This is a genomic window from Pseudomonas sp. GW821-FHT03E01, assembly GCF_059420765.1.
This window is the reverse complement of sequence record NZ_JBWKUI010000002.1, coordinates 1-230,686: the sequence shown is the minus strand read 5'-3', so window position 1 is coordinate 230,686 and position 230,686 is coordinate 1. Positions and strand designations below refer to the sequence as shown.

Sequence of the window (230,686 nt, the reverse complement as noted above, 5' to 3'; positions counted from 1 at the left end):
CGGTCCGCTGCTGCCGGGAATGCCGAATTTACACTCCCACGCCTTCCAGCGGGCCATGGCCGGCCTGGCGGAAGTGGCGGGTAATCCGAATGACAGTTTCTGGACCTGGCGCGATCTGATGTATCGGCTCGTCGGAAAAATCAGCCCGGACCAACTCGGCATTATCGCCCGACAGCTGTACATCGAAATGCTCAAGGCCGGCTACACATCGGTCGCTGAATTTCATTACGTCCATCACGACAATAATGGCCAGCCGTATGCGGACCCGGCCGAACTGGCACTGCGCATCAGCCAGGCCGCCAGCTCTGCCGGTATCGGTTTGACCTTGCTGCCGGTGCTCTACAGCCATTCCGGTTTTGGCGGACAGACCCCGAACGAAGGCCAGCGCCGCTTTATCAACAGCACCGAAAACTACCTGAAGCTTCAGTCGCGTTTGCAGCCGATTCTGGCGCAGCAACCGGCGCAGTCGCTCGGCCTGTGTTTCCACTCGTTACGCGCGGTCACACCGCAGCAGATCAGCGAAGTGCTGACAGCCAGCGACAAGCAGTGCCCGGTGCACATTCACATCGCCGAGCAGCAGAAGGAAGTCGACGACTGCCTTGGCTGGAGCGGTCGCCGTCCGCTGCAATGGCTGTACGAAAACACCGAAGTCGATCAACGCTGGTGCCTGGTCCACGCCACCCACGCCAACCCGGAAGAAGTCACGCTCATGGCCAAGAGCCGCGCCATCGCCGGCCTGTGCCTGACCACTGAAGCCAACCTCGGCGACGGGATTTTCCCGGCGGTGGACTTCCTGGCGCAGGGCGGGCGCATGGGTATCGGTTCCGACAGCCATGTATCGTTGAGCGTGGTGGAAGAATTGCGCTGGCTGGAATACGGCCAGCGTCTGCGCGATCAGCGGCGTAATCGGTTGTATGGCGCAAATCAGCCTATGGTCGGCCGCACGCTGTACGACGCCGCGCTGGATGGCGGCGCCCAGGCGTTGGGGCAGCCAATCGGCGCCCTGGAAGTCGGCAAGCGCGCGGATTGGTTGGTGCTGGACGGCAACGATCCGTACCTGGCGACGGCCAGTGGCGACGGGATTCTCAATCGTTGGCTATTTGCCGGTGGCGATCGCCAGGTGCGGGATGTGCTGGTCAATGGCCAGTGGGTCGTGCGCGATGGGCGGCATGCCGACGAGGAAGAGAGTAACCGGGCATTCACCCAAGTCCTGCGCGATCTCTTGGGCTGACGCAAAAAAAAACTGTGGGAGCGAGCCTGCTCGCTCCCACAGTTTTTGCTCTTCGGTGACCGTTAGTTCGAGGTCTTGGCCATCTTGGCATCCGACGTACGCCAGATCAGTCGCGTCGTGTCATAGCCCTGCTGACGCGCCCTGCTCAGCAGTTCTTCACGCACTACGCCATTGACCGTCGGGGTCCGTGACAGCAGCCAGAGATGATGGCGGCTCGGGTCGCCGACAATTGCGGTCTTGTAGTCATCGCTGACGTACAACACCCAGTATTCTCCCTTCGACACACCGGGTATCAATCGCGAGAACCAGGTGTCGAATTCAACCCACAGCTTGTCGGCCTTGCCGACTTCCTGTGGATAAGCCCTGCCCTTGGCCTCTTCCCATTGCCATTGCGAAGTCAGGCAGCGGTTCAGCACCGCCATCTCACCGTCAGGCTTGAGGCTGTAATGGGCTTCGGATTGCGCACAGTTACGCTGGAAATACACCGGCAGACGCGCCAATTCGTACCAGGTTCCCTGGTAGCGCTTGAGGTTGACACTATTGACGGTCTTGGGCGCCAACGGATCTACGCCAGAAGAGGCGCAGCCGGCCAATACCAGGCCGGCAAAAAGAACGATCAGGAACCGCTTCATTATTTTTTTCTCCCGTGGGCGAAAAGCCCCGGTTTACTTCAGGCCTTGGCCCGAAAACATCAGCACTTTGTCACCGGCATACTGCACGCTGATAAAGCTGTTTTTGTCGCCCCAGGTGCAGCTGGACATGCCGAGTGCGCCCGAGCAATCGGTGGGTTTGCCCAGCAAGGTTTCAACCTGAGCCTTGGGCATGCCGGTCGACAGCTTCGAATAATTTTCCTGATTGATCTTGCTGCACGCGGCCAACAGCACGCAGAACGAGAGCAAGGCGATAGAACGCAGCGACATGGTGTAACTCCTGGAGCGGAAGAGAGGTGGCATGTTGCCAACCAGAAGCTTAGAAGAGAAAACCCTAATCTGGTTCCCCGACCGTCCGCCTATTTATTAGGCCACTCGTCAGCCTTTTACCGATAAATCAGCCCCTTTCTCAGGTCATTGGGTATTTCGTCGGTTTTCGTCAATACCCGCCTAATCTTTGGCGCTGGCCAGTCGACATAAAAGCAGCGCCAAGCCCTCGACTGTGGCAAATTGACGCCCCTTTGCTGACCAGCCACTGCGCGGTAGATCATTTAATGACCAGAAACATGAAATTCAGCCACAAGATCTTGTTGGCAGCCGCTCTCGTGGTGGCCGTTGCATTCGCCTGTTTCATCCTGTTCAACGATTACCGCCAGCGTCAAACCCTGCGCAGCAGTACCGAGTCCTCGATGCAGGAACTCGGCAGCCTGACCACCAGCAACATCCAGACCTGGCTGGAAAGCCGCATCCAATTGCTGCAATCGCTGTCCCAGCAGATCGCCGTGGACGGCAGCGCCCCGGCCAATCTCAAACGCGCCATCGACCTGCCGGCCTATACCAGCAACTTCCAGCTGAGCTACTTCGGCGGCACCGATGGCGTGATGTTCTCGATCCCGGCCGGCAACCGCGCCGCGGACTACGACCCTCGCGCCCGTGGCTGGTACAAGGCAGCCAACAACGCGCAACAGACCATCGTCACCGAACCCTACATCGCGGCGTCGTCGGGCAAACTGGTGATCACCGTGGCCACGCCGGTGAAGTACCAGAGCCAGATGATTGGCGTCGCCGGCGCGGATATCGACCTGTCCAGCGTCAGCGCGATCATCAACTCGCTGAACTTCGGCGGTCATGGCCATGCGTTCATTGTCAGCGCCGACGGCAAGATTCTGATCCACCCGGACAGCAAACTGGTGCTCAAGAACCTGGCCGACGCCTACCCCAACGGCGCGCCGAAAGTCAGCCCGGGCCTGAAAGAAGTCGAACTGGACGGTAAAACCCAGTTCATCTCCTTCACCCACGTTAACGGTGTGCCGTCGGCGGACTGGTACGTGGCGCTGGTTCTGGATCAGGAAACCGCGTTCTCGATGCTCAGCGAATTCCGCACCTCGGCGATCATCGCCATGGTCATCGCCGTGGTGATCATCATTGCGCTGCTGAGCATGTTGATCCGCGTGCTGATGCAGCCTCTGCTGATCATGGGCCGCGCCATGCATGACATCGCCGAGGGCGAAGGCGACCTGACCAAACGCCTGACCATTCATGGCCAGGACGAATTCGGTGCTCTGGGCACCTCGTTCAACCGTTTCGTCGAGCGTATCCATACCTCGATCCGCGAAGTATCTTCGGCCACCGGCCAGGTCAACGAAGTTGCCCTGCGCGTAGTGGCGGCCTCGAACTCGTCAATGTTCAACTCCGATCAACAGGCCTCGCGCACCAGCAGCGTCGCGGCAGCGATCAACCAGCTCGGTGCCGCCGCCCAGGAAATCGCCCAGAACGCCGCCCTCGCCTCGCAACATTCGAGCGACGCACGCAGCCTGGCCGAAGAGGGTCAGCAGGTAGTGGATAAAACCATCGCCGCGATGCACCAGCTTTCGGCAAAAATCAGCGATTCGTGCGGCAACATCGAAACCCTGAACAGCAACACGGTGAACATCGGACAGATTCTGGAAGTGATCACCAGCATCTCGCAACAGACCAACCTGCTGGCCCTCAACGCGGCCATCGAAGCTGCCCGTGCCGGTGAAGCCGGCCGTGGTTTTGCCGTGGTGGCCGACGAAGTACGCAACCTCGCCCACCGCACTCAGGATTCGGCGCAGCAAGTGCAGAAGATGATCGAGGAGCTGCAAGTTGGCGCCCGGGAAGCGGTCAGCACCATGACCGACAGCCAGCGCCAGAGCGAAAGCAGCGTCGGCATCGCCAACCAGGCTGGCGAACGCCTGGGCAGCGTGACGCAGCGCATCGGTGAAATCGACGGGATGAACCAGTCGGTGGCTACCGCGACTGAAGAACAGACCGCCGTGGTGGAATCGATCAACGTCGACATCACCGAGATCAACACGCTGAACCAGGAAGGCGTGGAGAACTTGCAGTCGACTTTGCGTGCGTGTGCCGATCTTGAGCAGCAAGCGGCGCGGTTGAAGCAGTTGGTGGGTAGTTTCCGGATCTAAGGCGCTCTCACCGGCCTCATCGCGGGCTTGCCCGCGATGCCGGCATCAGCAACAACGAAAAGCTAGAAGCGCGATCCTGGCCCCGAAAGAAACTCCAGCTCCTCAGCCGTAGACTCACGCCCCAACACCGCATTGCGATGGGGAAACCGCCCAAATCGCGCAATGATCTTCTGATGCCGTTCGGCGTAATCCAGGTTGCTGGCAAACACCGCCCGATCCGCCTCGGGTTGCTGTTCAACCAGATCGAGAAACCGCGAAACCGCTTCGTTCTGCACCGCCAGGTTTTCGCAGTGTTCGAACACCAGATAGATAAAAACCCGCTGGATCGGTCGCAGTTGCCGATCGAAATCCGCGGCAATGCCTTGCGCCACCAGTGCCTGGGCCCTGACGTCGCCGGAAAAGGATTTGGGTGTGTCGCGAAAGATCATTCGCGGCAATTGATCGAGCAACAGCACCAGGGCCAGCCAACCTTCGGGGCGTTGCGCCCATTCGGTCAATCCGCCGGCCAGTGCCTGCTCGACCAGATCCCCGAAACGCATCCGCGCTTCGAGGTCCTGACTGTCACGCTTGCCGAACCATAACTTGCCCTTGTCAGCCGCTATTTCGTTGGGTGATTCGAAAGATCCAAACCACCATTCGAGTAACGGCTGCCAGGGCGCGGTCATGTTTTATTCCTTGTGGTAAGCCGTGACGCGGGCAACTTCTTCTTTCGAACCGAGGAACACCGCAACACGCTGGTGCAGGCCTTCCGGCTGGATGTCGAGGATGCGCTGGTGGCCGTCAGTGGATGCGCCACCCGCTTGCTCCACCAGGAACGACATCGGGTTGGCTTCGTACATCAGGCGCAGTTTGCCCGGCTTCGACGGCTCGCGGCTGTCGCGTGGGTACATGAACAGACCGCCGCGGGTCAGGATGCGGTGCACGTCGGCCACCATCGCGGCGACCCAACGCATGTTGTAGTTTTTCTTCAGCGGGCCTTCATCGCCAGCCAGCAATTCGTCGACGTAACGCTGTACCGGCGCTTCCCAGTGACGCTTGTTGGACGCGTTGATCGCGAATTCCTGCGTGGACTCCGGAATCGTGATGTCTTCATGGGTCAGTACGAAGCTGCCCATTTCACGATCCAGGGTGAAGCCTTTGACGCCATTGCCCAGGGTCAGCACCAGCATGGTCTGTGGACCGTAAATCGCGTAACCGGCGGCAACCTGCTGAGTGCCTGGCTGCAGGAAGGCCTTTTCGTTCAAAGGCTCGTTCTGGGTCAGGTATTCGTTCGGGCAACGCAGCACCGAGAAGATCGTACCGACCGGCGCGTTGATGTCGATGTTCGACGAACCGTCCAGCGGGTCGAACACCAGCAGGTACGCGCCTTTCGGGTATTTGCCCGGGATCTGGTAGGCATTGTCCATTTCTTCGGATGCCATGCCGGCCAGGTGACCGCCCCATTCGTTGGCTTCGAGCAGGATGTCGTTGGACATCACATCAAGCTTCTTCTGCACTTCACCTTGGACGTTTTCAGTGCCCATGCTGCCCAGGACACCACCCAGGGCGCCTTTGGAAACGGCGTGGCTGATTTCCTTACAGGCACGCGCCACCACTTCGATCAGGAAACGCAGATCGGCAGGAGTGTTGTTGCTGCGGGTCTGCTCAATCAAATAGCGACTCAGGGTAACGCGGGACATGGACGGCTCCGGAGGAATGGGGGGCTAAAAACCCGCGCAGTTTAACGCGAGTCGGGGCGCATTTCCTCCTATCAGACGTGATACACCCAATAGAGTTCATGCGCGGGGTTGAGCGTAGTTCGAAATGGGCCGCGATTGGGCGCCAGTTTCGATATTTTTGCTGGCAGGAAGGACGTCTTCGCGGGCAAGCCTCGCCCCTGCAGGAGCGGCTTGCCCGCGATCTGGCGCGCAGCGCCAGCCATCCTCAGGATTTAGCAGCAGGCTTGCGCAGCAAACTGAACGCCATCCCTCCCAGAAACAGCACACTGAGCAGCAACACCGCCCACAACCCGATCTTTTTCCAGTTCGTGCCCAGCACAGTTGGCGCTGTCGCCACCGGGGTCACCACGGCCCCGCCGTCCACCGTCGCCTTGCCCAGCGTCGCCAGCTTCGCCGCGCTGTAATCGGGAATCAGCGTCGACAATGGCAAGCTTGCAGCCTTCACCGTCGCACTTCCCAGCGCCAGCGTATAAGGCCCGGCACCGCGCGCCAGGAACACCAATTGCGTGGAGCGCACGGCATACCGCACGGTGGGTGCTTCGGCACCCAGGCCACCGCCGCGTTCATCCACCGTCAGTTTCAATTGCTGCACGGTCTGGCCCGACAACTGCAATTCGTTCTGCACCACATCCTGGCCATTCTGGGTCAGGCGATAGAGCAAACCGTTGGTCAGCGGTTGCCACGGCAGGCTGGTCTCCCGGCGCCCCGACAACGTTACCGGTGCCAGGCTGTTGGGCTGATTCAGCTCGACCTGCAAGCGCTGGACGTTCAACCCCATCGGCAATTGCCAGATGTACTCACCGGCCTTCACGCTGCTGCCGGCCAAGGGTTGCGACCAGACCAACGGCAGCGGCAAGGTGCGAGGGTTGGTGCTTTCCAGCTGCGCCGAGGTCAGCACTGGCGCCGACTGAGGCGAATTCCAAAGCAAACGCAGATAGCGCGCCGATTGCCCCGGCAGGCCGACTTCATGTTGCTCGACCCGTTCGTCGGCAAACGTCAGACGCGCCACCTGCCCTTCACCCCACGACTGCCAATGCTGCAAATCGTTGCTGGCCTCGATGCTGAAACGCTGGAAGCCGTCGCGTTCACTGGTCCAGTCGAGGATTAATTGCTGCAACGGCGCCTTGATGCCGCTGGCATCGAGTAACCAGCCGCGCAGCTCTTCTTCGCCCGCCTCCAACTGGCTGGACGGCTGCACTTCGATCAACGTGCCGTTGGTGTTCGATTGCACCCGTACGCTCGGCGTGCGTTCGCTGGCATCCGCCGAGTTGTACAACGGGAACCACTTTACGTCGGTCAGCGTGCGGTTTTCGTGGGTCTGCGCAGGCTCTCGGGCCAGAGCGTACGCCTGAGGCTCACCGGCGGCGTTGAACACACGCACATCGCTGAGATCGGTTTGCCGCGCGTTCAGTTGCACGCCCAAGGGCAATTCCAGGCGATACCACGGGCCCTCGCCGCTCACAGACAATGGCACCTGCGTGGCGAAGTCCGCAGGTTTTTCCTGCGCGCCAGCCGACAGTGTCACCCCCAGCACAACAGCAGCCCACCAGCCCAGGTTCAGCTTCTGACTCAAGATGACACTCCTTCGGTTTCAGGGGCCGGTTTTTCAGCACCCGGCACGGCTTCGGCACGCTTGGGTGGCAGCGGGGCGAAATAGCCCACCACCAACAGCAACACGCCAACGCCGATAAACGACACGATCCGCGCCAGCCCGCCGCGGTTACTCAATTCAACGAAGAACAGCTTGGCAACCACCAGCGCGATCAGCCCTGCGCCGATCAGCCAGACTTCACGGCGGTGACGCAGATGCCCACCGATCATCAGACTCAGGGCCATCAGGGTCCAAACGATGGACAGGCCGGCCTGCACCAGCATCGATTCAAGCAGCAGATCCAGCGCGAACGGCACGCCACCCCAGTGGTGGGCCGCGCGCATCACCAGCGCGGTAAAGAAGGCGAACAGTGAAACACCGGCAATCACCTGCGTGGCGTTATCGGTGTAATCCTTGCGGATCGCCAGTTGCGTGACTGCGTTGCGGGACCAGACATAAACGCCGAACAGGGCGAACAACAGGCCCAGCTCCAGCGGGTTGATCAGTGGCACATAGGGCAACGGCTCGGCGGTGCCGTCGCTGGCCATGTTCGCCAGCCAGAACCAGCCGAGCATCAACAACGCCAACGGCGCGGCGGCATAGACCCGGTACTCGCGGGGATAAGCCGACACTGGCCATGGCCACGCGCGCGGTGCGGCCATCAGCACCAGATACAGGCTCGGCAGAATCGCCCAGCCCAACCAGCGCCAGGCGTTGTACTGCTCCGACAACAGCAGCAAGCCATAACGCAGCTCCAGGGCCAACACGCCGATCAATAGCCAGCAACCGAGTACATGGGCGGTGCTCTGGGCTTTTTCGGGCAGCATCGACGCCAGACGCTGCAACGAGATGAAATGCACGACGAACACCGCGGCCCAAACCAGCCAGCCGAAGTTGGCGGCCGGGTGATAACGCGAATGCCAGGCCGCGAGCAACACCAGACCGGCGGCGGGAATCAGCAAGGTGCAGAGCAAACCCAGCGACGACCACTTCAGGCGCAGCGCCAGCACCGCCCACAGCGCCACACTCACCGCCGCGACCGCCAGCAGCAACGTCGCTTGCAGGTTCACAGGCGCAAAACGCAGCACTTCGCTGATCCACGCCAGTGCCCACCAACCCGTGCCCCACACCAGCAACACTTCGGACAAGCGCTGCAGGCTCAACACATCGAAAGCCGAAGCATGGTTGCCTAGCTGCAAACGCCAGGCCCCGACAAATGCCGCCAGTCCCAGCACCAGCGGTGTCCAGAACCCGCTATGCGCCAACGGTCGCAACCCTTCGCTGAGCAGCGGCCCGAGCAGGTCTGGCCCGGCGAACAGGAACGCTACGCCGCCGATCACCTGCAACAGCAAACCAAAGACAAAACTCACACGCTGCTTCAGGTACAGACTCAGCCAGATGATGAACAAACCACTGGCCGCCCACACCGCACTCGCGGTTTGCCACGGCAACACGAACAGCACCGCCAGGTTGATCAGCACCAGACCGGCCAATAGCACCACCGACAAGCCACGCAGCAAACGTACGTCACTGCGCACCATTTCGTCCCGGGCCGCCAACAACATGCCGGTGATCAGTGCCAGCCCGATCAAGGATGCGCTGAGCAAACCGCTCCAGCCGGCGCTGAATACCGCAGCCGAGTCTCCGCTCGCCCCTCGCAGCCGCACCAGGAACAACGCACCGCCGAGCAGTTGCACGGCGAACGCACTGAACAGGAACGCCCGCGATTGCAGGCGCAGGCCGACGAACAGCGTCGCCAACCCGGCCAGCGCCCAACTGATCGCCGTGCCGTGAGTGAAGAAAAACAGCGGCGCCAGCAGATAGAGGAACGTCAGGCCCAGGCAGGCCAGCACCGGCAACCCCTGGCGTTCCCACGGCAACGCCTGTTCAGGCAACGCTTTGCGTAATTGGTAGAAGCTGAACAGCAGCGCCACGCCGAGCATCAGCGCCCCCAGCGGCGCACCGTCGAGCAGGCTGCTCTCGCCGCTGCGCAATTCGCTGATAAAAGCCAACGCCGAGCCCAATTGCAGCAGCAAGGCAAAGGCCCGCGCCAGCGGCCGTCGTTGACGCAGGCCGAGCCAGAAAATCCCCGCGCCTTCCACCGCCCAGGCTGCGGCAGTCCAACGCGCATCAAGCCCCAGAGGGATCGCCAGACTGGCGAAGATCACCCCCAGCGCCAGACAGGTTTCGGCCAGCAACAGTGCCCGGCCCCCCATCAGCAACCGGGCCAGCCCCATGTAAATCATGCCCAGGGCCAAGGCGCTGAAGGCCGCGGCAAATTCAAAGTGCTCCACCAGCGCGAACTGCAGACCGAAGCCCACCAACGGTGGCGCGAACAGCATCATGCCGTCGACGTAATCGCCCTTGTGCGCCGACCAGCGCAGCAGCGCTTCACGGCTGTCGTCCTCGGGCGCGTCGCTCATTTCCAGCAACTTGCGCCGGGTGAACAACAAACCGATGGCCAGGTACATCAGGAAGAACAGAATCAGGAACGGCTCGGTACTCCACAGCAGCTCCGGTCTATAGGAGCGCAGGCCCCAGGCAAAGCCGATGCCGAAGGTGCCGACAAACCCGATCAGGTTGAGCAGCCGCCAGGCCTTGAACCACGCGATGGCGAGGATGCCAGCGTTGAGCAGGGCGAAATAGCTGAACAGCGCGACGTGATTGCCGGCGCCGGTGGAGGTCAGGATCGGCGCGGCGAAACCGCCCAACGCGGCAGCGGCGGCCAGGCCCAAAGCATTTTGGGTAATGGCGAGAATCGCCGAGAACACCGTCACCACCACCAACAGGCCCAATGCTGCCTTGGGATCAAGCAACGGATGCAGACGCATCGCGGCAAATACCGTCAGGTACAACACCGCGATCCCGGTGCCTTGCAGCATCAGCGCGTAGTTGCTGTTGCGCAGTCTCAGCCACCAGCCCAGGGCGAGCAGGCCCAAGGCCGCCGCCGCGACACCGGCGTAGCGCAACTCGATCGGCACCACCATGCCTTCGGTGGCATAACGCAACAGGAAAGCCAGGCCGAGGAACAACAGCATCACGCCGACCCGCAATACGGTATTGCCGCCGAACAGCCAATTGCGTGCGCCGCTGATGGCGCGCTCGATGAAGTTCGGGCCGCGCGGCTCGGCCGGTTGCTGCGGTTCGCGGGCGACCGGCTCGGGCTGCCAGACATCGGCGGGCAACGGACGACTGGTTTCGGCAGCGGCCGCGGTGATGGGTTCGAATTCGGGGGGTAGCTCCCAGACCAGCTCCGTGGGTGCGACAGGGGCTTGCTCAAGAATGACTTCAGGCGACTCAGCGGGTTCGCTGACAACCGGTTCGCCTGGTTCAGGTGCCTTGGCACCCGACACTTCCAGCAACGCCAGTCGCTGCTCGACCGCATTCAGCGCAACCTGAGCCTGATCGAGTAAACGTCGCTGCTCGGCCGTTTGAGTGCTCAAGCGGCCGATACGCATGGCCTGGCCGAGACCCAGCCCGAGCAAAGCGCCCAACAGCGCCTCGCTGAACGACTCGTCAAGAATCCAGCCCAGCAGCAGCCCAATCAGCATTAACATCCATTGCATGGTCGATATCCCTAAGCGGCCCCGTGGCGGGGCTGATCCGTGCGATACAGCCTCTGGCTCAGTCTAGTGAGCAGACACCCGGAGTCCAGTGTGGGAGCGGCGGTGCGCCGCCCCCACACTGGGGTCAAGTTGGCGCTTAGTATATCGATGAGGCCCAACGGACGTTGGGCCTTGCGCACATTTGTTGCTAAAAATTACTCCAAAGCTTTCCAGATATCCGTTGCGTACTCGCGAATGGTCCGGTCGGACGAGAACCAGCCCATCCGCGCGGTGTTCAATACCGCCGAGCGCCACCACTCTTTCGAGTCGTGCCAGTGAGCTTCGACCCGCATCTGTGCGTTCCAGTAAGAGTCGAAATCGGCGCAGACCAGGAAGCGGTCGTAGTCCACCAGCGAATCGATCAGCGCGGTATAACGGGACGGATCGTCTGGTGAGAACACCCCGCTGCGAATCGCTTGCAGCACGTCGTTGAGCCGATGGGAGGCGGCGATGTCCGGCGCGGCGTTGAATTCATGGTTACGCTTGCGCGCTTCCACTTGCTGGGCGCTGAGACCAAAAATAAACATGTGCTCGGCACCGATGCGCTCGCACATTTCCACGTTGGCCCCGTCCAGGGTACCGATGGTCAGCGCGCCGTTGAGGCCGAATTTCATGTTACTGGTGCCCGAGGCTTCGAAGCCGGCAGTGGAAATCTGCTCCGACAAGTCCGCCGCCGGAATGATGCTCTCGGCCAGGCTGACGTTGTAGTTGGGCAGGAACACCACTTTGAGCAAGCCGCGCACCGTCGGGTCGTTGTTGACCACCCGCGCAATGTCGTTGGTCAGCTTGATGATCAGCTTGGCTTGGTGATAACTGGCCGCCGCCTTGCCGGCGAAGATTTTCACCCGCGGCACCCAGTCGGTTTCCGGCTCGGCACGAATCGCCTGATACAGCGCGACGGTGTGCATCAGGTTAAGCAACTGACGCTTGTATTCGTGGATCCGCTTGACCTGCACATCGAACATCGCCGCCGGATTGACCGCGATCCCCAGCCGCTCATGAATCAGGTACGCCAGGGCTTTCTTGTTGTGCAGCCGCTGTTCGGCGAACTGCTTGCGAAATGCAGTCTTCTCGGCAAACGGCTCCAGCGCGAGCAAGCGCTCCTCGGGGTTGTCCAGCAGATTCGGGCCGAGGGCGTCGACCAGCATGGAGGTGAGTTCGGGGTTGGCCTGATAGAGCCAGCGGCGGAAGGTAATGCCATTGGTCTTGTTGTTGATCCGGTCCGGGTAAAGCTTGTGCAGCTCGGAGAACACCGTGCTGCGCATCAGCTGCGTGTGCAGGCCGGACACGCCATTGACGCTGTGGGAACCCAGGAATGCCAGGTTACCCATGCGCACGCGGCGACCGTTGTCTTCCTCGATCAGCGAAATCGCACGCAGCACGTCGAAATCGTGAACACCTTTGGCTCGCAACGAGTCGATGTGCTGGGCGTTGATCAAGTAAATGATCTGCATGTGCCGGGGCAGCATCCGTTCCATCAGACTGACCGGCCAGGTTTCCAGCGCTTCCGGCAACAGCGTGTGGTTGGTGTACGACAGCGTGTCGACCGTGATCTGCCACGCCGCATCCCACGCCACGTCATAGACGTCGACCAACTGACGCATCAGTTCGGCCACGGCGATCGAGGGGTGAGTGTCGTTGAGTTGAATGGCGGCGTGATCGCCCAGGGTCAGCACCGAGGTGTGCATGTTGCGATGGCGACGCAACAAGTCCTGCAAGGACGCGGAGACGAAGAAATATTCCTGGCGCAGGCGCAACTCCTGGCCGGCCTCGTTGCTGTCCGCCGGGTAAAGCACGCGGGAGATACTTTCTGCCCAGGCCACTTCCGCGACCGCGCCCAAGTGGTCGCCCGCGTTGAAGCGCTCCAGATGCAATTCTTCCATGGCCCGGGCGCGCCACAGCCGCAGGGTGTTGACGCTTGCACCACGCCAACCGACCACCGGGGTGTCGTAGGCGATGGCCCGCACGGTTTCCGACGGAGACCAGACTTGCCTGGACTTGCCGGCTTCATCGGTCACGGTTTCGACACTGCCGCCGAAACCGATCGGGTAGGCCACCTCTGGTCGTTCGAACTCCCACGGGTTGCCGAAGTCCAGCCAGTGTTCGGTCTGCTCCTGCTGCCAGCCGTCGACGATGGCCTGGCGGAACAAACCGTGTTCGTAACGAATGCCATAACCATGGCCGGCGATGCCGAGGGTCGACATGCTTTCCATAAAGCATGCCGCCAGACGTCCGAGGCCACCGTTGCCCAGTGCCGCATCGGGCTCCAGCAGACGGATGCGTTCGATGTCGACCCCCAGTTCGGTCATGGCCTCGCGGGCTACATCGAGCAAGCCGAGGTTGCTCAGGCTGTCGTAGAGCAAGCGACCGATAAGAAATTCAAGGGAAAGGTAATAAACGCGTTTCTGGCCTTTGCGGTAGATCTGCCGGGTGTGGTCCATCCAGTGCTCGACCATGTGATCACGCGCCGCCAGGGCAATGGCTTCGAACCAGTCATGGTCGAAGGCGTGATCCGGGTCTTTGCCCACCGCGTAAGTGAGCTTGGTCAAGACGGCGTCGCGGAATGCGGCCACCTCTGCTTCGCGAACAAGTGGTTCTTGAGTCATCGATAAGACCTCGAGCGAGCGTGAAGTTGTCTGAGCCTAGTCGGTCTGACAGACCGTAGAGACTCTGGTTCGGCAGTTTTTCCTGTTAGTACGAGATAGATCGACATTACGTTGTCGTGGGCCAGAAACAATGCAGGGGCCGTGCCGGACACAGGACTATTTTGCGACAAGCAAAAAAAATCTGGCGAAAGGTTGTTCAAAAATCCACCAGTCCCGGTATGATCGCGCGCCCTGATGCACACGCTGGTAACAACCGATGATGAAGCCCAACCTGATCGCCGCCGCGGAAATCGATCGCCTCGATACCTGGGCCAAGTACTCTGCCCCAATGTGCGGCTCGTGCATGTCCAGCTGCTGCACGCTGCCGGTCGAGGTCAAGATCAAGGATCTGATCCGTATCGGCATCGTCGACGAATTCGAACTGGGCGATCCACCCAAGAACATCGCCAAGCGCTTGCAGAAGGAAGGGATTGTCGAGCGCTACAACCAGAAGTCCGAGATCTTCACCCTCCAGCGCATGAGCAACAACGATTGCCTGTACCTGGATCGTAAAAGCCGTTTGTGCACTATTTATGATAAGCGCCCGGACACCTGCCGCAACCACCCGAAGATCGGACCGCGGCCAGGGTATTGCGCGTACAAGCCTAAAGAAGTGGTGCGCGAGACCAGCAGCTCCAGCCGCACCCTCGAAAAGTTTTAAAACCGCCTCGATCCCCGTAGCAGCTGTCGAACGCAGCCTCGCAGGCTCGGCAGCTGCTACAGCCAGACAAACAAAAACGCCCCCGGCCTTTCGACCGGGGGCGTTTTCATTCAGCCTGAGTTAACTCAGTTCTTGGCTTTCTTGGCAGCGCGGGTACGCTCGCCTTCGTCCAGGATCTTCTTACGCAGGCGGATCGACTTAGGTGTCACTTCGCACAGCTCGTCATCCTGGATGAATTCCAGGGCCTGTTCCAGAGTGAAGCGAACAGGTGGAACCAGGGCGATGGTTTCGTCTTTACCCGAAGCACGCATGTTGTCGAGCTTCTTGCCTTTGGTTGGGTTGACGCCCATGTCGTTGTCACGGCTGTTCAGACCAACGATCTGACCGTTGTAGATCTCTTGACCGTGCTCAACGAACAGCTTGCCACGCGCCTGCAGGGTTTCCAGGGAGTAGGTCAGCGCCTTGCCGGTTTCTACCGATACCAGAACACCGTTCTGACGACCGGACATGTCGCCGGACTTCATGGTGTCGTAGCGATCGAAGATCGAGGTCAGGATGCCAGCACCGTTGGTCAGGGTCAGGAACTGGTTACGGAAACCGATCAGACCGCGAGCAGGGATGTTGTACTCCAGACGAACACGGCCTTTGCCATCCGGCACCATGTTGGTCAGGTCGCCTTTACGCAGGCCCATCTCTTCCATGACCTTGCCCTGGGATTCTTCAGGGGTGTCGATGGTTACGTTTTCGAACGGTTCCTGCTTCACGCCGTCAACTTGACGGATGATCACTTCCGGACGACCAACGCCCATTTCGAAGCCTTCGCGACGCATGGTTTCGATCAGTACCGAGAGGTGCAGCTCACCACGGCCGGAAACCTTGAACTTGTCAGCCGAGTCGCCTTCTTCAACGCGCAGTGCAACGTTGTACAGCAGCTCTTTGTCCAGACGCTCCTTGATGTTACGGGAAGTCACGAACTTGCCTTCTTTACCGCAGAAAGGCGAGTCGTTTACCTGGAAGGTCATGGAAACGGTTGGCTCGTCAACGGTCAGAGGCTTCATCGCCTCGACGTTGTCCGGCTGGCACAGGGTGTCGGAGATGAACAGCGAGTCCATACCGCTCACGCACACGATGTCACCGGCAAACGCTTCTTCAACGTCGATACGGTGCAGGCCGTGGTGACCCATCAGCTTCAGGATACGACCGTTACGCTTCTTGCCGTCGGCGCCAATGGCCACGACTGGAGTGTTCGGCTTGACGCTACCACGAGCGATACGGCCAACACCGATAACACCCAGGAAGCTGTTGTAGTCCAGTGCCGAGATTTGCATCTGGAACGGGCCTTCACGGTCAACTTTAGGAGCCGGTACGTTGTCGACGATCGACTGGTACAACGGGGTCATGTCTTCAGCCATGTCGGTGTGGTCCAGACCGGCGATGCCGTTCAGGGCCGAGGCGTAGACGACTTTGAAGTCCAGCTGTTCTTCGGTAGCACCCAGGTTGTCGAACAGGTCGAAGATCTGGTCCAGAACCCAGTCCGGACGCGCGCCTGGACGGTCAACCTTGTTGATGCACACGATTGGACGCAGGCCGGCTTCGAACGCCTTCTTGGTCACGAAACGGGTTTGCGGCATAGGGCCGTCTTGAGCGTCAACCAGCAGCAGAACGGAGTCGACCATCGACATTACGCGTTCAACTTCGCCGCCGAAGTCGGCGTGGCCCGGGGTGTCCACGATGTTGATGTGGTAGCCGTTCCAGTTGATGGCGGTGTTTTTCGCCAGAATGGTAATACCGCGCTCTTTCTCCTGGTCGTTGGAGTCCATCACGCGCTCGTCGTTGAGCTCGTTGCGTTCCAGGGTGCCGGATTGACGCAAGAGTTTGTCTACCAGGGTGGTTTTACCATGGTCAACGTGGGCAATGATGGCGATGTTGCGTAGATTTTCGATCACTTGTGTATCTCGATCAGAGGATTCGGTGTGCTGACAAGTCTTGGCAGCGATTAACAGTAGCGTCCGTACAAGCCGTTACAACTTGACGGTGGCATCGGGGGGCCGGTGACGCAGGCCACAGGCAAACAGCCCCGGGCACTTAGCTCGGTCGATAAACGCGCACATTGGCATGCCCCTCACTGAGCAAATGGTGGGCATGCAGGCGACTCATCACGCCTTTGTCGCAATACAGCAGGTACTGGCGAGTAGGGTCCAGTTCCTTGAAACGAGCGTTCAGTGCATAAAACGGCATCGTCTGTACCTCGATACCAGGAAGCTCCAGCGGGTCGTCTTCGGCGGCATCCGGGTGACGGATATCGATGATGATCTGGCCCGCCAGCGCTTCGCTGACTTCTTCAATCTGCAAGTCCTGGCCCAATTCGTCGATCACCCGATCGATCGGCACCAGTTTGGCGTTCTCGAGCGCGCGCTCAAGGACTGCCATGTCGAATTCTTTCTCTTCGTGCTCCACGCGGTAGCGCTTGGCCGCCGTCTTCGGATTGACCGAGATGACCCCGCAGTACTCCGGCATGTGCCGGGCGAAATCGGCGGTGCCGATCTCGTTGGCCGTGTCGATGATGTCCTGCTTGTGACTGGCGATCAGTGGACGCAAGACCAGCTTGTCGGTTACGCAGTCGATCACGGACAGGTTCGGCAACGTCTGGCTCGACACCTGGGAGATCGCCTCACCCGTGACCAGCGCTTCGATGTGCAGTCGATCGGCAATTCGGGAAGCAGCGCGCAACATCATACGCTTCAAAACTACACCCATATGACTGTTATCGACTTTCCCGAGAATTTCTCCCAGAACTTCCTCGAACGGCACACTGACAAATAACACGCGTTGGGAGCTGCCGTACTTCTTCCAGATGAAGTGCGCGACTTCCATGACGCCCAATTCGTGGGCGCGTCCGCCCAGGTTGAAGAAGCAGAAGTGGCTCATCAGCCCGCGGCGCATGATCTGGTAGGCCGCAACGGTGGAATCGAAGCCGCCGGACATCAGTACAAGCGTCTGTTCCAGGGCCCCGAGCGGATAACCGCCGATGCCGTTGTGCTGGCTGTGGATCACGAACAACCGTTGGTCGCGAACTTCGATACGGACTTCGATTTCGGGCTTTTTCAGGTCGATCCCGGCGGCACCACACTGACGGCGCAACTGGCTGCCGACATATTTCTCGATGTCTATCGAACTGAATGGGTGCTTGCCGGCGCGCTTGCAGCGCACCGAGAAAATCTTCCCGGCCAGCGCATCGCCGTAGTGCTGCTTGCACTTCTCGACGATGTCGTCGAAGTCGCCCAGCGGGTACTCGTCGATCTGCAAAAAGTGCGCGATGCCCGGCGTGCAAGTCAGGCGCTCGCCCATCTCTTTCAGGACCTTGGGGTCGCTGACGCGGGTTTCCAGCTCGAGATTGTCCCACACACCGTTCACCACCACGGCCGGGTCCAGGTCGCGGAGCACGGTACGGATGTTTTTGGCCAACTGGCGGATGAAACGCATCCGTACCGGGCGGCTCTTGATGGTGATCTCGGGGAAGACTTTTACGATTAGTTTCATGAAAACAGCGCGCGCAGGGCCAGCCGAAAAAGGGGGGCGCGGATTATAGCGGAAATTGCTCAAGGTTTAACCAGTTAATGTGCAGAAGGTTTTGCATGCACCAAAACAGGTCATTTATGGAAATCGACGCTACATTACAGGGCGATATTTTGCGCTTTATGGTGCGCCGCCCCCTTGCAAGCGTGATATTGGGGCAAAAAACCCATGATGAGGCACTGGCATGCAATTTGCTCCCTTGTGAGGCAGGTTGCCATGGCAGAGTATTCGCGCCGGCATCACCCACATTTAAGGGCATCCATTACTAGCCCTAAGCCACCCGGAGGACACTATGTCGAAGTCGGTTCAACTCATCAAAGATCATGACGTCAAGTGGATTGATCTGCGCTTCACGGACACCAAAGGCACTCAGCACCACGTGACCATGCCGGCTCGCGATGCGCTGGATGAAGCTTTCTTCGAAGAAGGCAAAATGTTCGACGGTTCCTCCATCGCTGGCTGGAAAGGCATCGAAGCTTCCGACATGATCCTGATGCCGGACGACACCACTGCCGTTCTCGACCCGTTCACCGAAGAGCCGACCCTGATCCTGGTTTGCGACGTGATCGAGCCTTCGACCATGCAAGGCTACGACCGTGACCCACGGGCGATCGCCAAGCGTGCCGAGGAATACCTGAAGTCGACCGGTATCGGCGACACCGTATTTGTGGGTCCAGAGCCTGAGTTCTTCATCTTCGACGAAGTGAAGTTCAAGTCCGACATCTCTGGCTCGATGTTCAAAATCTACTCCGAACAAGGTTCGTGGATGTCCGACCAGGACGTGGAAGGCGGCAACAAAGGCCACCGTCCAGGCGTCAAAGGCGGCTACTTCCCGGTTCCGCCGTTCGACCACGACCACGAAATCCGTACCTCCATGTGCAACGCCATGGAAGAAATGGGCCTGACCATCGAAGTTCACCACCACGAAGTGGCGACTGCCGGTCAGAACGAAATCGGCGTGAAGTTCAACACCCTGGTTGCCAAGGCTGACGAAGTTCAGACCCTGAAATACTGCGTACACAACGTAGCTGACGCATACGGCCGCACCGCGACCTTCATGCCTAAGCCGCTGTACGGCGACAACGGTTCGGGTATGCACGTTCACCTGTCCATCGCCAAAGATGGCAAGAACACCTTCGCTGGCGAAGGCTATGCCGGCCTGTCCGACACCGCTCTGTACTTCATCGGCGGTATCATCAAGCACGGTAAGGCTCTGAACGGCTTCACCAACCCGTCGACCAACTCCTACAAGCGTCTGGTCCCAGGTTTCGAAGCTCCAGTGATGCTGGCCTACTCGGCTCGCAACCGTTCCGCTTCGATCCGTATTCCTTACGTGTCCAGCCCTCGCGCTCGCCGTATCGAAGCCCGTTTCCCGGATCCAGCAGCTAACCCGTACCTGGGCTTCGCTGCACTGTTGATGGCTGGCCTGGACGGCATCCAGAACAAGATCCACCCTGGCGATGCAGCTGACAAAAACCTGTACGACCTGCCGCCTGAAGAGGCGAAAGAGATCCCACAAGTTTGCGGCAGCCTGAAAGAAGCCCTGGAAGAGCTGGACAAAGGTCGTGCGTTCCTGACCAAAGGCGGCGTTTTCAGCGACGACTTCATCGACGCTTACATCGCTCTGAAAAGCGAAGAAGAAATCAAGGTTCGTACCTTCGTACACCCACTGGAATATGAGCTGTACTACAGCTGCTGATCCGGTAGCGCTGCACTACGCAGCGTGACAAAAGAGAGGCCTCCTTCGGGAGGCCTTTTTTGTGGGCGAACGTCTGTCATCGAATGCCCGGTTGCGTGCATCATGGCCTTCACCCGATAAAGTCGAGATCCTCCATGCGCCTACGCTCATCCCTTGCCTTGCTCACTACCCTGCTGGCCAACAGCGCTTTCGCCAGCCCGGCACCTGCCGCCCTCGCCCCACTGCTTGGCACCATAGAGGAGCGCCTGGCGATTGCCGATCAAGTCGCGTTGAGCAAATGGGACAGCGGTAAACCCGTCGAGGACCGTCAGCGCGAGCGTGAGGTGATTGCCGGCGCCGTTGCCCTGGCACCTGCTTATAAATTGAGCAACGAAGCCGTCGAACAGTTCTTCTCGGCGCAGATCGAGGCCAACAAACTGGTGCAATACGCGCATTTGTCTGACTGGCATGCGCAAGGCAAGGCACCCGACGATCCTCGCCCCGACCTCGTCGGGCAGATCCGCCCGCAACTTGATCAGTTACAAAAACGCCTGCTGCAACAACTGGCCGATTTCAGCCCTTATCGCAACGACCCGCAGTGCCCGTCCTGGCTGGCCAAGGCCAATAAAACCGGCACCCAAGTATCTCTGCGCGAGCTCGCCAAGGTACGCGCCAGCGCTGAGTTGTGCAGCGCCAGCCGCTGAGCCGGCCTGCCGACATGCGCTGATGTGCTCTATGCTCAGCGCTTAGTCGCCACGAACGGAACAGGGCCGGACACTTGCCCAACGGCCAATGGAAGCCTGCAATGCGCTCATTGTTGTTATGCCTGCTCGTACTGATCGCCCTGCCCGCCGCTGCGCAGATCTATAAGTACACCGACGCCAATGGCAACACCGCCTACAGCAATCAGCCGCCCGACGGCGTCAAAGCCCGGCCGGTCGAATTGCCACCGCTCAACAGCGTCGAGCGTCAGTCGCCCAGCGAACCCGTAGCACCGCCGCAAGCCAGTAGCCGTGACCAACCGCACAGCGCCTATCAGGTGCTGGAGCTGAGCGGCCTGCCCACCGAAGAAGCCTTGCGCGCCAACAACGGCACGTTCACCGTCAGCGTATTGATCAATCCACGCCTGCAAGGCACTCATCGATTGAGGCTGTTACTGGACGGTCAACCCTACGGCCAGCCGAGCAACGTGCCGACTCTGCAACTGGTGAACATCGACCGTGGCGAACATAACCTTGCGGTTCAGGTGATCGACGGGCAAAACGTCGTGCAACAGAGCCCCACCGTGACGCTCACCGTGCAACGGGTGCATAAACCTTGAGGGCCTGGCTGTTGATCGCGTGCCTGGTCAGCCTGCCGGCGATGGCCGAGGTCTTCACATATATCGACGCTCAGGGTAATCGGGTCTTCACCGATCAGCCGGGCGCCCGCAACGCCAAACGTGTGCCGTTGGCGACAAGCAATCGAATGTCAGCCAACCCGAGTGGCGCAGCGCCCATGACCGCTGCGAAAACAAACCCGGCCAAACCACTGTTTCATTACGACATGCTTCGGGTGCTGGTGCCGGAACCGGATGCCACGATCCGTAGCAGTGCCGGTGAGTTGATCGTCAGCGTTACCAGCGAACCCGGCCTGCAACAGGGTCATCGTTACCGTTTGCTGCTGGACGGCCAGCCCACCGCCGAGCCCGGCCCCAGCCCGGTGTTCGCCCTGAGCAATATCGACCGCGGCAGTCACAACCTGTCGGTGGAAATCCTCGACGAACAGGGCCGCACCGTCGAACGCACGGCCAATCAACCGTTCCATATGCTGCGCATTTCCCTGGCGCAGAAACGCCAGGTCAAACCCTGCACCCTCACCGACTACGGCCAACGGCCGGAATGCCCCCTTAAAGACAAGCCTGAAGAAGAAAAAAGCGCCTTCTTGCCCTTCTTCTAACCTCGTTCAGGTTTGCGCACTATATTGGTGCAAACATCTGCACCATACCCACATCTCAGCCCATTTTGGTTCGAAAGTACTCGAAAAAACTGGCAGAACGCCATGCAAACGAGCGTAAAACGCCCGTTTCAGGCTCTAAACGCTTCTTTTCGGAGCCTTGGTTTGGTTTTTGCATTTTCCTCATACCGGCGCGTTATTCATGCGCATGCCCTGCTCCAAAAGAGGGAGTAGGGCGTGCTCACCGTAAATGGCGATCGCGCAAAGCCCCACGAGACGCAAGACTAGGCATGAGGAGAGAAGTTTGGTTGCTCCAAATGAACGACGAATAACGACGGATTGCGTCTCGTGGGGCTTTGCCCTTCGGGTTGGCGCTGTGATCGCGCCATGCTGCGTTGTAGGACTTGAAAAGGGAACGCCATTCTCTGCGTCCTACGCCTTGCCTGGCGCGATCACAGCGCCAACGCGATTCGCCATTTACGGTGAGCACGCCCTACTATGACCATTAGCGACGCACTACACCGCTTGCTACTCGACAATCTGACCACCGCCACCATCCTGCTCGACGCCGAACTGCGCCTCGAGTACATGAACCCGGCGGCGGAAATGCTCCTGGCCATCAGCGGCCAGCGTAGCCATGGGCAGTTCATCAGTGAGTTGTTCACCGAGTCCACCGAAGCGCTGAACTCCCTGCGCCAGGCAGTTGAGCAGGCACACCCGTTCACCAAGCGCGAAGCGATGCTCACCGCCCTCACCGGCCAGACCTTGACCGTCGACTACGCCGTGACGCCAATCCTGAGCAATGGCGACACGATGCTGCTGCTGGAGGTTCATCCTCGCGACCGCCTCCTGCGGATCACCAAGGAAGAGGCGCAACTGTCGAAGCAGGAAACCAGCAAAATGCTGGTGCGTGGCCTCGCCCACGAGATCAAGAACCCTCTCGGCGGCATTCGTGGCGCGGCTCAGTTGCTCGCCCGTGAGTTGCCGGAAGAAAGCCTGCGCGATTACACCAACGTCATCATTGAAGAGGCCGATCGCCTGCGCAATCTGGTGGATCGCATGCTCGGCTCCAACAAGCTACCGTCGCTGGCCATGTGCAACGTCCACGAAGTGCTGGAGCGTGTGTGTCAGTTGGTGGAGGCCGAAAGTCAGGGCTGCATCACTTTGGTGCGCGACTACGACCCAAGCATTCCGGATGTCTTGATTGATCGCGAACAGATGATTCAAGCCGTGCTGAACATCGTGCGCAACGCGATGCAGGCCATCAGCAGCCAGAACGAGCTGCGCCTTGGCCGCATCAGCTTGCGTACCCGCGCCATGCGCCAGTTCACCATCGGCCACGTGCGCCATCGCCTGGTGACCAAGATCGAGATCATCGACAACGGCCCGGGGATCCCCGCCGAGCTGCAGGAAACCATCTTCTTCCCCATGGTCAGCGGCCGCCCGGACGGTACCGGGCTGGGCCTGGCCATTACCCAGAACATCATCAGCCAGCACCAGGGCTTGATCGAATGTGACAGCCATCCAGGCCACACCACGTTCTCGATCTTTCTGCCACTGGAACAAGGAGCCACATCGACATGAGCCGTAGTGAAACCGTGTGGATCGTCGATGACGACCGTTCTATCCGTTGGGTCCTGGAAAAAGCCTTGCAACAGGAAGGCATGACCACCCAAAGCTTCGACAGCGCCGATGGCGTGATGAGCCGCCTGGCGCGCCAGCAGCCGGACGTGATCATCTCCGACATTCGCATGCCGGGTGCCAGCGGCCTGGACCTTCTGGCGCGGATTCGCGAACAACACCCACGGCTGCCAGTCATCATCATGACTGCCCACTCCGACCTGGACAGCGCTGTCGCGTCCTATCAGGGCGGCGCGTTCGAATACTTGCCCAAGCCGTTCGATGTCGACGAAGCCGTGTCGCTGGTCAAGCGCGCCAATCAACACGCACAGGAACAGCAAGGCCTGGAAGTCGTCCCGACGCTGACCCGCACCCCGGAAATCATCGGCGAAGCGCCGGCGATGCAGGAAGTGTTTCGCGCCATCGGGCGCTTGAGTCACTCCAACATCACCGTGCTGATCAACGGCGAATCCGGCACCGGTAAAGAGCTGGTGGCCCACGCCCTGCACCGTCACAGCCCACGGGCGGCCTCGCCGTTCATTGCGCTGAACATGGCGGCGATCCCCAAGGATCTGATGGAGTCCGAACTGTTCGGCCACGAAAAAGGCGCGTTCACCGGCGCAGCCAACCTGCGTCGCGGGCGCTTCGAACAGGCCGACGGCGGCACGCTGTTCCTCGATGAAATCGGCGACATGCCGGCGGACACCCAGACTCGTTTGCTGCGGGTACTGGCGGACGGCGAGTTTTACCGCGTCGGCGGTCATGTGCCGGTGAAGGTCGATGTACGCATCATCGCCGCGACTCACCAGAATCTGGAAACCCTGGTGCATGCCGGAAAATTCCGTGAGGACTTGTTCCACCGCCTCAACGTAATCCGCATCCACATTCCACGGCTGTCGGACCGTCGCGAAGACATCCCGACCCTGGCCAAGCACTTCCTCAGCCGCGCCGCGCAAGAACTGGCGGTGGAACCGAAACTGCTGAAAAGCGAAACCGAGGAATACCTGAAAAACCTGCCATGGCCAGGCAACGTGCGTCAGCTGGAGAACACCTGCCGCTGGATCACCGTAATGGCTTCAGGTCGCGAAGTGCACATCAGCGACCTGCCGCCGGAGCTGCTGAGCCTGCCGCAGGATTCAGCACCGGTAACCAATTGGGAGCAGGCGCTGAGCCAGTGGGCCGACCAGGCTTTGGCACGTGGCCAATCGAGCCTGCTCGACAGCGCCGTACCGGCCTTCGAGCGGATCATGATCGAAGCCGCCCTCAAACACACCGCCGGCCGCCGCCGCGACGCCGCCGTGCTGCTGGGCTGGGGGCGTAATACCTTGACGCGCAAGATCAAGGAATTGGGGATGAAGGTAGACGGTGGGGATGATGATGAGGGGGATGAGGGTTAACTAGCCGCCAGCTCCTCACTGAGCTCCGGATCCAATCGCGGGCAATCCCGCTCCCACAGGAATTTCGATGGTTTCACTGTCGCGTGAACACCATTGAACCTTGTGGGAGCGGGATTGCCCGCGATGCTTTTGGGGCCACCGTGCACCGCGGCAATGCACCGTGAACCGCAATTGCGCACAGCAACCCGTCCCAAATCCCGCGTTCATCTGCAGGAAAAACCATACCGCAAAAACACAAAAGCCCCGGAATACGGGGCTTTCAGCGCTACTCAGCGATTTTTCATTCCAGCATATTAAAAACTGGCACGTCCCCTGCAATAGTCCAATCAGTGGTTCGATTCACTACCCAGTTTCGGGGACCTTGGTACAGGCAGGCCGGGGATTCCCCTCTTTATACCGGGCTCATACCGCAACAGCGACGAGCCCACCCGTTTTGGGGACCTTGGTACAGGCAGGCCGGGGATTCCCTCTTTACACCGGGCTCACGATACAAAGCGCGAGCCCTCCCGTTTCGGGAACCTTGGTACAGGCAGGCCGGGGATTCCCTCTTTACACCGGGCTCACGATGCAATGCGCGAGCCCTCCCGTTTTGGGAACCTTGGTACAGGCAGGCCGGGGATTCCCTCTTTTATTGCTCTCGGAGATGGATCTCCAGCCGCCAGCGGTCATCGACCTTGCTACCGGCCCAGTCGCCCTGCAGGGGCCGGGCCGCCACCACCGTCAGCAACAATCCCCCATCACTCAATCGCGTTCGCCAGTTCACGTCCTTGCCGTTGAGCTTGAGCTGACCTTTCTGTGCACGGCCTTCAGCCTCGAACAACAGCGCGACACTGCCGTCGACCAACTCGCCGTGGGTTTTGGGCTCGTTGTTGAACCACACCACCAGTCCATCATTGGTCACCTCGACCTGCTGCAAAACGCTGGGGTCGGGCGCAGTCAGACGACCGATCATCAGGCCCACCATCACCCCGACAATCGCCAGTGAACCCATCACCCGCAGGAATAGTTTCGAACGGGGATCGGCTTGCGGCGTAGAATGCTGCTCATCTTTACCTTCGGAGCCGTGCATGTTTCACGTCATCCTTTTCCAACCAGAAATTCCGCCGAATACCGGCAACGTTATCAGGCTGTGCGCCAACAGTGGCTGCCACCTGCATTTGATCGAACCGCTGGGCTTCGAGATGGACGACAAGCGCCTGCGCCGGGCGGGCCTCGATTACCATGAGTATGCCACCCTGCAACGCCACGCAGACCTCGCCAGCTGTCTGGAAAGCCTCGGCCACCCTCGGCTGTTCGCCTTTACCACCAAGGGTTCGCGACCGTTCCATGATGCCAGCTTCGCCGAGGGCGATGCCTTCCTGTTCGGCCCGGAAAGCCGCGGCTTGCCAGCCGAAGTGCTCGACGCCCTGCCCGGCGAACAACGCCTGCGCCTGCCCATGCGCGAAGGCTGCCGCAGCCTTAACCTGTCCAACACCGTGGCCATCGCGGTGTACGAGGCCTGGCGTCAGCTCGGGTTCAAGTAACCTCACGATCCGACTACGGGTTTCGTTTGCTCCATGAAAAAAGCGCCTTTGAAGGCGCTTTTTTCATGGAGCAAACAAAGCTTCTTTTTACTGGACGGTCGGAGTCTCGCCAGCCGCCTGCATGCGTTGCAGCTCTTGTGCGTACAGCGCGTCGAAGTTCACCGGGGCCAGCATCAGGGCCGGGAACGAACCGCGGGTCACCAGGCTGTCCAGGGTTTCGCGAGCGTACGGGAACAGGATGTTCGGGCAGAACGCGCCCAGGGTGTGGCTCATCGAAGCCGCGTCCAGGTTCTTGATCAGGAAGATCCCGGCTTGTTGCACTTCAGCGATGAACGCCACTTCTTCACCGTTTTTCACGGTGACCGACAGGGTCAGCACGACTTCGTGGAAGTCGCCTTCCAGTGCCTTCTGACGGGTGTTCAGATCCAGACCGACGCTCGGTTCCCACTGCTGGCGGAAGATTGCCGGGCTTTTCGGGGCTTCGAAGGACAAGTCACGTACGTAGATGCGCTGCAAGGAGAATTGCGGTGCGTTTTCTTCTTCGCTAGCTGCAGTGTTCTGTTGGTCAGTCATCTCAGATCCTTTCTGATCTCGGGTCTTATAGGGTTAGCTATTTCTAAGTAACGCAGTCAGGCCTTGAGCATGGCGTCGAGCTTGCCGGCGCGCTCCAGGGCAAACAAATCATCACAGCCGCCAACGTGGGTGTTGCCGATCCAGATCTGCGGCACGGACGTTCGCCCGGCCTTCTGAGCCATCGCGGCACGCACCTGCGGCTTGCCATCGACCTTGATCTCTTCGAAGGCCACGCCTTTGTTCTCGAGCAGGTACTTGGCTCGCGAGCAATAAGGGCAGTAATCGCTGGAATAGACGACGACGTTGTTCATATCACTTCACCAGCGGCAGATTATCGGCTTTCCAGCTGGAAATACCGCCAGACAGCTTGGCAGCGGTGAAACCGGCTTTCACCAGTTCACGGGCATGAGTACCGGCGGTCTGGCCCATGGCGTCGACCAGGATAATGGTCTTGGCCTTGTGCTTTTCCAGTTCGCCGACGCGAGTGGCCAGTTTGTCCTGAGGAATATTCAACGCGCCAACGATGTGACCGGCGGCGAAATCCTTGGTCGGACGAATGTCGACCACCACGCCTGCGTCCTTGTTGACCAGCCCGGTCAGTTCACCGGTGCTCAGGCTGCGGCCACCGCCTTGCATCTGATAGGCCAATAGCAGGGCCGCCAGTACAACGAAGATACCCACGAGAATGTAGTGGTTGGTGGCGAATTGAATCAGGTGATCAACCATCGAAGGAGGTTCCAGGGCGTTAAAATGTCGGCCAGTATACACAGCCACTATGGTGGGCCAAACCCCGTCCGGCGGTGACGTGGCCGGAACTTCGCTTTAAACTGCCACTCCCTTTTCCATCGCCCTCTTTTAATTCAGCCACGAGTGGAATCCATGACTACCACGCCTAAACCTTTGGTCCTGATTATTCTCGACGGCTTCGGTCACAGTGAGAGCCCTGAATCCAACGCCATCTATGCGGCGAAGAAGCCCGTACTGGACCGTCTGTGGGCCACCGTGCCGAACGGCCTGATCTCGGGCAGCGGCATGGACGTCGGCTTGCCGGACGGCCAGATGGGCAACTCCGAAGTCGGCCACATGAACCTCGGCGCCGGCCGGGTGGTGTATCAGGACTTCACTCGCGTGACCAAAGCGATCCGCGACGGCGAGTTCTTCGAGAACCCGACCATCTGCGCCGCGGTGGATAAAGCCGTCGCTGCCAGCAAAGCCGTGCACTTCATGGGTCTGCTGTCCGATGGCGGCGTTCACAGCCACCAGGACCACCTGATCGCCATGGCTGAGCTGGCCTTCAAGCGCGGCGCCGAAAAAATCTACCTGCACGCCTTCCTCGACGGCCGCGACACGCCGCCGAAAAGCGCCCAGTCGTCGATCGAATTGCTGGATGCAACCTTCGAAGCCCTCGGCAAAGGCCGGATCGCCAGCATCATTGGCCGTTATTACGCCATGGACCGTGACAACCGTTGGGATCGCGTGTCCCAGGCCTACAACCTGATCGTCGATGGCGCCAGCGAATTCAATGCCGCCACCGCCCAGGAAGGCCTGCAGGCCGCGTACGAACGTGGCGAGAGCGACGAATTCGTCAAAGCCACCAGCATCGGTGAGCCGGTGAAGGTCGAAGATGGCGACGCCGTGGTCTTCATGAACTTCCGCGCCGACCGTGCCCGCGAACTGACCCGCGTGTTCGTCGAAGACGATTTCAAGGAATTCGAACGTGCTCGCCAGCCAAAACTGGCCGGTTTCGTCATGCTGACCCAATACGCCGCCAGCATCCCCGCGCCGTCGGCTTTCGCTGCGGGTAGCCTGGAAAACGTACTGGGCGATTACCTGGCGAAAAACGGCAAGACACAGCTGCGCATCGCCGAAACCGAGAAGTATGCCCACGTGACCTTCTTCTTCTCCGGCGGCCGCGAAGAACCGTTCCCGGGCGAAGAACGCATCCTGATCCCGTCGCCGAAAGTCGCCACCTATGACTTGCAGCCCGAGATGAGTGCCCCGGAAGTCACCGACCGCATCGTCGATGCCATTGAAAACCAGCGTTTCGACGTGATCGTGGTCAACTACGCCAACGGCGACATGGTCGGCCACAGCGGTGTATTCGAGGCGGCGGTGAAAGCTGTGGAATGCCTGGACACCTGCGTCGGCCGTATCGTCACGGCGCTGGAAAAAGTCGGCGGCGAAGCCCTGATTACCGCCGACCATGGCAATGTCGAGCAAATGTCCGACGCCTCCACCGGCCAGGCCCACACCGCCCACACCACCGAGCCGGTGCCGTTCATCTATGTCGGCAAGCGTGACTTGAAGGTTCGCGAAGGCGGCGTGCTGGCCGACGTGGCGCCGACCATGCTGAAGTTGCTGGGGCTTGAGAAGCCTGTGGAAATGACCGGGACTTCGATTCTGGTGTAATCCGCTTCTTCAAAAATACCGCCAAACCCTGTGGGAGCGGGCTTGCCCGCGATAGCGATCTGACAGCCAACCGCTATGTTGAATGTCAGGACGTCATCGCGGGCAAGCCCGCTCCCACATTGGTTTTCAGTGTTTTTCACTCCAGTTATCACACAGTCCCAATTGGGCGTTTTTTTTGCAGCGTGGGGCGGGCATACTAGGCCGTCCCTTTCCCTGGTGTCGCCCGCCTCTATGCTTCGCGTCCTGATAGCCCTCGCTCTGACATGCCTGCTCCAACCGGCCTTTGCCGACGAGCGCACGCAAACCCAACAACAGTTGGACGCCACGCGTCAGGACATTGCCGAACTGAAAAAGCTGCTGGGCAAGCTGCAGGAAGAAAAATCCGGGGTGCAGAAAGACCTCAAAGGCACCGAAACCGAGATGGGCAAGCTCGAGAAGCAGGTCGATGCGCTGCAAAAAGAGCTGAAGAAAAGCGAATCCGAGCTCCAGCGACTCGATGCCGAGAAAAAAAAACTCCAGAGCGCGCGCATTGACCAGCAACGACTGATCGCCATCCAGGCCCGCGCGGCCTATCAGAATGGCCGCCAGGAGTACCTGAAACTGCTGCTCAACCAGCAGAACCCGGAAAAATTCGCCCGCACCCTCACCTATTACGACTACCTGAGCCAGGCCCGCCTGGAGCAGCTGAAGAATTTCAACGAAACCCTGCGCCAACTGGCCAATGTCGAAAAAGACATCTCGATGCAGCAAGCGCAATTGCTGGTGCAGAAAAGCAGCCTCGACAGCCAGCGCGACGAACTCGACAAGGTCCGCAAGGAGCGCCAGCAAGTCCTGGCCAAGCTCAACGACGACGTGAAAGCTCGAGACCAGAAACTGGCCGCCCGCGAGCAGGATCAGGCAGACCTGTCTAAAGTCCTTAAAACCATTGAAGAAACCCTGGCCCGCCAGGCCCGTGAGGCAGAAGAAGCGCGGCAAAAAGCGCTGATCGCCCAGCAGGAAGCCGAAAAAAAGCGGTTACGTGAGGCTCAGGCAGCAGCAGACGCCACCGATGCCCCACGCAAACCCGTCAAATCGACGCCCGGCGCCCTGGTTTCAAGTTCAGGCGAGACCTTTGGCGGCCCCTTTGCTTCCACCCGCGGCAAACTTCCATGGCCGGTTGATGGTCGACTGCTGGCGCGCTTCGGTGAAACCCGTGGCGACGATGCCCGAACCAAATGGGACGGCGTGATGATCAGCGCCTCCGCCGGCAGCCAGGTGCATGCCGTGCACGGCGGTCGCGTGGTGTTTGCCGACTGGCTGCGTGGGGCCGGGCTGCTGGTGATTCTCGACCACGGCAATGGTTTTTTGAGTCTTTACGGTCACAACCAGACGCTGCTCAAGTCTGCGGGTGACGTGGTAAAAGCCGGTGAATCCATCTCCACTGTCGGTAACAGTGGCGGGCAGGACACACCAGCACTGTATTTCGCTATTCGTCAGCAGGGTCACCCGAGTGACCCGGCGCAATGGTGCCGCGCGCAAGGATAGGCGTTGAGTCACCTACATTAGGAGTTCGTTCGACATGCTGCATTTGTCCCGCCTTACCTCGCTGGCCCTGACGATCGCCCTGGTGATCGGCGCGCCTCTGGCGTTTGCCGCTCAACCGGCCCCGGCGGTCGCGCCTGCCGGCACTGCTGCGACCACCAAGGCGCCATTGCCGCTGGACGAGTTGCGCACCTTTGCCGAAGTCATGGACCGGATCAAGGCAGCCTATGTAGAACCGGTAGACGACAAGACCCTGCTGGAAAACGCCATCAAAGGCATGCTCAGCAACCTCGACCCGCACTCCGCCTACCTGGGCCCGGAAGACTTCGCTGAATTGCAGGAAAGCACCAGCGGCGAATTCGGCGGCCTGGGCATCGAAGTCGGCGCGGAAGACGGTTTCATCAAAGTGGTTTCGCCTATCGATGACACCCCGGCCTCCAAGGCTGGCATCCAGGCCGGCGACTTCATCGTCAAGATCAACGGCCAGCCGACTCGCGGCCAAAGCATGACCGAAGCCGTGGACAAGATGCGCGGCAAGATCGGCCAGAAGATCACCCTGACCCTGGTCCGCGACGGCGGCACTCCGTTCGACGTGACCCTCGTCCGCGCCACCATCCAGGTGAAAAGCGTCAAGAGCCAGCTGCTGGAATCCGGCTACGGCTACATCCGCATCACCCAGTTCCAGGTCAAGACCGGCGAAGAGGTCTCCAAGGCCTTGGCCAAGCTGCGCAAGGACAACGGCAAGAAGCTCAGCGGCATCGTCCTCGACCTGCGTAACAACCCGGGCGGCGTGCTGCAATCGGCGGTGGAAGTGGTCGACCACTTCATCACCAAGGGCCTGATCGTCTACACCAAGGGCCGCATCGCCAACTCTGAACTGCGCTTCTCCGCCACCGGCAAGGACGAAAGCGAAGCCGTGCCAATGGTCGTGCTGATCAACGGCGGCAGCGCCTCGGCCTCGGAAATTGTCGCCGGCGCCCTGCAGGATCAGAAACGTGCGGTGGTCATGGGCACCACCAGTTTCGGCAAAGGCTCGGTCCAGACCGTGTTGCCGCTGAACAACGATCGCGCACTGAAAATCACCACGGCGCTGTATTACACGCCGAACGGCCGCTCGATTCAGGCTCAGGGCATCGTCCCGGACATCGAAGTGCGCAAGGCCAAGATCACCAACGAGCAGGACGGCGATTACTTCAAGGAAGCCGATCTGCAAGGTCACTTGGGCAATGGCAACGGCGGCGCCGACAAACCGAGCGGTTCGGGCGGCAAAGCCAAGGCCATGCCGCAGGATGACGATTACCAGTTGGCCCAGGCCCTGAGCCTGCTCAAAGGGCTGAGCATCACCCGCGGCCACTGAGATGCGCCTGCGGTTACTACTCGGTCTGCTGTGCAGTCTGGCGGGAGTTGCTCACGCAGCACCTGCCACGACAGCGACCACACCTCACAAGGCTTATCTGAGCCTGATCATCGATGACCTGGGGCAGAACCTGCCCCGGGATCGCCGCGTGCTGGCCCTGCCCGGCCCGGTCACCACGGCAATCATGCCCGATACACCCCACGCCACCGAATTCGCCCGCGAAGCCCATCGCGCCGGCAAGACTGTCATTCTGCATATGCCCATGGACCCGGCCACCGGACCATTCGCCTGGCATCCCGAGTTGCCCATCGAAGAACTTGAAAAGCGCCTGAACGCCGCATTCAACATGGTGCCCTATACCGCCGGCATCAATAACCACATGGGTAGCCGCATGACCGCTCAGCAACCGGCCATGGCCTGGCTGATGGCGGACTTGCAGCGTCGGCACAAATTCTTCGTCGACAGCCGCACCAGTGCGCAAACCGTGGCCGCCGCCGAGGCGCAGAAGATTGGCTTGGCAAGTGTTTCGCGGGACGTGTTTCTGGATGACGAGCCCACCGAAACGGCGATCTTCACGCAGCTACAGACGGCGATCAGCCTGGCGCGCAAGCAGGGTTCGGCGGTGATGATCGGGCATCCGTATCCGCAGACTCTGGCGGTGCTGGAGCGTGAGTTGCCCAAGCTCAAGGCACAGGGAATTGACTGGATCGACATCAAATTGATGATCAGCGTGCGCGGCAATCGTGCGACGGCTGCTCATGGCAAGGATGGCGTCTACCGCTGACTTGCCGCACCTCCCACAGTATTTTGCGTAAGCTACGAGGTTCGGTGTTGGGATTTAGAGATACCGCGCCATGATGTCGTCCACCACGCCTTCCTTGCGCAACTGATCCAGCGCGGCTTGCAGCTTGGCGACAGTCTCATCCGGCACGTCCTTGTTCAGCGCCAGGTACAGCTCGGCGCTGTTGAAGCGCAGTACGGTCTTGAGCCCGGTTACCCCGTCCAGCCGCGCCAGGTAACGTCCCGCCGGATCACCCGTAGCCCACAGATCGATCTGACCGTTAGCCAGCTTCTTCGCATTGTCCTGGTCGCGCAGCACCACAATCGGCTTCAGCCCTTGCTTGGCCAAAGTCTCGGCAATCGCATCGCCTTTGTAGGCACCAATTGTGTACTTACGCGCCTCATCCAGCGATTCCAGGGTGATCTTGCTATCAGCCTTGGCCAGCATGATCCAGTCGTCCGGGCCTATAGGGCCGACCCACTTGAAGAGATTCTCGCGGTCCGGCAGCCGCGCCATTACGAACACGCCATAACCGGGCTTTTCCAGAGCGAGTTTGTAGATTCGCTCCCAAGGGAAACGCAGCGTCAGGCTGTAGGGGATGTCAGCGCGCTTGAACATCTCGCGGACGATGTCCACGGCGATGCCATTGATGTTCTCGTCCTGGGCGAAGTTCTTGCCGTTCTTCGCCATGTTGTACGGGGGGAAGTTTTCCGTCAGCAATACCAGGCCGGTGTCGGGACCTTCTTCGGCGCGAGCCCCGTTGATGAGCAACAGAGAAGCGCTGGCGAGGACAAGAAGAAGACGTTTAAGCATGTCGGGCTACCGAAATCCATGGCGTGCCCAAGAGTGCCTTGAGCCCGCCATGCTGTCTACTGGCCTTTTGATAACGGCCTTATATGCATCATTAAAATAATGGGTATCACAGTCACTGTGGTAGATAGTTACCACCCTCCATCCAGCCTCACCTGATTAATTGCAAATACCCGGCCACAGGCCGTTTCTTCAATTAATCAGAGGCACCCTTCAATGAATTCGATCCCCATACTTCTTGCCAGTGCATTGTGCTCACTGTGTACACCCAGTTTTGCGAACAACAGCGATTATGGCGAAGGCCTGCAGAACCTGACCCCTTCCAAAACCCTTGAAAATACCGACGGCTCCCGCGACCACTGGCAAGGTATCGGGCGCCTGGAGATCAATCACGGGAGCTGTACCGCGGCCCTTCTGGATACACGCGATGAAATAGAGTTGCCGGAAACGCCCGCTTACGTACTTACTGCGGGACACTGCATTGAATTGACCAATGGCAACATCGTGACCGACAGCCCGGTCATCGGCACCATCACATTCAATTATTTCACCGAAACCTCCAAGTTCAAGGCCTATCCGCTGAAGACGACGATATGGCGGAGCATGCAAGGCGTTGATATGGCCATAGTTGAATTGGATGTCAGCCTTCAAAAGCTCATTGCGGATGGCATACAACCGTTGAAACTGGCGAGTGAGACACCAACGAATGGCACCGATGTCTTGATCGTGGGGGCGCCAACAGGTTTCGACCAAATCACATTGCGCATGGCGGCTTGTACTTTGCAGCCCACCCAGGACCTTGTTGAAGGTCCATGGGTGTGGCGGAACACCTTTATGACTCGCTGCAAGGACATTCGAGGCGGCAGCTCCGGAAGCCCCGTGCTGGATCGCTATTCAAACGAGATCGTAGGGGTAGTGGGAACAGGAAATTTCGAGGTTGATGTTGTCCCATGCCGCGATCATGCGCCCTGCACGCGCGTTGGAAATGACTATGTGGCGGTACACGAAAATGTGTATGGCAACCCCACGGCGCTTCTCAATGGGTGTTTCTCACAAGGCCGTATCGCTCCAAATCCGCCATCGTCCTGCCAACTCTACCCGGCTTTTACCGTTGACGATGGCGCAGCCGAGCTGGACAGATACAAGAGAGTTAAACAGCTCAATAATGGTTCCATAATCATCCCGACCTGGAACTATCGATTTTCGATCAGTACTCCCTTCTACCGTCATAAAACCGTTTCCTCCGCAATGAAATGCGAGGAAACCGAAAATTACAGCGATCCAATAAGCTCAACAGATGCACAAATCAATTCTGAGATAGGTACGAAACCTGGATTCTATTTTCTATGCATTTTAGGTCTGGAATCAGCTGAACAGCACGCCTCAAGAGGCCTCTTGAAAAACGCGTTGTCTTTACCCGTAGAGATATTGGATAACACACCAACCGCGCAGGCCAACTTGTCCTTTGAAAGCAACGTGTTTGTAACACTGGCGAAAGCAGAAGAGCCGTATCGGACCTACTCCATCAAGTTTGGTCCTGTAGAAACAACGGACTGTCATCAACCCGAAAAATACATTGAAGACATGACAATGGACTTCTTTATTCCGAGCGAGAAACTTCCGGGAAAGCTTTGCGTCATTGCCTACGACAAATCGGGACAGGCGTCCGAACCGAGGATCGACTTACTGAGCCCGGTAACTGGAACTCATAAGGCTGCGTCATCCAACGCTCAAGTTGCCCCATAACATCGGCCCGGAGCGTTTTCTCCGGGCCGCGAGCCTTCATCGCATCACGATTCCGCGATGGGCCATGTAGGCCTTGGCTTCCTGAACGGTGTATTCGCCGAAGTGGAAAATACTCGCCGCCAATACCGCACTGGCGTGGCCTTCAAGAATACCGTCGGCCAAATGCTGCAAGTTGCCGACACCACCGGAGGCGATCACCGGAATCCCCAGCGCATCACTGATAGCGCGGGTGACACCCAGATCGAAGCCGTTTTTCATGCCGTCCTGGTCCATGCTGGTCAGCAGGATTTCGCCGGCACCGAGACCTTCCATTTTCTTCGCCCACTCAACGGCGTCGAGGCCGGTTGGCTTGCGACCACCGTGGGTGAAGATTTCCCAGCGCGGGGGTTCGCCCGGACCGGAAACTTTCTTGGCGTCGATCGCGACGACAATGCACTGCGAGCCGAAATGCTGCGCCGCTTCGCCGACGAATTCCGGGTTGAACACTGCAGCGGTGTTGATCGAGACCTTGTCCGCACCGGCGTTCAGCAGATTGCGAATGTCCTGCACGGTACGCACGCCGCCGCCCACGGTCAGCGGGATGAACACCTGGCTGGCCATGCGCTCGACGGTGTGCAGCGTGGTGTCGCGGCCGTCGACGCTGGCAGTGATGTCGAGAAAGGTAATCTCGTCGGCACCCTGCTCGTCGTAGCGACGGGCGATTTCCACCGGGTCGCCGGCGTCGCGAATGTTCTCGAACTTGACGCCCTTGACCACCCGGCCGTTATCCACGTCCAGGCAAGGGATGATGCGTTTGGCCAGCGCCATGGTGAGTCCTCAGCCTTTGTACGAATCGCAGAAAGCTTGCGCTTCAGCGACATCGAGGGTGCCTTCGTAGATCGCCCGGCCGGTGATGGCGCCGATGATGCCTGGTGCCTTGGCGTCGAGCAGCGACTTGATGTCACCCAGATTGTGGATACCGCCGGATGCAATGACCGGGATCTTCGTCGCCGCAGCCAGAGCAGCGGTGTAAGAGACGTTGCAGCCCTGCATCATGCCGTCTTTGGCGATGTCGGTATAAACGATCGCGGACACGCCGTCGGCTTCGAATTGCCTGGCCAGGTCGATGACCTGCACGGTGCTGATTTCAGCCCAGCCGTCGGTGGCGACAAAACCGTCTTTGGCATCGAGGCCGACAATCACCTTGCCCGGGAACGCGCGGCAGGCTTCGGCGACGAAGGCCGGATCTTTCACGGCCTTGGTGCCGATGATCACGTAGCTCACACCCGCTTTCACGTAGTGTTCGATGGTTTCCAGGGAACGGATACCGCCGCCGATCTGAATCGGCAGGTTCGGGTAGCGCTTGGCGATGGCGGTGACCACTTCGCCGTTGACCGGCTGGCCTTCGAACGCACCGTTCAGGTCGACCAGATGCAGACGACGGCAACCGCCCTCCACCCACTTGGCAGCCATGCTCACCGGGTCATCGGAGAACACTGTGGAATCTTCCATGCGGCCCTGGCGCAGACGAACACAGGCACCGTCTTTGAGATCGATAGCGGGAATAATCAGCATCTGGCAAACCTTCAAATTCGAGTGTTCAGCTTCGCTCGGAAATCAGTTTTTCTCGAGCGCCCACAGGTCGCTTTCGATGCTTTCGAACCTCTCTTTGAGGTGCGTCTGCACATCGAAAATCGCCCTGTTGTAATAGTGCGGAGCAATTTCGCGGGTAAACAGCTCAAGGATTTCAGCCGCTTCGAACGAACCCAGGTCCAGTTCGAAGCGGTCCTCCATGAAGCGCTTGATCTTGTGATTGGCCTCGCTCTCCTGCTCGGGAGTAAGGGTCAGGATCGGCGGCTTCTTCTTGGCAGCCATTTACCAGCGGCCATCCCACGCGGCGAAGTTCTGCAGCAATTGCAGGCCATGGGTGTGGCTCTTCTCCGGGTGGAACTGCACGGCGAAACGCGAGCCATCGGCCAGCGCGGCGGCGAAATCGACCCCGTAATGACCGCTACCGACCACCTGCCGCGCATTGCCGGCAGCGATGTAGTAGCTGTGCACGAAGTAGAAGCGCGCCAGGTCCGGAACGTTGTGCCACAGCGGGTGAATCACCGTCTGCTTCACTTCGTTCCAGCCCATGTGCGGCACTTTCAAATGTTCGCCGTCTTCGTGCAGATCCTTGCCGAAGAACTTCACCTGGCCTGGAAACAGACCGATGCAGTCGACGCCATCGTTCTCTTCGCTGCTGTCGAGCAAGGCTTGCATGCCCACGCAAATGCCAAGGAACGGACGGTCCTGGCTGACTTCACGCACCAGCGAATCGAAGCCCAGGCGACGGATCTCCGCCATGCAATCGCGAATCGCGCCGACGCCGGGGAATACCACCCGGTCGGCTTCGCGAATCACGTCGGCATCGCTGGTGATCAAGACCTTGCCGGCGCCGACATGCTCGAGGGCCTTGGCCACCGAGTGCAGGTTGCCCATGCCGTAATCGATAACCGCGACCGTCTGCATTACAGAACGCCTTTGGTCGAAGGCATTTGCCCGGCCATGCGGTCATCCAGCTCCACGGCCATGCGCAGCGCGCGGCCGAAAGCCTTGAACACGGTCTCGATCTGGTGGTGGGTGTTGTGCCCACGCAGATTGTCGATGTGCAGGGTGACGTTGGCGTGGTTGACAAAGCCCTGGAAAAACTCCTGGAACAGGTCAACGTCGAAGCCGCCGACAGTAGCGCGGGTATACGGAACATGCATCTGCAGGCCAGGACGGCCGGAGAAGTCGATCACCACACGCGACAACGCTTCATCGAGTGGCACGTAGGCGTGGCCGTAGCGACGGATGCCTTTCTTGTCGCCGATGGCTTTGGTGAAGGCCTGACCCAGGGTGATACCGACGTCTTCCACTGTGTGGTGGTCGTCGATATGCAGGTCGCCCTTGCTGACAATATCCAGGTCGATCAGCCCATGACGGGCGATCTGGTCCAGCATGTGCTCAAGAAAAGGCACACCGATATCAAATCGGGCCTTTCCGGTGCCATCCAGGTTGATCGAGGCTTTGATCTGGGTTTCCAGAGTGTCGCGCTCGACAGACGCCATACGTTCGGCCATCACCAGCTCCGCAAAAAATCATTGGGGCGAAAAAGGCAGCCATTATAGGGTCGCGGGCGCTAAACAGAAACACGAGAGGTGATATCACTGACGGAGTGAACCCCGTGCTGTCGGGGATAGACATGTCCGTACAAGCATCTCAGGACCACTGATCGCTCACACGCAAAGCGTGTGAGCGATCAGCTACAGGGGTGATGCGTCTACTTAGTGGAAGAGGACAGCCGTTTTCTGCAGCGTCACCCAAACACCCCACGCCAACGGAATCCCTACCACCAGCCACGCAGCCACCGCCAACGGTTTGGTGCCCGCATCCGCTTTCCACTCCAGCACGGTGCTGGCGTCAGCACCCTTGTCGTGGCCCAGCGCCTGTTCGGCGGCCAGTTCGGCGTCGGTCATGAAGTACTTGTCCGCCACCGGACGCACCAGCAGGTTGCAGATGAAACCCAGCACCAGCAGGCCCGCGAGGATGTACAAGGTGATGTCGTACGCCGCGGCACGTTCAACACCGATGCTCAGCTGATATTCACGCAGGTAGTTCACCAACACCGGCCCCAACACACCCGCCGCCGCCCAGGCTGTCAGCAGACGACCGTGGATCGCGCCGACCATTTGCGTACCGAACAAGTCCGCCAGATAGGCAGGAACAGTCGCAAAACCACCGCCGTACATCGACAGGATGATGCAGAACGCCGCCACGAACAGCGCAACGCTGCCCAGGTGACCGAGGTTCGGGATCAGCGCGTACAGGGCGAAACCCAGGGCGAAGAACACAAAATAGGTGTTTTTGCGACCCAGGTAGTCCGAGAACGAAGCCCAGAAAAACCGGCCACCGATGTTGAACAGGCTCAACAGACCGGTGAAACCGGCAGCAATGGCGGCGATCGAGGCCAGTTGCGAAGCGTCCAGTTGACCGAACGTCAGGTCGTTGCCAAGCAATTTACCGGCGAACACTTCCTGCAACAGCGGCGAAGCCATGCCGAGGATGCCGATACCCGCCGACACGTTCAGGCACAGCACCAGCCATACCAGACGGAATTGCGGGGTTTTCCACGCCACATTCACGTGGACGTGCCGGTGAGTGATCATCGCGTTCGAAGCTTTTTTCGCCGGAGCCGTCCAGCCTTCAGGCTTCCAGCCTGTTGGTGGAACGCGGTAGGACAGTGCGCCACCGATCATGAACACGAAGTAGATCGCGGCCATCACCAGGAAGCTCTGCCATACACCGACGCTGGTTGGCGAAGCAAAGTGGCCCATCAGGGCCGCAGCCAGTGGAGCGCCGACCATCGCGCCGCCACCGAACCCCATGATTGCCATGCCGGTCGCCATGCCGCGTTTGTCCGGGAACCACTTGATCAGGGTCGAGACCGGCGAGATGTAGCCCAGCCCCAGGCCGATACCGCCAATAACCCCGGAACCGATCCACATCAGCCAAATCTGGTGGGTATAGACCCCCAGCGCCGAAATCAGCAGACCGCCACACCAGCACAGTGCCGATACAACGCCCGCCTTGCGAGGACCGGCGTGTTCGAGCCAGCCGCCCCAGATCGCTGCCGAGCAACCCAGGAAGATGAAGAACAGGGTGTAGATCCAGCCGAGCATCGAGATCGGCCAGTCGCATTGCGACGAAAAGACCTGAGCGATGAAGCTCATGTCCGGCGCGCAAGCCACGGCTTTGGTGACGCCCAGGGCCTTGGACAGTGGCAGCCAGAACACCGAAAAGCCGTAGGCCATACCGATGCAGAGGTGGATGGCCAGAGCGGCCGGTGGTACAAGCCAACGGTTAAAACCGGGCTTGGCGATGATGCGTTCCTTGGACAGGAACGCGGGCCGGTCGGCAAAGCCGTCCGCCGTAATGCTCGTAGTCATGGTGTTTCCCCCAATTATTAGTAGGGTTCGCCAGCCGCTCCTCACCCCCAGCCTTTATGCACGCAGACATGACTGTTTTTAGGTGAAGCTTCATTTTGGTGCGACATCACGTCGCAGAAGGACGGACGAACGGGCAGAGGTTACCATTTGCACGTGACAGAAAAACCAAACTGATATCACGTTTTGTATGTCATCCGATCTCGTACCACTGGATGAACATTGTTTTCACGGGGAATGGCTCCGTTTAACTTCACAGGAATTTCCATGCCGATCATTGTCGAGCTGCTGAACCAGGTCACTTATCAGGATCAGCAAGATCTGCAGAAGATCTACCGCGATGCCCCGAGCTGGCTGTTTGCGCCGTTTACAGGGGATGCTGAGCTGATCGAAAGCTGCTTGCGGGACGGCTCGCTGGTCGCCGGACGCTTCAACGATCGGTTGCTGGGCGCAGCACGTCTGCAACGGCACCATGACACCTGGCATTTGTCCCATTTATGCGTACGAAAAATCACCCGCCGCCGTGGTGTTGCCGAGCGCCTGGTAAGCGAAGCGCAGAAAATGGCGGTGCAATCGGGCGCGACATTGCACCTGCTGGCGCCCGCCGGGCACCTAGAAGCCCAGGCGCTGGCGGCTAAGCTGAAAGTGCCGCTGGATGTGCTCCCGACATGATCGCTGACCGGGCGGCCACTTCGGGGCGCTATACTCCCCGGCTAAATTTCGAATTCGACTAATACAAGGACTCGCCCATGAAAGCGTTCGGCAAAATCCTGGGTCTGGTACTTCTCGGGCTGTTGCTGATCATTGTGGCGCTGGGCTTTGCCCTGACCCACCTCTTCGATCCCAACGACTATAAAGACGAGATTCGCCAGATTGCCCGCGACAAGGCCCACATCGAGCTGACGCTCAATGGCGATATCGGCTGGAGCCTGTTCCCCTGGCTGGGCCTGGAATTACACGAAGCCAGTGTGGCGACCCTGGCCAAGCCCACCGAGCCGTTTGCCGACCTGCAGATGCTCGGTCTGTCGGTCCGCGTGATTCCGCTGCTGCGCCGCGAAGTGCAGATGAGCGATGTGCGCGTCGAAGGCCTGAACCTGCGCCTGAACCGTGACAAGGACGGCCATGGCAACTGGGAAGACATCGGCAAGGTGCCGGCACCTGCGGCTGCGACGACCTCGACCACAACGCCCGCCACCACCGGCGAACCCGCACCAACGACCACCGCCCAGGCCGAAAAACCGGCTCAGCCGGTCCGCCTGGACATCGACAGCCTGACCGTCAACAACGCCCGCGTTGAGTACAGCGACGAAAAAACCGGCAAGCAGTTCAGCGCCGAAAGCATCCAGCTGAGTACTGGCCCGGTCCATGACTCGACCAACATCCCGGTCAAACTCACGGCGTTCCTGGGCACCAACCAACCAGTTCTGCGGGTGCGGACCGAGCTGGCTGGCGAGCTGCGCTTCGAGCGGGCGCTGCAACGCTACAAGTTCGAAGACATGAAACTCTCCGGCGAAGTCGCTGGCGATCCGCTGCAAGGCAAGACCATGACCTTCGCCGCTCAAGGTCAGTTGCTGCTGGACAAAGCCGCCAACGTCGCCGAATGGACTGGCATCAAGATCTCCGCCAACCAGTTGCGCGCCTTGGGTGAACTGAAAGCCAACGACCTCGACAAGACCCCGCAAATCAGCGGCGGCCTGTCGATTGCCCAATTCGACCTGGCGAAATTCGTCGACAGCATCGGCCAGAAACTCCCGGCGATGGCCGAAGGTAGCCTGAGCAAAGTTGAACTGGTCAGCCAGGTTGCCGGCACGCCGACCAGCCTGTCGCTCGATAACATCAACCTGAAACTTGACGACAGCAACTTCAGCGGCCGCATCGCCATCGAAGACTTCGCCAAGCAATCGCTGCGGGCAACCCTCAAGGCTGACACCTTCAACGTCGACCGTTACCTGCCGCCGAAATCCGCCGAAGCCAACAGCGCAACTCAGGTACGCAAGGCCGAAGTGGCCAGCACCGAGGCCGATGCCCTGGCCGGCCCTGGCAGCACACCGCTGCCGCCATCACCGACCAAAGGCCCGTGGAGCAGCGACCGCTTGTTCCCGGTGGAGCGCCTGAGCAAACTCGACGTGGACGCCGACCTGACCTTCGGCCAACTGACCCTCGACAAACTGCCGATCCAGAACGCGGTGCTCAAGGCCAACGGCCAGGGCGGCCTGCTGACCCTGGAGAACCTGCGCGGCGATCTGTACGACGGTAACTTCGAAGCCAAGGGCACCCTGGATGTTCGCCAGCAAGTGCCAGCGCTGAACATACAGACGCGCATCAACAACGTGCCGGTGGAGAAAATCCTCGAGGGCCAGGGGAAAAATCCACCGGTCAAAGGCCAGGTCACGCTCAACAGCACCCTGACCGGCAGTGGCAATAGCGAGAGCGCGCTGATCGACAGTCTCAACGGCAACGCCAGCTTCGTCATCAACAACGGCATGCTGCTCAATGCCAACCTTGAGCAACAACTGTGCAAAGGCATCGCCACCCTGAATCGCAAAACCCTCAGTGGCGAACCACGGGGCAAGGACACGCCCTTCGAGGAGCTCAAGGGCAACCTGACTTTGCGCAACGGCGTGGCCAATAACCCGGACCTGAAAGTGCGCGTCCCAGGCATGACCGTGAACGGTAACGGCGACATCGACCTGCGGGTGCTGGGCATGGATTACCGCCTGGGCATCATCGTCGAAGGCGACAAGAGCGACATGCCGGACCCGGCCTGTCAGGTCGGCGAGAAATACGTCGGCATCGAATGGCCGCTGCGCTGCCGTGGCCCGCTGGAGCTGGGCGCCAAGGCTTGCCGCCTCGACAGCGAACGCATGAGCCAGGTCGCCAGCAAACTGGCCGGCGAGCGCATCAGCGAAAAAATTGACGAGAAGCTTGGCGATAAAGTCAGCCCGGAACTGAAAAACGCGCTCAAGGGGCTGTTCAAGCGATGAGAGCCGAGCAGTTTTCAACGGCCGTGCTGGATTGGTACGACCGCCATGGCCGCCACGATTTGCCTTGGCAACAGGGCATCACCCCTTATCGGGTGTGGGTCTCGGAAATCATGTTGCAGCAGACCCAGGTCAGCACGGTGCTGAACTACTTCGACCGGTTCATGGCCTCGCTGCCAACCGTCGAAGCCTTGGCCGCAGCACCGGAAGACGAGGTACTGCACCTGTGGACCGGCCTCGGTTACTACACTCGCGCGCGCAACCTGCAAAAGACCGCGACGATTGTGGTCGCCGAATATGGCGGCGAGTTTCCCCGTGATGTGGAAAAACTCACCGAGCTGCCGGGTATCGGCCTGTCCACCGCCGGGGCGATTGCCAGCCTGAGCATGGGTATCCGCGCGCCGATCCTCGACGGCAACGTCAAACGGGTGCTGGCGCGCTTTACTGCGCAAGAGGGTTATCCGGGCGAGCCGAAGGTCGCCAAACAGCTGTGGGCGAACGCTGAGCGCTTCACGCCGCATGATCGGGTCAACGCCTACACCCAGGCGATGATGGATCTGGGCGCCACGCTCTGCACCCGCAGCAAGCCGAGCTGCCTGCTCTGCCCACTGAAAAAGGGCTGCGAAGCACACATGCTCGGCCTGGAAACCCGCTACCCGATCCCCAAGCCACGCAAAGCGGTGCCACAGAAGCGCACGCTGATGCCGATGCTCGCCAACGGCGACGGTGCGATTCTGCTTTACCGACGCCCTTCCACGGGCCTGTGGGGCGGTCTCTGGAGCCTGCCGGAACTCGATGACCTCGACGACCTGCAACATCTGGCTTCGCAGCACTCGCTGGAACTGGGCAGCCAGCAGGCACTGCCGAGCCTGGTGCACACCTTCAGCCACTTTCAATTATCCATCGAACCCTGGCTGGTGCAGGTCCAGGAGGCCGGCCATCACGTGGCCGAGGCCGACTGGCTCTGGTATAACCTCGCCACCCCGCCGCGCCTGGGCCTTGCCGCCCCGGTCAAAACCTTGCTCGAGCGCGCGGCCGCCGTATTGAACGCAGGAGAGTCGTCATGACCCGCACCATCATGTGCCGCAAGTACAAAGAAGAACTGCCCGCCCTGGAGCGCGCTCCATTCCCGGGTGCAAAAGGTCAGGACATTTTTGACCACGTCTCGGCCAAGGCCTGGGCCGACTGGCAGAAACACCAGACCCTGCTGATCAACGAAAAACGCCTGAACATGATGAACGCCGAAGACCGCAAATACCTTCAGGGTGAGATGGACAAATACTTTTCCGGCGAGGAATACGCCAAGGCTGAAGGCTACGTTCCACCTGCTCAATAATTGATCAAAATTCGGGGTCGGCACGTAAGCGACGGTAATAATTAAATATTTTTTGAAAACTTGCTTGACGACCCCCTTAAAAACCCGTTTAATGCGCCCCGTTGCCCAGATAGCTCAGTCGGTAGAGCAGGGGATTGAAAATCCCCGTGTCGGCGGTTCGATTCCGTCTCTGGGCACCAAATACCGAAAACCCTGAATCGCAAGATTCAGGGTTTTTTTATGCCTGCGATTTAATCGGACATCACGCAAGCCACCTCTCCTGACTAGTTTTGACCGCCCCAGTGGAAAACCAGATTGCGAGCGGCACCACTGCCCACATCCGCCGTATCACGCCGCACCTCACCTTTATGCGTGGCGATAACGGTGTACTTGCCGGCAGGCAGCTGAACGTAAACCAACGGCCCAGCCTCACTCAGTGTCAGCACGGTCTGCCCTGCGGCTTTCTGAATAACCAGATCCACATCGGGAACGTATTCGTCCTGAGGCCCGGTGGAGAATGTCATGTGCAGGTTGTAGCCCTTGGTTTGCTGAATGGCTTTAGCCTCGTCCTCTCCAATCCCCCCGGACAGGTAGGTAATCCCGTTTTGTTGTTGCTGCTGGACTTGCACGGCCGAGCTGTCAATTGGCTCAAGGCTGGCGGCGTTAAGCGCGACTGGCAACAGCAGTACGCCGACAGCGGCGATGGGCAGCATGAATGAATGGACGTACTTCATGATGGCGACTCCCGGGTTACGTAGAACCCACTCGTTACTCCTTTTAGATTTATCGCCGAATACTCAAGTTTTAGATCGATTCGGAATTGAGCTCACTGCGAATCGGACTACACGATTTACTCCTCAAGTACGAGCTGTAGTCGGTGGTGTCCTGCAAGACGAATCCGGTATTTCCTTCCGATTTACCAGCAGCGCCCGGCATCGTCGACTATCGCTCTCCTGCCATCCTCTTGCGCCTGTTCCCTCCAGCTGCGGAAGATGTCATGAGCCACCTCAAACCCGATAACACTCAAGATCCACAAATGGTTTCACTGCTCGGCAGTCTGGGCGAGCTGATCCGTGAAGCGCGCCAAAAGGTGCTGCGAGCGGTCGATACCGTTCAGGTGCAAACCTGTTGGCAGATCGGCCGGCATATCGTGGAGTTCGAGCAGGAAGGGGCTCGGCGGGCGGCTTATGGCAAGCAGCTGCTGTCGACACTGGCGCATACACTGACAGCGGAGTTTGGGAAAGGCTTCGACGCCTCTAATCTCCGTTACATGCGCCAGTTCTATCAAGCATTCCCGATTCGTGACGCGCTGCGTCACGAATTGAGCTGGACCCACTACCGCAGGCTGCTGCGAGTCGACAACGACAACGCTCGCCACTGGTACATGAACGAATCAGCGCTCCAGAACTGGTCAAGTCGCGCCCTCGAGCGTCAGATCAACACCCTCTACTACGAGCGCCTGCTGGCGAGTCGCGACCAGTCTCCCGTCAAACAGGAAGCCGCCATCAACATCCAGCAAATGAACGCCAGCCCTCGGGATTTCATCCGGGATCCGGTGCTGCTCGAGTTTCTCGGCCTGCCCAATGCAGGCCGGGTTCAGGAAAGCGATCTTGAGCAAGCACCCCCGATAAGCGCGGGCAGATTGTTCATAAACGGCATGACGACTATGGTGAGTAACTGGTCGCAAAGGTTCAAAGCCAATGAACTTACAGGACATACCCTCACTGGCCCCGACGCAACTCGAGTTGCCGTTGCCCACCCGCACACCTGGCGAATCCTTCAGGGAGCCCGCCGCCGATGGCTTCCTCCTTGGCGGCTTCACCTGGCGACACCCCCATCAAGACCCAACTCGCCCGGTGGTTATCGTCAACGCTGCCACCTCTGTCCGTTGCCGACACTATTCGCGCTTCGCCGATTACCTGTTCGCCAACGGCTTTGACGTGATCACTTATGACTACCGTGGCATCGGCGAGTCGCGTCCCGCATCACTGAAAGGGCTCGAGGCCTCATGGTCCGACTGGGGCGCGCTGGATTTCGAGGCGATGCTGCAAAGAGCGCAACGCGAATTTGCGGGACAACCCATCAATGTCGTCGGCCACAGCTTCGGCGGCTGTGCTGCGGGGCTGGGGGCCTCCGGGCATTTGATCCGACGCCTGGTGACAGTGGGCGCGCAGTTCGCTTACTGGCGCGACTACGCCCCCGCTCATCGCTGGCGGATGTTCGCCAAGTGGCACGTGGTGATGCCGTTGATGACGATGCTTTGCGGCTACTTCCCCGGCAAACGCCTGGGTTGGCTCGAAGACACCCCCGCCGGCGTGGTTCGCGACTGGAGCACGCCCAGCAACCGATATGAGAAACGCCCCAGCGGTCGCCTCATCCACGCCAGAACCGGTCGACTGCCCTTCGCCAACGTCAGCGCACAAACCCTGGCCATCAGCCTCAGCGACGACCCCTACGGCACGATTCCAGCCATAGAACGCCTGCTTGGCTACCTCACCGGCAGTACAAATACCCACCTGAGAATCACACCTGAGGACATCGGCGAAGAAGAAGTCGGACATTTCGCCTTTTTTCGCAGCGCATACCAAGCCACACTATGGCCCATTGCATTGTCCTGGCTGCAGACCGGCGAGCTGGCCCCCGATACACCCGGGCGGCGAGTGCCACGCAACTGATTGATGCACCCTCTCAACGAAATACGGAACGACGCCCATGGCCTCCGCCAACAAGCAGAACAAACGCGCCTCCCGCGCCAAAGCCAAGGCCAAGCAGAACCGCACCCAGCGGGCCGCCGCGCCGGTCGAGCTGGACCCGAACGACGATCGCATCGACTTCGAATCGGTGGACCTGACCGAACTGTTCAAAAAAATGATCGACGCCGAAAAGTCCAGTCAGCAGGCCATGTGCACAGCCTTCCTTGAAGACCCGTTGCTGGAGTTGGTGTACGAACAGGAAGGCGAAGAAGGCGCGATGGACTTCATCCTCGCGGCGCTGATCGAATACCGCCAATGGTCCACCGAGACCGACGAAGCAGGCGCCCTGGCGTGGATCGAATCCCCGGCCTTCCAGGCTGATTACGTGGCGGCATCCGACGCCATCGCGGCCCAAACCCAACAGAAAACCCACTGAGTTCCCATGGCATCCCTGAATAAGCAACAGAAACGCGCCAAACGCGCAAAGGCCAAAGCCAAACAGATCCGCATGGTCGGCAGAAAGCCTGCCGATCTGAACGATGACCTGGGTGAGATCGGCGAGCCGATCCCGGAATACACCCTGGCGATGTTCAGCAAAATGCGTGACGCCGAAGCCACCAGCCGCAACGACATGCTGCTGACCCTGCTGTCGAACCTCGCCGGCATCATCAGCGACCATCCAGAACTGCTGGACATGGAAAACGCCGACAACGAAGCCATGGCCGCCACGCACCTGGCCGCCGACATGCTGATCGACTACCGCATGTGGGCCGATGGCATGGACCGCGATACCGCCCAGGCCTGGCTGACCGATCCGCAATTCATCACTGACTTTGGCGATGCGCTGGACAGTTATCGTCAGTCGCTGGATGCGCAGGAAGAAAAGGGCGAGTAAACACTCCTCCTCTTCAGAACTGAAAACGGCCGCGTGTCATCACTGACAGCGGCCGTTTTGCGTTACGCGGTACGGATCAGCTCAGCACCACAGCGCCCAGTTTCTGCAGCTTGCGACGACGCGCCACAAACAAACCGGCAGCCACCACCAACACGCTCAGCAGACCCGTCGCGAGGATCTCCACGCGATGCGCTTCCTGGAACAGCATGATGGTCAGGGCGGCGATGATGAATACGATCACCGCGTAGGTCAGACCCGGGAACAGCCACATGCTGAAGGCGATTTTTTCACCACGAGCCGTGCGCTGTTTGCGCATACGCAGTTGCGAAAATGCAATCACCAGGTACACCAGCAACGCGATGGCGCCAGAGCTGGCCAGCAGGAATTCGAACACGGCAGCCGGGGCCACGTAGTTGGCGAAGACTGCAAGGAATGCCGCAGCGGTCGACAGCATCACGGCCCAGTAAGGTGTGCCGCTGCTATTGGTGCGCTGGGAAACGGCTGGCGCGTCGCCGCGTTTGCCCAGCGAGAACATCATCCGCGAAGCGGTGTAGAGCGCGGAGTTCAGGCAGCTGGTGACCGCGACCAGAACCACGATATCAACGATCAGCTTGGCATTCGGGATCCCCATGCGCTCCAGCACGGTCTGGTAGGAACCGACGCTGGCCAGAATCGGGTCGTTCCACGGCACCAAGGCCACAACGATGAAAATGGAGACGAGGTAGAACAAGCCAATCCGCCAGATGACCGAGTTGGTGGCCTTGGAGATCTGCTGGCCAGGGTTCTTCGATTCCGCGGCCGCGATGGTCACGATCTCGGTGCCCATGAAGGAAAACATGGTGGTCAGAATGGCGCCGAGCACCGCGCCCATGCCGTTTGGCAGGAAGCCTTGAGTGTCAAACAAGTGCGACACGCCGCTGACCTGGCTGGTGGGCAGGAGGCCGAAGATCGCCAGAATGCCCAGACCGATAAAGCCGATGATCGCCACGACTTTGACCAGGGCGAACCAGAACTCGAACTCGCCATAGTTCTTCACGCTGAACAGGTTGGTCACCGTCAGCAGTAACGTGATGACCAAGGTGAAGGCCCAGATCGCCACGTTCGGGAACCAGGCATGCAGAATGGTCGCCGCAGCGTTAGCTTCCAGCGGGATGACCAAAACCCAGAACCACCAGTAGAGCCAGCCGATGGTGAAACCGGCCCAGTGACCGATCGCACGATCGGCATACGTCGAGAAGGAGCCTGTGTCTGGCGATGCAACGGCCATCTCGCCGAGCATGCGCATGACCAGAACCACCAGCGCACCGGCGGCAGCGTAGGCCAACAACACGGCCGGGCCTGCAGCGGCGATGGCGTGGCCGGAGCCGACGAACAGGCCGGCACCGATAACCCCGGCGATCGACAGCATGGTCACATGACGCGGTTTGAGCCCCTGTTCGAGGCCATTGGAGCTTTGCGTACTGCTCATTGAAACTACCTTTGCCTGGAAATCGATTCAGTCCACCCTGCCTGAAAATCCCTTCTCGTAAAAAGAATCCAACAGAGTGTTCCTTATTCTGCACGCAATAATTGCGCCAAAATGTTTCACGCCCCCGGTATACGCGGCCTGTGCGCCGATGGAGCGCTTATCGCAAGTCATTGAGATTAATGGCATTTAGCCAGAGCGTTACCTTGCCACCCACTTCAGGAACGAATCCATGCACCGGAAACACACCCAGAAAGGCAGGCGCGCACAATAAAAGTGCAGATCAGGAACGTTTGGCCGGTTAGCGCTTCCAACACCCCGCCAAAGCTGGCAACATCGCGCCTTTTTTTACGGGACAGCCGGTCCACATCGGGTTCAAACGGCTGTTCGGTTGATAGCAGCGCGACAGTCTGCTGTACCGATGCGACAACCTGCCACACGCCATCCGTTTACCGTCCCGAGCGCTGTTGGCTGCCATTCGAACGCTATGCTAGCTTGGCCGCCTCGCCAGGAAGGCGACCAACAGCAGGAGCGCAACACACTATGAGGAACGCACATGGCTGAGGCCACGCCCGCGCTTGAAATCCGCAACTTGCACAAACGCTACGGACAGCTTGAGGTGCTCAAAGGCATCTCGCTGACCGCCCGCGACGGCGACGTGATCTCGATCCTGGGCTCCTCCGGTTCCGGCAAGTCCACGTTCCTGCGTTGCATCAACTTGCTGGAAAACCCGCACCAGGGCCAGATCCTGGTGGCCGGCGAAGAACTCAAGCTCAAATCCGCCAAGAACGGCGAACTGGTCGCTGCCGACGGCAAACAGATCAATCGCCTGCGCAGCGAGATCGGTTTTGTATTTCAAAACTTTAATCTCTGGCCGCACATGACCGTGCTCGACAACATCATCGAGGCCCCGCGCCGCGTACTCGGCCAGAGCAAGGCCGAGGCCATCGAAGTCGCCGAAGCCCTGCTGGCCAAGGTCGGCATCGCTGACAAGCGCCACGCCTACCCCGCACAACTCTCCGGCGGCCAGCAGCAACGTGCAGCCATCGCCCGCACTTTGGCGATGCAACCCAAGGTGATCCTGTTCGACGAACCCACCTCCGCCCTTGACCCGGAAATGGTCCAGGAAGTACTTAATGTCATCCGCGCATTGGCCGAAGAAGGCCGCACCATGCTGCTCGTGACCCATGAAATGGGCTTCGCCCGTCAGGTTTCCAGCGAAGTGGTGTTCCTCCACCAAGGCTTGGTAGAAGAACAAGGATCGCCGCAGCAGGTATTCGAAAACCCGCTTTCGGCGCGCTGCAAACAATTCATGTCCAGCAACCGCTAACGGAGCTACCCGCATGCAGAACTACAAAAAGATCTTCCTGGCTGCGGCCGTCACCCTGGCCTTCAGCGCCGGTGCCGCCGCCGAGACCTTGAAGATGGGCATCGAAGCGGCCTACCCGCCGTTCAACAATAAAGATGCCAGTGGCAATGTCGTCGGCTTCGACAAAGACATCGGCGACGCCTTGTGCGCCAAGATGAAAGTCGAGTGCACCGTGGTCACCTCCGATTGGGACGGCATCATCCCGGCCCTGAACGCCAAGAAATTCGACTTCCTGATCTCCTCGATGTCGATCACCGATGAGCGCAAGCAAGCGGTGGACTTCACCGCACCGTACTACTCCAACAAACTGCAGTTCATTGCCAAAAAAGACGTCGACTTCAAGACCGACAAGGCTTCGCTGCAAGGCAAGGTGATCGGGGCCCAACGCGCGACCCTGGCCGGCACCTGGCTGGAAGACAACATGCCGGGCGTTGAAACCAAACTCTATGACACCCAGGAAAACGCTTACCTTGACCTGACTTCCGGTCGCCTGGACGGCATCCTGGCCGACAAGTACGTCAACTATGAATGGCTGAAAAGCGACGCCGGCCGTCCTTACGAATTCAAGGGTGACCCGGTTGAAGAAAGCGACAAGATCGGTATCGCCGTTCGCAAGAACGACCCGATCCGCGAGAAGCTGAACGCTGCGCTGAAAGAAATCGTTGCTGACGGCACCTACAAGAAGATCAACGACAAGTACTTCCCGTTCAGCATCTATTGATTCTGACCTGCCCGACCGGCGCCGTTCGCTGACGGCGCCAGTCCTTGGCATTGCCTGCCGCGATTTGAAAAGAAATCCATGATTATCGACCTCTACGGATTCGGCCCGGCGCTCGCCGCTGGCGCACTGATGACTGTGAAACTGGCACTCTCGGCCTTGTGCCTGGGGCTGGTGCTCGGTCTGCTCGGCGCCTTGGCCAAGACTTCCCCGTACAAGCCGTTGCAATGGCTTGGCGGCACTTATTCAACGCTGGTTCGCGGCATCCCGGAATTGCTCTGGGTGCTGTTGATCTACTTCGGCACAGTCAACCTGATGCGTGCGCTGGGTGAGTTCTTCGGCAACCCCGAGCTCGAACTCAACGCCTTTGCCGCCGGCGTGATTGCACTGGGGCTGTGTTTCGGCGCCTATGCCACGGAAGTGTTTCGCGGGGCGATTCTGGCGATTCCCAAAGGTCACCGTGAAGCCGGTGTGGCCCTGGGCCTGTCGAAATTCCGCATCTTCACCAAGTTGATCATGCCGCAGATGTGGCGCATCGCCCTGCCGGGCCTGGGCAATCTGTTCATGATTCTGATGAAAGACACTGCGCTGGTATCGGTCATCGGCCTTGAAGAAATCATGCGTCACGCGCAAATCGGCGTGACCGTGTCCAAGCAACCGTTCACCTTCTATATGGTGGCTGCCTTCATGTACCTGGGCCTGACCATTCTGGCCATGACCGGCATGCACTTAATGGAACGACGCGCCGCTCGCGGCTTTGCGAGGAGCACCCAATGAATTGGGAAGTCATCATCAAGTGGCTGCCAAAACTGGCTCAGGGCGCGACGCTGACCCTGGAACTGGTGGCCATCGCCGTGATTGCCGGGTTGCTGCTGGCAATTCCGCTGGGCATCGCTCGCTCATCGCGACTCTGGTATGTGCGGGCATTCCCCTACGGCTACATCTTCTTTTTCCGTGGCACGCCGTTGCTGGTTCAGCTGTTCCTGGTCTACTACGGCCTGGCGCAGTTCGATGCGGTGCGTAACAGCTCGATGTGGCCGTACCTGCGCGATCCGTTCTGGTGCGCCACCGCGACCATGACCTTGCACACCGCGGCCTACATCGCCGAGATCCTGCGTGGCGCGATCCAGGCGATTCCACCGGGCGAGATCGAAGCGGCGCGGGCGCTGGGCATGTCCCGGGCCAAGGCGTTGTTCTACATCATGCTGCCACGTGCTGCGCGTATCGGCCTGCCGGCGTACAGCAACGAAGTGATCCTGATGCTCAAGGCCAGTGCCCTGGCCAGTACCGTGACCCTGCTGGAGCTGACCGGCATGGCCCGCACCATCATTGCTCGCACCTACCTGCCGGTTGAGATCTTCTTCGCCGCGGGCATGTTCTATCTGCTGATGGCTTACGTGCTGGTGCGCGGCTTCAAGCTGCTGGAGCGCTGGTTGCGCGTCGATGCCTGCCAAGGGCGTTGATGCCTGCGTGCTGACGGGCGAGACCCTGCTCGCCCGCTTCGCTGCGCTGGATGCTTTTCTGATCGAGCATCAGGCGCTGTGGAAGCCCCGACCGTTTACCCATCTGCAACTACCCTGGGAAGCGTCCTACCCGGAACTGGCGTTGTGGCTACGCGGGCGGTCGCTGGAAGATGCGGAAAACAGTCATAACCAGCCTGGCTGGCTCGATGCACCGGAGCCGTTTGCTTCATTGGCAGCGATGTCTCTTGAGCTGAGTGCGGTAGGTGAATTGCCGGCTCGTGCACTCGAAGCGGCGGGCCATCGGTTGAATGTGGATGTGCCAGGGCGCAAGTGGCAGCAGATTGAAGCGTTCGCAGGTTGCTTGCAGTTTGCCCGTGCACCGACGCATTGGCTGGACTGGTGTTCAGGCAAGGGCCATTTGGGGCGACGCCTGTTGCAAACCGGTCAACAACTGACCTGCCTGGAATACGACCCGGCACTGGTCGCCAGCGGCCAGGCACTCAGCCAGCGCCATCAAATGCATGCGCTGCATGTCGAACAGGATGTACTCGCGCCTGGCGCAGCCTCTTTATTGAATGCCGATCACACACCCGTAGCACTGCACGCCTGCGGGGATCTGCATGTGCGACTGATCCAGCTCGCCAGCGCCACCGGTTGCAAACAACTGGCCATCGCACCGTGCTGCTACAACCGGATCAGTCTGAACACCTATCGGCCACTTTCCTGTGCGGCTGAGCGCTCCGACCTACACCTTTCCCTCGATGATCTTGCGCTGCCGATGAGCGAAACCGTCACCGCCGGCGCTCGCGTCCGACGCCAGCGCGACACCTCCATGGCTCGGCGCCTGGGGTTCGACCTGCTGCAACGGCAACTTCGCGGTGTCGACGAATACCTGCCCACCCCTTCCCTGCCCAGCGCCTGGCTGGACAAACCCTTCGCCGATTACTGCCGCGATCTGGCCGCACTCAAAGACTTATCCACAGTCGGCACGCCAGATTGGACCGAACTGGAAGCCGCCGGTTGGCAGCGACTGGCCGAAGTGCGCAACCTGGAGCTGCTGCGAGGCCTTTTCCGACGGCCTCTGGAGCTGTGGCTGGTACTCGATCGGGCACTTTTCCTCATTGAGCAGGGTTATGTCGTTCGTCTCGGCACCTTCTGCGAATCCCCGCTCACACCGCGCAATTTCCTGCTTCTGGCAGAGCGCCCTTAAACAGTCACAGCCTGTGGATAACTCTGTTGATGGAATTATCGTGGATCCAATATCCACGCTGTTTTACGCCTAAAACACTACTGGTCATTTTTTGTTCACAAAAATAAAAAACCCGTAAAACAGGCATTTGCGGACAAATGAGAACGAGTCCACAAAAGCGCAATGATCAAGCAGATTCCGCCAGCCCGTTGTGCATAAGCATTAAATCAAAACGACATAACCGCCGAATTCCGGACATCACGGGCGGAAAATTGCGCCTGGCAATGCCCCTTGCTATACACGCATACGAGGGTGCCGACAGTGCGGCCATGAACAAGAAAAATCTTCGACCGTGACGTTCTGCAGAGGCCATCAATTCAGCCACCCCGTCACCAACACCGAAAACCACCTCCCCGCCGCCCTGCAACGCGCTGAACACGCCGAAGCGCAACTGCGGGCGATGCAAAACAGCCGAGCCTGGCGCACCCTGCTGAAACTCAAGAAAGTACTGCATCACGCCTGACCGAAAGCCTGCGCAAAAATAGTCTGAATTCAGGGGTTTACAGAACCAACCCAATCGCTATAATCGTCGCCCTGACACGCCGGTATAGCTCAGATGGTAGAGCAACTGACTTGTAATCAGTAGGTCCCGGGTTCGATTCCTGGTGCCGGCACCATACAAAACAAAGCCCTCGTAGAAATACGAGGGCTTTGTTGTTTCTGGCATCTAGAGAGGCGGCCCTTGTAGATACCGTCTTAACCCTCCCCTGCGCCAAATCTACCTGCACACCGCCCCATCACAATTTCACTTCAGCGCTAAGCACTTAACTGCCTAATCCAGTCAAGGCTCGCCACGGTAGAACCGGAAGGCCGGTATTCACACCCGATCCATCCTGTGTAGCCACGCTGCTCCAGTGCTGCGAACAAGGCTGCAAAGTCGATGCTACCCGTTCCCGGCTCGTGACGCCCCGGGCAGTCGGCAATTTGCACATGAACTGTTCTGTCGTAAAACCGAGCCAGAACATCTGCTGCGTCTCCAGTCAGAAGCTGGGCATGGTAAAGATCGAGGATCAGCCCGACACTCGGGAAGGTTTCCAGCACTTGTTGCGCCTTGCTGAAGTCAGACATGTAATAGCCCGGCATCTCCTGCGCACAAATTACTTCGATAAGCGGCCGCAAACCCTGATCCTCGAAGTACTTGACGGCATACTCCAGGTTGCTCCCGAAGACACGCCCTGCGTCATCCTGCGTCGTAACACCAGACATAATGTGGACATCCGAACATGCCAGCGCCTTTGCATAGCTGGCGGCCCGGAGCAAACCGTTGCGAAACTCTTCCTCCATGCCCTGCAAGGCAGCGATGCCTTTGGTAACGCCAGCCGGTGCAGCGAATTGAATCAATGGCAGACTGTATTGAGCCAGATGGTCGGCCAAGAGACTCGCGTCGAACTCATAGGGTGATGGGAACTCCACCGCCCGAAAACCAGCTGCGGCGGCTGCTTCGATGCGTTGCAGAAAAGGCAATTCATTGAATTGGAAGCCGAGATGAGCATTGAACTTGAGCATTGGGTAAATATCCATCCTGGGAAGAAAATCATCAGCCTGAAGCATCCTTCGTAGCTCCAGCACAGCACTATAGGTTGACGTTGTCAGCAAGCTCAAATCGTGCGGGACTTTTTTGCTCAAACCAGGGATACGACGATTTCCATTTGGGAAAATAACGTTGCCCCTTTTCCACTTCTCAGAGGTCATTGTCCCCAGATACCGCTCCTGGCTGGGGCTCTTTGCCAATAAAAGGGGCGGTTTCCACTTCCAGCATCAGCAACACCATTTCCGTTAACTCGGCGTCGGATTTCTGTCCCGCATAGAGGTCATGGAGTGCTTTGGCAAAGGGGATGCGCAGGTCCTGGTTTTCTTCGCGGGCGGTATCGCTGGATTGCATGAGTTCGCTGATGGCTCGCAGCACAGCCGCTTGCCACCGAGCGGTGGTCCTGGGACCACCGCTGGTGATTGCAATCAACTTATCCTTCGTCAGCTGGCGAAGGGCAGGTTCTCGCAACGGCTTATGCGGCTTTGGGTTGCGAGTGATCTTTGACATACCGGACGATACTCAGCGTTTCCTGCCGGAACTGCTCGTAGTCGATCTGCTGGGCGTTAATAAAGGTGCTGCCCATCATGGTCAGCGAGCCCATAAAGCTGGCTTCGGAAATTTCCTCGTCGCTCGCGCCAAACAGGCGCGCGGCTTCGGTATGGAACAGAGCGCAATACTTGCAACGGGTCGCCCCGGATACCGCCAGACCTATCAACTCCTTGTACTTATTAGGAATCTTGGTATCTGCCAGCCAGAAATCCCGGGCTACGCCCCAGAATCCGATCGCGCCGCCTTCCGGCATCTGCTTGATCCACTCCGGAACCAGACCCAGGGTCTGTTCAATTTCCTGATAGGTATCACGAATGGCCATTTGACACCTCCTTACCTCTGTAGAGACATCTTCTATAGAGATATAACTAGTTTAGTTCCCTGGCGGCCATGCCAGAGCCGGCTGCAGCACGACTTCAGCAAATGAACTCTTAACCATCGTAGAAACAACAGGATGGATTTAGACTTTTCGGGCGCAATGACGTACCGCTCAGTACCTGGAGTTATCAGACTTGGCGGGTTGGCTAAGAGACGATCTTCGGATGATGCACGTGCTGGTAAAGCGTGCACCATACAAAACAAAGCCCTCGCAAAAACGCGAGGGCTTTGTTGTTTCTGATGTTTAGAAAACAGGTCTTAGTGACCCGCACTCTGCCCGCCATCAACATGCAGGATTTCCCCGGTGACAAAGTTGGCGCTGTCCAGATACACAACAGCCTGAGCAATATCGCTGATCTCGCCCATGTGCCCAACCGGATGCAAACTCCCCAGCGCTTCATGGGTTTCCTCTCCGTGCATCGGCGTTTTGATGATGCCGGGGCTAACCGCATTCACTCGAATCCCGCGCTTGGCGTACTCGATGGCCAGGGATTTGGTCGCCGCGTTCAAGCCACCTTTGGTCAACGACGCCAGTACCGATGGCACACCGTCAATGGCGTGGTCCACCAGGCTGGTGGTGATGTTGACGACGTGGCCTTTGCCCTGCTTCTCCATCTCGGTGATCGCGAGTTGGGTGATGTAGAAGAAACCATTCAAGTTCACCGACAGCACCGCGGCATAGTCTTCAGGGGTGTAAGCAGTGAACGGCTTGGCGACGAAGATCCCGGCGTTGTTGACCAAGGTGTCGATGCGGCCAAAACGTGCGATCGCTTCACGAATGACTTGCCGAGCGACCGCCGGGTCGCCGATGTCGCCCGCCACGGTGAGGATGTCCGGGTCGGTGGACGGTTTGATCGAACGCGAGGTGGCGACAACCTTGTAATCGAGATCACGGAAAGCCTTGACCATGCCTGCGCCGAGCCCTTGGGATGCGCCAGTAATTACGATGACTTTTTTCGAATTGCTCATGGTGAACCTCTACTCATAAATAATGGTTTGAAAAAGTGATTAATCAGGCTTCAACAGGCGCCTGTGCCATTTGTCTCAACATCTGTTCGTAGTACTCGACCGATTGCGAACCGGACACCAGGTGACGGCCGTTCAGCACCATGGCCGGTACCGAATTAATGCCGCGCTCGCGGTAAAACACTTCAAGCTCACGCACTTCCTGGGCAAACGCTCCGGACACCAACACCTCACGCGCACTCGCCGCATCCAACCCCACTTGCGCTGCCAGTCGAACCAGCGTCTCGCGATCGTTCGGGTTCTGGCCGTCGGTGAAATAAGCACGCAGCAGGGCTTTCTTGAGTGCGACCTGACGCCCTTCCTGCAACGCCCACAACAGCAATCGGTGAGCATCGAAGGTGTTATGGAAGTGGGTGCGCTTCTCCAGATCGAACTTGAACCCGATGGCCTCACCCCGAGCGATCTGCATCGCTTTGCCAGCGGCGACGTCCTCGGCGCTGCGCCCGTACTTGCGCATCAAGTGCGCAACCGCGTTCTCGCCTTCGGCCGGCATGTCGGGGTTCAGTTCGAAAGGCTTGAAAGTCAGCTCGACCGAGATCTCACCCGCCACGTTCTCGATCGCTTGCTCCAGCGCCGTTGCACCCAAGGCGCACCACGGGCACACCACATCGGAAATGAAATCGATGGTGACGGAGGCGGTCATGACTGCCCCTCCGCCTCAGCCAGTTGCTTGCGGTACTGGGTGGTGGTGATACCGGCATAGCCCCAGTTATCGGTGTCGACTTCCTCGATCACGATGTGGGTCAGGTCCGGGCGTTTGTTGAGGACGCGTTCCAGGGTTTCAGTGATTTCGGCGATCACCTGAGCTTTCTGCTCCGAGGTAACACCATCGCGGGTAATGCGTACGCTGACAAAAGGCATGATGAGTCTCCAGTGACCTGCCCTTCGGGATGAATGGGTAGGTGGGCGGAGCTCAATGTAAGAGGTTGGTTTGGGGGGATAAAGGTGGGGGCGGGAACATCATTAGTGACGTGGTGTAATGAGTCCGCACTCAGGCCAGATCTTAACCTTTATGCTAAATTATGGCTGGCCAATAATTATGGCGTATCCATAAAAAGAGGTGGTCGACCAAGCGAAAACAGATTTGGTGCTGATCATCGACGAAGTGCAGCACGCGATTTCCTCCGACGACGGCAATCAACTGCTCCTGGCACTCAAAGCCGCTCGTGATGCAATAAACCCACGCCCTAATACACCTGGCTACTTTCTGTTCATCGGAACGGGATCGCACAGGGCGCAAGTCAGCGAACTGACTGCAAAGCGGAACCAAGCATTTTCCGGTGCAACGTCGGCGGCTTATCCGGTGTTGGGCATGGGATTTATGCGATTACGGATCAGTTTGTTCAGGAGAGTTGGTTGGAAGAACGAGCGTTGATTGACGCCAGTTAGAATCCAGATGAAGCACGTAGCTCAATGCCGACTGGCCATTGAACGGTGCGGCGGTGTTGGGCTTTTCCGCAGCCTGAAAAGACGCCGACATACGGTCCGACACACACGTTGACACCCCCACTATAGGGGCAGAGAATTAAATCGAGAGCGCGAAACCGACTGCCTCCAAGTGGCAATAGTCGGCGGAGGGACCTCGTTGATGACTTGGAAATCGACGCCTGGTGAGACCTCTTCTCCCCTGCTTGAGGGAGCACAATATCAAGCACCTTTTCATGAAAGCAGCCTGATCAGGCTGCTTTTTTTTGCCTTGGGAAAAGGTTTCGTTGATAAAACAAGCAGCCAAAAAACGCCCACACCTCCCCCATCCGGGCCACTTTCTTGACCCCGATCATCTCCCCTCCAACAAAAATCTCGATCCTGTGCAAGCCTCCAGCCATCGGACGCAGAATCATTTCGCTACTAAACTCGGGACAAGCATGCTCTGGTGCAGGATCATAGCCAGCACGCGACCCACGCCCACCGGGCGGCAAGGTACACAACAATAGCCAGCCCACTTTAGAGGGCATTACCCAAATGGATAGCAGAACCTTACGCAACCTCATGCGCATCGTGCAGACCGGCTCGTTGTCGGCGGCGGCAGAGCATTCCTTTTTGACCGTGCAGGCATTGGCCGCGCAGTTGAACAAGGTCGAAGAGCAGTTCGGTTTTCGGTTGTTTCGTCGCTCCAACAAGGGGCTGACCCTGACCACACAGGGCACGGAGCTCACGCCCTACATGGACAAAGTGTTGGTCGCCACGCGGCAGCTGGAAGAGAAAGTCGCCGCGCTCAAGGTGCCCGGGCAGCGCACGCTCAAGGTTGCGCTTAACACCACGCTCTCGGCCGACTTCAACCGGCGAATGATCGGACGCCTCATCGAGGTGTTTGCTGATTATCAGCTGGAATTCAGCTACGCCGAGTCGATGGAAAACCTCAGCAAGTTGAAGAATGAGGACTTCGACCTGGCCGTGCTGATCGGGCCGCAACAGCCGGGGTTGCCCAGCATTGCCCTGCCCGATGTGCAAGTGCAGGTGGTCGGTGCTCATTGCGGTCAGGAAAACGACCCGCTGGTGCTGCTTGGCAATAAATTTCAGGTTCGGCCGGCCGATGACTGTCCGTATTCCCACAGCTTCTTGCGCTTTCTCGACGCAGGCCTTGGCAACTACGAGTCAGGCAAGCGGATGATCTATTCCTGCAGTGAAACCCTGACCCTATCGTTGATCACGCAAATGGACGGACTGGGCATGGTTTCCCGTGAGGCGGCCCTGCGTAACGGCCTGACCATTTTCCCGGGGTTCGAGGACTCCCTCGAAGTGCGGCTGGCGATCAATAATCCCGAGTTGTCGGGTCAGGCCTTGAATGAAGTGGTCGATCTGCCGTTACATGAACGAGCCGAGCGCAATGTACGCAGCCGTTCCCACCGCAACGGAGAGAAAGAGATTTTTGCTGAAATACGCACATAACAACGTCGGAATGGCTGCATAAAATTCCGGGCGATCGAGCTGCACATGCTGATCCTTGATCAACAGGGGCGTGAGGCTGATGGCAGCCACGATCGCCACCGGCAGGTATTCCAGCGCCCGGGCGACCAGAGGTGGCCAATGATCGGTGCTCACCTGCAGCGGCAACGCGCGTGGCAGGAATGTCACGGCCATCATCAGCGCGACGACCAGGATCAGGAACGTTTGGTCAGGCATACACCCACTCCGCAGCCCACGAATGTGGCGATGAATACGTTGAAGGGTGAGTTGCCAATCAGGCTCAGTGCACCCATGCAAGCGACCGCGGCCAGTGCGGCGATCAGTTTGTTGCGGGTGTTGCAGAGCGATACCAGCACGTAGAGCATCATCGCGGTCAGTGCATAGTCGAGCTGATATTTGATCAGGTGCGCCGCGTACTGCGCGCAGATCGCCCCCAGCAAACCGCCGAGTACCCACGAGGTGTGGCAATACAGATTGAAGCCGATCAGGTAACGCACATTGACCGGCGAGCCCTTGCCCAGTTTGACGCTGTGGAAGGCGAACGATTCATCGGTCAGCCCACCGGCATAACACCAGCGTTCCAGACGACTGAGCCCCAGCGCTTGCAGGGCCTTGGCCATATAGACCGACATCAGCATGTGCCGCGCATTGATCAGAAACGTGGTGAGGATAATGGTGGTCAGCGACGCACCGCTGGAGATCAACGCCAGGGCGGCGAACTGCGAGGCACCGGCGTAGACGAACAGGCACATCGCGACCGGCAGCCACACGGGCATCCCGGCATTGACGGCCATCAGACCGAACACAAACGACACCGTGAAGTAGCCCGCAACCACCGGGCTGGCTTCAGCAAACGTGCGCGAGGGCTGGGGCTCGACCATCAGCGGCTGGCTGCTGGACGTCTCATTCATAGGTCCCTCTCAAAGGTAGTTTCGCCGCGCGGCTCACAAAAGCCCTGGGCACTCCAAAAGCGTTTGCCGGCAAGGTTAGCATCGTCGACGAACAGGAACATCCGCAGCACACCCACCCGTTTCATGTCCGCCGAGGCCGCTTCCACCAGACGTTGACCGACGCCCTGGCTGCGATACAACGTGCTCACCGCCAGGTGATTGATGGTGCCACGGCTGCCAAGCATGCCGCCCAACACCGCGCCGACCACTTCGCCACCGACATCGAGTGCGAGGAACGCGGTGGTGGTTTTCTGCTCCAGCACACCGCGCAGGCATTTGGCGTCCTGCCATTCACAGAACGACACTTCTTCGAATTGCCGAAAGAAGCGCTCCAGGCGTTGGGCATCCTTGGCCGTCGCGCGTCGCAGCATCACCGGTGCAGAGCACTCGGTGATGTTCATCATGGGGTCGAACTGTTCAGCGAACAATGTCGAAAGCGGTCCCGGGCCGCGAGAAGGAAATGGCCAGAATCTGCCGATAGGCCATTTCGTGAGCATGGGTGTTGCGCGCCGGTGTCACGTAGTGACGCATCTCGCGATCGAGGAAGTAGGTGGTGTCGAGGATTTCCATATAAGTCGTCGCCGCCAGCTGTTCCTCTTGGGCCGAATACAAACGGCTCTCCGCCCCGTCCACATTGTTGCGACCCCAGAAATGCACACCGCTGAACGGATAACCGTCGCAGTGAATACCTTCCGGGGTGATTTCCAGTTGCTTGCCCGGCTTGATCTCGATGCGGATCTGATGAATCTGGCATTGCCAAATTGCGTCGTGCAGTTCCGGCGGCAATACGTGTTTGTACACCTCGAAATCCGTATCGATCAGGCTGCGCATCACCGGCGAATTAATGACCTCATTAGAGAAGTCCTGGAAGTGCCGCTCCAGTCCACCGACGTAGCTGTTGTTGGCCTTCGATTGCACGTAGGCGCGATGTTCCAATTGCTTCAAGTCACGGGTGACCGGGTTGTATTCAAAATCGCTGTAGCGACGAAAACGCATGCCCGCATCGGCTTGGCCGTAATAACTGTCCGGCTCCATGTTTTCCCAACTTTTGGTCAGTCTGACGAAGTCGGAAAAATGACCGAAGAGATTGAAGTCGGCTCCCTGGACGTTGACATACTTGTCGCGCCGTAGCGATTCGCCAACTTCTCTGTTCAACACGATCATTACTAGGTCTCCGCTGCATTAAGCGGCCTAATCTAGTAGGTGCCGGATTGACGGCCCATGAGAAAGAATTTCAGGCATATCAAGCGTTGCTTGAAACGCAGGATAAAGTTGCTCCAATTCGACTTTTTACGATCGAAAACAGCCTTTTTCGGTGTTTTCATATGGTTATGAGGCAAAAAAAACCCCGAACCAGTCAGGGTTTTTATCGAGTCTGAACAACTCAGCCGATCATCAGAAGATGTTGATCGGGTAATCCACGAATACGCGCAGTTCGTTGCCGCTGACGTTGTACTCGCTGGATTTCTGCGACACACGCAGGATCGAGCTGCGTACCTTCACGCTCAGGTCTTTGGCCGGGCCACTCTGCACGACGTACTTGAACTGGTTGAAGATCTCGCGCTCGGTGCCGCCTTCGCTGGTGGAAGTGGTGATGTTGTCGCCGCGCACGTAGGCCACGTTGTAGCTCAGGCCCGGAACGCCGAAGGCGCCGAAGTCCAGACCGTAACCCAGCTGCCAGCTGCGTTCGTCTTCGGCGTTGAAGTCGGACCAGTAGGAGTTCGCCAGGTAAATGGTGTTGCCGCCGTCGCCGACGCGGTTCTGGCCGCGCTGATAGCCACCGTAGGCATAACCCAGGTTGCTGTCGCCGGTGCTGCGCTGGTGGGCGAGGGTGAACGAGTGCGGGCCGGTGGCAAAGGTCGCTGCCAGGCTCCAGATTTTGTTGTCGTCGCCGGTGACACCGTTTTCCCGGACGTAGGAGTTGTCCAGCTTGGTGCGATAGCCGTTGAAGTCCAGGGTCAGGGACTGATCCTTGGCAATCGGGAACACGTAATTGGCGTTCACGTATTGCTTCTTCAGTACGTCTTCGACGTCGGAAGCGTACAGCGCTGCCTTGAACTGCTCAGTGAACTGGTAGCTACCGCCCAATACGTTGATCGACTTCAAGCCACCGCTGTCACGGCCTTCAGCGCTTTTGCGCGATTCGGCGGTGAAGCGACCGGCGTTCAGCTCCAGGCCTTTGATCTCTTTGGAGGTGATCAAGGTGCCGGTATAGCTTTCCGGCAGCAGGCGGGAGTTGTCGTAGTTAAGCACCGGCAGGGCCGGCATCTGGTCACCGTAGGTCAGGACAGTGCTGGAGATACGGAATTTGACCGCGCCACCGAACTTGGACAGGTCATCCGCTGCGTTACCGCTGTCGCCCTGCTTGAAGAAATCGATACCACCGGCGCCGCTGCGGCCTTTGCCGCCGTCCAGACGCAGTGCGTACAGACCGAAGGCATCCACACCCACACCGACGGTGCCTTGGGTGAAACCGGATGAGTAAGTACCGATGGCCGCTTGGCCCCATTCGGCTTTGTCCGGGTTGCCGTCTTTATAGTCACGATTGATGTAGGCGTTGCGCAGCAGCACTTTGAGGCTGCTGTCTTCAACAAAACCCTTGGATTCGGCCTGGTCGTTAGCCATGGCCTGTGTGGCGCTCAACATCCCCAGTGCGATCAGGCTGATTCGCTTGTTCAACATGTTATTTTCCTTATTACGGGTTGATACGCTCTGTGCCGAACAGCTGAAACGGCGCTATCGCGCTCTTTTTTCACCGCAAAAACAAAAAGGCCCGCCCACGAAAATTCGCGGCGGGCCTTTTATTGTTTTGTCAGTCGTGGCGGTTAGCCACAGGCGTTGGGGCGCATCCTATCTGCGCCCTTAATGATGTGTCAATTTCGTGAATCTTCTGTAAATAGGCGAAAATCGTCTAAGAAATCACTTGTCAGCGATAGCCAATTGCACGACATGGCTGTCGACGAATTGTTCGAAATGGGTGACTTTTCCGTCGGCCAGAGTCCACAAGTGCGCGACTCGGGCATTCATCGCACGACTGGTGGCTTTATAGACACCGCTGTAATTGCCGTAGGCAAATACCTTGTCGCCCTGAGCGACATAGTTCTCGACCTTGAACCGAAAATCTTCCCACTCAGTGCCCAGGCGCTTGAAGACATTTTCGACGATCGCGTCGAAACCGACGTAGGTCCCGGCATACGGAAAACCTGCGGCTTCGGTCCAGCGGGCGTCATCGGCCAGCGCCGCGGCGGTGTTGCGCGCATTCTCCTGGGAGTTGACGCCTTCGTAGGTGCTTTTGATCAGGCTCAGGTTATCCATGGTGACTCCAGGTGAGTTCAATGGGCGCAGCCGTCGAGGCCACAGGTTTGAAACGCGGATGAAGACTCTGTTGCCGCAAGCGACTGGCTCAACCATTGGGCGAAGGCTTGCGGCTTGCCGAGCCAAGGGCCGATATCGACCAGGGTGAACTGGCCATCCTGTTCCAGCGCGAAGGTCGGGAAGCCCTGACCGCCGACACGGGCCAAGAGTGCGCGGCTGTCCTTGATATGGCGACCGGTATCAGCTGCACTAAATGCCTGCTGGAAAGCCTCGGGCTCAAGACCTGTCTGTGCGGCAAGTTCAAGCAAAACAGCCTCGTCAGCGATGCGTCGACCTTCCACGTAATGAGCCGTCTGCAAACGCCCCAGCAACTCCAGTCCGCGCCCGGCGATCTGCTCGGCTGCCAGCACGGCGGCAATCGGCGGCGTGGAGTCGAACACCGCCGTCTCATCACGCAGCAATCCCTCAAAATATGCTTCGCCAAACGGCTGGCCGGTGTACTCGGCGATGCGCCGGTCGTGGGGCATGACGTAATTGCGTAGTTGTGGCGAAACGGTTTGGCGATTGGCACCGCTCATCATGCCGCCGCCGTGGCCGATCACCGGCAACACGGTTTGGGCAGCTTGCACCAAGGGTTTGGCGCCGTAGCACCAACCGCACAATGGGTCGTAAATGTAGTGAAGGGTCATGGGAAGACTCCGGCAATAAAGTAGGAAAACTCAATGCCGGCAGACTAATACTCAGATCGTTTTGGAAAAACGCCGGAATCGATTTCAGTCTGTTTCAAGAATCGGTCGAATGCCCCTTAACGGGCACCCACCGATCTTGCAGGCACCCACTTTTGCGACGGGCATAAAAAAGCGCCGCCTTCCCGGCAGCGCTTTTATCCATCCGTTGTTTTTCTTCTTATCCTTCCATCACATCCCACAATGCTTCCAGTTCCGCCTCGCTGAATAAACCAGCGGGATAGCGCTCGATCATCATCCGGCGCGGATCAGGTTCTCTGATCTGACGCGTTCCATTGGACTTCAACCACTGTGCCAGGACTTGAAGCGATTCGCTGTTAACTGCCAGGGGATGCAGTGCCCGCTCGCCCACTACGTTCATTTCGGCGTTCATCTCAGCGCTCTCTCCTGGTTTGTGAGCGGCTAACTTATCCAAGGTTTATGACAGAACATCGAAGTTCTCTCCCTCCCCGTGTTGCGCCATCGAAGATACAAGAGCTATGCCAATGTTTTCGAAGTGTCGATAAGTAGATACAAAAAAGCCCGAAGTCCTGATGGGCTGCGGGCTTTCTGCGAGATAAGGAGGCCAAAATCGTTGCTCAATCGATTTTTCAATCAACTCAAGCTGTTACGTCCTCACTCACTCCTTGTGTGGAGCGGGCTGTTGTTGGGTAAGGCAATGGATGTTACCGCCCCCAAGTAACAGTTCGCGACCAGGCACCATGACCACTTCGTGTTGCGGAAACACGCTCTGCAAAATCTCTTTGGCCGGCCCGTCCAGTGGGTCGTCGAAGCTTGGCGCGATGATGCCACCGTTGACGATCAGGAAGTTCACATAAGAGCCGGCCAGGCGCACGGTCGGATTGCGCTCCTGAGTGCCGTCCACCGGGTCCACACCGGCGCACTCTTCTTCGGTCGCATACAGCGGCCCCGGAATCGGCATTTTGTGCACCGTGAACGAGCGCCCCTTGGCATCGGTGCTGTTTTGCAGCACGTTCATGGCCGCCTGGCAGCGCGGGTAGTTCGGGTCCTGCGGGTCGTCGGTCCAGGCCAGCAGCACTTCACCCGGACGCACATAGCAGCAGAAGTTATCCACATGGCCGTCGGTTTCGTCGTTGAACAAGCCGTCCGGCAGCCAGATGATCTTATCCACAGCCAGGTTTGCGCTGAGCACCGCTTCGATTTGCTCGCGGCTCATGTGCGGATTGCGATTGCGGTTGAGCAGGCACTCTTCGGTGGTGATCAGGGTGCCTTCGCCATCGACATGAATCGAGCCGCCTTCGAGCACAAAACCCTCGGTGCGGTAGCGCGGGCTGCGCTCGATTTCGAGGATCTTGCCCGCCACCTGCGAGTCACGGTTCCACGGCGAATACAAACCACCGTCGAAACCACCCCAGGCATTGAAGTCCCAATCCACGCCACGGACTTCGCCGCTGGCATTGATGACGAACGTCGGGCCGGTATCCCGGACCCAGGCGTCATCGCTGGACATCTCCACCACACGAATATTCGGCACGTCGAGACGGGCGCGGGCATTTTCGTACTGGCCAGCGGAGACCGCCACGGTCACCGGTTCGAAACGCGCGATGGCCTTGGCCACTGCAACGTGCGCGGCTTGCGCCGGTTTGCCACCCAGGCGCCAGTTGTCCGGACGCTCGGGCCAGACCATCCAGGTCTGGGTTTGGGGTGCCCACTCGGCAGGCATGTAAAAGCCGTCGGCGCGAGGGGTGCTGTTCAACGTGGTCATGGCTTCAGGACTCCAGGGAACCGTCGAGGGTTTTAATCGCGCCGTACAGGTTCGGACGACGGTCGCGGAACGAACCCCAGGCGCTGCGAATGTGCTCCAGCTCATCGAGGTCGAAGCTGTGAACCAGAATGCCTTCTTCGGTTTTGTTCAGCTCTTGGACCTTCTCGCCAAACTGGTTGGCGATGAACGACGAGCCGTAGAAGGTAATGTCGTAGCCGTCCTGCTCTTCATTGCCGATGCGGTTGCTGGCGATCAGCGGCATCAGGTTGGCACCGGCATGGCCCTGTTGCACGCGCTGCCAGTGGTCGCGGGACGAAATGGTCTTGTCGTGCGGCTCACTGCCAATGGCTGTCGGGTAGAACAGAATTTCCGCGCCTTGCAGCGCCATGCTGCGGGCGCACTCAGGGAACCACTGATCCCAGCAGATGCCCACGCCGATTTTCGCGTAACGGGTGTTCCACACTTTGAAACCGGTATCGCCCGGATTGAAGTAGTACTTTTCGTGGTAGCCAGGGCCATCCGGGATGTGGCTTTTACGATAAATCCCGAGGTTGCTGCCGTCGGCATCGATGATCGCGATGCTGTTGAAACGCGCGCGTCCGGCCAATTCGTAGAAGCTGATCGGCAGCACCACTTGCAGTTCCTTGGCGACTTTCTGGAAGTGCTTGATGGCAACGTTGTCTTCTACCGTCGTGGCCAGTTGCAGGTAGTCCGGGTTCGGCTTCTGGCAGAAGTACGGAGCCTCGAACAGTTCCTGGATCAGGATGATTTGCGCACCTTTGGCCGCTGCCTCACGGACCAGCTTCTCAGCGGTCTCGATGTTGGCTTCAAGGTCCCAGGAACAAGCCATCTGGGTGGCGGCGACGGTAACGATACGACTCATGAATCATCTCCTGGGCAAGTGCTTGAGGGTCAGTGTGGCATCGACCGATGACAGAACGGGAATCACCGGGCGTGGTTCGTCCACACCGTGGGCAGTGGCGACTTTATAGCCGATAAAAATCGGCTTTAAAAGCAATAAATATCCACCAGCTCTAAATAACCTCAAAAATTCCCGATAACAATCGACATTTGCAACCTCTACGAGCTGCCTACAAACCTTCGTCCAGCACCTTCGACAGCATGTCCACAAAGAAGTCCACACTCTGCCGCGACGTGACCATCGGCGGTTTGATCTTGAGGATGTTCAGGTAATCACCCGTCGGCTGCATGAAAATCCCCAACTCACGAAGGCGATCGCACAACGCCGTGGTTTCTTCGGTCGCCGGTTCAAGGGTTTCGCGATTGCGGACCAACTCCACGCCCAGATAAAAGCCGGAACCGTGCACCGCTCCCACCAACGGATGCCGGTCGATCAGGGCTTCAAGACGTTCCTTGAAGTACCCGCCCACGACCTGGGCGTTTTCCCAGAGTTTTTCTTCTTCCATCACATCCAGCACCGCCATGCCGATCCGGCAACTGACCGGGCTGCCGCCAGCGGACGAGAAGAAATAACCCTCGGCCTCCAGCGCTTCGGCAATCTCCCGACGGGTAATGACGGCGCCCAACGGCTGGCCGTTACCCATGCCTTTGGCCATGGTGATGATGTCGGGCACCACGCCCTGCTCTTCGAAACCCCAGAAAAATTTACCCATGCGGCCGTAACCGACCTGCACCTCATCGGCGATGCACACCCCGCCCTGAGCACGGACCAGTGCATAGACCTGCTTCAAATAGCCCGGCGGTAGCGAGATGCCGCCGGCATTGCCATACACCGGCTCGCAGATGAAACCGGCGAGTTGGCGTTTCTGCCCGGCGATTTTCGCCAGGTTGTGTTCGACGCTGCGCACGTAGTCCGGCGCGCTGTCCGGGCCACGGAATTCGCCGCGATAGGTGTTCGGCGCGGTCACCGGGTGCACCCAATCGGGACGGCTGCTCAAGGCCTTGGGGTTGTCGGCAATCGAGGTCGAGACCGCATCCGCCGCCACCGACCAGCCGTGATACGCCTCCAGCACACTGAGCATGTCGCGACCGCCGCTGTAGGCCCAGGCCAGGCGAATCGCCAGGTCATTGGCCTCGGTGCCGCTGTTGACCAGGAACACGCGATCCATGTTGTCCGGTGCCAACTTCAACAAGCGCTCGGAAAACTCGGCAATCGCTGCGTAGTGAAAACGCGAGTTGGTGTTGAGCAACGACCATTGACGGCCGGCGACGGCGGCCATGCGCGGATGACCATGACCCAACACTGCAACGTTATTGAGCATGTCGAGGTAGGAGCGGCCCTGCATGTCGATCAGGTGATTGCGCCAGCCCCGCTCGATGCGCGGCGGGTCGACGTAATAATGCTTCTGGGATCGGGCGAAACTGGCATCGCGGCGGGCCAGCAAGATTTGCGGGTCGAGTTCTTCTTCTGCATCGCAGGCCAGCCCCAGCAACGCCGCCGGTGACGGGCACAACGCTTGCCAGGCGGCGGCGCGCGAAGGTGTGCAAAACAACGGTGCGTCGAGCTGAGCGCTGCGGCACAACTGTACGATCAACGCTCCGCTGACAGAGCCCAGCACCTGGCCTTTGACCAATGCTGCGCCCGCGTGCAACGACGGTGTCACACCCCACAGCCGTAAACTCAGTTGTGGACCATCCAGTTGCAGCACACCCACTGCCGGCTGGTGAACCGTTCCGGCAAACGGCGATTCGACCGCCGTGCCATGGGGCACTCGCAACTCGACATGCAGAGGGCAAGTGGCCGGTTCAGTGGCGCTGTCCGGTTGGGTGCGAGACAGACGATATTGCCCATAACGACTGGCCGCCAGACCATGAGCCGCAGCAGCTTCGGTCAACAGACGCTGGTCGATCCCCTCTTGCTCCCAGTTACCCGCTTCGAAATGCGGGCTGAGCACGCCCAGATCGATCAACGCAAACTCACGCCCCACCAGACTCGGCAACAAGGGCGCAAAGCTTTCGCTGCCGATGCTCGGCAGGCCTTGACCAACCGCAGCAAGAATCGCCGCCTCCATCAACGCCAGCGGCACCGATGTGGCCACGCGGAAAATTTCCCACTCATGGGTCAGGTTGTCGCGACTGTACTCATTGCCCGGATCAATGGTGACCTGCTGTTCGCCACTCAGCACCAACACCGCCGAACGCGCAACGATCAGCGGCCAGAGCGCCAGCAGTTCTTCATGTTGCAGCGGATTGATCGCGTGATAGGCCCGAACCGCCGGCAAGATGTAGAACGGATCGCCATCGGCATGGTGCAGCAGCGCGGCACAGGTCACCGACAGATCGGTGATCCGCCAGGTTCGGACCAGGTCGCCGAAATCGATGACACCCTGCAACTGCCATTGGCGCTGCGCATCTCGCTGCCAGACCACGTTGTCGTCGGTGATGTCCATGTGAATCGCCTGCACCGGCAGCTTATCCACCAAGGGCTGCAAATGGCGCTCGGCCTGCTCGGCCGCTTCAGCAATCAGCTTGCGTTGCTGATCATCCTTGATCACCGGCAGCAAATGCGCGATCAACGCGTTGGCGTGGCGGGCGTCCCATTGAAGGGTGCGCTCAAGGCCAGGATGGTCGAAGCCGGCCAGCGCCAGGTCCATCTCGCCGCAGAGCCGACCGAAACCGGCGACCACGGCCTGGCTCAGATGGTCGAGGTGCGTCAGGGACTGGCCGTCGATGTAATCGAGCAGACGTACATGCACCGCTTGACCGCCGACCTCCAGGGAGAGCAGGTCTTTACCATTTTTGGCCGGGATCACTCGCGGCACCTTCACGCCGGGATGTTCGACCAAGCGCTTGAGCCCTGCGTGCTGGGCTTGCAGCTCCAGCACCGAATAATCACCACGGCAGATTTTCAGGACGAAACGTCCCTGCTCGCTGTCGACGCGGTAGTTGAGATCCTGCTGGCTTCCAAGAGCCTGCAACCGTCCGCTCAGCCCGTAATGTTCTTCCAGCAACTCAAGCGCTTGCGCCGCGGACACTTGCGGGCTGGGCAGACTGGCGCGGTGAATCAACGTGGCGAGCGGCATACAACGACCCCTGAAATTTTATTAGGTGCTTATATCGCCACTGCCGGGTGCGATACGCAACCCCCCTTCCCTGATTGGCCCGAATCAATGCGTGAGCAACTCTCTTCACCGTCCCACTCGCGCCTGCCGGCACTTTGCGTAAGAATGTCGCCCATCAACGCCTATTGCTGGAGAAACACCATGAATGTAGTCACCACCGACCTGCCAGGTGTTCTGATCATCGAGCCCAAGGTATTTGGTGATGAGCGCGGCTTCTTCTATGAAAGCTTCAACGCCAAGGCTTTCGAAGAAGCAACCGGCCTGAACACCCGATTCGTGCAGGACAACCATTCCCGCTCGCAAAAAGGCGTACTGCGCGGCTTGCACTACCAGCTGGAAAACACTCAGGGCAAACTGGTCCGCGTCACCGCCGGTGAAGTGCTGGACGTGGCCGTGGACATTCGCCGCAGCTCGCCGCATTTCGGCAAATGGGTCGCGGTGCGCCTGTCCGCCGACAACCATCGCCAGCTCTGGGTACCAGAAGGTTTTGCCCATGGTTTCGTGGTGCTGAGCGATTTCGCTGAATTCCTCTACAAAACCACCGACTACTACACCCCGTCGGCTGAACGCAGCATTCGCTGGGACGACCCGGACTTGGGCATCGACTGGCAGCTGGACGAGGCACCGCAGCTGTCCGCCAAGGATCAGGCCGCCGCGTTCTTCAAGGACGCTGAAGTCTTCTCCTGAATTGCCGTCTGAATTTTCAGCGCCAGCATGCACTTGATCCAGGGTGCGCAGACTGCGCCCGCAAGCCTAGGGTCTGTTGAGGTTTGGTAGCGAACCGCGTTGCTACCAAACGTCAACAGACCCTAGGCATAATGCGTCTGTCCCCACAGGCGCTTGATGCTCATGACACCGACCCTCCCCCGCAGACCCCGCTGGCGCAGCCTGGCACTGCTTGCGTTGTGCCTGGCACCCTTGCTGTGGCCGCTGGAGCATCTGGCCGAGCGTTATTACCGCAGCGAGCTGGCCGGGCAGAACCGTCAGACCCTCGACCTCTACGTCGCCAACCTGTTGGGTACCCTGCACCGCTATGAAGTGCTGCCGCAGATTCTCGGCGACCTGCCCGCCCTGCGTGCGACGTTGGGCGCCCCCGACGAGGGCGTGATTCAAGGCAATGCCAATCGTCTGTTAAAACACATCAGTGCCCAGACCGGCGCCGAAGTCATGTACCTGATGGACACCACCGGCAAGACACTGGCGGCCTCCAACTGGGACAAACACGACAGCTTCGTCGGCCGCAATTTCTCTTTCCGTCCATATTTCAGTGAAGCCATGGCCGGGCGCCTGGGGCGCTTCTTTGGCCTGGGCACCACCTCGGCCAAGCGCGGTTACTTCTTCGCCGCGGCGGTACACGATCGTGAAAAAATCATCGGCGTGTTGGTGGTCAAGGTTGACCTCGATCACACCGAAAGCCTCTGGGGCAAAACCCCGGAACAACTGCTGGTCACCGACCACAACGGTGTGGTCATCCTCACATCGCGGCCAGAATGGCGTTTCCGCTCGACCCGTCCATTGAGTGATGAGGAGAACAAGGCCGTCGCCGCGATTCAACCCTATCCGACCCGCGATCCAAAGCCGTTGAGTCTCGACCCCAATGCCTGGCTGACCCAAACCCGGCAGATCGAAGAAACCGGCTGGAGTGTCAGTATCCTTGCTCCACGCACCCTGATTGACCGCCCCGTGCGCACAGTCGTGGCCATCGGCGGCGCAACGCTGCTGGTATTGATGCTGCTGCTTGGCCTGATGATGCAACGCCGACGCCATTACCTGGAGCGGATCGCCTTCGAAGCCAAGACCCGCCAGGAACTCGAAGGCCGGGTCGCCGAACGGACCAGCGACCTTGAGGGCCTCAACCGTCGACTGAAACAGGAAGTGCTGGAGCGCGAACACGCCCAGCAAGAACTGGTACGCGCTCAGGATGATCTGGTACAGGCCGGCAAGCTCTCGGCGCTGGGAACAATGTCGGCGAGTATCAGCCATGAACTCAACCAACCGCTTGCGGCCATCCGCAGCTACGCGGAAAACGCCGAAGTGCTGCTCGATCATCAGCGCACCGAGGATGCTCGCGGCAACCTCAAGCTGATCAGCGAACTGACCGGGCGCATGGCGTCGATCATCGCCCACCTGCGCGCCTTCGCCCGACGTGATCGCCATGCCCCGGAAAGCGTGGCCCTGCAACCGGCGCTGGACGACGCACTGGCGTTACTGGCCAAGCGTCGGCGCAGCATGGAAGTCGAGCTGATCCGCGACCTGCCGGCCGCCACCCTGTGGGTCGAGGCTGGAGAAACCCGTCTGCGCCAGGTACTCGGCAATCTGCTGGCCAATGCGCTCGATGCCCTGACGGAAAAAGGCCCGCCGCGTAAACTCTGGTTGAGTGCCCAATCCACCGCCGACGGCGTCACTCTGTACATTCGCGATAACGGCCCCGGGTTCTGCCTGGAAGCGCTGGGTCGTGCCGGCGAGCCCTTCTACACCACCAAGACCCGCACTCAGGGACTTGGGCTGGGGCTGGCGATCTGCGACACCCTGATGCGCGCCTTCGGTGGTGAACTGTCGTTCTCCAACCATAAGGAAGGCGGCGCCCTGATTACCCTGAAGCTGCGCGCAGGCGCGCCGGGTGTGAGCCTGCAACCGTCCGAGGACCGAAGTGCATGACCATCGACAACCGCATCCAGGTCGTGTTGATCGACGACGATCCCCACCTGCGTCAGGCCCTGAGCCAGACCCTGGACCTGGCCGGCCTGAAGATCCTGCCGCTTGCTGAAGCCAAGGGCCTGGCCGGGCAACTGGAACGCGACTGGCCAGGCGTGGTGGTCAGTGACATCCGCATGCCGGGCATGGACGGCCTCGAACTGCTGACCGAACTCCACGCCCAGGATCCGGAGCTGCCCGTGCTGCTGATCACCGGCCACGGCGATGTCCCCCTGGCGGTGCAGGCCATGCGCGCCGGGGCTTATGACTTTCTGGAAAAACCTTTCGCCAGTGACGCCCTGCTCGACAGCGTACGTCGCGCCCTGGCCCTGCGCCGTCTGGTACTGGACAACCGCAGCCTGCGGCTGGCCCTGAGCGATCGCAACGAACTGAGCGCCCGACTGGTCGGGCAATCGGCGCCGATGCTGCGCCTGCGCGAGCAGATCGGGGCACTGGCGGCGACCAAGGCTGACGTGCTGATTCTCGGTGAAACCGGTGCAGGCAAAGAAGTGGTGGCCCGCGCGCTGCACGACTTGTCGAGTCGGCGTAACGGCCCGTTCGTGGCAATCAACGCCGGGGCCCTGGCCGAGTCGGTGGTGGAAAGCGAGTTGTTCGGTCACGAACCCGGCGCGTTTACCGGCGCGCAAAAGCGCCGCATCGGCAAGTTCGAATTCGCCAACGGCGGCACGTTGTTCCTCGATGAAATCGAAAGCATGAGCCTGGACGTGCAGGTGAAATTGCTGCGCTTGCTGCAAGAGCGAGTCGTCGAACGCCTGGGCGGCAATCAGTTGATCCCGCTGGACATCCGCATCATCGCCGCGACCAAGGAAGACCTGCGGCAATCCGCCGATCAGGGGCGCTTCCGTGCCGACTTGTATTACCGCCTGAACGTTGCGCCGTTGCGCATTCCGCCGCTGCGCGAACGGGGCGAAGATGCGCTGGTGCTGTTCCAGCATTTCGCTGACGAAGCCAGCGCCCGCCACGGCTTGCCGCCCCACGAACTGCAACCGGGGCAACGGGCGCTGCTGCTGCGTCACAGCTGGCCAGGTAACGTGCGGGAACTGCAGAACGCCGCCGAGCGCTTTGCCCTGGGCCTGGAGCTGGCACTGGACAGCAGCGCACCGGATGGCGGTGTCGGCACCACGGTTGAAGTGGTCAGCGGCGGCTTGAGCGAGCAAGTCGAGAACTTCGAGAAGAGCCTGATTGCCGCCGAACTGGCGCGCTCGCACAGCTCCGTGCGCAGCCTCGCCGAAGCGCTCGGCATTCCGCGCAAAACCCTGCACGACAAGCTGCGCAAGCATGGCCTGAACTTCGCCGATGGCGGCACCAGCAGCCATACCGACGACCTCGATTGAGCTACCGTAAAATCATCCCTATCAAACAAAAGGCCCGCGAATGAACCGCGACAGTCGTCACCTGGAATCGATCCTCTATCGCGACATCCCCCTCACGCGGGACATGGGCCTCAAAGTGCTCGACTGGCATGACCAACAACTGCGCCTGCATCTGCCGCTGGAGCCCAACGTCAATCACAAGAGCACCATGTTCGGTGGCAGCCTGTATTGCGGCGCGGTGCTGGCCGGCTGGGGCTGGCTGCATTTGCGTTTACGTGAAGAAGGTATCGAAGACGGGCACATCGTGATTCAGGAAGGGCAGATCAACTACCCGCTGCCGGTCACCATGGACGCGACGGCGATCTGTCAGGCACCGAACCCGGCAGTGTGGAGGAAGTTCCTGGCGATGTATCGACGCTATGGGCGGGCGCGGTTGACGCTGCATTCGCGGATCGTGAATGCCGGGAGTGAAGAGGATGCGGTGAGGTTTACCGGGCAATACGTCCTTCACCGGTAAAGCAAACGATCTTAAAAGATCGCAGCCTCGTTGCACTCGACAGCTCCTACAGAGAAGCGCGCCCCCTGTAGGAGCTGTCGAGTGAAACGAGGCTGCGATCTCTTGATCTTTACGCCCGAGCGAGCGCCAATAGTTTCTCCCGCCATGCCGCTTTAGCCGGCAGCGCCAGGAAGAACTCATTCAGCAACGATTCCCGCGCCGGATAACAGAACGGCGCGCCGCTCAAATCCAGCACCTCACCGCCGGCGCCTTCCAGCACACCTTGAGCCGCGGCCGTGTCCCACTGCGAAGTCGGCGCCAATCGCGGATAACAATCTGCAGCCCCTTCCGCCAGCAGGCAAAACTTCAGTGAGCTGCCGATATTCGCCAGTTGCAGCTCGCCCAGACTGTCACTCAACCCTGCCAGTAAGCGCTCCTGCTCAGGGCTTGAATGCCGACGACTGGCGACCACCGTGAAGGCTTCACCCGCAGCCGGCACCTCGCGAACCTGAATTGGCAACGGCTCGGCGTCTTTATCGCCACGCCAGGCACCCAGCCCGGTACCGCCGACATAAAATCGCCCGCTGGTCGGCATCGACACCACGCCGAACACCACACGCCCCTGCTCGATCAGCGCGATATTGACAGTGAACTCTTCGCTGCCGGAGATGAACTCCTTAGTGCCGTCCAGAGGGTCGACCAACCACCAACGCTGCCAGCCGGCACGCACGCTCTGGGGGATGTTGGCATCCTCTTCGGACAGCACCGGAATAGTCGGGTCCAGCGCCGTCAACCCGGCAAGAATCACATGGTGAGCGGCCATGTCGGCAGCTGTGACCGGGGAATCATCGGACTTTGCCGTCACAGCAACGTTGACGCGCCAGAACGGCAGGATCGCCTCGCCAGCCTTCAATGCCAGTTCTACCACCGGTGCCATCAACGGATGGGGAAAATTCAACTTCATGGCAGGAACACCCCACGCTGAGTCAACAGATCACGGGCCAGATACAGCGCCGCCAAGGCACGGCCCTCGGTGAATCGCGGGTTCTGCGCCAACGCCGACAATTCCCGCAGGTTGATCTTGTCCATCCCCATCGGCTCGGGCTCGTCACCCTCCAGGCGTTCTTCGTACAAATCGGTGGCCAGCACCACCTGGATTTTCTGGCTCATGTAGCCAGGTGACAACGACAACTCGGTCAGATGCTCCAGTTGCCGCGCGCCATACCCGGCCTCTTCCTTGAGCTCCCGCTCGGCCGCCGCCAGCACGTCTTCGCCCGGCTCGATCAAGCCTTTGGGCAGGGACAATTCGTAGGCATCGGTGCCACCGCAGTATTCCTCCACCAACACGGCGTGGTCCGCGTCGAGCATCGCCACGATCATCACCGCACCATAACCAGCGCCTTTACCGACCAATCGCTCGTAAGTGCGTTCCACGCCATTGGAAAAGCGCAGTTTCAGCTCTTCGACACAGAATAATCGGCTGGTGGCGACGATCTCGCGGGCGAGTATGGTGGGTTTCTGGCGCATGAGAAGCTCCTTGGCGTGAACGCGTTACTATACCCGGCCTACCCTGATTGTTTACCTCGGATATCTTTTTTACCGCTGGAGAAGTTTTTTATGTCCCTGCTGCCCTGGCGCGACATCGATACCGTTCTGCTGGATATGGACGGCACGCTGCTGGACCTGCACTACGACAACCATTTCTGGCTGGAACACCTGCCAAAGCGTTATGCCGAGTTGCACGGGGTGAGCCTGGCCATGGCGGAGCTGGAATTGCAGCCACTGTTCGAGCGCCATGCCGGTCAGTTGCAGTGGTATTGCCTGGACTTCTGGAGCGCCGAACTGAAGTTGTCGGTGCGCGAACTGAAACTGGAAACCGCGCACCTGATCGCCTTGCGTCCGGATGCGGACACTTTTCTGGCCGCGATCAAACAGGCCGGCAAGCGCGTGGTACTGATCACCAACGCCCACCGCGACTCGTTGTCATTGAAACTGGAAAGAATTGAACTGGCGCCGTATTTCGAGCGCTTGATCAGCTCTCACGATTACGGTTTCGCCAAAGAAGACCCGCAGTTCTGGGATGCCTTGCAGGCCGATATCGGCTTCGACCCGGCACGCTGCCTGTTCATCGACGACACCCTGCCGATCCTGCGCAGCGCACGCAATTTCGGGGTGGCGCACCTGCTGGCCGTGAGCGAGCCGGACAGCCGCAAAGGGCCGAAGGACACGGCAGAGTTTGCGGCGGTGGGGGATTATCGGGAGCTCATCGCAGGGCTTTAGAGTCTGACGCGGTCGTTGTGGCGAGGGAGCTTGCTCCCGCTGGAGTGCGAAGCGCTCCCAATCTGGCTGAGTTCCTTCAGAAAGGTGCATTGGCCAGATTGCGACTGCTGCGCAGCCGAGCGGGAGCAAGCTCCCTCGCCACAGGTTCTGTGTTATTCAGGAATCCGCAACACCTGCCCCGGATAGATCTTGTCCGGGTGCGAAAGCATTGGTTTGTTGGCTTCAAAGATTTTGTTGTACTTGTTCGCGTCGCCGTATGCCGCCTTGGAAATCGCGCTGAGGGTGTCGCCCTTTTTAACGGTGACGAACTGCGCTGCCTTGGCAACCGGCCCCGTTACGGTGATCTGGTCATCGACACTACCGACACCGGCAATATTGCCCACGGCCAACAGAATTTTCTCCTTCTCTTCCTGGCTTGCCACTTCACCGGTGACGGTGACTTTGTCGCCATCGATGGTCGCCTGAACATTCGGGTTACCCAAGCCGACCTTGCTGATGTGTGCCTTCAGCTGCTCGCTGGCGTTGGCATTGCCGGGTGTCAGCAGATCAATAAGTTTTTCACCTGCTTCTTTCACAAAGCTAAAAATACTCATGGTGCACGCTCCTTGGGATTTGGGTTCCAGACGCCCAAGACTAGACCAGTCGTTTGAAGACCGGCTCCCAGCCGACCAATGACCCAACCCCGCGCAGGCGGTAGAATCGCAAACCTTGCCGGCGCCCTGGAGCGAAGATGGACATCAAGCAGCTGAAATTCCTCATCGCTCTCGACGAAACCCGACACTTCGGCCAGGCCGCCGCGCGCTGTCACATCACTCAGCCGACCTTGTCCATGCGCCTGCGCAGCCTTGAGGAAGAACTCGAGCTGCCGCTGGTCAATCGCGGCCAACGCTTCGAAGGTTTCACGGCACCGGGTGAGCGCGTGCTGGCATGGGCGCGTACGGTGCTGGCGGCCTACGACGGTTTGCAGGCCGAAGCGGCGGCCTGTCGCGGCAACCTCGTGGGTACGTTGCGTCTGGGGGTGGTGCCGCTGTCGAGTTTCGACCCGGTGCCGCTGATGCAACGCCTGCATGCCGCACACCCGAACCTGCGGTTCGAACTCTCGGCCCTGAGTTCCGAACAGATCCTTGAACAACTGGCGAATAACCGTCTCGACCTCGGCGTATCGTACCTGGAGCATCTGGACGGCGAGCGCTTCGACTCCCTGGCGTTCAGCGAAACCCGCATGGGCCTGCTCTACGATCAACGCTTCTTCAGTTTCGGCGAGGCGCCGCTGAGCTGGGAGTCGCTGATCGAACTGCCCATGGGCATGCTCACCAGCGGCATGCACTTTCGCCAGTCCATCGACCATAACTTCCACAGCCGTGGCCTGACCCCACAACCGTTGCTGCAAACCGATGCAGTCCACCAATTGTTACAAGCGGTACACGGTGGCCTGTGCTGCGCAGTGATGCCGCTGAACAGCGGCCTCGAAAACCTCACCGATCACTTGCGCCTGCAACCCATCGAAAGCGCCCAGACCCTCGCCCGGCTGGGACTGATCATGCGTCGCAGCGCTCCGCGTTCGGCCTTGGCAGAAGCCTGTTTTGCGATCTATCAGAAATCACTGACAGACACTTGATCGACGCCATCTATCGGTAGATCAGTAATAGCGATTAGACGCGACATGTTGACGCGCCTAGGCTTAAAGCTGACCAAACCGTCGGTGATGCCTAATGAACGCCAAGCGCCCCGGCTGCGCGGCGCCCGCTCTCGAAACGCCCGCGCCCGCCGCAAGCCAGACATACAGTTACTGCAACCTCGAATACTCCGAATCATCCAGCACCGCGCTGGCTGAGGAAGTCGCGTTGGCGATCGCCTACAACGGCATCAGCCAGGCCGTCATGTTGGTGACGCCGACGGACCTTGAAGACTTCATCGTCGGCTTCAGCCTCGGCAGCGGCATCATCGACGACGCTTCAGACATCTATGACCTGCAACTCAGCGGCTCGGGTTCGGCGCAATACGCGCAAGTGACCATCGCCAACCGCGCCTTCTGGAACCTCAAGCAGCAGCGCCGGCAACTGGCCGGCACCAGCGGTTGCGGGCTCTGTGGCGTGGAAGCGGTGGAGCAAGCGCTGCCTGATCTCAAGGTGTTGCCCGGCGCCCCGCTGCCCCCGGCCGAATGGCTGGACGGTCTGCGCCATCGCATCGGCGAATTCCAGCCTCTGGGCCAGCATTGCGGCGCGGTGCATGCGGCGGTGTTCATGAATGGCAAAGGCGAATTGCTGCTGGGCCGTGAAGACATCGGCCGACACAACGCCCTCGACAAGCTGATTGGCGGGTTGATCCGCCAGAAAATCCCGACCACCGATGGTCTGGCGATTGTCACCAGCCGTTGCAGCCTCGAATTGATCCAGAAAGTTTTACGCGCCGGCATCCAGACCCTGGTCAGCCTGTCATCGCCCACGGGCCTGGCCGTGCAATGGGCCCGTCGACACAACCTCAATCTCATCCACCTACCTCAGAAAAGTGCACCAAGGGTCTACAGCCCTGCGTTGGAGAATCAAGCGTGAGTCAACACCAACAAGCCGACCAGAAACCTGTTCCACGTTACAAGCCCTATAAGGGTGCGGCCGGTGGCTGGGGCGCGCTGGCCAGCGTCGCCCGGGCCTGGCTGACCAGCGACAACGCGTTGAAAAATCTGCGCATGATGCTCAAGACCAACAAGAACGGCGGGTTCGATTGCCCCGGTTGCGCCTGGGGCGATTCCCAGGAAGGCGGCATGGTGATGTTCTGCGAGAACGGCGCCAAAGCAGTGAACTGGGAAGCGACCAAACGGCGTGTCGATGGCGCGTTTTTCGCCAAGCACAGCGTTAGCTCGTTGCTGGAACAAAGTGATTATTGGCTCGAGTACCAGGGCCGTCTGACCGAGCCGCTGAGCTACGACGCCGAAACCGATCGTTACAAACCGATCAGCTGGGAAGCCGCATTCGCCCTGATCGGCAAACACCTGCAAGGGCTGTCGAGCCCGAATCAGGCCGAGTTCTACACCTCGGGCCGTGCCAGCAACGAAGCGGCGTTCCTCTATCAATTGTTCGTGCGTGCCTATGGCACCAACAATTTCCCCGACTGCTCGAACATGTGCCACGAAGCCAGCGGTGTGGCATTGGCCCAAAGCGTCGGAGTCGGCAAAGGCACCGTGACCTTCGACGATTTCGAACATGCAGATGCAATTTTTGTCTGGGGCCAAAACCCTGGTACCAACCACCCGCGGATGCTCGAGCCACTGCGCGAAGCGGTGAAACGCGGTGCGCAGGTGGTGTGCATCAACCCGCTGAAAGAGCGCGGCCTGGAACGCTTCCAGCACCCGCAACACCCGATCGAAATGCTCACCAACGGCGACAAACCGACCAACACCGCGTACTTCCGTCCGGCATTGGGCGGCGACATGGCGATCATGCGCGGCATGGCCAAGTTCCTGCTGCAATGGGAGCGCGATGCGCAGAAGGCGGGTGAGCCTGCGGTGTTCGACCACGACTTCCTCAATGAACACAGCGTCAATGTTCTGGAATACCTCGGCATCGTCGACGACACCCCGTGGGAGCAGATCGTCGAGCAATCCGGCCTGCCCCTGGTGGAAATCGAGCAAGCGGCGCGCATGTACGCCAAAGGCAAGAACGTGATCATGTGCTGGGCGATGGGCATCACCCAGCATCGCCATTCGGTGGCGACCATCCAGGAAATCGCCAACCTGATGCTGCTGCGCGGCAACATCGGCCGGCCGGGGGCCGGTCTGTGCCCGGTGCGCGGCCACAGTAACGTGCAGGGCGACCGGACAATGGGCATCAACGAACGTCCGCCGGCGGCGCTCCTCGACTCTCTGGAGCGGCGCTTCCAGTTCAAGGTCCCGCGCGAAAACGGCCACAACGTGGTCGAGGCGATTCACGCCATGGCCGAAGGCCGTTCGAAAGTTTTCATCGGCCTGGGCGGCAACTTCGCCCAAGCCACCCCGGACAGCCCACGGACCTTCCAGGCCCTGAGCAACTGCGACCTGACCGTGCAGATCAGCACCAAGCTCAACCGCAGCCATTTGATCCACGGTAAAGACGCGCTGATCCTGCCGTGCCTGGGCCGCACCGATATCGATATCCAGACCGAAGGCGCCCAAGCGGTGACCGTGGAAGACTCCTTCAGCATGGTCCACGCCTCCAACGGTCAGTTGCAACCGTTGTCGAACCTGATGCGCTCGGAGCCTGCAATCATCGCTGGTATCGCCGCCGCGACCCTGGGCAGCAAACCGGTGGACTGGAACTGGCTGGTGGCTGATTACAGCCGCATCCGCGACCTGATCGCCGACACCATCCCGGGCTTTCGGGACTTCAACGAGAAAGTCCAGAACCCCGGCGGTTTCTACCTGGGCAGCAGTGCCGGCGCACGTCGCTGGAATACCCCATCAGGTCGGGCCAATTTCCGTCCGAACATCCTGCCCAAACACCTGGTGCACGAACGCACCCGCGCCACCGGCGTACTGCCGGACCTGATCATGCAGTCGATGCGCTCCCACGATCAGTACAACACCACCATTTATGGTCTTGATGATCGTTATCGCGGGGTGAAAGGTCAGCGGGATGTGTTGTTCGTCAATGAAGCCGACCTCATTCGCCTGGGCTTCAAACCGGGGCAAAAGGCTGACATCGTATCGATCTGGGATGATGGCCGTGAGCGGCGGGTCAAGGGTTTTACCCTGCTGGCGTTTGATATTCCTGCCGGGCAAGCGGCTGCGTACTATCCGGAAGTGAACCCGCTGGTGCCGTTGGAAAGCACTGGGGATGGCAGCCATACGCCGACGTCGAAGTTTGTGGCGATCCGGCTGGAGGCGGCGAGTGAAACCGGGTTGATCATGGCCAAGTCAGCTTGACGCAGCGATGGCGGTAGCCCACTCAACAAATTTTTCCGATCCGTACTTTCCAATCGCCCACAAAAAAGGCCGTTTTCATATGAAAACGGCCTTTGAGAAGTAGCTAAAGACCGGCGAAAAACACTTAAGTTCCGCCCAAAAAACAGCAACTTATAGAAATGTGCTCAAGTCGTGTTATTCGTCGGATTTCTATTGTCACAACCATGACACAGCCTCAGGATCGCGCCGTCATCCCCTTGAGGTTCCTCTATGAAGTTCTCCTCGATTCTCTTGTTGTCCCTTGGCCTGGTCAGTGGCTTCGCGTCTGCTGGCGGCACCACCGAAGCAGGTGTGGGCGGCGCATTGGGCGGGGTTCTTGGCTCGGTCGTCGGTCAATCACTAGGCGGCAGTACAGGTTCAACCATTGGCGCGGCCCTGGGCGGCGCGGGTGGTAGCGCAGTTGGCGCAGACAGACGCAGCCGTGGCGAAGCCGCCATTGGCGGTGCGTTGGGCGCAGCTGGCGGTAACGTGGTCGGCCGCAGCATGGGCGGCACCACCGGTAGCCTGATCGGCTCCGCAGCAGGCGGCGGCCTCGGTGGCGCGCTGGGTAACCATATGGGCAACAGCAGCAATGACGACGATGATCGTCGTTCCTATCGTCGTGGTTATGACGATGATGATCGTCGCTACTACCGTGGTCACCCGGGTCGCGGCCATGCGTATGGGCATCGCAAGCATCACCATCGCTATCACGATGACGACTGAGGCTTGAATCGCCTCGTCGACCGTTAGATCGAAAAATCGCAGCCCTCGGGCTGCGATTTTTTTTGCCCTCAGATCGCCAGTCGCTCCAACGCCCCGCGCAACCCGGCAGGAATCGCCACCGGCTGATTCGACAGCCGATCGACGAATACATGCACGAAGCGCCCTGCCGCGCAGGCCTCATCTTCTCCAGCCTTGAACACCGCCAGCTCGTACTGCACCGAACTGCTGCCCAACTTGCCGACCCGCAGGCCAATCTCGATCCGATCCGGGAAGGCGATAGACGCGAAGTAATCGCAGGCCGAACTCACCACAAAACCCACCACCTCACCGTCATGGATATCCAGGCCGCCGACTTCGATCAGGTAGGTGTTCACCGCCGTATCGAAAAAACTGTAGTAGGTGACGTTATTGACATGACCGTAGGCGTCATTGTCATGCCAGCGGGTGGTGATGGGCTGGAAATGGGGGTAGTCGGTGCGATGGGGCATCGGGTTGGACATCAGCGTCGGTTCCTGGAGTTGGATGGCCAGTTTAAGGTGAAACTGCGAAGGCGCTGTCACAGGCACTACCTAAATCACATGTCGGTAAACCCTCTGCCCTGCGCCGCCAACTCCCCAATCAACCGTGCCGGGGCCCAGTGATCCCCCTGTTTGGTCTCAAGCTGCAACAACCGCAGATGAATATCGTCCAGCCCTTGCTGATCCGCCCAGGCCATCGGCCCGCCCTTGTCCGCCGGGAAACCATAACCGTTGAGGTACACCAGATCGATGTCGTGCGCCGACGCCGCAATGCCTTCCTGAAGGATCTTCGCCCCTTCATTGACCAGTGCCAGCAAGCTGCGCTCAAGAATCTCCTCTGGCCCTATCTCACGCCGCTGAAACCCCAACCCTTCGCTGATTTCCAGCACCAGCGCATCGACTTCCACATCATGCTCAGCCTGACGACTGCCCGGCTCGTAATGGTAATACCCGTCGCCGCTCTTCTGACCGAAACGCCCGAGCTCGCACAAACGATTGTCCACCTGAACCTCCGGCGCATCCTGGCCCTTGCCAGCCAATTCCCGCGCGCGCCACTCCAGGTCAATGCCGACCACGTCATACATGCGGAACGGCCCCATGGCGAAACCAAAACCTTGCAGCGCCGCATCCACCTGATAAGGCAACGCCCCCTCCAGCAGCATCTTGCGCGCTTCGAGCACGTACGGATGCAGCATGCGGTTGCCGATGAAACCGTGACAGTTGCCCGAGACCACGCTGACCTTGCCCATGCGCTGGCCCAGTGCCAGGGCTGCATCAAGCACCGCCGGAGCGGTCTGGGCGCCGCGTACGATCTCCAGCAATTTCATGATGTGCGCCGGGCTGAAGAAGTGCAGGCCCAGGACCTGCTGCGGGCGGCGAGTGGCGGCGGCGATGGCGTCGATATCCAGCGCCGAGGTATTGCTGGCCAGAATCGCTTCAGGTTTGAGCAGACCGTCGAGTTCGCGGAAGATCTTCTGCTTCAGCTCGAGGTTTTCGTAGACCGCTTCGATCACCAGATCAACATCGCGGATCGCTGCGTAATCGGCAGCCGCCGTCACCCGAGCAACGCACGCATCCGCCTCGGCCTGATCGATCCGCCCCTGACGCACGTTGTGGGCGTAAGTATCAGCCACGCTGGTCAGCGCCTGCTCAAGCATCTGTGGATTGTTATCGACCCACTGCACAGGCACCCCGGCGCTGGCCAGGCACATGACAATGCCACGGCCCATGGTGCCCGCGCCAATCACGGCGGCGCGCTGAATATCGAACGATGTCTGGCTCATGGTTGTTGTTCTCTTATTGGCGATCCAAAGACAGTCCTCACCATAGTCAGCCGATGTGTGTTTTTGAAGTTTATTCCTGTGATGGGCGACATTCAGCGGATGGATGCGCCCCAGACAATCCCTACAGATTAGAGGTTCGCTTCAGCCCACGTCCGGACCTCGCCATATGGATACTCCTCCAGCGCCGCAAACCCCGGAATCGACCGCGCCTTGAGCTTGGTAAACAACGGCACGCTGATCCCGCACAAAAACCGCGTCACGCGCTCCGCCGATGGAGCACTTCCCGTGTGCTGCTGGTGCCTGTGGATAAAATCACCGCACAGCGCCTCGAAATTTTTATCCACAAGCGCCGGCAATACCGGTGGTTCGGGTAACCGCGCTACGTGGCCGTGACACACCGAACAATGCCCGCATCGCTGTGGCGCGTTTTCATCGCCGAAGTACTCGGCCAGGCGATATCCCAGGCAGTGGTCGGTGGCGAACAGATCCAGCATGGCGTGAATCCGCGAAATCTCGGTGCGTTCGTGCTGGGTGAAGTAGGTGTGCAATTCGGCGCTCAAGGCCTGGGAATCGAAGTCGGCTTGCAGCAGGCTATAGACCTCCGTCATCTGCTTGCTTTCAAGCTCCACCCAGCCCTTTTCCTGGAAGTAATCCAGCGCCTTGACCACTCGACTGCGCTCGGCGGAATGCTGCTGATACAGTGCGTCGAAATTCACCGTGGCCCAGGTCCGTGCGCGACTGGAAGTCTGGATGATCGCCGAGACGAAGTCCCTGCGCTCACCCTCGAAACGGGCCAGCAACGCTTCCGGCTCCTGCAAATACTTGAAGCGGTATTCGGCGTAATAGGCATAGCGTGGAGCGATCAGCCCACGCAACTCCAGCTGTACCAGCAAGGTCTTGAGCGGCAACTGGCGGATGTTGCTCTGATCGGCCAAAGGCCCCAGCAGAAACTCCCACTGCCCCTCGGGCGCAGCGGCTTGCAACTCGTCGAGCACACAGCGAATGCCGTCCCGCTCCGGTGTGTCGCCGTAGACGAAATTCTCCAGCACGTTAAGGCTGTCGCGGTTGGCCAGCACCAGGCAATCGGACGGCTGCCCGTCACGCCCGGCACGGCCGATTTCCTGGCTGTAGTTTTCGATGGATTTGGGCAGGTCGAAATGCACCACGTTGCGGATATCACTTTTGTCGATGCCCATGCCGAAGGCGATGGTGGCGACGATGCAATTGGACTGCCCGCCCATGAACCGGCGCTGAATCGCTTCCCGTTGCTCGTGGGGCAAACCGGCGTGATAGGCCTCGGCCTGTATGCCGTTGCGCGCCAGATGTTCGGCGATGTGCTCAGCGGTTTTTTGCAGAGTGACGTAGACAATGCTGGGCTGGCCGGGACGCTGGCTCATCCACTCGACCAGGCGGCGGCGCTTGTCCTGGCCACGCACCGGTTCCACCAACAGATTGAGATTGGGCCGGTAGAAACCGGTGGTCACCACATCCTCAGGCGCAATGGCGAACCGGGCCTCCATGTCGGCGATCACCTTGGGTGTCGCGGTGGCCGTCAGCAGCAGCGCCTGAGGGATGTTGAACTGGCGCTGATAGTCCGGCAGCTTGAGGTAGTCGGGGCGGAAGTTGTGACCCCACTCGGAGATGCAGTGGGCCTCGTCCACCACCAACAGCGAGATCGGCACCTGCTGCAGAAAATGGCGGAAACGCTCGTTCTTCAGGCGCTCCACGGAAATCATCAGAATCTTCAATTCGCCGGACTTTGCCCGGGCCATCACATCGCTGGCGTCATCGCGACTCTGGGCCGAATCGATACTGCCTGCCGCAATGCCGTGGCGCTGCAAGAACGCCAACTGATCCTGCATCAACGCCAGCAGAGGCGAGACCACCAGCGTCAGGTGCGGCAGCAGGATGGCCGGTAACTGATAGCACAGGGATTTGCCCGATCCGGTAGGGAAAATCGCCGCCGCCGAGCGCCCGGCCAACACCGCGCTGACCGCCGCCTCCTGGCCGGGCCGAAACTGTGGATAACCGAAAACCTGTTCCAGGGTGTTGTGCATAAGCTGTCACTCCGTTGACCGCTGCGAAGCCCAAAGCCTAGCCGGCGAACGCAGCGAGTCGAGAAAAGGTCGGGGGCAAAAACGATACGGGATGATACAGCGTCGGCCCATCGATTCCTTCGCCACAGATTGAAACAAACGAGGCACTTTGCCCCCTGACATCAGCCCCCTGTCAGCCGGTAAGGTGCGCCCCGAGAAAAACCATTATCCGCGAAGTTTTCATCAAGGCAGGACGCCTGCACGCGGATCCTTAAAAAGGAACAATCATGCCTGACACTCTGTTTTTTCCAGTCGCCCTTATCTTTGCATCCCTGCTGCTGAGCGGGTGCATGAAGCTCCCTGACGACCCCCTCTACGCTGCGCCCACAACGCTGGACAGTGCCTCACAGACTTAGTCGTCGATCGACTGACCTCGGGTAGCTACGGCACCAATACCGCCACCCGCAACTGCTCATCCAGCGCCTGTTCATGAAATACCCGGCTCTTGCTCGCCCACGCCGCATAAGCCGGGCTTATTTCCCCCGTAAACGCCGCCGCCAGCTGACGCAAATCGGCGACCCTGCGCACACGAGGACAGAAGAGTTGGTCCTCGCAGTTCTGACTGGCACTGCGATAGGTTATCAGCAACCGATCCCACAACCCGTCACGCACTTGCCTGACCGACTTGAGCTTCACAGCCCGCACGCCCAGTCGCTGTTTCAGCCCCTGCTCATCCAGCGCTTCGCTGGCTAGCAATGCCTTGCCCACCATTAACACCTCGGCGCGAGATGCGGTGTCGATGTCCGCTTGGGTGGTCAGCGCACCCGGCCAACCGGTTCGCTCCATGTTGGCCAGCACGAGCGAATGACCGACGTCAGCAGCACCCGCTATCCGACAAACACCGGCCCACAACAATAAAATCGAGGCCACACGCAGCCATTGCATACCTAATTCCCTTTAAGAGTTGACTCAGACGCTTCGAAACGTCCTACACATTCTGGCGCGCACCCTCCAGAGGCTGGATGCGTTAAGCCTGACAATCCCGTAGGAATATCGACCACCAAGGGAAAAGCTTAAAAAATAGTCGAGGGATGCGTAGGCAAAGGGCGATAACACCGGTAAACCCCCTACAAAACCTGTCCACTTGCACCACCTTGCGACGCCTCGCTGTGGCCCTCTATAGTTTTCGACGCGGCTGAAAACACTGTGTCGGCCCGCCGGCGAGACTGCCCGACTTCCCACAGGACTGACTTCGATGAACACGCGCCACTCGTTAACAGACCGCTATCGCCCGCTCAAAACCAGCTACAGCAATACCCCCGTGTTGGTCATCGACACCGAGGCCGATCCCCACGAAATCCTCGATGCCGCCCGACAACGCATCGCGCCGCTGGCGACCTGCTCGAAACACTCTATTGCCTGTGCTTCAAACAGGCCGACGCGAAAGACATACCCAATATCGTCAACGCGTTGTACCTGCTGACCCAGGATGGCAACGAACTACTCGAAATCGCCCGGCAACGCCTGCCGAAAACCACAGCGGTTTGAGACCCTGACCACGATCCCCTGTAGGAGCGAGGCTTGCCCGCGAAGAACGATAACGCGGTGTGTCTGATGAAAAACACAGACAAAGCGGCCTGCGACGCATGGTTCAGAGCACAAGTACAAGCCAGCCTCGACGACCCTCGCCCCAGCATTCCAGATGGAGAAGCCAAACACCTGATGGCAATCAAACGAGACAAACTGCAAAAGAGATAAGTCCGTAGGCAACGCCCTATCAACGCTTCGTCCCGGTCCTACAACCGAAGACACCTTGTCGCCTATCGCTGCCCGGTGGCTCAAACCTATAGTCGTGACTGTCGCTGCCAAATCAGCGACTCGGGCTTGGTCACCCGAATGGCTCATATCTACGCGTCCGTTATATGCTGCCGGCACTTCAAGTGCCTGCACGCTATATGGTGGCTGTGTTTGGGACGCCCTCGGGCGTGCCGGGATGTGAGCCTCATCGGTTGACCAACCCGAACACAGTCCGCCTCCCATCGCTTGGTCACGGTGACGGCGGTTCTTCCCGATGCATTTGAGGCTAAAACCAATGAAGACATGGAATCCGCTCTCCAGCGATCGTTACCTTTCACTCCAATCCAACCTCACCGACACCCCGCCCCTGATCATCGACACAGAGGCCAACCCCCAAGACATCCTCGAAGCCGCCCTCCAGCGCATCCGAGCCTCCAGTGATCTCCTCAAAACCCTGCAATCCTTTACGTTTTAACCGCTGCCATCGGGCTTGCGCCCTTCCCCACGAATCCGACGCCCAATAAGATCCTCCAAAGCCCAACCGGATGCCCCGTAATGATCCTCGCCCCCAACTTCCCCGACGACCACGCCATGCACCTGCTCATGCAGTTGCTGCACGAAGAACTCGGCCTGCCCGAACGCAAAACCATCAGTCTCACCACCTCGATCAACTTTGACCTGGGTTGCGATGGCGCTGATGCGCGGCAGCTGATGGAAGCGCTGGAGGAACAGTTCGCCATCGATTTCGTCGACTACGACGCATATCGGTATTTTCAACCGGAAGGGTTTGATGTGTTTCTCAAGCGCCGAGCGAAGGGTCGTGGCGACAAAGTGCCGCTGACTATTGGGATGCTCTACAAAGCAGTCAAGAAACAACGGTGGGATACGCAGGAAGTGGAAGGGGTCGAGGGGATCTGATCAACAGAAGTGGAATTATTCTGGCTGTTTAGCGTGTTTACTGCGGGAATATTGCCAGTTTTGCCTCAAGGGAACTGAATCAGCGCTCACAAAAAAGCCGCCCCAAAGGGCGGCTTTCTCATTGCATCAGACCAACTCTTACAACTTCGGCCCAGCAGCCTTGATCGCGTCGCTCACGTCGAACTTCTTGAAGTTCTCGACAAACAACCCGGCCAGTGCTTTAGCAGCTTCATCGTAAGCAGCCTTGTCAGCCCAGGTGTTACGTGGGTTCAGCAGGCCAGTCTCAACGCCCGGCACAGCCAATGGCACGTCAAGGTTGATGGTGTCCAGGTGCTCAGTCTCGGCACCGATCAACGCGCCGCTCTGGATCGCTGCGATCACGCCGCGGGTGGTCGGGATGTTGAAGCGTTTGCCGACGCCGTAGCCGCCGCCGGTCCAGCCGGTGTTGACCAGGTAAACCTTGGAGCCGAAGCCGCGGATGCGCTTGATCAGCAGTTCTGCGTATTCGCCAGCCGGACGCGGGAAGAACGGTGCGCCGAAGCAGGTGGAGAAGGTCGACTTGATGCCGCTGCCGGAACCCATTTCGGTCGAGCCCACCAGTGCGGTGTAGCCGGACAGGAAGTGGTAGGCCGCTTGTTCTTCATTGAGGATCGACACTGGCGGCAGCACGCCGGTCAGGTCGCAGGTCAGGAAGATCACTGCGTTTGGCTCGCCACCGAGGTTCTTCTCGGAACGCTTGGCTACGTGCTCCAGCGGGTAGGCGGCGCGGCTGTTCTGGGTCAGGCTGACATCGGTGTAGTCGGCGTGCTTGGCGTCGTCGATAACAACGTTTTCCAGGACTGCGCCGTGTTTGATGGCTTTCCAGATGACCGGCTCGTTCTTCTCGGACAGGTCGATGCATTTGGCATAGCAACCGCCTTCGATGTTGAACACCACGCCTTCGCCCCAGCCGTGTTCGTCGTCACCGATCAGGTAACGGCTTTCGTCGGCGGACAGGGTGGTCTTGCCGGTGCCGGACAGACCGAAGAACAGGGTCACGTCGCCCGCTTCGCCGATGTTGGCGGCGCAGTGCATTGGCAGCACGTCGGCGGCCGGCAGCAGGAAGTTCTGCACCGAGAACATGGCTTTCTTCATTTCACCGGCGTAGCGCATGCCGGCGAGCAGCACTTTTTTCTGCGCGAAGTTGATGATCACGCAACCGTCGGAGTTGGTGCCGTCACGCTCTGGCACGCACTCGAAGTTGGCGACGTTCAGAACTTGCCACTCTTCACGACCGGCCGGGTTGTACTGGGCCGGGTTGATGAACAGGCAACGACCGAACAGGTTCTGCCAGGCAGTCTGGGTAGTCATTTTCACGGCCAGGTAGTGCTCTTCAGCCGAACCTACGTGCACGTGGGAAACGAAATGCTCTTGCGCGTTGTTGAACGCCTCGACGCGAGCCCACAGGGCATCGAACTTGTCGGCCGGGAACTTGCGGTTGATCGGGCCCCAGGCAATGGCGTCCTGAGTAGTCGGCTCTTCAACGATGAAACGATCGACTGGCGAACGGCCGGTACGGTGACCGGTGCGAACAACCAGCGCGCCGGTATCGGCAAGCTCGCCTTCACCGCGATTCAGGGCTTGTTTAACCAGATCATCAACACTCAGATCGGTGTACACGGCGTTATTGGCTTGCGTCATGAGGTTCCCCGTCGGCCAGTGGCCGAGTGCTCCAAACGTTTTGTAGTAGAAAGTCGTGCACTACTACCGCGAAAAAAGTGGGCCGGATTATGCCAGAAAAGCCCAAAAAGTGTAGGGCCCTCCCGTCAGAACGGCGTTATTCCGGCGCTAAGCAGTGAATTTACCTGCGCTGAAGCGTTTTAGTGACGGGTATCTGACGGCGTATCAACCCCTGCTCCGGCGAATAATTGAGTGATATCGGCCGCGTCGAACAGGTAGCGCTCGTTGCAAAACTGGCAATCGACCTCGATGCTGCCGCCATGCTCGACGACCAGCTGCTGCGCATCTTCCAGTCCCAGACTGACCAGCGCATTGCCCGAGCGTTCCCGGGAGCAACTGCAATGGAAGCGCAGTTTCTGCACATCGAACAGACGCACCTGCTCTTCGTGGTAGAGGCGATGGAGCACGGTTTCGTTGTCCAGGCTCAGCAATTCGTCGGCGGTCAGGGTGCTGGCCAGGGCGGTGATGTGCTGCCAACTGGCGGCGCGATCTTCTTCATCTTTCAGACGGTCGGCAGGCAATTGCTGCAACAGCAGGCCACGGGCACGACGGCCGTCGGCGTACAGCTTGAAGCGGGTGCCAACCTGCTGCGACATGACGAAATAGTTGGTGAAGCAATCGGACAGGGTTTCACCGTCGAGATCGACGATACCCTGATAGCGCTGGCCTTGAGTCGGGTCGACAGTCAGCGCCAACACGCCATTGGGCATCAGGTCGGCGAGCGTCGCATCGGGCGCGATCTGCTCGGCGTCGTAGCGGGCCAGGCCGCGAATTTCGCGCTCGCTGGAGCACTCGATCATCAGCATCGGCACCGGGCCTTCGGAACGGGCCTGAAGAATCAGCAAGCCATCGAACTTCAAGGTGCCTACCAGCAACGCTGCAGCCGCCATCAGCTCGCCCAGCAATTGCGCGACCGGCTCCGGATAGGTGTGTTTGGCGAGGACTTCGGCATAGCTACGCTCCAATGCCACCAGTTCGCCGCGGGTGTCGCTGTCATCGAAGATGAAGCGTTGGGTGTAGTCGGTATCCGGTAGATCGGTCATAGGTCTGGGTATCTGAAGTGGTGACAAAAAAGGTTACAAAAAATGAAACACGCCGTAGCAGCACTTTTGGGGGTGAGCTTAGCCATAGCGGCATTTTATGAACAATTCGGGGTTGTTCCAAGCAAGGTCAAACCTCGGTTTTCGACGAGCGGTGCTTTCACCTGCGAAATGCGCCGTTGGCGAATATCCCCCATATGGCTGCACAGGCAGGCGATTACAAGTCTGCGCCCGACGGCCGTCACTACTCGTCGTTGCTGCTGCCGCGAAACTTGAACAAATCCCGGCGCTGTTTCTTGCTCGGTTTGCCGTCGGTGCTCACGCCCAACGCCCCGGCCTTGCGCATGGCCGCCGCCGCTTCGCGCTTGGCAACGCTGGCTTCGGTTTCGGCATACAGGGCCTGGGCTTCCGGCGCGCCACGGCGCACGATCGACAACGCCTGGACCACCACCGTGCGCTCCTCGAAGCCGGTGCGAATCTGAAACTCGTCGCCGATCCTCGGCTCCTTGCCTGGCTTGCAGCGCTCGCCCCGGCAATGCACCTTGCCGCTTTCAATCGCGGCCTTGGCCAAGGCACGTGTTTTATAAAAACGCGCAGCCCACAACCATTTATCGAGACGGACCTTGTCGTCCTCTTCGCTTTTTTGTGCCATTGGATGTCCTCATTCTGAAATATCGATGAACTGTACTACCGTTTCTGTCGTGCCATGAATCACAACGCTGTGGATTAGAATGCAGGCATTCCCCCCTGTTTGAGGGATGAAAATCCGGGCCGTAGATATCTGTCGCCTTTTACCCATTATTCTGCGTGAATACCGCGAATTCGGCCGCACACGGCCTGAGCGGTTTTTGCCGGTTGAGCACTTTTGAAGACATTTGACCATTTGACCGTTGTCGGTCTGCGCGAGTGGGTGGCGCTCCCGGATTTGGGAGTCGCGGGCCTTCGGGCAAAAATCGACACCGGCGCCAGTACCTCCAGCCTGCATGCCACCGACATCGAGCCGTTCGAGCGCGACGGCGAACAGTGGGTGCGCTTCACCGCGCACCTGGGCACGGTGGTGCAATTGCGGCACCGGCGCTGCGAAGCACCGCTGGTGACGATGAAAACCATTAAAAGCTCCAACGGCCACGCGCAGATGCGCTATGTGGTCAGCACCACCCTGGCCCTCGGTGATCGGGTCTGGCGGGTCGAGTTCACCCTCGCCTGCCGCAAGTCCATGCGTTATCGCCTGTTACTCGGTTCCAAAGCCCTGATCGACGGCCAGTTGGTGGTCAATCCGGGCATCAAATATGTACAAGACAAGCCGGTGTTCCCGGTATCTACCCTCTCCACAGGTGTTGCATGAAGATCGCTGTGCTGTCGCGGAACCCGCGTCTGTATTCCACCCGTCGTCTGGTCGAAGCCGGTGTAGAGCGTGGCCATGAAATGGTGGTGATCGACACCCTGCGCGCCTACATGAACATTGCCAGCCACAAGCCGCAAATTCACTACCGTGGCAAACCGCTGGAGGGTTTCGATGCGGTGATCCCGCGGATCGGCGCATCGGTCACGTTTTATGGCTGCGCGGTGCTGCGCCAGTTCGAAATGATGGGGGTGTTTCCGCTCAACGAGTCGGTGGCCATCGCCCGTTCCCGAGACAAACTGCGTTCCCTGCAATTGCTGTCGCGCCGGGGGATCGGTTTGCCGGTCACCGGTTTTGCGCACTCCCCGGATGACATTCCCGACTTGATCGAGATGGTCAACGGCGCACCGCTGGTGATCAAAGTGCTGGAAGGCACCCAGGGCATCGGCGTGGTGCTGTGTGAAACGGCGACGGCGGCGGAGTCGGTGATCGAGGCCTTCATGGGCTTGAAGCAGAACATCATGGTTCAGGAGTACATCAAGGAAGCCGGCGGCGCGGACATTCGCTGTTTCGTGGTCGGTGACAAGGTGATCGCGGCGATGAAGCGCCAGGCCAAGCCGGGGGAGTTTCGCTCCAACCTGCATCGCGGCGGTAGCGCGAGCCTGATCAAGATCACCCCGGAAGAGCGCATGACCGCGTTGCGTGCAGCGAAGGTCATGGGTTTGGCAGTGGCGGGTGTGGATATCCTGCGTTCCAATCACGGCCCGTTGGTGATGGAAGTGAACTCGTCGCCGGGTCTGGAAGGGATTGAAACCACCACCGGGAAGAACGTGGCGGGGATCATCATTGAGCATCTGGAGAAGAATGGCGGGCCAAATATGACGCGGACCAAAGGTAAAGGGTGAAGCTTACTCAGGCCCTGTGGCGAGGGAGCTTGCTCCCGCTGAACCGGGCTGGAGGTCCAGGCCGAAGGACTCCCGAAACCGGCAACCGTGTTTTTTCATTGAAATACGGTTGCCTGATTTCACGGTCGCTGCGCAACCGAGCGGGAGCAAGCCCCCTCGCCACAGAGGTTGTGTACGACGCTTAAACCGCATCCCGCGGCAACATCAACCCAAGCGGCAACCGAACCCGCGCTTCCAGCCCACCACCGGAGCGGTTGCGCAGCTCGACATTCCCGCCATGCATCGAGGCGATCCGTTTCACGATCGCCAGCCCCAACCCCGTCCCCTTTCCGCCCCGGGCCCGATCGCCACGGGTGAACGGGTTGAAAATCGCTTCCAGCTCCGACGGATCAATCCCCGCGCCACGGTCCATGACACTCAGCACCACATACGGCGCGCTGGTATCCCCGGACACATAAGCCGCCACTTCCACTCCACTGCCAGCGTGATGCAGCGCATTGCCGATCAGGTTGTTCAGCAGCCGCTTCATCGACACCCGACGCAACGGGAACGGCTGGATCGGCTCCAGGCGCAAGTGCACTTTTTCTTCGTTCTGGTTGTACGGTGCGGCGACTTCGCGAACCAGATCGCTCAGGTCCACTTCTTCCACCAACTCGTCACGACCGTCGCGAATGAAGGCCAGGAACTGGTCAAGAATCGCGTCCATGTCTTCGATGTCGCGGATCATGTCGTCCGTCAGGTCGCTGTGATCGCCCATCAGTTCCAGGGACAGCCGCAAACGGGTCAGCGGCGTGCGCAGGTCGTGAGACACCCCGGCCAGCATCAGCTCGCGCTCACGCCCCGCCTGTTCGACGTCTTCGGCCATCTGATTGAAGGCGCGATAGACCTCGGTCATTTCACTCGGCGTGTCGCTGATCGGCAGACGCACGCTGCGGCCCTGACCGAGTTGCCGCGCGGCATAGACCAGACGTTTCAACGGTTGATTGAGCTGGCTGACGAAAATCCACGCCGAAGCGGTCGACAACAAGCCGATGGCGAGGAACCAGCCGAGCACGTTCCAGATTTTCTGGCCGCGCAACGGATGCGGATACAGCGGCACTTTCAGCCAGCCATCGCCCAGGCTGGGCGCCCGGACCCACAGCGCCGGTGGCGAGTGCATGCGTAATCGTACTTCGGTGTCGGCACCCAGTTCGGCCTGCATCTGTCGCTGGTAGATCTCGCTGTACGGCCAGTGCTGCTCGCCTTCGGGCACACCGGCCCCTACCACCCGGATCAGGGTCGCGGCATCGGCAATCTTCGCGCGGTTCTCTTCATCGGCGGCCCAATAGGCGCGCAGCGTCAGGGCGACGCCGTGGCTGTATTGGCGATCCACCAGCACGTCTTCGTTCATCAACAGATAAACCAGGGTCAGCGCCTTGGAGAACAGGACGACGATCAGCACCAGCCACAGGGTGCGGGAGAAGAAGCTCTGGGGGAACCAAACAGGGGTTTTCATGGGTAACCGCTACACACTTGCAGGAGCGAGCGATGCTCGCATATTGCGGATCGCGAGTCTGCGGGAAAGGTCATCCGACCCATTGCCCGCAGGACCCGCTCCTACAAATCACCGATCACTTCGTGGCGGCGCCATCCGGAACGAACACGTAGCCCACGCCCCAGACGGTCTGGATGTAGCGCGGTTTGGACGGATCGGGCTCGATCATCCGGCGCAGACGGGATATCTGCACGTCGATGGAACGCTCCAGGGCATCCCACTCGCGGCCACGGGCCAGGTTCATCAGCTTGTCGCGGGTCAGCGGTTGACGGGCGTTCATGACCAGGGCCTTGAGCACCGCGAACTCACCGGTGGTGAGCATGTGCACTTTGTCGCCACGCTTGAGTTCGCGGGTGGCCAGGGACAGCTCGTAGTCACCGAAGGTCACGCTTTCGTCTTCGCTGCCCGGCGCACCCGGCACCGGTGCTGCCTGGCGCCGCAGCACCGCTTTGACCCGGGCCATCAGCTCGTCCGGGTTGAACGGCTTGGCCAGGTAATCGTCGGCGCCCAGTTCCAGGCCCTTGATGCGGCTCAGCTCGTCGCCCTTGGCGGTGAGCATGATGATTGGAATCTGATTGTTCGCCGTGCGCAGGCGGCGGCAGGCGGTCAGGCCGTCTTCGCCGGGCAGCATCAGGTCGAGGACGACCAGGTTGAACACTTCACGCGCCAGCAGGCGGTCCATTTGTTCAGTGTTCGGGACGGCGCGGGCACGGTAGCCCTTGCTGACGAAAAAGCGTTCCAGCAGGCTGCTCAGCCCTGGATCGTCGTCAACGATAAGAATTTTTTCGCCTTCAGCAGTTTGTGCAGTGCTGCTCATTGGATGCTCCTTTGATCTCGGCGCGCATTATGGCGTAGCTGCCGTTATACGCACCGTGTGCATTGTTAGCAGATTTTTCCTTCACCGCCAGAAAACCAGTCTTTTCGCCTACAGCCTGCAATGCCCCCGAATGACAGAACGCTGGTTATAATGCGCGGCCTTTTGTGTCAGGCAACGTCTGATCGTTATTGCCGGTAACCACTTTTTATTTTCATGGCGCTGGCAGTAATTGTTCGATTTCACGGGTCAACGGCAATGCCTGTTGATCCAGGTAGCGGCGCTCGCCAGGCCGCTCAACCAGACTCGCGAAGGCCCTATTTCCGCGCCTGCGAGCCTGCTTTCACAATTTGTCAGGTGGTTTTATGGACAGCATCAACAGCCGCATCGCCGAGGAACTCGGCGTCCGCCCACAACAGGTCGAAGCGGCCGTCGCGCTACTCGATGAAGGCTCCACGGTGCCCTTCATCGCCCGCTACCGGAAAGAAGTGACCGGCAGCCTCGATGACACGCAACTGCGTCATCTGGAAGAGCGTCTGCGCTACCTGCGAGAACTCGACGAACGGCGTATCAGCATCCTCGCCAGCATCGAGGAGCAAGGCAAGCTGACCCCTGCACTTGAGCGCGACATCAAGCTCGCCGACACCAAGACCCGCCTCGAAGACTTGTACCTGCCGTACAAGCAGAAGCGCCGCACCAAGGGCCAGATCGCCCTGGAAGCCGGCCTCGGCGAACTGGCCGACGGCCTGTTCAACGATCCAACCCTGAACCCGGAAACCGAAGCGGCGCGCTTCATCGACGCCGAAAAAGGCGTGGCCGATGTGAAGGCCGCCCTCGAAGGCGCCAAGTACATCCTCATGGAGCGCTTCGCCGAAGACGCCGGTCTGCTGGACAAGCTGCGCAATTACCTCAAGCAGGAAGCCACCCTCAGTGCCCGCGTGATCGCCGGCAAGGAAGAGGAAGGCGCCAAGTTCCGCGACTACTTCGAACACGACGAACCGCTGAAAAGCATGCCGTCCCACCGCGCACTGGCGATTTTCCGTGGCCGCAACGAAGGCATTCTCAGCTCCGCGCTGAAAGTTGGTGACGAACTGCCGGGCACCATGCACCCGTGCGAAGGCATGATCGGCCAGCAATTCGGCATCCAGAACCAGAACCGCGCCGCCGACAAATGGCTGGGCGAAGTGGTGCGCTGGACCTGGAAGGTCAAGCTCTACACCCACCTGGAAACCGATCTGCTGGGCGAGCTGCGCGACGGCGCGGAAACCGAAGCGATCAACGTGTTCGCCCACAACCTGCACGACCTGCTGCTGGCCGCGCCGGCCGGCCCGCGTGCCACCCTGGGCCTCGATCCGGGCCTGCGCACCGGCTGCAAGGTCGCCGTGGTCGACGCCACCGGCAAGCTGCTGGACCACGCCACGGTTTACCCGCACGTGCCGCACAACAAGTGGGACCAGACCCTCGCCGTGCTCGCCGCCCTGTGCGCCAAGCATTCGGTGGACCTGATCGCCATCGGCAACGGCACCGCCAGCCGCGAAACCGACAAGCTGGCGGCTGAACTGATCAAAAAATACCCAGCCATGAAGATGACCAAAGTCATGGTCTCCGAGGCCGGTGCATCGGTGTACTCGGCTTCGGAACTGGCTTCCAAGGAATTCCCGGACCTGGACGTGTCGATCCGTGGCGCGGTGTCCATCGCTCGTCGCTTGCAGGACCCGCTGGCCGAGCTGGTGAAAATCGATCCGAAATCCATCGGCGTTGGCCAATACCAGCACGACGTGTCGCAGCTGAAACTGGCGCGCGGCCTGGACGCAGTGGTCGAAGACTGCGTGAACGCCGTGGGCGTGGACGTGAATACCGCCTCCGTGGCGCTGCTGGCGCGCATCTCCGGCCTCAACGCGACCCTGGCGCAGAACATTGTTGCCCACCGTGACGAACACGGCGCGTTCAAAACCCGTGCGGCATTGAAGAAAGTCGCCCGACTGGGTGAAAAAACCTTCGAACAGGCCGCCGGCTTCCTGCGCGTAATGAATGGCGACAACCCGCTGGATTCGTCGGCGGTTCACCCGGAAGCCTATCCGCTGGTGCAGCGCATTGCCGCTGAAACCGACCGCGACATTCGCTCGCTGATCGGCGACGCCGCGTTCCTCAAGCGCCTGGACCCGAAGAAGTACACCGACGAAACGTTCGGCCTGCCGACGGTCACCGACATTCTGCAAGAGCTGGAAAAACCTGGCCGCGACCCGCGTCCCGAGTTCAAGACCGCCGAGTTCCAGGACGGCGTCGAAGACCTCAAGGACCTGCAACTGGGCATGATCCTCGAAGGCGTGGTCACCAACGTGACCAACTTCGGTGCCTTCGTCGACATCGGCGTGCATCAGGACGGTCTGGTGCACATTTCCGCGCTGTCGGAGAAGTTCATCAAGGATCCACGCGAAGCGGTGAAGGCCGGTGATGTGGTCAAGGTGAAGGTCATGGAAGTCGATATCCCGCGCAAACGCGTCGGCCTGTCGATGCGCATGAGCGACACCCCGGGCGAGAAGATCGACGGTGCCCGTGGTGCACGTCCGGGGTCGGCTCCGCGCCAGTCCCAGAACACCGCGCCGCGCAAGGAAACCCCGGCAGCGGCTCCGACCAACAACGCCATGGCGTCGCTGTTCGCCAACGCCAAGCAGTTGAAGAAACGTTGATGGAGATCCCGGCCGGCTTGACCGAAAGCGCGTTTTTCAAGCTGCTGGGGTGTCGCTTGCACAGCCTGGACACCGGGGTGGCGCAAGTCGCCCTGGCGCTGGAGCCACAGTTGCGCAATCGCGGCGGCAAGCTGCACGGCGGGGCTTTGTTCAGTCTGGTGGACATTGCCATGGGGCTGGCCTGCTCCAGCACCCACGGCTTTGACCAGCAAAGCGCGACCATCGAGTGCAAGATCAACTACATCCGCGCCGTCGCCGACGGTGAAGTGATGTGCACGGCCAGGGTGATCCACCCGGGCCGTCGCACGCTTGTCGTCGAGGCCGATGTGATGCAAGGCGACAAACTGGTCGCAAAAGCACAAGGCACGTTCGCTGTCCTGTAGCCCCCAATCATCAATTTGAGTTAATTTCGGCGCTGTGACTACAGCGTCGGAGTTTCCTTCGCTCGTGTCTGCCAGATTCAAGGATTGAAGTTGGCCTTTCAATACGGGCCTGTATGGCTCAAGAACCAGGCGAAAACGCCAGTTTCAACTTCACCCTTGTAGACCGTCTTGCCCACCCCCATATTGGGGCGACTGACGCGTGAAGGAATCCAACTTGAGCGAACTTCTCAACCGCCGCCTGGCTCTGCTCGGCGAGCGCGCTAACCTCTCTCTGCTCGAACAGTGCCTTCACGGCATCGAACGTGAATGCCTGCGCGTGACAGGCGAAGGGCGCCTGGCACAAACGCCGCACCCCGAAGCATTGGGTTCCGCGCTGACCAACGAACAAATCACCACTGACTACTCCGAGTCGCTGCTGGAGTTCATCACGCCGGCCCTGCCAGACCCGGCGGATACGCTGGCGAGCCTGGACAAGATTCACCGGTTTGCCTACAGCAAACTCGGCGACGAGTACCTGTGGAGTCCATCGATGCCGTGCCCGTTGCCGGCCGAGGAAGACATCCCGATCGCCTATTACGGCACCTCCAACATCGGTCAGCTCAAGTACGTCTATCGCAAGGGCCTGGCCCTGCGTTACGGCAAGACGATGCAGTGCATCGCCGGGATCCACTACAACTTTTCCCTGCCGGAAAAGCTCTGGCCGCTGCTTAAAGAGGCCGAAGGCTTTGTCGGCACCGACCGCGATTATCAGTCGTCAGCCTACATCGCGCTGATCCGCAACTTCCGTCGCTACAGCTGGCTGCTGATGTACCTTTTCGGCGCGTCCCCTGCACTGGACGCCGGTTTCCTGCGCGGTCGCTCGCATCAACTGGAACAACTGGATCCGGACACCTTGTACCTGCCGTACGCCACCAGCCTGCGCATGAGCGATCTGGGTTACCAGAGCAACGCCCAAGCCGGCCTGACGCCGTGCTACAACGATCTGACCAGCTACACCGACAGCCTGCGCAAAGCGGTAGCTACGCCGTATCCAGCGTACGTCGAGGTGGGTACGCACAAGGACGGTGAGTGGGTTCAGCTCAACACCAACATCCTGCAGATCGAAAACGAGTACTACTCCAACATCCGCCCCAAGCGTGTGACCTACACCGGCGAACGGCCGATTCAGGCGCTGGTGGCCCGTGGCATCCAGTACGTCGAAGTCCGCTGCCTGGACATCAACCCGTTCCTGCCGATGGGCATCGACCTCACCGAATCACGGTTCCTCGACGCATTCCTGCTGTACTGCGCGCTGAACGACAGCCCGCTGTTGACCAGTACCAGCTGCGGTAACGCAACGTCAAACTTCCTCAGCGTGGTCAAGGAAGGTCGTCGTCCGGGCCTGCAACTGCAACGCGACGGGCAAGCGGTGGACATGAAGGAATGGGCCGGCGAATTGCTGGAGAAGATTGCACCATTGGCGGCGCTGCTGGATCAGAGCCATGGCGGCGATGCCCACAGCAAGGCGCTGGACGCCCAAATGGCCAAGGTCCAGGACTCGTCCCTGACGCCATCGGCCCAGGTGCTGGCAGCGATGGCCGAGCACAAGGAAAGCTTCGCCCAGTTCTCCTTGCGCCAAAGCCAGGCGCATGCGGAGTTTTTCCGCAGCGAGCCGCTTTCAGGCGAAGAACAGGCCAGGTTTGAAGAGTTGGCGCGTTCGTCGTTGGCTCAACAGGCTGAACTTGAACAGAACGAAGTCGGCGATTTCGATGTGTTTGTCGGAGCGTATCAGGCGAGCATTCTGGCGATCAGCAATTAGACGTAAACCTCTGTGGCGAGGGAGCTTGCTCCCGCTCGGCTGCGCAGCAGCCGTAAAATCTGCGACGGTGTTTAATCTGGCACAACACCTTCGCTTTTTTTGAGAGTCCTTCGGCCTGGAGCGCCAGCCCGGTCCAGCGGGAGCAAGCTCCCTCGCCACAAGAGCAATACACGACTATTCTCCCTTAGAATTTTCCGCTCATATGCTAATTCTAAAAAGTTATTTATTTTAAGTTTCTTATATCATTTAGTCTCTTTTTCACGCCGACTCCCGGTCGTCTGAAAAGGAGCTTCCCCATGAAACTGATTTCCCCCCTTCGCCTCCTGGTGGCCGCGTCGTTGGCTGCGGCGAGCTTCCTGGCTCAGGCGGCAGACGTGACCGTCGCCTACCAGACCACCGTTGACCCGGCCAAAGTCGCCCAAGCCGACGGCGCCTACGAAAAAGCCACCAAAGCCAGTATCGACTGGCGCAAATTCGATAGCGGCGCCGACATCATCGCCGCCATCGCTTCCGGTGATGTGCAGATCGGCTATCTCGGCTCCAGCCCCCTGACGGCGGCAATCACCCGCAAAGTCCCGGTGGAAACCTTCCTCATCGCCACCCAGATCGGCGCCGCCGAAGCCTTGGTCGCGCGCGACGGGTCCGGGATCAAGACCCCGCAAGACCTGATCGGCAAGAAAGTCGCCGTACCGTTCGTCTCCACCGGCCACTACAGCCTGCTTGCAGCGCTGAAACACTGGAACATCGACCCGTCGAAAGTCACCGTGCTCAACCTCGCGCCGCCAGCGATCATCGCGGCATGGAAGCGCGGTGACATCGACGCCACCTACGTGTGGGACCCGGCGCTCGGTGTGGCCAAGGAAAACGGCAAAGTGCTGATCACTTCCGGCGAACTGGCCAAGTTCGGCGCGCCGACCTTCGATGCCTGGATCGTGCGCAAGGATTTCGCCGAGAAGCATCCGGAGATCGTCACCGCATTCGCCAAAGTGACCCTCGATGCCTACGCCGACTACCGCAAGGATCCGCAAGCCTGGCTGGCCAACCAAAGCAACGTCGACAAACTGGTGAAACTCTCCGGTGCCAAGGCCAGCGATATTCCGCTGCTGCTGCAAGGCAACGTGTATCCGCTGGCGGCTGATCAGGTGATCACCCTCGGCGCGCCGACCACCAAGGCCATTACCGACACCGCGGCGTTCCTCAAGGAACAGGGCAAGGTCGAGGCTGTGCTGCCGGACTACGCGCCGTACGTCAGCGCCAAGTACATCACCAACTGATCGGGAGTTAACCGCGATGGCTTTGCTACAGCTGGAGCGCATCAGCGCACAGTACCCCGGTGCAGCGGAACCTGTGCTGGCGGATATTTCCCTGAGCCTTGGGCCCCGGCAGTTGCTGGTCGCCCTCGGCCCTTCCGGCAGTGGCAAGACTTCGCTGTTGAACCTGATTGCCGGTTTCGTCGAGCCCAGCGCCGGGCGCATCACCCTTGACGGCGTGCCGGTCAAAGGCCCGAGCGCCGAGCGCGGCGTGGTGTTTCAGGACGACGCCCTGCTGCCTTGGCAGGACGTGCTGGCCAACGTCGGCTTCGGCCTGGAACTGGCCGGCGCCGCGCGGGAAAAACGTGAACAGCGCGCCCGGGAAATGCTCGCGCTGGTAGACCTTTCCGGTTTCGAAAACCGCCGCATCTGGCAACTCTCGGGCGGGCAGAAACAACGTGTCGGCCTGGCCCGCGCCCTCGCCGCCGACCCTCGGGTGTTGCTGATGGACGAACCCTTCGGCGCCCTGGATGCCTTCACCCGCGAACAGATGCAGGAGCTGCTGCTGCAAGTCTGGCAACGCACCGCCAAACCGGTGTTCCTGATTACCCACGATATTGAAGAAGCGGTGTTCCTCGCCACCGACCTGATTCTGCTGGCGCCGAATCCCGGGCAAATCGTCGAGCGCCTGAGCCTGGATTTTGGCCAACGTTACGCCGCAGGTGAATCGGCGCGCTCGATCAAGTCCGACCCGCGTTTTATCGAAACCCGCGAACACGTGCTCGCCAAAGTGTTCTCCCAACGCAGTGCCGTCCAGCGGCAGGAGCACGCATGAGCAGCTATGGAATTCCCGCCGCAACGGTAAAACCCGGTTCAAAGGTGAAGGGCTCGGCGGTGATCGCGCTACGCCGCCGTATCAGCACCCGCTGGATCAGCGTGCTGACACTGATCGCGCTGTTGGCGATCTGGTGGGCCGTCACCGCCACCGGTTTGATCGAACCACTGTTCCTGCCGCCCCCCTCCGCCGTGCTGCAAAAAGGCTGGTTGCTGGTGACCAGCGGTTACATGGATTCGACCTTGTGGCAGCACTTGGGCGCGAGCCTCAGCCGCATCGGTTTGGGCCTGGGCTTCGCGGTGCTGACCGCGGTGCCGATCGGCATTGCCATCGGCCACAACCGCATTGCTCGCGGCATTCTCGATCCGCTGATCGAGTTTTACCGCCCGATTCCGCCCCTGGCCTATTTGCCGCTGATCGTGATCTGGTGCGGCATCGGTGAGCTGTCGAAAGTGTTGCTGATCTACCTGGCGATCTTCGCCCCGATTGCCATCGCCACCGCCACCGGCGTGCGCACCGTCGACCCGGCGAAATTGCGCGCTGCACAGTCGTTGGGTGCGACTCGGGCGCAGTTGATTCGCCATGTGATTCTGCCCAGTGCCTTGCCGGACATTTTGACCGGTGTGCGCATTGGCTTGGGGGTGGGTTGGTCGACGCTGGTGGCTGCCGAGTTGATCGCCGCCACCAGCGGTTTGGGCTTCATGGTGCAGTCGGCGGCGCAGTTCCTGGTCACCGATGTGGTGGTGCTGGGGATTCTGGTGATCGCGCTGATCGCCTTCGCCATGGAGATGGGCCTGCGCGCCCTGCAGCACAAACTGGTGCCGTGGCATGGCGAGGCTCACTGAATATTCATGTGTCGACACCCCGGATTGAAGAGAACCACCATGAGCCACCTGACTATCGTCCCTTTAAGCTGCGCCCTCGGCGCGCAAATCAGCGGCGTCGACATCAGTCAGCCGCTGAACGCGGAACAACGCGCCGCCATCGAGCAGGCGCTGCTCAAGTATCAGGTGCTGTTCTTCCGCAACCAGCCGATCGAGCCACAGCAACAGGCGCGATTCGCCGCCTATTTCGGCGACCTGCATATTCATCCGATCTACCCGAACGTGCCGGAACAACCGGAAGTACTGATCCTCGACACCGCCGTCACCGACGTGCGGGACAACGCGATCTGGCACACCGATGTGACGTTCCTGCCGACCCCGGCGATGGGCGCAGTGCTCAGCGCCAAGTTGCTGCCGGAGTTTGGTGGCGACACCCTGTGGGCCAGCGGCATTGCGGCGTATGAAGCGTTGTCCGCGCCGATGAAAACCTTGCTCGAGGGGCTGACCGCCACTCACGATTTCACCCGCTCGTTTCCACTGGAGCGCTATGGCAACACGCCGGAGGCGCTGGCCCAGTGGGAAGAAGCCCGGCGCAAGAACCCGCCACTGTCACACCCGGTGATTCGTACACACCCGGTGAGCGGGCGCCGGTCGTTATTCGTCAATGAGGGCTTCACATCGAAGATCAATGAGCTGTCGGAAACCGAGAGCGAAGCAGTTCTGAAGTTCTTGTTCGCCCACACCACACGGCCGGACTTCACCATCCGCTGGCGCTGGCAAAAAGACGACATCGCGTTTTGGGATAACCGCGTGACCCAGCATTACGCGGTGGATGATTACCGCCCGGCACGGCGGGTGATGCAGCGGGCGACGGTGTTGGGGGATGTGCCGTTTTTTCGTTGAGCCGCCAGTTCCCGATCGTTCCCACGCTCTGCATGGGAACGAACAGTACTCAGTTACTCAGCCATCGAAGGCTTCTCCCACAGATTGATCCCGCCCTCCTGGGCAAATCGATCAATCTCCGCCAGTTCTTCCACGCTAAAACTCAGGTTCTTCAGCGCCCCGACGTTCTCGATGATCTGCTCCGGCCGGCTCGCGCCGATCAGCGCCGAGGTCACCCGTGGATCGCGCAGGGTCCAGGCCAACGCCAGTTGCGCCAGGCTCTGACCACGACGCTGGGCGATCTCATTGAGCGCCCGCACTTGGGCGATGTTGGCTTCGGACAGGTGAGAGGACTGCAATGAATCACCGCCCGGGCGATTGACCCGCGCATCCTTCGGAATGCCGTTGAGGTATTTGTCGGTCAACAGGCCCTGCGCCAACGGCGTGAAGGCGATCACGCCGGTACCGAGTTCGTCGGTGACATCCAGCAGGTCCTTTTCCACCCAGCGATTGAGCAGGTTGTAGGCCGGCTGGTGGATCAGCAGCGGGACTTTCCACTCCTTGAGCAACGCGGCCATTTCCCGGGTTTTCACCCCGGAGTAAGACGAGATGCCAATGTACAAGGCCTTGCCCTGTTGCACGGCGGTGGCCAGTGCGCTGGCAGTTTCTTCCAGCGGGGTGTCCGGGTCAAAACGGTGGGAATAGAAGATGTCCACGTAATCGAGGCCCAGGCGTTGCAGGCTCTGGTCGAGGCTGGCCAGCACATATTTGCGCGACCCGCCACCCTGGCCATAAGGGCCGGGCCACATGTCCCAACCGGCCTTGCTGGAGATGATCAGCTCATCGCGGTACTGCTTGAAGTCTTCGCGTATCAAACGACCGAAGTTGATCTCGGCGCTGCCGTACGGCGGGCCGTAGTTGTTGGCCAGGTCGAAGTGGTTGATGCCCAGATCGAACGCCGTGCGCAGCAGCGAGCGCTGGGTGTCGATCGGCGTGCTGTCGCCGAAGTTGTGCCACAGGCCCAGCGACAGTGCCGGCAGCACCAGCCCGCTGCGGCCTACGCGGCGGTAAGGGATAGAGTCGTAGCGGTTCTCGGCAGCGGTGTAGGTCATCGAATCCTCTCTTGTGGGTCTTGAATGGGGTATCGACTGCTTTGCAAGCTGCCCAGCATACGCCCAGACAAACGCCAGGAAACCCCGGATTCGACTAATTGCTGAAACGTTTCATAGATTATGAAAAACTGAGTTCCCCCATAGAGTCGATATCCACGCCCAACACTTACGCCGACAACTCACGTAGCGCGGCAGCCGCCAAAAAGCCAGACCTTGAGCTATATCGCTGATCTCGTCTGACCGTCTGATCGATACGCTCAAGCAACTGCTCAGGAAGCGTGGCATTGAAGCGCACCGACTTGCCGAAATAGGGTGTGATATCGAATTCGACCACACCCCACACACCGCCAGCGTAATCAGGGTTATCAAGATGAGCGTCAATTTCACGCACCTGCGGAAGTGGATCACCATCGGCGACCAGACCTTCGTAGTGCAAAGCCAACGCTTCTTTCACGTTTTCAAATGCCTGCGCCACTGTAGCGCCTGCGGAGAAGCATCCCGGCACGTCCGGGATAATCACTCCGTATTCTGAGTCGGCATCCTTGTGCAGAACGACCGGGAATTTCATTTCGATGAGTCCTTCCTGTGATGTGGCCCCTTCGAGGCTTTCGTTTCCGATGTCGGGCCTCATTTCAGACCCGCCTGTTTCAATATGCTGTTGATCGTGCCTTTTGGAAGATCCGAATCAGGGTGTTTTATCGTCACCCTGCCTGACTTACACGGGTGCTTGTACTGATGATGGCTACCTTTCACGGCCACCAGATACCAACCATCCTCCTCGATCATCCTGATCATTTCCCGACTTCGCATCACCTTCGTCCTTGTGGGCAGCATCTGCTGAGCACATTACGCGATGGCCACACCTTCAATACACACGATACACACTCTGATAAATATTAGCCGAACACAAGCAGGCCAGATTGCTCGCAGACCATCGGTTACCGGGCACCCGCAAACACCTCCCCCAACCAATCCACAAACACTCGAACCCGTGGCGACATGTGTCGGTTATGCGGATACAACACCGAAACCGGCATCGATGGCGGCGGTGTGTCGGTGAGGATTTCCTGCACCAACCCTTGGCCAATCTGCGTTTCCATTCGGTAATGCGGGCACTGAATCAGCCCCAATCCGGCAATTGCCGAGGCCGCATAAATCTCCGCGCCGAACACCGACAACGCGCCATCGATGGCCACTTCTTTCAGCTCGCCATCCACCATGAACTCGAATGGAAACAGCTTGGCCGTGGTGCGCGAAACGTAGTTCACCGCGCGGTGGTTTTTCAGGTCTTCGAGGTTTTTCGGTTCGCCGTACTTACGCAAGTATGCCGGGCCGGCGCAGGTGATCTGGCGCAGGTTGGCGACACGTTTACCGATTAGCGCCGAGTCGCCCAAGGTGCCGGCGCGCAACACGCAATCAACGCCTTCGGCGATCAGGTCGACGAAGCGGTCGGCTTCGCTGATGGACAGTTCGATGTCCGGGTAGCGCGCCATGAATTGCGGCAACGCCGGGATTACAAAGTGCTTGGCCAACGTGCCATGCAGATCCACCCGTAATCGGCCTTTCGGCGCAACGCCGCGAAATGCCAGTTCGGCTTCTTCCAGTTCTGCCAACAACTGCACGCAACGCAGGTAGTACGCCTCGCCATCCAGCGTAGGACGGACCTTGCGCGTGCTGCGCTCCAGTAAACGGGTACCGAGCCAGGCTTCGAACTGATTCAGCGTATGGGTCAGGGTGGCACGCGGCAGGTTCAGGTCATCGGCCGCGAGCGTGAAGCTGCTGCGCTCGTAGATCCGCACGAAAACCTTCATCGCCTTGACTTGATCCATACGGCGCTCCTGACGATCGATTGTTGGCGATTATTGAACAGTAAAGGCAACTCTCGTGCATCTATCACCCTGAGTAAACATGTGAATCTGGCTCCACAACTCAGCCACTCCAAGGAATCAACGCCATGACTACTCAAACTTCGAAAGTTGCCATCGTGACCGGCGCCTCCCGCGGCATTGGTGCCGTGATCGCCCAGCAACTGGCCGCCCAAGGTTTCGCCGTCGCCATCAACTACGCTAACAGCGCCACCGAGGCGTCGGCACTGGTGGTAAAACTGCGTCAGGCCGGTCACCGGGCCATAGCGATCAAGGCTGATGTGGCCAACGCCGACGATGTACGCCGGCTGTTCGACGAAGCCGAAACCCAACTGGGCAAGGTCGACGTGCTGGTCAATAACGCCGGCATCCTCAAAGTGCTGCCGCTGGCGCAACACAGCGACGAACTGTTCGACCAGAACTTCAACATCCACGCTCGCGGCACTTTCAACACTCTGCGTGAAGCGGCAACGCGCCTGAACAGTGGTGGCCGGATCATCAACTTCTCCAGCAGCACCGTCGGCATGAACCTGCCGGGCTATGCGGTGTACATCGCCAGCAAGGCGGCAGTGGAATCCCTGACCCAAGTGTTCGCCAAGGAAATGCGCGGTCGCAACATCACCGTCAACGCCGTGGCCCCGGGCCCGGTCGCCACCGACCTGTTCCTGCACGGCAAGAGCGAAGAACAGATCCAGACCTTCGCCAAGATGCCACCGCTGGAACGCCTGGCTCAGCCAGAAGACATCTCCCGCGTCGTGTCCTTCCTGGTCGGCCCGGATTCGGCCTGGGTCAACGGGCAAATCCTGCGCGTTAACGGCGGGTTGGTTTAACTATGCTCGATGTATTGGGCCGTAAGGCAGCACACATCTGAAGGACGGAACGCATCATGCACACCACGATCATCATCTTCTTCGGCCTGATCCTGCTGGCACTGATGCTGTTCATCGGCGAGAAAATCGGTTTCTCTCGTCAGACCCTGGCCTACAGCTTTGTCGTGCTGTGGCTGGCGTTGACCTTGATCAACGGCGCAGTCGGAATGGTCAACGCTGGCCAACCGTTGAGCGCGGAACTGGTGGTGGGCAGCGCGGTGTTCGGCATACCGGTGGCGGCACTGGTGCTGTTCATGGTGTTGAGCAGCGAGACCTGAGCGCCACCGGTCGATCAACGCACCAAATGCAAAAACTGCATGTGCCGTTCGTACTGGTCGAGGATGTCGTTGATCACCTGATCCTTGGTGTAACCCACCAGATCGTAGTCCTGACTGCCCTCGCGCAAATGCACTTCGGCACGGTGGTAGCGACGGTTGTTGAGTTGCTTGGAACCCATGCCGCCACGGGCGAAGGACGGTGTGAAGTAGCCGCGCATTTGCACCTGATAGATGAACGGATGCAGTTCGCCGTGACCGATTTCCAGGCTAACGTTGTCGTTGGCCGGATCGGGCTGAGTGACCACATGCAACCCCTTCTCGACAAACACGGCGGTCACTTCCTCAATGGCCGGGCGCACCGTTGTATCAAGGAAGCGATAGACCTCATCCCGAGACGGAAAATGCACCGCCTGACTCAAGCGCTGACGCCATCCACCGCGTCGCGAACCGGCCACCGGCGCGAGGGAATGCAATTGCGCGATCTGCTTCTGCGACTCCAGATAAAACGCCTTGTGCAGGCCCCACATCATCAGCAGCAAAATCATCGAGAACGGTAACGAGGTCAGCACCACCGCCGACTTCAAGGCATCGATGCTGCCGGAGAACAGCAGTGCGCTGGTCACCAGTGCCGTCATCGCGCCCCAGAACACTCGCAGCCATTTCGGCCCGTCCTCATCGGGATTGCCACCCTTGGCGGACAAGGTCGACAACACCACGGTGCCGGAGTCGGCGGAGGTGACGAAGAACACAAAGCTGATGAACACCGTGACCGCGATCACGGTTTTGCTCCACGGGTAGGTCTCCAGCAACAGGTAAAGCGTCATCGACGGGTTGTCGATGGCCGACATGCCGAGCGCGCTCATGCCGTGATTGAGAACTTGATCGATGGCGCTGTTGCCGAAGATCGACATCCACGCCAGGGTGAAACCGAGCGGGATCAACAGCACGCCGAAGACGAATTCGCGGATGGTCCGGCCACGGGAAATCCGCGCAATGAACAAGCCCACGAACGGCGACCATGCAATCCACCAGGCCCAGTAGAACACCGTCCAACCGCCCAGCCAGTCGCTGGGTTTGTCATAGGCGTAGAGGTCGAAACTCTTCATCGGCAAGGCGCCGAGGTAATCGCCAAGGTTCTGGATCAGGGTATTGAGCAAGTGTTGGGTAGGACCGGCGAACAACACGAACAGCAGCAGCGCACAGGCCAGCAGCATGTTGATGTCGGACATCACCCGCACGCCTTTATCGACGCCAGACACCGCGACGATGATCGCCGCGCCCATCATCAGCGTGATCAGGCCGACCTGAATCCACTGGGTGTGGGCGATGCCGAACAGGTAGTCCAGGCCGGAGTTGAGGTGCAATACGCCAAAGCCCATGTCGGCACCGAGGCCGAACACAGTGGCGATGATGCCGAAGCCGTCCACCGCGTAACCGATGGGCCCGTTGATGCGCTTGCCGATCAGCGGGTACAGCGCCGAACGCAGGGCCAGCGGCAGGTTATGCCGATAGGCGAAATAGGCCAGCGCCATGCCGACGAAGGCGAACACGCCCCAGCCGTGCAGGCCCCAGTGCAGAAACAGAATCTGCATCGCCTGACGCGCCGCCTCCGCCGTACCGGCCTCGCCTTGCGGTGGTTGCACCAAATGCGTAAGTGGTTCGGACACGCAAAAGAAAAACAGCGTGATGCTGATCCCGGCGGCGAACAGCATGCCGGCCCAGGACAAGTAACTGAATTCGGGCTCGTCGTGGTCGGCACCGAGCTTGATCTTGCCGTAGCCGGACAAGGCGGTGACCACCACGAAGACCAGATACAGCGTCATCGCGAGCATGTAGTACCAGCCGACCGTATTGGCCGCCCAGTTTTGCGCTTGCAACAGCCAGGCACCGGCCTGTTCGGGGATCGCCATGACCACGACGGCGAACAACAAAATGAAGGTCGCCGCGAAATAAAACACCGGCGGATTCATGCGGACCTGGCCGCTTGCGGGGATGGACGATGCACTCACGAAAGGTGCACCTCGAGGGGGAAAAACGTGGCTGTAAAAATCGGACTCAGCAAAGGCAAGCCTCCTGTTGTGAGCGGGCGGCGAACCACCGGTTTAACTTGAATGAACGTTCAAGTTAAACATGAATAGGGTGCTAAGGACTAATCGCAGGGCTCGGCGGTAGCTTTTCTGCGCGAGTGCAAGGAAGGGTATGACGCGGGGTTTACGGGATTTGTTCTGTGGAAAATTAGCTGGATGCCATTATCTCGGTTTGGCTTGAAACCATTCGCGGGCAAGCCTCGCTCCTACAGATTTTGTGTCGGTCGCCAAGTCCCCGATCGACACTGATTCTGTAGGAGCGAGGCTTGCCCGCGAAGACTGCATGTCAGTCAGCAAATATCAGGGAGCCTTACTTCTGCGTCCCGTCATCATGCTGCAGATTCGCCTGGGTCAGGTTGCACCCCGCTGGCACGCTGCGGGTCAGCCAGACGTTGCCACCAATCGTCGAGCCCTTGCCGATGGTGATCCGTCCCAGAATCGTCGCGCCGGCATAGATCACCACGTCGTCCTCGACGATCGGATGCCGCGGATGGCCCTTCTGCAACTGGCCGTCTTCGTCCGCCGGGAAGCGCTTGGCGCCCAACGTCACGGCCTGATAAATCCGCACCCGCTCGCCAATGATCGCGGTTTCGCCGATCACCACACCCGTACCGTGGTCGATGAAGAAACTGCGACCGATCTGCGCGCCAGGATGGATGTCGATACCGGTGGCCGAGTGGGCGATTTCCGCGCTGATCCGCGCCAGCAACGGCAACCCGGCGCGGTACAAATGGTGGGCCAGACGATGGTGAATCACCGCCAGGATTCCCGGATAGCACAGCAACACTTCATCGACACTGCGAGCCGCCGGATCGCCGTGATAGGCCGCCAGCACGTCGGTGTCCAACAGGCTGCGCAATTCCGGCAGAGCGAGGGCGAAGTCCTGAATGATCCGGATGGCCTTGGCTTCGACTTCAGAATCGACCCCGGCACTGTGGCGAGCGACGTAACGCAATTCGAGCCGCGCCTGAGCCAGCAATGCATTCAACGCCACGTCGAGTGTGTGGCCGACGTAGAAGTCCTCACTCTCCTCGCGCAAATCCACCGGCCCCAGACGCATCGGAAACAACGCACCGCACAAGGCTTCGAGAATGTCCGCCATGGCCGCTCGGGACGGCAACTCGCGACCGCCCTGCTCGGTGCTGGCGCGGCCGTTTTGTGCGCGCCACTGGTCGCGCGCCGTACGCAGTTGGCTGACGATGGTCTGCAATTGCCAATGGCTGGAACGCTCGCTCACGGTAAAAACTCCTCACGGGCGGCCGGACTGTCTGGCCGCACTGACGGCGATTACTTTACGGCAACGACTTGCAGCCGAATTAAGAACCAATAGTGCTGTTAACAATACTTTTGGCTATAAGCGATTGGCAGTTGCCCCACTAAATACCCGTGCCTATAGTCCTGACATCTTCCTCCGCCAGTACGGACCCATGATCAAACAACAGCTTGCCCGTTTTAACCGCCTCGACCTGCTCGGTCACCCTACCCCCCTGGAAAAACTCGAACGCCTGTCGACCTGGCTGGGCCGCGATGTGTACGTCAAACGCGATGACCTGACGCCATTGGCACTGGGCGGCAACAAGCTGCGCAAACTCGAATACCTCGCCGCCGACGCCCTGGCCCAAGGCGCCGATACGCTGATCACCGCTGGCGCGATCCAGTCCAACCACGTGCGCCAAACCGCCGCCATTGCGGCCAAGCTTGGCCTGGGCTGCGTGGCGCTGCTGGAGAACCCGCTCGGCACTGACGATAGCAACTACCTCGGCAATGGCAATCGGCTGTTGCTGGACCTGTTCGATGCCAAGGTCGAACTGGTGGAAAACCTCGACAACGCTGACGAGCAATTGCAAGCGCTGGCCGCACGTCTGCGCAGCAACGGCAAGAAACCCTATCTGGTGCCGATTGGTGGCTCCAATGCGGTGGGCGCTTTGGGTTATGTCCGTGCGGGTCTGGAAATGGCCGAGCAGATCAAGGACACCGGGCTGCAATTCGCCGCCGTAGTCCTGGCTTCCGGCAGTGCCGGCACCCATAGCGGCCTGGCGCTGGCATTGAGCGAAGTACTGCCGGATTTGCCAGTGATCGGCGTGACCGTTTCCCGTAGCGATGAAGCTCAAAGACCGAAAGTCCAGGGCCTCGCCGAACGCACTGCCGAGCTGTTGGGCGTGGGCCTGCCGGCGAGTTTCAAAGTCGAACTGTGGGACGAATATTTCGGCCCGCGTTATGGCGAGCCGAATGCCGGGACGCTGGCGGCGGTGAAGCTGTTGGCGAGCCAGGAAGGGTTGTTGCTGGACCCGGTGTATACCGGCAAGGCCATGGCCGGTTTGCTCGACGGCATCGGTCGCCAGCGCTTCGATGCGGGCCCGATCATCTTCCTGCACACCGGTGGAGCGCCGGCGTTGTTTGCCTACAAAGACTTTTTATAGCCGATAGTCCTGTGGCGAGGGGGCTTGCCCCCGTTGGGTCGCGCAGCGGCCCCTTGTGTCCGGCAGTCATATCGAGTCAGCAGACATTACGACTGCTTCGCAGCCGAACGGGGGCAAGCCCCCTCGCCACAGGAATGCATTCTTCCAATATTCAATTAAAGAATAACAAACTTAATATTTATTATTTTCCTATCTAAAGACGACATCATATAGTCGCGCCGCAGGCGAATTTGCAGCGAGACGCATAAGCTGCTTTAGGGCAGGATATCGCAGTCGTTCAAATCCCGAATTTGCCAACTTTCCTTAAGCGTCTTCCATAAGAAAACACAGGGGCTTGTCATGAATTTTTCCGCACTACGTAGAAATCTGCTGGTGGGCTCGTTGGGCCTGGCGCTGAGCGCCGGCCTGCTCGGGCAAGCGGTTGCCGGAGAGCAACTGCAAAAGATCAAGGACGCGGGCGTGATCAACGTCGGCCTGGAGGGCACTTATCCACCGTTCAGCTTCGTCGACGAGGCCGGCAAACTGAGCGGCTTCGAAGTCGAGTTCTCCGAAGCCTTGGCCAAAGAGCTGGGCGTGAAGGTCAAACTGCAGCCGACCAAATGGGAAGGCATCCTCGCGGCCCTGGAATCCAAGCGTTTGGACGCGGTGATCAACCAGGTGACCATCACCGAAGAGCGCAAGAAGAAGTACGACTTCTCCGAGCCGTACACCGTTTCCGGGATTCAGGCGCTGACCCTGACCAAAAACAAAGACACCATCAAGACCGCCGCCGATCTGGCCGGCAAGAAAGTCGGCGTAGGCCTGGGCACCAACTACGAGCAGTGGGTGAAAGAGAATGTGCCTAAGGCTGACGTCCGCACCTACGAAGATGACCCGAGCAAGTTCCAGGATCTGCGCGTCGGCCGCATCGACGCCATTCTGATCGACCGCCTGGCCGCGCTGGAATACGCCAGGAAGGCCAAGGACACTGCCGCCGCCGGCGAAGCGTTCTCCCGTCAGGAGGCCGGTATTGCCCTGCGCAAAGGCGAGCCTGAACTGCTGGCCGCGGTGAACAAAGCCATCGACAAGCTGCGTGCCGACGGTACGCTGAAAAAGCTTTCGGAAAAATACTTCAGCGCTGACGTCACTCAATAATGGGAGAAGCTTTCCAACTCGCGCTGGACTCCGCGCCCTTCCTGCTCAAGGGCGCGTATTACACGGTCATCCTGAGCCTGGGCGGAATGTTCTTCGGCCTGCTGATGGGCTTCGGCCTGGCGTTGATGCGCCTGTCGCGCTTCAAACTGGTGAGCTGGATTTCCCGCATCTACGTGTCGTTCTTTCGCGGCACGCCGTTGCTGGTGCAACTGTTCGTGATCTATTACGGCTTGCCGCAATTGGGCATCGAACTTGATCCGCTGCCGGCAGCCCTGATCGGCTTCTCGCTGAACATGGCGGCCTACGCCTGCGAAATCCTGCGTGCCGCGATCAGCTCCATCGAGCGCGGCCAATGGGAAGCTGCGGCCAGTATCGGCATGACCCGCGCGCAAACCCTGCGCCGGGCCATTCTGCCGCAAGCGATGCGCACGGCCCTGCCACCGTTGGGCAACAGCTTCATCTCGCTGGTCAAGGACACCGCGCTGGCGGCCACCATTCAGGTGCCGGAGCTGTTCCGCCAGGCGCAGCTGATCACCGCCCGTACCTTCGAAATTTTCACCATGTATCTTGCCGCCGCGCTGATCTACTGGGTTCTGGCCACGGTGCTTTCGCACCTGCAGAACAAGTTGGAAGAGCGGGTCAATCGGCACGACCAGGAGTCCTGACCCCATGATTGTCGTGGAAAAGCTGACAAAGCAGTTCAAGGGTCAGGTGGTGCTCAACGGCATCGATCTGCAGGTGAAGGAAGGCGAGGTGGTGGCAATCATCGGCCCCAGCGGCTCTGGCAAGACCACGTTCCTGCGTTGCCTGAATTTTCTGGAAGAACCCACCAGCGGCCGGATCAAGGTCGGCGACATCGAGATCGATGGCAGCCGCCCCCTGAACCAGCAGCAGAGCCTGGTACGACGCCTTCGCCAGCACGTGGGTTTTGTGTTCCAGAACTTCAATCTGTTTCCCCATCGCACAGCCTTGGAAAACGTTATCGAAGGCCCGATCGTGGTGAAAAAGATTCCACGAGCCGACGCCGTTGCCTTGGGTAAAAAGCTGTTGGCCAAGGTCGGCCTGGCGGGCAAGGAAGACGCTTACCCGCGACGCCTCTCCGGCGGTCAGCAACAGCGTGTGGCGATTGCCCGGGCGCTGGCGATGGAACCGGAAGTAATCCTGTTCGATGAACCGACCTCGGCGCTGGACCCGGAATTGGTGGGCGAAGTGTTGGCGACCATCCGCGGCCTGGCCGAGGAGAAACGCACCATGGTGATCGTCACCCACGAGATGGGTTTTGCTCGGGACGTGGCCAACCGTGTGGTGTTTTTCGACAAGGGTGTGATTGTCGAACAGGGCGAAGCCAAGGCACTCTTTGCCAACCCGAAAGAAGAACGGACGAAGCAGTTTCTCAGTAAATTCCTTAACAACGCTTAGTTGCATCCTTTCAAAAAAACGTCAACTTCCATGGATGGAAGTGACACCCCCCTTCTTCTAAAAACCTCATGCCCCTCCTCCCCCTGACCTCTTTGATTCACCCAAATCATAAACAACTTCCAGCCCTCCCGTGCGGTACATATATATGTCCTGCAACAGATTCACTTCCCTTAAAATCCATGAAATCCCTCACCACCCTCACTCAACGGGCTGCTGCTCCCAAGGCGTAAAACCCACGAAATATTGGACTAAATTCGACACCACGATGCGGTTTACTAACTACACTGCGTAGGAAATTTCTGAATAACCCAAGAACCAACCTTTAGCCAATCAGTTCTATTGACACCTATTCGAACGCACTCTTATCTAGTCTCCAACAGGCGACTACCACCACACTCGATCATTCTTAAAACACACAAACAGTGAATCGTTTTGTTGCCTGGTAATACACGCCTTTCGATCTTTCAGAAACGGACTTCGCGGTAAGGCTTCAAGGAGAGAACCCCATGACAAGCACTTCGAACAAACCCGAGCTTGCAGCCCCGACCCTGGCGCAAACTCACAAGACTGGTATCAACATCACCTCGGCCGCTCACCTGATAATCGACGTGCCTCCCTATCCCCGTATGTACGAAGGCGACCTGATCGAGCTGTTCTGGAACAACTGCTACGTGGCCTCCAGCGTATTGGGAGCGGATCATGGCAACAAAGCGGTGAGCTTGCGGGTGCCGGAAAGCTTCATTGCCAACGGTTCTGCTCGCGTCCATTACAAGGTCATGCAGATCGGGCAAGGGCCAGCGGTATCACCGGCGGCGCGTGTCCAGATCAAACTCGATTGCCCCGGCGGTCAACCCTCGCCCCTTTGCGATGAGGAAAACCAGAGCCTGGCGCCGGTGTTCATCCCCGAGACCATTCGCCGTCAGGGGGTCAATCCGAACCAGGTCAAGCGCGGTGTGCCATTGACCATCGAACCGTACCTAAACATGGCCACCGACGACGAAATCACCCTGCGCTGGGGCGATGTGCGCATGGACCTGCCCAAACTCAAGGCCGACGATGTGGGTCAGCCGATTCACGTCTGGGTGCCGCCGGCAATCATTCTCGAAGCCGGCGAAGACCTTCGACTGGAAGTGACCTACTGCATCCTCGACCGGGTGGGTAACAACTCGCGCTGGGCACCGGCCCGCACGCTGAAGATCGGCTGTGCCAATCCTTACCTGAAAGTGCCGCCCAAAGAAGTGCTCAAAGCTGCTGAGCCTCGAAAGAAGTGAAGCGCCTGTAGTGCAGGATATGAGGGCTTTTTGTGGCGAGGGAGCTTGCTCCCGCTGGGGTGCGAAGCGCCCCCAAAACTGGCTCACGTGTTTGTGTAATTGAATCGTGATGGCCGATTTTGCGACTGCTTCGCAGCCGAGCGGGAGCAAGCTCCCTCGCCACAGGGCTCGACCGTCCTGGCGATGCCACCCTTCTATGCATATTCCTAAAAGTTAGTTCATTAATTATTTATACGCGTTTAGGGTATATACACCGGACCACCGGACATTCGTGTTTTTCGTTCGCCGCAACACCTGCGGCGTTTTCATGAGATGTGAGGTAGGTATGGTCCGGAACACAATCACCCCAGTGCAAATCGCCAGGGCATTGCGTGCAGCCAAGGAGCGGCACTGATGTCCAGTCTGGCAGATGCAATCATCCAGAGTGATCTGGACGTCGCCCCCTTGTTGTTGCCCGCGCAGGTCTTGCGCAACGACGCACAAGCCATCAAGGCTGCCCAAGAGCTGGCGCAAGTCGCGCGCCTGCAAGCCGCCAAACGTGACCAGCAGCGCAAGTTGCCCTGGTCGGAAATCGAACAGTTCACCCGTAGCGGCCTGGGCAGCATTGCCATCCCGCGTGAGTACGGCGGCCCACAGGTTTCATTCGTCACCGTTGCCGAAGTCTTCGCAATCATTTCCGCAGCCGACCCGGCCCTGGGGCAGATCCCGCAGAACCAGTTCGGGATTCTCAATCTGATACTGGGCAGTGCCACCGAGTCGCAGAAAAAACAGCTGTTCAAAAGCGTGCTCGAAGGCTGGCGGATCGGTAACGCGGGGCCGGAGCGCGGTACCAAAAATACCCTGGAGCTCAAGGCGCGAATCACCGCAGACGGCGATAGCTTCGTCATCAACGGGCAGAAGTTCTACTCCACCGGCGCCTTGTTCGCCCATTGGGTGGCCGTCAAGGCGCTGAACGACGACGGCAAGCAAGTGCTGGCCTTCGTTCGTCGTGGCACCCCGGGCCTGCGCATCGTCGATGACTGGTCGGGGTTCGGCCAGCGCACCACCGCCAGCGGCACCATTTTGCTCAACAACGTGCGGGTCGACGCCGAGTTGGTGGTGGATAACTGGAGGATCAACGACAGCCCGAACACTCAGGGCGCCGTATCGCAGCTGATTCAAGCAGCCATCGACGCCGGCATCGCCCGGGGCGCTATCGATGACGCCATCGAATTCGTGAAAACCCGTGCCCGGCCCTGGATCGACGCCAAGGTCGAACGGGCCAGCGACGACCTCTACGTGATCGCCGATATCGGCAAGCTGAAAATTGAACTGCACGCCGCCGAAGCGCTGCTGCGCAAGGCCGGGCAAGTGCTCGATCAGGTCAACGCCGCGCCGCTCACCGCCGAGTCTGCGGCACGCGCCTCGATTGCCGTTGCCGAGGCCAAAGTGCTGACCACCGAGATCTCGCTGCTGGCCAGCGAAAAACTCTTCGAGCTGGCCGGCAGCCGCGCCACCCTCGCCGAGTTCAACCTCGACCGCCACTGGCGCAATGCCCGGGTGCACACGCTGCACGACCCGGTGCGCTGGAAGTATCACGCGGTTGGCGCTTATCACTTGAACGGCACGTTGCCGGCTCGCCACTCCTGGATTTAACGACCAGATCGCTGGAGAAACACATGTCTCTTTCTCGAAACGTCGCGGTCATTACCAGCGATGAGCAAGCCCTGATCGTCGCCGGTGACCTGGCCGACGACTTCAAACGCGACAGCGCCCTGCGCGACCGCGAACGTCGTTTGCCGCACCCGGAACTGGAAGTGTTTTCCCGTTCGGGTCTTTGGGGCATCAGCGTGCCAAAGGAATACGGCGGCGCCGGGGTTTCCAACGCCACCCTGGCCAAAGTGATCGCGTTGATCGCCCAGGCTGACGGCTCCCTGGGGCAGATCCCGCAGAACCATTTCTACGCCCTCGAAGTGCTCCGTGTGAACGGCAGCCATGAGCAGAAAAAACGCCTGTACGCCGAAGTGCTGGCCGGCCAGCGTTTCGGCAATGCACTGGCGGAACTGGGCACCAAAACCGCCCATGACCGCGTCACCCGCCTGACCCGCAACGGTGACGGCTATCGCATCAACGGCCGCAAGTTCTACGCCACCGGCGCCATTTACGCCCAGCGCATCCCCACCTCAGTAGTGGATGAAAACGGCGTGCAGCAGCTGGCCTTCGTCCCGCACAACAGCAAAGGCCTGACGGTCATCGACGACTGGAGCGGCTTCGGCCAGCGCACCACCGGCAGCGGTTCGGTGGTGTTCGAGGATGTCTACGTTGCCGCCGAAGACGTGATTCCATTTCAAAGCGCATTCGAACGCCCGACCACTGTCGGCCCATTGGCGCAGATTCTCCACGCCGCGATCGACACCGGCATTGCCCGCGCAGCCTATGAAGATGCATTGCATTTCGTGCGCACCAAAACCCGACCGTGGATCGACGCCACGCATGAAACAGCCACCGAAGACCCGCTGACCATCAAGAGTTTCGGCCACTTGAGTATTCGTCTGCACGCCACCGAAGCCTTGCTGGAACGCTCCGGCGAATTCCTCGACCGGGCCCAGGCCGACACCAATGCCGAGACCGTCGCCGCCGCGTCGATTGCGGTTGCCGAAGCCCGGGCCATCAGCACTGAGATCTCCCTCGCCGCCGGCAGCACGTTGTTCGAACTGGCTGGTAGCCAGGCGACCCTGATTGAGCACGGCCTCGATCGGCACTGGCGCAACGCCCGGGTGCACACCCTGCACGACCCGGTGCGCTGGAAGTATCACGCGGTGGGCAATTACTACCTCAACGATGAAAACCCGCCGTTGCGGGGGACCATTTGATGAGCAAAAAGAAGATCCTGCTCAACGCGTTCAACATGAACTGCATCGGGCACATCAACCATGGTCTGTGGACCCATCCACGGGACAACTCCACCCAATACAAAACCATCGAGTACTGGACTGAGCTAGCGCAGTTGCTGGAGCGCGGACTGTTCGACGGTCTGTTCATCGCCGACATCGTCGGCGTGTACGACGTCTACCAGAACTCGATCGACGTGCCGCTCAAAGAGTCGATCCAATTGCCGGTCAACGATCCGCTGCTCCTGGTCTCGGCCATGGCAGCGGTCACCAAGAACCTCGGCTTCGGCCTGACCGCTAACCTGACCTACGAGCCGCCGTATCTGTTCGCCCGACGCCTGTCGACGCTTGATCATCTGAGTCGCGGCCGGGTCGGCTGGAACATCGTCACCGGCTATCTGGACAGCGCCGCCAAGGCCATGGGCCTCAGCGAGCAGGTGGAACACGACCGACGTTACGACCAGGCCGACGAATACCTGCAAGTGCTCTACAAACTCTGGGAAGGCAGCTGGGAAAACGGCGCGGTGCTCAACGACCGCGAGCAACGGATCTACGCCCAGCCAGACAAAGTGCACAAGGTCGAGCACAAGGGCGAGTTCTATCAGGTCGAGGGTTATCACCTCTGCGAGCCGTCGCCGCAACGCACGCCGGTGCTGTTCCAGGCCGGCAGCTCCGATCGCGGTTTGCTGTTCGCCGGTCGGCATGCCGAGTGCGTGTTCATCAGCGGCCAGAACAAACCGGCGACCCGGGCTCAAGTGGACAAGGTTCGCGCCAGCGCCGTCGAGGCCGGGCGCAAGCCTTGGGACATCAAGGTGTTCATGGGCTTGAACGTGATCGTCGGCGCCACCGAAGCGCTGGCCTGGGCCAAGCATGCCGAGTACTTGAGCTACGCCAGCGCCGAGGCCGGCGTGGCGCACTTTTCGGCGTCCACCGGGATCGATTTTTCCGAGTACGAACTCGACGAACCGATCCAGTACGTGAAGAGCAACGCCATCCAGTCCGCCACCAAGAACCTGCAAAACAACGACTGGACCCGCCGCAAACTGCTGGAACAACACGCCCTCGGTGGCCGCTACATCACCGTGGTCGGCTCGCCTGAGCAAGTGGCCGATGAGCTGGAATCATGGATCGCCGAAACCGGCCTCGACGGCTTCAACCTGACAAGGATCGTCACCCCGGAAAGCTATGTGGATTTCATTGAGCTGGTGATTCCCGAGTTGCAACGCAGGGGCTCGTACAAGACCGCTTACGACGACGGCAGCCTGCGGGAAAAACTGTTCCAGCGTGACGCGCATTTGCCTGAGCAACACACAGGCTCCCACTACCGACACTAAAACCTGTGGCGAGGGAGCTTGTCGGAACGCCGCATCGCCCCGCTCGACTGCGCAGCAGTCGCAAAACCTGCTGGCGAGTTTCAACTGACTGAGCTCATTGAATGGCTTTGGGGCCGCTTCGCAGCCCAGCGGGAGCAAGCTCCCTCGCCACAAAAGCATGCACATTAAACAATTGACTGGAAAATCATCATGACCAAAAAACTCTTATCCCACCCAGTCAAAGCACTGGCCCTGGCCCTCGGCCTCTTCAGCTCCATCACCTTCGCCGCCGACGCGCCGTTGAAGGTCGGCACCACCGCCGCCTTCGCCATTCCGCTGGAAGCCGCCGTAGAGGAAGCCAGCAAACAAGGCCTGAAAGTCGAACTCGTGGAGTTCAGCGACTGGATCGCTCCCAACGTCAGCCTCGCCTCGGGCGACATCGACGTGAACTATTTCCAGCACATCCCGTTCCTGGAAAACGCCAAGGCCGCTGCCGGCTTTGACCTGGTGCCGTTCGCCCCGGGCATCATCAACAACGTCGGCCTCTATTCGAAGAAATACAAAAGCTTCGCCGAGTTGCCAGAAGGCGCCAGCGTGGCCATCGCCAACGACCCGATCAACAGCGGTCGCGGCCTGCAACTGCTAGCCAAGGCCGGCTTGATCACCCTCAAACCGGGCGTCGGCTACAAGGCCACCGAAGAAGACATCATCGCCAACCCGAAGAAAATCAAAATCCTTCAGGTTGAAGCCGTGCAACTGGTACGCGCCTATGACGACGCCGATCTGGTCCAGGGTTATCCGGCCTACATTCGCCTGTCGAAAACCTTCGATGCCAGCTCGGCCCTGCTGTTCGATGGTCTCGATCACAAGGAATACGTGATCCAGTTCGTGATCCAGCCGAAAAGCAAAACCGACCCACGGCTGATCAAATTCGTCGACATCTATCAGCACTCGCCAGCGGTTCGCGCAGCGCTGGATAAAGCCCACGGCAAGCTCTATCAAGCCGGCTGGGAAAGCTGAGCATGACGGCCGCCATCCAACGGCGACTGGAGACTCCAGAGCCACACAGTGCTGAACGCACCGAGCTCCACCCCGAGCTGAACCGCGCCCACGTGCGCTTCATCGGCCTGGGTAAAACCTACAATGGCCAGCAAGGTCCGGTGGCGGCCCTGCACGGTATCGACCTGGCAATCCAACGCGGCGAAGTGTTCGGCATCATCGGGCGCAGCGGTGCCGGCAAGTCGTCTCTGATCCGTACCATCAACCGCCTCGAACAACCGAGCAGCGGGCGAGTACTGATCGATCAGGTGGACATCGGCGAGTTCGATGAAGACCGACTGGTGGCGCTGCGCCGGCGCATCGGCATGATCTTCCAGCACTTCAATTTGATGTCAGCCAAGACGGTTTGGCAGAACGTCGAATTACCATTGAAAGTCGCCGGTGTGCCCAAGGAAAAACGCGAGCAGAAGGTCCGTGAATTGCTCGAACTGGTGGGTCTGCAAGGTAAACACAAGGCTTATCCGGCGCAGCTTTCCGGCGGGCAGAAACAACGTGTCGGCATCGCCCGTGCGTTGGTGCATGACCCGGAGATTCTGCTGTGCGACGAGGCCACTTCGGCCCTCGATCCGGAGACCACCCAATCGATCCTCGGCCTGCTGCGCGAGATCAACCAGCGACTGGGCCTGACCATCGTGCTGATCACCCACGAGATGGCGGTGATCCGCGATATCTGCGATCGGGTCGTGGTGTTGGAGCACGGGCGAATCGTCGAGCAGGGGCCGGTCTGGGAGGTCTTCGGCAACCCGCAGCATGAAGTGAGCAAGACCTTGCTCGCGCCGCTGCAACACGGCCTGCCGGATGAACTGCAAAGCCGCTTGCGGGCACAGCCGCAGTCTTCGGACGCTGCCGTGGTCCTGCGCTTGCAATTCACCGGCAATACACGCGACGAGCCAGACCTGGCGGCGCTTTTCAGCGCCCTCGGTGGCCGCGTGCGTTTGCTGCAAGGGGGCGTGGAACGGATTCAGGGCCATGCGCTGGGGCAATTACTGCTGGCGGTGACCGGTTCGTCCCTCGGTGCCGAGGAATTGCGTCAGCGCGCCAGTCATTGGGCGCAACAGGTGGAGGTGCTGGGTTATGTGGTTTGATCGATTGCTGCAAGGCTTCATCGACACCTTCCTGATGGTCGGCGTGTCGTCACTGATCGCGCTGTTGGTGGGTATTCCGCTGGCGGTGATCCTGGTCACCAGCACCAAAGGCGGGATCTACGAAGCACCGGCGCTGAACCGCGCACTGGGCGCGTTCGTGAACCTGTTCCGCTCGATTCCGTTTCTGATTTTGATGGTGGCGCTGATTCCGTTCACCCGGTTGATCGTCGGCACCACCTATGGCGTTTGGGCAGCGGTGGTGCCGCTGACTATTGCCGCTACGCCGTTCTTCGCACGCATCGCCGAAGTCAGCCTGCGGGAAGTCGACCACGGGTTGATCGAAGCGGCGCAGGCAATGGGTTGCCGACGCTGGCATATCGTCTGGCATGTGCTGCTGCCCGAGGCGCTGCCGGGGATTGTCGGCGGCTTCACCATTACGCTGGTGACCATGATCAACTCGTCGGCCATGGCCGGGGCGATTGGCGCTGGTGGGTTGGGCGACATTGCTTATCGATATGGGTATCAGCGCTTTGACAGCCAGATCATGTTGACGGTGATTGTGTTGCTGGTGGTGTTGGTGGCGGTGATTCAGTTGGGTGGGGATCGGTTGGCGCGGGGGTTGAACAAGCGCTGAATCAAGATCAAAAGTGCGAAAGCGCTTATAGTCAGTGCTTCTTTCTTTTTCTGTGCAGCCGACCATGAAACAGACTCCCGCCGACCTGGAGCAGATCACCTCTACCACCCTGGGCCATTACAACGCGGTGGCCGAGGACTTCCGTGAAGGCACTCGCGATCACGATGTCAGCCAGAACATCGATGCCCTGTTGCGGCATATTCAGGGTGAGGCGCCCTTCAGCATTCTCGACTTTGGCTGTGGCCCCGGCCGCGACCTGAAAACCTTCACCCGCCTGGGCCACATCGCCATCGGGCTCGACGGTTCGGAAAAGCTTGCGCAGATGGCCCGGGACGACAGCGGTTGCGAGGTCTGGCAGCAGGACTTCCTGAAGCTCGATCTGCCAGCCGAGCGGTTTGACGGGATTTTTGCCAACGCGGTGCTGTTTCATGTCCCGAGCCAGGAGTTGCCCAGGGTGTTGAAGCAACTGCGCGCGGCATTGAAGCCGGGCGGTGTGTTGTTCAGTTCCAATCCCCGTGGCGAGAATCAGGAAGGCTGGAACGGACCGCGTTATGGGGCGTATTACGACCTGGCGGCGTGGCAACAAATACTGACCGAGGCGGGGTTTGTGGAGCTTGAGCATTACTACCGGCCGGCGGGGCTGCCACGGGAGCAGCAGCCTTGGTTGGCCAGCGTTTGGCGTCGAGCCGACTGATCGTTACGGCGCTTGTTTCTTCGGCTCGCGTACCTTGTACCAGGCCACATACAGCGCCGGCAAAAACAGCAGCGTCAGCAAGGTGGCGATGATGATCCCGCCAATCATCGCGTAGGCCATCGGCCCCCAGAACACTTCCCGGGCAATCGGGATCATCCCCATGCTCGCCGCCGCTGCCGTCAACAAAATCGGCCGACGCCGATGCTCCGTGGCCTGCACCACCGCGTCCCACGGCGTATAACCGCTCTTCTCGAAAGAGTCGATTTGGGTCACCAGAATCACCGAGTTGCGGATGATGATGCCGATCAGCGCCAGAATCCCGAGGATCGCCACGAAGCCCATGGGCGTGCCGGTCGGAATCAGCGCCAGCACCACGCCGATCAAGCCGAGCGGCGCGACGCTGGCCACCAGGAACAGCTTCTGCACGCTGTGCAACTGGATCATCAGGAAGGTCGCCATCAAAAACAGCATCAACGGCACCACCTTGGCAATCGGCCCCTGGGCCTTGCCGCTTTCCTCCACCGTACCGCCAGTGGCGACTTTGTAGCCCACCGGCAAACCGGCGGCGAACTTGTCGATGTCCGGTTGCAACTGCTTCACCAGGTCGGTCGGCTGAATCTCGTCGCGCACCGCAGCCTTGATGGTGATGGTCGGTTTGCGGTCACGACGCCATACCAGCGGTTGCTCCAGTTCGTAGCGCACCGTGGCGAACGCCAGCAGCGGTATCGAAGTGCCGCCGGGGGTGACGATCTGCAAGTTCTGCAAGGTTTCCGGGCTGCCGCGCTCGGCATCTTCAGCGCGGCCGACCACGTCGATCAGGTAGATGTCGTCATCGACCTGCGTCACCGGCGAGCCGACGACGATGCTGTTCATCAGGTTCGCCACGTCTTCCGACGACAGCCCCAGTTGCCGCGCCTTGTCTTGCGCGATGTCGATGCGTAGCACTTTGCCCGGCTCGTTCCAGTCGTAAATGATCTCGCCGATGTGCGGGTTTTTATCCAGTTCAGTGGCCAGGGCGATCGCGTGTTTGCGCACTTGATCGATGTCTTTACCGCTGACCCTGTATTGAATCGGACGCCCCACCGGCGGGCCCATTTCCAGGGCCTGGACGTAACTGCCGATGCCGACGAAGTCTTCACGCAAGCGCTTTTGCAAACGAGCAGTCAGCGCCGTGCGTGACTCCTGGCCTTTGCTGACGATCACCAGTTGCGCGTAGTACGGGTTCTGCAACTGCTGGTCGAGAGGCAGGTAGAAACGGATCGCACCCTCGCCGATGTAGGTGCTCCAGCGCACGATGTCCGGGTCGCCCTTGAGCGTCGCTTCAAGCTTGTCCACGGCTTTGCGGGTTTCGGCGATCGAGGCGTTTTGCGGCAGGTTCAGGTCGACGAGGATTTCCGGGCGGTCCGAGGACGGGAAGAACTGGTTCTGCACGAACTGCATGGAAAACACCGAGAGCACGAACAGCGCCACGGTGATACCGATGGCCCACCAGCGATTGCGCATGGCCCACAGCAGGCCGCCATTGAACGCCCGACCGATGCGCCCTGGCTCTGCGTCGTGAGGTTTCACATTGCTGCTCAGAATATGCACACCGAGTACCGGGGCGAACAGCACGGCGACGATCCATGACACCAGCATGGCCACCGCGATCACCGCGAACAGCGTGAAGGTGTACTCACCGGCGGAGCTCGCGTTCAAGCCGATCGGCACGAAACCGGCGACGGTAACCAGCGTGCCGGTGAGCATCGGGAACGCCGTCGAGGTGTAGGCGAAGGTCGCCGCCTGTTCTTTGGTTTCGCCCATTTCCAGGCGCGTGACCATCATCTCCACCGTGATCATCGCGTCGTCCACCAGCAGGCCGAGGGCGATGATCAGCGCTCCGAGGGAAATCCGCTGCATGGTGATGCCACTGTATTCCATGAAGAGGAAGACCATCGCCAGCACCAACGGAATCGAACACGCCACCACCAGCCCGGCGCGCACGCCAAGGCTGACGAAGCTGACGATCAGCACGATCACCACGGCTTCGAACAACGCACTGGTGAAACCGCCAACAGCTTCTTCCACCACTTCGGCCTGATCGGAAACGTTGTGCACGCCAACGCCCACCGGCAGGTCGGCCGTCAGCTCGTTCATACGCAGATGCAGCGCCTTGCCAAATGCCTGGATGTTGCCGCCCTTCTTCATGGCGATTGCCAGGCCGATGGCTGGCTGGCCGTTGAAACGAAACTCCGGGGTGGCAGGATCGACATAGCCACGGCTGATGTCGGCGATGTCGGCCAGGCGGTAGAAGCGGTCGTTGAGCTTCAGGTTGACGTTGGCCAGGTCTTTCTCAGAGGCAAACTGCCCCGAGGTCCGCACCGAAATCCGCTCAGGGCCGGCCTCGATCACTCCCGCCGGGGTCACGGCATTCTGTGATTGCAGGCTCTGCACCACCTGGCGCTGATCGATGCCGAGGGCGGCGAGTTTGCGGGTGGAGAAGTTCAGGTACAGCACTTCATCCTGCTCGCCGATCATTTCGACCTTGCCCAACCCTGGCACTTCACGGATTTCGGCACGCACCTGTTCCACGTAATCGCGTAGCTGGCGCATTGACAGGCCGTCAGAGGTAAAGGCATACACCGAACCGAACACGTCACCGAACTCATCGTTGAAGCCCGGCCCTTGCAGGCCTTGCGGGAAGTCGCCGCGGATGTCGTTGATCTTCTTGCGCACCTGATACCAGATTTGCGGAATGTCCTTGGCGCTGGTGGTGTCGAGCAGATTAACGAAGACCGTCGATTCACCGGGGCGGGTGTAGCTTTTCACGTAATCGAGCGAGTCGAGTTCTTCGAGTTTTTTCTCGATCCGGTCAGTGACCTGCTTGAGGGTTTCTTCCTGGGTCGCGCCGGGCCAGCGGGTCTGGATCACCATGGTTTTGATGGTGAACGACGGGTCTTCTTCGCGGCCCAGGTTCAGGTAGGAGAACACGCCCATCAACAGCGCGACGAACATCAAATACCAGACAAACGACTGATGCTTGAGGGCCCACTCGGATAAGTTGAAACTCCCTTTCATTGCGGGCTGCCCTCGTCAATTCTCACTTTCTGCCCCGGTTTGAGGCTATTCACACCGGCACTGACCACCCGCTCGCCGGACTTCACTCCGTTGGCCACGACTACCGTGTCGTCGGTCCGGCTGACCAGGCTGACCTCCCTTGGGGCAACGGTTTGCGTCTGTGGATCGACGACCCAGATCCGTGTTTTCCCATCGACCTCCTGCAATGCGCTCGCCGGCAGTTCGAGGCGTGGTTTGATTTCAGAGCTGAGGGTCACGCTGATCGCCGTGCCGAGGTGAAAACCCGGCGGCGTATCGGTCAGGCTCAGGCGGGCACGACGGGTACGGGTCGCGCTTTGGGCCTGGGGTTCGATTTCGCGCACGATGGCGGTGCTGGTGATGCTCGGGTCCAGCTGCGAGGCGACCTGGAACACCACGTCGGCCGGCAAATCATCGACCAGGGTGTCGGGCAAGTCGATCACTGCTTCCTTGATGTCCGGCTGCGCCAGGGTCACCACTTGCTGGCCGGCGGTCACCACTTGCCCGGCTTCGGCATTCCACGCGGTGACAATGGCTTTGTGATCGGTGCGCAGCTCGACGTAGTTGAGTTGGTCCTGCGCCTGGTTGACGGCGGCCCTGGCTTGATCGAGGGACGCCTGGGTGGTTTTCAGTTCGGTCTGGGCGATGTCCAGTTGTGCCTGGGCACCGACCCCGCGATTGAACAACTCCTGCTGACGCCGGGCGTTGGCCTGGGCATTGATGAGCTGCGCCTGAACACGCGCCAGGTCACCCTGGGCCGAGCGCAACTGGTTCTGCTGATCGGTGGGGTCGAGGGTGGCGAGCAAGGCGCCTTTCTGGACTTCGGCGCCGACATCGACATTGCGGCTGGCGATACGCCCCGGCACCCGGAAACCGACATTGCTTTCGTAACGGGCCTGAATGCTGCCGGCGAACCGGCCGAGATCCTCTTGATGGAGCGCTTTCACTTCCACAGATAACACCGGCCGCACCGGTTCTGGCGGCGCTTCTTCCTTGGAACAGGCGACCAGCAGTACAGCGGCGGACAACAGCAACAGGTGCTTCATGGTTGGGCTCCTGTGGTTGGGGTCTGATCGGTATTTTCGACGACCTCCACCCGTACGCCCGGGTGCAGCAACTGGCCGCCCGCAGTGACGACTTTTTCGCCACCGGTGAGGCCGGCGCTGACAATGACTTTGCCGGTCAGGTAACGGCCAACGGTGACCGTGTGCAACTGCGCCTTGCCCTCGGCGTCCACCAGCCACACGGCCGGGTCGCTGAGGTTTTTGGTCAGGGCCGCCCAGGGCAGTTCCACTGCGGTTTTACCCACTGGCTTGGCCGTGGCGCTCACCACCGAGCCGAGCTGCATGCCTTCAGGGAGACCATCGAGGCTGACTTTGACTTGCACCGTGCCGGTCTGCGCGGACACCGCTGGCGTGACCTCCCGAACGGTGCCCGTGGTCTTGACCTTCGGATTGTCGAGCAGGCTGACCACAATCGATCGGTCCGACGGCGGCTCGGTCAGCAGCGATTCGTAAACGTTGAACACCGCGTCACGCTCGCCATCCCGGGCCAGGCTGAAAATCGGCACCGTGGCCTGCACCACCTGGCCGACTTCGGCCTGGCGCGCGGTAATCACGCCTGGCGCATCGGCAATCAACGCGGTGTAGCTCAGTTGATCGCGGGCGTTGGCCAATTGCGCTTGAGCCGCGCTCAATGCGCTCTGGCTGCTGCGCAAGGCCGCTTGGGCGGAGTCGTATTCGCTCTGGCTGGTGTAGCCCTTGGGCAGGAGTTTTTGCTGGCGAACGAAGGCGGCGGCAGTCTGTTTGACCCGTGCCTGCTCGGCAACCACCTGGGCCTGGGCCGAATCGACATTGGTTTGCAGGTCTTTGGGGTCAAGCCTGGCCAGCACTTGTTTGGCCGACACCCGGTCACCGACATCGACCATGCGCTGGATGATCTTGCCGCCCACGCGGAACGACAACTCGGTCTGGACTCGGGCCTGAACATCACCGGTGAGTGTCACCGCGGCGGCGTAATCGGTTGGCTTGACCTCTTGCACGAAGACTCGCGGACGGTCCTTCTCGACGGGCTTTTTTTCACCACAGGCGGTCAGCAAGGCGAAGAGGCTCAGGCCAACCATTAATTTCAATCCGGGACCCGCCATGCAGACTCCTTTGCGTTGTACGTACGTGCCAGTGACGATACGACTGTGAGCTTAGAACAGGGTTCAACAGGTGCACGGGTTTGCTACGTACCTTATGGCCTGGGGACTATCCTGTGGCGAGGGAGCTTGCTCCCGCTCGGCTGCGCAACAGACGCAAACCTGCTATCTCGTTTTGCCTGACACACCTCGTTTAACTTTTTTGAGCCGCTTCGTAGCCCAGCAAGAGCAAGCTCCCTCGTCACAGACGATCACAGTCGCCGACGATAAGACAAACTGGCGGCCCTGCTGCAGGAAGCTCCCCATGCTCAAAACCCTCGCGGTGGCCAACTACCGCTCGATCAATAAATTGGTGATTCCGCTCGAACGGCTGAACCTGATCACCGGCCCCAACGGCAGCGGTAAATCCAATCTCTACCGCGCCTTGCGTCTGCTGGCGGAAACTGCTCAGGGTGGAGTGGTCAATGGCTTGGCACGCGAGGGTGGGCTGGATTCGACCTTCTGGGCCGGGCCGGAAACCATCACCCAGCGCATGCGCACTGGTGAAATCCCGGTCCAGGCAACCATGCGACACGGCGTCAAGCGCCTGCGCCTGGGGTTTGCCGGCGAAGACTTCAGCTACTCGATCGCGCTGGGCCTTGCGGAACCGAGTCTTTCCGCGTTTTCTCTGGACCCGGAAATCAAAAGGGAATGCATCTGGTCCGGGCCGTTCTATCGCCCGGCCAGCCTGCTGGTGGATCGCGACGGCCCGATGATTCGCACACGGGCCGGACGCGGCTGGGAGGTGCTGTCCCAGCACACGCCGAATTTCGACAGCCTGTTCGATCAGGTTGGTAGCTTGCGTACCTCGCCGGAAGTCTTGCAGCTGCGTGAATTCATCCGCCGCTGGCGCTTCTACGATCACTTTCGCAGCGATGCCGAAGCTCCGGCGCGACAACCACAACTGGGCACTCGCACACCGGTGTTGCACCACGACGGTCGCGACCTTGCGGCGGCATTACAGACCATCCGCGAAATCGGCGATCCCGAAGCCTTGCAGGCGGCGATCAGCGATGCGTTCCCCGGCGCGACGCTGAACATCGCATTGCTGCAAGGTGGCCGATTTGCAATCGAGTTTTATCAGGAAGGGTTGTTGCGGCCACTGTCCGCCGCCGAATTGTCGGACGGGACGTTGCGCTATCTGTTGCTGGTCGCGGCATTGCTGACACCCCGGCCGCCGACGCTGATGGTACTGAATGAGCCGGAAACCAGTCTGCATCCGGACTTGTTGCCGGCGTTGGCGCGGTTGATTATTCGAGCGTCCGAACAGTGCCAGGTGTGGGTGGTGTCCCATGCGCGGCGCTTGATCTCGGCATTGCAGCAAGACCCGGAATGCAATTGCATTGTGCTGGAGAAAGATTTCGGCCAGACCGGGATGGTCGGGCAGCGGATGCTGGATGAGCCGGTGTGGTATTGGCCCGACTGAGACACACTGATCGTTCCCTCGCTCTGTGGCGAGGGAACAAGCTCCCTCACCACAGGTGGGAACGATCAGCTGAAGCCAATCACCCCTGCCACTTCCCACCCTCGACAATCACGCTCTCAGGCCTGGTGTCATCGCTCAGCTCTTTACGCACGTACTGGTCGTACAGCTTGAGCAAAAATTTATCCTCACCCAGCTTCGCCAACTCCGCATTCACCCAATCACGCAGTTCGATGTTGCCCTTCTTCACCGCCGGGGCGATCGGTGCTTCGGCGCCCAACTTCTGCTCCAGTACACGGTAGCCCGGGTTTTGTTTGGCCCAGCTGAACAGCACCAGATTGTCCTGCGCATAAGCGTCGCCGCGACCATTGGCCAGGGCTTGCAGGGACTCGGAGTTTTTCTCGAACTTCAGCAGTTTCCAGTCCGGGTGATTTTTGGTCAGCCAGACATCGGCTGTGGTGCCCGTGGTCACGATAGTCGTGCGGGTCGCCAAGTCATCAAGGTTCTTCACTGAACTGGCCTGCGGCACCAGCGCCTGCACCGCCACCTTGAGGTTCGGGTTGGTGAAGTCCACCGCTTCCTTGCGCTCCGGGGTGACGGTCATGTTGGCCAGGATCAGGTCGACCTTGTCGCTTTGCAGGAATGGAATCCGGCTCGCCGGCTCCACCGCCACGAACTCGACTTTGTTTTCATCGCCCAACAGATCCTTGGCGAATTGGCGGCCAATGTCGGTATCGAACCCCACGTAGCGCCCGGCTTCATCGACAAAACCGAACGGCGGTTTGTCGGTGAACACGCCGACAATCAGCTTGTCCCGGGCTTTGATCTTTTCCAGGTAACCGGCCGGTGCGCTGCTGACGCTGGCGACTTTCGGCTTGGCCGGCTCTTCGGTTTTGTTGCAACCGGCCAGCAGCGCCAGGCCGAACAGCGGGAGTAGCAGCAGAGAAGACTTGGCAGTTTTCATGGCAGTTCCAATTCCTTTATTTGAGTCGTTTTGGGTAGTGCGGCGACGAAGGAGAACTTCTCCAGGAACTGCTGCGCTCGTGCGGTTTGCGGGTTCGTAAAGAAAATCTCGGGGGGTTGTTGCTCAAGGATGCTCCCGGCGTCCATGAACACGATGCGGTCGGCCACGGCGCGGGCGAAGGCCATTTCGTGGGTGACAATCAGCAGGGTCATGCCCTCGCGGGCCAGCCCCTGAATCACTTCGAGTACCTCCTTGACCATCTCCGGGTCGAGGGCGGCGGTGACTTCGTCAAAGAGCATGACTTGGGGGTTCATGCACAGCGAACGGACGATGGCGATGCGTTGCTGCTGACCACCGGAGAGCTGACGCGGGAACGCGTCGCGCTTGTCCAACAGGCCTACGCGCGCCAGCAAGGCTTCGGCCTGGGCACGGGCTTCGCGGCGGTCGCGCTTCTGCACTTTCACCGGGCCAAGCAGCACGTTATCGAGCACGCTCATGTGCGGAAACAGGTGATAACTCTGGAATACCATGCCGATCTGCTGACGCACTTCGCGCCAGTCGGTGCCCTTGTCCAGCAACTCACGCCCGGCAAAATTCAAGCTGCCGCTGTGAGCGACTTCCAGGCCGTTGAGGCAGCGCAGCAAGGTGCTTTTGCCACAGCCGCTGGGGCCGAGGATGACGATCACTTCGCCCGTTCTCACCTTCAGGTCGATGCCGTTGAGCACCTGCTGCTCGCCGAAAAACTTGTTGAAACCCTTGAACTCGATCAATGCGCTCATGCTTGCGTCCAGCGCCGCTCCAGCACGCGGGAAGCGGCTGACAGCGGGTAGCAGATGAAAAAGAAAAACAGAAACAGCGCGCCGTAGATCAGTACCGATTCGTAGGTGCGCTCGATGATCTGCTGGCCGACCTTGATCACGTCCACCACGCCGATCAGCACCGCCAGAGAGCTGGTCTTGATGATCCGCGTGTAGACGTTGATGGTCGGCGGCGTCATGCGTTTCAGCGCCTGGGGCAGCAGCACGTAGCCATAGAGTTGCGGGCCGTTCAAGCCAATCGACAATCCCGCTTCTCGCTGGCCGCGCGGTAACGAATGCAAGGCGCCGCGCACCACTTCCCCGACTTCGCTGGCGCCCCACAGCGACAGCACCAGCACCGCGCACCAGAAGCTCGGAATGCTCAGGCCGAAAAAAATCGGCAGGCCGAAGAACAACAAATACAACCAGACCAGCACCGGGATCGCCCGGAACAATTCCAGATAAACCCGCAGCATTGCGTTGAGCCATGTCGAATTCAGCGTGCGCAACACGCCGTAGAGCACCCCGCCGACGGTGCTGAAGGCGATGCTCAGGAATGAAATCGACAAGGTTTGTGCAGCGCCCTTGCCCAATTGCGGCAACGACACCATGAGCAACTCAAGACCCGAACTGGCCATGCTGGAGCCTCCTTTCCAGACGGCTGAGCAGCAGCGACAACGGCAAAAACAACAGCACGCAGATCAACGTCAGCACGGCGAGCATTTCGTAGGTTTTGTAATAGAGCGCGATGTAGCTCTTGGTGGTGTAGAGAATCTCCGGCACCGCCACCGCCGAGACCACCGTGGTTTCCTTGAGCAGGAATATGAAATTGGCGAACAGCGACGGCAGGCTGAGGATGCCGGCCTGCGGCAAGATCACGTAGCGCAGCAATTGCCCGTGGGACAAGCCAATTGAACGACCGGACTCAAGTTGCGCCTGGGGCACGGCATCCACGCCGGCGCGCAGGACTTCGGTGAGGTAGGCCCCACCGAGAAAGGTCATGGTGATGATCGCTGCGGCGAAGCCCGAGACTTTGATGCCCAGGGCCGGCAAGGCGAAGTAGACGAAGAACAACTGGATCAGCAATGGCGTGTTGCGCGCCAGCTCCACATACAGCCCGACCAGGCGCTGCAGGTAAGGCGTGCGAAACACCAGAATCGTCGCGTTGATCAGCGCCACCAGCAACGAAGTGCCGATGGCGATGAAGCCGACCTGCAGCGTCACGCCAACGGCTTTGAGAAACGCCGGCAGGGTGCTGAGGATAAATGCGTAATCGATGGTCATTGAACATCCTGTACGCCGCTCGGTAAGCGACGATGGCGCAGTCCATGGGCAGTGGATAACCACCCGGCAGGCGCCAACTTTAAAGGTATAAAAAGAGGAATTTAAATACCGTTAAAGCATATTGATATCACGCAAAAAACTATTCTGCGGATTTGCGACGGCAGCGGGGGACGGTTATTTTCCTTTGCGCTGTAGGAGGGATCTTTTTTTCAAAATGCCCCTCCAAGGACGTGCAGCTTTTGGCCAGACTCCCCCGGCCGAACCATCACAAGGAAGAGAACATGGCTGACGTAAAAGTGACGCCGCGGCTGGATCCGCAGGACATCGTGAAATTGCTGGTGGCGCTGCGCAGGGCGTTGAAGACGCGGGTGGCCTGAAATCTTTTGATCTTGGCGCAATAAAAAACGCCGACGCTATAGTAGCCATCGGCGTTTGAAACCTTGAAGGGTTCGAGACTGCAATCAATCAGAACGCCGGCAGTACCGCGCCGCTGTATTTCTTGTCGATGAACGCCTTCACTTCCGGGCTGGTCAGAGCCTTGGCCAGTTTCTGGATGGCAACGCTGTCCTTGTTGTCCGGACGTGCCACCAGGAAGTTCACGTAAGGCGAATCGGCACCTTCGATCACCAGTGCGTCTTTAGCCGGGTTGAGGCCCGCGTCCAGCGCGTAGTTGGTGTTGATCATGTCCAGATCGACCTGGTCCAGAACACGCGGCAGCATGGCCGATTCCAGTTCCTTGAACTTGAAATTGTGCGGGTTCTTGGCGATGTCTTTCGGGGTGGCCAAAGCGTTTTTCGGGTCTTTCAACTCGATCAGGCCAGCCTTCTGCAGCAGGATCAGGGCACGGCCGCTGTTGCTGCCTTCGTTCGGGATGGCGATGGTTGCGCCGTCCTTCAGCTCAGCCAGGGTTTTGACTTTCTTCGAGTAGCCGCCGAACGGTTCGACGTGCACGCCGATCACAGTCACCAGGTTCGTGCCTTTGCCTTCGTTGAAGCTTTTCAGGTACGGCAGGGTCTGGAAGTAGTTGGCGTCCAGACGCTTCTGATCGACCTGCACGTTCGGCTGAACGTAGTCGGTGAAGACTTTGATTTCCAGGTCCACGCCTTCTTTGGCGAGGGTAGGCTTGATCAGTTCAAGAATCTCGGCATGTGGAATCGGCGTCGCCGCAACCACCAGTTTCTCGCCAGCCTGGGCCAGGCCCGCGGTCAGGGCAGCCGCCAATGCGGTGAACAACAGAACCTTTTTCATGCAGTGTCCTTATCGAAAATCACGGTCGTCATCGACGACGGCTAAATGTTTAGGTGCCAGTGAAGTGCTATCGCTGGCGTGACGCGGACGATACCGGGATTTTTTATTCCCGAACAATATCTTTTATTCACTTTCATATTCCATTTTGTTCATACAGTCCAATCCACGAACGACCCTGTAGGAGCGAGGCTTGCCCGCGAAGAGGGAGTGTCAGCCGACATCAATATTGCCTGGCACACCGCTGTCGCGAGCAAGCTTCGCTCCTACAGAAGCCCCGTCGCTTTGAGCAGGTCTTTCAAGGCCTCTTTTTCGGCGGCGGAGCCGCTGCCGAGGATTTTTTTCAGTTGCTGTTCGATCTGTAGCAAGGATGCAGGCGCCTCGGGCAGATTCAAATGCTCCGGCAAAATCTCATCGCCCGTACTCACCAGCAGCGCAAAGTGAATGACGTTCTCCAGCTCTCGGGTGTTGCCCGGCCAACTGTGTTGCTCCAGCAGATGCTGCGCGGCTTCGCTGATCAGTGGCACCGGCAGGTCGAGGCGCTGGCTGTAGATGCCGAGGAAGTATTCGGCCAGCGATAAAATATCGCCCACCCGCTCACGCAAGGCCGGCAATTCGAGCTGGCCCTCGCTGAGGTAGTGATAAAGCCGCTCATGGAATTTTCCGGCCGCCACTGCCTGGGCCAGATCGATGCTGGTGGCCGCCACCAGACGCACGTCCACCGGGCTCGGCTGGTGCGCACCGACGCGGGTGACTTCGTGGTTTTCCAGGGCTGCGAGCAACTTGATCTGGATCGGCAGCGGCAGGTCGCCGATCTCGTCCAGGTACAAGGTGCCGCCGTTGGCCGAGCCGAACCAGCCGGCACGACTGCTGGCCGAACCGCTGTAACTGCCGGCGGCATAGCCGAACAGTTCAGCATCGGCGTAAGTCGGGCTGATCGCGCCGCAATTGACGGACACGAACAACCCGCCACGATCACTGGCGCGATGGATGTGCCGCGCCAGCAGTTCTTTACCGCTGCCGGTTTCACCGCGAATCAACACCGAGATCGAACGTGGCGCCAATTGTTCCAGCTCCTGGCGCAATTGCCGGGAACGCGGATCGACAAACACCAGCGCCTTGGCGCGGATGCTCAGCGGGCTTTTCTCCGCATCGGGAAAGGTCAGCAATGGCTGACCGAAGATTTCATGCAAACTCATGGCAGACTCCCGCCCAAAACCGCCGGGAGGCGGGGGCGTTTAACAAGAAAAAGGTTTACGCACGTCGCAGGGCGTGGTGTTCCATACGGTTTTGCAGGCGATAGAGATAGGCAAAACCCTGCTCCCAGCGCCGGTGACCGGACTTCACGTTGATGTGCCCGGCCCCCGATAAAATCCCCGCCTCGGCGCCCCACTGACGCGCCAGTTCAAGCGCGCGTGGCGCGCTCACGGCGGCGTCGTTGTCAGAGCTGACGACCTGGCTCGGGAACGGCAATAAATGGGTCGGGATCGGCGCAAAGTTGCGTAGGGCCGGCGCGCAGGCCGGGCGCTCGACGTCCGCCGGCGCGACCAGCAAGGCGCCGCGCACTTGACGCAAAAATTGCAGCGGCGCGGTGGCTGCCCAATGGGCAACGGTGATGCAACCCAGGCTATGGGCGATCAGGATCACAGGCGTGCTGTCGGCGGCAATCGCCTCGGCCAACGCTGCGACCCAGTCTTCACGACGAGGCGTCAGCCAATCGGCCTGCTCCACCCGCGCGCTGTTTGGCAGACTGTTCTGCCAGTGGGTTTGCCAATGATCTTCTGGCGATCCTTGCCAGCCCGGCACAATCAGGTAGCGAATTGATTCGTTGCGCATGGGGGAGCTCTCCTGCTGTGTGTCTGTTCCTGATCGAGTATAGGGAGGAGAGTTATATTCGTTAAGGAATAAGAAGCTATTTATTAAGACCAATATCGAATATGTGTTTGCCCGAAATAAAAAAGGGGCCGCTCCCTGCCAAGGAGACGGCCCCGGAAACTCAAAATCTGTTTGCGCTGATCAACAATCCTGAAGCCGATGATTGGCGAAATCGGTTATCCAATAAAGGAATATTTAATTACTTTATTAGACCTAAATCACATATACGAATCATCTTCGGCAATCGCCGACCCCTCGCTGCTTGCGTCACAACTTAGCGTCCCTTTGGGTCAAATTGATGACGAGCGTTTTTCGCCTTTGAGTTTCCGGGTGCCTTGCTCAAACCTGGGCGGCATGCACCTGACGGGGTTCTGTGGTCGCCTTGTGCGCAAATCGGTTCGCCCGTGCAAACGTCCCGAAATCATTGAACCGAACCCCCATCTCACGCATCACCTCATGCGCCACCGGCACCGTCATCTGGCGGATGTAAAACGGCTCCTTCACCACAAAATGATGGATCCCGTGGCTGCTGCCGAAGTTGAAGCAGAACGCCTGCAACGGCCACAGCCACCAAGGGTTCAAGACCTGAGTCTGCTGAATCACATTCCCCGGCTCGACGTCTCCGTAGTAGTGCATGTTCGAGCTGACAAAGTGCAGGCAGAACGTGCGCAACACGTTCGGACCGATGATCACCACGACAGCGATGTCGATCACTTGCATCACCGCCAATGTCGTCGCCGACCATTCGATGGGCGCCCCCGATAGATGCGCGATGCCGTTGGCGGCGTGAAAACCGAGGAACACATACCACGCCCCCCAATGCATCAGCGCCAGCGGTGCGTAAACTTTCAGGGAGCGCTTGAGGATGCTGAACTTGTGCGCCCAGGTCTTGGCCCGCAGCATGCGGATAAGCGCCGACATCACGTTGTCGCCAACCATCAACAGCCGCGCAAAACCCCAGGGCTCACCGTTGGTGATCGCCCGCTCTTCCATGTCGGCTTCAGTGCCGGACACCTTGTGGTGGTTGAGGTGCAAATGGCGGCGGATCCACGGATTGATGGTGCTCGGCCGCGCCAGCCACACCAGGCCCATCATCAGGTTATGCGGCACCCGCTGTTTGCGAAAATACATGCTGTGGATCAGGTCATGCTCAAGTTCATGGGTCAACGAGGCGAAGAACGCGTTGACCAACAAGCATGCCCACCAGTCCATGTATCCGTTGATATAGAGCACTGCCGAACCGATCATCCCGGCCAGGGCGAAGGCCAGGATGCCCGCACCCAAGGCGTCCTGATGGTTGAGAATCGGGTAGCGCCGACGCAACTCGACGCCCTTGGCCAATACCACCTGGCGAATATGCGCTGATCGTTGTGCTGCATTCAGTCGCTGGGGACTTGCAGAAGTACCGTCCATGCTTCCATCCTCTGGTTATTGATGTTCGCATCCTGCCCTGTGATGCTTCACACAGCGGTAGCCGTGAACGCCAACCTGTTGACCGGACGCGCCAATCGACATGACTGAACCGACCTCCCTCGCCAGCTGGACCCGCGCCCTGCGCAAGCAGCTCGATGCGCTGGGCCTCGACAGCACCGCCCTGTGCCGACAGGCGGGGCTCGATCCGCAGTTGATGGACGACCCGAACGCCCGTTACCCGTTGTCCGGCACCACACGCCTGTGGGAAATCGCGGTGCAGGTCAGTGGCGACCCGGCGATTGGCTTGCGGGTGTCGCGGTTTGTCAGCCCGACCACGTTCCATGCGCTCGGGTATGCGTTGGTGGCCAGCGGCAGCTTGCGGGAAGTGTTCGAGCGCATCGTGCGTTATCACCAGGTGGTCAGCGATGCGCTGGACCTGGAGTTGACCCGCGCCGAGGATCGCTACCGCTTCCGCCTGAAAATCCCCCAAGGCAACCCCGCGCCAGCCTTCGAAGCCATCGACGCCTTCGCGGCGATTTACGTGCGCACCTGCCGTAACCGGCTGGGCCGTGACTACGCGCCGCTGGCGGTTTATCTGCGCCGTCCGGAACCTGCCGACCCGCATCAATGGCACAAAGTGTTCCGTTCGCCGGTGTATTTCGCCGCCGAGGAAGACCGACTGGAATTCGCCCTGGTGGATTTCGACAGCCACCTGGACGACGCCAACCCGGAACTGGCCGAACACAACGAAACCGTGCTCAAACGCACCCTGGCGCAACTCAAGCCCCTGACCTGGGAGCGCAAGGTTCGCGACGCCATTGAAGAGCAACTGCCTGAGGGCGAACCGTCGGCCGATCGCATCGCCGAAGCACTGCACTTGAGCTTGCGCAGCCTGCAACGGCACCTGGCGGACGAAGGTTGTCGATTCGATACGCTGCTCAACGAAAGTCGGGAAAACCTGGCGCTGCTGCACCTGCGCGATCCGCAGTGCTCGTTGAGCGAGGTCAGTTACCTATTGGGATTCGCCGACACCAGCAGCTTCAGCCGCGCGTTCAAGCGCTGGACGGGGATGACGCCGGGGCAGTTTCGGGATGGGTTGCGGTAATAGATCCGCAAAGCGTGTTGAGATTTCCGCCCCCCATCGCAATTTCTCAAGCACCACTGAAACCGCTACTGCTACCGCCCCCGATCTCGCCGCAATAGCTTGCGCACCCGCTTCACCAGCTCACTGACGGTAAACGGCTTGAGCAGGTAATCATCCTCATGCAACTCCAACCCGCGCAGCCTGTCCTCGATGCCGTCCGTGGTGGTGAGCAACAGCACCGGCGTATCGCCGAGCTTGCGGATCTGCTGCAGCAACTGCCAGCCGTTGAGCCCCGGCAGCATCACGTCGAGGATGATCAATTCATATTCGCCAGACTCGATGAAGCGCCGGCCGTCCATGCCATTGAGCGCTACATCCACCGCATAACTCGCTTCGCTCAGGCCTTTGGCCAGGAGGCTGGCGGTCTCGGGTTCGTCTTCCACTAACAGCACACGCATGGCACACCTCGATTGTCGTCTTCACAGGCTAGGCGCGTTCGTGGACAAAGCCCATCAATAAAATCGACAGCGCCTGCAAGTGCACATCAAACCACCGCCAACGCCCGCAACCGCTGCGCATCCAGAATCTCGATCTCGCCATACCTGAGATTCAGAATCCCCTGCCCCTGCAAGTCCTTGAGGATCTGGTTGGTGGTCTGGCGCGACAACGACAGCATCGACGCCAATTGCTCTTGCGGCAGTTGCAGAACGCGGCGCGGCAGGTCGATTTCACCATAGCCCTCGGCGATCATCAGCAAGCGATGGGCCAGGCGCGCCGGGGCTGGCATCAGGCTCAGCTGTTCGAGGTTGATGAAGGTCAGGCGCAGTTTGTGGCTCATCAGCAATGCCAGTTGCTGCCAGTACACCGGGTGTTCGTCGAGCAATGCCAGCAGCGCTGTTTGCGGGATGTGCAACAGAATGCACTGGCCCACGGCGTAGGCATCATGGGTTCGCGGCTGGCCATCGAACAGGCAGATTTCGCCGAACCAGTGCGGCGGTTCCACCAGGCTCAGCAGCGCTTCCTTGCCCTGCTCATTCACCGCGCCAATGCGCACCGAACCTTCAAGCACCGCATACAACCCGCACGGAGGATCACCGCGTTTGAACAGCAGTTGCCCCGGTGACAGCCGCCGAATCCTGGCGATTGCCAGCAGACTATCCTGTAAGGAAACAGGCAAGTGACTGAACCATTGCCCCGTCATCAGGCGCGAACGCCAAACCTGCATGTCCATGAAAACTCCTGGAGATTGTCGCCTGGCTGACAGAGCGAGAGATGAACCCGGGGCATCATCAATCACTCTACAGGAGGAATAACAATGAAAAGCCTCGTTGACCATCTCAGTCAATACGCCGCCTACCACCGTGATCCGCGCAATATCGCCAGCCACTTCGTGGGCATTCCCCTGATCGTCGTGGCGGTCGCGGTGTTGCTGTCGCGTCCGCAATGGGCCGGGGGCTGGCTGTCACCGGCAGTGCTGGTGTCACTGGTGTCGGCGTGGTTTTACCTGCGCCTGGAACTGCGGCTGGGGGTGCTGATGACGGTATTGCTGGGCCTGTCGGTCTGGCTGGGGCATATGCTTGCGCAGCAGAGCACATTCGTCTGGCTTGGCGCCGGCATCGGGATGTTTGTGGTGGGCTGGGCGATACAGTTTGTCGGTCATCATTACGAGGGGCGAAAACCGGCGTTTGTCGACGATCTGACCGGACTGATTGTCGGGCCATTGTTCGTGGTGGTGGAAGCAGGCTTTCTACTGGGGCTTCGGACCGAGCTGAAACGAGCCATCGAAGAACGCGCCGGGCCAGTGGCCTTGCGCAATCAACGCTCCGCCGCCTGAGAAAAAGAGCGGTAACGGATTGATACCGTTACCGCTCCAGGTTTCACAGCGTGCCGAACTCGACCCGAACCGTCAGTGCACCGAGGTTGTCCTTCAAACCCGCACCGTAGAGGCCTAGCAGGTCATCATTGATACACAACTGCAGCTCGCCTTGCTGGCCGGCCGGAATCTGCGCCAGATCGCCGATCAGGAAGGGAATGCCAAAGTCACCAACACGGCCGATCAAAGCACCTTCGGCGGCCCCCATCAGCGTATAGCCGAACTTGGCGATGTAGTTCGGATTGCCCTTTCCATCCACCCAATTACCCTCCGGGCTGGCGCACCATAAGCCAAGGACACAACGAGCCAGACGTGGAACCAGACCGTTGATCTGTACACCGGTGCCCTGCCAGGGCAGATTGGCCAGAACCTCCACCGTCGCAGCCTTCAGGTCGTTGGCCAGCGTATCCCCGGCCTGGAACGACAACGCAGCAATCGTCAGGCTCGGGTTCGAAGTGCCGGTGCTGGGGAAGACACCATCGCCCACCAGGAACAGGTTCTTGTGGTCCCAACTGCGCTGGTATTTGTCGACGACCGATTTGGTTGGATCATCGCCCATGCGATAGGTCCCCATCAGGTGTCCGGCGCCCTGGAAACTGTAGGGCTCATTGTCATAGGTGAACGTCCCGGGCGTGAGAGGCTTCGTCAGCTCCACCGCGCCGAGCAGTTCGGTGATGATGTGAGTCGCCAACTTCTTCGCCTGCTTGAAGCCCTCCTTGGTGTATTTGGACAGGTCATAGTGAATTTCCGGCCGGGGAATGCCGAGCCGGTCCTTGTACTCGGTCGACGGCACGATGTAACACGTGGGGTGATCGGGATCGTCCTCGACCTGCTCCACCAGAAACGCGATCCGGAACTGACGGATGAACAAGTCGTTGAGCTTTTGAACCAATGCTGTCCCATAGAGCACTTGCTGTGGTTTCAAGGCCGGCGGTAGCGGGTTGGTTTGACTGTGATTCGCCCCGTCGATGAAGTCAGCCACGGTGGTGTAAGGATCGGTGGCCGGCCAGTTCCAGCCCTCGTTACCGATTTCGATGCGCCACGCCGCTCGAGAGCTGCGAAAGTCACCGTCACGCAAACTCTCGATGCCCGCCGTGGACAGAGGACCCCGGTACGGAAAAACCGCCTTGCCTTCAGGCATCAGCCCCCATGCCAGGTAGATCGGGTGATCGGCCAGGCTGCGCCCTACTTGCCCACTGCTGTTGGCCACACCTTTGGGCCAGGCAGCGCTGACCGAGTTGAGCAATAACTTGGGTGTCTCGATGGCATGGGCGGCGATCACATAACGCTGCCCGATAGCGACGCCGGTTCCAGTGACCGGGCCGTCGCCAAGCTGATACTGAATGAATTCGATACCGTTGATATTGCTGTCCGCCCCGACGGTCACTTTGCTCGCCACGGTTCGGTACAACACCTTGACCTTACCGGTAGCCAGGGCTTTGTTCATTGTCACTGTCGCATCGTACTTGGCCTGGATCGGGCAGATCGGTGTGCAGTTGGTGTTGCCGGCACACACCCGGCGCCCCGCGTACGGTTGGGAATTACGCCCGGCGGGCGTCGGACTGACCACCAGCGGCAAGCCGTCGAACATCTGCCCCGTCACGGCCGTGACAAAACTGCCATCGACCAACGACAACGGAATGCTGTGCATCGGGAATGAATAACCTTCGGGAAAGGTCATGCCCAGATAGGCCTGGTCGGCGACATTGGCCGCCACGCCGATTTCCGCCTCGGCCCGGCAGTAGGCACTTTGCAGATCGTCGTAGCCGATAGGCCAGTCCACCCCGACGCCGTATTTTGATTTCAAGCAAAAATCGTTCGGCACCATGCGCAGACATGTCCCTACCCAATGCCAGGTGGTGCCGCCGCCGACCCGTTCATAGGTGCTGGTGAAGGGCATCGGGCCTTTCTGCACCAGGTAGCTGATCGCCGGCTTGTCCCAGCCCAGGATCAAATCGGCGATGGTCGCACGTGGGGCGTTCTCGTTGGCCGGATCACGCGGCGTGTCCAGGCTCGTCACCGGTGGGTAAGGGGCCTCGGGGGTTTTCAGCGTGGACGTATAGAAGCGCTCCAGGTATTGAGCACGGTTGGCCGGGATTTCCGGGCCTGATTCGAGCACCAGCACATCCACCCCAGCCATGCCCAGTTGATAAGCGATGATGCTGCCGGCCAGCCCCGCGCCAACGATCACTACGTCCGCTTGTTCGGTACTCATGACAAGGCTCCTTGCTGTCCGCTGGCGGGTACCCCGGTGTAATCCTCAAGGCTCGGCGGCGTGGTGTTCCAATAGCCGAAAAACATCTCGCTGTATCCCATGGGATGGGCCTGGGCAATTTTCCAGGCCCAGCTGTTGATGTAGGCCTGATCGGACACCACCATCGAGTCGGTCGATTTGTAGCTCCCGGTGGCATAGGGCTGATACCAGACACCCAACAACCACAGTTTCATGATTGAACGCGCTGCTCGGGCGGTTTGCGTGGTCGCCGGTTGCGCCCCATCCATCAGCACCGCCTGGGCGATCCGGTCCGGAGGCTCAAGGTCCGCCGCCATCGTGGCGTACTGAGTCAGCAAGGCGTTGAGCACATCAGGCGTGATGCGCGGCGTGATGAACTCGAGAAAGATCGGCGGCAAGCCCACCTGGTCGATGGCCGGTGCCAGTCGATCAGCGGGAATGCCGGTGAGGGCCGATGAAAGGCCAATGAAGTTTTGCAGATCACTGCTCATGGCTGACTCCTTGTCCACCCGTGGACTGTGCGCGTTCAAGCAGGTAGGTGAAATCCGCGAAGCTGGTGCGCGGAGATTCGGTGACATGGGTGGCCGCATTGCCGTGGCACGCCATGCAGCTGGAAGACGCCTGGGGCACGGTGCCCTGGATATAGGTTTCCAGCGTGGCGTTGGCCAGGAACAAGGGCGCGGGACTGCCCAGTGGGTTGGTCGCCGATATCTGGCAATTGGGCTGTGGAGGGGCTGACGGCCACTGGGTGCTGATCAATTGATAGTTCGCCCACACGCTCTGCGGATTGACCGTTCGCAGCAGGGCCTGGTACGTGGTGTTCAGCTTTTTGGTGGCGTCGGTCAGCGGCGCGTCACGCTCGATCTGCGAGGGCGTCGCCTTGACTGCCGGGTTCCACGGCCGTGGCGGAGGCTGGTTGACGTCGCTCTTGCTGTTGACGTTGTAGAACAGGTACGGGCCCACCCGCTGCTCAGGAGGCGTGGATTTCTCCGGTACGTTTTTCACATGTTCAAAGGTTGACCAGACCCACTGCGCGGCATTGGCGGTCTTATGAACGATGTGCAACCCCACCAGCCCGACCGGCTCGGATACACACGACTCCTCGACAATCGGCCCATGACTCGGATCGTTGTTGCCCGGTGTATAGACCAGTGCATCGACGGTGTGGAAATCCTGCCTGCGATCATTGGGGCCAAGCACTTTCCACGACGCCTTCACCATCACCGCACCGACCTGCTTCGTCTCAGCCGAGCCACAGCTGAAAGCCACGGCGTTGCTCGGGCTCGCGGCGAAAAACTTCTGCTGGCCTTCGATGCTGTACAGCCCGTTGTTGACGATCCCGTCGAACATCGATTGGTTGACCACGATTTCGTTGCGCGTATAGACGCCGTTCTGATCCACCAGCGGGCCACTCTCGAAGGGCTGGATAAACTCATTCAGCACATCGGGCACCTTGCCCATTTGCTGCAGGAGACGACCAGGCTTGAGCGACTTGCACGCTTCGGGGAGGGTTGCCGGGGCATTCCAGGGCAGCGGTGTCTGGCCCTTGGCCCGGAATATCTGGTAGCTCTCTTTCCAGCTTTCCCACACCGTGGCCCCATCCTGCTTGCCGATGGGGGTGCCGGTATTTGGATCGCCATTGTCCAGCGCCGGCCAGCTCAGGGCGATGAAGGTCTGCCACGACAAGTCATCGAAATCGGCCTGCAGGCTGGGCAGAGAAACCGGTTGGGTAACCGTGACATCAAAGGGTATCTGCGGCGACAGTGAGGGGGCGGCAATGGCGGACGAGCCCAACAAAGCGCTCAACAAGGCACAGCCAAACGGGCCATGCCGACTGACTTCCATTCTCATGCTTTATCTCCTTGGCATCAGGGCGCCAGGAGATAACACCGGTCCGTCATGGACTCTCACTGCCTCCTGGCAAGTCAGAGTCTAGGTAGGGTTTGAGGCAAAAAAATCACGGGGGTAGAACCGATCGAAGCAAGGTCAGTTGGTGTTATTACAGATTGGGTGGGGTGTTCTTGGAGACGCCATCGCGAGCAAGGACTTTGGGTTGCCGACAGAGTTTGTGGTCAACACCAATCCACTGCTGGAACGAGCCTGCTCGCGATGCTTTGGCCCTTAAATGTTGGCGACTTTCTGCCAGACCTTGGGTTTGAAGAACAACGTCTCACCCTTCGTCAATCCAACCAGGCTGTCGTGATCCTTCACCACTTCAGCTTCAATCAACTCGCTCTGGCCTTCGACCTTCAGCGTCACCCGCGTGGTGGCGCCCAACGGACGAATATCCCGCACTTCAGCGGCGTGGTGGTCTTCCAGTTCATGCCGCGACAGCGACACTTCGTGTGGACGGAACAGTACGTGCCGATCTTCGCCCAAATGCAGACGGTTCGAATCGCCGAGGAAGTGATAGACGAAATCGCTGGCCGGATTTTCGTAGACGTCGCCCGGTGAACCGATCTGCTCGATCACCCCCTTGTTCATCACCACGATCCGGTCGGCAACTTCCATAGCTTCTTCCTGGTCGTGGGTCACGAATACCGAGGTCAGGTTGATGTCCTCGTGCAGCCGCGCGAGCCAGCGACGCAATTCTTTACGGACCTTGGCATCGAGTGCACCAAAAGGCTCGTCGAGCAGCAGCACTTTCGGCTCCACCGCCAGGGCGCGGGCCAACGCGATGCGCTGACGCTGGCCGCCGGAGAGTTGTTCCGGGTAGCGATCGGCCAACCAGTCCAGTTGCACCATGTTCAGCAGTTCGTGGACTTTCACCGCAATCTGGCTTTCGTTCGGACGCTGGTTTTTCGGCTTCATACGCAGGCCGAACGCAACGTTGTCGAACACCGTCATGTGACGGAACAAGGCGTAGTGCTGGAACACGAAACCGACGTTGCGATCACGCACGTCGTGGCCGGAAACGTCTTCGCCATGGAACACGATGTTGCCCTGATCCGGGGTTTCCAGGCCGGCGATGATTCGCAGCAATGTGGTCTTGCCGCAGCCGGACGGCCCCAGCAGCGCCACCAGCTCGCCGCTTTGAATGTCCAGGCTGATGTTGTCCAGCGCCTTGAACGCGTGAAAGTTCTTGCTGACGTTACGCACTTCGATCGACATGACTTATTCCTCCGCGGCGCTGGCGCGCAGGCGGTTAATACGGTTTTCGCTCCACTGCTTGAGCAGCAGGATGAAGAGCGCCAGGATCAGCAACAGGCTCGCCACGGCGAACGCGGCCACGTGGTTGTATTCGTTGTAGAGAATCTCGACGTGCAGCGGCAAGGTGTTGGTCACCCCGCGAATGTGCCCGGACACCACCGACACCGCCCCGAACTCACCCATGGCCCGCGCGGTACACAGCACCACGCCATAGATCAGGCCCCATTTGATGTTCGGCACGGTGACGTGCCAGAACATCTGCCAGCCATTGGCGCCAAGCAAACGCGCGGCCTCTTCCTCCTGGGTACCTTGTTCCTGCATCAGCGGGATCAGCTCACGGGCCACGAACGGCACGGTGACGAAAATCGTCGCCAGCACGATGCCCGGCAAGGCGAAGACGATCTGGATGTCGTGATCCTGCAACCATGGGCCGAACAAGCCCTGGGCGCCGAACATCAGCACGTAGACCAGACCTGCGATCACCGGCGACACCGAGAACGGCAAGTCGATCAGGGTCACCAGCATGCTCTTGCCGCGGAACGAATATTTGCTCACGCACCATGCGGCGCTGACCCCGAACACCAGGTTCAGCGGCACCGAAATCAACACCGCAATCACCGTGAGTTTCAGGGCCGACAAAGCGTCCGGTTCGAAGATCGCGGTGAAGAACGCACCCAGGCCCAGCTTCAGGCCCTGGGACACCACGATGAACAACGGCAACAACAGAAACAGCGCAAAGATCAGCCAGCCGAGGCCGATGAGGATTCGCCGCGAAGCTGCACTGCCACGGCGGGCGGCGTTCGAGGAGGCCGCTGCAATAGACGATTGGGACATTTTTCGCGCCTCCTTATGGGGTTTCGATGCGCCGCTGCAACAAGTTGATCAGCAGCAACAGGACAAAGGAAACCACCAGCATCAGTACACCAATGGAGGTGGCGCCGGTGTAATCGTACTGGTCGAGTTTGACCATGATCAGCAGCGGCAGAATTTCGGTTTTCATCGGCATGTTGCCAGCGATGAAAATCACCGAACCGTACTCGCCGACCCCACGGGCAAAGGCCAAGGCGAAACCGGTCAGCCAGGCCGGGAGCAGCGCCGGCATCAGAATATGGCGGAAAACCTGCAACGGATTTGCCCCCAGGCACGCCGCCGCCTCCTCCACTTCACGGGGGATATCGGCCAGTACAGGCTGTACCGTACGTACTACGAATGGAAGTGTTACAAAAGTCAGCGCCAGGGTGATGCCGAGGGGGGTATACGCGATCTTGAAACCCAGGTCCGCCGCGAACTGACCCACCAGGCCGGTGGGGGTGTACAGCGCGGTCAACGCGATACCGGCCACGGCAGTGGGCAATGCGAAGGGCAGATCGATCATCGCATCGATGACTTTGCGCCCCGGGAAGGTGTAGCGCACCAGCACCCAGGCCAGCAGCGTGCCGATCACGCCGTTGATGATCGCGGCGTACAACGCGGTGCCGAAGCTCAGCTTCAACGCGGCCAGCACCCGAGGTGCCGAGATGATTGCCCAGAACTGGTCCCAGGTCAGTTGAGCGGCATGCACGAACATCGCCGCCAGTGGAATGAGCACAATCAGGCTGAGGTACACCAAGGTGTAGCCCAGCGTCAGCCCGAAGCCGGGTATGACGGGGGAGATACGACGCGACATAAAAGTCCTTGGTTGAAAACGCACTAAGCCCCGACGGCAAGATCGGGGCCCGTTGGCAGATCTATTTCAGGCTACTGCGCCTGGTAAATCTGGTCGAACACGCCACCGTCATTGAAGAATTTCGGCTGGGCGGTTTTCCAGCCGCCGAAGTCCTTGTCGATGGTCACCAGTTCCAGGGTCGGGAACTGTTTGGCGTACTTGGCAGCTACGTCCTTGTCACGTGGACGATAGAAGTTTTTCGCCGCAATTTCCTGGCCGGCCGGGCTGTACAGGTGCTTGAGGTACGCTTCGGCGATTTCGGTGTTGCCCTTTTTCTCGGCGTTCTTGTCGACCACGGCCACCGGTGGCTCGGCAAGGATCGACAGCGAAGGCACGACGATGTCGAACTTGTCGGCGCCGCCGTCTTCTTTCAAGGCCAGGAAAGCTTCGTTTTCCCAGGCCAGCAACACGTCGCCCTGACCGTTGTTGACGAAAGTGATGGTCGAACCGCGAGCACCGGTATCCAGCACAGGCACGTGCTTGAACAGGGTCTGTACGTACTCTTTGGCCTTGGCTTCGTTACCGCCATTGGCTTTCAGGCCATAGGCCCAGGCCGCGAGGAAGTTCCAGCGTGCACCGCCGGAGGTTTTCGGGTTCGGGGTGATGACTTCCACACCGTTCTTGGTCAGGTCACCCCAGTCCTTGATGCCTTTCGGGTTGCCCTTGCGCACCAGGAACACGATGGTCGAGGTGTAAGGCGTGCTCGCTTCCGGCAGACGCTTCTGCCAGTCAGCCGGCAGGCTCTTGCCGAGCTTGGCGATTTCGTCGATGTCGCCGGCCAGGGCCAGGGTCACCACATCGGCCCGCAGACCGTCGATCACCGCCCGGCCCTGCTTGCCTGAGCCACCGTGGGACTGCTGGATCTTCACGTTGTCGCCAGCGTGGTCTTTCTTCCAGAAGTTGATGAACTCGGCGTTGTAGTCCTGATACAGCTCGCGGGTCGGGTCATACGACACGTTGAGCAGTTCGTAATCCTTGGCAACCGCGGACCCAGCAAAAAGGGCACTGGCCAGGGCGGCCAACGCAAAATGGCGAATCGACGACATGGTGAAAGCTCCTGGAATTCTTGGTGTGGTGGCTTTTTCTTATGGTCTGGAACGGGTTGCCTGACTCAAGGATCGAAGCCTTCGACGCTCCCGTAGGAGCCGCCGAAGGCTGCGATCTTTTGACCTTTGCTTCAGCTCGACTTGTTGCCCGGATGCTGCAAACGGAATTTCTCTTTGCGTTCGATCTGTACCACCTGGGCGTTGTGCACGGTGATTTCCACCGCGCCAAAGCGCAGATCGCGCAACGCGCTCTGGATCTCGCGCAAAATGGTGGCTTCGTCCTGCCCGTCAACACTGCGTAGGGATGCGCTCATGGTGCTGCTCCTTTAATGAGATATGCCTGGCAGTGGCGGGCACTGCGTACGGCGTGAGAGCAATAGTAGATAGGCGCAGATATTCTTAAAAAGACTATTTAAGAATGTTTATATAACCAGAATGCATTATTTGATGGGACAAGGGATTGCGGGGGATCTACTATTTTCAGGGCCACACAAAACCCTGTGGCGAGGGGGCTTGTCGGAACGCCGCACCGCCCCGTTCGGCTGCGTAGCAGACGCAAAGATTTGGGGCCGCTACGCGCCCCAACGGGGGCAAGCCCCCTCGCCACAAGAAGCAGTTCAGGCACTCATCCAATCACCGGCGCCCGAACCCAATCCAAGGACGCCGCCGGTACAGGTCGCCCAAACCAGTAGCCCTGCCCCAGATCGCAATCGTGCTCAAGCAGGAAAGCCGCCTGTTCGACCTGCTCGATCCCCTCGGCATGCACCTGCATTCCCATGCTTTGCGCCAACGCAACGATCACCCGCGCGATCGCCGCGTCATCCTCATCACCCGGCAAGCCTGCGACGAATCCCTGATCGATCTTGAGTTTTTGCACCGGTAAACGCTTGAGTCGCAGCAACGACGAATAGCCCGTGCCGAAGTCATCGATGGCCAGCCGCACGCCTAACTCACGCAAGCGATGCATCTGCTCCAGCGCCACTTCCGGATCCTCCATCACCGCGCTTTCGGTGACTTCCAGCTCCAGATACGCCGGATCCAGCCCGGTGTCGTGCAGCACCTGAGCCACCTGCTGGTACAACTCACGGCGAGCGAACAGGCGCGAAGAAACGTTCACCGCAACAAACGACAACACCACGCCTGCGGCGTGCCACTGGCACATTTGCTGACAGGCCTGGCGCATGACCCAGGCATCGATCTCGGCAATCAACCCGGTGCGTTCAGCAATGGGGATGAACTCAGCCGGTGACACCAGCCCGCGCTGTGGATGCTCCCAGCGCACCAGGGCTTCGACGCCGATCAGACGGCTGGTTTTGAGGTCGTGCACGGGTTGGTAATAAACCCGCAACTCTTGCTGCTCCAGTGCTCGGCGCAATTCGAACGCAATCTCGACACGTTGCTGGGCATGCGCGGTCAGCTCTTCGGTGTAGAGGGCATAGCTGTCGCGACCGGCGCTCTTGGCCTTGAACAGTGCCGAGTCGGCATTGCGCAACAGTTGCTCGGCGCTCAACGCATCGCTGGGGAACAGGCTGATGCCGACACTGGCGTTGATGAACAACGAATGCCGGTCAATCTGAAACCGCTCCTTGAGACCATCGATGACCCGCTGGGCCAGCGCCGCGGCATGCCCCGGTTGCGGGCAATTTTCAGCCAACAGGGCAAATTCGTCGCCACTGAGCCGCGCCAGGGTGATGCCCGGGCCGAACAAGGTGTTCAGACGCTCAGCCACGCCCTTGAGCAATTGATCACCAACACTGTGACCGAGGCTGTCGTTGATCAATTTGAAGTGATCGAGGTCGATCATCAGCAACGCACAACCGCGCTTATGGGCCTGCGCCGAGGCCACAGCCTGCCCGGCACGGTCGGTAAACAGCAGGCGATTGGGCAGATCGGTCAGCGGATCGTGGTGGGCCAGGCGCGTCAGTTCATGCTCGGAGTTCTTGATCGCACTGATGTCGGAAAACACCGCAACGTACTGGCTGAGCCGCCCCTGATCGTCATGAACGAGGCGGATCGTCTGCCATTGCGGGTAAATCTCGCCGCTTTTGCGACGATTCCAGATTTCCCCGCTCCACTCGCCGAGGCTGTCGAGTGTCGCGAACATCGACTGGTAGAAACCCGGCGGGTGATGGCCCGACTTGAACATGCTCGGTCGTTGACCCAGCACTTCCTCACACTGGTAGCCGGTGATTTCCATGAACGCCCGGTTCACATGGACGATCAGCCCTTTGTTATTGGTGACCAGCACCCCTTCGCGGGTGCAATCGAACACCGCGGCCGCCTGTCGCAAACGTTCCCGGTCGGCATTACGTTCACGCAATTTGGCGCCGACGCCCAGGCAGCGAAACAAACGTGCCCGCGCGATGAAAATCAGCCCGGCACTGAAGGCCACCCAGGCATAACCGTTGATCAGTTGCCAGCGCAGCAGGTCGGTGGAGTTATCGAAGAAACTGTTCAATAAATAACCACTGAACTGAAGCCAGACTACGGAAAGCACCAGATAAAGTAGCGCTGCACGCAAGGCATCGCGATATGTGGCTGACATTCGAGCGTCCATGTCCCTACAAAAAAGACTGGAATTATAGATTAAAGAAACATCCGGCCACTCTTATCTGAAAGGGCGACTGGTTTTATCTGTGGGCTAAGTGATAATGCGACGGCTGTTTTTTTCTTTATCGAGGGTCCTATAGGCTATGTGGTACGAAGGTTTTCTTGGCTTATCGCCCTGGTCACTGGTGGCAGTCACCCTGCTGATGACCCACGTCACGATCGTCGGCGTCACGGTCTATCTGCATCGCTATTCAGCCCATCGCTCGCTTGAGCTCAATGCCGGCCTGAAACATTTCTTCCGCTTCTGGCTGTGGTTGACCACGGCGCAGAACACCCGCGAGTGGACCGCTATCCACCGCAAGCATCACGCCAAATGCGAAACCGTCGATGACCCGCACAGCCCGGTCATCAAGGGCTTGTCCACCGTTCTGCGCAAAGGTGCCGAGCTGTACCGCGCCGAAGCGGAAAACCCCGAGACCCTGCGCATCTACGGCAAGAACTGCCCCGAAGACTGGATCGAACGCAACCTCTACAGCCGTTTCCCACTGCTGGGCGTGGCGATCATGGGCGTCATCGACCTGCTGCTGTTCGGCACCATTGGCATCACCATCTGGGCCATCCAGATGATGTGGATCCCGGTCTGGGCCGCCGGCGTGGTCAATGGCCTGGGCCATGCCATCGGCTACCGCAACTTCGAATGCCGCGATGCGGCGACCAATCTGGTGCCCTGGGGCATCCTGATCGGCGGCGAAGAACTGCATAACAACCATCACACCTACCCTAACTCGGCCAAACTGTCGGTGAAGAAGTGGGAATTCGACCTCGGCTGGGCCTGGATCCAGGTCTTCAGCTTCCTGCGCCTGGCCAAGGTCCAGCGGGTTGCGCCGATCGCCCACCGTGTCGAAGGCAAAGGCAACCTGGACATGGACACCGCCATGGCGATCCTCAACAACCGCTTCCAGATCATGGCCCAGTACCGCAAGCTGGTGATCGCGCCTCTGGTCAAGCAAGAGCTGGAAAAGGTCGATCACTCGGTCCGCCACCAGTTCCACCGGGCCAAACGCCTGCTCTCGCGGGAAACCAGCCTGCTGGACGACAAGCACCACCTGCGCATCCAGACCATGCTCGAGCACAGCCAGGCGCTGAAGGTAATTTACGAGAAACGCCTGGCCCTGCAGCAGATCTGGGTCAAGACCAGCTCAAATGGTCACGACATGCTGGCCGCCATCAAGGATTGGGTACACGAGGCCGAGGCCAGCGGGATTCAATCCCTGCGTGATTTCGCCGACCAGTTGAAAACCTACTCCCTGCGCCCCGCCACTGCCTGACCCTGAATCAAGGGCACCGTGGCGAGGGAGCTTGCTCCCGCTCGGCTGCGCAGCAGCCGCAATACCTGACGACGCGTTTTAACTGAAAAAACGCGTCGCCAATACCGCCCGGCGGGAGCAAGCTCCCTCGCCACGAAAAGCGGGAACTTCGCCCCAAATCTCCTATCTCAAAGACACTTCGCCACCCCGGCGGGCTTTGTGTTGGCCGCTGTCGAAATAGCGGCACGCCCTTTGAGACTTGTGCCGATGGTCAATAAAAACCTACAAGACACATCCCTTCCGCAGTGGCCCGAGGCCGCGCAAACGCTGATGGCGCTGATGCATGCGCAGGGCGAAGTGGCGCGCCTGAGCGAACGCGAACAGCTGTTCAGCTCGCTGCTGGTCAGCGTCAACGCCGTGCTTTGGGCATTCAACTGGGAAACCCGTCAGGTGCTCTACGTCAGCCCGGCCTATGACCGGATCTTCGGCCGCCCCGCCGGCCTGTTGCTGTCCGACTACAACCACTGGCGCGACAGTGTTTATCCCGACGATCTGGACTACGCCGAGCGCAGCCTGGCGCAAGTGCTGGTCAACGGCGCCGTTGAAGACCGCGAGTACCGCATCATCGCCGCCGACGGCCAAGTGCGCTGGCTCAGCGACAAGTGCTTCATCAACCGCCAGGCCGAACCGGGTCAGCCAGTGATCATCGTCGGCATTGCCGAAGACATCACCGAAAAGAAGCAGATGGAAACCGAGCTCCACCGCCTGGCCACCACCGACGTGCTGACCCAAAGCAGCAACCGCCGACACTTCTTCGAATGTGCCAATCACGAATTCGAGCAGGCACGCCAGCAAGGCAAGCCGCTGGCCTTCCTGCTGCTGGACATCGATGACTTTAAAGTGATCAACGACACCTACGGCCATCCGGAAGGCGACAAGGTGCTGCAACGCATCGCTGAGAGCGGTCGCGCGGCCCTGCGGCGTGGTGATCTGTTCGGGCGGATCGGCGGTGAGGAATTCGCCGCGGTGTTCCCCGGATGTGCACCGGACATGGCCATGCAAGTGGCCGAGCGCCTGCAACGGGAGATTCAACGGTTGAGTTTCAGCCATGACGACCAGACGTTCGGCATCACCGTCAGCCAGGGCCTGACCAGCCTCACGCCCGAGGATGAAAACCTCGACAGCCTGTTCGCCCGCGCCGATGCGGCGATGTACCAGGCCAAGCGCCAGGGCAAGAACCGGATAATCTCTGGCTGAGCCCATGTAGATCGTTCCCACGCTCTGCGTGGGAACGATCTACAAAGCCTATTTTTTGCGCAAGCGCATCAGCTCCGGCAATCCGATCTTGAGCAACCGCGCCGTGCGGCTCTTGGACAACGCCTCGATCCCCTCATGCTCGGCCAGGCGCGCCAGTTGCGCGGCCATGTTCATCACCAGCGCTTCGCGGGAGTAAACCCCGCCACCGAGCTGATAAACCGCCGCAATCAGCTCACGCAGCTCCAGTGGCAGGCGCCAGCGGGTACGCAGCGCCGAACCGTAGGCCGCGCCGAATTCGGCCAGGGCATCGCCGACTTCCTCCCATTCATCCAGCTCACCACCGGCCTGCTTCCACTCCTGCAAACAGCGCAGCAACGCCAGGTCGCCGAGGCGGTGCAGCATGCCCGCGCAATAACAGCGCTCCTGATCCAGATCCAGCAAGCGCGCCAGCGTCCGCGCGTATTCGGCGGTGTGCAGGGACAATTCCCAATAGCGCTCGGCATAGTCCGCCAGTTGCGGATCACTGAGCCGGGCACTGCGTTTGAGGGCAAGTCCCAGAATCAGGTTCATGCTTTGCCCGGTACCCAAGCGATGCAGCGCCTGGGACAGGGTTTGCACGGCGGCGCCATGATGCTGGGCCGCGCTGTTGGCGGCGGCGATCAGCACGGCGGTGACTTGCGGATCCGTGCGGATCTCGTCTTCAAGCCGCACCAGATCGAGGCCATCGGGATTGAGGCTACGTTTGATCGCCACCTGCACATCGGTCATCAGCGGCGCGCCGTCGGCCAGTTCGCGCCGCCGCTCCAGATACACCGACAAGGTCATGCCCGGCGCCAGAGACGGCACTTCGCAGGACACCTCTTCACCCGCGTTCAACAGCAAATCCTGCAAACGCTGGGTCAGGTTTTCCATGTCCAGGGGTTTGGTCAGGTACGCCGTGGGCGCCAGGGGCAAGGCTTCACGCACGCTGGCGCTGTCGTTGCGGCTGCTCATCAGAATGAAAGGCAACGGCGGATTACGTTTGCGCTGACGAACACTGCGCAACACATTCAGGCCATCGACGCCGGGCAACTCCCAGTCGACGATCACCAGGTCATAAGGGTTCTCTGCCAACAGCTGCAGCGTTTCCTGGCCATCGGCACACAGGTCCAGCCGTGCGTCGCAGCGCACATTCAACAACACCTGCTTGAGCAGGTCGCGGGACCAGGGGTTCGCCTCGGCAATCAGCACTCGCGGTACAGCGGGTAACACCACAGCAGTCATCTGCACACTCCAACGGCAATGCTTGCACCTTAGTCAATGCTGGCCATTCGATACAGCCCAATTGCCCCTGATGTGTTTCAAGGGGCATAAAAAAACCCGCCGAAGCGGGTTTTTTGTCGATCAGTTCACAAACGGATCAGAGCTCGGCGAAGCACTCTTCGATGATCGCCAGGCCTTTGTCCAGTTGCTCGTCCGGCGCGGTCAGCGGTACCAGCACGCGCAGAACGTTGCCGTAGGTGCCGCACGACAGCAGGATCAGGCCCTTGTCGCGAGCCTTGGCCACAACGGCGGCTACAGCAGCCGGGTTCGGCTTGTGGCTGTCGCCGTTTTCGAACAGCTCGACAGCGATCATCGCACCCAGGGCACGCACGTCGCCGATCACCGGGTATTTGGCCTGAATGGCTTTCAGACCAGTCACCAGACGCTCGCCAACCGCTTTGCAACGGTCCAGCAGGTGCTCTTCTTCGAACACTTCCATCACGGCCAGGGCTGCGGCACAAGCGATCGGGCTACCGGCGTAAGTGCCGCCCAGGCCGCCTGGAGCGATGGCGTCCATGTATTCGGCCTTGCCGCACACACCGGCCAGCGGGAAGCCGCCAGCGATGGATTTGGCGAAGGTGGTCAGGTCGGCGGCGACGCCCATCTGTTCCATGGCGAAGAAGGTGCCGGTACGGCCAGCGCCCGTTTGCACTTCGTCAGCGATCAACAGAATGCCGTGCTGGTCGCACAGGGCGCGCAGACGCTTCATGAACTCTTTAGGCGCGACGTAGAAACCGCCTTCGCCCTGCACCGGCTCGATGATGATCGCGGCGATATCACGCGGCTCGGCATCGTTCTTGAAGATGCGCTCGATGCTGGCGATCGAATCGTCGATGCTCACACCGTGCAGTTCGTTCGGGTACAGCGCGCGGAAGATGCCGCCTGGCATCAGGCCCATGCCGGCCGAGTAAGGCACGACTTTACCGGTCAGGCCCAGGGTCATCATGGTGCGACCGTGGTAAGCGCCGGTGAACGCGATCACACCGGCACGGCCAGTGGCGGCGCGGGCGATCTTGATGGAGTTTTCCACAGCTTCGGAGCCGGTGGTCACCAGCAGGATTTTCTTGGCGAAATCACCCGGCACCTTGGCGTTGATTTTTTCGCACACTTCCACGTACGGCTCGTAGGCCAGCACCTGGAAGCAGGTGTGGGTCAGCTTATTCAGCTGCGCAGTCACGGCGGCGATGACTTTTGGGTGCAAGTGACCGGTGTTCAGCACGGCGATACCGCCGGCGAAGTCGATGAACTCACGACCTTCAACGTCGGTCACGGTGGCGTTCTTCGCGTGGTCGGCGAAGATCGGGTGAATCTGGCCAACACCACGGGGTACGGCAGCGGTACGGCGGGCCATCAACTCAGCGTTAGTCTTGCTCATACATTCCTCATTCGCCGCTCATCGGTCGGCGTGGTTCAAGGATTAAGCGGCGGGGAAGCAACTACGGCAGCATGCGATGATCGACTGCCACAGCGTTCCCGGCCACAGAGAAAATTCCGTTTGAAGCGCGCAAAGGGACAGCGCTCTCGTGCCCTTTGCGTTTGAAGCAATGCCTTGCCGGGCTTATCCCTTCGGGCCTAGATGCCCAGGCAGAGGTATTTGATTTCCAGGTAATCTTCGATGCCGTACTTGGAGCCTTCACGGCCCAGGCCCGACGCCTTGATGCCGCCGAACGGCGCGACTTCGTTGGAGATCAACCCGGTGTTGACGCCGACCATGCCGTATTCCAGGGCTTCAGCCACACGGAACACACGGCCCAGGTCACGCGCATAGAAGTACGAGGCCAGGCCGAACTCGGTGTCGTTGGACATCGCGATCACGTCGGCTTCGTCTTTGAAGCGGAACAGTGGCGCCAATGGACCGAAGGTTTCTTCCTTGGCCACGGCCGCGTTGTTCGGCACGTTGGTCAGGATGGTCGGCTCGAAGAAGTTGCCTTGCATGCTCTTGCCACCCGCCAGCACGGTAGCGCCTTTGCCGACGGCGTCAGCAATGTGCTCTTGCACCTTGGCCACGGCTTTTTCGTCAATCAGCGGGCCAGTGGTGGTGCCGTCTTCCAGACCGTTGCCGATCTTGAGTTTGGCCACGGCCACTTTCAGTTTTTCGGCGAACGCGTCGTAGACCGAATCCTGAATGTACAGACGGTTGGCGCAGACGCAGGTCTGGCCGTTGTTGCGGTACTTGGAAATGATCGCGCCTTCGACGGCCTTATCCAGGTCCGCGTCGTCGAACACGATGAACGGCGCGTTGCCGCCCAGTTCCAGCGAGACTTTCTTAATGTCCTTGGCGCACTCGGTCATCAGCTGACGCCCGATTTCGGTCGAACCGGTGAACGACAGTTTGCGCACGATCGGGTTGCCGGTCAGCTCGCTGCCGATGTCGCCGGCGCTGCCGGTCACTACACTGAACACGCCGTTCGGAATACCGGCACGCTGGGCCAGTTCAGCCAGGGCGAACGCGGAAAACGGGGTTTGCGATGCAGGCTTGAGCACCATGGTGCAACCGGCGGCCAGGGCCGGGCCGGCTTTACGGGTGATCATCGCGGCCGGGAAGTTCCACGGAGTGATCGCAGCGGTCACGCCGATTGGCTGCTTGATCACGATCAGGCGCTTGTCTGGCTGGTGACCCGGAATCACGTCACCGTAGACGCGCTTGGCTTCTTCAGCGAACCATTCGATAAAGGAAGCGGCGTAAACGATCTCGCCCTTGGCTTCGGCCAATGGCTTGCCTTGTTCCAGAGTCATCAGGCGAGCCAGATCGTCCTGGTTCTCGATGATCAGCTCGAACCAGCGACGCAGCTTGTTCGCGCGCTCCTTGGCGGTCAGTGCACGCCAGGCCGGCAGCGCTTTATCAGCGGCTTCGATTGCACGGCGGGTTTCGGCAGCGCCCATTTTCGGCACAGTGCCCAGAATTTCGCCCGTTGCCGGGTTATTGACCTTGATCGTCTGACCGTTGTCCGCATCGACCCAAGCGCCATCGATAAAGGCTTGCTGGCGGAACAACTGGGTGTCTTTAAGCTGCATGTCGGCTTTCCTTAACAGCACCGCGGCACGCGCGGAGCGAATTATGATTATAGAAAGGCGCCTTATAGGCTGCCGTCAGGGAAATCATTCACCGGGCTGAAGCACATAAATAGCGCACGGAACGAACTCGTGCGGTTCAGCACCCAGACAAGAGCGTTTGAAATCTCAAACGAATCCTAGGATCAAAGGGGGTAAAGGACAATAGGCTGTTCGAAAAAAAGAACGAAAACGCCGCATTTGCCTATTTTTTCAGATCAGCGTAGCAATCGTAGGTTACGCTTTGGAAAAACGCAGGCGATTCAGCGGCATGGACGCCCGCAGCGCATATGAGTATCATGGCGCCCGCATTGCACCAGTAGCTCAGCTGGATAGAGTACTGCCCTCCGAAGGCAGGGGTCGTGGGTTCGAATCCCGCCTGGTGCACCATATGTAGAAACGAGAAAGCCTCAGGTCTTAGGGTCTGGGGCTTTTTTGTGGGTAAGCCATTTTCAATGGTTTGGGTCTAGTGATCAGCGCTGCCTGATTCGAATAGACGTCCAACGTCCCTTGCGGCATGCAGGACACGCTCAATCTGAACATCGCCCTCGAAAAGACTATAAAAGATCAAATATCGGCCGTGGGAAATCATTCGCAGCCCTCTGGCATAGTCATCTCGGGGAATACCTTGATTAGGCTGATCCAGCAGCCGAGCACAGCACACTCGTAGCTCACCAACAAAAGTCCGAGCTCGACCCGGATTGTCACGGGCAATGTAGCGGGCGATTTGCTGCAGATCCTCTCGTGCCAGTGCGGAGAAAAACAGTTGTCTCATGGGCGCTTCTGCTCTGCTTCGACCTCATCAATGAGCGCATCAAGCTCGGCAAACACGGTATCGGCAGCAATGGCCGGACGTGGGTCATTGCGGCTGGTCGCAATAGCTACACATATTTCTGCGGCTCGTAATCTATCCAGGAGCTGCTGATAAGCGGCGTGCGGCAAAAGGTAGGCAGCAGGACGATTGTGGTTGAGAACGGCAACTGGCTCTGAGCCTGCTTGCTCAATCACAGTACTTGGGCTGCGTTTCAGTTCGGTAATACTGACCGACCGACTCGCAAGTAATTGCTCCATGACGGCTCCAAAGGTACAAAAAATAGTACCTTATAGTGCTCGATTTTCCGAACAACGGTCAACGTGCAACTGACCGGGGCCATCTGCCCCACAAAAAACCATCGAAACGGGTTTCCTTTGCTGTCGTTAAATCGAGATTCGCTAGTCAAATGACCGACAAATGAGCGGCACGAACAAAGGCGGCTGAAACCGCACCTTGGCCAGTTGCTGTCTGCTGCCTGCGCCCTGTTCAATCAAATGACCGTCAAATGACGATAATACCCAGCCGGGTACTTAGCGAACTTTGCGATTAGCCTTGGGATCATCGACGTCATCTTCTTCCGACCGATTCAGCAGAAAATCCTTACGACTTTCGACGGTTGCAGGAGATCAGCCTGCACGATACCCTTCCGCCGTCGCTGCCAATTCAGCGACCGGGCTTGGTAACCCGAGAGTTAAGCGCAACAGCGCCCCCATTGAGAATTGCAGGCGTTTGTTTACGCCCGCAATTTTGAGTTATGGCGGCTGTGCGTGGGACGTCTTCGGGCGTGCCGGATTCCTTGACTCCCGGTTTACCAACCTGCGCACAGCTGCCACCCATTCGCTTGGTAACGAAAAAGTGGCAGTTCCTCGTCAAGGAGCTAGACCATGCGCAATGTAAATCCGTACGAAATTAGGCTTATCTCTCACCCCGACTTCGAATCGCGCCCCCACCGCACCTCCGTCAATGGAGGTGGCAAATGACTGAACATTCAGAAGCAAAAACCATCGGTTTCACGCCCTGCCTCTACTGTGCAGACGATCCACTGTTTCGTGTCAGCGCTGGGGTGCCTATTAGCAAAGCATTGGCGCAGGCGTCCGACCTGTTGTTCCTGGCCAAGTCGTTTGCTGAGGATGCAGCCTACGCAAAAGACACCGATCGCCACGCGTGGGCCGCGCATTATCTGACTGCGATGAGTAAGGCAGTGATTGATGATGTGGTGAAAGTGCTGACGCAACCACCGCAGACGGCGACGCAACAAGCCGCAGAATAGCGGCAACTCACCCTTTAAATGCGCCCCGATTATTCGGGGCCTCCAAAATTGCGTGTAGATGCTGACTTCTGGCGTCCTACCACTCATGCAACTGCATAACCGTGCAATAGCAGTGGTCAGGCATGCGCTCGATCTTCGTCAGAGCTTGGCGCAAGTTTCCAGATAATCAGTGACGGCCTCTTCAAATGCGTTTCGAAGTTCCTGTACCGACTCGCCATGAAACCCAACGACATCTCTAATACCAGCGATATGGCCGACAAACAGGCCGTCTTCCTCGCTGTATTCAATTCGGGCGGCATAGCCTTTGTAATTCATTACGTTCATGGGGTGACTCCTGCTTGTTCAAGGAAAGCCCGCGCACCACGAACCTGGTAGGACTTTGCTTTTTTGTCCGGGTGTGGTCGATGAAAGGTGCCGACCACACCGTTGAGCTCAAAACGTACCCGGAACCCAACATGATTGGTAAGGCGGAAAAATCCCAGGCAATAAAAAACCCCTGAGCAGTCTCAGCACCGAAGCGCATCAACCGACAGGGGCCATCAACATTTCTTTAATGGCAAAAAACCGCCAAAGCGGTTTTCTCATTCTGTCGTCCAGTCAAACTCGTCGTATTCATCATCGTCTTCTTCGTCCTCGATCAACTCATCATCAAGGACGTCTTCCTCAAGATCATCTTCTGCCTGCTTCGCCAGAAGAAACTCCTTACGACTCTCAGTCACTGCTCGCCGCAGTTCCTCACCCTTCACCGGGCAGTTGAGCATTTGGGCGATGCGGTCGATTTTTTGGGCCACGGCATCCTCCAACGCATCGGCTATGGGCTGATAGTGCGCGCTTTCGGGTGTCGATGCCAAATCGGCGACCGCTGCTCAGCTCATTTTTTCTGCATTTCCTTGAGTTTGGCCGCCAGGTTTTCCTTGGGAAAGCGCTTGTGTAATGTCGTCATCAGCGCTTCGGCGGCTTGGGTCTGACCGGCGTCTTGCAGGCGCATCACTTCACGTAATTGATCATCCAGTGACTTGGCCGGCGCGGCGGCGCGTTTGCTGAGTTTGGCTTCGTCGGCCATTTCGCTGTTGATCGACTCTCGTTGCATCGGTGCAGAAAACTCCGCCATTGGCGCAGCCGGTGCGGGAGCGGACATGGCGCCGGTCGGTTCATCCAGGGAGCGGGCAGCGGCTTCCGGTTTAGCAGCCGGGGCGGAGGCTTTGGGCGCAGGCGCGAAGTCGTAATTCGGCAATTGCTCGGGCGTGCGTTGCACCAGCGCCAGCATCAGCGCGACGCCGACGAGGCTGGCGAATGCCACTTGCCAGCGGGGCTGTTGGCAGGCGTGGAGCCAGCGTTGCCACAGGTTCGGCTTCGGCGCGGGGGCTTCGCGGTGCGCGGTGGCGAGGATGAAGGCGTCGAGGTGCGCCGGTGGTTCGCCGCTGCTGTGATCGCGAAAATGCTTGAGCATTTCATCGTCGGGCGATGACGGTGTTTGTTTGGCGTCAGTCATGTCAGTACCTCCTCGGCCAGCAGCCGACGCAGTTTTTGCTGGGCGTAGCGCAAGCGGCTTTTAACGGTTTCCAGCGGTGTTTCGGTGAGGGTGGCGATCTGCGGCAGGTCGAGGTCGCCGTGGGCGCGCAGCAAGAACACTTCGCGCTGGTCGGCGGGCAGGGTTTGCAGGGCGGTTTCGAGGCGTTGACCGTCGCGGCTCAGACTCAGCAGTTGTTCAGGGTCGGCTGCGTCGTCGATCAGGGCGTGGGCCTGTTCGTCATAGCTGTCGTGCAAGGGGTTGTGGACACCATGTTTGCGCCAGTGATCGATCAGTCGGTTGCGGGCAATCTGGTAGAGCCAGGTACGAAAGTTCGCCCGGCCTTGTGGCTGACTGGTGCTGCGGATCAGGCTCAGCCAGGTTTCCTGGTACACCTCTTCGGCCAGTTCGGGTTTGCCGCTGAGGCCGAGAAGGAATCGATACAGGCCCTGGCGGTGGCGGGCGTACAAAACTTCGAACGCCGGCCCGTCGCCAGAGCGGTAGCGCGCCAGCAGCGATTCATCGCTGCTGGCGGTTGAGCTGATTGCAGGATCGGACATGTCAGCTTTCACTCTATCCGGTTGTCGTTGGGCGGTTGATTCGAGGCGGTGGAGGCTCGCAGGCTCTGCGCCAATTCCACCAATTGCACGAACTCACCGCGCAGGCCAAACGGGTCATCACCCCGTGCGCCACGGGCCAGGGCTTCGGTGTCTTTCAGGCTGAAATCACCGGTGTAGCGCCCGTCCTTGAGCTGCTGGGAAAAGGCAGCGACGGAGGCGGCAAAGCGCAGGTCATCGCTGGCGGCCGAGAGTTTACCGGCCTCCCCCTTCAGGATTGGCCGCTCGATCAAGCGACTGTTCCCACCTTCCGGTAACTGATAACGCACCCGCAGCATCGCCAATTCTCCGGTTTTTGCGGAAACTTCTGCCCCGGAATTGCCGTAGCGCAGCGGTTCCAGCCAGCCCTTCTCGCCCTTGGGCACAATTTCGTACAGCGCCGTCACCGTGTGCCCTGCGCCGATTTCTCCGGCGTCGACTTTGTCGTTGCTGAAATCCTCACGCTTCAAGGCGCGGTTCTCATAACCCAACAGCCGATATTCGCTGACCTGAGCCGGGTTGAACTCCACCTGCAGCTTCACGTTTTTCGCCACCACCGCCAGGGTTGAGCCGAGTTGATCCACCAGCACCTTGCGCGCTTCGCGCAGGTTGTCGATGTAGGCGTAGTTACCGTCGCCGGCGTCGGCCAGTTGTTCCATCAGGTGTTCATTGTAGTTATCCACACCAAAACCCAGGGTGGTCAGGGACACGCCGGTCTTGCGTTTATCCACAGCCATTTGCTTGAGGCTGTCAAAGTCGCTGATGCCGACGTTGAAGTCACCGTCGGTGGCCAGCAGGATGCGGTTGATGCCTTTGGGGATAAACGCCTGTTGCGCCATTTGGTAAGCCAGTTCGATACCCGACGCGCCGGCCGTCGAGCCGCCCGCCGTCAATTGATCGATGGCGGTACGAATTTTCGCTTTTTCCCGTCCGGAAGTCGGCTCCAGCACCACACGGGATTCTCCGGCGTAGACCACCAGTGAAACCCGGTCCTGCTCGCGCAGTTGATCGACCAGCAATTTCAGGGTGCTTTTGACCAGAGGCAGGCCTTCGCGACGGTCCATGGAGCCGGACACGTCCACCAGAAACACCAGGTTCGCTGGGGCCAGTTCCGCCACCGCGTGATCAGACGCCTTGATGCCGATGCGCAGTAACCGGGTATGCGGGTTCCAGGGTGACGGCGCCAGCTCGGTGGTCACACCGAACGGCGAGCCATCAGTGGGCAAGGCGTAATCGTAGGGGAAGTAATTGACCATTTCTTCCAGCCGCACCGCTCCTTCCGGCGGTAAACGCCCCTGATTGAGCAAGCGCCGGACATTGGCGTACGCGCCGGTATCGACATCGGCGCTGAAGGTCGAGACCGGCGCTTCGGCCACGCTGTGAATCGGGTTATCGGCCAGCGCCTGATATTGCTCGCGCTGTTCATCCCGGTAGCCCTGTGGATAAGTTTCACCGGCGGGCACCGGCGCGAAAGCGACCAACGGACCAGGTCGTGCGCTGCGCTTGGCCATCGCGGTGTCCGCCATGGCCGATTCGCGCACTAATGCTTCAGTTTTCGGCGCATTTTGAGCCGGAGGCGCAACCGCTGCCGGGTTGCCCGTCTCAGAGGGTGGTGTGGATGAACCGCCGCAACCGGCAACGGCCAGCAGCAACCCGGCGGCGAAACCCTGGGCGGCCGGGCGGAGGACATGCAGAGGAAGGGACATGGGGGCTGACCTCAGGAGGAAATTGACTCATTCATCCTCTGAGACGGACAGCCCGCCGGGTTCGGGTTAAGCCGACGTGAAAAATCTTCAGCGGTGATAACGCCGCACCACGCTGCTGTTTTTCAGCACATGGCCTTTGATCTGCTCCAGCAGCTGCGCGCGGGTCAGGCCGGCGGGCAAGGCTTCTGGCGCCAGGTCCAGGGCGTAGATCTGGATGATGTAGTGATGGGTGCTGTCACCGATGGGCGGGCACGGGCCGATGTAGGTGGTGGTGCCTTTGATGTTGGTGCCACCCACGCCTTCGAGGGTGGATTTAGTGCCGACACCGGCCGGGATCTGCCGCGTCGTGGCCTTGATGCCGTAACGAATCCAGTGATCGACGCCCAGGCCTTTCTGGCCGTCCGGGTCGTGCATGACGATGGCGTAGCTGAGGGTGCCCTGGGGGCCGGCGCTCCAGCTCAGGGCCGGAGACTGATTCTTGCCACCGCAACCGCTGGCATCGCTGGCCTCCGCCGACGTGAACAGCCGATTGTCCGAAACGCCGGGGATGCTGAGGGTGAAACGCTCCTGGGCCTGCGCCGGTAACTGCACGCAAAGGGCGACTGCAACGGCCGCCAGCCAAGGGTTCAAAGAGGTCAATCGGGTCATACCGGAGCACCTTGTGCGGGGTGGGGCCGTCGTCGGCACGCAAACTATAGCCGGACCGTTCGTGCGGTGGCAGTGGGAATTGGCTGAACCTGGGAATAAGCGCCAAACTCCTAAGTGAAATACCTGCCTGGAGATCGATCATGGCACTGCACCGCGTCGCCCGTTTCGCCGATGTGCCCCTCGACCGTGGCCTTGAAGTCCGGATCGACAAGATGAAAATCGTCTTGCTGCGGGTCGGCGATCAATTGCGCGCCTATCAGGGCAGATGCCCCCACGCCGGGGCTCCCTTGGCCAAAGGTGCGCTGTGTGAGGGCCGACTGATCTGCCCGTGGCACAAGGCGGCTTATCGGCTCGAAGACGGCGCGCTGTGCGAGCCACCTTCCCTGGACAGTCTGCGGCGCTATCCGCTGGAGTTGCGCGACGATGAGGTCTGGGTCGACGACCAGCCGATGCCCGGCCCCAGCACACCGCCGGAGGATGATAAGCGGACCTTTGCGATCATCGGCGCCGGTGCAGCGGGGACGGCCTGCGCGGCGGCGCTGCGGGAGAAAGGCTTCGGCGGTCGGGTGCTACTGATCGACCGTGAGCCCGAAGCCGGATACGACCGTACGGCATTGAGCAAATTCGTGATTGCCGGGGAAATGCCACCGGACGAAGTTCCGCCGCTGCGCGATGAGGACTTTTATCGTGAACAGCGCATTGAACGGATAAACAGCGATGTGATGGGCCTGGATGCACCGAACCGGACCCTGCGCCTGGCCGATGGTCAATCGTTGAGCTATGACGCCGCGGTGATTGCCACCGGCGGCATACCAAAATCCCTGTCGCTGCCAGGCGCCGATCTGCCGCAGGTGTTCGTGTTGCGCTCGAAGGCGCAGGCGCAGCAGATTCTGACCACCGCAAAACCGGGTCAAAGGGCAGTGATTGTCGGCGGCAGCTTCATTGGTCTGGAATCCGCTTCATCCCTGCGTCAGTACGGCTTGGATGTCACCGTCCTGACCCGCCATGCCATCCCTTTCGAGGCGCAATTCGGCGAGGCCGTCGGCAAGGCGATTCGTGCCCTGCACGAGGCCAATGGTGTGGTGTTTCATACCGATGGCGAAGCGGCGAAGATCGAAGGCACAGGCAAAGTCGAAGCGGTGCTGCTGGACAACGGCCAGCGCTTGCCGGCGGATCTGGTGCTGGTCGGCATTGGCGTCACCCCGGCGACCACCCCGTTTACCGATCTGCCGAAGGAAAAAGATCAGTCATTGAAGGTCGACGGCGGCATGCGCGTGACCGACGGGCTCTGGGCCGTCGGCGATATCGCGACCTTCCCGCTCAATGGCCAGCCCCAACGGATCGAACACTGGCGCCTGGCCCAGCAACAGGCGCGGATTGCAGCGGCGAATATGCTCGGCGGCGACGAACGCTACCTCGACGTGCCGTATTTCTGGACCTGGCACTTCGGCAAAAACTACGACTACCTCGGACACGCCGAGGCCTGGGACGAGGTTGAATTCAAAGGCGACCCAGAGCATCCACCGTTTATTGGCCTGTTCGCCAAAAACGGCGTGGTAGCGGCGGCCGTTGCCTGCGATCAGGAACGGGCCATGGCGATGCTCGCCGAACGGATGAAACAACCGCTGTCGATGGACGAGGCGTGGCGCCTGGTTCGGGACCTGAGCTGACGGCGACTTAGTGGCGAGGGAGCTTGCTCCCGTTCGTCTGCGAAGCAGACGCAAAATCGGTGACCGCGCTCTATCAACGACAGCGCGGTTAATGGCATCGGGAGACCTTCGGCCTCCAGCGGGAGCAAGCTCCCTCGCCACAGATGAACATATACCTAGAGATGGCTTATCGGCTCGCGGTTGTCATCATCTTCGGCCGGCAGGCGGATCACGAGTGGATGTTCCAATGGCGCCAAAGGCGGCGGCAGTTGAGACGGGTCGACCGGGGTAAAGTGCGTAACGACGTGACTGACATCGCCTTCCTGATCGTTGTGAATGGTCATCGAGCCCGGTGCGCGCAGTTTCTCCAGCCGGTCGCCGGTGAGCTTGAAGCTTTTGCTCAGCCCCTGATCGTCCACCACCGGCGCCGGCAAACGGCGCTGGGCGAAGCTCTTGCTTTTGCGCTGTTGATAACGCGCCCAGCCAATCAGGATCACCGCGTTGAACAGCGCCACCCACAGGTAGATCTGCAATGTGCCGAGGGCGTCGAAAAACGACCCATCGATGCGCGGCCCGTCATGGGTATCGATCAACGGCCACAGACCCCGCGCCAGCAAATACAGCAGCCCGATCCAGGCCAGCACGGTGAAGAAAACATCGAGAACGACCAAAAAGGGCCGCTGCCGGGTTCTGATGATTTTCATTTGATGACCTCCTCTTCATCGTCATCCAGCGGCTTGATGCCCCGGTCCGGACTGACCCACCGCGCGCGCTTTTGATGTTGGCCAAACAGCACTTTGGGGAAGCTGACCAGGGTGGTGAGCAGGCTGATGAACCAGAACACCAGCGGGTACCAGACCACCCAGAACATGGTCCTGCCGAGCCCTTTTTCGTAACGGCGATCGATCATGATGCTGACCGCGAATTGCACCAGGCAAACCACCGCCAATAGCAGCCCGGTAAAGGCCGGCGGCATCAGGTGATGGACGGCAATGGCAGGCGGCATTTCGACGAAGTTGCCGACACCCCAGAAAATCACCGACAACAGGAAGGTGAAGGCCCAACCGGTGGACAGGCAGTATTCGAACAGCAGCGGCCACAGGTAACGATGGCGGTATTGCCAGATGCCCCGGATGTTCTTGAACAACACCTCGGCGCCGCCCTGGGCCCAGCGCAAGCGCTGCTTCCACAGGCCGCCGAGGGTTTCCGGCATGAGGATCCAGCACAACGCGCGGGGCTCGTAGAAAATGCTCCAGTGATCCAGTTGCAGCTTCCAACTGATGTCGATGTCTTCGGTGATCATGTCCGGGCTCCAGTAGCCGACCCGGTTCAGGGCCGTACGACGGAAGGCGACGATCACCCCAGAGACGGTAAAGATCCGCCCGAACACCCGCTGGGTACGCTTGATCAGGCCGATGATCGAGGAGAACTCGCCGACCTGTACCCGACCGATCAGGGTCGAACGGGTGCGGATTCGCGGGTTGCCGGTCACGGCGCCCAGTCGCGCGTTGTCGAGCATCGGCGCCACCAGATAGGCCGCGGTGTTCGGCGCCAGCAGCGCGTCACCGTCGATGCACACCAGGTACTCGCTGCGCGCCGCGATGGCGCCCATGCGCAGGGCAACGGCCTTGCCCTGGTTCTCCGCCAGGTGCAGCACCCGCAAACGCGGATCCTGCGCCGCCAGTGCGTCGAGCACCGCGGCGGTGTTGTCCTTGGAGCCGTCGTTGATCGCGATCACTTCAATGTTCGGGTAATGCTGGGCCAGCGCCGCGTGGATGGTATCGGCGGCGTTGTCGCCTTCGTTGTAGCAAGGGATCAGGATCGAGATCAGCGGTTCGCCGGCCAATGGTGGCGGCAAGGTGTCGTCCTGCCACGGCCAGTGCCGCTCCCAGTGCAGCCAGAAATACAGGCCGCCGGCGATCCACAGCCCCGACATGAACAGTGGGTAGAAGAACACGAAGTCCATCAGGAATTGCCCGGTGACCAGAAAGATCAGCCCGAGGGGAACCCCCAGGACGATCGCCAGAACCAATAGGGCCAGAAGTCTGTCCAGCATGTTATGGATTCCACTTGTTGGAGAGCGCCGGCCGCACGGCTTTCAGGTCCGGCTGGTTCTCGAGGAAGTTGTCTGGGTAGTAGCCGAAACTGGTGGCGCCCTGACGCTTGAGGCGGCCCATCCAGTCAGCCAACTGCCCGCCGTCGATGTCGGCGTGTTTATTTTTCGTCCAGTCGCGGGCCTGCAATTCGAACACCGTGCGGTCGAGGGCGCCGGGGCGCGATTTGACCGTCGCCACCAGTGCTTCAAGCCAGGGGCCGGATTGCTGATGGCTCTGTTTTTCCATCAGTGGCATGGCCATCGGTGCCGTCCAGTCGTAGGCGCCCAGGAAGTCGTCGAGATTCTGCGCAAACCAGGCTTCGCTCTCGGGGTTGAGCATCGGCTCGGCGAAAATATTGCGCGCCGTTTTCACTTGCGGGCCGCGAATGGCGCGAACCTTGGCGGTCAGCTCATGGGTGAAATCGATCAGGTAGCGGCTCTTGAACCGCGTCCAGCGTTGCAGGGTGGCCGGATCCTCGCGCAGGGCGGCAATCGAACCGGGCAGACCGTTGGCGGCATAGATTTTCAGGGCTTCGGGGCCGGCGTCTTCGAAGTCCGACAGCACCGCGTCATCGTGATAGAGGATGCCGTCGACCGAGGTCAGGCGGGCCACGTCTTCGTAGATTTCACCGATGATGCGCCGCACGTTCGGATCGAACGGTGACAAGCGCTTGTACTGGTCCGGATCAATCGACGTGGTGCCGGTTTTCGGGTCCCAGCGAGTGACTCGCGGCAACTTCGAATCCAGGGCAAAACTCAGCACCGGCATCCACGCGAAAACTTTGACGTGAGCCCGGGTGCGCAGCTGCCAGGCCACACGGTCAAAGATATCGGCACGCATCGGCAGGTGGCGGTTGGGGAAGTACAGCGAATGCACCAGGCCATCGCCCGCAGGGTCGGCGAAGGCTTGCAGGAACACGGTGTTGGCGCCCATGTCGGCCATGCGCTGGATCAGTTTGCCGAGGTTGATTTCCTGTTGGGCCGGGTCCGGGTCGTAGACGTTGTCCAGGTCCACATGCACCACGCGCATCGGCGATTCGGCCTGCACCGCGACGACGCTGTTGGCGAAGTGTTCGCCATCCGGGTCCGAGGCCACCAGAAAGCGCGGGCTGCTCATCAGGTTGTCGAGGGCATCGAGGCCGTCGTCCAGTGTCAGGGCCATCTTATAACCCTGGTCGTTGATCACTTGCAGCGAGGTGCCATCCGCCACGCCGTACGGCCAGACCCAGACTCGCGGTTTGTAGCCAGTGACCTTGCGGATCTTCTCCGAGATGGCCGCTACGTCGGCGCGCATCCGGGCCTGGAATTGGGCTTCGGTTTCATAGCGACCGGTGGCGGCGTCATAGCGCCGGGTCGCTGCCGCCGGCTGCAGGTTGCCTTGCGGGTTGGCCAACACGCCTTTGTGGCTGGCGTCGGTGTGGGCGGCGATTTCCACCAGGCCGGACCGGGAAATCTCGCGGATCTGCTCCCAGGTCAGGAAATCCGAACGCTTGCGCGGTGTGCCGGCGAAGTCGACTGGCTGGTTCGGCGGCGTGTCGATCCACACCCCGACCGGCGCCAGCAAGGCGTGCCAGTTATAGGCACGCAGCACCGGCAACACGCGGGTGTAGAAACTCGAATAGCCGTCGTCGAAACTCAGCAGGATCGCCCGTGGCGGCAATTCAGGGCCGCCATTGCGAGCGGCGATGATCTGGTCAACGGTGACCGGTTGGTAGTTGTTCTCCCGCAACCATGCCAGTTGCTCGATCATGCGCTCGGTGCGCACGGCCACCACCGCCTGATCGGGGTCGCGGTCTTCGACATCGTGGTAAGCGATCCCCAATACATGGTTTTTCGGCCACGGCTTTTCATTGGCCGACACTGTACGTTCGGACGGCGGTACGAAGGTCGGAGCTTGCTGGGCACAGGCGCTGATCAACAGCACTCCCAGCAGGAGGATGAAACGCGAAATAAAAGGCATCTTCAAACTCTTCTAGAAGCGGTAAGTAAGGTCGACGAGCAGGCGCAGATCGGTTTCCCGGTCACCGTCAAATGGCCGGTTGATCACGCTCAGCAGGCCGCCCACCTCGAATACGTCGTTCCAGCTGTAGCGCTGGCCGTAGCCCAGCAGGGCGATACCGCCGGTGCCGTGATCGCGCTGGCTGTAAGTGCCCGCACCGGCCTGGAACTGCTGGCTCCAGGAGGTTTCGTAGCGGTGGTAGAGCACGTGATTGACGTTCACCGTCGGCAGCACGCTTAAGTCGGATTTGGGGTTGAAGTACGGCACGTCGTCGGACTTGGAGTTATGGCTGCTGCCGACTTCCAGACCGAGGTCGACTTGCAGCCCCGGCGCGCGATAAATGCCCTCGCGACCAGTGAGCACAGCTTCGATACGGTTGTTGCCGTCGCTGAAGTGCGAGGGGCTGACCGCCAGTCTCCACTCACGGCTTTCATTGGCGCGCCAGCGGATAAAACCGCTGCCGCCGTTGGCCGTGATGTCGCTGTTCAACGCTCGCAACGGCGTTTGTGCCGACAGGTATTCGAGGCTGCCGCCGTACTGCCAGTGATCGTCGATGTCTCGGGCAATCGCCAGGCGCGCGCCCTGTTTATCGCCAAAGCCGTAGGAATGGTTGGAAACTTCCGCTTCCAGGGACATGTCACGGGTCCGGCGTTCGAGCCCGACACGCTGGAAGCGATGGTGGCCGGTGCCTTCCTGGAAATCGCCAGTGGCGTAGCCGGCACCGGCGAACAGGCGCCAGTCTTCATCGATGGGCGGGCTGTACAGCGTGGTTTCGATGCCGAAATCGCGGCTGCCGTTGACCGCCCCGACATCGCCGTTGCCGCCGCCATAACTCTTGCCGCCGTAGGCCTGCACTCGCAGCTCGGCCATATCATGGACCGCACGCTGACGCTGCAAACGCTGCACCTGACGGTTGTCCGGAAAACGCGCGACCACATCGTCGGTCAGCGCATCCATCTGCCGCCATTCCTGCAGGTCCATGGCAGTGTGGCCCTGAGCGACTTCCAGCCCGATATCCCGCGGGGCCATGCTCTCGGTTTCCTTGAGCTGATTCTCGGCGCGTCGTGGCCAGTCCCGGGCCAGGTACAGATCGGCCTGAGCCAGGCGCAGGCCGATGTTGCCCGGCGCCTGATCCACCAACGCCTGTAAACGCTGCTCGCCCGATGGCAGGTCGGCGCCGTAGGTGCCGGCCTGGGCGGCGAGTTGCTGCGCGTCCATCCATTCATCGTTGGGGTTGCCCACCGGCAAGCCCTTGAGCTCGACCCGTGGCTTTTGGGTCTTGGCCAGGTCCTCGGCGACCTTGCGCGCATCATCGGCCTTGTCGCTTTCGAGCAGGGAGTAATAGAGCGCGGTGCTGTCTTCCAGGCGATCGCCGACATCGGCATCCGGCGCCACCAGCACCTGGCGATACAAATCGGTGGCGATTTCCGGCTGACGCTGATCCAGATAGGACGACGCCACCCAACGCAGGGCATAGGTCGGAATCTTCACGCCTTCGGCGAGCAGTTTCTGGTATTCGGTGATCACATCGGCGGTGCGTGCACGGGCCTTGAGGGCGCCCATGCGGTCGATTCGCCAGCGGATGACGTCATCGTGGGCCGCAGGGTCCGGCGTCCAGGTCGCCAGTAACTGGTCGTAATCGGCCAGGGCCCGATCGGCGATCACATAACGTTCTTTTTCGCTGCGGGTGGCGAGTTCGGCCAGGCGCACGCGTTCGGCGGCCAGGTCACCTTCGAGACGGCGTTGCGTGACCGGATCAATCAACCCCGGCCGCTGACGCGCCAGGCGCAAGGCCGGCTCCGGCAAACGAGCGCGTTGCAGGGCAATCACGTATTCCCGAGCGACTTCGGGTTTGCTGCCGGCGCGGGTGAAGGCCTGGTCGTACTCAAACAACGCATCGTAAGTGGCACCGGCGCGGGTCAAGGCGTAGGCCAAAGCCAGACGGCGGCCAGGATCATCCGGTTTCGCCGCCACCAGAGCCCTGGCGCGGGCAACCGCCTCGTCAGGTTTACCGGCGTCGGCCTGGGTCATCGCCAGGCCCAGCTGCAGGTCGGCATTTTGCGGTTCAAGAGCCAGGGCCTTGTTGTACACCTGGGTCGCCGAGTCCCAACGCTTGAGGTTGCGATAGGCCCGCGCGGTGGCAGTCAGAGCCTGGACCGGCAACGCTCGATCACGTCCCTGGGTTTCATAGACCTGTACCACTTCGGCATCCAGACCGGCCCAACTGGCGATCTGCAAGTGATCGCTGATCTGGCCAGTGGAGGCCTGGCTTACCGGCACCTGACGCAACACCGTCAGCGCAGGCGTGTAGTTGCCGGCCCGCGCATCGCGAACCATTTGATCGTAAGGGGTATCGGCGAGCGCCAGCGCCGGCCACAACAATTGGCCGCACAGCGCAACGCGAAACAAGGGGCGCAGCCCACGGTGAATAAAGGGACCAGCAATACGCGGCATTCGTCAGCATCCTTACATGGCCAGCCGGGTCGCAATGCCCCTTGCCCACTTGTGACGGAAAGCCGGATCGAAAGACCCGGCCAAGCTTTATCGAAACAGTCTTGCATGCAAGCGTAGTCAATAATTCAAGACACAATATTTCTTCAGATTCGTGACGGACCTCACCCTCATCCCGTTTCGGAACTCCAGACAGCAAAACGCCCGGCGTCTGCGTGTTGCAGAGGCCGGGCGTTGCGCTGAAGCCTGCGGTTTTACTGGATGGTGACGTCGCCAGTGCCGCCGAGCTTACTCATCACAAAACCGACAAACTCTTCGAGGGTCATTTTCTGGCCGTTGAAGTCCACCTGATTGTTGGCGTAATGCAACTTGGTGACGACGTTGTTACCGTCCAGTTTTGCCAGTTGCGTACCGACCGCCATGCTGCTGAACATGTCGGCGGTTGCGCTCGCCTGATCGGCGATGAGCTTGGCATCGGTCTGACCGTCGATTTGCGACTGCACGGTGAGCAAATCAATGAGCATTGGCTTGGACACCAGTACGTTGAATTCCAGCAACGCGATCAACTGCTTGACCAATTGGTCCGGCGGCAGGTCCATGGATTGCGGTTTGGTCAGGTCCAGCACCAGGTTGGCGCGGCTTTCGCCGTTGCTGGTGTTGAACGACAGGTTTTCCAGGGCCACCTGGGGACCTGCGGCCAGCAGTTTCTCCAGACCGGTCTTGACCTGTGCCTCTTCGGCCGGGGTCAGGTTCAGCGGCGGCGCCGGCAGACCGGCGGCAGTGGCTTCGGCGGCGGCCCGCTCGTACGGTTGCAGTTTGGTCTGGTAGATCTGCATCAGCGACATCGTCGACGGGATGTCGAGGTTTTTCAGGCTCATGGCCATCTGCGCAGAGCCGATAACCTTGCCGTTCAAGGACACTTCACCGACCTTGTAATCGGCACGCCCCGAAGCGTTGGTGCCTGATTCCCCAGTCTGGTTCTTCATTTCAAAGTTCTTGAAACCGAGTACCGATTGCTTGGGGCCAAAGGTGGTTTTGCTGTTTGTCAGCTCGAGGGTGTTGTCACCGACGTAATAGCCGTAGGTGCTTTTGTTCAGGTTGCTGGCCAGGGTCAAGCCGTTGAGCTCGACCTGCACCGGGGTCTGGTCTTCAGCCACAGTGGTCAGCTTCAGGCTGTCCATGTAACCGTCGGCCTTGACCTTTTGCGCCTGGGCGCTGGCGGCCACGTCGAGTTTCAACCCGGAGAACGTCAGGTTGGACTTGTCATCCAGTGCCGCTTCCAGCGGCAGGAATTCGAGCGAGCCCTTGGTGGAGTTGTCGTAGCCGATGTTGACCACACCCTTGACCGGGGATTTGTCCTTGGCGGCGGCGAACCACTTTTCGGTCAGCGGGGTTTTTTCCAACTCATAGTGACTGGTGGCCAGGACTGGCAACCACTTGAACGATACCAGGCGCGAGAACGGCAGCGGGCCGTGTTCGATGCGGTCGACGAACAGCATCTCCACCGGCGCTTCACCAAACATCTCGCCCTCGCCCTTGAGGCGGTAGTGCGCGGTGCTGCTGAACACATGACGCTCCAGCGACACCAGCTCCAGCGACGCCGTGCCGTTGGAACCTGCCAGCGCGGCTTGCAGTTCTTTGTTGGCGTCGGCGATCGAGCTGTTCAGCACCCCATCGAGTTTGCTGCCGGTGTACCAGGCGCCGCCCGCGCTGATTGCACCGATGGCCACGACAATTCCTAGAAGCACGCCTGCTGATTTATTCATGAAGTACCCGATCAATGTCCATTGTTGAAAGTGTGGTCGTCTTCCCTGAACCCATAACGGGTCGCGGTCACGACTGCGCTGAAAGTGGCGAGGAGATTAGCATTTGCGCCGCAGGGCGGCCCAATGATTAAAGGTGAAAGAGTGTCCATGGGCTGCGGCTGCCTGTGGACAACTGGCAGGGGAGAGTTTCGGCGATCGTTCAATCGCCTTCGCGAGCAGCCCTGCCAATACAACCTTACGAATACTGAACCTCGATCTCATCAAGCTGATGATCAAAACTTTTTAGCCGCGCGGTCCACGTATACACCAGCACTTCAAAATCCCGATTGATCACCGCCCCGCCAGTTACCTCCGCGCGTGGGTCACAGAAATCCAGTTGATAGCGTTCGCGGGCCATGGCGTTGGCGACATCGGACAGTTCTCGGGCATTGTTGAGCCAGTGCCAGCCCTCGTCGGCCACTTGCTTGTCCAGCGCCTGGCATTGCTTCTTCAAGGTTTCGAGGCTTTTTTCCAGCGGCGTGCCGGTCAGTTCGCCCATGACTTCCTGAAACGTGCGCCCCGGTTGCCAGTAACTGCCCCAGAAATATCGGTCGAACACCGTTTCTACCCGACGCAACGCCACCTTGGTGTCCCAGATCAGTACCAGGGTTTTGCCTTGTTCGAGTTGTCGTTTCTTGATGCGCTGGTTCTGGAGCGAAGCCCAGGCGACCACCACGATGGCCATCACGGCGATCAGTGCCGCCGCGCTGTCGAGGAATATCAGCGCCTTGTCGATCTGGTGGGCCAGCATGACGCCATAGAAATAGGTGGCCGACAGCAAAACCAATGCCGCAATGGCGCACCAGAAGCCGGGAGCGTAAGGGTTTTTCATTATTAGATCCCCATGACCAACGCAAGCCTTGATCGACGGGTTCGCCGCGCGACCCCATCAAATCAAAGCATAGCAACGGCCTCAGGGTTTGCCGGGTTGTGAGCCTTGCGTTCGTCCGCTTTCCCAGCCACCGCCCAAGGCGAGGAACAAGTCGATCTGGCTCATGGCAACCTGAGTATTGGCCGAGGCCAGTTGCGCCCGTGCATCGGTGTAGGTGCGGGTGGCTTGCAAGTCCGCCAGGAACGACGCGCGACCGGCCTGGAAGAAGCGGTGGGTCTGGTCCGCCGCCAATTGCGCCGACTGTTCGGCGTCCGCCAACGCATCGCGACGCTGAAGTTGCGCGGAATATTGCGCCAGGCCGGTCTGAGTCTCGCGGATGGCGTTGAGCACCACGCCATCGAAATGCGCCAGCGCGCCTTGAGTTGCGAACTCGGCCTCACGGATTCGCGCGCGGGAGCCGTTGGACGGTACGGTCCAGGTCAGCAACGGACCGAAGCCCCAGCGATTGGTCGACGGTTTGCCAAGGTTTTCCAGGGTGCCGACCGTGCCCACGGTCGCGCCGATGCTGATGTCCGGGTACAACTCGCCGGTGGCAATGCCGATGCCGGCGGTGGCCGCCGCCAACTTGCGCTCGGCCTGGCGCACGTCTGGTCGGCGTTTGAGCAGAGTGGCGCCGTCACCCACCGGCAACAATTGGGTAACTTTCGGCAGCTCGGCGCAGTCGCTGGTGCCCGCCGGCAGTTGCTCGACCGGTTTGGCCAGCAGCATCGACAAGCGGAACAACCCGGCCTGACGTGCGGCTTCATAACGCGGCAATTCGGCGCGCAAGGATTTGAATTGGGTTTGCGAACGGGTGACCTGGGTTTCATCGCCGCGCCCGGCATCGCGCAAGCGCTGGGTCAGGGAGGTGCTCTGGGCTTGCAGGTCGAGGGAATGCTGCGCGATCTCCCGCTCTTCGTTGGCCGCACAAACCTGGGTGTAAGCCCGCACCACATCGGCCACCAGGGTGATGCGCGCGGTGTCCGCTGCCGCCTGGGTCGCATCGGCATTGGCCTTGGCCGCTTCGATGCCGCGCTGCAAGGTGCCGAACAAGTCGAACTGATACGAGGTCGTGATGCCGATATCGCCGACGTTGGCCACGGGCACTTTTTCCGGTATCAAGAACGCTTCGCCGGACTCCTGCAAACGCTGGGCGCCGACCTTCACACCGCCGCTCCAACCGCCCGCCGCCTGCGCTTCGTCGACCTGAGCGCGAGCCCGCGAAAGATTCGCCGCCGCCACCCGCAAATCGGTGTTGGAGGCCATGGCCTGCTGCACCAATTGGTCCAGACGCGGATCCTGATACAACCGCCACCAATCGGCGGGCACCGGTGCCGAGACGACATGTTTGCCGTTCACCGCCAGGTCGCCCTGAAAGTCTTCACGGTGCACGGCGGCCTCGTCCGGCAAGTGATAATCCGGCCCCACTACCTGACAGGCCGACAGCAACAAGCCCAATCCGGCAACCGCCAAACCCGAGGCCCTGCTCATTTCGCCGGCCCCCCGATTTGATCGTCGATGATCGACACGGTGGCCGTACGCCCGGCAATCATGCGGAAATCTTCCGGCACCTCATCGAAAGCGATTCGCACCGGAATCCGCTGGGCCAGCCGCACCCAACTGAACGCCGGGTTGACGTTGGGCAACAGGTTGCTGCCGCTGCTGCGGTCACGGTCTTCGATGCCGGCGACGATGCTTTCGACATGCCCGCGCAGGCGCGCACGGTCGCCGATCACCCGAATATCAACGCTCTGGCCGACATGAATGCCGTCCAGTTTGGTTTCTTCGAAATAGCCGTCGATATGGAAGGAGTTACTGTCCACCACCGACAACACTGGCCGCCCGGCGCTGACGAACTCCTGGGAGCGTGGCGCCCGGTCGTTGACGTAGCCATCCACCGGGCTGCGGATCACCGAGCGGTCAAGGTTGAGCTGGGCGCTGTCCACCGTTACTTGCGCTTCCATCAACGCCACTTCGGCGCGCGCCACCCGGGACTGGCTTTCTTCCAGTTGCTCGGCCGGGACCAGATTGCCCAAGCCACGGTTACGCTTGGCCTCGCGCTGGGCCTGGGCCAAGGTTTCCTGACGATCGGCGACCGCCGCTTTGGCTTGGCGCAGGGCCAGCTTGAAGCGGTCCTGATCGATGCTGAACAGCACCTGGCCGCGTTTCACCCACTGGTTGTCGCGCACCTCCACTTGCTGGATCAGCCCCGATACATCCGGGGCAATCTGCACGATGTCGGCACGGATGTGCCCGTCCCGGGTCCAGGGCGCGAACATGTAATACATGACCATGCGCCAGACCACGACAATCGCGAAGGTCACGATCAACAGCGTCAGGACCACACGGCCGAGGGTCAATAAAGGTTTTTTCATGTCATCAGGTATCGACTGAGTGAGTCCACGGCGCTGAGCAGCACAGCGTAGAGAGCCACGTTGAACAATGCCCGGTGCCAGACCAGACGGTAAAAGTGCAGGCGCGTCAGCACCCCGTGCACCAACAGGAACAACACGTAGGTAATGCCCATCAGCACCAGCAGCGTGGGCAGGAACACCCCGCTGATATCCAGATCACCGATCATAAAGGCGCTCCATCGATGCCATGGGGAAGCGGTTCTTCGAGTTCGCCCGTGCCGACAAACTCGACGCCCGGCAACAGCGCCAGACGCAAGCCGCTCAAGGCGTGCAGCAAATGCAGACGGGTTTCGTCATCACCTTGGCCGCCGAGGGCGCGGCGGGTGCGATCGAGGGTCATCAGCAACGGGCCAGGCGCGGGCAGACGTTCACCGGCCTTGAGGCAGGCCTTGAAGTACTCGCCGACTTCAGCCACCACCTGGCGCAGCAGCGCTTGCGGCGCACCCGGCACTCGCGGCGAATAGGCGAGCAGGTCCAGCAGATTCAGGGCCACGCGCACTTCGCGCAGGGCGATGCCGGTGTCCTGGCCGGTCATGGCCAGGCGCGGCAAATGCTGCATCAGGCGATCGAGCATCTGCACGCCCATGTGCCGGTGTTCGGCCAGCGTGGCCGGCTCGGTCAGGCCGACGATGTCGCGCCAGCTGAAACGGGTCAGGCGCTTGGCCGCCAGTTCCGCACCGAATGGCCGGGCGATCAGGGTCCAGATGAACGCGAACAGTAACCCTATGGGCCCGGCCAGGTTGGAGTTGGTGAAACTGAGAAAATCCGCGTCGTAGGCGCCCTGAATGCTGATGAAGGACGAGGTGTTGACGATGGTCAGCAACATCCCCAGATAAAAACGCGGCTGCACTGTCAGGGTGCCGACGCAAATGAACGGGATGGCGAACGCCAGCACCAGCATCGGGAAGTCATGCAGGTTCGGCAGGATCAGAAACAGATAAAGGCCGGCGAACAGCACCGACATCGCGGTCCAGAAAAAGAACCGGTAGATCTGCGGCGCCGGGTCGTCCATCGACGCAAAGAAACTGCACGCCACCGCCGCCAGGATCACCGCGCTGCCGCCGTCGGTCCAGCCGAGCAGAATCCACAACACCGAGGCAACGATGATCGCGGTGACCGTAGAAGCCGCCGAATAGAGCATCAAGCCACGGTCGAGAAACGGTGACAGTCGCCCCAGCCGCCAGTGCCGATACACCGCGCGCCAGTTGTCCTGACTCTCACACTGAATGGCGTATTGCAGGCTGCGACAGTCTTGCCACAGGTCGATCCACTCGCCGAGGCGATACAGCGCGTTGGAAAACAGCAACTGCTTGCGATCGTCCAGCGCCTCGGCACTTGGCTGCAGCGCTTCGAGCCGGTTTTTCAGGGCCTGCCAGCGGTCGAGATCAGCGTCTTTGTGGTCAAGCCATTCGCTGGTTGCGATCAGCAGTGGCGCGAACTTATCCACAAGCTCCGGCGTGCGCCGCTCGAGGGCATAAAGCGCATCGTCGAGGGCGTCGATCACCGGCAACAGGTGGATCATTCGCCCGCGCAGCTCCTTGGTGTTGCGCACCGTTTGCGCTCGCGCGCCCTCGTGCGGCAGCTGACCGATCATCAATTCCAGGCTGTTGAAGTTCGCCACCATCGATGAACGCAAGGCGCTGACTTCCTCCGGCTGCACATTGCGGCTGAGGAAGCGCAGGCTGTAGGTCGAGGCATCGGCAAACCATTTGTTCACCGAGTCGTTGAACACCGGCGCCAGCCGCCGTGGCCAGAACATGGCGCCGACGACCGCCGCGCAGGCGATGCCGAGAAAGATCTCTTCGGTCCGCGCCTCGGCCACGTCCCACACCGCCAAAGGGTTAGCCACCACCGGCAAGGCGATCAGCGGCAAGGTGTAACCGGCGAGCATCAAGGCGTAGTTGTTGGCGGTGCGCAGGTGCAAGGACAGGAACAGCAAAATCCCGGTCCACAGCGCGATGACCACCACCAGCACATAAGTGCTCTGAACGAACATCGGCACAAAAAACACCGCCGCCGCCGCACCGAGCAAGGTACCCGCCGCGCGATACAACGCCTTGGAGCTGGTAGGGCCGAGGAACGGGCTGGAAACGATGTACACCGTGGCCATCGCCCAATACGGACGAGGCATTTGCATGAGCATGGCGATGTACAGCGCAATCATCGAGGCCGCGAACGTGCGCACACCGTAGAACCAGTCCCGCGCCGGGGGCACGCCGGTGAAAAAACCGCTCAAGGCTGAACCACCGGCAGATGATTGGCCGCTTCGAAGGCTTTGAGTACCCGCAGTGCCGCTTCCAGATCACTCTGGTCGATGCCTTCGAGCACGTCCTGGCGCAATCGCACCAACTCGGCTTCGACCGCCTGCACCAACTCGCGACCGGTCGCGGTCAGGCTCAGGCATTTGGCGCGTCGGTCATGAATGTCTTCGGTACGGCAGACGTAACCGGCATGACACAACTGATCCAGCAGCCGCACCAGAGACGGGCTCTCCATCCCCGCCGCCTGCGCGACCGTCACCTGCCGCACACCCTCGCCCAAGCGCCCGATCATCAATAGCGGGGCGGCGCAGGCTTCGGAGATCCCATAGTTGACCAGCGTGGTCTGGCAGATCTTCCGCCAATGCCTGGCGGCCACCACCATGGAGCTGCTGATGTTCATCTGGAGAGCGGCGAGGTTCTTTGGCACGAGGGAATGCACACACTGTTAGTTTGCTAACTATCAATATGGCATTCGAGGGGAAAGTTGGTCAAGTTTTGAAACAAATTGGCGAGCAACGGCCAGACGCGGAAAAAGCTAACAAACTCAGTTTCTGCCCAGTTTTTTTTACCACTCACCAGTTTTTTTACATTTCGCCATTTCTCTCCAGATTTTTTTACACCCCCCGCCCCTTCCTCAGCATTACATCCAGCTGATCCACCACCTCCGCCCAATCCGCGTCATCCAGAATTTCCTCACGCAGCAACTCTGCCTGGCTCTCGCTCCAGAAGAACGCGTCCGCCAGGTGCAATTCGGGTTTGAGCGGCGAGTGGGTAGCGATGAATTTATCAATGCTTTCGGGGTCGTCAGGCAGGCCGAGTTGTTTGAACAGGGCCGGGAGGCTGTGGGTGGGGGATTCCATGTGGCGCTCCTTTGTGATCGCGTATTGGATGGGTGACTGTGGCGCGGCCATTCGCGGGCAAGCCTCGCTCCTACAGGGACGCGCGGTCGAATGTAGGAGCGAGGCTTGCCCGCGACGACGGCAGTTATGTCGACACTAGGCCGACTGACTCAACTCGCAGACCTCGGCATGCGGCACCATTTTCAGATATTCAGGCACGCTCATGTGTACCAGGTTGTTGTGGTTGCCGGCTTCGAGGTAGATGTCTTTCTGCCGGGTCAGCATCGGGTCAATGACCATGTCCAGGCCATAGGATTCGCCCAATGCAGGCACGGCGCCGCGTTCGCAATCGTCGAACAGGTGCGGCAGGTTGCTTTCCCGGGTGACTTGCCATTCGCTGCTGCCACGGACTTTGCTCAGGTCCAGGTGACGGCTGGCGGGCAGCACGGCCATCAAGTAATGCCCGTGGCGATCGTCGAGGATCACCGATTTGGCCACCCGTTCAGCAGGAATGCCTGCGAGCCGCGCCGTTTCAAGGCTGCTGGCCGAGTGCGGATGGGAAACGATGTCATATTCGCAGTGCGCCTTGTCCAGGCTGGTCTGCACGGTTTTTGCCATACGCATGATGCACCTCGGTGTCCGCAACAACGAATGGCGGACGATGGTTAGAATTTTTTCTCTCCATTAAAAGTCTAGGCCCGCGGGTGGAATCCGGCGGGAAATCCGCCCGTCGGAGGCGGTCAACAACTGGTCAAAATTCATACAGCCACAGGCTCAACTAGACTTGTACACAGAGCCACGAACGGCTCGCGGACGGATGACTCTCCCGGAGGGTCAAGTGAACATTCGTTGCTGTGTAATTGCGCTGCTGTTGGCCCTGAGCGGACCGGTTTTCGCAGCGGACACCGTTGTAGTGCTGGTTCCCGACCCGATCGGGATCTGGCTGATCACCTTTGGCATCGCGTTTATGATCGCCGAGGCGGCATTGCCCAATTTCGGCGTGGTCGGTTTTGGCGGCATTGTGATGTTCGTGATCGGCGCACTGATTCTGACCGATGCCGAAGTGCCTGTTCCCTTGATCATCGGCCTGGGGCTGATCAGCGCACTACTGCTGATTTTCCTGCTGATCCGCGCCTTGAAAACCCGACCGCGCCGCAACTTCAGCGGCGACGCCGAATTACTGGGCAGCGTGACGCCGATAACGTCGTTGCAGGCTGGCAATGCTTATGTCGGCTGGGTGCACCTGCAAGGCGAACAATGGCAAGTCATGAGTGCCACACCGCTGAAACCGGGACAACAGGTCCGGGTGGTGGCACGCAAGGGTCTACTGCTGCAAGTGGCCGCGACTGACGCGGCACCGGGTGGAGAATAGTCATGGGTCTGCAATTGGGTTTTGCCGCGCTGCTGTTATTGCTGATTGCACTGGCGGGGTCGACTTTCCGCATTCTGCGCGAATACGAACGCGGCGTGGTGTTCCAGCTCGGACGCTTCTGGCAGGTCAAGGGCCCGGGTCTGATCCTGCTGATTCCGGCGGTTCAACAAATGGTTCGTGTCGACCTGCGGACCGTGGTGCTCGACATACCGCCACAAGACGTGATCACCCGCGACAACGTCTCGGTCAAGGTCAATGCAGTGCTGTATTTCCGGGTGCTCGATCCGCAACGGGCGATCATCCAGGTCGAGGACTTTCTCATGGCCACCAGCCAACTGGCTCAGACCACGTTGCGGGCGGTGCTCGGTAAACATGAACTCGATGAATTGCTGGCCGAACGGGAACGGCTGAACGTCGACGTCCAGCAAGTGCTCGATGCCCAGACCGATGCCTGGGGCATCAAGGTGGCCACCGTCGAGATCAAGCACGTGGACCTCAACGAATCGATGATTCGCGCCATCGCCAAACAGGCCGAAGCCGAACGGGAACGCCGGGCCAAGGTGATCCACGCCGAAGGCGAATTGCAGGCCTCGGAAAAACTCATGCAGGCTGCCGAAATGCTCGGGCGTCAGCCGGGGGCCATGCAGTTGCGCTACATGCAGACGCTGAGTTCGATTGCCGGTGACAAGAGTTCGACCATCGTCTTCCCGCTGCCGATCGAATTGCTCAAGGGGATGGCGGATTTGTCGTCAAAATCCTGATCCACCGATAACCTGTGGCGAGGGAGCTTGCTCCCGCTGGGTCGCGAAGCGGCCCCAACATCTGCGACTGCTACGCAGCCGAGCGGGAGCAAGCTCCCTCGCCACAATAAGATTATATTTTGCGCAATTGTTCCAACGCCTCATACGGCTCCCGCGCCCAGCGCTCCACCCGTTCACGAAGCAACGCCGAGGCTTCGCGACGCTTGTCATCGCCGTCGCCGACAAACACCTGCGACGGCTGCTTGGCATGTTGCCCCACCGCTGCAAACACTTGCCGGCGCTGCTCGATGTCCAACGCAAAGAACGCCGCCAACCGCCCCGCCATCGCCTGCGGCAGTTCGCTGTAATTCACCGCCCAGCCACCAAATGCCTGGCATTGCGCCAACCCCGACGCCAGCAATTGCCCCAACCGCCGAGCGATGTAATCCTCACGGCCGCTGAATGGAAATTCGTCATCCAGCACACTGGCGCCGATCATCCCCGGCACCATGTGCACGCCCGGGCGACGCAGATGCGAGACAGCAATTTCCAGCGGATCGCGGTAAAGAAACAGCCACGGTGTTTCAGGGAAGCACTCGCGCAGTAACGGCAGTTCACCGATGTTCCAGGCGTCGAGTTTGATCACCAGCCGTTGCTCCACGCCACGTCGACATTGCCCGTAGGCCGACAGTAACCCTTTGATCGCCGCACGGCGCTCGACAGCAGGCAAATCGCTGCGTAGCAACGCGTCCAGTGGCGGGGGTTCGCTGATGACAATGTGGTTGTCGAGTCGCGCCAGCATCTGGCTGATCAGGGTCGAGCCACAGCGGGACGCGTGAAAGATAAAGGCGCTCGGTGTCAGGCCGGGACTGCAAGCCTGCCAGTCCGCAAGGGTCGACAATGCCGTTTTTCGGCGGAATGCCTGATTGAACGGCAGTCGCAGCGCATCCTCCATGGCGTCACGAAAAAACGGCTGATGCAGCCGCGTGTCACCGAACCAGCACCAGTCGACTGGCCATTGCCCAGCCTCTTGCCACACGCGAATCGGCAACCAGCCTTCGAGGTTCAGGCGCTCCATTGTTCAGTCCACTGGCGGCGACCATCGCGCATCGCCGCACGCAATTCTTCGCGGGTGAACACAAGGCCACGCTCGGCGGCCAGCTCCAGAGTGCGGGCGACAAAGGCTTCGTTGTCCCGCAATCCCTGCAAGGACTTGCACAGCTGCGGATCGCCGGCCAGCAGTGCGTTGAATTGCTCTAAAGCTTGATCACCGACCAGCGGCGACGGCGTGGTTGCCACCCCATCGATAATCGCCTGCTCCAGCCAGGCACCGGGCCGGCAATCGAGCACCAGATGAATCCGTGTCTGGGTATCGCGGTTGTCTACGCGATGAGGTCGCGCCAGGTCGAGGTACCAGCACTCGCCAGCGGCCATCGGCATGCGCTGGCCGTCCAGCATGAAGTCCACTTGAGAGGGGCTGAGCAGCGGGATGTGCAGACGCAAGTCCGCATCCGGCTCGCCCAGGTCATAGTCACGATGCTCATGGATACGCCCGCCCGGGCCAAGTCGCAACAGGCGCGCGCAGACGATCTCCAGCGGCAGATCCCGCAGCCCTTGCTGCCATCGACCATCCCGTCGCCAGGGTTCGCGCACTCGAGGCTCACCGCTTCCGGGCGCCAGCTCGGTCAAGGCATCGGCCGCGGAAATCAGCGCCACGCCGCTCCAGTCACCGGTGTAGTAAGCGCTGTTGAAATGACCGTGCCAGTCGTCCTCACCGATCGCCGCCAGCGCCTGCAACAGCAACGGCAAATCCACCGTCACCGGCAATCGGGAGAATGCCGGTCGGCTCATCGTTTTGGCAGCACCGCACATTCGCCGAGCCAGGTCAGCAAACGGTCAAGACAGGCCTCGACCGATTGCGCGCCCGTATCGAGCACCAGCGACGCACACGGCGGTGGTTCGTAAGGCGCGGAAACACCGGTGAAGCCCGCCAACTCACCCCGTCGAGCCCGGGCGTAATGACCTTTGGGATCACGCTGTTCACACACCGTCAAAGAGGCGCTGCACCAGACTTCGCGGTAATCCTCGCCCAGCCGTCGGGCAAACAGTTCGCGCAACTCCACCAAGGGCGCAATCATCGCGAGGATGACAATCTGCCCATTCTCGACCAACAGCGCCGCCACTTCGCTGGCGCGGCGGATGTTTTCCAGGCGATCACTGTCGGTGAACCCCAGATCGCGATTGAGCCCGACCCGCAGTCCATCGCCATCGAGCACCACACTCTGCACGCCATGTTCGAACAGCTCGGCGTGCAGTGCCTGGGCCAATGTCGACTTGCCCGCCGCCGGTAAACCGGTCAGCAGAATCGCCGTGCCGCGATGGCCGTTGCGGGCCTCCCGTTGGGCGCGGCTGATGCTCGCCGTCGGCGCCAGCAGGTTAGCGGACCGGGGCATGGGCCACCGGCGGTACTGAGATGTTGCCCGCCGCCCACGCCGCTTCGCGATTGGCCAGTGCGGTGGCGATGGACTGGACTTCGGTAGATTGCACCTCGTCCGGCAGCGGATCGAGACCGGCGCTGGCGAAGATTTGCCCGTAAGCGTTGCGCAGGTCAGCGTAGGACAGGTCGCGACGCAGATCGGCCTGCAACGTGTTCAGTTCGCCCTGGATCAGATCCAGTTCGCCCAGCCCGGCCGCCTGATAGCGGTTGCGCAGCTGGCCGATGATTTGCCCGTCGATGTTCGACAATTGCTGATTGGTCTGGAACTGCCGCAGTGCTTCGCGGTAGTTGGCGTTGGCCACGTAGAGCTGGGCCAACACTGCGATGGACATCGCCTGACGACGTGCCGCGGCGACTTCTTCGCCGGCCTTGGCGACATCGATCGCGGCGGGTGCGGAAATCACATTGAACAGGTTCCAGGTGACTTTCACCCCGTAATCCGCCCAGCTCTGTTCCACCAAAAACGAGTTGCTGTCGTAATGCCCGCCAGCGGAGAACTCCAGCCCTGGTAACAGGCGCAGCATGGCTTTGCGGGTTTCGGCCGCGCTGATGCGGGTCTGGTAATCCTGCTCGCGCAACTCCGGCCGACTGGTCAGGGCTTCCTGCTCCAGGCTGGCGAGGTCGACCTTGAGTTCCGGAATGTCGTAATCGTCCTGGGTCGCCAGCGTCAGCTCGGTATTCAGTGGCAGGTTGATCAGGGTCGCCAACTCGGTTTTTGCCAGCGACAGCGCGCGGCGTTGCTCTTCCAGTTGCCGGGTGGCTTCGATCAGCGAGCGCTGATAAGCCAACGACTGGATCGGATCGCCGATACGCTGTTGGCTCATGCTCTGGCTATTCTCACGGGCGGTATCGACCCGGGCCATCAGGCTGTCGATTTGCTTGAGCAAACGTTCGGCGGCCACGGCTCGCCAATAGGCCGAGCGCACGTCCTGGACGATGGTGTTGATCACCTTGCGCCGACGTTCCTGCACGATCAGCCGCTGATCGCCCTGCTGCTTGGCGCTGATGTAGCTGACGCCGAAGTCGAGCACGTTCCAGACCATGGTCAGGTCCGCCACGTCACGGTCGCGGTCCTGGGAGGTCGACGGTTCCAGAGACTGGGTGCCGGTGCGCACGCTCTGGCTGCTGGAGGCGTTGACGTTGTTGCGCCCCACGTAACCGGCATCCAGCGCCATGCGCGGCAGCATGTCGAAACTGGCGAGGTCGAGTTGGCGCTTGGCCAGGGCTTCTTCCATGATCTTGAGCCGGCCTTCGAGGTTGTATTTCACCGCGCGGGCCATGGCCTGGTGCAGGGTCAGCGGGCCGCTGAGGGGCTCCTGACCCTTGTACATGTTTTGCAGATCGCTTTTGGCGCGCTGTTGGCTGACGCTGCGTTCGATCGGTTGACTGGTGACTGCACATCCGCTGATCGCCAGCGCCAGCAGGCTGGCGCCGAACAACTTATGACTTCTTTTCATCCTTGTATTGCCCCCGGTGCCGCACTGCTTTAATGATTTTTTCAGGCCTGCATTTCACTGATGCCGACCTGTTGCAAAGCCGCGGCCAGGCAGTCGACCTGCCGTTGCTCGGTGTCTTTGAGTTGTTGCAATTGCTGGCCTAGAGTCGGTGCGCCAAACACGCCGCGCAGCCCTTGGGAAGCATCCCCCGCTTTGATTGACTGATTACCAAAGGTGTTCAGCGAATCCCCCTCGCTACTGGTGTTCTGATTGAACAGGCTCGACAGCGTGCTGCTGCCGAAGACCCCACCATCGCCCCCGCCAAAGCCGAGGAAGCCGTGGCCTGAGCCATCGCCACCGGTGTCGCTGCTGGTGAATACCTGGGCAATAAAACTCGGCGTCAGCGCCCCGTGGTTTATGAAAATGTCGCCCAGAGGCCGAATGCCATTGCCCATCACCCGTTGTTCAAACAACGGGGCAAAGGTCAGTGGCGAGCCGAGATCGCCAGTGGGTGGGGTGAAGATGATCGGTTGCAATGGCACGTTCGGTGGATCGGCCACGACCACCGGTGTCAACACCAAGGGGGGTGGCGTCGGTACGGTGTTGATTGTGTAGTTATTGGATACCGCGACGCTGGCGCCCAGGTTGCCCGCCAGGTCCGTCACATTGCTGGTGTCCAGCGCAATGAAGTTGCTCGGGTCGGTAATGTTCGCGGTGGGCGTGAAGGTCCCGGTCCAGGTCTTGCCGCCGTCGCTGCTGGCCAGATTGGTCAGTTCACCGTTGGTCACGCTCAGGTCCGACAAGTCGAAGTTGCTGACCGCTTCGCTGAATGTGAAGGTCACCAGTGTCGTCTGGCCAATTCCCAACACCGGATTGGCAACCACGATGCTGACGGTCGGACGGGTCGCATCAAGTGCGTAGTTGTTGGAGATGGCGATGCTGGCGCCGGCATTGCCCGCGGCGTCGAGCACATTGCCGGTGTCGAGCAGGATCAGGTTAGTCGCATCGTTGACGCTCGCGGTCGGCGTGAGTGTGGCGGTCCAGGTCACTCCGCCGTCGCTGCTGGCCAGGTTGGACAACACGCCATTGGCCACGCTGAGGTCGGACAGGTCGAAACCGGACACCGCTTCGCTGAAGGTAAAGGTCACCGTGGTGGTCTCGCCGATACCCAGTTTATTGTCCGCGACCACAATGGTCGCGGTTGGACGCACGGTGTCGATGGCGTAGTTGTTGGAGTCGGTCACGCCGACGCCGCTGTTGCCCGACACGTTGGTCACACCGCTGTTGTCCAGGCGGATCAGGTTAGTGGTGTCCGTGACGCTGGCGGCAGGCGTGAAAGTCGCCGTCCAGGTCACGCCGCCATCGCTGGAAGAAACACTGCTGAGGGTGCCGTTGGCGACCGTCAGGTCAGCATTGGTGAAACCGCTCACCGCTTCGCTGAAGGTAATGGTCACCAGCGAGGTTTCACCGGCCTTGAGGGCACTGTCGGCAACGACGATGGTGGCGGTCGGCACCTGGGTTTCCACCACATAGTTGGCCGAGTTGGTGGTGCCCGCTCCAGTGTTGCCGGCCACGTCCGACACGCCGCTGTTGTTCAGGGTAATGATGTTGCTGGCGTCGGTAACCCCGGCAGTCGGGGTGAAGGTCGCGGTCCAGGTGAGGCCACCGTCGCTGCTGCTGACCGCGCTCAAGGTACCGTTGGCGACGCTCAAGTCACTGTTGTCGAAACCCGTCACCGCTTCGCTGAAGGTGATGGTCACCAGGGCGGTTTCCCCCGGTTTCAGGGTCGAATCACTCAACACGATGGTGGCCGTCGGACGCTGGCTGTCGATGGCGTAGTTGTTGGAATCAGTGGTGCCGCTGCCAGCGTTGCCCGCCAGGTCGCTGATCCCGGTGTTGTCCAGGGTGATCAGATTGGTGGTGTCGTTGATGCCCGCCGAAGGCGTGAAGGTCGCCGTCCAGGTGATGCCGCCATCGCTGCTGCTCACCGCGCTCAGCGTACCGTTGGCGATGGTCAGGTCGGCGTTGGTGAAACCGCTCACCGCTTCGCTGAAGGTGATGGTCACGAGCGAGGTTTCGCCGATTTGCAGCGCCGTGTCCGCGACCACGATGGTAGCCGTCGGGCGCACGGTGTCGATCGCGTAGTTGTTGGAATCGGTGGTGCCGCTACCCACGTTACCGGAGGCGGCCGCCTGCACGCCGGTGTTGTCCAGGGTGATCAGGTTGGTCGCGTCGGTGATGCTGGCGGTCGGGGTGAACGTGGCCGTCCAGGTGATGCGCCGCCATCGCTGCTGCTCACTGCCGTGAGCGTACCGTTGGCGATGGTCAGGTCGGCATTGGTGAAACCGGTCACCGCTTCACTGAAGGTAATGGTCACCAGCGACGTTTCACCGATTTTCAGCGCGTTGTCGGCCACCACGATGGTGGCCGTTGGCAGCACCGTATCGATGGTGTAGTTGGCCGAGTTGGTGGTGCCACTGCCGGTGTTGCCGGCCACATCGGTCACACCGGTATTGTTCAGGGTGATGACGTTGCTCGTGTCATTCACGCCGGCGGTTGGGGTGAAGGTCGCGGTCCAGGTGATGCCGCCATCGCTGCTGCTCACTGCCGTGAGCGTACCGTTGGCGATGGTCAGGTCGGCATTGGTGAAACCGGTCACCGCCTCGGAGAAGGTGATCGTCACCAACGATGTTTCTCCGGCACTCAGGGCGGCGTCCGCCAGGACGATGGTGGCCGTCGGGCGTTGGCTGTCGACGGCGTAATTGTTGGAGTCGGTAGTGCCGCTTCCAGTATTGCCGGCCCCATCGGTCACCCCGGTGTTGTCCAGGGTAATCAGGTTGGTCGCATCGGTGATGCTCGCCGCCGGCGTCAGGGTGGCGGTATAGGTGATGTTATCGCTGGTGCTCAGACTGCTCAGGGTACCGTTGCTCACCGTCAGGTCGGCGAGGCTGAAGCCGGTCACCGCCTCGGAGAAGGTGATCGTCACTACCGAAGTCTGACCCACCGCCAGCGCCGAGTCCGCAACCACGATGGTGGCCGTCGGGCGCACGGTATCGATGGCGTAGTTGTTCGAATCGGTGGTGCCGCTGCCCACGTTACCGGAGGCGGCCGCCTGCACGCCGGTGTTGTCCAGGGTGATCAGGTTAGTCGCGTCGGTGATGGCGCTGGTCGGTGTGAACGTGGCCGTCCAGGTGATGCCGCCGTCGCTGCTGCTCACCGCCGTGAGCGTACCGTTGGCGATGGTCAGGTCCGCGTTGGTGAAACCGCTCACCGCTTCGCTGAAGGTGATCGTCACCAGTGAGGTTTCACCGATTTTCAGCGCGTTGTCGGCCACCACGATGGTCGCCGTCGGCAGCACCGTATCGATGGTGTAGTTGCCGGAGTTGGTGGTGCCGCTACCGGTGTTGCCCGCCAGATCACTGACCCCGGTGTTGTTCAGGGTGATGACGTTGCTCGAGTCATTCACGCCGACGGTCGGGGTGAAGGTCGCGGTCCAGGTGATGCCGCCGTCACTGCTGCTCACCGCCGTGAGCGTACCGTTGGCAATCGTCAGGTCGGCGTTGGTGAAACCGCTCACCGCTTCGCTGAAGGTAATGGTCACCAGCGAGGTTTCGCCCGCGGTCAGCGTCGTATCGGCCAGCACAATCGTGGCGGTCGGGCGCACGGTGTCGATGGCGTAGTTATTGGAATCGGTGGTGCCGCTGCCGGCGTTGCCCGCCAGGTCGCTGATCCCGGTGTTGTCCAGGGTGATCAGGTTGGTGGTGTCGTTGATGCTGGCGCTCGGGGTGAAGGTCGCGGTCCAGGTGATGCCGCCGTCGCTGCTGCTCACCGCAGTGAGTGTGCCGTTGGCGATGGTCAGGTCAGCGTTGGTGAAACCGCTCACCGCTTCGCTGAAGGTGATGGTCACCAGCGAGGTTTCGCCGATTTTCAGTGCCGAGTCCGCGACCACGATGGTGGCCGTCGGGCGCACGGTGTCGATGGCATAGTTGTTGGAATCGGTCGTGCCAATGCCTACGTTACCGCTGGCGGCCGCCTGCACGCCGGTGTTGTCCAGGGTGATCAGGTTGGTCGCGTCGGTGATGCTGGCGGTCGGGGTGAAGGTCGCCGTCCAGGTAATGCCGCCGTCGCTGCTGCTCACCGCCGTGAGTGTACCGTTGGCGATGCTCAGGTCCGCGTTGGTGAAACCGCTCACGGCCTGATCGAAAGTGATGGTCACCAGTGAGGTTTCGCCGATTTTCAGTGCGTTGTCGGCGACCACGATGGTCGCAGTCGGCGGGACGGTGTCGATCACGTAGTTGTTCGAATTGGTGGTGCCGCTGCCGGTGTTGCCCGCCAGATCACTGACCCCGGTATTGTTCAGGGTGATCAGGTTGGTCGTGTCATTGACGCTGGCCGAAGGCGTGAAGGTCGCCGTCCAGGTGAGGCCGCCGTCGCTGCTGCTCACCGCCGTGAGCGTACCGTTGGCAATGGTCAGGTCGGCATTGGTGAAACCGCTCACCGCTTCGCTGAAGGTAATGGTCACCAGCGAGGTTTCGCCCGCGGTCAGCGTTGTATCGGCCACCACAATCGTGGCGGTCGGGCGTACCGTATCGATGGCGTAGTTATTGGAATCGGTGGTGCCGCTGCCGGCGTTGCCCGCCAAATCGCTGATCCCGGTATTGTCCAGGGTGATCAGGTTGGTGGTGTCGTTGATGCTGGCGCTCGGGGTGAAGGTCGCGGTCCAGGTGATGCCGCCGTCGCTGCTGCTCACTGCCGTGAGCGTACCGTTGGCGATGGTCAGGTCCGCATTGGTGAAACCGCTCACCGCTTCGCTGAACGTAATGGTCACCAGCGAGGTTTCGCCGATTTTCAGTGCCGTGTCCGCGACCACGATAGTGGCCGTCGGGCGCACGGTGTCGATCGCATAGTTGTTGGAGTCGGTCGTGCCAATGCCCACGTTACCGCTGGCGGCCGCCTGCACGCCAGAGTTGTCCAGGGTGATCAGGTTGGTCGCGTCGGTGATGCTGGCGGTCGGGGTGAAGGTCGCCGTCCAGGTAATGCCGCCGTCGCTGCTGCTCACCGCCGTGAGTGTACCGTTGGCGATGCTCAGGTCCGCGTTGGTGAAACCGCTCACGGCCTGATCGAAGGTGATGGTCACCAGTGAGGTTTCGCCGATTTTCAGTGCGTTGTCGGCGACCACGATGGTCGCGGTCGGCGGGACGGTGTCGATCATGTAGTTGTTCGAATTGGTGGTGCCGCTGCCGGTGTTGCCCGCCAGATCACTGACCCCGGTATTGTTCAGGGTGATCAGGTTGGTGGTGTCATTGACGCTGGCCGACGGCGTGAAGGTCGCGGTCCAGGTGATGCCGCCATCGCTGCTGCTCACCGCGCTCAGTGTGCCGTTGGCGATGGTCAGGTCGGCGTTGGTGAAACCACTCACCGCTTCGCTGAACGTAATGGTCACCAGCGAGGTTTCACTCGCGGTCAGCGTTGTATCGGCCACCACAATCGTGGCGGTCGGGCGTACCGTATCGATGGCGTAGTTGTTCGAATCGGTGGTGCCGCTCCCGGCATTGCCCGCCAGGTCGCTGACTCCGGTGTTGTCCAGAGTGATCAGGTTGGTCGTATCGGTGATGCTGGCGGTTGGGGTGAAGGTTCCCGTCCAGGTGATGCCGCCATCGCTGCTGCTCACCGCCGTGAGCGTACCGTTGGCAATCGTCAGGTCCGCGTTGGTGAGACCGGTGACCGCTTCATTGAAGGTGATGGTCACCAGCGAGGTTTCGCCGACTTTCAGCGCATTGTCCGCCACCACGATGGTCGCGGTCGGGCGTACGGTGTCGACCGTGTAGTTATTGGAGTTGGTGGTGCCGACGCCGGCGGTGCCCAGGCCGTTTATCACGCCGGTGTTGTCCAGGGTGATGACGTTGGTCGTATCGGAAATACTGACGGACGGGGTGAACGTTGCCGTCCAGGTGATGCCGCCATCGCTGCTGCTGACGGCGCTCAGGGTGCCGTTGGGGATAGTCAGGTCCGCGTTGGTGAAACCGGTCACGGCCTCGGAAAAGGTGATCGTCACCAAGGACGTTTCGCCGATGCTCAGTGTGGTGTCGGCGACCACAATGGTCGCGGTCGGCGGTGGCGAATACGCGGTGTTGAGTACGCCACCGTCGTTGTAGATAGTCGAGAAAGAGGTCGGCGAGGTGCCGGTTGAACCTCCGCCCTGCGCGGTACCGCCTGCACCACTGGCTGCGGCATTACCGGCCAGGGCCGCGAAGTTGGCGGCCGTCATCAGCAGCGTGCCTTTGTTCCAGATCGCACCGACGCCCCGGCCGCCAATGCCGCCATTACTGGCATTGCTGCCTTGGCCACCGCCACCGCCACCGCCGCCACCGGCGCCGATGTTGTTGCTGATGGTCGACGTGCCGATGACGGTTATGGTGCCGCTGCTGGCGTTGTAGATCCCGCCTACCGCGTTGCCGCCAGCACCACCTACCTTGTCCCAACCGGCCCCGCCGCCGCCACCGCCAATGGAAATCGTGCCATTGGTGGCCGTCGCACCGTTACCGCCGTTGCTGTAATAGGAAACGCCCACCCCGCCAGCACCGCCAGTGGTGGAACCACCGCGACCGCCCATGTGGGTGGCGTCATAACCGCCGCCATAACCACCGACACCGCCGCTGCCCGCCTGGCCGCCCAATGTGCCGGTGCCCGGCCCTGCCGAACCGCCGTGCCCGCCGCCCTGGCCGCCCAAACCGCCACCACCGCCGCCGCCACCGCCGTAAAAAGCGCCCGTGACACCGCCGCCGCCACCACCACCGGAAGCGGCGTTGGAGGTCACGGTAACGTTTTTCAGGGTCAGATTCCCGGCGTTGAAAATCCCCCCGGCCATTGCGCCCGTGGCGCCGTAGCCACCGTTGCCACCGTTGCCCGCCACCAGGCCACGGGTGATCACCAGGCCATCGAGCGTCACGGTACTGCCAGACGCCACTTCAACCACTCGGGTCTTGTACTGACCATCAAGAGTCACATCTGCCACACCGTCGTTGTTCAAGTCGCCATCAACGTAGACGTTCTTGTTGATCAGCAATTCGGAGGTCAATTGCACCGTCATGCCGGTGCTGAATGTGACGATATCGCCGTTCTGCGCCGAGGCGAGGGCGGCACGCAGCGAGCCGACGCCCGTGTTGGCGTTGTTGGTGGCGGTCCAGGTGGCCAGGCCCCACTGATACTCGCTCATGGCCTTGGTCGAGAGTACGTTGGCGCTTTCGATGTTGCCGGTGGCAATTTCCAGATTCCAGTCGCCACCGACCCCGGTGCGGTTGCTGGAAGCGGCGATATCACGGCCGGTCAGTTGCGCCAGCGAGTCGACGAAACTCAAGCCGCGCTCGCCTTCGGCGGTGTAGCAGCCGTAGATCATGATGTCGCCGCCGACGTTCATGTCCTTGCCGATTTCCGCCAGCACGGCGCTGCGGGCCGCGACGTTATCGGCCGACAGATAACTATTACCCAGCCACAGATCGCCTGCGTTGCCGTGGGCAATGATCTGCACCGAACTGATGCCCTGATGGGTGTCGAGGTAGTCGGCAATCTGCTGCAAGCCGTCCTTGCCCGCGTCCAGCTGGACCACCTGAGTGCCCGGCGCGACGCCTTTAAGCAGGCTGTTGGCGTCCTTGACCCGCGAATCGACGAACACCACGCTTTGCCCTGGCACCGCGACAGGTGTCGGGGTTGGCGTGGCATCGGCCTGGCCGTGGGTGTCCTTGCTGGCGACCGACTTGTCGGCAGTCGGTGCCTTGACCGCGTCGGCCGTGGTATGGGTGTCAGCCTGGGCAGTGTCGGCCACTGTGGCGGCCACCGCGCCGTCGAACAGCATGCGCGGCTCCAGGGACATGATCATTGGCGTGGCCAGCGCTCGTGCGCCTTCGGTAACCCGCGACTTGCCTTTGCTCCACCACATGCTGCTCACCCGGACTCGAACTTTTTGACAGACCAATGAAAACGCCGCGATCAACTGATCGCGGCGTCGGCTTTCATACGAATGACATTGGCGGCGCTGGCTGAGCCATCGAGCCAAAAGGACAACTCGGCGTATTGCTTGAACAAATCCGGCGGCAGGATCGTGCGCCTGGACTGCAATTGGACCTTGGCCTTCACCTTGTGCAGCCCCGAGAGGCCAAGGGCCTGGTCGAATTCCGGTGCGTCGTAGGCCAAATGATCGAAATCATGTTCGAACCAGGGTTCACCGATGAAGTCGTAAACCAGCCGCATCACCCGCTCTGGCGCCTGACTCAGCAGGTCGTAATCGATGATCAGCAGTGAGTCGGCGTGTTCGCCGTAATAGGCTTCCTTGAGGGCGGCCCAGGAAAACCCCACCAACCGATTGCGTTGGGCCAGGGTTTCGCAGCGGCTGTAGACCGTGTTGCGCTCAACCGCATCGCCGAACAGCTTGGTGTTTTCGAAGGGATTGGCGCGGTACAGGCGCTCGATGCTGTCCATGACCCAGGCGACATTGCGCACACAGGCAATGATCTTGGCTTGAGGGAACAGATCGCTGATCGCCGGCAGGCGCGAATTCCACAAGCGGTTGGTGTCGAACACCACCGGTTTGTCGGCCTTGTCGGCGTAGTAAGAATCGAACAGGCCACGCAACAGGCGGCGACGCAGGTCGGTGTCGATCACCGCGCCGAATTCGCTGCCGGCGCTGCATTGCTCCAGAACGCCGGAAAAGAGTGCGCCCACGGGGCTGGTCATGCCGGCATGGAAACGCGGATTCTGCAAAAGAATGGCAGAAAGCAGGGTCGAGCCCGAGCGCGGCAAGCCGGAGATAAAGTGGAACTGCTGCAATCCATTCACCCGTCATTCAGTCCTTTGTACGACGGAGCGTAGACCATGAATGGCCTTACAGCTAGTGGTGTTTTGATATCAAATTGGAGCTAAATCGACTGGAAAACGCAATTGATATAACCGTTTAAAAGTTGAATCGTTTAAGCCCTGAAACCACGGATTACTTCAGCACATACAAGCGTGCCACGGCGCCTCCCCCCCGGGCTTCGTCGACGCGTTGCCAGCCCGCGGGCAATGGAGCGAACTCGTCCGCCCCCTCGAGGGTACCGACCAGCCATACCCGACCAGTGCCTTTGGGCAAGGCATCGAGGCTATCCAGGTAGATGTCATTGGTCACCAGCGTACCGAAACCGTAGGCGTTCGGCCGGCTCGACCGGCCATCGGCCAATGGTGGCGTGTACAGCATCGGTTTGGCGTTGGTCTGGTTGTAATAGACGTAACTCAGGTACCAGAGCATGTCACTGGTGACGATTCGGTCGCCGGGCATGAAGTGCTGGTTCACGTGTTTGGCCATGACGCTGATCTGATCCTCAGTATCCACCGTGGCATTGTTCTTCACCCCCACCAGCTCGACACCGGCAAACAGCAGCAGCACGGCCAGTGCCAAGACCTTGAAGTCTGCGTACAAGCGATCGACGGCCAGCGCGACAACCATCGGCAGACCCAAGGCGTAAGCGGTCAGGTAACGCTCGATGAACACCGGCGAGATGAACGACACCGCAAACACCAGCAATAACGGGACTGCGGTGTAGATCACCGCCAGCGCACTGCCACGGAACACACTGCGGTCGCGGGCCAGCGCCACGCCCGCCAGGGCCACCAATGCCAGTGGCAGCGCGATAAAAATCAGCGTGGGCAGGTTCTCGCCATCGTCCTGGATCAGGAGCGACCAGATCATCGACGGCAACGAGTCGAGCATGACGGGGGGCTCCCACCCCACATCACCATTGGCCTTGAGCAGATCCAAGTGCTGGATCAGATCGATCAGGCTGGGCACCCACGGCAAGTACAACAGCACGATGGCCACATTGGCCAGCCACCAGCCCGAGCGCTGAATGTGCCGCAGTCGGTACCCTGGCTGCACACGGATCAGGCCCAGATACAACCAGTGACACAGCACGCACAGCGCGGTGAAGTAATGGGTGTAGAACGCCGCTGTCATCAGCAGGGTGTAGATCACCAGATAGCGCGTGCGTTGTGGCCGTTTTATCCAGTACACCAGGGCGATCGTGGCGCCGATCAGCCACATCCCCAACAGCGAATACATCCGCACTTCCTGGCTATACCGCACCGCCGTGGGCAACAGCGCCAGCAGAACCCCGGCCAGCAACGCGGCGCGGCGGGTCGCGAGCAGGTCCACCAGCCAGACACCGAGCCCGACCGTGGCAATACCCGGCAGCGCGCTCAGGCAACGAATCGAAAAAATGCCGTCGCCGAACAGCCCGATCCAGCCGTGCAGCAGCATGAAATACAGCGGCGGATGCACATCATGGGCTGCATGTTCCCAGATCCCGGCCAGAGAGTACTGGCTCAACAACAGGCTGGACCCTTCGTCACCCCAGATCGCCGCCGCCGTCAGGTCGTAAAAACGCACCAGCGCAGCCAATGCCAGGATCGGCAGCAGCCAGTGCTCCCGCGCCCACCGCAATAAGCGACGGGCAGCCGCCCATGAGCCCGGTGTCGCGTGCGGATCCTGAGTGTCACCCAGCGGTGTTTCTCTGCGCGCCTCCATTGCCTCCCCTTGTTTCAACCTGATGTGCCTCGACCTAATGAACTTCGACCAGTGAATACGCAATTTTCTCAAGCACTGTAGGACAGGCTCAGGCCCGTCGTCGATGCTGGCTTTACGACGGACGACGTCCGGCAATCATTCCGATCAGCGTCTACGCTTTGGCGTGGCGTGACCCAGCCACGGAGATGAACGGAGTCGGCTGATCACTGCGATCCGCCCGGATAACCGGGCCTGCGATGTGACATATCAGACACTAACCTGAGGGATGAGGAACTATGGAAGTATTCATGGGCACTATCCAACCTTTCGCCTTTAACTTCGCCCCCAACGGCTGGGCCCTGTGCTATGGCCAGACGCTGGGGATCTCGCAATACCAGGCGCTGTTCTCACTGCTGGGAACCTACTATGGAGGCAATGGCACCACCAATTTCATGCTGCCCAACCTGCAGGGCCGCATGCCGATTGCCCAAGGCAACGGCCTGGGCCTGACCCCGCGTGTCATCGGCGAGGTCTCCGGGACCGAAAACGTCACCGCGACCATCAATAACCTGCCCAACCACACCCACGCCCTGTCCGGGCTCACGGCCACCACCACCCTGCAACTGGCCAGCCCGGCGAGCAACCCGGTCACCAACCCGACCGCGACCAACTCGTACATCGGTGCCTCGGGCGGCGGGCCAGGCTCGGCGAGCATCTACTCCGATCAGCAAGGTGCTGCGGCGGTACCGCTCAAGGGTGTCACCAGCACGGTGACGGGGGAAATCTCGTCCGCCGGCAATGGTTTGCCCATGACGGTGATGAACCCGTTCCTGGTGCTCAACTTCAGCATCGCCCTGAACGGATTATTCCCTTCGCGTAACTGAGGGTCTGGCCGGGGGATGCACATCCCCCGGCCACTTTTGCTTGATGGAGGGATGCCATGCTGCAACAGGTTCAAAGCCAACACTTTCAGGCACTACTGGGCAAGACCGGGACGCTGCGGCTGCCCGATGGCAGTGAATTGCCGATCCATATCGACACCCTTAAAGAAACGCCCCATTCACAGATGCCCAAAAGCGAGCGCATGCCGTTCAGCGTCGAGCTCAACAGCCTGCAACCCACCGACTTTGTCGATGGCTTGTGTGCGCTGGAGTTGCCGGAACTGGGCCAGGTGGAAAATATTTTCGTCTCGCGAGTACCGACCATGGGGCGGGATCCCGACGTGGGTTATTTCTACATCGCCTTCAACTGAGACTTTGTGGGAGCGGGCTTATGTGGTGAGCCCCTCACCACGGTTTTTTGTATTGCTCTTAACCCTGCGGGTACCACACCAACCGCTCCGCCGCCGGGTTGCGCTCTTCAACCTGAAACCCCAGCGCCAGGTAATGCTGGCGCGCATGGGGATTGTTGGCCCAGACCACCGTCGCCACAGGGCAGCGGATTTGTTGCGCGGCTTTTTGCACGCCTTGCAGCACCGTCCGCCCGTAACCCCGGCCTCGGGCCTGGGGGATGAACGCCAGGTACAGCACGCGAATTTCATTGGGACCGAAGTCGGTGGTCAACGCGCCGATGGCTGTGTCGAGTTTCTCGATCACGTAATGCATGGCGTCGGGAAAGTTTTCCCCCAGTCCTTGTTCCTGCACGGTGAATTGCTGGGCAACCACCTGTTGGACCACTTCCTGCTCGCCGTCGATCCATTGCAGATCCGGCCGCGCCGCCTGGTAAAGGCTGTGCAGAAAAGGTCCATCGCTGGCCCGCGAAGGCCTGACCACCAGGCCATCCGCTGCCACTGAATCGCTGTTCGCCATCGCTGTTCCCCCTTAGAAACCGCTTTCCCTGACCCCCAGGGCCGCCATGCGCCGCCAGGCAACGCCCAGCAACGATTCGCCGCTGCCCTGCAACACCACAATGCCGCGCAAAGGTTGCACCGGCGTCGGCGTCTCTTCGAGGACGCTCAACCGCGCGCCATACTGCGCCTGCACCGGTTCGGCGCGCTGATGCTCATCCCGGCGTACGGCAATCGGCCCGTGATGATCGGAAGTCAGCGCCTCTTGATCGACATAGGCCGCGCCGTTGGTATCGATTTCGCTTAATTGCACGGCGATCGCCGGGTGCATCGGGTCATCGGCGATGAACCGCCCGCGAGCACCCGAAGCAACACGCCAGAGCTCGGCTTCAGCCAGATAACCGCGCAACCGCGCGCCGTCTTCGACCACCCGCACCAAAGGATCTTTAGTCGAAAGCCAGCGACCGACCGTTAACTGCGGCAACAGGTCGCGCACCTTGCCGGCGTGGGGCGCACGCAATAGCAGTCGCTCACGCTGGGCGACCAGGCCGCGGTATTCAGCCACCGCTTCCGCCAGGCGCTGCTCGACGATTCCGGCGTCGGCCGCGGTTTCGCTGCGGCTGGCCTGACGACGCATCTGCAACTGCTGAATCTGGATCTCGCGGCGGACGATGGCCTGGCGTGAGTCCAGGTCCGGTGATTCCAGCTCGATCAGCACCTCGCCCTGGGCGACAACCTGACCGTCATGCACATTCACCGTTTTTACCCGCGCCGCCACCGGCGCGTGCAAGGCGCTGGTGTGTCCCGCCTCCAACATCGTCGGCAGCTCCACCGCGCTGCGCCACGGCAGCGCCAGCAGCAACAACAGCCCGAACAATGTCAGGCTGCTGAGCAGTACCCGAGGTGTATGCGCCTGTTCGCGACGACTCCACCATTGCCGCCACTCGCTCAGGATCGGCAGGAAGATGAACCACACCAGCTCCACCAGCATCAGGAAGATCCCCAATACCTTGAAGAACAGGTGATAAACCGCCAGCGCAATCCCGAAAAACAACGCCGCGCGCCATAGCCACGAGCCGTATCCCCAGATCAACAACCGCCGCTGCATCCTCGGCGCCCACGGCTCCGGCGCCGGGGCAGCGTAGCCGAACAGGAACTCGCGCAATCGCCAGCGACACAAGGCAAAGGCACGTCCCTGAAGGTTGTCCACTTCCCAGAAGTCGCTGAGCAAGAAGTAGCCGTCGAAACGCATGAACGGGTTGAGGTTGATCACCAGCGTAGTAATCCAGGTCGCACTGGCGAGCATGAACGCCGCCGTGCGCCCGGGGCCATCGGGCAGCAGTGACCAGGCGAGCAGCGCGATACAGGCCAGCACCAGTTCCGCCAGCACCCCGCCGGCGCCGATCAGCAAACGCGCACGTCTATCGTTGACCCGCCAGGCGTCGCTGACGTCCGTGTAGAACATCGGCAGCAGCACCATGAACGCCACGCCCATGCTCTGCACCCGACAACCGGCGCGCTTGGCCATAAAGGCGTGGCCGAATTCGTGGCACAGCTTGGCGAAAAACAACGCCACCGCGAACGCCAGCGCGCCACCGAGGCTGAACAGGTGCGGAAAGGTGGCGATGAATCGCTGCCAGTCCCGCGACACCAGAAACACCCCGAGCCCCAGCGTCGCGGGCAATCCGTAGCGCAATGCGCGCGGGCCGAAACGCTCCAGCCACGGCCAGACGCGATTGAGAAAGGCGTCCGGACGCCACAGCGGAATCCGGAAAAACAGGTATTGATGCAGCAGGATTTTCCACAGGCTCTGGCGCTGAGCCGCGGCCTTCAGGCTGTAACTGGCGCGCTGCGATGGGTCGAGGGCGCTGATCAGGTCGTGGCCGCGCAAAAATTCCAGCAATTGCTCAAGCGCCGCGCCGTCCAGCGGCAGCCCTGGCTCGCGGTTGGCGGCACGCAGCACCTGCTCGGGATCACCCAGGGACCAATGACGCAGCAAGCGCATCGCCGCCGCGCCGAGTTTGAAATAACGTCCACGCACCGGGTCGGCCAGGGTCCAGCATGGTGACCCGTCGAGGGCCGGCGCCGCCGTCGACAATTGCAGGTCTGCCCGCAGGCTCGGCAGGCTCATCTAAAGGCCTACGCTCTGACGCAACCCGGCCAGCGGTCGACGCAACAGGTACAGCGCCAGCGGCGCACGGTCACCGAAGACTTTCGCCGTGCCACGCAAGCCAATGCGCGGCGGTGCGCCGTCGAATGTCGCATCCAGTCGATAAGCCAGTTGCCCGCCAGCTGTTGGCTGCGCTTCATAGGCCGAACGTTCGAGCCTGGCCTGGTGCCGCTGCAGTGGATCGCTGTCGAGAAACAGTGCGACCTGCGCCCCAGGCTCCAGGGCGATCGCATCGCCCACGGCCAATTCGATGCGCAACTCGGCCTGATTCGGGTCGGCGAGTTCCATCAAGCGCTCGCCGGTCTGTACCGGTTTGCCGGTCCAGCGTTCGGCATCGGCGAACACCGCGATGCCATCCCGCTCGGCACGCACTTCGCTGCGTTTGAGCAGTTCACGGGCGTAATCCCGTTCGGCGCGTTTCTGCTCGACACGTGCGGCCAGCAGATCGATTTTCGAACTGGATTCGGCATCGGCGAAGGAACGTTGGGAATTGGCCTTGAGTTCCGCTTCGGCAACGCCCAGAGCGCGCTCGGCCACATCAGCCTGAGCCTTGAGCGTGGTGCTTTCGAAGCGCAGCAGCAGGTCGCCGGTCTTCACCGTCTGGTTGGGTTTGACCAGGAACTCGGCGATCACCCCGTCCAGCGGCGCCGCGACCACCCGACCGCCCAACGGGACGACCTCAGCCGGCGCCAACACCGATTGGCGCACCGGAATCAGTAACCCGAGCAACAACACGGCGACCAGTGCCACCTGACGCTTGCGCGTCCAGCGCAGTCGCCAGGGTTTGCGCGGTTGCAGCGCCAGCCAGGCATGGCTGTAGGTGTCGCCCAGTTGCGACAACAGCACCTGCTCGGCAGGGTTCCACGGCACATCCCGCGCCAGCCACAGCCCGCCGAAGATCTCGCCCTGATGATCAATCAGTGGCAACCAGAACACCTGAGCGGCCGACAGACTTTGCCAATCGGCCTGAATCGATTCACTGAGCAGATCGGGCGCGATCACCCGTGCCTGTTTCAGCACCTCGAGCTTGAACAACTGCGCGACCGCTTGCTCGACAAACGCCACGAACGGCGCATTCGGCTCCACCGCACTGACACCGGTCACCGCCTGCACCTTGCCGGCGATCAACAATGCGGCATGGCGGAAACTGAACAGCGACTGACCGTCATTGACCAGGCTGTAGGCCAGTTGCGAAGAATTACGAGCCGCGCGGGTCTGGCGTTCGAGGTCGAGAAACCTGGCGAACACCTGCTCGGCGCCGCCCGTTACCGGGGCGTTCACTTGAGCTCCGCGAAACGCGCCGTTCCGCTCATGCCGGCCAACAGGCCGCTGGCGTTGGGCAGTGTCGCCACCAGCAGCAAGGTCTGGCTGCCTTCGTCGATCCGCGCGCCGAGGCGCTTGACCGTGGCATCCAGCGGCTGACCGGTTTCATCGGGGACAAAACTGAACGTCTGGCCGGGCTTGAGCTTGCCCATCCAGCGTGACGGCACCAACAGGTGAATTTCCAGGGTGCGGTTATCGACCACATCCAGCAACGGCGCACCGGCGGCAACGCTTTCGTAGCGCTTGACCTTGCGCTCGACGACCTGGCCATCGAACGGCGCGACCACGCTGCAGCGCTTGACCTGAACCTGATAAACCTGAGATTGCGCCTGGGTTTCGCTGACCTTGGCCTCGGCCCGCGCCACTTCAAAGCGCCCCACCGAATTCAACGCCGCCAGTTGCCGATTATGGGCCAGCTCCTCACCGGCGCCACGATTGGCGGCCTGTGCCGCGTTGAGCTGAGCCTGATAAGCCGAACAGTCAAACCGCGCCAGGGTGTCGCCCTTTTTGAACGACTCGCCCTCACTGAACGGCAACTCGACAATCCGCCCGGACAACTCACTGGCGAGCACCGCCTGATCCCGGGCTCGCAACACACCACGGGCCTCACTGCTGGCTGACGCGTTACCGCCGACCGCGTTGCTTTCCAGCAGCGGATCGTCTGGCGCAGGCGTTTGCGCCTGTACTACGCACGTTACAAAGGTTAATCCCGCAACCCAAACACGAAAACGCCGCATAACCGTAACTCCCTGACGGATGAGCGGAGTCTACGACAGCGGGGGAACGCGTCAAGCGGATGGCCATCATTGGTTGGAAATGTAATGTTTCAAAAAGGACAAAATTTTCAGAGCGGTCGTTGATTTCCGAGCTCGATGAGTATCGGTAATAAATCCCACAAGAAATCAGGAACGACCATTCGATCAAAAACGAAATCGGCAATAGACACTTCATCCCCTACAAACGCAACGGGACATCTACCCTTTCCGCCGTAACAATCATTAATAGATGGGTCCAGGAATGGCTTGACCATCAACCAGACAAATGCACAAAACTGGCTTGCCGGCGCTGGGGATGTCCCTCCGAGTGATGCCTTGGTCAGTCAACGGTTGACGTCATCGCTAACTCGACTTAGGATCGTCTTACTGAACCCCGTACGCAGAGATTAAGTTCACTGGCAGTTGGTGGTGAAGAAACCGGCCTAGGCCGGTTTTTTCGTTTCTGAGGATTGAGTTTGTGCGTACCGCTTTCTTTGTTGATGGCTACAACGTGTTCTATGGATTGCTCGCGGGTACCCCATACAAATGGCTCAATCTGAAAGGCTTGCTGGGCCATGTCGCCCACATCGAGAACCCACAAAATTCACTCATCTCGGTTGATTACTTCACCTCATCTGTCAAACCAGAACTTGCCACTCGCGGCAGAGTGTCCAAAGAAGCTCAAGACACCTATGTGCGTGCTTTAAAAGCGACTAATGTTGCCGTTCACTATGGTCGCCATAAACTTGAGCCAGCTAAAGCACCTCGCTTCATTGACAGAAAGACCGCCGCCTCTCGCCAAGACAAGATCGACATCTGGAAGCTTGAAGAAAAAGAAACGGATGTCCACATCGCAATCAGCATGTATCGCACTGCGGCAAGGCAGGCCAAGCTCCATTTCCATGAGCAAATCGAACAGCTAGTCCTGGTATCCAGCGACACCGATATGACTCCAGCCCTGAGAGCAATTCGAGAAGATTTCCCAGACATAAGAGTTGGAGTCATTCTTCCTCATCGAGCCGAGTTAAACCGTCCATCACCAGGCTCTTTAAAGGAGCACTCACACTGGATGCGACGTGTCGTAACCTCAGAAGAGCTGCAGTCGCACCAGTTTCCAGTTCGTGTGGCTACTCATAAGGCACCCGCGATCAAGCCGGATTATTGGTAACGGCCCCTGCCACCGGATACACCGACTCCCATCCCCCACCCAACGCCTTGTACAACCCCACCATCGCCAACGACACCCCGGTCGAGCTCTCGACCCACTGTTGCTGGGTCGCCAGCAATTCGCCTTGCACGGTCAGGACGTTGACGAAATCCACCACCCCTTCGACGTACTGCTGTTGCGCGGTGCGCAGGGCGATCTGGTTCTGGCGCACGGCTTCGGCGAGGCTGTCGCGGCGCAATTGGCTGGCGTTGTAGGCGGTGAGTTGATTGTCGATTTCATGCCATGCCCGCAGCACGGTTTGCTGGTAAGCCAGGGCCGCTTCCTGTTGTTGGGCTTCGCGCAGATGCAACACGCCCCGCAGCCGACCGCCGTCGAACAGCGGCAAGCTCAATTGCGGACCGATGCTGAACGAGCGCGAGCCCCAGGAGCCGAAATCGCTCAGTTGCAGGGCTTGCGAACCGATGTTGCCCGACAGGGTGATTCGCGGATAGAAGTCACCCTTGGCCACACCGATGCTGGCGGTCGCGGCATGCAGTCGGGCTTCGGCCTGGCGGATATCCGGGCGGCGCTCGGCCAATTGCGACGGCAAGCCGATGGCGACCTGTCGCGGGGTTTGCGGTACCGGGGCGTCTGTGGATAACTCGGCGGACAACGCTTGCGGCGGTTCGCCCATCAACAGGCTCAGCGCGTTGATCAGTTGCGACTGACGCTGCTCCAGCGCCGGTAAACGTGATTCGATGGCCGCGACTTGCGCGGCGGCTTCGGCGACGTCCAGATCCGTCGCTACACCGTCGGCCAAGCGCAGTTGCGAGAGTTTCAAACTATGCCGGGCGACGTCGAGATTCTGCTCGGTGACGGTCCAGGTGCTTTGCACACCGCGCAGTTGAATATAGTCCTGAGCCGTTTCGGCGAGCACCGACAGCAGCACGCCACGGCGATCGTTTTCCGCCACCTCCAGGGTGGCATCGGCGGCTTCGGTTTCGCGGCGCACACGACCCCAGAAATCCAGTTCCCAGGAAGCGGAAAAGCCTGCATCCCACAGGTTGTACGCCGAGTCGCCGTTATTGCCCGACGGATCGTTCAGTCCTTCACCACTGTTGCGTTTGCGCCCGTAGCTACTAGTGGCGGTAGTGTTGGGATAGCGCTCGGCGGTGATTACCTGGCGCGCGGCGCGGCTTTGTTGCAAGCGGCTGCTGGCGAGTTTCAAATCGAGGTTGTCGGTCAGGGCGCGTTGGGTCAGGGCCGAGAGTTTCGGATCGTGGAACACTTCCCACCAGCGTTCGTCCATCTCGTTGGGAACGACCTGACTGGCGGCGGCTTTGGCCGGTTTCGACCATTGGGCGACTTGCTGCGGCTGAGGGCGCTGGAAGTCCGGTCCGACGGTGCAGGCACTCAACGAAAGCAGGTTCAACACAATAGCGACAGAGCGAATACTAGCTCTGTGGCGAGGGGGCTTGCCCCCGTTGGGCCGCGCAGCGGACCCGAAATTTGCGAGCGCTGCGCACTCGAACGGGGGCAAGCTCCCTCGCCACGGGGATGTGTGATTAGCGAAGTTCATCGTTGTGCGACCTCATGCTCATCGGCCGTAGCGCTGGCAGTATCAATACTCGCCTCCACCGACATCCCCACCCGCAACCGCTCGGCCAATGGCTGGCCTGGATCGAGGATGATTTTCACCGGAATCCGTTGCACAACCTTGGTGAAATTGCCGGTGGCGTTGTCCGGTTTGACTGACGCGAAGGTCACGCCGGTGGCCGGTGCGATGCTCTCGACGCGTCCCTGCAGGGCTTCGCCACCAAGACTGTCGACATGCACCTGCACGTCCTGCCCCGGCTGTACGTCGGTCAATTGGGTTTCCTGAAAATTGGCGACCACATACGCCCGCTCCAGCGGCACCACGGCCAGAATCTTGCTGCCCGGTGTGACATAGGCGCCGACCCGCACCGCGCGCTCGCCGACCATGCCGTCCTGGGGGGCAACGATGCGCGTATAGGACAGTTCATAACTGGCCATTTCCAGCGCCGCTTGCGCTCGTTTCAGTCCACCTTCGGCGGCATCGCGCTGGGCAGTCAAGATCTCCACTTGTTTGCGTTCCGCCGCCAGCGCCGCTGTGGCATTGGCCAACCGAGCGGTGGCCTGATCGATGCGCGTGCGCGCCTGCTGGGCATTCTGCACGGTGCCGGCACCCACCCCGGCGAGGTGGTTGTAGCGGTTCAGTTCATGCTCGGCGAAAGCCATCTCCGCCTTCGCCGAAACCACCGTAGCCTGGGCCTGAGCGATCACCGACGTCTGGCGTTCCAGGGTCGCCCGGGCGTTTTGCAGCTGCGCCCTGGCCACCAGGGTTTGCGCGTCAGCAGCCTCAGCGGCAGCGCGCAGATCGCGGTCGTCGATCAACGCCAGCAGTTGCCCGGCCTTGACCTGTTGGTTGTCCTCCACCAGCACTTCCTTGATGAATCCCGCCACACGCGGCGCCACCAGGGTGAAGTCCGCCGAGACGAAGGCATCATTAGTGCTTTGCTGTGTACGCTTGCCGAACAAGCCCGGCGCCAGCAGGTAAATCAACACGCCGACCACCATCGCTGCGGCAACGCCGACAGCGATTTTTTGCTTTGATTGAGTCGTCATAAAAACCTTCTGTTTCAGTGAAGCGTTCAAGTTGGCGCGCGCGGTGGATAAATCCGCGTCGGCAGCCAGAAAATCAGCAGGATCAGCGCCACCGCGACGCCGGCCATGCACAGATAAAGATCGGAAGAAGTCAGCACCACAGCCTGCTGATGCAGACGGTGAGCGAGGTTCGCGCTGGCGCTATCAACCAGAGGCGAGTTACCGAGGTTGTCCACCAGCATGCTCGAGTGGAAATGCAGCCTTGCGGTGGTCAGCGCATCGATCACACCGGTGGCGATCACTGCCGCCAGGCCTTTGACCGTGTTGAACCAGGCCGAGGCGAACGGTCCTTCCATCGGGGTGATGCTGCCGGTGGAGAGCATCAATAGCGGCAGCACGGCCATGGGTTGACCGAAAATCTGCAGCCATTGCAGGACGTAGAAATCGTCACGAATCCACGCCGACGTCAGCTGCGAGCCGCCGATGCAAGACAGCGCCAGCATGCTCAGGCCGATCCCCAGCACCCAGCGGCAATCGACCCAACGCAGGTTGCACAGCGCCGCCACCAACGGCAGCGCGATCAACTGTGGCAACGCCGCCAACAGCATAATTGGCGCAGTCTGTATGGGGCGATAGCCCTGGACCTGAGCCAGGTAACTGGAGGGAATGATCACCACCACGAGCAACACCACCAACACGCCGGCCAGGGTCAACAATGCGAACGACAGGTTGCGGATGCCGAGCATCTGCAACTTGAAGAACGGAATCGGTTGCGACCACTCGTTGATCAGGAACAGCACCAGCAGTAGCAGCCCGCCGCCGAGCAGTGCGCAGATCAGGCTCGACTCGAACCAGTCCAGCCGATTGCCTTGCAGGATGCCGATCACCAACATGCAAATCGCCGGAAACCCCAGTAGCAAGCCACGCCAGTTGAATGACTTGCAGCGTTCCAGACGCAGCGGATCCTGGGGTAGACCGTAAGCCACCGCCGTCAGGGCAATCAGGCACGGCACGACGATTTGCCAGAAGGTCCATTGCCAGCCGACGTACTCGGTCCACAACCCGGCCAGCGGCGTGCCGAGACCAGGGCCGAAGGTTGCCGTCAGGGCATAACCGGCCAGACCATAGAGCTTCACATTGGCCGGCAGGAACCGCAGCGCAACGGTCATCAGCATCGGCGGCAACGCACCACCGGCCAGGCCCTGCAGGGTGCGCATGACCAGCAGGCTTTCATAATTCGGGACAAACGGGCACAGCACGCCCAACAGAGTGAAGACGCTGATGGCGCACAAGGTGAAACGCCGCAACGAGAACGTCACCGAACACCAAGGAGCAAACGCCATGGCGGCCACCGAGGTCGCGGTGTAGCTGGCGACCAGCCAGGTGCCTTCGTCGTAGCCGATGGCCAACGCACCGCGAATGTCGGCCAGGGCGACCTTGGTCACCATCTCGTTCAGGCCTGACACCAACACCGCCAGCAACACACCCACCAGGCCAATGATGATTCGCGGGCCGAAGACCGGCGGTGCGACGGCGGTCGCTGGAGTAGTCGCAGCGAGAGGCGCCGCGACCGGGAGGGAAGTCATGTACTGCACGCTCCGGAAGGGGAATACCGAAGCATTTTAGGAAGTGCGATGCCTTACGAAAATTGACTTATTGGCAGCTTATAAGTGCACTAAACGCAATGATTAAAGGATGCGATCCCTTGATCTTCAAACCGGCTGTGCCGCCAGCCAGGTCTCGTCGCAACAAGCCTTGAGCGTTTCACGCATCCAGCGGTGCGCCGGGTCTTTGTCGAAGCGCGGGTGCCAGGCCTGGGTCAGCATGAGGGTAGGTAGCGGAATCGGCAGGGTGAACGAGCGCAGCTTCAAGCCCAGGCGCCGCACACTCAGCAATGCTTCTTTGGGCACCGGCAGGATCAGGTCGGAATCCGGCAAGGCGAACATCGCCGCATGGAAACTCGGCGCAATCACCGCCACCCGCCGTTCCAGCCCCAAGGCATTGAGCGCCGTGTCGATCGGCCCACGGGCGATCCCGCGACGGGACATGCTGATATGGGAAAAGCCGGCGTAACGCTCGGCGGTGATCTCGTCATCGAACAGCGGATGGTCTTCGCGCACCAGTCCGACAAAGTGGGTGGAGAACAGGTTTTGCACCTTCACTTCCGGCATCAGCGGTCGATTGTTGCTGACGCTCAGATCGATGCGTCCTTCGCGCAAGGCTTCATCGTCCCCGTCGCCCTCGGGGACAAAGCGCAGTTCGCAATGCGGAGCCTGGCGCTCCATCGTGTCGAACAGCTTGCCGCCATAGACGCCCACAAAGAAATCATTGGCGCGAATGCTGAACCGCCGGCGCAAGCTGCCCAGGTCCACGTCATCGGCAGAACGGAACAGCAAAGCGGCCTGTTCCACCAGGTCCCGCACTTGCTCGCGCAGCTCCAGCGCCTTGGGCGTCGGCACCAGGCCACGGCCGGCGCGTACCAGAATCGGATCGCCGATGGCCTCGCGAATCCGCGTCAGCGTCCGGCTCATCGCCGCCGGGCTGAGGTTCATCCGTCGCGCAGCGCCCACCACGCTGCCCTCGTCGAGCAAGGCGTCGAGGGCGACCAACAGGTTCATGTCCGGGAGTTGCATGCTGAGCACTCATAGCTGGTCTGGATTGATTCAGACGCAATGCTAGCAGATCAAAAGATCACCGCTGCATCCCCCAACGCTTCACCGTCACCCGCTCCAACGTATCAAACACCAGATTCTCCACCAGCAAACCGATCAGGATTACCACCGCCAACCCGGCAAACACCTTGTCGGTGTACAGCTCATTACGGTTCTGGAAGATGTACCACCCCAACCCACCCTTGCCGCTGGTGGCGCCAAATACCAGTTCAGCGGCGATCAGCGTGCGCCAGGCGAATGCCCAGCCGATTTTCAAACCGGCGAGGATCGACGGCAGCGCGGCCGGGATCAGGATGAACAACACGAAACGCATGCCCTTGAGGCCGTAATTGCGCCCCGCCATGCGCAGGGTTTCCGAAACGCCAAGGAACCCGGCATAGGTGTTCAAGGCCAACGCCCAGAGCACCGAATGCACCAGTACAAAAATCAGACTGTTCTGCCCCAGCCCGAACCACAGCAGCGCCAGCGGCAACAGCGCAATCGCCGGCAACGGGTTGAACATCGAGGTCAGCGTGCTCAGCAGATCGCGACCCAATTGTGTCGACACCGCCAATGTGGTCAGGGCAAACGCCAGCACAATCCCGATCAGGTAGCCCTTCAACAACACCACCAGCGAAATCCACACCTTGCCCAACAGTTCACCGCTGAGCAGGCCGTCGTACAGCGCGCTGGCGGTTTGCAGAAAACCTGGCAGCAGCAGGTCGTTATTCTGGTAACGGGCAACGGCTTCCCAGAGCAGCGCGAGCACAATCAGGATCAGGCTTTTACGCAACCAGCCCTGTTGCCAGAGACGCTGACCGAGGGCTAACTCACGCTCCAGCGGGACGCTCGTCAGCGGCTGCAAAATGGTTTCGTACTCTTTACGCGCGGATGATAGCGGGCTCATCGGGCACTCCTCTCAATGGCTCAATAAGCGATGCGAATATCGGCGAAATCCAGCTCACGCGCGGTTTCCGGTGACTGGCCTTCATCGAACAACAGCCGATGAATCCGCCGTGCCGATTCCTGGAACGCCACGCCGCCGAGGCTGTGCAAATCGTATTGATGGCTGTGGACTTCGGCTCGTACCCGCCCCGGATGAGGCGACAGCAGCAGAATCCGATTACCCACCACCAACGCCTCTTCGATGGAGTGAGTGACGAACAGCAGCGTGAAACGCACCTCTTCCCAGAGCAGCAGCAACTCTTCCTGCATCTTGCGCCGGGTCAGCGCGTCGAGGGCGGCGAAGGGTTCGTCCATCAACAGGATTTTCGGTTGCATCGCCAACGCCCGGGCAATCGCCACCCGAGCCTTCATGCCGCCGGACAAGGTATGCGGATAGGCATCGGCAAACCCCGCCAGACCGACCTTGTCCAGATAATGCAGCGCCCGCTCTTCAGCCTCTTTGCGCTTGAGGGTTTTGGAAGCGAGCAGCGGAAACATCACGTTCTGCTTGACGGTTTTCCACGGCGGCAGCTGATCGAACTCCTGGAACACCACGATCCGGTCCGGCCCCGGCGCATCGACCCGCTGGCCTTGCAGGCGAATCTCGCCCTCACAGGGCGGGATGAACCCGGCGACCGCCTTGAGCAACGTCGATTTGCCGCAGCCGGACGGACCGAGCAACACAAAGCGGTCCGCCGGATCGATCTCGAAACTGACCTGATGGGTCGCTCGAACCACGCGCGCAGGCGTGCGGTATTCCAGGCTGACCTGGTCGACCGACAGCAGCGCTTGCGCGGCCGCGATCGGATTGCTGGCCGTGTGGCCTTGCAAGGGGGCGTTCATGTCGATCAGCTCCCTTGCAGCGGTTTGGCATCCTGGAAGAAGTAATCCTTCCACGAATCCGGTTTGTTTTTGATCGCGCCGACGCGGTAGAGGAACTCGGCCAGTGGGTAAGTGTTTTTCGGCGTGACGGTAAATTCGAACTGCGGGTTGTCGATGATTTTCAGCAACGCCGCACGGTCGATTTTTGCCTTGGTGACACGGATGTATGTGTCGGCCGCCGCGCCTTTATCGCTCTGCGCAAACTCGGCCGCTTCGGTCAGCGCCGCGATGAAGGCTTTATAGGTTTTCGGATTCTCGTTGCGGAATTTCTCGGTGGCGAACAACACGGTCGGCGAGTTCGGGCCGAGCAGGTCATAGGTGTTCAGCACCACGTGCACGCTGGGGTTTTCCAGCGCCTGATCCTGGAATGGCGGGTTGGAGAAATGCCCGGTCAACTCGGTGCCGCCAGCGATCAGTGCCGCAGTGGCATCCGGGTGCGGAACGGCAATGGTGTACTTGTCGAGGCGATTGAATTCCTTGTCGCCCCATTGCTTGGCCGCTGCGTATTGCAGGAAGCGCGACTGCACCGACACCCCGACCGCCGGCACCGCAATGCGGTCCTTTTCGGTGAAGTCAGCGATGGTTTTGACCTTCGGGTTATTACTCACCAGGTAGTAAGGGAAGTTGCCCAGGGAAGCCACGGCCTTGACGTTCTGTTTGCCGTGAGTGCGGTCCCAGATGGTCAGCAGCGGCCCGACGCCGGCACCGGCAATGTCGATGGAGCCGGAGAGCAACGCATCGTTGACCGCCGAGCCGCCGGAGAGCTGGGTCCAGTCGACCTTGATGTCGATGCCTTCCTGCTTGCCGTATTTCTCGATCAGGTTCTGATCGCGCACCACGTTGAGCAGCAGATAAACGATACCGAATTGTTCGGCGATACGAATTTCACCCTCGGCGTGGGCCACGGTCGGCGCCACCAGGCTGCCGGCGAGCAGGCTGAAACCCAGGCCGATAGCGGCGGCCAACGGTGCAAATGGAAGACGTTTGGACATGAGGGTTCTCCGAAATCAGAAAGGCGCGTCGCCCTGGATGGTGGTGCGATACAACTTGCGGCGCAGATGGCTGGGACATCCGGCGGCGAGGTGAATCAGCGAGCGGTTGTCCCAGAACACCAGGTCGTGGGCCTGCCATTGATGGCGGTAAATGTTTTGCGGCAACACGCTGTGGGCGTAGAGCTCGTCGAGCAATTGTTTGCTCTCGTCTTCCGGCAAACCGACGATGCGGGTGGTGAAGCCCTCGCTGACGAACAACGCCTTGCGACCGTTTTCCGGGTGGGTGCGGACGATCGGATGAACAACTTCAGCGACCTGAGCCAGTTGCTCCGGCGTCAGGGTCGGACGCCAGTTGCCCTCGAATTTGCTCTCGCTGTAGCGCGCCGTGTAGGAATGCGCGGCCGAACGACCTTCGACGGCTTTACGCAGCGCCTCGGGCAAGCTGTCCCAGGCTTTGTGCATGTCGGCGAACAGCGTGTCGCCGCCTTCGGAGGGCAGCTCCTGGGCATGCAGCATCGAGCCCAGGCTCGGCAGTTCTTTATAAGAGAGATCGGAGTGCCAGAACTTGCCGGCATCACCGAGGCCGATGGATTGGCCGTTTTCGATGATGTTGGAAACGATGAGAATTTCCGGATGCCCGGCCAGCAGGAATTGCTTGAGTACATGGATCTGCAACACGCCGAAACGGCGGCTGAAGGCGATCTGCTGTTCGGGGGTTATGCGCTGGTCGCGGAACACCACCACATGATGATCCAGGTGCGCACGGTGGATTCGGGAGAAGTCCTGGTCATTGATTGGGCGGGACAGATCCAGGCCGATGATTTCGGCACCGACGGCGCCGCTGAACGGGCGGATTTCGAAGGCTTGCGACGCGAGGGTGGCGGCGCTTGTTGGCTCAGGCTTTGGGGAAAAAGAGACAGCTGGCATAAAAATCACTCCCACGCACGGCGCGCTCAAGGGCGCGCGTCGATCAGAAACTCACGGAGGTCCCGTGTTGGTTCGTGTCGTGCGGCGCGCCGATTGGTCGGCAGGTACGCAGGGAAGTGACTTTATAGGTATAAGAATTTAAATTTAAATACCGTTAGCGAATAACGATATGGCTTTTGAAGTGTGGTGTCTTTGAGGACGCTTTCGCGGGCAAGCCTCGCTCCTACAGAAGCCCCGCGTCCTGTAGGAGCGAGGCTTGCCCGCGAAGAGGCCATCAGCCTCACCCGAAAACTACCGCTCGTGCAACGCCTCGGCGCGAGCACGGATAATCGGCTTGAGCAAATAACTGAGTATGGTCTTCTTGCCAGTAATGATATCCACCGACGCCACCATTCCAGGAATGATCAGCAACGGCTTTTCATCCGTCCCGAGGTGGCTGCGCTCGGTGCGCAGTTTGATGATGTAGTACGTGGTCTTCTTGTCTTCGTCGGTGATGGTGTCGGCACCGATCTGCTCCAGCTTGGCTTTCAGCCCGCCATAAATGGTGTAGTCGTAAGCCGTGAACTTCACCGTGGCATCTTGCCCCGGATGCAGGAAGGCGATGTCTTGCGGGCGAATCTTGGCTTCCACCAGCAAGGTGTCGTCCAGCGGCACGATTTCTACCAGGTCGCTGCCCGGCTGGATCACGCCGCCGATGGTGTTCACCAGCAATTTGTTGACGATGCCACGTACCGGCGATGTCACCAGTGTCCGGCTGACCCGGTCTTCCAGCGCCTTGCCGGTCGCCTGTGCCTTGTTCAGATCGGTGCGCGCTTCGTTGAGTTGAGTCAGGGCTTCGCTGCGGAATTTACCGCGAGTCTCATCGATCTTGCGCTGCACTTCCTTGATCGCCGATTCGGCGCGAGGGATCGCCAGGGTGGTGGCGTCCAATTGGCCGCGGGTTTCGACCTCGGCACGCTTGAGTCGCAATACCTCGACCGGGGATACCGCGCCCTGAGCCACCAACGGCTCGGACATGGCGATTTCCTGACGCTGCAAGGACAGACCGCTGCGGTACTGGGCCTGCTTGGAGGTGAACTCACGCAGCTCCTGCTGCTTCTGGATCAACTGTTCCTGCAAGCCACCGATCTCATCGTGCAGTTGCTGACGACGACTGATGTACAACGACTGTTCGCTGGCGGCCTGGCCGGGTACAGCTTTGAGCACATCGGCGGGAAAATTCAACGGACGGTCATCGACCTCGGCGCTCAAGCGCTCCACACGCAACAGCATCGACAGCCGATCGGCTTCGGTTTCGCCAACGTTGGAGGCAAACCGTGTGTCGTCCAGACGTATCAGCGGCGCGCCAGCCTCGACGATTTGCCCTTCCTTGACGAACAGCTCGGAAACGATGCCACCCTCAAGGTTCTGGATTTTCTGGATCTTCGACGACGGAATCGCCTTGCCGTCGCCTTTGGTGACTTCATCGATCACCGCAAAATTGGCCCAGAGCATCAGGAACACGAAGAAGCCAATGATCGCCCAGATCGTCAACCGCACCACGCGTGGGGCGTCCTCGATCAGCGCTTTGTTGACCTCGGGAAGAGGCTGGCCTTGCAGCGACGCGGAGCCTTTGAAGTAGCGGCGGATGGATTCTTTGACCCCGGACTTAAGCAACACTGATCTGCCCCTTTTTCAACGCTTCCATCACGGCGGCTTTCGGGCCATCGGCGAGAATCTGCCCGCGGTCGATCACCAGCAGGCGATCCACCAGCGACAACAGCGAGGCCCGGTGCGTCACCAGCACCACGGTCTTGTTTTCCACCACGGCAGCGAGGCGTTGTTTCAGGCGCTCTTCGCCAGTGTTGTCCATGGCGCTGGTGGGTTCGTCCAGCAACAGGATCGGCGGGTTGAGCAGCAACGCTCGGGCCAGGGCCACGTTCTGGCGCTGACCGCCGGACAGGTTCTGCCCACGCTCACCGACTTGCAGTTCATAACCTTGCGGGTGCAGGCGGGCGAACTCGTGGACGCCGGCCAGCTCCGCGGCTTGCAGCACCAATTCGTCTTCGACATAGCGCGCGCCCGACACCAGGTTGTCGCGCAACGTACCGGCGAGCAATTGGATGTCCTGGGGCACGTAGCCAATGTTGTGGCGCAGTTCGCTGACGTCGATCTGGCGGATATCCACACCATCCACCAGCAACGCGCCGTCGTCCGGCTGATAGAGGCCCACCAGCAGTTTGGCCAGGGAGCTTTTGCCCGAGCCGCTGCGACCGATGATGCCGATCTTCTCGCCCGGCTTGATGATCAGGTTGATGCCCTTCAGCGCGGGGTTCTGTTGATTCGGATAGGTGAAGGTCAACTGACGGCATTCAATGGCGCCTTGCAGGACCTTGCGGCTCAGCGGGCGCTCGTCGAAATTGCGCTCCTGAGGCAACTCCATCATCTGATCGACCGAGGTCATGGTCACGCGGGCTTGCTGGTAGCGGGTCAGCAGACCGGACAGCGAGGCCAGCGGGCTGAGGGCGCGACCGCTGAGCATGTAACAGGCGATCAAACCGCCCATGCTCAGGTTGCCGGCAATGATCTGGTACACGCCGAAGACGATCATGATCACCCCGGCCAATTGCTGAATCAGCAAGGTGATGTTCATCGCCAGACCAGACAGCATTTTCACCCGCAGCTCAAGGCGGCTGAGGGTGCCGATGGTCTGCTCCCACTGATACTGGCGTTCGCTTTCAGCGTTGTTGACCTTGACCGCATCAAGACCGGCGAGGGTTTCGATCAGGCTCGACTGGCGCTCGGCGCCCAGGGCCATGGTTCGCTCCATGGTCGCCACCAGCGGCTTCTGCAAGGCATAACCGATCAGCAGCGCAATCGGGAACGCCAGCACCGGAATCCACACCAGATGCCCGCCGAGGATCGCGATGACCAGGAAGATCAACAGCGTAAACGGCAGGTCGATCAGGCTAGTGAGGGTCAGCGACGCAAGGAAGTCGCGCAGGCTCTGAAATTCATGGATGTTCTGGGCGAAGCTGCCGACCCGCGCCGGGCGGTACTTCATGGCCATGCCGACGATGCGCTCAAACAGCGTCGCTGAAATGATCAGGTCGGTTTTCTTGCCCGCCAGGTCCAGGCACAGACTGCGCAGGCTCTTGAGAATCAGGTCGAACACATAAGCGCCGGTGATGCCGATGGCCAGCACCCAAAGGGTCGATTCGGCCTGGTTCGGCACCACGCGGTCGTAGACATTCATCACGAACAGCGGCGCGGCCATGGCGATGATATTGATCAGCAGACTGGCAGCGATGGCGTCGACGTACAGCCAGCGCGAACGCTTGAGGGTGTCGCGAAACCATGAACGCGCGCGCGGGATCAGCGTGCCATGGTTAACGTCAAATTTGTGCTGGGGTTGGGCGAAGAACACTTTGCCGCTGTAGTCGTCGGCGAGCAGTTCACGACTGACGCAGACTTCGCCACCATCGCTTTCACTGAGCAGCAAGCGGGCCTGGTCTTCACCGTGCCAGCCGAGCAGCACCGCACTGCGTCCGTCCTTGAGCAGCAACAGCGCCGGCATGGCGATCGCCGGAATCTGCTCCAGTTTGCGTTGCAGCACCCGCCCTTGCAGCCCGGCGCGAGCGGCCGCACGAGGCAGCAGTTCGACGCTCAGGCGCTGTTTGGGCAACGGCAGGCCGGTGGTCAGCATCGCCGCGCTGGCCGGCTTCTGGTGCAAAGTGCAGAGGGCCAGCAGGCCGTCCAGTAACGGATCGTCATGCAGCGCGCGTGGATCATGAATGAGTTGAACTCGACTGACTTCTGATTCCACGCTCGACACTCTTGGCTAACAGTTGAAATGGGGCAGGACTCAATTCATCCCAGGCAGCTGGACCTTGGGCTTCACGTCATTCTGCACAACGGATGCCAACGGTGCGACTACGCCCTGACTTTTGAGCAATTCGCCCATGGTCGCCTTGATTCGGTACTGAGTAAATAACTGAATGTTTTTGATCTCGACCAGCCGACGGGAAGCGGTGAACAGCTCGTTTTCACTGTCGAGCAAGTCAAGCAGCGTCCGTTCGCCGAGGCTGAATTGCTTCTGATACGCGCCGCGCACGCTGGCGCTGCGATCGACATATTGCTGGGCGATCGGCACCTGGGCGTTGGCGTTGTTCAGGGCATTCCAGGCCAGGCCCAGTTCTTCATTCAACACGCGCAGGGCGTTGTTGCGGATATCCAGCGCCTGGTTCGACAGGTAGGACTTGGATTCCAGATCGGCCTTGTTGCTGCCACCGGCAAACAAATTGAAGCGCATGCGCAGCATGGCCTGCCATTCGTTGTTGTGACCGTTCTGACCATCGAGGTCGTTGTCGGCGGTGCGACCCAGTTCGGCATCGAAGCGCGGGTAGAAGCTCGACTTGGCGGCTTCGTACTGTTTCTCGGCAGCAGCGATATCCGATTCGGCGGAACGCAGGATCGGGCTGTTTTCCAGCATCTGCGCCCGGGCTTCATTCAGGTTGGCTGGCAACAGCGCCATAAAATCGGCAGGCCGCTCCAGTTGATCGGGCATTTGGCCGACGGCACTGAGGAAGTTGGTCTGGGCGTCTGCCAGGTTGGTCTGCTCGGTGATCAGGTTGTTGCGGGCCTGGGCCATGCGTGCTTCGGCCTGATCGAGATCGGCGCCGCTGCCCACGCCGCGCTGGGTGCGCAATTTGATCTGGTCAAAAATCCGTTCGTGGTTTTTCAGGTTGTCTTCGGCCAGGCGCACGAATTCGCGGCGGGTCAGCACATCGAGATAAACCTGAGCGACGGTCAACGCGGTGCGTTCCGAGGTGCCCATCAAGGAATAAGCACGGGAATTAACGGTGGCTTGTTGACGCCCCACTTCGCTGGACGTCGCAAAACCGTCAAAAACCATCTGTGACAGACGTAAACTTGACTCGCTCCGGTTCAGCGTTTCCCAGTGGTTGCTGCCGCCAGCGGCACGGGTGGAGACACTGTCGGTGCCTTCGCGACCATAACCGCCCAGCAGATCGACCCGTGGCAGGTATCCACCTTTTGCAGCCTTTAATTGATAATCCGCGGCCAGCCGACTATTGACCCCTGCCTGGATTTCCGGATGGACATCCAGTGCCTGTTGCATGGCCTGCGGAAGGGTTTGCGCCTGAACAACGCTGGCGGCAAAGGCGAAGGGTAGAACCTTGAACAGGTGCAAACGCATAGATGGAATTCCCGGGACTTCTTGTCTTGAATCACTGCAGAACATGGCGCTGCATCGCATGATGGCAACCGGAATGACCGTATGTCGGAAAGTTCAAAATCGGAACTGGATCACACGCTGTGGGACAGGTCGCCGCTTAAATATCAATGTGACATTACTTGGACGATTGTTTAGGATGACTCCCATAAGGTCAATAGTTTGGCATAAAGTTAATTTCGAAAGAATATAGCCAAATTATTGACGATTCGAGCGTCAAAGTTATGTATCGAATTTTGTAAGAACGTCCAGCCCCGATCGGCGAACGCGCCCGAGCGGTTCATGGAAGTCAACTGAACGTGACACCCGGAGAGTCTTCAATGAGCAGTGTTGTTGCCATCGTCAAAAGCATTGTTGGTCAGGTTTTCGCGGTGTCCCCAGAGGGCATCCGCCGCGTACTCGTTGAAGGCGACCGGTTGTTTGTGGGCGACCAAGTGGACACCGGTGCCGCCGGCGCCATTACCCTTGAACTGGCTGACGGGCGGACCCTGGACCTGGGCCGCGACACTCAGTGGAGTGGCAGCAATCCGGACTCCAGCACCGACCTTGCACAAGCCACTGCACAAGCCGCGCCATCGGTTGACGAATTGCAGCAAGCCATCGCTGCCGGTGTCGACCCGACCACCGCTCTTGAAGCCACCGCGGCCGGCCCTACTGCCGCGAGCGCGGGCGGCTCTGCCGGTGGCGGCCACAGCTTCGTGGCCCTGGAGGCAACCGCTGCCCGGGTCGACCCGACCATTGGCTTCCCTACCGCAGGCCTCGCCACTGCGGCTTTGGCAACACAAAACACTACCGGCGGCCAGACGGCCGATACCAGCACCAATGCCCTGCGCGAATCAACGCTGAGTCTGAGCGCCACGCCAACTATCACCGAGGCCGGTGGTGTACTGGTTTACACCGCGACCCTGACCCAGGCACCGCTGACCGACCTGACCATCACCCTGTCCAACGGCGCGGTGATCGTGATCACAGCCGGCCAGACTACCGGTACCGTCAACGTTCCTCTGGCGCCGAACGACACTGTTTATAACGATCCGACCCAAATCGACGTGACCGTCACTGGCACCACGGGTGGCAGCGGTATCGTGGTCACCCCGCCGACTGCTCCGGCCGTGACCCAGGTCACCGACACCGTCGACACCACTACCGTTACGCTGACAGCGGGTTCAAGCGTCACTGAAGGTGGCCAGATCACCTACACCGCGACCCTGACCAACCCGGCGCAGACGCCGGTCACCGTGACCCTGTCCAACGGCTCGACCATCACCATCGAAGCCGGAAAAACCACCGGCTCCGTGAACGTCGAAACCCCGGCCAACGACGTCTACAACAACGGCAGCACCGTCAGCACCACGATCACCGGTGCCACCGGTGGCAATTTCGAGAACCTCGTACCGAGCACCACGCCGGCCGTCACCACCATTACCGACTCGATCGACAACACCGGCCTGAGCCTCAGCGCCACCAGCACCGTTGTCGAAGGCGGCCAGATCACTTACACCGCCACCCTGACCAACCCTGCTGGCACGCCAATGACCGTGACCTTGAGCAATGGCTCGGTCATTACCATCGAAGCGGGCAAGACCACCGGCAGCGTGACCGTCGATACCCCGGCCAATGACGTCTACAACAACGGCAGCACCGTCAGCACTACGATCACCGGCACCACCGGTGGCAATTTCGAGAACCTCGTACCGAGCACCACGCCGGCCGTCACCACCATTACCGACTCGATCGACAACACCGGCCTGACCCTCAGCGCCACCGGCACCGTTGTCGAAGGCGGCCAGATCACTTACACCGCCACCCTGACCAACCCTGCTGGCACGCCAATGACCGTGACCTTGAGCAATGGCTCGGTCATTACCATCGAAGCGGGCAAGACCACCGGCAGCGTGACCGTCGAAACCCCGGCCAATGACGTCTACAACAACGGCAGCACCGTCAGCACCACGATCACCGGTGCCACCGGTGGCAACTTCGAGAACCTCGTACCGAGCACCACGCCGGCCGTCACCACCATTACCGACTCGATCGACAACACCGGCCTGACCCTGACTGCCACCGGCAGCGTCACTGAAGGTGGCCAGATCACCTACACCGCCACCCTGACTAACCCGGCGCAAACACCGGTCACCGTGACCCTGTCCAACGGCTCGACCATCACCATCGAAGCCGGAAAAACCACCGGTTCCGTGAATGTCGAAACCCCGGCCAATGATGTCTACAACAACGGCAGCACCGTCAGCACCACAATCACCGGTGCGACCGGTGGCAATTTCGAGAACCTCGTACCGAGCACCACGCCGGCCGTCACCACCATTACCGACTCGATCGACAACACCGGCCTGAGCCTCAGCGCCACCAGCACCGTTGTCGAAGGCGGCCAGATCACTTACACCGCCACCCTGACCAACCCGGCTGGCACGCCAATGACCGTGACCTTGAGCAATGGCTCGATCATTACCATCGAAGCGGGCAAGACCACCGGCAGCGTGACCGTCGATACCCCGGCCAATGACGTCTACAACAACGGCAGCACCGTCAGCACTACGATCACCGGCACCACCGGCGGTAATTTCGAACAACTGACCCCGAGCACCGAGCCGGCACTCACCACCATCACCGATTCGAAAGACGACACCGGCCTGAGCCTGTCGGCGTCCACCGAAGTGGCCGAAGGTGGTCAGATTCTGTACACCGCGACCCTGACCAATCCGGCGGGCACGCCAGTCACCGTGACCTTGAGCAACGGGGCCGTGATCACCATCGCTGCAGGCGCGACCACTGGCAGCGTGAGCGTCGCCGCCCCTGCCGATGACGTTTACAAAGACACCGGCACGGTCCAGGCCACTATCTCCACCGCCACCGGTGGCAATTTCGAAAACCTGGTGCCGAGCACTGCCCCGGCAGCCACCACCGTCACCGATACCATCGACACCAGCACCGTTTCGCTGACTGCGACTGCAAACGTCGCCGAAGGTGGGACCGTGGTTTACACCGCGTCCGTGTCAGCGCCAGTCACCGGCTCGCCAGTGGTTGTGACCCTGTCCAACGGCCAGACCATTACCATTCCGGTCGGCGCCAGCAGTGGCTCTGTCAATTTTGTTGCACCCAACGATGCGTTGGCGGGTGGCGGCTCCTTGAGCGTCAAGATCGACGACGCCAAGGGCGGCAACTACGAGAAGCTGGAAGTCGACGGCAAGTCGGCGGATACCTCGGTGACCGACACCCCGGACACCACCAATCTCAGCCTGAGCGCATCCAACTCGGTCGCCGAAGGCGGTCAGATCACTTACACCGCGACCCTGACCAACGCCGCCGGCACACCGGTCACCGTGACCCTGAGCAACGGCGCCGTGATCACCATCGACGCCGGTAAAACCACCGGCACCGTGACCGTCCCGGCTCCATCCGATGACGTTTACAAGGATGCGGGTACGGTCCAGGCGACCATCTCCACCGCCACCGGTGGCAATTTCGAGAACCTGGTGCCGAGCACTGCCCCGGCAGTGACCACCGTCACCGACACGATCGACACCACGACCGTGACCCTGAATGCCACCGCTTCGGCAGCCGAAGGCGGCACCGTCACTTACACCGCAACCGTCGGTGCGCCAGTGACTGGTAGCCCGGTCACCGTGTCCCTGGCTAACGGCCAGACGATCACCATCGATATCGGCAAAACCACCGGTACCGTGACCACCGCCGCGCCGAACGACGCATTGACCGGCCATGCTCCGCTGACCAACTCGATCACCAACGTCAGCGGCGGCAATTACGAAAATCTGGTGGCGGACAAAACGCCGGTCAGCACCACCGTGACCGACACCGTCGACACCACCAACCTCAGCCTGAGCGCATCCAACTCGGTAGCCGAAGGTGGCCAGATCACTTACACCGCGACCCTGACCAATGCCGCTGGCACACCCGTGACCGTGACCCTGAGCAACGGCGCCGTCATCACCATCGATGCCGGTAAAACCACCGGCACCGTGACCGTCCCGGCTCCATCCGATGACGTTTACAAGGACGCGGGTACGGTCCAGGCCACCATCTCCACCGCCACCGGTGGCAATTTCGAGAACCTGGTGCCGAGCACTGCCCCGGCGGTGACCACCGTCAACGACACCATCGACACCAGTACCGTTTCGCTGAGTGCGACTGCGAACGTGGCCGAAGGCGGCACCGTGGTTTACACCGCTTCCGTGTCGGCGCCGGTCACCGGCTCGCCAGTGGTTGTGACCCTGTCCAACGGACAGACCATTACCATTCCGGTCGGCGCCAGCAGCGGCTCTGTCAATTTTGTTGCACCCAACGATGCGTTGGCGGGTGGCGGCTCCTTGAGCGTCAAGATCGACGACGCCAAGGGCGGCAACTACGAGAAGCTGGAAGTCGACGGCAAGTCGGCGGATACCTCGGTGACCGACACCCCAGACACCACCACCCTCAGCCTGAGCGCAACCGACTCGGTGGCTGAAGGTGGTTCCATTGTTTACACCGCAACCCTGACCAACGCCGCCGGCACACCGGTCACCGTGACCCTGAGCAACGGTGCCGTCATCACCATCGCCGCCGGTGCCACTAGCGGCAGCGTGACCGTCGATGCACCAAAGGACGACGTCTACAAGGACGCTGGCCAAGTCGAAGTGACCATCAAGGATGCCGCAGGCGGCAACTTTGAAAACCTGGCCACCAGCCCAGCGGCAGCGGTCACTACCGTCAACGACACCATCGACACCAGCACCGTTTCGCTGACTGCGACCACGAACGTCGCCGAAGGCGGCACCGTGGTGTACACAGCGTCCGTATCGGCACCGGTCACCGGTTCGCCGGTGGTCGTGACCCTGTCCAATGGCCAGACCATCACCATCCCGGTTGGCTCGAGCAGCGCCAGCGTGAACTTCACCGCACCGAACGATGCCTTGGCTGGCGGCGGTTCTTTGAGCGTGAAGATCGACGACGCCAAGGGCGGCAACTACGAGAAACTGGAAGTCGACGGCAAGTCGGCGGACACCTCGGTGACCGACACACCGGACACCACCAACCTGTCGCTCACTGCGACCGGCGCTGTAGATGAAGGCGGTCAGATCACCTATACGGCGACCCTGACCAATGCCGCCGGCACTCCGGTCACCGTGACCCTGAGCAACGGCGCCGTCATCACCATCGAAGCAGGCAAAACCACCGGTTCCGTCACCGTCGATGCGCCGAAGGACGACGTCTATAAAGACGCCGGCACCGTTGAAGCAACCATCAAGGACGCAACCGGCGGCAACTTTGAAAACCTGGTTCCGAGCACTGCCCCGGCAGTCACCACCGTCACCGACACGATCGACACCACGACCGTGACCCTGAATGCCACCGCTTCGGCAGCCGAAGGCGGCACCGTCACTTACACCGCAACCGTCGGTGCACCAGTGACTGGTAGCCCGGTCACCGTGTCCCTGGCCAACGGCCAGACGATCACCATCGACGTCGGCAAAACCACCGGTACCGTGACCACCGCCGCGCCGAACGACGCGTTGACCGGCCACGCTCCGCTGACCAACTCGATCACCAACGTCAGCGGCGGCAACTACGAGAACCTGGTGGCGGACAAAACGCCGGTCAGCACCACCGTGACCGACACCGTCGACACCACCAACCTCAGCCTGAGCGCATCCAACTCGGTAGCCGAAGGTGGCCAGATCACTTACACCGCGACCCTGACCAACGCCGCCGGCACTCCGGTCACCGTGACCCTGAGCAACGGCGCCGTGATCACCATCGATGCCGGTAAAACCACCGGCACCGTGACCGTCCCGGCTCCATCCGATGACGTTTACAAAGATGCCGGTACGGTCCAGGCCACCATTTCCACCGCCACCGGTGGCAATTTCGAGAACCTGGTGCCGAGCACTGCCCCGGCGGTCACCACCGTTACCGACACCATCGACACCAGTACCGTTTCGCTGAGTGCGACTGCGAACGTCGCCGAAGGTGGGACCGTGGTGTACACAGCGTCCGTATCGGCACCGGTCACCGGTTCGCCAGTGGTCGTGACCCTGTCCAATGGCCAGACCATCACCATTCCGGTCGGCGCCAGCAGCGGCTCTGTCAATTTTGTTGCACCCAACGATGCGTTGGCGGGTGGCGGCTCCTTGAGCGTCAAGATCGACGACGCCAAGGGCGGCAACTACGAGAAGCTGGAAGTCGACGGCAAGTCGGCGGATACCTCGGTGACCGACACACCGGACACCACGACCCTCAGCCTGAGCGCATCCAACTCGGTGGCTGAAGGCGGTTCCATCGTTTACACCGCGACCCTGACCAATGCCGCTGGCACACCCGTGACCGTGACCCTGAGCAACGGCGCCGTCATCACCATCGACGCCGGTAAAACCACCGGCACCGTGACCGTCCCGGCTCCATCCGATGACGTTTACAAAGATGCCGGTACGGTCCAGGCCACCATTTCCACCGCCACCGGTGGCAATTTCGAGAACCTGGTGCCGAGCACTGCCCCGGCGGTCACCACCGTCAACGACACCATCGACACCAGTACCGTTTCGCTGAGTGCGACTGCGAACGTCGCCGAAGGTGGGACCGTGGTTTACACCGCGTCCGTGTCAGCGCCAGTCACCGGCTCGCCAGTGGTTGTGACCCTGTCCAACGGCCAGACCATTACCATTCCGGTCGGCGCCAGCAGCGGCTCTGTCAATTTTGTTGCACCCAACGATGCGTTGGCGGGTGGCGGCTCCTTGAGCGTCAAGATCGACGACGCCAAGGGCGGCAACTACGAGAAGCTGGAAGTCGACGGCAAGTCGGCGGATACCTCGGTGACCGACACCCCAGACACCACCACCCTCAGCCTGAGCGCAACCGACTCGGTGGCTGAAGGTGGTTCCATTGTTTACACCGCAACCTTGACCAACGCCGCCGGCACGCCAGTGACCGTGACGTTGAGCAATGGCGCCGTGATCACCATCGAAGCAGGCAAAACCACCGGTTCCGTAACCGTCGATGCGCCGAAGGACGACGTCTACAAAGACGCCGGCACTGTTGAAGCAACCATCAAAGACGCAACCGGCGGCAACTTCGAGAACCTGGTAACCAGCAATACGCCTGCGGTCACTACCGTCAACGACACCATCGACACCAGCACTGTTTCGCTGAGTGCGACCGCGAACGTGGCCGAAGGTGGGACCGTGGTTTACACCGCGTCCGTGTCAGCGCCAGTCACCGGCTCGCCAGTGGTTGTGACCCTGTCCAATGGCCAGACCATCACCATTCCGGTCGGTGCCAGCAGCGGTTCTGTCAACTTCGTTGCGCCAAACGATGCCCTCGCTGGCGGCGGTTCTTTGAGCGTGAAGATCGACGACGCCAAGGGCGGCAACTACGAGAAACTGGAAGTCGACGGCAAGTCGGCGGATACCTCGGTGACCGACACGCCGGACACCACCAATCTCAGCCTGAGCGCATCCAACTCGGTCGCCGAAGGCGGTCAGATCACTTACACCGCGACCCTGACCAACGCCGCCGGCACACCGGTCACCGTAACCCTGAGCAACGGCGCCGTGATCACCATCGATGCCGGTAAAACCACCGGCACCGTCACCGTCCCGGCTCCATCCGATGACGTTTACAAAGATGCCGGTACGGTCCAGGCCACCATTTCCACCGCCACCGGTGGCAATTTCGAGAACCTGGTGCCGAGCACTGCCCCGGCAGTGACCACCGTCACCGACACGATCGACACCAGTACCGTTTCGCTGACTGCGACCGCGAACGTCGCCGAAGGCGGCACCGTCACTTACACCGCAACCGTCGGTGCACCAGTGACTGGTAGCCCGGTCACCGTGTCCCTGGCCAACGGCCAGACGATCACCATCGACGTCGGCAAAACCACCGGTACCGTGACCACCGCCGCGCCGAACGACGCGTTGACCGGCCACGCTCCGCTGACCAACTCGATCACCAACGTCAGCGGCGGCAACTACGAGAACCTGGTGGCGGACAAAACGCCGGTCAGCACCACCGTGACCGACACCGTCGACACCACCAACCTCAGCCTGAGCGC

At 60.2% G+C, this 230,686-nt stretch carries 202 protein-coding genes, 3 tRNA genes and 7 pseudogenes (1 of these 212 cut by a window edge); 85 read left to right on the top strand and 127 right to left on the bottom strand.

The window, feature by feature from the left end:
- Positions 1-1,231 carry the 3' portion of a formimidoylglutamate deiminase gene (locus AC07VO_RS04050; RefSeq protein WP_086944133.1) on the top strand. The gene continues 134 nt to the left of window position 1, outside the view, so the window shows 1,231 of its 1,365 coding nt (coding positions 135-1,365); its start codon lies off the left edge, out of view; it ends in the stop codon at positions 1,229-1,231.
- Between the two features lie 62 nt (positions 1,232-1,293).
- Here AC07VO_RS04050 and AC07VO_RS04045 read toward each other — a convergent pair whose 3' ends face one another.
- Positions 1,294-1,863: a lipocalin family protein gene (locus tag AC07VO_RS04045; RefSeq protein ID WP_064615892.1), complete on the bottom strand. Its 570-nt coding sequence runs from the start codon at positions 1,861-1,863 to the stop codon at positions 1,294-1,296.
- 33 nt (positions 1,864-1,896) lie between these two features.
- Positions 1,897-2,151, bottom strand: a complete 255-nt coding sequence (gene bamE, locus AC07VO_RS04040) for an outer membrane protein assembly factor BamE domain-containing protein (protein WP_018929189.1) — start codon at positions 2,149-2,151, stop codon at positions 1,897-1,899.
- A gap of 284 nt (positions 2,152-2,435) precedes the next feature.
- Here bamE and AC07VO_RS04035 point away from each other — a divergent pair.
- Both AC07VO_RS04035 and AC07VO_RS04030 read left to right on the top strand, forming a co-directional pair.
- Positions 2,436-3,470 (top strand): annotated as a pseudogene (locus AC07VO_RS04035) (HAMP domain-containing protein); the annotation flags it as partial.
- Between the two features lie 93 nt (positions 3,471-3,563).
- Entirely contained in the window at positions 3,564-4,328 is a 765-nt protein-coding gene (locus tag AC07VO_RS04030; protein ID WP_370695245.1) for a methyl-accepting chemotaxis protein, read from the top strand.
- 62 nt (positions 4,329-4,390) lie between these two features.
- On the opposite strand, the gene AC07VO_RS04025 is transcribed toward AC07VO_RS04030, so the two are convergent.
- The 5 genes from AC07VO_RS04025 to AC07VO_RS04005 all read right to left on the bottom strand — a co-directional run bounded on the left by AC07VO_RS04025 (position 4,391) and on the right by AC07VO_RS04005 (position 13,848).
- Positions 4,391-4,993, bottom strand: coding sequence for a DUF924 family protein (locus AC07VO_RS04025; RefSeq protein WP_018929191.1), 603 nt, complete (start codon positions 4,991-4,993; stop codon positions 4,391-4,393).
- A gap of 3 nt (positions 4,994-4,996) precedes the next feature.
- Complete coding sequence (locus AC07VO_RS04020; protein WP_007933966.1) at positions 4,997-6,007, bottom strand: class 1 fructose-bisphosphatase; 1,011 nt, start codon at positions 6,005-6,007, stop codon at positions 4,997-4,999.
- Between the two features lie 244 nt (positions 6,008-6,251).
- The gene (locus AC07VO_RS04015) at positions 6,252-7,619 is read right to left on the bottom strand and encodes a DUF3999 domain-containing protein (RefSeq protein WP_064615890.1); all 1,368 of its coding nucleotides are present in this window, start codon (positions 7,617-7,619) and stop codon (positions 6,252-6,254) included.
- Positions 7,616-11,203, bottom strand: coding sequence for a DUF2339 domain-containing protein (locus AC07VO_RS04010; protein ID WP_086944134.1), 3,588 nt, complete (start codon positions 11,201-11,203; stop codon positions 7,616-7,618). Before AC07VO_RS04010 ends, AC07VO_RS04015 begins: the two co-directional genes overlap by 4 nt.
- A gap of 194 nt (positions 11,204-11,397) precedes the next feature.
- Positions 11,398-13,848: a glycogen/starch/alpha-glucan phosphorylase gene (locus AC07VO_RS04005; protein ID WP_064615887.1), complete on the bottom strand. Its 2,451-nt coding sequence runs from the start codon at positions 13,846-13,848 to the stop codon at positions 11,398-11,400.
- Positions 13,849-14,107: 259 nt separating this feature from the next.
- On the opposite strand from AC07VO_RS04005, the gene AC07VO_RS04000 reads away from it, so the two are divergent.
- Positions 14,108-14,548, top strand: a complete 441-nt coding sequence (locus tag AC07VO_RS04000) for a YkgJ family cysteine cluster protein (RefSeq protein WP_026286653.1) — start codon at positions 14,108-14,110, stop codon at positions 14,546-14,548.
- Between the two features lie 125 nt (positions 14,549-14,673).
- Here the strand turns inward: AC07VO_RS04000 and typA are convergent, their stop codons facing one another.
- The gene (typA, locus tag AC07VO_RS03995; RefSeq protein ID WP_008028025.1) at positions 14,674-16,494 is read right to left on the bottom strand and encodes a translational GTPase TypA; all 1,821 of its coding nucleotides are present in this window, start codon (positions 16,492-16,494) and stop codon (positions 14,674-14,676) included.
- A 139-nt stretch (positions 16,495-16,633) separates the two neighbouring features.
- Positions 16,634-18,088 carry a tRNA uracil 4-sulfurtransferase ThiI gene (gene thiI, locus AC07VO_RS03990; protein WP_026286654.1) on the bottom strand — a complete coding sequence of 485 codons (1,455 nt, stop codon included), beginning with the start codon at positions 18,086-18,088 and terminating at the stop codon, positions 16,634-16,636.
- A 328-nt stretch (positions 18,089-18,416) separates the two neighbouring features.
- On the opposite strand from thiI, the gene glnA reads away from it, so the two are divergent.
- The 6 genes from glnA (at position 18,417) to ntrC (ending at position 24,754) form a co-directional block, all read left to right on the top strand.
- Positions 18,417-19,823: a glutamate--ammonia ligase gene (glnA, locus tag AC07VO_RS03985; RefSeq protein ID WP_018929197.1), complete on the top strand. Its 1,407-nt coding sequence runs from the start codon at positions 18,417-18,419 to the stop codon at positions 19,821-19,823.
- Positions 19,824-19,957: 134 nt separating this feature from the next.
- Positions 19,958-20,506, top strand: a complete 549-nt coding sequence (locus AC07VO_RS03980; protein WP_086944135.1) for a chorismate mutase — start codon at positions 19,958-19,960, stop codon at positions 20,504-20,506.
- A 101-nt stretch (positions 20,507-20,607) separates the two neighbouring features.
- Positions 20,608-21,123: a DUF4124 domain-containing protein gene (locus tag AC07VO_RS03975; RefSeq protein ID WP_018929199.1), complete on the top strand. Its 516-nt coding sequence runs from the start codon at positions 20,608-20,610 to the stop codon at positions 21,121-21,123.
- A complete protein-coding gene (locus AC07VO_RS03970) occupies positions 21,120-21,740 on the top strand; it encodes a DUF4124 domain-containing protein (protein ID WP_019020933.1) in 621 nt (206 codons plus the stop codon). Before AC07VO_RS03975 ends, AC07VO_RS03970 begins: the two co-directional genes overlap by 4 nt.
- Before the next feature lie 495 nt (positions 21,741-22,235).
- The gene (gene glnL / locus AC07VO_RS03965) at positions 22,236-23,321 is read left to right on the top strand and encodes a nitrogen regulation protein NR(II) (protein WP_018929201.1); all 1,086 of its coding nucleotides are present in this window, start codon (positions 22,236-22,238) and stop codon (positions 23,319-23,321) included.
- Positions 23,318-24,754, top strand: a complete 1,437-nt coding sequence (ntrC, locus tag AC07VO_RS03960; protein ID WP_495007481.1) for a nitrogen regulation protein NR(I) — start codon at positions 23,318-23,320, stop codon at positions 24,752-24,754. The genes glnL and ntrC overlap by 4 nt, the downstream gene beginning before the upstream one ends.
- 628 nt (positions 24,755-25,382) lie before the next feature.
- On the opposite strand, the gene AC07VO_RS03955 is transcribed toward ntrC, so the two are convergent.
- On the bottom strand, positions 25,383-25,823 hold the full coding sequence (locus tag AC07VO_RS03955; protein ID WP_018929203.1) for a hypothetical protein: 441 nt from the start codon (positions 25,821-25,823) through the stop codon (positions 25,383-25,385).
- On the opposite strand from AC07VO_RS03955, the gene trmL reads away from it, so the two are divergent.
- The gene (gene trmL / locus AC07VO_RS03950) at positions 25,822-26,277 is read left to right on the top strand and encodes a tRNA (uridine(34)/cytosine(34)/5-carboxymethylaminomethyluridine(34)-2'-O)-methyltransferase TrmL (RefSeq protein ID WP_007939438.1); all 456 of its coding nucleotides are present in this window, start codon (positions 25,822-25,824) and stop codon (positions 26,275-26,277) included. The genes AC07VO_RS03955 and trmL overlap by 2 nt on opposite strands.
- A gap of 87 nt (positions 26,278-26,364) precedes the next feature.
- On the opposite strand, the gene secB is transcribed toward trmL, so the two are convergent.
- Genes secB through AC07VO_RS03935 form a run of 3 tightly spaced genes read right to left on the bottom strand, consistent with a single transcriptional unit; the run spans position 26,365 to position 27,576 of the window.
- Positions 26,365-26,850, bottom strand: a complete 486-nt coding sequence (gene secB / locus AC07VO_RS03945) for a protein-export chaperone SecB (protein WP_007939439.1) — start codon at positions 26,848-26,850, stop codon at positions 26,365-26,367.
- Between the two features lie 56 nt (positions 26,851-26,906).
- Positions 26,907-27,161: a glutaredoxin 3 gene (grxC, locus tag AC07VO_RS03940; protein ID WP_018929204.1), complete on the bottom strand. Its 255-nt coding sequence runs from the start codon at positions 27,159-27,161 to the stop codon at positions 26,907-26,909.
- Between the two features lies 1 nt (position 27,162).
- Entirely contained in the window at positions 27,163-27,576 is a 414-nt protein-coding gene (locus AC07VO_RS03935; RefSeq protein WP_064615884.1) for a rhodanese-like domain-containing protein, read from the bottom strand.
- Positions 27,577-27,729: 153 nt separating this feature from the next.
- On the opposite strand from AC07VO_RS03935, the gene gpmI reads away from it, so the two are divergent.
- From gpmI to AC07VO_RS03915, 4 genes are all read left to right on the top strand, one after another.
- Positions 27,730-29,259: a 2,3-bisphosphoglycerate-independent phosphoglycerate mutase gene (gpmI, locus tag AC07VO_RS03930; RefSeq protein ID WP_192350755.1), complete on the top strand. Its 1,530-nt coding sequence runs from the start codon at positions 27,730-27,732 to the stop codon at positions 29,257-29,259.
- 231 nt (positions 29,260-29,490) lie between these two features.
- Entirely contained in the window at positions 29,491-30,783 is a 1,293-nt protein-coding gene (locus AC07VO_RS03925) for a murein hydrolase activator EnvC family protein (RefSeq protein ID WP_018929207.1), read from the top strand.
- 34 nt (positions 30,784-30,817) lie between these two features.
- Positions 30,818-32,137 (top strand): S41 family peptidase, encoded by a 1,320-nt coding sequence (locus tag AC07VO_RS03920; RefSeq protein ID WP_086944138.1) that lies wholly within the window; start codon positions 30,818-30,820, stop codon positions 32,135-32,137.
- 1 nt (position 32,138) lies between these two features.
- Positions 32,139-32,921: a divergent polysaccharide deacetylase family protein gene (locus AC07VO_RS03915; protein WP_018929209.1), complete on the top strand. Its 783-nt coding sequence runs from the start codon at positions 32,139-32,141 to the stop codon at positions 32,919-32,921.
- 54 nt (positions 32,922-32,975) lie between these two features.
- Here the strand turns inward: AC07VO_RS03915 and AC07VO_RS03910 are convergent, their stop codons facing one another.
- On the bottom strand, positions 32,976-33,731 hold the full coding sequence (locus AC07VO_RS03910) for a substrate-binding periplasmic protein (RefSeq protein WP_018929210.1): 756 nt from the start codon (positions 33,729-33,731) through the stop codon (positions 32,976-32,978).
- A 213-nt stretch (positions 33,732-33,944) separates the two neighbouring features.
- On the opposite strand from AC07VO_RS03910, the gene AC07VO_RS03905 reads away from it, so the two are divergent.
- Positions 33,945-35,474: a trypsin-like serine peptidase gene (locus AC07VO_RS03905; RefSeq protein WP_086944139.1), complete on the top strand. Its 1,530-nt coding sequence runs from the start codon at positions 33,945-33,947 to the stop codon at positions 35,472-35,474.
- A 36-nt stretch (positions 35,475-35,510) separates the two neighbouring features.
- Here the strand turns inward: AC07VO_RS03905 and hisF are convergent, their stop codons facing one another.
- The 6 genes from hisF to AC07VO_RS03875 all read right to left on the bottom strand — a co-directional run bounded on the left by hisF (position 35,511) and on the right by AC07VO_RS03875 (position 40,426).
- The gene (gene hisF, locus AC07VO_RS03900) at positions 35,511-36,281 is read right to left on the bottom strand and encodes an imidazole glycerol phosphate synthase subunit HisF (protein ID WP_018929212.1); all 771 of its coding nucleotides are present in this window, start codon (positions 36,279-36,281) and stop codon (positions 35,511-35,513) included.
- Between the two features lie 9 nt (positions 36,282-36,290).
- A complete protein-coding gene (gene hisA, locus AC07VO_RS03895; protein WP_007939449.1) occupies positions 36,291-37,028 on the bottom strand; it encodes a 1-(5-phosphoribosyl)-5-[(5-phosphoribosylamino)methylideneamino]imidazole-4-carboxamide isomerase in 738 nt (245 codons plus the stop codon).
- 42 nt (positions 37,029-37,070) lie between these two features.
- Positions 37,071-37,328: a DUF2164 domain-containing protein gene (locus AC07VO_RS03890; protein ID WP_018929213.1), complete on the bottom strand. Its 258-nt coding sequence runs from the start codon at positions 37,326-37,328 to the stop codon at positions 37,071-37,073.
- Positions 37,329-37,967, bottom strand: coding sequence for an imidazole glycerol phosphate synthase subunit HisH (gene hisH, locus AC07VO_RS03885; RefSeq protein ID WP_086944140.1), 639 nt, complete (start codon positions 37,965-37,967; stop codon positions 37,329-37,331).
- Entirely contained in the window at positions 37,967-38,560 is a 594-nt protein-coding gene (hisB, locus tag AC07VO_RS03880) for an imidazoleglycerol-phosphate dehydratase HisB (protein ID WP_007939452.1), read from the bottom strand. The genes hisH and hisB overlap by 1 nt, the downstream gene beginning before the upstream one ends.
- A gap of 204 nt (positions 38,561-38,764) precedes the next feature.
- A complete protein-coding gene (locus tag AC07VO_RS03875; protein WP_018929215.1) occupies positions 38,765-40,426 on the bottom strand; it encodes an OFA family MFS transporter in 1,662 nt (553 codons plus the stop codon).
- Positions 40,427-40,690: 264 nt separating this feature from the next.
- Between AC07VO_RS03875 and AC07VO_RS03870 the strand changes: the two genes are divergently transcribed.
- From AC07VO_RS03870 to AC07VO_RS03850, 5 genes are all read left to right on the top strand, one after another.
- On the top strand, positions 40,691-41,095 hold the full coding sequence (locus tag AC07VO_RS03870) for an acetyl-CoA sensor PanZ family protein (protein ID WP_018929216.1): 405 nt from the start codon (positions 40,691-40,693) through the stop codon (positions 41,093-41,095).
- 77 nt (positions 41,096-41,172) lie between these two features.
- Entirely contained in the window at positions 41,173-43,407 is a 2,235-nt protein-coding gene (locus AC07VO_RS03865; protein WP_086944141.1) for an AsmA family protein, read from the top strand.
- A complete protein-coding gene (mutY, locus tag AC07VO_RS03860; RefSeq protein WP_086944142.1) occupies positions 43,404-44,471 on the top strand; it encodes an A/G-specific adenine glycosylase in 1,068 nt (355 codons plus the stop codon). Before AC07VO_RS03865 ends, mutY begins: the two co-directional genes overlap by 4 nt.
- Positions 44,468-44,740 (top strand): oxidative damage protection protein, encoded by a 273-nt coding sequence (locus AC07VO_RS03855; protein ID WP_018929219.1) that lies wholly within the window; start codon positions 44,468-44,470, stop codon positions 44,738-44,740. The genes mutY and AC07VO_RS03855 overlap by 4 nt, the downstream gene beginning before the upstream one ends.
- A 103-nt stretch (positions 44,741-44,843) precedes the next feature.
- Positions 44,844-44,919, top strand: a tRNA-Phe gene (locus tag AC07VO_RS03850).
- Between the two features lie 84 nt (positions 44,920-45,003).
- Here the strand turns inward: AC07VO_RS03850 and AC07VO_RS03845 are convergent.
- Entirely contained in the window at positions 45,004-45,453 is a 450-nt protein-coding gene (locus tag AC07VO_RS03845) for a hypothetical protein (protein ID WP_086944143.1), read from the bottom strand.
- Positions 45,454-45,716: 263 nt separating this feature from the next.
- On the opposite strand from AC07VO_RS03845, the pseudogene AC07VO_RS03840 reads away from it, so the two are divergent.
- From AC07VO_RS03840 to AC07VO_RS03825, 4 genes and pseudogenes are all read left to right on the top strand, one after another.
- A pseudogene (locus AC07VO_RS03840) lies at positions 45,717-46,340 on the top strand (DUF1016 N-terminal domain-containing protein); the annotation flags it as partial.
- Positions 46,341-46,419: 79 nt separating this feature from the next.
- Positions 46,420-47,394 (top strand): alpha/beta hydrolase family protein, encoded by a 975-nt coding sequence (locus tag AC07VO_RS03835; protein WP_064615877.1) that lies wholly within the window; start codon positions 46,420-46,422, stop codon positions 47,392-47,394.
- Positions 47,395-47,431: 37 nt separating this feature from the next.
- Complete coding sequence (locus AC07VO_RS03830; protein WP_019581792.1) at positions 47,432-47,848, top strand: hypothetical protein; 417 nt, start codon at positions 47,432-47,434, stop codon at positions 47,846-47,848.
- A gap of 6 nt (positions 47,849-47,854) precedes the next feature.
- Positions 47,855-48,307: a hypothetical protein gene (locus AC07VO_RS03825; RefSeq protein WP_064615876.1), complete on the top strand. Its 453-nt coding sequence runs from the start codon at positions 47,855-47,857 to the stop codon at positions 48,305-48,307.
- 76 nt (positions 48,308-48,383) lie between these two features.
- Here AC07VO_RS03825 and gabP read toward each other — a convergent pair whose 3' ends face one another.
- Positions 48,384-49,775: a GABA permease gene (gabP, locus tag AC07VO_RS03820; protein ID WP_086944144.1), complete on the bottom strand. Its 1,392-nt coding sequence runs from the start codon at positions 49,773-49,775 to the stop codon at positions 48,384-48,386.
- A 553-nt stretch (positions 49,776-50,328) separates the two neighbouring features.
- Here gabP and AC07VO_RS03815 point away from each other — a divergent pair.
- The 7 genes and pseudogenes from AC07VO_RS03815 to AC07VO_RS03785 all read left to right on the top strand — a co-directional run bounded on the left by AC07VO_RS03815 (position 50,329) and on the right by AC07VO_RS03785 (position 55,188).
- A complete protein-coding gene (locus AC07VO_RS03815) occupies positions 50,329-51,102 on the top strand; it encodes an ABC transporter ATP-binding protein (RefSeq protein ID WP_018929226.1) in 774 nt (257 codons plus the stop codon).
- 13 nt (positions 51,103-51,115) lie between these two features.
- Positions 51,116-51,862 carry an ABC transporter substrate-binding protein gene (locus AC07VO_RS03810; RefSeq protein WP_086944145.1) on the top strand — a complete coding sequence of 249 codons (747 nt, stop codon included), beginning with the start codon at positions 51,116-51,118 and terminating at the stop codon, positions 51,860-51,862.
- Between the two features lie 78 nt (positions 51,863-51,940).
- Complete coding sequence (locus AC07VO_RS03805; RefSeq protein ID WP_018929228.1) at positions 51,941-52,636, top strand: ABC transporter permease; 696 nt, start codon at positions 51,941-51,943, stop codon at positions 52,634-52,636.
- Positions 52,633-53,322, top strand: a complete 690-nt coding sequence (locus AC07VO_RS03800; RefSeq protein ID WP_007897471.1) for an ABC transporter permease — start codon at positions 52,633-52,635, stop codon at positions 53,320-53,322. The genes AC07VO_RS03805 and AC07VO_RS03800 overlap by 4 nt, the downstream gene beginning before the upstream one ends.
- The gene (locus AC07VO_RS03795; protein ID WP_064615875.1) at positions 53,303-54,532 is read left to right on the top strand and encodes a methyltransferase; all 1,230 of its coding nucleotides are present in this window, start codon (positions 53,303-53,305) and stop codon (positions 54,530-54,532) included. The genes AC07VO_RS03800 and AC07VO_RS03795 overlap by 20 nt, the downstream gene beginning before the upstream one ends.
- Before the next feature lie 337 nt (positions 54,533-54,869).
- Positions 54,870-55,034: pseudogene (locus tag AC07VO_RS03790) on the top strand (FkbM family methyltransferase); the annotation flags it as partial.
- Between the two features lie 78 nt (positions 55,035-55,112).
- Positions 55,113-55,188: transfer RNA gene (locus AC07VO_RS03785), tRNA-Thr, on the top strand.
- Positions 55,189-55,327: 139 nt separating this feature from the next.
- On the opposite strand, the gene AC07VO_RS03780 is transcribed toward AC07VO_RS03785, so the two are convergent.
- The 6 genes from AC07VO_RS03780 to AC07VO_RS03755 form a co-directional block, all read right to left on the bottom strand.
- Complete coding sequence (locus tag AC07VO_RS03780) at positions 55,328-56,077, bottom strand: hydroxypyruvate isomerase family protein (protein ID WP_086944207.1); 750 nt, start codon at positions 56,075-56,077, stop codon at positions 55,328-55,330.
- Between the two features lie 175 nt (positions 56,078-56,252).
- Complete coding sequence (locus AC07VO_RS03775) at positions 56,253-56,531, bottom strand: hypothetical protein (RefSeq protein WP_032830984.1); 279 nt, start codon at positions 56,529-56,531, stop codon at positions 56,253-56,255.
- Positions 56,532-56,574: 43 nt separating this feature from the next.
- A complete protein-coding gene (locus AC07VO_RS03770; protein WP_007939479.1) occupies positions 56,575-56,973 on the bottom strand; it encodes a carboxymuconolactone decarboxylase family protein in 399 nt (132 codons plus the stop codon).
- 314 nt (positions 56,974-57,287) lie between these two features.
- The gene (locus AC07VO_RS03765) at positions 57,288-57,998 is read right to left on the bottom strand and encodes an SDR family NAD(P)-dependent oxidoreductase (protein WP_018929278.1); all 711 of its coding nucleotides are present in this window, start codon (positions 57,996-57,998) and stop codon (positions 57,288-57,290) included.
- Between the two features lie 43 nt (positions 57,999-58,041).
- The gene (locus AC07VO_RS03760; RefSeq protein ID WP_086944146.1) at positions 58,042-58,698 is read right to left on the bottom strand and encodes a DsbA family oxidoreductase; all 657 of its coding nucleotides are present in this window, start codon (positions 58,696-58,698) and stop codon (positions 58,042-58,044) included.
- Positions 58,695-58,916 (bottom strand): tautomerase family protein, encoded by a 222-nt coding sequence (locus AC07VO_RS03755; RefSeq protein ID WP_007939483.1) that lies wholly within the window; start codon positions 58,914-58,916, stop codon positions 58,695-58,697. The genes AC07VO_RS03760 and AC07VO_RS03755 overlap by 4 nt, the downstream gene beginning before the upstream one ends.
- A gap of 196 nt (positions 58,917-59,112) precedes the next feature.
- Here AC07VO_RS03755 and AC07VO_RS03750 point away from each other — a divergent pair.
- From AC07VO_RS03750 to AC07VO_RS03740, 3 genes and pseudogenes are all read left to right on the top strand, one after another.
- Positions 59,113-59,364 (top strand): annotated as a pseudogene (locus tag AC07VO_RS03750) (ATP-binding protein); the annotation flags it as partial.
- A gap of 279 nt (positions 59,365-59,643) precedes the next feature.
- Positions 59,644-59,826: a hypothetical protein gene (locus AC07VO_RS03745; RefSeq protein ID WP_155944817.1), complete on the top strand. Its 183-nt coding sequence runs from the start codon at positions 59,644-59,646 to the stop codon at positions 59,824-59,826.
- 191 nt (positions 59,827-60,017) lie between these two features.
- Positions 60,018-60,944: a LysR family transcriptional regulator gene (locus tag AC07VO_RS03740; protein ID WP_064615871.1), complete on the top strand. Its 927-nt coding sequence runs from the start codon at positions 60,018-60,020 to the stop codon at positions 60,942-60,944.
- Here the strand turns inward: AC07VO_RS03740 and AC07VO_RS03735 are convergent.
- From AC07VO_RS03735 to AC07VO_RS03685, 11 genes are all read right to left on the bottom strand, one after another.
- Entirely contained in the window at positions 60,861-61,178 is a 318-nt protein-coding gene (locus tag AC07VO_RS03735) for an AzlD domain-containing protein (RefSeq protein WP_007897518.1), read from the bottom strand. The genes AC07VO_RS03740 and AC07VO_RS03735 overlap by 84 nt on opposite strands.
- Positions 61,157-61,873 (bottom strand): AzlC family ABC transporter permease, encoded by a 717-nt coding sequence (locus AC07VO_RS03730; protein WP_018929283.1) that lies wholly within the window; start codon positions 61,871-61,873, stop codon positions 61,157-61,159. The genes AC07VO_RS03735 and AC07VO_RS03730 overlap by 22 nt, the downstream gene beginning before the upstream one ends.
- Positions 61,870-62,283 (bottom strand): GNAT family N-acetyltransferase, encoded by a 414-nt coding sequence (locus AC07VO_RS03725; RefSeq protein WP_173861173.1) that lies wholly within the window; start codon positions 62,281-62,283, stop codon positions 61,870-61,872. The genes AC07VO_RS03730 and AC07VO_RS03725 overlap by 4 nt, the downstream gene beginning before the upstream one ends.
- Before the next feature lie 46 nt (positions 62,284-62,329).
- Complete coding sequence (locus AC07VO_RS03720; protein WP_086944148.1) at positions 62,330-63,076, bottom strand: 2OG-Fe dioxygenase family protein; 747 nt, start codon at positions 63,074-63,076, stop codon at positions 62,330-62,332.
- 231 nt (positions 63,077-63,307) lie between these two features.
- Positions 63,308-64,594: an OprD family porin gene (locus AC07VO_RS03715; RefSeq protein WP_018929286.1), complete on the bottom strand. Its 1,287-nt coding sequence runs from the start codon at positions 64,592-64,594 to the stop codon at positions 63,308-63,310.
- Between the two features lie 237 nt (positions 64,595-64,831).
- Positions 64,832-65,227, bottom strand: coding sequence for a nuclear transport factor 2 family protein (locus AC07VO_RS03710; protein ID WP_086944149.1), 396 nt, complete (start codon positions 65,225-65,227; stop codon positions 64,832-64,834).
- A 17-nt stretch (positions 65,228-65,244) separates the two neighbouring features.
- Positions 65,245-65,916, bottom strand: coding sequence for a DsbA family protein (locus tag AC07VO_RS03705; RefSeq protein WP_086944150.1), 672 nt, complete (start codon positions 65,914-65,916; stop codon positions 65,245-65,247).
- Between the two features lie 217 nt (positions 65,917-66,133).
- Positions 66,134-66,346 carry a hypothetical protein gene (locus tag AC07VO_RS03700; RefSeq protein ID WP_018929289.1) on the bottom strand — a complete coding sequence of 71 codons (213 nt, stop codon included), beginning with the start codon at positions 66,344-66,346 and terminating at the stop codon, positions 66,134-66,136.
- Between the two features lie 246 nt (positions 66,347-66,592).
- Complete coding sequence (gene aguA, locus AC07VO_RS03695) at positions 66,593-67,699, bottom strand: agmatine deiminase (RefSeq protein WP_086944151.1); 1,107 nt, start codon at positions 67,697-67,699, stop codon at positions 66,593-66,595.
- Between the two features lie 4 nt (positions 67,700-67,703).
- Positions 67,704-68,582: an N-carbamoylputrescine amidase gene (gene aguB / locus AC07VO_RS03690; RefSeq protein WP_019581765.1), complete on the bottom strand. Its 879-nt coding sequence runs from the start codon at positions 68,580-68,582 to the stop codon at positions 67,704-67,706.
- 208 nt (positions 68,583-68,790) lie between these two features.
- Positions 68,791-71,703 (bottom strand): aminotransferase, encoded by a 2,913-nt coding sequence (locus AC07VO_RS03685; RefSeq protein WP_086944152.1) that lies wholly within the window; start codon positions 71,701-71,703, stop codon positions 68,791-68,793.
- A gap of 180 nt (positions 71,704-71,883) precedes the next feature.
- On the opposite strand from AC07VO_RS03685, the gene rfbC reads away from it, so the two are divergent.
- The 4 genes from rfbC to AC07VO_RS03665 all read left to right on the top strand — a co-directional run bounded on the left by rfbC (position 71,884) and on the right by AC07VO_RS03665 (position 76,287).
- Positions 71,884-72,429: a dTDP-4-dehydrorhamnose 3,5-epimerase gene (rfbC, locus tag AC07VO_RS03680; protein WP_064615862.1), complete on the top strand. Its 546-nt coding sequence runs from the start codon at positions 71,884-71,886 to the stop codon at positions 72,427-72,429.
- A 162-nt stretch (positions 72,430-72,591) separates the two neighbouring features.
- Positions 72,592-74,400 (top strand): sensor histidine kinase, encoded by a 1,809-nt coding sequence (locus AC07VO_RS03675; protein WP_018929294.1) that lies wholly within the window; start codon positions 72,592-72,594, stop codon positions 74,398-74,400.
- Positions 74,397-75,791, top strand: coding sequence for a sigma-54-dependent transcriptional regulator (locus AC07VO_RS03670; protein WP_064615860.1), 1,395 nt, complete (start codon positions 74,397-74,399; stop codon positions 75,789-75,791). The genes AC07VO_RS03675 and AC07VO_RS03670 overlap by 4 nt, the downstream gene beginning before the upstream one ends.
- 40 nt (positions 75,792-75,831) lie before the next feature.
- A complete protein-coding gene (locus AC07VO_RS03665) occupies positions 75,832-76,287 on the top strand; it encodes a thioesterase domain-containing protein (protein ID WP_064615859.1) in 456 nt (151 codons plus the stop codon).
- Positions 76,288-76,396: 109 nt separating this feature from the next.
- Here AC07VO_RS03665 and cysQ read toward each other — a convergent pair whose 3' ends face one another.
- Together cysQ and nudE are read right to left on the bottom strand one after the other, a co-directional pair.
- A complete protein-coding gene (gene cysQ / locus AC07VO_RS03660) occupies positions 76,397-77,230 on the bottom strand; it encodes a 3'(2'),5'-bisphosphate nucleotidase CysQ (protein ID WP_086944153.1) in 834 nt (277 codons plus the stop codon).
- Positions 77,227-77,793: an ADP compounds hydrolase NudE gene (nudE, locus tag AC07VO_RS03655; protein ID WP_018929298.1), complete on the bottom strand. Its 567-nt coding sequence runs from the start codon at positions 77,791-77,793 to the stop codon at positions 77,227-77,229. The genes cysQ and nudE overlap by 4 nt, the downstream gene beginning before the upstream one ends.
- A gap of 90 nt (positions 77,794-77,883) precedes the next feature.
- Between nudE and yrfG the strand changes: the two genes are divergently transcribed.
- Positions 77,884-78,546 carry a GMP/IMP nucleotidase gene (gene yrfG, locus AC07VO_RS03650; protein WP_007939517.1) on the top strand — a complete coding sequence of 221 codons (663 nt, stop codon included), beginning with the start codon at positions 77,884-77,886 and terminating at the stop codon, positions 78,544-78,546.
- A 152-nt stretch (positions 78,547-78,698) separates the two neighbouring features.
- Here the strand turns inward: yrfG and lysM are convergent, their stop codons facing one another.
- The gene (lysM, locus tag AC07VO_RS03645) at positions 78,699-79,139 is read right to left on the bottom strand and encodes a peptidoglycan-binding protein LysM (RefSeq protein ID WP_018929300.1); all 441 of its coding nucleotides are present in this window, start codon (positions 79,137-79,139) and stop codon (positions 78,699-78,701) included.
- 137 nt (positions 79,140-79,276) lie between these two features.
- Here lysM and AC07VO_RS03640 point away from each other — a divergent pair, with 137 nt between their 5' ends.
- The 4 genes from AC07VO_RS03640 to AC07VO_RS03625 all read left to right on the top strand — a co-directional run bounded on the left by AC07VO_RS03640 (position 79,277) and on the right by AC07VO_RS03625 (position 84,187).
- A complete protein-coding gene (locus AC07VO_RS03640; RefSeq protein WP_086944154.1) occupies positions 79,277-80,164 on the top strand; it encodes a LysR family transcriptional regulator in 888 nt (295 codons plus the stop codon).
- Between the two features lie 94 nt (positions 80,165-80,258).
- Complete coding sequence (gene fdhD / locus AC07VO_RS03635; RefSeq protein ID WP_086944155.1) at positions 80,259-81,098, top strand: formate dehydrogenase accessory sulfurtransferase FdhD; 840 nt, start codon at positions 80,259-80,261, stop codon at positions 81,096-81,098.
- Complete coding sequence (locus AC07VO_RS03630) at positions 81,095-83,443, top strand: FdhF/YdeP family oxidoreductase (RefSeq protein WP_064615847.1); 2,349 nt, start codon at positions 81,095-81,097, stop codon at positions 83,441-83,443. The genes fdhD and AC07VO_RS03630 overlap by 4 nt, the downstream gene beginning before the upstream one ends.
- 249 nt (positions 83,444-83,692) lie before the next feature.
- The gene (locus tag AC07VO_RS03625; protein ID WP_018929304.1) at positions 83,693-84,187 is read left to right on the top strand and encodes a glycine zipper domain-containing protein; all 495 of its coding nucleotides are present in this window, start codon (positions 83,693-83,695) and stop codon (positions 84,185-84,187) included.
- Positions 84,188-84,255: 68 nt separating this feature from the next.
- On the opposite strand, the gene AC07VO_RS03620 is transcribed toward AC07VO_RS03625, so the two are convergent.
- From AC07VO_RS03620 to AC07VO_RS03605, 4 genes are all read right to left on the bottom strand, one after another.
- Positions 84,256-84,687, bottom strand: coding sequence for an acyl-CoA thioesterase (locus AC07VO_RS03620; RefSeq protein ID WP_018929305.1), 432 nt, complete (start codon positions 84,685-84,687; stop codon positions 84,256-84,258).
- Between the two features lie 74 nt (positions 84,688-84,761).
- Positions 84,762-85,988, bottom strand: coding sequence for a 3-hydroxyacyl-CoA dehydrogenase (locus AC07VO_RS03615; RefSeq protein WP_086944156.1), 1,227 nt, complete (start codon positions 85,986-85,988; stop codon positions 84,762-84,764).
- A gap of 128 nt (positions 85,989-86,116) precedes the next feature.
- A complete protein-coding gene (locus tag AC07VO_RS03610; protein ID WP_086944157.1) occupies positions 86,117-88,045 on the bottom strand; it encodes a RecQ family ATP-dependent DNA helicase in 1,929 nt (642 codons plus the stop codon).
- A 420-nt stretch (positions 88,046-88,465) separates the two neighbouring features.
- Positions 88,466-88,969 carry a polysaccharide deacetylase gene (locus tag AC07VO_RS03605; protein ID WP_086944158.1) on the bottom strand — a complete coding sequence of 168 codons (504 nt, stop codon included), beginning with the start codon at positions 88,967-88,969 and terminating at the stop codon, positions 88,466-88,468.
- A gap of 310 nt (positions 88,970-89,279) precedes the next feature.
- Here AC07VO_RS03605 and AC07VO_RS03600 point away from each other — a divergent pair.
- The 4 genes and pseudogenes from AC07VO_RS03600 (at position 89,280) to AC07VO_RS03585 (ending at position 90,739) form a co-directional block, all read left to right on the top strand.
- Positions 89,280-89,572, top strand: a pseudogene (locus tag AC07VO_RS03600) (hypothetical protein).
- A gap of 66 nt (positions 89,573-89,638) precedes the next feature.
- Positions 89,639-89,782, top strand: a complete 144-nt coding sequence (locus AC07VO_RS03595) for an antitoxin PaaA2 family protein (protein ID WP_342745208.1) — start codon at positions 89,639-89,641, stop codon at positions 89,780-89,782.
- Between the two features lie 334 nt (positions 89,783-90,116).
- Positions 90,117-90,296, top strand: coding sequence for a hypothetical protein (locus tag AC07VO_RS03590; RefSeq protein WP_086944159.1), 180 nt, complete (start codon positions 90,117-90,119; stop codon positions 90,294-90,296).
- 80 nt (positions 90,297-90,376) lie between these two features.
- The gene (locus AC07VO_RS03585; RefSeq protein WP_086944160.1) at positions 90,377-90,739 is read left to right on the top strand and encodes a DUF1493 family protein; all 363 of its coding nucleotides are present in this window, start codon (positions 90,377-90,379) and stop codon (positions 90,737-90,739) included.
- A gap of 138 nt (positions 90,740-90,877) precedes the next feature.
- Here the strand turns inward: AC07VO_RS03585 and AC07VO_RS03580 are convergent, their stop codons facing one another.
- From AC07VO_RS03580 to AC07VO_RS03570, 3 genes are all read right to left on the bottom strand, one after another.
- Positions 90,878-92,419 carry a phosphoenolpyruvate carboxykinase gene (locus tag AC07VO_RS03580; RefSeq protein WP_018929314.1) on the bottom strand — a complete coding sequence of 514 codons (1,542 nt, stop codon included), beginning with the start codon at positions 92,417-92,419 and terminating at the stop codon, positions 90,878-90,880.
- A gap of 179 nt (positions 92,420-92,598) precedes the next feature.
- The gene (gene hslO, locus AC07VO_RS03575; RefSeq protein ID WP_018929315.1) at positions 92,599-93,501 is read right to left on the bottom strand and encodes an Hsp33 family molecular chaperone HslO; all 903 of its coding nucleotides are present in this window, start codon (positions 93,499-93,501) and stop codon (positions 92,599-92,601) included.
- 241 nt (positions 93,502-93,742) lie between these two features.
- Complete coding sequence (locus AC07VO_RS03570) at positions 93,743-94,150, bottom strand: RNA-binding S4 domain-containing protein (RefSeq protein ID WP_064615830.1); 408 nt, start codon at positions 94,148-94,150, stop codon at positions 93,743-93,745.
- 213 nt (positions 94,151-94,363) lie between these two features.
- Between AC07VO_RS03570 and rimB the strand changes: the two genes are divergently transcribed.
- Both rimB and rimK read left to right on the top strand, forming a co-directional pair.
- Entirely contained in the window at positions 94,364-94,843 is a 480-nt protein-coding gene (rimB, locus tag AC07VO_RS03565) for a retropepsin-like aspartic endopeptidase RimB (protein ID WP_018929317.1), read from the top strand.
- The gene (gene rimK, locus AC07VO_RS03560) at positions 94,840-95,745 is read left to right on the top strand and encodes a 30S ribosomal protein S6--L-glutamate ligase (protein ID WP_018929318.1); all 906 of its coding nucleotides are present in this window, start codon (positions 94,840-94,842) and stop codon (positions 95,743-95,745) included. Before rimB ends, rimK begins: the two co-directional genes overlap by 4 nt.
- Before the next feature lie 181 nt (positions 95,746-95,926).
- Here the strand turns inward: rimK and AC07VO_RS03555 are convergent, their stop codons facing one another.
- Together AC07VO_RS03555 and ompR are read right to left on the bottom strand one after the other, a co-directional pair.
- Complete coding sequence (locus AC07VO_RS03555) at positions 95,927-97,240, bottom strand: ATP-binding protein (RefSeq protein ID WP_007939543.1); 1,314 nt, start codon at positions 97,238-97,240, stop codon at positions 95,927-95,929.
- A 115-nt stretch (positions 97,241-97,355) separates the two neighbouring features.
- On the bottom strand, positions 97,356-98,096 hold the full coding sequence (gene ompR, locus AC07VO_RS03550; RefSeq protein WP_007939544.1) for an osmolarity response regulator transcription factor OmpR: 741 nt from the start codon (positions 98,094-98,096) through the stop codon (positions 97,356-97,358).
- Between the two features lie 362 nt (positions 98,097-98,458).
- On the opposite strand from ompR, the gene AC07VO_RS03545 reads away from it, so the two are divergent.
- The 7 genes from AC07VO_RS03545 to tauD all read left to right on the top strand — a co-directional run bounded on the left by AC07VO_RS03545 (position 98,459) and on the right by tauD (position 106,776).
- Complete coding sequence (locus AC07VO_RS03545; protein ID WP_018929319.1) at positions 98,459-100,783, top strand: Tex family protein; 2,325 nt, start codon at positions 98,459-98,461, stop codon at positions 100,781-100,783.
- A complete protein-coding gene (locus AC07VO_RS03540; RefSeq protein ID WP_018929320.1) occupies positions 100,783-101,166 on the top strand; it encodes a PaaI family thioesterase in 384 nt (127 codons plus the stop codon). Before AC07VO_RS03545 ends, AC07VO_RS03540 begins: the two co-directional genes overlap by 1 nt.
- A gap of 214 nt (positions 101,167-101,380) precedes the next feature.
- Positions 101,381-102,964, top strand: a complete 1,584-nt coding sequence (gene gshA, locus AC07VO_RS03535; RefSeq protein WP_086944161.1) for a glutamate--cysteine ligase — start codon at positions 101,381-101,383, stop codon at positions 102,962-102,964.
- 296 nt (positions 102,965-103,260) lie between these two features.
- Positions 103,261-104,238, top strand: a complete 978-nt coding sequence (gene tauA, locus AC07VO_RS03530; protein WP_018929322.1) for a taurine ABC transporter substrate-binding protein — start codon at positions 103,261-103,263, stop codon at positions 104,236-104,238.
- Positions 104,239-104,254: 16 nt separating this feature from the next.
- Entirely contained in the window at positions 104,255-105,049 is a 795-nt protein-coding gene (gene tauB, locus AC07VO_RS03525; RefSeq protein ID WP_018929323.1) for a taurine ABC transporter ATP-binding subunit, read from the top strand.
- Positions 105,046-105,894, top strand: a complete 849-nt coding sequence (gene tauC, locus AC07VO_RS03520) for a taurine ABC transporter permease TauC (protein ID WP_086944162.1) — start codon at positions 105,046-105,048, stop codon at positions 105,892-105,894. Before tauB ends, tauC begins: the two co-directional genes overlap by 4 nt.
- Positions 105,895-105,933: 39 nt before the next feature.
- Positions 105,934-106,776, top strand: coding sequence for a taurine dioxygenase (gene tauD / locus AC07VO_RS03515; RefSeq protein WP_086944163.1), 843 nt, complete (start codon positions 105,934-105,936; stop codon positions 106,774-106,776).
- Positions 106,777-106,829: 53 nt separating this feature from the next.
- Here the strand turns inward: tauD and mgrA are convergent, their stop codons facing one another.
- The 4 genes from mgrA to AC07VO_RS03495 form a co-directional block, all read right to left on the bottom strand.
- Positions 106,830-107,867 carry an L-glyceraldehyde 3-phosphate reductase gene (gene mgrA / locus AC07VO_RS03510; protein ID WP_086944164.1) on the bottom strand — a complete coding sequence of 346 codons (1,038 nt, stop codon included), beginning with the start codon at positions 107,865-107,867 and terminating at the stop codon, positions 106,830-106,832.
- A 166-nt stretch (positions 107,868-108,033) separates the two neighbouring features.
- On the bottom strand, positions 108,034-108,498 hold the full coding sequence (locus AC07VO_RS03505) for a type II toxin-antitoxin system HicB family antitoxin (RefSeq protein WP_008005174.1): 465 nt from the start codon (positions 108,496-108,498) through the stop codon (positions 108,034-108,036).
- On the bottom strand, positions 108,495-108,677 hold the full coding sequence (locus tag AC07VO_RS03500) for a type II toxin-antitoxin system HicA family toxin (protein ID WP_018929327.1): 183 nt from the start codon (positions 108,675-108,677) through the stop codon (positions 108,495-108,497). The genes AC07VO_RS03505 and AC07VO_RS03500 overlap by 4 nt, the downstream gene beginning before the upstream one ends.
- Before the next feature lie 128 nt (positions 108,678-108,805).
- Positions 108,806-109,696, bottom strand: a complete 891-nt coding sequence (locus AC07VO_RS03495; RefSeq protein ID WP_086944165.1) for a LysR family transcriptional regulator — start codon at positions 109,694-109,696, stop codon at positions 108,806-108,808.
- Positions 109,697-109,821: 125 nt separating this feature from the next.
- Between AC07VO_RS03495 and AC07VO_RS03490 the strand changes: the two genes are divergently transcribed.
- Together AC07VO_RS03490 and AC07VO_RS03485 are read left to right on the top strand one after the other, a co-directional pair.
- Positions 109,822-110,562 (top strand): SDR family oxidoreductase, encoded by a 741-nt coding sequence (locus tag AC07VO_RS03490; protein ID WP_086944166.1) that lies wholly within the window; start codon positions 109,822-109,824, stop codon positions 110,560-110,562.
- A gap of 56 nt (positions 110,563-110,618) precedes the next feature.
- A complete protein-coding gene (locus tag AC07VO_RS03485) occupies positions 110,619-110,879 on the top strand; it encodes a hypothetical protein (RefSeq protein ID WP_086944167.1) in 261 nt (86 codons plus the stop codon).
- A 14-nt stretch (positions 110,880-110,893) separates the two neighbouring features.
- Here the strand turns inward: AC07VO_RS03485 and betT are convergent, their stop codons facing one another.
- Both betT and epsC read right to left on the bottom strand, forming a co-directional pair.
- A complete protein-coding gene (gene betT, locus AC07VO_RS03480) occupies positions 110,894-112,849 on the bottom strand; it encodes a choline transporter BetT (RefSeq protein WP_018929331.1) in 1,956 nt (651 codons plus the stop codon).
- Positions 112,850-113,276: 427 nt separating this feature from the next.
- A complete protein-coding gene (gene epsC / locus AC07VO_RS03475; protein ID WP_018929332.1) occupies positions 113,277-114,203 on the bottom strand; it encodes a serine O-acetyltransferase EpsC in 927 nt (308 codons plus the stop codon).
- Between the two features lie 190 nt (positions 114,204-114,393).
- On the opposite strand from epsC, the gene AC07VO_RS03470 reads away from it, so the two are divergent.
- From AC07VO_RS03470 to AC07VO_RS03415, 12 genes are all read left to right on the top strand, one after another.
- Complete coding sequence (locus tag AC07VO_RS03470; protein ID WP_086944168.1) at positions 114,394-115,386, top strand: D-cysteine desulfhydrase; 993 nt, start codon at positions 114,394-114,396, stop codon at positions 115,384-115,386.
- 339 nt (positions 115,387-115,725) lie between these two features.
- Positions 115,726-116,520 carry a cystine ABC transporter substrate-binding protein gene (tcyJ, locus tag AC07VO_RS03465; protein ID WP_019581730.1) on the top strand — a complete coding sequence of 265 codons (795 nt, stop codon included), beginning with the start codon at positions 115,726-115,728 and terminating at the stop codon, positions 116,518-116,520.
- Positions 116,520-117,185, top strand: coding sequence for a cystine ABC transporter permease (gene tcyL / locus AC07VO_RS03460; protein ID WP_007939566.1), 666 nt, complete (start codon positions 116,520-116,522; stop codon positions 117,183-117,185). The genes tcyJ and tcyL overlap by 1 nt, the downstream gene beginning before the upstream one ends.
- A 4-nt stretch (positions 117,186-117,189) precedes the next feature.
- A complete protein-coding gene (tcyN, locus tag AC07VO_RS03455) occupies positions 117,190-117,939 on the top strand; it encodes an L-cystine ABC transporter ATP-binding protein TcyN (RefSeq protein ID WP_007939567.1) in 750 nt (249 codons plus the stop codon).
- Positions 117,940-118,445: 506 nt separating this feature from the next.
- Positions 118,446-119,210 (top strand): hypothetical protein, encoded by a 765-nt coding sequence (locus AC07VO_RS03450; RefSeq protein ID WP_086944169.1) that lies wholly within the window; start codon positions 118,446-118,448, stop codon positions 119,208-119,210.
- A 393-nt stretch (positions 119,211-119,603) separates the two neighbouring features.
- Positions 119,604-120,845, top strand: coding sequence for an SfnB family sulfur acquisition oxidoreductase (locus AC07VO_RS03445; RefSeq protein ID WP_086944170.1), 1,242 nt, complete (start codon positions 119,604-119,606; stop codon positions 120,843-120,845).
- Between the two features lie 23 nt (positions 120,846-120,868).
- Entirely contained in the window at positions 120,869-122,062 is a 1,194-nt protein-coding gene (locus tag AC07VO_RS03440) for an SfnB family sulfur acquisition oxidoreductase (protein WP_064615814.1), read from the top strand.
- Positions 122,062-123,414: an LLM class flavin-dependent oxidoreductase gene (locus tag AC07VO_RS03435; RefSeq protein WP_086944171.1), complete on the top strand. Its 1,353-nt coding sequence runs from the start codon at positions 122,062-122,064 to the stop codon at positions 123,412-123,414. Before AC07VO_RS03440 ends, AC07VO_RS03435 begins: the two co-directional genes overlap by 1 nt.
- 189 nt (positions 123,415-123,603) lie before the next feature.
- Entirely contained in the window at positions 123,604-124,413 is an 810-nt protein-coding gene (locus AC07VO_RS03430) for a MetQ/NlpA family ABC transporter substrate-binding protein (protein ID WP_018929340.1), read from the top strand.
- 2 nt (positions 124,414-124,415) lie between these two features.
- The gene (locus tag AC07VO_RS03425; protein ID WP_086944172.1) at positions 124,416-125,537 is read left to right on the top strand and encodes a methionine ABC transporter ATP-binding protein; all 1,122 of its coding nucleotides are present in this window, start codon (positions 124,416-124,418) and stop codon (positions 125,535-125,537) included.
- The gene (locus tag AC07VO_RS03420; protein ID WP_018929342.1) at positions 125,527-126,171 is read left to right on the top strand and encodes a methionine ABC transporter permease; all 645 of its coding nucleotides are present in this window, start codon (positions 125,527-125,529) and stop codon (positions 126,169-126,171) included. The genes AC07VO_RS03425 and AC07VO_RS03420 overlap by 11 nt, the downstream gene beginning before the upstream one ends.
- A 64-nt stretch (positions 126,172-126,235) precedes the next feature.
- Entirely contained in the window at positions 126,236-126,865 is a 630-nt protein-coding gene (locus tag AC07VO_RS03415) for a class I SAM-dependent methyltransferase (RefSeq protein ID WP_086944173.1), read from the top strand.
- A gap of 3 nt (positions 126,866-126,868) precedes the next feature.
- On the opposite strand, the gene AC07VO_RS03410 is transcribed toward AC07VO_RS03415, so the two are convergent.
- The 3 genes from AC07VO_RS03410 to AC07VO_RS03400 are packed head-to-tail and all read right to left on the bottom strand — an operon-like array spanning position 126,869 to position 132,086.
- Positions 126,869-129,922 (bottom strand): efflux RND transporter permease subunit, encoded by a 3,054-nt coding sequence (locus tag AC07VO_RS03410; RefSeq protein WP_086944174.1) that lies wholly within the window; start codon positions 129,920-129,922, stop codon positions 126,869-126,871.
- A complete protein-coding gene (locus tag AC07VO_RS03405) occupies positions 129,919-130,986 on the bottom strand; it encodes an efflux RND transporter periplasmic adaptor subunit (RefSeq protein ID WP_064615807.1) in 1,068 nt (355 codons plus the stop codon). The genes AC07VO_RS03410 and AC07VO_RS03405 overlap by 4 nt, the downstream gene beginning before the upstream one ends.
- Entirely contained in the window at positions 130,983-132,086 is a 1,104-nt protein-coding gene (locus AC07VO_RS03400; protein WP_064615805.1) for an efflux RND transporter periplasmic adaptor subunit, read from the bottom strand. Before AC07VO_RS03400 ends, AC07VO_RS03405 begins: the two co-directional genes overlap by 4 nt.
- A gap of 301 nt (positions 132,087-132,387) precedes the next feature.
- Between AC07VO_RS03400 and AC07VO_RS03395 the strand changes: the two genes are divergently transcribed.
- On the top strand, positions 132,388-133,548 hold the full coding sequence (locus AC07VO_RS03395) for an AAA family ATPase (RefSeq protein WP_064615803.1): 1,161 nt from the start codon (positions 132,388-132,390) through the stop codon (positions 133,546-133,548).
- 79 nt (positions 133,549-133,627) lie between these two features.
- On the opposite strand, the gene AC07VO_RS03390 is transcribed toward AC07VO_RS03395, so the two are convergent.
- The 8 genes from AC07VO_RS03390 to AC07VO_RS03355 all read right to left on the bottom strand — a co-directional run bounded on the left by AC07VO_RS03390 (position 133,628) and on the right by AC07VO_RS03355 (position 141,123).
- A complete protein-coding gene (locus AC07VO_RS03390; protein WP_086944175.1) occupies positions 133,628-134,509 on the bottom strand; it encodes a transporter substrate-binding domain-containing protein in 882 nt (293 codons plus the stop codon).
- A complete protein-coding gene (locus tag AC07VO_RS03385; RefSeq protein WP_086944176.1) occupies positions 134,506-135,288 on the bottom strand; it encodes an amino acid ABC transporter ATP-binding protein in 783 nt (260 codons plus the stop codon). The genes AC07VO_RS03390 and AC07VO_RS03385 overlap by 4 nt, the downstream gene beginning before the upstream one ends.
- On the bottom strand, positions 135,285-135,944 hold the full coding sequence (locus tag AC07VO_RS03380) for an amino acid ABC transporter permease (RefSeq protein ID WP_018929350.1): 660 nt from the start codon (positions 135,942-135,944) through the stop codon (positions 135,285-135,287). The genes AC07VO_RS03385 and AC07VO_RS03380 overlap by 4 nt, the downstream gene beginning before the upstream one ends.
- Positions 135,925-136,590, bottom strand: coding sequence for an amino acid ABC transporter permease (locus AC07VO_RS03375; RefSeq protein ID WP_086944177.1), 666 nt, complete (start codon positions 136,588-136,590; stop codon positions 135,925-135,927). Before AC07VO_RS03375 ends, AC07VO_RS03380 begins: the two co-directional genes overlap by 20 nt.
- Before the next feature lie 465 nt (positions 136,591-137,055).
- Entirely contained in the window at positions 137,056-137,838 is a 783-nt protein-coding gene (locus AC07VO_RS03370; RefSeq protein ID WP_007941045.1) for a MetQ/NlpA family ABC transporter substrate-binding protein, read from the bottom strand.
- Positions 137,839-138,101: 263 nt separating this feature from the next.
- Positions 138,102-139,034: a sigma 54-interacting transcriptional regulator gene (locus tag AC07VO_RS03365; protein WP_086944178.1), complete on the bottom strand. Its 933-nt coding sequence runs from the start codon at positions 139,032-139,034 to the stop codon at positions 138,102-138,104.
- Between the two features lie 55 nt (positions 139,035-139,089).
- Positions 139,090-139,671 carry an alpha/beta hydrolase gene (locus AC07VO_RS03360; protein ID WP_018929354.1) on the bottom strand — a complete coding sequence of 194 codons (582 nt, stop codon included), beginning with the start codon at positions 139,669-139,671 and terminating at the stop codon, positions 139,090-139,092.
- A gap of 378 nt (positions 139,672-140,049) precedes the next feature.
- Positions 140,050-141,123, bottom strand: a complete 1,074-nt coding sequence (locus tag AC07VO_RS03355) for a fatty acid desaturase (protein WP_086944179.1) — start codon at positions 141,121-141,123, stop codon at positions 140,050-140,052.
- A 100-nt stretch (positions 141,124-141,223) separates the two neighbouring features.
- Here AC07VO_RS03355 and AC07VO_RS03350 point away from each other — a divergent pair, with 100 nt between their 5' ends.
- Positions 141,224-142,228 (top strand): AraC family transcriptional regulator, encoded by a 1,005-nt coding sequence (locus tag AC07VO_RS03350; RefSeq protein WP_019581709.1) that lies wholly within the window; start codon positions 141,224-141,226, stop codon positions 142,226-142,228.
- A 71-nt stretch (positions 142,229-142,299) separates the two neighbouring features.
- Here AC07VO_RS03350 and AC07VO_RS03345 read toward each other — a convergent pair whose 3' ends face one another.
- Positions 142,300-142,665, bottom strand: a complete 366-nt coding sequence (locus tag AC07VO_RS03345; RefSeq protein ID WP_019581708.1) for a response regulator — start codon at positions 142,663-142,665, stop codon at positions 142,300-142,302.
- 86 nt (positions 142,666-142,751) lie between these two features.
- Positions 142,752-143,438, bottom strand: coding sequence for a Crp/Fnr family transcriptional regulator (locus AC07VO_RS03340; protein WP_086944180.1), 687 nt, complete (start codon positions 143,436-143,438; stop codon positions 142,752-142,754).
- 84 nt (positions 143,439-143,522) lie between these two features.
- On the opposite strand from AC07VO_RS03340, the gene AC07VO_RS03335 reads away from it, so the two are divergent.
- A complete protein-coding gene (locus AC07VO_RS03335) occupies positions 143,523-144,041 on the top strand; it encodes an Mpo1 family 2-hydroxy fatty acid dioxygenase (protein WP_086944181.1) in 519 nt (172 codons plus the stop codon).
- 43 nt (positions 144,042-144,084) lie between these two features.
- Here AC07VO_RS03335 and AC07VO_RS03330 read toward each other — a convergent pair whose 3' ends face one another.
- From AC07VO_RS03330 to dibA, 9 genes are all read right to left on the bottom strand, one after another.
- The gene (locus AC07VO_RS03330) at positions 144,085-146,295 is read right to left on the bottom strand and encodes a GMC family oxidoreductase (RefSeq protein WP_192350745.1); all 2,211 of its coding nucleotides are present in this window, start codon (positions 146,293-146,295) and stop codon (positions 144,085-144,087) included.
- A complete protein-coding gene (locus AC07VO_RS03325; RefSeq protein WP_019581704.1) occupies positions 146,292-146,804 on the bottom strand; it encodes a hypothetical protein in 513 nt (170 codons plus the stop codon). Before AC07VO_RS03325 ends, AC07VO_RS03330 begins: the two co-directional genes overlap by 4 nt.
- Positions 146,794-148,164, bottom strand: coding sequence for a hypothetical protein (locus tag AC07VO_RS03320; protein ID WP_064615787.1), 1,371 nt, complete (start codon positions 148,162-148,164; stop codon positions 146,794-146,796). Before AC07VO_RS03320 ends, AC07VO_RS03325 begins: the two co-directional genes overlap by 11 nt.
- A gap of 270 nt (positions 148,165-148,434) precedes the next feature.
- Positions 148,435-149,424: a sulfate/molybdate ABC transporter ATP-binding protein gene (locus AC07VO_RS03315; protein ID WP_018929361.1), complete on the bottom strand. Its 990-nt coding sequence runs from the start codon at positions 149,422-149,424 to the stop codon at positions 148,435-148,437.
- Positions 149,425-149,427: 3 nt separating this feature from the next.
- The gene (gene cysW, locus AC07VO_RS03310) at positions 149,428-150,297 is read right to left on the bottom strand and encodes a sulfate ABC transporter permease subunit CysW (protein WP_007941037.1); all 870 of its coding nucleotides are present in this window, start codon (positions 150,295-150,297) and stop codon (positions 149,428-149,430) included.
- Positions 150,298-150,310: 13 nt separating this feature from the next.
- Positions 150,311-151,129: a sulfate ABC transporter permease subunit CysT gene (gene cysT / locus AC07VO_RS03305; protein ID WP_018929362.1), complete on the bottom strand. Its 819-nt coding sequence runs from the start codon at positions 151,127-151,129 to the stop codon at positions 150,311-150,313.
- Between the two features lie 71 nt (positions 151,130-151,200).
- Positions 151,201-152,214 (bottom strand): sulfate ABC transporter substrate-binding protein, encoded by a 1,014-nt coding sequence (locus tag AC07VO_RS03300; RefSeq protein WP_018929363.1) that lies wholly within the window; start codon positions 152,212-152,214, stop codon positions 151,201-151,203.
- Between the two features lie 131 nt (positions 152,215-152,345).
- Positions 152,346-152,528: a sulfur starvation response protein OscA gene (gene oscA, locus AC07VO_RS03295; protein WP_018929364.1), complete on the bottom strand. Its 183-nt coding sequence runs from the start codon at positions 152,526-152,528 to the stop codon at positions 152,346-152,348.
- A 311-nt stretch (positions 152,529-152,839) separates the two neighbouring features.
- Positions 152,840-154,759, bottom strand: a complete 1,920-nt coding sequence (dibA, locus tag AC07VO_RS03290) for a phosphodiesterase DibA (RefSeq protein WP_192350743.1) — start codon at positions 154,757-154,759, stop codon at positions 152,840-152,842.
- 148 nt (positions 154,760-154,907) lie between these two features.
- On the opposite strand from dibA, the gene desA reads away from it, so the two are divergent.
- Together desA and AC07VO_RS03280 are read left to right on the top strand one after the other, a co-directional pair.
- Positions 154,908-156,092 carry a delta-9 fatty acid desaturase DesA gene (gene desA, locus AC07VO_RS03285; RefSeq protein ID WP_018929366.1) on the top strand — a complete coding sequence of 395 codons (1,185 nt, stop codon included), beginning with the start codon at positions 154,908-154,910 and terminating at the stop codon, positions 156,090-156,092.
- A gap of 246 nt (positions 156,093-156,338) precedes the next feature.
- Positions 156,339-157,328 (top strand): GGDEF domain-containing protein, encoded by a 990-nt coding sequence (locus AC07VO_RS03280; protein ID WP_018929367.1) that lies wholly within the window; start codon positions 156,339-156,341, stop codon positions 157,326-157,328.
- A gap of 48 nt (positions 157,329-157,376) precedes the next feature.
- Here AC07VO_RS03280 and AC07VO_RS03275 read toward each other — a convergent pair whose 3' ends face one another.
- The 3 genes from AC07VO_RS03275 to gabD form a co-directional block, all read right to left on the bottom strand.
- The gene (locus AC07VO_RS03275; RefSeq protein WP_086944184.1) at positions 157,377-158,591 is read right to left on the bottom strand and encodes a response regulator; all 1,215 of its coding nucleotides are present in this window, start codon (positions 158,589-158,591) and stop codon (positions 157,377-157,379) included.
- Positions 158,592-158,727: 136 nt separating this feature from the next.
- Positions 158,728-160,005 (bottom strand): 4-aminobutyrate--2-oxoglutarate transaminase, encoded by a 1,278-nt coding sequence (gabT, locus tag AC07VO_RS03270; RefSeq protein ID WP_495007480.1) that lies wholly within the window; start codon positions 160,003-160,005, stop codon positions 158,728-158,730.
- A 197-nt stretch (positions 160,006-160,202) separates the two neighbouring features.
- The gene (gabD, locus tag AC07VO_RS03265) at positions 160,203-161,645 is read right to left on the bottom strand and encodes an NADP-dependent succinate-semialdehyde dehydrogenase (RefSeq protein WP_019581696.1); all 1,443 of its coding nucleotides are present in this window, start codon (positions 161,643-161,645) and stop codon (positions 160,203-160,205) included.
- 349 nt (positions 161,646-161,994) lie between these two features.
- On the opposite strand from gabD, the gene AC07VO_RS03260 reads away from it, so the two are divergent.
- Positions 161,995-162,071: transfer RNA gene (locus AC07VO_RS03260), tRNA-Arg, on the top strand.
- A 76-nt stretch (positions 162,072-162,147) separates the two neighbouring features.
- Here AC07VO_RS03260 and AC07VO_RS03255 read toward each other — a convergent pair.
- Together AC07VO_RS03255 and AC07VO_RS03250 are read right to left on the bottom strand one after the other, a co-directional pair.
- Positions 162,148-162,456: a type II toxin-antitoxin system RelE/ParE family toxin gene (locus tag AC07VO_RS03255; protein ID WP_081625773.1), complete on the bottom strand. Its 309-nt coding sequence runs from the start codon at positions 162,454-162,456 to the stop codon at positions 162,148-162,150.
- Positions 162,453-162,752, bottom strand: a complete 300-nt coding sequence (locus tag AC07VO_RS03250) for a type II toxin-antitoxin system prevent-host-death family antitoxin (RefSeq protein ID WP_019581695.1) — start codon at positions 162,750-162,752, stop codon at positions 162,453-162,455. Before AC07VO_RS03250 ends, AC07VO_RS03255 begins: the two co-directional genes overlap by 4 nt.
- A 719-nt stretch (positions 162,753-163,471) precedes the next feature.
- On the opposite strand from AC07VO_RS03250, the gene AC07VO_RS03245 reads away from it, so the two are divergent.
- Positions 163,472-163,765: a DUF3077 domain-containing protein gene (locus AC07VO_RS03245; protein ID WP_007941022.1), complete on the top strand. Its 294-nt coding sequence runs from the start codon at positions 163,472-163,474 to the stop codon at positions 163,763-163,765.
- Between the two features lie 141 nt (positions 163,766-163,906).
- Here the strand turns inward: AC07VO_RS03245 and AC07VO_RS03240 are convergent.
- The 7 genes and pseudogenes from AC07VO_RS03240 to AC07VO_RS03210 all read right to left on the bottom strand — a co-directional run.
- Positions 163,907-164,089: pseudogene (locus tag AC07VO_RS03240) on the bottom strand (type II toxin-antitoxin system HicB family antitoxin); the annotation flags it as partial.
- A pseudogene (locus AC07VO_RS03235) lies at positions 164,086-164,217 on the bottom strand (type II toxin-antitoxin system HicA family toxin); the annotation flags it as partial. The pseudogenes AC07VO_RS03240 and AC07VO_RS03235, both read right to left, overlap by 4 nt.
- A 129-nt stretch (positions 164,218-164,346) precedes the next feature.
- On the bottom strand, positions 164,347-164,616 hold the full coding sequence (locus AC07VO_RS03230; RefSeq protein WP_219731001.1) for a hypothetical protein: 270 nt from the start codon (positions 164,614-164,616) through the stop codon (positions 164,347-164,349).
- 20 nt (positions 164,617-164,636) lie between these two features.
- Positions 164,637-165,257, bottom strand: a complete 621-nt coding sequence (locus tag AC07VO_RS03225) for a hypothetical protein (protein ID WP_086944185.1) — start codon at positions 165,255-165,257, stop codon at positions 164,637-164,639.
- Positions 165,254-165,835 carry an RNA polymerase sigma factor gene (locus AC07VO_RS03220; protein WP_086944186.1) on the bottom strand — a complete coding sequence of 194 codons (582 nt, stop codon included), beginning with the start codon at positions 165,833-165,835 and terminating at the stop codon, positions 165,254-165,256. Before AC07VO_RS03220 ends, AC07VO_RS03225 begins: the two co-directional genes overlap by 4 nt.
- An 8-nt stretch (positions 165,836-165,843) precedes the next feature.
- Positions 165,844-167,577, bottom strand: a complete 1,734-nt coding sequence (locus AC07VO_RS03215; RefSeq protein WP_086944187.1) for a VWA domain-containing protein — start codon at positions 167,575-167,577, stop codon at positions 165,844-165,846.
- 87 nt (positions 167,578-167,664) lie between these two features.
- Positions 167,665-168,225 (bottom strand): YbhB/YbcL family Raf kinase inhibitor-like protein, encoded by a 561-nt coding sequence (locus AC07VO_RS03210; RefSeq protein ID WP_018929375.1) that lies wholly within the window; start codon positions 168,223-168,225, stop codon positions 167,665-167,667.
- Between the two features lie 140 nt (positions 168,226-168,365).
- Between AC07VO_RS03210 and AC07VO_RS03205 the strand changes: the two genes are divergently transcribed.
- Positions 168,366-169,895, top strand: coding sequence for an FAD-dependent oxidoreductase (locus AC07VO_RS03205; RefSeq protein WP_086944188.1), 1,530 nt, complete (start codon positions 168,366-168,368; stop codon positions 169,893-169,895).
- 155 nt (positions 169,896-170,050) lie between these two features.
- Here the strand turns inward: AC07VO_RS03205 and pgaD are convergent, their stop codons facing one another.
- The 13 genes from pgaD to AC07VO_RS03140 form a co-directional block, all read right to left on the bottom strand.
- Entirely contained in the window at positions 170,051-170,578 is a 528-nt protein-coding gene (gene pgaD, locus AC07VO_RS03200; RefSeq protein WP_018929377.1) for a poly-beta-1,6-N-acetyl-D-glucosamine biosynthesis protein PgaD, read from the bottom strand.
- A complete protein-coding gene (pgaC, locus tag AC07VO_RS03195; RefSeq protein ID WP_018929378.1) occupies positions 170,575-171,930 on the bottom strand; it encodes a poly-beta-1,6-N-acetyl-D-glucosamine synthase in 1,356 nt (451 codons plus the stop codon). The genes pgaD and pgaC overlap by 4 nt, the downstream gene beginning before the upstream one ends.
- Before the next feature lies 1 nt (position 171,931).
- Positions 171,932-173,929 (bottom strand): poly-beta-1,6-N-acetyl-D-glucosamine N-deacetylase PgaB, encoded by a 1,998-nt coding sequence (gene pgaB / locus AC07VO_RS03190; protein ID WP_064615770.1) that lies wholly within the window; start codon positions 173,927-173,929, stop codon positions 171,932-171,934.
- 12 nt (positions 173,930-173,941) lie between these two features.
- Entirely contained in the window at positions 173,942-176,422 is a 2,481-nt protein-coding gene (gene pgaA, locus AC07VO_RS03185; RefSeq protein ID WP_086944189.1) for a poly-beta-1,6 N-acetyl-D-glucosamine export porin PgaA, read from the bottom strand.
- A gap of 251 nt (positions 176,423-176,673) precedes the next feature.
- Complete coding sequence (locus AC07VO_RS03180) at positions 176,674-178,185, bottom strand: YdgA family protein (protein WP_086944190.1); 1,512 nt, start codon at positions 178,183-178,185, stop codon at positions 176,674-176,676.
- A 235-nt stretch (positions 178,186-178,420) separates the two neighbouring features.
- Positions 178,421-179,056, bottom strand: a complete 636-nt coding sequence (locus AC07VO_RS03175; protein WP_019651562.1) for a hypothetical protein — start codon at positions 179,054-179,056, stop codon at positions 178,421-178,423.
- An 81-nt stretch (positions 179,057-179,137) separates the two neighbouring features.
- The gene (locus AC07VO_RS03170; protein ID WP_064615764.1) at positions 179,138-180,586 is read right to left on the bottom strand and encodes an efflux transporter outer membrane subunit; all 1,449 of its coding nucleotides are present in this window, start codon (positions 180,584-180,586) and stop codon (positions 179,138-179,140) included.
- Positions 180,583-181,470: an efflux RND transporter periplasmic adaptor subunit gene (locus AC07VO_RS03165; RefSeq protein WP_064615762.1), complete on the bottom strand. Its 888-nt coding sequence runs from the start codon at positions 181,468-181,470 to the stop codon at positions 180,583-180,585. Before AC07VO_RS03165 ends, AC07VO_RS03170 begins: the two co-directional genes overlap by 4 nt.
- The gene (locus AC07VO_RS03160; RefSeq protein ID WP_064615760.1) at positions 181,467-181,676 is read right to left on the bottom strand and encodes a DUF1656 domain-containing protein; all 210 of its coding nucleotides are present in this window, start codon (positions 181,674-181,676) and stop codon (positions 181,467-181,469) included. The genes AC07VO_RS03165 and AC07VO_RS03160 overlap by 4 nt, the downstream gene beginning before the upstream one ends.
- Positions 181,673-183,745, bottom strand: coding sequence for an FUSC family protein (locus AC07VO_RS03155; protein ID WP_086944191.1), 2,073 nt, complete (start codon positions 183,743-183,745; stop codon positions 181,673-181,675). The genes AC07VO_RS03160 and AC07VO_RS03155 overlap by 4 nt, the downstream gene beginning before the upstream one ends.
- On the bottom strand, positions 183,742-184,170 hold the full coding sequence (locus tag AC07VO_RS03150) for a MarR family winged helix-turn-helix transcriptional regulator (RefSeq protein WP_086944192.1): 429 nt from the start codon (positions 184,168-184,170) through the stop codon (positions 183,742-183,744). Before AC07VO_RS03150 ends, AC07VO_RS03155 begins: the two co-directional genes overlap by 4 nt.
- Before the next feature lie 214 nt (positions 184,171-184,384).
- Positions 184,385-184,630 carry a DUF2789 domain-containing protein gene (locus AC07VO_RS03145; RefSeq protein WP_018929387.1) on the bottom strand — a complete coding sequence of 82 codons (246 nt, stop codon included), beginning with the start codon at positions 184,628-184,630 and terminating at the stop codon, positions 184,385-184,387.
- Between the two features lie 135 nt (positions 184,631-184,765).
- Positions 184,766-185,233 carry an aminoacyl-tRNA deacylase gene (locus AC07VO_RS03140; protein ID WP_064615754.1) on the bottom strand — a complete coding sequence of 156 codons (468 nt, stop codon included), beginning with the start codon at positions 185,231-185,233 and terminating at the stop codon, positions 184,766-184,768.
- A 214-nt stretch (positions 185,234-185,447) separates the two neighbouring features.
- Here AC07VO_RS03140 and AC07VO_RS03135 point away from each other — a divergent pair, with 214 nt between their 5' ends.
- Complete coding sequence (locus tag AC07VO_RS03135; protein ID WP_064615752.1) at positions 185,448-185,981, top strand: NfeD family protein; 534 nt, start codon at positions 185,448-185,450, stop codon at positions 185,979-185,981.
- A 2-nt stretch (positions 185,982-185,983) separates the two neighbouring features.
- The gene (locus AC07VO_RS03130) at positions 185,984-186,742 is read left to right on the top strand and encodes a slipin family protein (RefSeq protein ID WP_018929390.1); all 759 of its coding nucleotides are present in this window, start codon (positions 185,984-185,986) and stop codon (positions 186,740-186,742) included.
- 112 nt (positions 186,743-186,854) lie between these two features.
- Here the strand turns inward: AC07VO_RS03130 and AC07VO_RS03125 are convergent, their stop codons facing one another.
- From AC07VO_RS03125 to AC07VO_RS03090, 8 genes are all read right to left on the bottom strand, one after another.
- Positions 186,855-187,799, bottom strand: coding sequence for a sulfotransferase family protein (locus tag AC07VO_RS03125; RefSeq protein WP_495007479.1), 945 nt, complete (start codon positions 187,797-187,799; stop codon positions 186,855-186,857).
- Positions 187,787-188,572: an aspartyl/asparaginyl beta-hydroxylase domain-containing protein gene (locus AC07VO_RS03120; protein WP_086944208.1), complete on the bottom strand. Its 786-nt coding sequence runs from the start codon at positions 188,570-188,572 to the stop codon at positions 187,787-187,789. Before AC07VO_RS03120 ends, AC07VO_RS03125 begins: the two co-directional genes overlap by 13 nt.
- Positions 188,569-189,174 carry an adenylyl-sulfate kinase gene (gene cysC, locus AC07VO_RS03115; RefSeq protein ID WP_018929393.1) on the bottom strand — a complete coding sequence of 202 codons (606 nt, stop codon included), beginning with the start codon at positions 189,172-189,174 and terminating at the stop codon, positions 188,569-188,571. The genes AC07VO_RS03120 and cysC overlap by 4 nt, the downstream gene beginning before the upstream one ends.
- The gene (locus AC07VO_RS03110) at positions 189,158-190,675 is read right to left on the bottom strand and encodes a TolC family protein (protein WP_064615746.1); all 1,518 of its coding nucleotides are present in this window, start codon (positions 190,673-190,675) and stop codon (positions 189,158-189,160) included. Before AC07VO_RS03110 ends, cysC begins: the two co-directional genes overlap by 17 nt.
- Positions 190,676-190,716: 41 nt before the next feature.
- Positions 190,717-192,873, bottom strand: coding sequence for an Ig-like domain-containing protein (locus AC07VO_RS03105; protein ID WP_495007488.1), 2,157 nt, complete (start codon positions 192,871-192,873; stop codon positions 190,717-190,719).
- A complete protein-coding gene (locus AC07VO_RS03100; RefSeq protein ID WP_495007478.1) occupies positions 192,873-198,590 on the bottom strand; it encodes an Ig-like domain-containing protein in 5,718 nt (1,905 codons plus the stop codon). The genes AC07VO_RS03105 and AC07VO_RS03100 overlap by 1 nt, the downstream gene beginning before the upstream one ends.
- Positions 198,591-198,640: 50 nt before the next feature.
- Positions 198,641-199,486 carry a sulfotransferase family protein gene (locus AC07VO_RS03095; RefSeq protein ID WP_086944194.1) on the bottom strand — a complete coding sequence of 282 codons (846 nt, stop codon included), beginning with the start codon at positions 199,484-199,486 and terminating at the stop codon, positions 198,641-198,643.
- Positions 199,487-199,637: 151 nt separating this feature from the next.
- Positions 199,638-201,209, bottom strand: a complete 1,572-nt coding sequence (locus tag AC07VO_RS03090) for a glycosyltransferase family 39 protein (RefSeq protein ID WP_086944195.1) — start codon at positions 201,207-201,209, stop codon at positions 199,638-199,640.
- A gap of 275 nt (positions 201,210-201,484) precedes the next feature.
- Between AC07VO_RS03090 and AC07VO_RS03085 the strand changes: the two genes are divergently transcribed.
- On the top strand, positions 201,485-202,072 hold the full coding sequence (locus tag AC07VO_RS03085; RefSeq protein ID WP_018929399.1) for a phage tail protein: 588 nt from the start codon (positions 201,485-201,487) through the stop codon (positions 202,070-202,072).
- A 56-nt stretch (positions 202,073-202,128) separates the two neighbouring features.
- A complete protein-coding gene (locus AC07VO_RS03080; protein WP_007940987.1) occupies positions 202,129-202,440 on the top strand; it encodes a DUF6916 family protein in 312 nt (103 codons plus the stop codon).
- A 58-nt stretch (positions 202,441-202,498) separates the two neighbouring features.
- Here the strand turns inward: AC07VO_RS03080 and AC07VO_RS03075 are convergent, their stop codons facing one another.
- The 4 genes from AC07VO_RS03075 to AC07VO_RS03060 are packed head-to-tail and all read right to left on the bottom strand — an operon-like array spanning position 202,499 to position 207,204.
- Positions 202,499-202,996, bottom strand: coding sequence for a GNAT family N-acetyltransferase (locus AC07VO_RS03075; RefSeq protein ID WP_018929400.1), 498 nt, complete (start codon positions 202,994-202,996; stop codon positions 202,499-202,501).
- Positions 202,997-203,008: 12 nt separating this feature from the next.
- Positions 203,009-205,105 (bottom strand): site-2 protease family protein, encoded by a 2,097-nt coding sequence (locus tag AC07VO_RS03070; RefSeq protein ID WP_086944196.1) that lies wholly within the window; start codon positions 205,103-205,105, stop codon positions 203,009-203,011.
- Positions 205,106-206,425: an efflux RND transporter periplasmic adaptor subunit gene (locus AC07VO_RS03065; RefSeq protein WP_018929402.1), complete on the bottom strand. Its 1,320-nt coding sequence runs from the start codon at positions 206,423-206,425 to the stop codon at positions 205,106-205,108.
- Positions 206,422-207,204, bottom strand: a complete 783-nt coding sequence (locus AC07VO_RS03060; RefSeq protein ID WP_018929403.1) for an efflux RND transporter periplasmic adaptor subunit — start codon at positions 207,202-207,204, stop codon at positions 206,422-206,424. The genes AC07VO_RS03065 and AC07VO_RS03060 overlap by 4 nt, the downstream gene beginning before the upstream one ends.
- A 496-nt stretch (positions 207,205-207,700) precedes the next feature.
- On the opposite strand from AC07VO_RS03060, the gene AC07VO_RS03055 reads away from it, so the two are divergent.
- A complete protein-coding gene (locus tag AC07VO_RS03055; RefSeq protein WP_019581661.1) occupies positions 207,701-208,390 on the top strand; it encodes an NYN domain-containing protein in 690 nt (229 codons plus the stop codon).
- On the opposite strand, the gene AC07VO_RS03050 is transcribed toward AC07VO_RS03055, so the two are convergent.
- The 11 genes from AC07VO_RS03050 to AC07VO_RS03000 form a co-directional block, all read right to left on the bottom strand.
- A complete protein-coding gene (locus tag AC07VO_RS03050) occupies positions 208,371-209,948 on the bottom strand; it encodes an efflux transporter outer membrane subunit (protein ID WP_086944197.1) in 1,578 nt (525 codons plus the stop codon). The genes AC07VO_RS03055 and AC07VO_RS03050 overlap by 20 nt on opposite strands.
- Positions 209,945-211,015, bottom strand: a complete 1,071-nt coding sequence (locus tag AC07VO_RS03045) for an HlyD family secretion protein (RefSeq protein WP_064615737.1) — start codon at positions 211,013-211,015, stop codon at positions 209,945-209,947. The genes AC07VO_RS03050 and AC07VO_RS03045 overlap by 4 nt, the downstream gene beginning before the upstream one ends.
- A 26-nt stretch (positions 211,016-211,041) precedes the next feature.
- The gene (locus AC07VO_RS03040) at positions 211,042-212,580 is read right to left on the bottom strand and encodes an MFS transporter (protein ID WP_086944198.1); all 1,539 of its coding nucleotides are present in this window, start codon (positions 212,578-212,580) and stop codon (positions 211,042-211,044) included.
- Positions 212,581-212,706: 126 nt separating this feature from the next.
- Positions 212,707-213,627: a LysR family transcriptional regulator gene (locus tag AC07VO_RS03035; RefSeq protein ID WP_019651583.1), complete on the bottom strand. Its 921-nt coding sequence runs from the start codon at positions 213,625-213,627 to the stop codon at positions 212,707-212,709.
- 58 nt (positions 213,628-213,685) lie between these two features.
- Positions 213,686-214,552, bottom strand: a complete 867-nt coding sequence (locus AC07VO_RS03030; RefSeq protein WP_086944199.1) for an ABC transporter permease — start codon at positions 214,550-214,552, stop codon at positions 213,686-213,688.
- A 20-nt stretch (positions 214,553-214,572) separates the two neighbouring features.
- On the bottom strand, positions 214,573-215,433 hold the full coding sequence (locus AC07VO_RS03025; RefSeq protein ID WP_064615731.1) for an ABC transporter ATP-binding protein: 861 nt from the start codon (positions 215,431-215,433) through the stop codon (positions 214,573-214,575).
- A 5-nt stretch (positions 215,434-215,438) separates the two neighbouring features.
- Complete coding sequence (locus AC07VO_RS03020) at positions 215,439-216,464, bottom strand: ABC transporter substrate-binding protein (RefSeq protein ID WP_086944200.1); 1,026 nt, start codon at positions 216,462-216,464, stop codon at positions 215,439-215,441.
- Positions 216,465-216,479: 15 nt separating this feature from the next.
- Positions 216,480-217,391: a TauD/TfdA dioxygenase family protein gene (locus tag AC07VO_RS03015; RefSeq protein ID WP_018929408.1), complete on the bottom strand. Its 912-nt coding sequence runs from the start codon at positions 217,389-217,391 to the stop codon at positions 216,480-216,482.
- Positions 217,392-217,682: 291 nt separating this feature from the next.
- Complete coding sequence (locus AC07VO_RS03010; protein WP_019581653.1) at positions 217,683-219,050, bottom strand: HlyD family type I secretion periplasmic adaptor subunit; 1,368 nt, start codon at positions 219,048-219,050, stop codon at positions 217,683-217,685.
- Positions 219,040-221,196 (bottom strand): type I secretion system permease/ATPase, encoded by a 2,157-nt coding sequence (locus AC07VO_RS03005; RefSeq protein WP_018929410.1) that lies wholly within the window; start codon positions 221,194-221,196, stop codon positions 219,040-219,042. Before AC07VO_RS03005 ends, AC07VO_RS03010 begins: the two co-directional genes overlap by 11 nt.
- Before the next feature lie 39 nt (positions 221,197-221,235).
- Positions 221,236-222,588 (bottom strand): TolC family outer membrane protein, encoded by a 1,353-nt coding sequence (locus tag AC07VO_RS03000; RefSeq protein ID WP_018929411.1) that lies wholly within the window; start codon positions 222,586-222,588, stop codon positions 221,236-221,238.
- 356 nt (positions 222,589-222,944) lie between these two features.
- On the opposite strand from AC07VO_RS03000, the gene AC07VO_RS02995 reads away from it, so the two are divergent.
- A partial coding sequence (locus AC07VO_RS02995) for a retention module-containing protein (protein ID WP_495007477.1) occupies positions 222,945-230,686 on the top strand: 7,742 nt, incomplete at its 3' end.

Coding starts and splice junctions, on each gene's coding strand:
- AC07VO_RS03300 (WP_018929363.1), bottom strand. CDS start 152,214: ATGTCGTCGATTCGCCATTTTGCGTTGGCCGCCCTGGCCAGTGCCCTT.
- cysQ (WP_086944153.1), bottom strand. CDS start 77,230: ATGAAGTTGAATTTTCCCCATCCGTTGATGGCACCGGTGGTAGAACTG.
- AC07VO_RS03720 (WP_086944148.1), bottom strand. CDS start 63,076: ATGATCGTGTTGAACAGAGAAGTTGGCGAATCGCTACGGCGCGACAAG.
- AC07VO_RS04045 (WP_064615892.1), bottom strand. CDS start 1,863: ATGAAGCGGTTCCTGATCGTTCTTTTTGCCGGCCTGGTATTGGCCGGC.
- AC07VO_RS03360 (WP_018929354.1), bottom strand. CDS start 139,671: ATGCGCAACGAATCAATTCGCTACCTGATTGTGCCGGGCTGGCAAGGA.
- AC07VO_RS03955 (WP_018929203.1), bottom strand. CDS start 25,823: ATGCACGGCTCCGAAGGTAAAGATGAGCAGCATTCTACGCCGCAAGCC.
- AC07VO_RS03380 (WP_018929350.1), bottom strand. CDS start 135,944: ATGGCCAGTTCGGGTCTTGAGTTGCTCATGGTGTCGTTGCCGCAATTG.
- AC07VO_RS03450 (WP_086944169.1), top strand. CDS start 118,446: ATGACAAGCACTTCGAACAAACCCGAGCTTGCAGCCCCGACCCTGGCG.
- betT (WP_018929331.1), bottom strand. CDS start 112,849: ATGAATCCGCCGGTGTTTTATTTCGCGGCGACCTTCATTTTGTTGTTC.
- AC07VO_RS04000 (WP_026286653.1), top strand. CDS start 14,108: ATGAAGCCCAACCTGATCGCCGCCGCGGAAATCGATCGCCTCGATACC.
- AC07VO_RS03705 (WP_086944150.1), bottom strand. CDS start 65,916: ATGACCCTTCACTACATTTACGACCCATTGTGCGGTTGGTGCTACGGC.
- AC07VO_RS03335 (WP_086944181.1), top strand. CDS start 143,523: ATGAAAAGCCTCGTTGACCATCTCAGTCAATACGCCGCCTACCACCGT.
- AC07VO_RS03855 (WP_018929219.1), top strand. CDS start 44,468: ATGACCCGCACCATCATGTGCCGCAAGTACAAAGAAGAACTGCCCGCC.
- AC07VO_RS03490 (WP_086944166.1), top strand. CDS start 109,822: ATGACTACTCAAACTTCGAAAGTTGCCATCGTGACCGGCGCCTCCCGC.
- AC07VO_RS03835 (WP_064615877.1), top strand. CDS start 46,420: ATGAACTTACAGGACATACCCTCACTGGCCCCGACGCAACTCGAGTTG.
- AC07VO_RS03145 (WP_018929387.1), bottom strand. CDS start 184,630: ATGGAATCCCCCACCCACAGCCTCCCGGCCCTGTTCAAACAACTCGGC.
- aguB (WP_019581765.1), bottom strand. CDS start 68,582: ATGAGTCGTATCGTTACCGTCGCCGCCACCCAGATGGCTTGTTCCTGG.
- AC07VO_RS03330 (WP_192350745.1), bottom strand. CDS start 146,295: ATGAGTACCGAACAAGCGGACGTAGTGATCGTTGGCGCGGGGCTGGCC.
- AC07VO_RS03170 (WP_064615764.1), bottom strand. CDS start 180,586: ATGAGCAGGGCCTCGGGTTTGGCGGTTGCCGGATTGGGCTTGTTGCTG.
- AC07VO_RS03385 (WP_086944176.1), bottom strand. CDS start 135,288: ATGAGCGCATTGATCGAGTTCAAGGGTTTCAACAAGTTTTTCGGCGAG.
- AC07VO_RS03280 (WP_018929367.1), top strand. CDS start 156,339: ATGGTCAATAAAAACCTACAAGACACATCCCTTCCGCAGTGGCCCGAG.
- AC07VO_RS03435 (WP_086944171.1), top strand. CDS start 122,062: ATGAGCAAAAAGAAGATCCTGCTCAACGCGTTCAACATGAACTGCATC.
- AC07VO_RS03505 (WP_008005174.1), bottom strand. CDS start 108,498: ATGAGGCCCGACATCGGAAACGAAAGCCTCGAAGGGGCCACATCACAG.
- AC07VO_RS03495 (WP_086944165.1), bottom strand. CDS start 109,696: ATGGATCAAGTCAAGGCGATGAAGGTTTTCGTGCGGATCTACGAGCGC.
- AC07VO_RS03080 (WP_007940987.1), top strand. CDS start 202,129: ATGCTGCAACAGGTTCAAAGCCAACACTTTCAGGCACTACTGGGCAAG.
- AC07VO_RS03085 (WP_018929399.1), top strand. CDS start 201,485: ATGGAAGTATTCATGGGCACTATCCAACCTTTCGCCTTTAACTTCGCC.
- AC07VO_RS03730 (WP_018929283.1), bottom strand. CDS start 61,873: ATGAATGAGACGTCCAGCAGCCAGCCGCTGATGGTCGAGCCCCAGCCC.
- AC07VO_RS03485 (WP_086944167.1), top strand. CDS start 110,619: ATGCACACCACGATCATCATCTTCTTCGGCCTGATCCTGCTGGCACTG.
- AC07VO_RS03470 (WP_086944168.1), top strand. CDS start 114,394: ATGATCAAACAACAGCTTGCCCGTTTTAACCGCCTCGACCTGCTCGGT.
- AC07VO_RS03165 (WP_064615762.1), bottom strand. CDS start 181,470: ATGAAAAAACCTTTATTGACCCTCGGCCGTGTGGTCCTGACGCTGTTG.
- AC07VO_RS03780 (WP_086944207.1), bottom strand. CDS start 56,077: ATGCTCAAGTTCAATGCTCATCTCGGCTTCCAATTCAATGAATTGCCT.
- AC07VO_RS03025 (WP_064615731.1), bottom strand. CDS start 215,433: ATGAACGCCCCCTTGCAAGGCCACACGGCCAGCAATCCGATCGCGGCC.
- grxC (WP_018929204.1), bottom strand. CDS start 27,161: ATGAACAACGTCGTCGTCTATTCCAGCGATTACTGCCCTTATTGCTCG.
- AC07VO_RS03870 (WP_018929216.1), top strand. CDS start 40,691: ATGCCGATCATTGTCGAGCTGCTGAACCAGGTCACTTATCAGGATCAG.
- AC07VO_RS04005 (WP_064615887.1), bottom strand. CDS start 13,848: ATGACTCAAGAACCACTTGTTCGCGAAGCAGAGGTGGCCGCATTCCGC.
- AC07VO_RS03755 (WP_007939483.1), bottom strand. CDS start 58,916: ATGCCTTTTGTCAGCGTACGCATTACCCGCGATGGTGTTACCTCGGAG.
- AC07VO_RS03845 (WP_086944143.1), bottom strand. CDS start 45,453: ATGAAGTACGTCCATTCATTCATGCTGCCCATCGCCGCTGTCGGCGTA.
- AC07VO_RS03810 (WP_086944145.1), top strand. CDS start 51,116: ATGCAGAACTACAAAAAGATCTTCCTGGCTGCGGCCGTCACCCTGGCC.
- yrfG (WP_007939517.1), top strand. CDS start 77,884: ATGTCCCTGCTGCCCTGGCGCGACATCGATACCGTTCTGCTGGATATG.
- AC07VO_RS03910 (WP_018929210.1), bottom strand. CDS start 33,731: ATGCTTAAACGTCTTCTTCTTGTCCTCGCCAGCGCTTCTCTGTTGCTC.
- AC07VO_RS03140 (WP_064615754.1), bottom strand. CDS start 185,233: ATGCGTATGGCAAAAACCGTGCAGACCAGCCTGGACAAGGCGCACTGC.
- AC07VO_RS03370 (WP_007941045.1), bottom strand. CDS start 137,838: ATGAAAAAGGTTCTGTTGTTCACCGCATTGGCGGCTGCCCTGACCGCG.
- AC07VO_RS03440 (WP_064615814.1), top strand. CDS start 120,869: ATGTCTCTTTCTCGAAACGTCGCGGTCATTACCAGCGATGAGCAAGCC.
- AC07VO_RS03735 (WP_007897518.1), bottom strand. CDS start 61,178: ATGCCTGACCAAACGTTCCTGATCCTGGTCGTCGCGCTGATGATGGCC.
- AC07VO_RS03915 (WP_018929209.1), top strand. CDS start 32,139: ATGCGCCTGCGGTTACTACTCGGTCTGCTGTGCAGTCTGGCGGGAGTT.
- AC07VO_RS03825 (WP_064615876.1), top strand. CDS start 47,855: ATGGCATCCCTGAATAAGCAACAGAAACGCGCCAAACGCGCAAAGGCC.
- AC07VO_RS03325 (WP_019581704.1), bottom strand. CDS start 146,804: ATGAGCAGTGATCTGCAAAACTTCATTGGCCTTTCATCGGCCCTCACC.
- aguA (WP_086944151.1), bottom strand. CDS start 67,699: ATGACCACGTTGAACAGCACCCCTCGCGCCGACGGCTTTTACATGCCT.
- gabD (WP_019581696.1), bottom strand. CDS start 161,645: ATGCAGCTTAAAGACACCCAGTTGTTCCGCCAGCAAGCCTTTATCGAT.
- AC07VO_RS03610 (WP_086944157.1), bottom strand. CDS start 88,045: ATGCACAACACCCTGGAACAGGTTTTCGGTTATCCACAGTTTCGGCCC.
- pgaD (WP_018929377.1), bottom strand. CDS start 170,578: ATGAAAATCATCAGAACCCGGCAGCGGCCCTTTTTGGTCGTTCTCGAT.
- mgrA (WP_086944164.1), bottom strand. CDS start 107,867: ATGACCTACACCGCTGCCGAGAACCGCTACGACTCTATCCCTTACCGC.
- pgaC (WP_018929378.1), bottom strand. CDS start 171,930: ATGCTGGACAGACTTCTGGCCCTATTGGTTCTGGCGATCGTCCTGGGG.
- AC07VO_RS03110 (WP_064615746.1), bottom strand. CDS start 190,675: ATGAAAAGAAGTCATAAGTTGTTCGGCGCCAGCCTGCTGGCGCTGGCG.
- AC07VO_RS03420 (WP_018929342.1), top strand. CDS start 125,527: ATGTGGTTTGATCGATTGCTGCAAGGCTTCATCGACACCTTCCTGATG.
- pgaB (WP_064615770.1), bottom strand. CDS start 173,929: ATGCCTTTTATTTCGCGTTTCATCCTCCTGCTGGGAGTGCTGTTGATC.
- AC07VO_RS03445 (WP_086944170.1), top strand. CDS start 119,604: ATGTCCAGTCTGGCAGATGCAATCATCCAGAGTGATCTGGACGTCGCC.
- bamE (WP_018929189.1), bottom strand. CDS start 2,151: ATGTCGCTGCGTTCTATCGCCTTGCTCTCGTTCTGCGTGCTGTTGGCC.
- AC07VO_RS03925 (WP_018929207.1), top strand. CDS start 29,491: ATGCTTCGCGTCCTGATAGCCCTCGCTCTGACATGCCTGCTCCAACCG.
- AC07VO_RS03125 (WP_495007479.1), bottom strand. CDS start 187,799: ATGGAGCGCCTGAACCTCGAAGGCTGGTTGCCGATTCGCGTGTGGCAA.
- AC07VO_RS03215 (WP_086944187.1), bottom strand. CDS start 167,577: ATGTCCCTTCCTCTGCATGTCCTCCGCCCGGCCGCCCAGGGTTTCGCC.
- AC07VO_RS03620 (WP_018929305.1), bottom strand. CDS start 84,687: ATGTCCAACCCGATGCCCCATCGCACCGACTACCCCCATTTCCAGCCC.
- AC07VO_RS03815 (WP_018929226.1), top strand. CDS start 50,329: ATGGCTGAGGCCACGCCCGCGCTTGAAATCCGCAACTTGCACAAACGC.
- rfbC (WP_064615862.1), top strand. CDS start 71,884: ATGAATGTAGTCACCACCGACCTGCCAGGTGTTCTGATCATCGAGCCC.
- gabP (WP_086944144.1), bottom strand. CDS start 49,775: ATGAGCAGTACGCAAAGCTCCAATGGCCTCGAACAGGGGCTCAAACCG.
- fdhD (WP_086944155.1), top strand. CDS start 80,259: ATGAACGCCAAGCGCCCCGGCTGCGCGGCGCCCGCTCTCGAAACGCCC.
- AC07VO_RS03665 (WP_064615859.1), top strand. CDS start 75,832: ATGAACCGCGACAGTCGTCACCTGGAATCGATCCTCTATCGCGACATC.
- gpmI (WP_192350755.1), top strand. CDS start 27,730: ATGACTACCACGCCTAAACCTTTGGTCCTGATTATTCTCGACGGCTTC.
- AC07VO_RS03100 (WP_495007478.1), bottom strand. CDS start 198,590: ATGTGGTGGAGCAAAGGCAAGTCGCGGGTTACCGAAGGCGCACGAGCG.
- AC07VO_RS03050 (WP_086944197.1), bottom strand. CDS start 209,948: ATGAACTTCGCTAATCACACATCCCCGTGGCGAGGGAGCTTGCCCCCG.
- AC07VO_RS03315 (WP_018929361.1), bottom strand. CDS start 149,424: ATGTCGATCGAAGTGCGTAACGTCAGCAAGAACTTTCACGCGTTCAAG.
- AC07VO_RS03640 (WP_086944154.1), top strand. CDS start 79,277: ATGGACATCAAGCAGCTGAAATTCCTCATCGCTCTCGACGAAACCCGA.
- trmL (WP_007939438.1), top strand. CDS start 25,822: ATGTTTCACGTCATCCTTTTCCAACCAGAAATTCCGCCGAATACCGGC.
- AC07VO_RS03030 (WP_086944199.1), bottom strand. CDS start 214,552: ATGAGCCCGCTATCATCCGCGCGTAAAGAGTACGAAACCATTTTGCAG.
- AC07VO_RS03130 (WP_018929390.1), top strand. CDS start 185,984: ATGGGTCTGCAATTGGGTTTTGCCGCGCTGCTGTTATTGCTGATTGCA.
- AC07VO_RS03365 (WP_086944178.1), bottom strand. CDS start 139,034: ATGAGTTTGCATGAAATCTTCGGTCAGCCATTGCTGACCTTTCCCGAT.
- tauD (WP_086944163.1), top strand. CDS start 105,934: ATGAGCCACCTGACTATCGTCCCTTTAAGCTGCGCCCTCGGCGCGCAA.
- AC07VO_RS04030 (WP_370695245.1), top strand. CDS start 3,564: ATGTTCAACTCCGATCAACAGGCCTCGCGCACCAGCAGCGTCGCGGCA.
- AC07VO_RS03345 (WP_019581708.1), bottom strand. CDS start 142,665: ATGCGTGTGCTGTTAGTGGAAGACGAACCCGAGACCGCCAGCCTCCTG.
- AC07VO_RS03545 (WP_018929319.1), top strand. CDS start 98,459: ATGGACAGCATCAACAGCCGCATCGCCGAGGAACTCGGCGTCCGCCCA.
- tcyN (WP_007939567.1), top strand. CDS start 117,190: ATGATTGTCGTGGAAAAGCTGACAAAGCAGTTCAAGGGTCAGGTGGTG.
- AC07VO_RS03975 (WP_018929199.1), top strand. CDS start 20,608: ATGCGCTCATTGTTGTTATGCCTGCTCGTACTGATCGCCCTGCCCGCC.
- AC07VO_RS03340 (WP_086944180.1), bottom strand. CDS start 143,438: ATGGACATGCAGGTTTGGCGTTCGCGCCTGATGACGGGGCAATGGTTC.
- AC07VO_RS03020 (WP_086944200.1), bottom strand. CDS start 216,464: ATGTCCAAACGTCTTCCATTTGCACCGTTGGCCGCCGCTATCGGCCTG.
- cysC (WP_018929393.1), bottom strand. CDS start 189,174: ATGCCCCGGTCCGCTAACCTGCTGGCGCCGACGGCGAGCATCAGCCGC.
- tauA (WP_018929322.1), top strand. CDS start 103,261: ATGAAACTGATTTCCCCCCTTCGCCTCCTGGTGGCCGCGTCGTTGGCT.
- AC07VO_RS03745 (WP_155944817.1), top strand. CDS start 59,644: ATGACTTGGAAATCGACGCCTGGTGAGACCTCTTCTCCCCTGCTTGAG.
- AC07VO_RS03935 (WP_064615884.1), bottom strand. CDS start 27,576: ATGGTTGATCACCTGATTCAATTCGCCACCAACCACTACATTCTCGTG.
- AC07VO_RS03320 (WP_064615787.1), bottom strand. CDS start 148,164: ATGAGAATGGAAGTCAGTCGGCATGGCCCGTTTGGCTGTGCCTTGTTG.
- AC07VO_RS03250 (WP_019581695.1), bottom strand. CDS start 162,752: ATGGAGCAATTACTTGCGAGTCGGTCGGTCAGTATTACCGAACTGAAA.
- AC07VO_RS03375 (WP_086944177.1), bottom strand. CDS start 136,590: ATGACCATCGATTACGCATTTATCCTCAGCACCCTGCCGGCGTTTCTC.
- desA (WP_018929366.1), top strand. CDS start 154,908: ATGTGGTACGAAGGTTTTCTTGGCTTATCGCCCTGGTCACTGGTGGCA.
- AC07VO_RS03590 (WP_086944159.1), top strand. CDS start 90,117: ATGAAGACATGGAATCCGCTCTCCAGCGATCGTTACCTTTCACTCCAA.
- tcyL (WP_007939566.1), top strand. CDS start 116,520: ATGGGAGAAGCTTTCCAACTCGCGCTGGACTCCGCGCCCTTCCTGCTC.
- AC07VO_RS03760 (WP_086944146.1), bottom strand. CDS start 58,698: ATGACCGCCTCCGTCACCATCGATTTCATTTCCGATGTGGTGTGCCCG.
- AC07VO_RS03040 (WP_086944198.1), bottom strand. CDS start 212,580: ATGACTTCCCTCCCGGTCGCGGCGCCTCTCGCTGCGACTACTCCAGCG.
- AC07VO_RS04010 (WP_086944134.1), bottom strand. CDS start 11,203: ATGCAATGGATGTTAATGCTGATTGGGCTGCTGCTGGGCTGGATTCTT.
- AC07VO_RS03120 (WP_086944208.1), bottom strand. CDS start 188,572: ATGAGCCGACCGGCATTCTCCCGATTGCCGGTGACGGTGGATTTGCCG.
- lysM (WP_018929300.1), bottom strand. CDS start 79,139: ATGAGTATTTTTAGCTTTGTGAAAGAAGCAGGTGAAAAACTTATTGAT.
- oscA (WP_018929364.1), bottom strand. CDS start 152,528: ATGAGCGCATCCCTACGCAGTGTTGACGGGCAGGACGAAGCCACCATT.
- nudE (WP_018929298.1), bottom strand. CDS start 77,793: ATGCGCCAGAAACCCACCATACTCGCCCGCGAGATCGTCGCCACCAGC.
- AC07VO_RS03770 (WP_007939479.1), bottom strand. CDS start 56,973: ATGGCCATTCGTGATACCTATCAGGAAATTGAACAGACCCTGGGTCTG.
- AC07VO_RS03390 (WP_086944175.1), bottom strand. CDS start 134,509: ATGAAAACTGCCAAGTCTTCTCTGCTGCTACTCCCGCTGTTCGGCCTG.
- tcyJ (WP_019581730.1), top strand. CDS start 115,726: ATGAATTTTTCCGCACTACGTAGAAATCTGCTGGTGGGCTCGTTGGGC.
- AC07VO_RS03415 (WP_086944173.1), top strand. CDS start 126,236: ATGAAACAGACTCCCGCCGACCTGGAGCAGATCACCTCTACCACCCTG.
- AC07VO_RS03580 (WP_018929314.1), bottom strand. CDS start 92,419: ATGACGCAAGCCAATAACGCCGTGTACACCGATCTGAGTGTTGATGAT.
- cysT (WP_018929362.1), bottom strand. CDS start 151,129: ATGTCGCGTCGTATCTCCCCCGTCATACCCGGCTTCGGGCTGACGCTG.
- hisA (WP_007939449.1), bottom strand. CDS start 37,028: ATGCTGATTATTCCCGCTATCGATCTCAAAGACGGTGCCTGTGTTCGT.
- AC07VO_RS03210 (WP_018929375.1), bottom strand. CDS start 168,225: ATGACCCGATTGACCTCTTTGAACCCTTGGCTGGCGGCCGTTGCAGTC.
- tauC (WP_086944162.1), top strand. CDS start 105,046: ATGAGCAGCTATGGAATTCCCGCCGCAACGGTAAAACCCGGTTCAAAG.
- secB (WP_007939439.1), bottom strand. CDS start 26,850: ATGACTGACCAACAGAACACTGCAGCTAGCGAAGAAGAAAACGCACCG.
- AC07VO_RS03585 (WP_086944160.1), top strand. CDS start 90,377: ATGATCCTCGCCCCCAACTTCCCCGACGACCACGCCATGCACCTGCTC.
- AC07VO_RS03000 (WP_018929411.1), bottom strand. CDS start 222,588: ATGCGTTTGCACCTGTTCAAGGTTCTACCCTTCGCCTTTGCCGCCAGC.
- glnL (WP_018929201.1), top strand. CDS start 22,236: ATGACCATTAGCGACGCACTACACCGCTTGCTACTCGACAATCTGACC.
- hisF (WP_018929212.1), bottom strand. CDS start 36,281: ATGGCGCTGGCCAAACGCATCATCCCTTGCCTGGACGTGGATAACGGC.
- AC07VO_RS03605 (WP_086944158.1), bottom strand. CDS start 88,969: ATGCAATGGCTGCGTGTGGCCTCGATTTTATTGTTGTGGGCCGGTGTT.
- AC07VO_RS03425 (WP_086944172.1), top strand. CDS start 124,416: ATGACGGCCGCCATCCAACGGCGACTGGAGACTCCAGAGCCACACAGT.
- AC07VO_RS03710 (WP_086944149.1), bottom strand. CDS start 65,227: ATGGATAACCTGAGCCTGATCAAAAGCACCTACGAAGGCGTCAACTCC.
- AC07VO_RS04020 (WP_007933966.1), bottom strand. CDS start 6,007: ATGTCCCGCGTTACCCTGAGTCGCTATTTGATTGAGCAGACCCGCAGC.
- AC07VO_RS03205 (WP_086944188.1), top strand. CDS start 168,366: ATGGCACTGCACCGCGTCGCCCGTTTCGCCGATGTGCCCCTCGACCGT.
- AC07VO_RS03075 (WP_018929400.1), bottom strand. CDS start 202,996: ATGGCGAACAGCGATTCAGTGGCAGCGGATGGCCTGGTGGTCAGGCCT.
- AC07VO_RS03060 (WP_018929403.1), bottom strand. CDS start 207,204: ATGCGGCGTTTTCGTGTTTGGGTTGCGGGATTAACCTTTGTAACGTGC.
- ntrC (WP_495007481.1), top strand. CDS start 23,318: ATGAGCCGTAGTGAAACCGTGTGGATCGTCGATGACGACCGTTCTATC.
- AC07VO_RS03740 (WP_064615871.1), top strand. CDS start 60,018: ATGGATAGCAGAACCTTACGCAACCTCATGCGCATCGTGCAGACCGGC.
- gabT (WP_495007480.1), bottom strand. CDS start 160,005: ATGAGCAAGACTAACGCTGAGTTGATGGCCCGCCGTACCGCTGCCGTA.
- AC07VO_RS03715 (WP_018929286.1), bottom strand. CDS start 64,594: ATGTTGAACAAGCGAATCAGCCTGATCGCACTGGGGATGTTGAGCGCC.
- AC07VO_RS04025 (WP_018929191.1), bottom strand. CDS start 4,993: ATGACCGCGCCCTGGCAGCCGTTACTCGAATGGTGGTTTGGATCTTTC.
- AC07VO_RS03395 (WP_064615803.1), top strand. CDS start 132,388: ATGCTCAAAACCCTCGCGGTGGCCAACTACCGCTCGATCAATAAATTG.
- AC07VO_RS03980 (WP_086944135.1), top strand. CDS start 19,958: ATGCGCCTACGCTCATCCCTTGCCTTGCTCACTACCCTGCTGGCCAAC.
- glnA (WP_018929197.1), top strand. CDS start 18,417: ATGTCGAAGTCGGTTCAACTCATCAAAGATCATGACGTCAAGTGGATT.
- ompR (WP_007939544.1), bottom strand. CDS start 98,096: ATGAGCAGCACTGCACAAACTGCTGAAGGCGAAAAAATTCTTATCGTT.
- AC07VO_RS03685 (WP_086944152.1), bottom strand. CDS start 71,703: ATGCCGCTCGCCACGTTGATTCACCGCGCCAGTCTGCCCAGCCCGCAA.
- AC07VO_RS03765 (WP_018929278.1), bottom strand. CDS start 57,998: ATGAGCAATTCGAAAAAAGTCATCGTAATTACTGGCGCATCCCAAGGG.
- AC07VO_RS03405 (WP_064615807.1), bottom strand. CDS start 130,986: ATGAAGCACCTGTTGCTGTTGTCCGCCGCTGTACTGCTGGTCGCCTGT.
- AC07VO_RS03220 (WP_086944186.1), bottom strand. CDS start 165,835: ATGTCCGATCCTGCAATCAGCTCAACCGCCAGCAGCGATGAATCGCTG.
- AC07VO_RS03625 (WP_018929304.1), top strand. CDS start 83,693: ATGAAGTTCTCCTCGATTCTCTTGTTGTCCCTTGGCCTGGTCAGTGGC.
- AC07VO_RS03245 (WP_007941022.1), top strand. CDS start 163,472: ATGACTGAACATTCAGAAGCAAAAACCATCGGTTTCACGCCCTGCCTC.
- AC07VO_RS03875 (WP_018929215.1), bottom strand. CDS start 40,426: ATGACTACGAGCATTACGGCGGACGGCTTTGCCGACCGGCCCGCGTTC.
- AC07VO_RS03015 (WP_018929408.1), bottom strand. CDS start 217,391: ATGCCAGCTGTCTCTTTTTCCCCAAAGCCTGAGCCAACAAGCGCCGCC.
- AC07VO_RS03070 (WP_086944196.1), bottom strand. CDS start 205,105: ATGAGCCTGCCGAGCCTGCGGGCAGACCTGCAATTGTCGACGGCGGCG.
- AC07VO_RS03615 (WP_086944156.1), bottom strand. CDS start 85,988: ATGAGCCAGACATCGTTCGATATTCAGCGCGCCGCCGTGATTGGCGCG.
- AC07VO_RS03800 (WP_007897471.1), top strand. CDS start 52,633: ATGAATTGGGAAGTCATCATCAAGTGGCTGCCAAAACTGGCTCAGGGC.
- rimK (WP_018929318.1), top strand. CDS start 94,840: ATGAAGATCGCTGTGCTGTCGCGGAACCCGCGTCTGTATTCCACCCGT.
- hisH (WP_086944140.1), bottom strand. CDS start 37,967: ATGCAGACGGTCGCGGTTATCGATTACGGCATGGGCAACCTGCACTCG.
- AC07VO_RS03540 (WP_018929320.1), top strand. CDS start 100,783: ATGGAGATCCCGGCCGGCTTGACCGAAAGCGCGTTTTTCAAGCTGCTG.
- AC07VO_RS03675 (WP_018929294.1), top strand. CDS start 72,592: ATGACACCGACCCTCCCCCGCAGACCCCGCTGGCGCAGCCTGGCACTG.
- AC07VO_RS03275 (WP_086944184.1), bottom strand. CDS start 158,591: ATGACTGCTGTGGTGTTACCCGCTGTACCGCGAGTGCTGATTGCCGAG.
- AC07VO_RS03225 (WP_086944185.1), bottom strand. CDS start 165,257: ATGACTGACGCCAAACAAACACCGTCATCGCCCGACGATGAAATGCTC.
- AC07VO_RS03795 (WP_064615875.1), top strand. CDS start 53,303: ATGCCTGCCAAGGGCGTTGATGCCTGCGTGCTGACGGGCGAGACCCTG.
- AC07VO_RS03595 (WP_342745208.1), top strand. CDS start 89,639: ATGAAAAACACAGACAAAGCGGCCTGCGACGCATGGTTCAGAGCACAA.
- tauB (WP_018929323.1), top strand. CDS start 104,255: ATGGCTTTGCTACAGCTGGAGCGCATCAGCGCACAGTACCCCGGTGCA.
- AC07VO_RS03045 (WP_064615737.1), bottom strand. CDS start 211,015: ATGACGACTCAATCAAAGCAAAAAATCGCTGTCGGCGTTGCCGCAGCG.
- AC07VO_RS03410 (WP_086944174.1), bottom strand. CDS start 129,922: ATGAAAGGGAGTTTCAACTTATCCGAGTGGGCCCTCAAGCATCAGTCG.
- AC07VO_RS03555 (WP_007939543.1), bottom strand. CDS start 97,240: ATGAAAACCCCTGTTTGGTTCCCCCAGAGCTTCTTCTCCCGCACCCTG.
- hslO (WP_018929315.1), bottom strand. CDS start 93,501: ATGACCGATCTACCGGATACCGACTACACCCAACGCTTCATCTTCGAT.
- AC07VO_RS03500 (WP_018929327.1), bottom strand. CDS start 108,677: ATGCGAAGTCGGGAAATGATCAGGATGATCGAGGAGGATGGTTGGTAT.
- AC07VO_RS03255 (WP_081625773.1), bottom strand. CDS start 162,456: ATGAGACAACTGTTTTTCTCCGCACTGGCACGAGAGGATCTGCAGCAA.
- AC07VO_RS03830 (WP_019581792.1), top strand. CDS start 47,432: ATGGCCTCCGCCAACAAGCAGAACAAACGCGCCTCCCGCGCCAAAGCC.
- AC07VO_RS03805 (WP_018929228.1), top strand. CDS start 51,941: ATGATTATCGACCTCTACGGATTCGGCCCGGCGCTCGCCGCTGGCGCA.
- mutY (WP_086944142.1), top strand. CDS start 43,404: ATGAGAGCCGAGCAGTTTTCAACGGCCGTGCTGGATTGGTACGACCGC.
- AC07VO_RS03570 (WP_064615830.1), bottom strand. CDS start 94,150: ATGGCACAAAAAAGCGAAGAGGACGACAAGGTCCGTCTCGATAAATGG.
- AC07VO_RS03160 (WP_064615760.1), bottom strand. CDS start 181,676: ATGATCGGTGATCTGGATATCAGCGGGGTGTTCCTGCCCACGCTGCTG.
- thiI (WP_026286654.1), bottom strand. CDS start 18,088: ATGAAACTAATCGTAAAAGTCTTCCCCGAGATCACCATCAAGAGCCGC.
- AC07VO_RS03865 (WP_086944141.1), top strand. CDS start 41,173: ATGAAAGCGTTCGGCAAAATCCTGGGTCTGGTACTTCTCGGGCTGTTG.
- AC07VO_RS03350 (WP_019581709.1), top strand. CDS start 141,224: ATGACTGAACCGACCTCCCTCGCCAGCTGGACCCGCGCCCTGCGCAAG.
- AC07VO_RS03905 (WP_086944139.1), top strand. CDS start 33,945: ATGAATTCGATCCCCATACTTCTTGCCAGTGCATTGTGCTCACTGTGT.
- AC07VO_RS03090 (WP_086944195.1), bottom strand. CDS start 201,209: ATGGAGGCGCGCAGAGAAACACCGCTGGGTGACACTCAGGATCCGCAC.
- AC07VO_RS03355 (WP_086944179.1), bottom strand. CDS start 141,123: ATGGACGGTACTTCTGCAAGTCCCCAGCGACTGAATGCAGCACAACGA.
- pgaA (WP_086944189.1), bottom strand. CDS start 176,422: ATGCCGCGTATTGCTGGTCCCTTTATTCACCGTGGGCTGCGCCCCTTG.
- AC07VO_RS03700 (WP_018929289.1), bottom strand. CDS start 66,346: ATGAACGCCGAAATGAACGTAGTGGGCGAGCGGGCACTGCATCCCCTG.
- AC07VO_RS03890 (WP_018929213.1), bottom strand. CDS start 37,328: ATGGCTGCCAAGAAGAAGCCGCCGATCCTGACCCTTACTCCCGAGCAG.
- AC07VO_RS03400 (WP_064615805.1), bottom strand. CDS start 132,086: ATGGCGGGTCCCGGATTGAAATTAATGGTTGGCCTGAGCCTCTTCGCC.
- AC07VO_RS03725 (WP_173861173.1), bottom strand. CDS start 62,283: ATGCTGCGACGCGCGACGGCCAAGGATGCCCAACGCCTGGAGCGCTTC.
- AC07VO_RS03920 (WP_086944138.1), top strand. CDS start 30,818: ATGCTGCATTTGTCCCGCCTTACCTCGCTGGCCCTGACGATCGCCCTG.
- AC07VO_RS03035 (WP_019651583.1), bottom strand. CDS start 213,627: ATGCAACTCCCGGACATGAACCTGTTGGTCGCCCTCGACGCCTTGCTC.
- AC07VO_RS03180 (WP_086944190.1), bottom strand. CDS start 178,185: ATGAATAAATCAGCAGGCGTGCTTCTAGGAATTGTCGTGGCCATCGGT.
- dibA (WP_192350743.1), bottom strand. CDS start 154,759: ATGTCAGCCACATATCGCGATGCCTTGCGTGCAGCGCTACTTTATCTG.
- AC07VO_RS03670 (WP_064615860.1), top strand. CDS start 74,397: ATGACCATCGACAACCGCATCCAGGTCGTGTTGATCGACGACGATCCC.
- hisB (WP_007939452.1), bottom strand. CDS start 38,560: ATGGCCGAACGTATGGCGTCTGTCGAGCGCGACACTCTGGAAACCCAG.
- AC07VO_RS03150 (WP_086944192.1), bottom strand. CDS start 184,170: ATGAACATCAGCAGCTCCATGGTGGTGGCCGCCAGGCATTGGCGGAAG.
- AC07VO_RS03430 (WP_018929340.1), top strand. CDS start 123,604: ATGACCAAAAAACTCTTATCCCACCCAGTCAAAGCACTGGCCCTGGCC.
- cysW (WP_007941037.1), bottom strand. CDS start 150,297: ATGTCCCAATCGTCTATTGCAGCGGCCTCCTCGAACGCCGCCCGCCGT.
- AC07VO_RS03175 (WP_019651562.1), bottom strand. CDS start 179,056: ATGAAAAACCCTTACGCTCCCGGCTTCTGGTGCGCCATTGCGGCATTG.